The sequence below is a fragment of the Salmonella sp. SAL04196 genome (assembly GCF_046550835.1).
GTDB lineage: Bacteria > Pseudomonadota > Gammaproteobacteria > Enterobacterales > Enterobacteriaceae > Salmonella > Salmonella enterica.
Genome location: NZ_JBGDXE010000003.1, coordinates 1 through 227,822 on the forward strand (window position 1 = coordinate 1; position 227,822 = coordinate 227,822).

Genomic DNA, 227,822 nt, shown 5'->3' on the forward strand with positions numbered 1-227,822 from the left:
GCGGGAATAGCTCAGTTGGTAGAGCACGACCTTGCCAAGGTCGGGGTCGCGAGTTCGAGTCTCGTTTCCCGCTCCAATTCTTATCTACAGTGAAATTATCCACAACGAATATCGCGTTGGGGCACGTTTTGTTCCGCTTTCGTCAGATCCTTGTAAACAGACTTATCCACAGGACGGCCCATTACTCCTGGAATGCAAAAAATCATACCTGACGCGTAGAATTTCTATAATTTACTGAAAAGTATAGAAAAAATAAGATTTCAAAACGTTAGCGTTATTGTCTGTTCCTTTTTTCCCTCTTGAATCGCAATGTGTTTTTATTTTTATACACAGCCTGTGAATAATTCAGGCATCGCGCACCAGCCCTTTTTCAATCACCCTGACCAGACGCTGTTTTTTCGGTAGCTGCACTTCAATGATGCAGGCGTTGCGCTTTTCAATTTGTTGCGCAATCGCCCATTCGATATGCTCATCAAGAAGTGGATGCTCACCCTTGCGGCTTTCCAGCGCCGTAATGACGGCATTACTCCACGGCGCATTCCCCAGCGCGACGGCAACATTGCGCAGCCAGCGTAAATGGCCAATGCGCCGAATCGCAGAACCTTCAGTGACTTTCAGAAACTGCGCTTCGCTCCAGCTAAACAACTCAAGCAAATCTGGGTTATGCAGCGCCTTGCGTGGGCTAAAATCTGCTTCGTCGGTCAACTGAGAGTAACGATTCCACGGACAGATAAGCTGGCAGTCATCGCAGCCGTAAATACGGTTGCCTATCAGTGGGCGAAATGCTTCCGGAATAGCGCCTTCCAGCTCAATGGTGAGATAAGAAATACAGCGCCGCGCGTCCACCGTATACGGTTCGACAATCGCCCCGGTCGGGCAAATGGTCATACAGGCGACGCATTTGCCGCAACCTTCCTCGACCGGCTGGTCGACCGGCAGCGGTAAATCAATCAACAATTCCCCCAGGAAAAAGAATGAGCCTGCCTCCCGATTAAGGATAAGTGAGTGCTTACCCGTCCAGCCAAGTCCGGCTTTTTCCGCTAATGGGCGTTCAAGAATAGGCGCAGAGTCGACAAACGGTCTAAAATTCAGCGAACCGCAGTACTGTTGGATCTGCTCGCCCAGTTTTTTAAGGCGGCTGCGTAACAGCTTGTGATAATCACGCCCCAGCGCATATCGGCTAACGTAGCCCAGCGTGGGATCCTTCAACGTACTGGCAAACGCGGCGTTGGCGGGCAGATAGTTCATGCGCACGCTGATGACACGTAGCGTACCGGGTAAGAGTTCATGAGGCCGGGCGCGCATCATACCGTGGCGCGCCATCCATGCCATCTCGCCGTGGTATTGTTTGTCCAGCCACGCCTGCAGCGCAGGTTCGGATGCGCGCAGATCGGTATCAGTAATACCGACCTGCTGAAAGCCCAGCTCCAGCCCCCACTGCTTAATATTTTGCGCTAACTGATTGAGATCGAGGGGCTTTGACATGATGGACCATAACATGAAGAAAAACCCTGTAAGTATACCACACTCCATTTGGCCCGCCGATGACATCAAACGGCTGGAACGCGATGCGGCGGATGCCTTCGGACTCACACTCTATGAATTGATGCTGCGCGCTGGCGACGCGGCATTTCGGGTAGCCCGTGACAGTTATCCTGACACCCGACACTGGCTGGTGTTGTGTGGTCATGGCAACAACGGCGGCGATGGTTACGTCGTGGCGCGACTAGCGCAAGCGGCGGGCATTAGCGTAACGTTGCTGGCGCAGGAGAGCGACAAACCGTTGCCTGAAGAAGCGGCGCAGGCGCGCGATGCCTGGCTGAATGCCGGCGGCATTATCCATGCTGCCGATATTATCTGGCCGGAAGCGACGGATCTAATTATCGACGCGCTGCTTGGCACCGGTATAGCCCAGGCGCCGCGCGACCCGGTAGCCGGTCTGATTGAACAGGCGAACTCCCATCCTGCGCCGGTTGTCGCCGTCGATATCCCGTCAGGCCTGCTGGCGCAAACGGGCGCCACGCCTGGCGCGGTGATAAGCGCCGCGCATACGGTCACGTTTATCGCCCTGAAACCAGGCCTGCTGACCGGCAAAGCGCGTGACGTTACCGGCATATTGCATTATGACGCGTTGGGACTGGAAGGCTGGCTGGCGAGCCAGACGCCGCCGCTCCGGCGTTTTGACGCGACGCAGTTGGGGCAATGGTTAACGCCGCGTCGACCGACCTCGCATAAGGGCGATCATGGTCGTCTGGCGATTATCGGCGGCGACCAGGGAACAGCGGGCGCAATTCGGATGGCTGGCGAGGCGGCGCTGCGTACGGGGGCTGGGTTGGTCAGAGTACTGACTCGCGGTGAAAACATCGCGCCGTTGCTGACGGCCCGCCCGGAACTGATGGTACATGAACTCACGCCTCGGTCGCTGGAAGAGAGCCTGACCTGGGCTGACGTTGTAGTGATCGGCCCGGGGCTTGGGCAGCAGGAATGGGGCAAAAAAGCCTTACAGAAAGTAGAAAACGTCCGTAAACCTATGCTGTGGGATGCGGATGCGTTGAACCTACTGGCAATCAATCCTGATAAACGTCACAATCGCGTGATTACGCCGCATCCGGGAGAGGCGGCCCGCCTGTTAGGATGTTCTGTGGCAGAAATTGAAAGTGATCGCTTACTTTCAGCACAGCGTCTGGTAAAACGGTACGGAGGCGTGGTCGTGTTAAAAGGCGCAGGAACGATTATCGCCGCTGAACACCACCCTCTGGCTATCATTGACGCTGGTAATGCAGGGATGGCGAGCGGCGGGATGGGCGATGTCCTGTCCGGCATCATCGGCGCATTGCTCGGACAGAAGTTTACCCCGTATGATGCGGCATGTGTGGGATGTGTGGCTCACGGCGCGGCGGCGGACTTACTGGCAGCGCGTTATGGCGCTCGCGGCATGTTGGCGACCGATCTTTTTACTACGCTGCGGCGTATTGTTAACCCTGATGTGATTGACGTAAACCATGATGAATCGAGTAATTCCGCTACCTGACGAACAGGCGACGCTAGACCTGGGGCAACGGGTAGCCAACGCCTGCGATGGCGCGACCGTTATTTATCTGTATGGCGATTTAGGTGCCGGTAAAACGACGTTTAGCCGGGGATTTTTACAGGCGTTAGGCCATAACGGTAATGTAAAAAGCCCCACCTATACGCTGGTAGAGCCTTATGCGCTTGATAACATGATGGTATATCACTTCGACTTGTACCGTCTTGCGGACCCGGAGGAGCTGGAGTTTATGGGCATTCGCGATTATTTCGCCAACGACGCCATTTGTCTGGTGGAGTGGCCGCAACAAGGTAAAGGCGTTCTCCCCGACCCGGACGTCGAAATCCATATTGATTACCAGGCGCAGGGGCGTGAGGCTCGCGTAAGCGCGGTATCCTCATCGGGTCATTCGTTACTGGCGCGTTTAGCCGATTAGCTATAAAGGTGGCGGGATGATTTATCGCATCAAAAATGCCGTAATAGCAGCCTTAATCCTGCTGTGCGCGCACGCGGGCGCCGCCAGTCTCTCTGATATTCAGGTGTCCAACGGCGAGCAGCAGGCGCGCATTACGCTGAGTTTTATCGGCGAGCCGGAATATGCTTACTCACAGGACGGTAAACGTACCGTGGCGCTGGATATCAGGCAGACTGGCGTGATTCAGGGGCTGCCGCTTCAGTTTAGCGGTAACAATCTGGTAAAAACGATCCGTGCCGGAACGCCGAAAGATGCGCAATCTTTACGGTTGCTTGTCGATCTGACGGAAAATGGTAAAACCGAGGCTGTGAAGCGGCAAAACGGCGGCAACTATACGGTCATTTTCACCATTAATGCCGATGTTCCGCCGCCGCCACCACCGCCTGTCGTCGCGAAACGGGTTGAAAGCGCACCCCGCCCGACGGAGCCGGCCCGTAATCCGTTTAAATCTTCTGATGATCGCCTGACCGGCGTAACCAGCAGCAATACCGTTACGCGGCCTGCGGCGCGCGCGTCGGCAGGCGCTGGCGATAAAGTGGTGATTGCTATTGATGCCGGACATGGAGGCCAGGACCCCGGTGCGATAGGCCCGGGCGGTACGCGCGAGAAAAATGTCACCATCGCCATCGCGCGTAAGTTACGCACATTGCTGAATAACGATCCGATGTTTAAAGGCGTGCTGACGCGTGACGGCGACTATTTTATTTCGGTGATGGGGCGGTCTGACGTGGCGCGTAAGCAAAACGCCAACTTCCTTGTCTCTATTCATGCGGATGCCGCGCCAAATCGCGACGCCACCGGCGCCTCCGTCTGGGTATTGTCCAATCGTCGCGCGAATAGCGAAATGGCAAACTGGCTTGAGCAGCATGAGAAGCAATCCGAACTGTTAGGCGGCGCTGGCGATGTGCTGGCGAACAGTCAGTCAGACCCTTACCTGAGCCAGGCGGTACTGGATTTGCAATTCGGTCATTCGCAGCGGGTAGGGTATGATGTGGCGACGAACGTACTAAGCCAACTCGACGGCGTGGGGTCGCTGCATAAACGTCGCCCGGAACACGCTAGCCTGGGCGTGTTGCGTTCGCCGGATATCCCGTCCATTTTGGTGGAGACGGGCTTTATCAGTAATCACGGCGAAGAGCGATTGCTGGCGAGCGACCGCTATCAGCAGCAGATTGCTGACGCTATATACCGGGGGTTGCGTAAGTACTTTGCAGCGCATCCGATCCAGTCTGCGCCGCAGGGCGGCCCAGGCCAGACGGTCAGTACCAACCAGCCTGGCGCTATAACCGCCGCGAATTAAGGAGATTTCATGCCGATTCAGGTTCTGCCGCCGCAGCTTGCGAACCAAATCGCCGCTGGCGAAGTGGTGGAACGCCCTGCGTCGGTTGTTAAAGAGCTGGTAGAGAATAGTCTGGATGCAGGCGCCACCCGCGTTGATATCGACATCGAGCGTGGCGGCGCGAAGCTTATTCGTATTCGCGACAATGGCTGCGGCATTAAAAAAGAGGAGCTGGCGCTGGCGCTGGCCCGTCATGCCACCAGTAAGATCGCCTCGCTTGACGATCTGGAAGCGATTATCAGTCTGGGATTTCGCGGCGAAGCGCTGGCCAGTATCAGTTCGGTCTCGCGTTTGACGCTAACGTCGCGCACGGCGGAGCAGGCGGAAGCCTGGCAGGCGTATGCGGAAGGGCGCGACATGGACGTGACGGTAAAACCCGCCGCGCACCCGGTCGGCACCACCCTGGAAGTTCTGGATCTCTTTTATAATACGCCCGCCCGGCGCAAATTCATGCGTACCGAAAAAACGGAATTTAATCACATCGATGAGATCATCCGTCGTATTGCATTGGCCCGTTTTGACGTCACGCTTAACCTGTCGCACAACGGCAAATTGGTACGGCAGTATCGCGCTGTCGCAAAGGACGGGCAAAAAGAGCGCCGGTTAGGCGCCATCTGCGGGACGCCGTTTCTCGAACAGGCACTGGCGATCGAGTGGCAGCATGGCGATCTGACCCTGCGCGGCTGGGTCGCCGATCCGAATCACACCACCACGGCGTTAACGGAGATCCAGTACTGCTATGTGAATGGCCGCATGATGCGCGACCGCTTGATCAACCATGCCATTCGCCAGGCCTGTGAAGATAAACTGGGCGCGGACCAACAGCCTGCGTTTGTGTTGTATCTGGAGATTGACCCGCATCAGGTGGATGTCAATGTTCATCCCGCCAAGCACGAAGTGCGTTTTCATCAATCCCGGCTGGTGCACGACTTCATCTATCAAGGGGTGCTGAGCGTTCTGCAACAGCAGACGGAAACGACGCTGCCGCTGGAGGAGATTGCGCCAGCGCCGCGGCATGTCCCGGAAAACCGTATCGCCGCCGGGCGCAACCATTTTGCTGTACCCGCCGAGCCAACTGCGGCGCGCGAGCCCGCGACACCGCGTTATTCCGGCGGCGCATCGGGCGGTAACGGCGGGCGTCAGTCCGCAGGTGGTTGGCCGCACGCGCAGCCAGGTTATCAGAAGCAGCAGGGCGAGGTTTATCGCGCGCTTTTACAGACGCCGGCGACGAGCCCCGCGCCGGAGGCGGTTGCGCCTGCGCTTGACGGACATAGCCAGAGTTTTGGTCGCGTACTGACGATAGTCGGCGGTGACTGCGCGTTGCTGGAACACGCGGGGACTATCCAGCTCTTGTCGCTGCCGGTTGCGGAGCGTTGGCTGCGTCAGGCGCAGCTTACACCGGGTCAAAGTCCGGTTTGCGCGCAGCCGTTGCTGATTCCGCTGCGTTTAAAAGTGAGCGCCGATGAAAAAGCCGCGCTGCAAAAAGCCCAATCTTTGTTGGGAGAATTGGGTATTGAATTTCAGTCAGATGCGCAGCATGTGACCATTCGGGCGGTGCCTTTACCCTTACGACAACAAAATTTACAAATCTTGATTCCTGAACTGATAGGCTACCTGGCGCAACAGACCACATTTGCAACGGTCAATATTGCACAATGGATAGCGCGTAATGTGCAGAGCGAACATCCGCAGTGGTCAATGGCGCAGGCCATATCGCTGCTGGCGGATGTTGAGCGGCTATGTCCGCAGCTGGTAAAAGCGCCGCCGGGTGGCCTGTTACAACCTGTTGATTTACATTCGGCGATGAACGCCCTGAAGCATGAATGATGTAAGTAAGGCGAGCCTGCCTAAGGCGATATTTTTGATGGGGCCGACGGCCTCCGGCAAAACGGCGCTGGCGATAGAACTGCGTAAAGTTTTGCCAGTAGAGTTGATAAGCGTTGATTCCGCCCTCATTTATCGGGGAATGGATATTGGCACGGCTAAGCCGAATGCCGATGAGCTGAAAGCGGCGCCGCATCGACTGCTGGATATACGCGACCCGTCGCAGGCGTATTCGGCGGCGGATTTTCGCCGCGACGCGTTAGCGCAAATGGCGGAGATCACCGCTGCGGGGCGTATCCCGCTGTTAGTGGGCGGTACCATGCTGTATTTTAAGGCATTGCTGGAAGGGTTATCGCCGCTGCCTTCAGCAGATCCGGAAGTCAGATCCCGGATAGAGCAGCAAGCAGCGGAGCTTGGATGGGAGGCGTTGCATCAGCAACTTCAGGAGATAGATCCGGTTGCCGCCGCGCGAATTCATCCAAATGATCCGCAAAGACTTTCCCGGGCACTGGAAGTTTTTTTCATTTCGGGTAAAACTTTAACGGAGCTAACGCAAACGTCAGGAGACGCGCTACCGTACCAGGTGCATCAGTTCGCTATCGCCCCGGCGAGCCGTGAACTGCTCCATCAGCGCATTGAACTGCGTTTTCATCAGATGTTGGCTTCAGGTTTTGAAGCAGAAGTCCGGGCGCTTTTTGCCCGAGGAGATTTGCATACGGACTTGCCTTCCATCCGTTGTGTGGGATACCGCCAGATGTGGTCATACATTGAGGGCGAAATCTCATATGATGAAATGGTTTATAGAGGTGTTTGCGCCACGAGACAGTTGGCGAAGCGCCAGATGACCTGGTTGCGCGGTTGGGAAGGGGTGCGCTGGCTTGACAGTGAGAATCCCGATCGGGCGCGAAAAGAAGTATTACAGGTTGTTGGTGCTATCGCAGACTGAATGTGTACAATTGAGACGTATCGTGCGCAATTTTTCAGAATCGAAAGGTTCAAAGTACAAATAAGCATATAAGGAAAAGAGAATGGCTAAGGGGCAATCTTTACAAGATCCGTTCCTGAACGCATTGCGTCGGGAACGTGTTCCAGTTTCTATTTATTTGGTGAATGGTATTAAGCTGCAAGGTCAAATCGAGTCCTTTGATCAGTTCGTGATCCTGTTGAAAAACACGGTCAGCCAGATGGTTTATAAGCACGCGATTTCTACTGTTGTCCCGTCTCGCCCGGTTTCCCATCACAGCAACAATGCCGGTGGCGGCGCCAGCAATAACTACCATCACGGTAGCAACGCGCAGGGTTCTACTGCGCAACAGGACAGCGAAGAGACTGAATAAGTTCACGCGCTGTTTATCCATGTCGGGGGCGTCGGATAATCGCCCCCGCTGGTTATTAAGAGGGTTTACGCTTGTTTGACCGTTATGATGCCGGTGAGCAGGCGGTACTGGTACACATCTATTTTTCGCAAGACAAAGATATGGAAGACCTCCAGGAGTTTGAATCTCTGGTCTCTTCCGCCGGTGTCGAAGCAATGCAGGTGATTACCGGTAGCCGTAAAGCACCGCACCCGAAGTACTTTGTAGGTGAAGGTAAGGCAGTTGAAATTGCGGAAGCCGTGAAAGCGACTGGCGCAGCGGTCGTATTGTTTGATCATGCATTGAGTCCAGCCCAGGAGCGAAACCTGGAGCGTTTGTGCGAGTGCCGGGTTATCGATCGCACCGGTCTTATCTTAGATATTTTTGCCCAACGTGCGCGTACCCATGAAGGTAAGTTGCAGGTTGAGCTGGCGCAGCTACGCCATCTGGCTACGCGTCTGGTGCGTGGCTGGACCCACCTTGAACGTCAGAAAGGCGGGATTGGTTTGCGCGGTCCGGGTGAAACCCAGCTCGAAACCGACCGTCGTTTACTGCGTAATCGCATTGTGCAGATTCAGTCGCGCCTGGAGAAAGTTGAGAAGCAACGTGAGCAGGGGCGGCAGTCGCGCATCAAGGCCGACGTTCCGACGGTATCGCTGGTGGGCTATACCAACGCCGGAAAATCCACCCTTTTTAATCAGATCACTGAAGCGCGGGTCTATGCGGCAGATCAGCTATTTGCGACGCTGGACCCCACGTTACGTCGTATTGATGTAGCGGATGTCGGTGAAACCGTTCTGGCGGATACGGTAGGCTTTATCCGCCATTTACCGCACGATCTGGTGGCTGCCTTTAAAGCTACCCTGCAGGAGACGCGTCAGGCGACGCTGCTGCTGCATGTGGTCGATGCGGCGGATGTTCGTGTGCAGGAAAACATCGAGGCGGTAAACACCGTTCTTGAAGAGATTGACGCTCACGAAATCCCCACCTTAATGGTGATGAACAAAATCGATATGCTGGACGACTTTGAACCGCGTATCGACAGAGATGAAGAGAATAAACCCATCCGCGTTTGGCTTTCAGCGCAAAGCGGCGTGGGAATACCACAGCTTTTTCAGGCTTTGACGGAGCGTCTTTCCGGCGAGGTGGCGCAGCATACGCTGCGTTTGCCGCCGCAGGAAGGGCGTCTGAGAAGCCGGTTTTATCAGCTTCAGGCAATAGAAAAAGAGTGGATGGAGGAAGACGGTAGCGTCAGTCTGCAGGTACGAATGCCGATTGTCGACTGGCGTCGCCTCTGTAAACAAGAACCGGCGTTGATCGAATACGTGATCTAGACGCGAAGTCATTCAGGTCGTATTGAAGCGGTAGCTGAGAGAATTTCAGGAGCTCACAACGAAGTGACCTGGGGTAAAAAAGCCGCCACTCAGGACGCAGTCTGAAAGATGATGTCTGTAACGGCGGTTCGTCTGAAGCATGGAGTAATTTCGCCTTATCCTCTGAGGTCGAAAGACAACGGGGATCACCGCATAACAAATATGGAGCACAAACATGGCGTGGAATCAGCCCGGTAATAACGGACAGGACCGCGACCCGTGGGGAAGCAGCAAACCTGGCAGCAACTCTGGGGGAAATGGAAACAAAGGTGGCCGCGATCAGGGACCTCCCGATCTGGATGATATCTTCCGTAAGCTGAGTAAAAAACTCGGTGGTTTTGGGGGCGGTAAAGGCACCGGTTCCGGCGGCGGTAGCTCATCGCAAGGCCCGCGTCCGCAACTGGGAGGCCGTATTGTCGCCATCGCCGCGGCGGCAGTAGTCATTATCTGGGCGGCCAGCGGTTTTTATACCATTAAAGAAGCCGAGCGCGGCGTTGTGACGCGTTTTGGTAAATTCAGCCATCTGGTAGAGCCAGGTCTGAACTGGAAGCCGACATTTATTGACGACGTCACGCCGGTGAACGTCGAAGCGGTGCGCGAACTGGCGGCGTCAGGCGTGATGCTGACGTCTGATGAAAACGTCGTGCGCGTTGAAATGAACGTGCAATACCGCGTCACCGATCCGCAGAAATATCTGTTTAGCGTGACCAGCCCGGACGATAGCCTGCGTCAGGCCACCGACAGCGCGCTGCGTGGCGTCATTGGTAAATACACGATGGATCGCATCCTGACCGAAGGTCGTACCGTTATTCGTAGCGATACCCAACGCGAGCTGGAAGAGACTATCAAACCGTACAACATGGGGATTACCCTGCTGGACGTGAACTTCCAGGCTGCGCGTCCGCCGGAAGAGGTGAAAGCCGCCTTTGACGACGCGATTGCCGCACGTGAAAACGAGCAGCAGTACATTCGTGAAGCGGAAGCGTATACCAACGAAGTTCAGCCGCGCGCCAACGGTCAGGCGCAGCGTATTCTGGAAGAGGCACGCGCCTATAAAACCCAGACTATCCTGGAAGCGCAGGGTGAAGTCGCCCGGTTTGCGAAGATTTTGCCGGAATATAAAGCCGCGCCGCAGATTACACGCGAGCGTCTGTATATTGAAACGATGGAAAAAGTGCTGAGCCATACCCGTAAAGTACTGGTTAACGACAAGAGCGGTAATTTAATGGTGCTGCCGTTAGATCAGATGCTGAAAGGCGGGAATGCGCCGGCGGCAAAGAGCGACAATAGCGCCAGCAACCTGCTGCGCCTGCCGCCGTCCACAAAGTCTAACGCCAGCGGAGCAAGCAACACGTCGTCCTCAAATCAGGGCGATATTATGGACCAACGCCGCGCGAATGCGCAGCGTAACGACTACCAGCGTCAGGGGGAATAACGATGCGTAAGTCAGTTATTGCGATTATCATCATCGTGCTGGTAGTGCTCTACATGTCCGTCTTTGTGGTCAAAGAGGGCGAGCGCGGCATTACGCTGCGTTTTGGTAAAGTTCTGCGTGACGATGAGAACAAACCGCTGGTTTACGCGCCGGGTCTGCACTTTAAGATCCCGTTTATTGAATCAGTGAAAATGCTTGATGCGCGTATCCAGACGATGGATAACCAGGCCGATCGCTTTGTGACTAAAGAGAAGAAAGACCTGATTGTCGACTCCTACATCAAATGGCGTATCAGCGACTTTAGCCGTTACTATCTGGCGACCGGCGGCGGCGATATTTCGCAAGCCGAAGTGCTGTTAAAACGTAAATTCTCGGACCGTTTGCGTTCTGAGATTGGTCGCCTGGACGTAAAAGACATCGTGACCGATTCTCGTGGTCGCCTGACTCTGGAAGTGCGCGACGCGCTGAACTCCGGTTCAGCCGGTACCGATGATGAAGTGGCGACCCCGGCGGCGGATGACGCGATTGCCGAAGCAGCGGAACGCGTCACGGCGGAAACCAAAGGTAAAGTACCGGTCATCAACCCGAACAGTATGGCGGCGTTGGGTATCGAAGTGGTCGATGTGCGTATTAAGCAGATCAACCTGCCGACCGAGGTTTCTGAGGCGATTTACAACCGTATGCGCGCCGAGCGTGAAGCGGTCGCGCGTCGTCATCGTTCACAAGGTCAGGAAGAAGCGGAAAAACTGCGTGCGGCTGCTGACTATGAGGTGACGAAAACTCTGGCGGAAGCCGAGCGTCAGGGGCGTATCATGCGTGGTGAAGGTGATGCTGAAGCCGCGAAGCTGTTTGCCGATGCGTTCAGCCAGGACCCTGATTTCTACGCGTTCATTCGTAGTCTGCGCGCTTACGAGAAGAGCTTCGAAGGTAATCAGGACGTGATGGTGTTGAGCCCGGACAGCGATTTCTTCCGCTACATGAAGACACCGAGTTCGACGACACGCTAAAATAGCGTCAGCGGTTTTAGACCAGCAAAACCACCGCATCCAAAGGATGCCGGTGGTTTTCTTTTATAAGGGCGATAAATGAATTCAACAATCTGGTTGGCGCTTGCTCTGGTATTAGTCCTCGAAGGGCTGGGACCGATGCTGTATCCCGGCGCATGGAAAAAAATGGTTTCGGCACTGGCGCAACTGCCGGAAAATGTTTTACGTCGTTTTGGCGGCGGACTTGTGGTCGCGGGAGTTGTGGTCTACTACATGTTGAGGAAAACGATTGGCTGAGCAAAAAGTGGTCGGATTTGCCGCAGATTGAGTGCAAAAAGTGCTGTATATCTGAAAAAGCGATGGTAGAATCCATTTTTAAGCAAACGGTGATTTTGAAAAATGGGTAACAACGTCGTCGTACTGGGCACCCAATGGGGTGACGAAGGTAAAGGAAAGATCGTCGATCTTCTGACTGAACGGGCTAAATATGTTGTACGCTACCAGGGCGGTCACAACGCAGGCCATACTCTCGTAATCAACGGTGAAAAAACCGTTCTCCATCTTATTCCATCAGGTATTCTTCGCGAGAATGTAACCAGCATCATCGGTAACGGTGTTGTGCTGTCTCCGGCCGCGCTGATGAAAGAGATGAAAGAACTGGAAGACCGTGGCATCCCCGTTCGTGAGCGTCTGCTGCTGTCTGAAGCTTGTCCGCTGATCCTTGATTATCACGTTGCGCTGGATAACGCGCGTGAGAAAGCGCGTGGCGCGAAAGCGATCGGCACCACCGGTCGTGGAATCGGGCCTGCTTATGAAGATAAAGTGGCACGTCGCGGTCTGCGTGTTGGTGACCTTTTCGACAAAGAAACCTTCGCTGAAAAACTGAAAGAAGTGATGGAATATCACAACTTCCAGTTGGTTAACTACTACAAAGTTGAAGCGGTTGATTACCAGAAAGTTCTGGATGATACGATGGCTGTTGCCGACATCCTGACTTCTATGGTTGTTGACGTTTCGGACCTGCTCGACCAGGCGCGTCAGCGTGGCGATTTCGTCATGTTTGAAGGTGCGCAGGGTACCCTGCTGGATATCGACCACGGTACTTATCCGTATGTAACTTCTTCTAACACCACTGCAGGTGGCGTGGCGACCGGTTCCGGCCTGGGCCCGCGTTATGTTGATTACGTTCTGGGTATCCTCAAAGCTTACTCCACTCGTGTAGGTGCAGGTCCGTTCCCGACTGAGCTGTTTGATGAAACCGGCGAGTTCCTCTGCAAGCAGGGTAACGAATACGGCGCCACTACCGGCCGTCGTCGTCGTACCGGCTGGCTGGACACCGTTGCCGTTCGTCGTGCGGTACAGCTGAACTCCCTGTCTGGCTTCTGCCTGACCAAACTGGACGTGCTGGATGGCCTGAAAGAGGTGAAACTCTGCGTAGCTTACCGTATGCCGGATGGTCGCGAAGTGACTACCACTCCGCTGGCAGCTGACGACTGGAAAGGTGTAGAGCCGATTTACGAAACCATGCCGGGCTGGTCTGAATCCACCTTCGGCGTGAAAGATCGTAGCGGCCTGCCGCAGGCGGCGCTGAACTACATCAAACGTATCGAAGAACTGACCGGCGTGCCGATTGATATTATTTCTACCGGCCCCGATCGTACTGAGACGATGATTCTGCGCGATCCGTTCGACGCGTAATTGATGGATGATGCCCGGTAACGCTACGCTTACCGGGTCTATGATGAGTACGCATTTGTTAGCCGGATAAGATGCTTTGCATCACCCTTCGGTTCAAATGCGTCATTGTTCCCCGCTTTTTTCCTTCCTGAACCGAAATAAATTAGCAGCCTGACAGGTGGCTGGTTTATCATCAATACAGATAAGTTATATCCCGTTTTCCCTTTTCCTGAGGTTGATGTGCAGTTAACGAGTTTCACCGATTACGGCTTACGTGCGCTAATCTATATGGCGTCGTTACCAGATGGACGAATGACCAGCATTTCTGAGGTGACAGAAGTCTACGGCGTGTCCCGTAATCATATGGTCAAAATTATCAATCAGCTTAGCCGGGCGGGCTTTGTCACCGCCGTTCGGGGAAAAAATGGCGGTATCCGCCTGGGTAAACCGGCTAATACTATTTGTATTGGCGATGTGGTGCGTGAGCTGGAACCCTTATCACTGGTCAACTGTAGCAGCGAATTTTGCCACATCACCCCTGCCTGTCGTCTGAAACAGGCGCTTTCTAAGGCCGTGCAGAGTTTTCTCAAGGAGCTGGATAACTACACGCTTGCCGATTTGGTTGAAGAGAATCAACCGCTTTATAAATTATTACTGGTGGAGTGAAGTAAACTTCATTAGAGATGACAATGGAGGAACCTCAATGTCACAAGATCCTTTCCAGGAACGCGAAGCAGAAAAATACGCGAATCCTATCCCGAGCCGGGAATTTATCCTCGAACATTTAACGAAACGTGAAAAACCGGCCAGTCGCGAAGAACTGGCCGTAGAACTGAATATTGAAGGCGAAGAGCAGCTTGAAGCCTTGCGTCGCCGTCTGCGCGCGATGGAGCGCGACGGACAACTGGTCTTTACCCGCCGCCAGTGCTATGCGCTGCCGGAACGCCTCGACCTGCTGAAAGGCACTGTGATCGGTCATCGTGATGGTTACGGTTTCTTACGTGTCGAAGGCCGCAAAGACGATCTGTATCTTTCCAGCGAGCAGATGAAAACCTGTATTCATGGCGATCAGGTGCTGGCGCAGCCGCTGGGCGCCGATCGTAAAGGTCGCCGCGAAGCGCGTATCGTCCGTGTACTGGTACCGAAAACCAGTCAGATAGTCGGGCGTTATTTCACCGATGCGGGCGTCGGCTTTGTAGTGCCGGACGACAGCCGTCTCAGCTTCGACATTCTTATCCCGCCAGAAGACGTCATGGGCGCGCGGATGGGGTTCGTGGTCGTGGTTGAACTGACCCAACGTCCAACTCGCCGTACTAAAGCGGTAGGGAAAATCGTCGAAGTGCTGGGCGACAATATGGGCACCGGTATGGCGGTTGATATGGCGCTGCGTACCCATGAAATACCCTACATCTGGCCGCAGGCGGTAGAGCAGCAGGTCGCCGGGCTGAAAGAAGAGGTGCCGGAAGAGGCGAAAGCCGGTCGTGTCGATCTGCGCGATTTGCCGCTGGTCACGATTGATGGCGAAGATGCCCGTGACTTTGACGACGCGGTTTACTGTGAGAAAAAACGCGGCGGCGGCTGGCGTTTGTGGGTCGCTATTGCTGACGTGAGCTATTATGTACGGCCGCCAACGCCGTTGGATCGCGAGGCGCGCAATCGCGGCACGTCGGTTTACTTCCCGTCACAGGTTGTCCCAATGTTGCCGGAGGTGCTCTCCAACGGCCTGTGTTCGCTAAACCCGCAAGTTGACAGGCTGTGTATGGTCTGTGAAATGACCATCTCGGCGAAAGGTCGGCTGACCGGCTACAAATTCTATGAAGCGGTGATGAGCTCCCATGCGCGTCTGACCTATACCAAAGTCTGGCATATGCTGCAGGGCGATCAGGATCTGCGTGAACAATATGCGCCGCTGGTGAAGCATATTGAAGAGCTGCACAACCTCTACAAAGTGCTGGATAAAGCGCGTGAAGAGCGCGGGGGGATCTCGTTTGAGAGCGAAGAGGCGAAGTTTATCTTTAACGCCGATCGTCGCATTGAGCGTATCGAACAGACCCAGCGTAATGACGCGCATAAGCTTATCGAAGAGTGCATGATCATGGCGAATATCTCGGCGGCGCGCTTTGTCGAAAAAGCTAAAGAGCCGGCGTTATTCCGTATTCATGATAAGCCCACCACCGAAGCGATCACCTCATTCCGCTCCGTACTGGCGGAGCTGGGGTTGGAGCTGCCGGGCGGAAATAAACCGGAACCGCGCGATTATGCCGAACTGCTTGAATCGATTGCCGACCGGCCGGACGCCGAAATGCTGCAAACTATGCTGCTGCGTTCAATGAAGCAGGCGATTTACGATCCGGAAAACCGCGGGCACTTTGGCCTGGCGTTGCAGTCTTATGCACACTTTACCTCGCCGATTCGCCGCTATCCGGATCTTTCTTTGCACCGCGCCATTAAGTACCTGCTGGCGAAAGAGCAAGGGAACAAGGGCAACACCACAGAAACGGGCGGTTATCACTACTCGATGGAAGAGATGTTGCAGCTCGGCCAGCACTGTTCGATGGCGGAACGCCGCGCTGATGAAGCGACGCGTGATGTCTCCGATTGGCTGAAATGTGACTTTATGCTGGATCAGGTAGGCAACGTCTTTAAGGGCGTGATTGCCAGCGTCACCGGTTTCGGCTTCTTTGTCCGTCTTGATGAACTGTTTATCGATGGGCTGGTACACGTTTCCTCACTGGATAACGATTACTATCGCTTCGATCAGGTAGGGCAACGTCTGATTGGCGAGTCCGGCGGGCAGACATATCGCCTGGGCGACCGGGTCGAGGTACGTGTCGAAGCGGTGAATATGGACGAACGGAAAATTGACTTTAGCCTGATCTCCAGCGAGCGCGCACCGCGTAACGTCGGCAAAACGGCGCGTGAAAAAGCGAAAAAAGGTGAAAGTAAAAACGCCGGTAAACGTCGTCAGGTAGGTAAGAAAGTTAACTTCGAGCCTGATAGCGCCTTCCGCGGCGAGAAAAAAGCGAAGCCGAAAGCAGCGAAGAAAGACGCGAGAAAAGCAAAAAAGCCATCGGCTAAAACGCAGAAAATAGCCGCAGCGACCAAAGCGAAGCGTGCGGCGAAGAAAAAAGCGGCAGAGTGAGCAATACCCTCTTCAAACAGAAGAGGGTGAATTATCTGTAGGCCGGGCAAGCGTAGCGCCCCCGGCAAAACGTAAACAATGAGTACATTAATGAGCGAAATGATTTACGGCATCCACGCAGTGCAGGCCCTGCTGGAGCGCGCCCCTGAACGTTTTCAGGAAGTCTTTATTTTAAAAGGCCGTGAAGATAAACGTCTGTTGCCGCTGATCCACGCCCTTGAGTCCCAGGGCGTGGTTATCCAGCTGGCAAACCGCCAATATCTCGACGAGAAAAGCGACGGTGCCGTGCATCAGGGCATTATCGCTCGCGTGAAACCAGGCCGGCAGTATCAGGAAAACGATCTGCCGGATCTGATCGCATTACACGATCGCCCCTTTTTGTTGATCCTCGATGGCGTCACCGATCCGCATAATCTTGGCGCCTGTCTGCGCAGCGCCGATGCCGCAGGCGTACATGCGGTAATCGTGCCGAAAGACCGCTCCGCGCAACTTAACGCGACGGCGAAGAAAGTCGCCTGCGGCGCAGCGGAAAGCGTGCCGTTGATCCGCGTCACCAACCTGGCGCGCACGATGCGCATGTTGCAGGAAGAGAATATCTGGATTGTCGGAACGGCGGGCGAGGCTGACCATACGCTGTATCAGAGCAAAATGCCTGGCCGCATGGCGCTGGTCATGGGCGCAGAAGGTGAAGGTATGCGTCGTCTGACCCGTGAGCACTGCGATGAGCTGATCAGCATTCCTATGGCCGGTAGCGTGTCGTCGCTGAATGTCTCTGTGGCGACCGGGATTTGTCTGTTTGAAGCCGTTCGCCAGCGCACCTGACGCTAATAGTATTTTTTAAGAAAAAACCATCCATAATCGGATGGTTTTTTTTTATCTTTGGCTGGTAATATATAAAACAAAATCTACCCTGTAATTTCCTTTATTTATAAAAAAGAGATAGAGATAATAATATGGCATGGACTCCACGGACGCTGGCGGATGCATTAAACAACATCGCTGAATTAAATATTGATATAGAAAATAATGAATCTTCATTAATAATAAAAATGAATGATTATGGCGATTTACCACTGGCGGTTTTATTTACCTCGCAACAAATAGTTATCGAGACTTATATCTGTCCGGTAAATACGATTAGAGATACCGCGGAATTTAATCTTTTCTTGCTGAGAAATCAGAAGATTTTACCGCTGTCTTCGGTCGGTATTACCCAGGTAAAACAGGAGGAATATTATGTCGCTTTTGGCGCGTTGTCGTTAAATTCGTCGCTTGCCGACGTGACGCTGGAAATCACCACGCTTGTAGAAAATGCGTTGGATATCGCTGAAATAACACAAGTCTATTCACAGGAATAATACAGGCGGCTTACATGGGAATTTTAAAAAGTTTGTTCACGTTAGGTAAATCATTCGTTGCTCAGGCAGAAGAGGCCATTGATGAAGCACAGGGTGTACGTATGCTGGAGCAGCATATTCGCGACGCAAAAGCCGAGCTGGATAAAGCGGGTAAATCCAGAGTGGATTTATTGGCGCGGGTGAAACTAAGCCATGACAAGCTGAATGATTTACGTGAGCGTAAAGCCAGCCTTGAAACGCGGGCGTTGGCGGCAATGAGTAAGAATGTCGACGCCGCTTTACTCAACGAAGTGGCGGAAGAAATAGCCCGTCTGGAAAATGCCATTCTTGCCGAAGAACAGGTGCTGACTAATCTGGAAGCCTCTCGTGATGCGGTAGAGAAGGCCGTAACGGCGACAGGCCAGCGGATTGCGCAGTTTGAGCAGCAACTTGAAGTGGTTAAGGCGACAGAAGCCATGCAGCGCGCCCAGCAGGCGGTGACGACTTCGACCGTCGGAGCCGCGTCGAATGTGTCTACGGCGGCGGAGTCGCTTAAACGTTTACAAACGCGTCAGGCTGAACGCCAGGCCCGGCTGGATGCCGCCGCGCAGCTGGAAAAAGTCGCCGATGGACGCGACCTGGACGAAAAACTGGCGCAGGCCGGTATTGGCGCAACCAATAAAAGCAATGCTCAGGATGTGTTGGCGCGTTTACAGCGTCAACAAGGCGAATAATGCTCTTTACATGGATGGTCAAAACCTGCCAGCGTCATTTGTCCAGACTGACCTGGCCTGTTTATCGGGCAGTATCTGCTTTGTTATCGGTAGCGCGAAAGCGCGCTACCGTGCTGAGCTCGTCGCTTTCATACGAGACGGCACATGAATGCGCGATCTCAAATGGCATTATGCCTAACGACAATCGCATTCTGGCTGAAGAGGTCGCATGGCAAGAGATAGAGGTTCCCCTATGATGCAATTTTTTCAGCGTTTGCTCGGTAAAACAAGCGCGCCAGCGCCGATTCGCGGACCATTAGGATTACATCTTAACGCCGGTTTCACGCTGGATACGCTGGCATTCCGGCTACTGAAGTCGTCGTTGCTGGTAGAGCTACCGGGTGAAAAATACACTGTCGCGGCAGCGAGTCGCATAGATTTAGGCGGCGGCAGTCAGATTTTTCGCTACTACACTTCTGGCGATGAGTTTCTGCAAATTAACACCACTGGCGGCACGGATGTTGACGACATTGATGACATCAAACTCTTTGTATATGAGGAAAGTTTCGGTATTAACGAGGAACATCACTGGCGTTCAGCCATTGCGCCAGCGGCAATAGGGCCGATGACGCTCAACTGGCAAGAACGGCGCTGGCAGCGCTTTTTTAACCATGAAGAGCCGGGCAATATTGAACCTGTCTACATGCTGGAAAAGGTTGAAAATCAGCAGGCAGAGAAATGGGACGTTCACAATTTTACGATGGGCTTCCAGCGCCAGGTGACGGATGACGCCTGGGAGTATCTTCTATTGAACGGGGAAGAATCATTTAACGAACGCGGTGAGCCTGAATGGGTGTTTTCGCGCGCGCTCGGCGTGGACATCCCGCTCACCTCACTGACGGTTATTGGTTAAGCACATACAGGACAATTATGCATATACTGGACGCATTACTGGCTTTCTGCGCCTATTTTTTTATTGGCGCGGCAATGGTCATCGCATTTCTTTTTATTTACTCAAAGATAACGCCGCATAATGAATGGCAGTTGATAAAAAATAACAATACTGCGGCATCGCTGGCCTTTAGCGGTACGTTGCTGGGCTATGTCATCCCCTTATCCAGCGCGGCGATAAACTCGGTCAGCATCCCGGACTATTTTGCCTGGGGCGGCATTGCGCTGGTGATTCAACTGCTGATTTATGGCTGCGTAAGGTTATACATGCCTACGCTGAGCGAAAAAATTATTCATCACAACGTGGCGGCGGGGCTATTTATGGGAACCGCAGCGCTGGCTGGCGGTATTTTTAACGCTGCCTGTATGACATGGTAACGGAAGATCATGGCAAAAAAACGAAAATCCAGAAGAACATCCGGCGTAGGCCATTCGGCAATAAGACGGATAGCCGAACCGGTTAATCCCTTTGAGCGGCAACGAAATCGCTACACGCCAAAATGCCTGACGCTGGCGATTATGGGCGGAGCGGCCTTTTTTCTCCTGAAAGGGTGCGGTGATGGCGGCAATACTGACAACGACGGCGATGGGACGTTTTACGCCACGGTGAACGACTGTATTGACGATGGCAATAGTGCCAGCGTTTGCGCTGACGGCTGGAATAATGCGAAAACAGAATTTTACGCGAATGTGCCTAAGCAATTGACGCAGGAGCGCTGTCAGTCGCAGTTTGGCGATTGCTACTTTGATAGCACCGATCGGAGTTGGGTTCCGGTATTAAGCGGCTTTTTGCTCAGCCGCGCGATTCGTCAAAACCGTGACGAACAATACATCTATAGCAGCGGCGGTTCATCCTACGCCTCCCGTCCCGTCTGGCGCACCACGTCCGGCGATTATGCGTGGCGCAGCGGTACCGGGAAAAGCGATACCGCGACCAGCCCTGGTTATATCACACGGAAAGCGTCCACCGTCTCCCGCGGCGGCTATGGCCGTTCTTCCAGCGCCCGCGGGCACTGGGGAGGCTAACCATGCTACGACATAACGTATCGGTACGCCGGGATCTGGATAAGATCGCCTGCGATCACGGTTTTGACTTTCATGTTATCGATAACGAAATTTACTGGGATGAAAGCCGGGCCTACCGTTTTACATTACGGCAAATTGAAGAACAGATCGAAAAACCGACCGCAGAGCTTCATCAGATGTGTCTGGAGATTGTCGAGCGGGCCGTCCGGGATGAGCAGATCATGCAGCAGCTGGCGATCCCGCCATTGTACTGGGATGTCATCGCCGAAAGTTGGCGCAGCCGCGATCCTTCGCTTTACGGGCGGATGGATTTCGTCTGGTGCGGCAAAGATCCGGTTAAATTGCTGGAATACAACGCGGATACGCCGACATCGCTCTATGAATCCTCCTACTTTCAATGGCTATGGCTGGAGGATGCTCGTCGTAGCGGCGCCATTCCGCGTGATGCCGATCAATACAACGCGATACAGGAGCGGCTGATCGCCCGCTTCAGCGAGCTATACAGTCGGGAACCGCTCTACTTTTGCTGTTGTGAAGATACCGACGAAGATCGTACGACGGTGCTGTACCTTCAGGATTGCGCGCAGCAGGCGGGCCAGGAAACGCGATTTATCTATATTGAAGAACTGGGGCTTGGCGTAGGCGGCGTGCTGACCGATCTGGACGATAACGTGATTCGCCGCGCCTTTAAGCTCTACCCGCTGGAATGGATGATGCGCGACGACAACGGCCCGCTACTGCGAAAACGGCGTGAGCAATGGATTGAGCCATTGTGGAAAAGTATTCTGAGTAACAAAGGGCTGTTGCCGTTATTGTGGCGCTTTTTCCCAGGCCATCCGAATCTGCTGCCGGCCTGGTTTGAGGGCGAAAAATCGCTCGCAGCGCCAGGTGAAAGCAGCGTGCGGAAGCCGATTTATTCACGTGAAGGCGGCAACGTCACGATTTTCGACGAGCGGCAAAATGTTATCGATCATGCCGACGGCGACTACGCTGACGAGCCGATGATTTACCAGGCGTTTCAGCCTTTGCCGCGCTTTGGCGATAGCTATACGCTGATTGGCAGTTGGATCATTGACGATGAAGCCGCCGGGATGGGGATTCGCGAGGACAATACGCTAATTACCAAGGACACTTCCCGTTTCGTCCCACATTATATTGCCGGTTAATCATACTTTTGTGATCTTGCTCCGGCGTCAATGGCGCAGTCATGACCATACTTGACTTCAGCGCCATTGAAGGAGGGAGACACCATGTCCTGGCAAACACATACCGTCTTTAATCAACCTGCTCCGCTCAATAACAGTAACTTATTCCTGTCTGATGGCGCGCTGTGTGAAGCGGTTTCCCGGGAAGGCGCGGGATGGGATAGCGATCTTCTCGCCAGCATTGGCCAACAACTGGGAACGGCGGAATCACTGGAACTGGGTCGTCTGGCGAACGCGCATCCTCCTGAGTTGCTGCGTTACGATCCCCTGGGACAGCGTCTGGATGACGTTCGCTTTCATCCCGCCTGGCATCTGTTGATGCAGGGGCTTTGCGCCAATCGGGTACATAATCTGGCCTGGGAGGAGGAGGCAAGGGCGGGAAGCTTTGTCGCCCGGGCGGCGCGTTTTGTGTTACATGCTCAGGTAGAAGCGGGAACACTCTGTCCTGTCACGATGACCTTTGCCGCGACACCGTTGCTATTGCAGATGCTTCCCGCCACTTTCCATGACTGGCTGGTGCCGCTGCGCAGCGATCGCTACGATTCGCATTTGCTGCCGGGCGGGCAAAAACGGGGCCTGCTTATCGGCATGGGAATGACGGAAAAGCAGGGCGGATCGGACGTACTCAGTAATACGACCCACGCGGAGCGGCTGGCGGATGATTCATATCGGCTGGTGGGACATAAATGGTTTTTCTCTGTGCCGCAAAGTGATGCGCACCTCGTGCTGGCGCAGGCAAAAGGAGGACTATCCTGTTTCTTTGTGCCGCGTTTCCTGCCAGACGGGCAACGGAACTCTGTTCGTCTTGAACGCCTGAAAGATAAACTCGGTAATCGATCTAATGCCAGCGCCGAAGTCGAGTTTCAGGATGCCGTCGGCTGGCGGCTGGGAGAAGAGGGCGAAGGAATTCGGCATATCTTAAAGATGGGCGGTATGACGCGTCTTGACTGCGCGCTCGGGAGTCATGGCTTAATGCGGCGTGCGTTTTCAGTCGCGATTTACCATGCTCATCAGCGTCAGGCTTTTGGTAAGCCGCTGATCGAACAACCGTTGATGCGACAAACCTTAAGTCGTATGGCGCTATGCCTGGAGGGGCAGACGGCGCTTTTGTTTCGGCTGGCGCGCGCCTGGGAGCAACGTCGCGAGGCGAAAGAGGCATTATGGGCGCGATTATTCACGCCAGCGGCGAAATTCGCCATCTGTAAGCAGGGAATCCCTTTTGTGGCAGAGGCGATGGAGGTTCTCGGCGGGATGGGGTATTGCGAAGAGAGCGAACTCCCGCGCCTGTACCGTGAAATGCCGGTGAACAGTATCTGGGAAGGTTCCGGCAATATCATGTGTCTGGATGTACTTCGAGTGCTGACAAAACAACACGGCGTCGATGACGTATTGAGTGAAGCTTTTGCGGAAGTCAAAGGTCAGGATCGCCATTACGACCGCGCGGTACGTCAGCTACAGCAACGTTTACGCAAACCGGACGAAGCAATGGGCAGAGAGATTACGCAGCAGCTTTTCCTGCTGGGATGCGGAGCGGAAATGCTGCGTCATGCCTCGCCGCCGCTGGCGCAAGCGTGGTGTCAGATGATGCTAGATACACGCGGCGAAATGCCGCTGCCTGCCCAGGTGCAAAATGATTTACTGTTAAGGGCGACCGGGGGACTGCGGTAACGTTTGGCCTGTAGTACATGCCATCCGGCGCGAGCCACGCGGCATCAGGCATAGAGTATCGCCTGTACGCGCCAGTTATCCGACTGTTGTTCTTCATACATTTGAATAATTCTGTACCAGGACGCACCCTGTTCATCGGCTTTCAGGGCGATAATCCGCTCTACATCCTGTGGGTTTCCTGCAACATTACTGACCGAGATCAGGCCGATTTCATTCAGACCCGTTACGCAGTCAGCACTGGCGAATTCGGCAGACTGTGCCGTCGTACTCACCAGTCCGGCAGAAAGCAGCAGTGAGGATAAGGCAAGTTCTTGTTTCATCGTCAGCTCCTTATTACATACCCCGCATTTAACAGGACGCTCCATCACGGTAAACCTGTTTGTTTATTGTGCACAGGTAAACGCATAGGGACGCAAAGCAATGTAAAACTGACTAAAAATCAATCTACTGTTATTGACGATACAAAATGGCTTGTGAATACCACTGGCCGGTTACAACCGTTTCATCAACCATTAAGATAACGTAATAATCGGCTTTCGCAGCGACGGCTTTCGCTCTGATTTCATCTATAGCATCATCCGGGGAGCCCCGAACCAGCGCGCTTACGGTCCCCATCCGCTGTAGTCCTTGCGTTTGATCGCGACGGATTTCCTGCGGGTGATCGGCGACAGGCGGCGCAGGTTGCGGCGTACCCTGCAGCACGCTACACGCGCTTAATAACAGCGCTGCTATCAATGAAGCAAACCGACGCATAACTCTATCTCGTTTCCTGATAATCATAGTGTAATGCCTTATTGATTTCCCTTTAGGGGGAATGTTCCCGAAGTGTTACCTGTCACGCGATTTTCGAATGAAAACGTTGCGAAAGCGTAACCCAGTTCTCAAACATTATGAATTATTGCGCTATCCATAAACTTGCGTTAAGTATTTCTCCGTGGCATACCGGATAAAAAGGAGAGAATAATGATAGCGATTGAAACACGACAATTAGCCGGAGGCGTCGTACTACATGCCTTCCCGGAAGGGAAACGCGCCGTGCCGCTTCCCTGTGTGGTGTTCTATCATGGCTTCACCTCCTCCAGCCTGGTTTATAGTTATTTTGCCGTTGCCCTGGCACAGGCAGGATTCCGGGTAGTCATGCCGGATGCGCCGGAGCATGGCGCTCGCTTCGGCGGCGACTCACAGGGACGGATACGCCGATTCTGGCAGATTCTGCACCAAAACATGCAGGAATTTACGACGTTACGTGCGGCGATTCAGGCGGAAAATTGGCTACTTGACGGGCGGTTAGCGGTGGGCGGCGCATCCATGGGCGGTATGACGGCGCTGGGCATTATGACGCGTCACCGGGAGGTAAAATGCGGGGCCAGTTTAATGGGGTCGGGCTATTTTACCGGGCTCGCCCGGACGCTTTTCCCGCCGTTATCCCCGCAGAACCCGGCGCAGCAGGCGGAATTCGACAATATCATCGCGCCGCTACGTGAATGGGAAGTCACACACCAGTTAGAGCAACTGGCCGACAGGCCGCTTCTGTTGTGGCATGGTCAGGAGGATGACGTGGTGCCTGCTATCGAAACCTTCCGGCTCCAGCAGGCACTCGCCGGGGCGAAGCTGGATAAGCATGTGACCTGTTTATGGGCCGCAGGCGTGCGGCATCGCATTACGCCAGAAGCGTTGTCGGCGACGGTAGCGTTTTTCCGACAGTATCTTTAAACGCGGAGTATGCTTACACCCTGGGCTTCAAGCTGTTGCAAAACCTGCGGATTGGCATTTTTGCCGGTAATCAGCATAGCGATCTGATCGGCGCGGCTGAACAGCATTCCCGCGCGCTCGCCAATTTTACTGCTATCGACCAGCGCGACCAGTTTCCCGACGACGCTGAGCATTTTTTGTTCCGCCATGGCGGTTAGCATATCGGTTTTGTACAGGCCATCCGCGGTTAAGCCCTTTCCGCTGGTAAACATCCAGTGGCCCGCATAGAGACTGTTTTCGCTTCCCTGCGGGCTCAGGGTAATCGACTGGCTTTTATTATACTGACCCCCCATGATAATCACGCTTTCATGTTCTTGATCGATAAGATAATTCGCCAGCGGCAGATAGTTGGTAATGATCTGTACTGGCTTCCCGCACATTTCACGCCCCAGCAGGAAAGCGGTGGAGCCGCAGTTAATCACTACGCTTTCTCCCGGGTTCACCAGCTGCGACGCCGCTTTCGCGATGCGTACTTTTTCATCGTGGTTTTGCGCCTGGTGCAGATTCATCGGCGTCCAGCGGGGCCGCTGTTGGGTAATGGCCTCTGCGCCGTTGCGCACTTTTTTAAGTTTCCCGCTTTCGTCGAGCTTGTTGATGTCGCGGCGCGCTGTCGCCGGGGAGATCCCCAGACGCTCAATCACGTTTTCGACGGTAACAAAGCCCAACTGTGCCAGCATATCCAGCAGTATTTGATGTCTTTGTGCTTCAGTCATGAGCTATTCCGATACAAATTGATTTGAAAAGATGATATTTGAAATAGCCTGGAAATACTAAAGTAAATGGAAAAAATGCCGGGTAATCCCGGCATGATATCGACTCACAGGAAGGATTTGAACGGTAGATCGGGTTCAATGGTAAAGCAATCGTCAAACCCACGCGGATAGTGGTATTCGAAATTGTCTTTATCCAGCGGCCAGGTAAACTTGCCGCCAACCTGCCAGATAAACGGTTTAAAACCATACTTCAGGCGATCTTTCTTCATTTCCCATAGCACGCGGATCTCTTGCGGATCGGCCTGGAAGTTCGACCAGATATCGTGATGGAACGGGATCACCACTTTGGTATTCAGCGATTCCGCCATGCGTAAAATATCCGCGCTGGTCATTTTGTCCGTAATACCGCGCGGGTTTTCACCGTAAGAACCGAGCGCGACATCAATTTGATGTTCGTTGCCGTGTTTCGCGTAGTAGTTGGAATAGTGAGAATCGCCGCTGTGATAGAGATTGCCGCCCGGCGTTTTAAACAGATAGTTAACCGCGCGTACATCCATGCCGTCCGGCAGTACGCCAGCGGCTTTCTGATCGGCGGGCAGGGTGATTAATGCGGTACGGTCAAAGGCATCAAGCGCATGAATTTCAATATCTTTCACTTTCACGACATCGCCCGGTTTTACCACGATGCAGCGTTCTTTCGGCACGCCCCAGCCAACCCATAAATCCACGCAGGTCTGCGGGCCGATAAACGGAACATCATCGGCGCAATTCTGCATTACGGCAGCCGCGACATTGACATCAATGTGATCGTTATGGTCGTGGGTCGCCAGTACGGCGTCAATTTGACGGATAGCGAAAGGATCGAGAACAAACGGCGTAGTGCGCAGGTTAGGCTGTAATTTTTTGACGCCAGCCATACGCTGCATCTGATGGCCGGTTTTCATCAACGGATTACCGTGGCTCTGTTTACCGGTACCGCACCAGAAATCGACGCATACGTTAGTGCCGCCTTCAGATTTTAGCCAGATACCGGTACAGCCCAGCCACCACATAGCGAACGTACCCGGCGCGACCTGCTCTTGCTCAATCTCTTCGTTCAGCCAGCTTCCCCACTCCGGAAACGTGCTCAGAATCCATGATTCACGCGTGATGCTTTGTACTTTACTCATCGCATTTACCTTCATGTTTGTTCAAAATGGTTCAAAACGTGATTTGTTTTGATTAATCCTGACACTATTTTCTCAAGAAGGCAATGGGCTATTTTTTGACTTTTGGGTAGAGGAGAACGCAGTCAGAAGAAAATTTAATCTTTTCTGGCGTCATGGGGATGTATTCATCTTTATGATTTTACTTATTTTAATGAAGAAATGAGTTATTTATAAGTAAACCATGTATTAAGTGTGCTAATTATTTGCGCGCTACGTCACATTTAATCAAATTCAATCTTGTTGTGATTACTTTTGAAAATTACAGTGGAGGGACATTATTCTGAGCGCCTGCGACTCAGCAACCTTGTCTACCGGAGATCGTTATGGAGATCCTCTACAACATCTTTACCATTTTCTTTAATCAGGTAATGACCAATGCCCCGCTATTACTGGGTATTGTGACCTGCCTGGGCTATATCCTGCTGCGTAAAAGCGTCAGCGTGATCATCAAAGGGTCGATCAAAACCATCATTGGCTTCATGCTGCTACAGGCCGGGTCCGGCATTCTGACCAGCACCTTTAAACCGGTGGTGGCGAAAATGTCTGAGGTCTACGGCATCAACGGCGCGATTTCCGATACCTATGCTTCGATGATGGCAACGATCGAACGGATGGGTGATGCGTATAGTTGGGTAGGCTACGCGGTGTTGCTCGCGCTGGCGCTGAATATTTGTTACGTCTTGTTGCGACGCATTACCGGTATTCGCACCATCATGTTGACCGGGCACATCATGTTCCAGCAGGCGGGGCTGATTGCGGTCTCTTTCTATATCTTCGGCTATTCCATGTGGACCACCATTATCTGCACGGCGATACTGGTTTCCCTGTACTGGGGTATTACCTCCAACATGATGTATAAGCCGACTCAGGAAGTGACCGATGGCTGTGGTTTCTCTATTGGTCACCAGCAGCAGTTTGCTTCCTGGATTGCCTATAAAGTCGCGCCGTTCCTGGGCAAAAAAGAGGAAAGCGTTGAAGACCTCAAACTGCCGGGCTGGCTGAATATTTTCCACGACAACATCGTCTCCACGGCGATTGTAATGACCATCTTCTTTGGTGCCATTCTGCTCTCCTTCGGTATCGACACCGTGCAGGCGATGGCGGGCAAAGTGCACTGGACGGTCTACATCCTGCAAACCGGTTTCTCCTTTGCGGTGGCGATCTTCATCATCACTCAGGGCGTGCGCATGTTTGTGGCAGAACTCTCTGAGGCCTTTAACGGTATCTCCCAGCGTCTGATTCCGGGCGCAGTACTGGCGATTGACTGTGCGGCTATTTATAGCTTCGCGCCGAACGCGGTGGTCTGGGGCTTTATGTGGGGCACCATTGGTCAGCTGATTGCGGTTGGCATCCTGGTTGCCTGCGGCTCCTCGATCCTGATTATTCCTGGCTTTATCCCGATGTTCTTCTCTAACGCCACTATCGGCGTGTTCGCTAACCACTTCGGCGGCTGGCGTGCGGCGCTGAAAATTTGTCTGGTGATGGGGATGATTGAAATCTTTGGTTGCGTCTGGGCGGTGAAACTCACCGGTATGAGTGCCTGGATGGGTATGGCGGACTGGTCGATTCTGGCACCGCCGATGATGCAGGGCTTCTTCTCCCTCGGTATCGCCTTTATGGCCGTCATCATTGTAATTGCACTGGCTTATATGTTCTTCGCTGGCCGCGCACTGCGCGCAGAAGAAGATGCAGAAAAACAACTGGCAGAACAGTCTGCTTAATAAGGAGTTTTGATTATGACCGTACGTATTCTGGCTGTGTGTGGCAACGGACAAGGCAGTTCCATGATCATGAAAATGAAAGTGGACCAGTTTTTAACCCAATCAAACATTGACCACACGGTAAACAGCTGCGCGGTTGGCGAGTACAAAAGCGAGTTGAGCGGCGCGGATATCATCATCGCTTCTACCCATATTGCAGGCGAAATCAGCGTGACCGGCAACAAATATGTGGTTGGCGTGCGCAACATGCTCTCTCCAGCTGACTTCGGCCCGAAACTGCTGGAAGTGATCAAAGAACATTTCCCGCAAGATGTGAAGTAAGGATGCAACATGAAATTACGTGATTCACTGGCGGAGAATAATTCTATCCGCCTGCAGGCTGAAGCGAATACCTGGCAGGAAGCCGTCAAGATCGGCGTCGATTTACTGGTGGCTGCCGACGTGGTGGAGCCGCGCTATTACCAGGCCATTCTCGATGGCGTTGAGCAGTTTGGCCCCTATTTTGTGATTGCCCCCGGCCTGGCGATGCCGCATGGCCGCCCGGAAGAAGGGGTCAAGAAAACCGGTTTTTCTCTGGTGACCCTGAAAAAGCCGCTGGAGTTCAACCACGAAGATAACGATCCGGTGGATATTCTGATCACCATGGCGGCAGTAGACGCCAATACCCATCAGGAAGTAGGCATCATGCAGATCGTTAATCTGTTTGAAGACGAAGCCAATTTTGACCGTTTACGCGCCTGCCGTACCGCGCAGGAAGTCCTGGATCTCATTGACCGCACCAACGCGGCAGCTTAAGAAGGAATTGAACATGTCATTACCGATGTTGCAAGTCGCGCTGGACAACCAGACTATGGATAGCGCCTATGAAACCACTCGCCTGATTGCCGAAGAAGTCGATATCATTGAAGTGGGCACCATTCTGTGCGTGGGCGAAGGCGTGCGCGCCGTTCGCGACCTGAAAGCGCTCTATCCGCACAAAATCGTGCTGGCGGACGCCAAAATTGCCGATGCCGGTAAAATCCTCTCCCGTATGTGTTTCGAAGCCAACGCGGACTGGGTAACGGTCATTTGCTGCGCTGACATCAACACTGCGAAAGGTGCGCTGGATGTGGCAAAAGAGTTCAACGGCGACGTGCAGATCGAGCTGACCGGTTACTGGACCTGGGAACAGGCGCAGCAGTGGCGTGATGCGGGCATTCAGCAAGTGGTTTATCACCGCAGCCGTGACGCGCAGGCCGCAGGCGTGGCGTGGGGCGAGGCGGATATTACCGCGATTAAGCGGCTGTCCGATATGGGCTTTAAAGTGACCGTGACCGGCGGGCTGGCGCTGGAAGACCTGCCGCTGTTCAAAGGCATTCCGATCCATGTCTTTATCGCGGGGCGCAGCATTCGCGATGCCGAATCGCCGGTAGAAGCCGCACGGCAGTTCAAACGCTCCATTGCCCAACTGTGGGGCTAAGGAGCGGCTATGCTGTCGAAACAAATTCCGCTCGGCATCTATGAAAAAGCGCTCCCTGCTGGGGAGTGCTGGCTGGAGCGCCTGCGGCTAGCGAAAACGCTGGGTTTTGACTTCGTTGAAATGTCGGTGGACGAGACCGACGCCCGACTGGCGCGGCTCGACTGGAGTCGCGAGCAGCGCCTGGCGCTGGTGAGCGCGGTTGCTGAAACCGGCGTGCGCGTGCCGTCCATGTGTCTGAGCGCGCATCGTCGTTTTCCACTCGGTAGCGAAGATGACGCGGTACGGGCGCAGGGGCTGGAGATTATGCGTAAAGCGATTCAGTTTGCGCAGGACGTCGGGATTCGCGTCATTCAACTGGCGGGGTACGACGTTTACTATCAGCAGGCCAACGACGAAACGCGTTGCCGCTTCCGCGATGGGTTAAAAGAGAGCGTTGATATGGCCAGCCGCGCCCAGGTGACGCTGGCGATGGAGATCATGGACTACCCGCTGATGAATTCCATCAGTAAAGCGCTGGGCTATGCTCACTACCTCAATAACCCGTGGTTCCAGCTCTATCCGGATATCGGCAATCTGTCTGCCTGGGATAACGACGTACAGATGGAGCTACAGGCGGGAATCGGGCATATCGTCGCGGTACACGTCAAAGATACTAAACCCGGCGTGTTCAAAAATGTGCCGTTTGGCGAAGGCGTTGTCGATTTCGAACGCTGCTTCGAAACGCTCAAACAGAGTGGCTATTGCGGGCCCTATCTGATTGAGATGTGGAGCGAAACAGCAGAGAACCCGGCGGCAGAGGTAGCGAAAGCGCGTGACTGGGTGAAAGCGCGCATGGCCAGCGCCGGTCTGGTGGAGGCAGCCTAATGCAAAAACTCAAGCAGCAGGTATTTGACGCTAACATGGATTTGCCCCGTTATGGACTGGTGACGTTTACCTGGGGCAACGTCAGCGCTATCGATCGCGAACGCGGGCTGGTGGTAATTAAGCCAAGCGGTGTCGCCTATGAAACCATGCAGGCAGATGACATGGTGGTGGTGGATATGGATGGCAAAGTGGTGGGGGGAGGTTATCGTCCTTCTTCCGATACCGCTACCCATCTGGCGCTGTATCAACGCTATCCGTCGCTTGGCGGCGTCGTTCATACCCACTCCACCCACGCCACGGCATGGGCGCAGGCGGGGATGGCTATTCCAGCGCTCGGCACCACGCACGCGGACTATTTCTTTGGCGATATTCCTTGTACCAGAGCGTTAAGCGAAGAAGAAGTGCAGGGCGAGTACGAGCTGAACACCGGTAAGGTGATTATCGAAACGCTGGGCGAGGTGGAACCGCTGCATACGCCAGGCATTGTCGTGTATCAACACGGGCCGTTCGCCTGGGGGAAAGATGCGCACGATGCGGTACATAACGCGGTCGTCATGGAGGAAGTGGCGCGAATGGCGTGGATTGCGCGCGGTATTAACCCTGGCCTCAACCCCATCGACGATTATCTGATGAACAAGCACTTCATGCGTAAGCATGGCCCGAATGCGTATTACGGGCAGAAGTAAAACAACGCTCCGGGATCCTATCCCTCAGGGATGTAATTGGTCAGATTCCGGAGCTTCTTTCATAACACTCTATAGAATCATACTACTGTGTCTATCAACGGATTGTTTGTTAAAACTGACCCACAGCGGCGTCGGTATGGAGTAGCTGCGTTAATTGGTTTTGCAGCGGGTATTATTTCAGCATTTGTAAAATGGGGCGCGGAAGTTCCTTTACCGCCGCGAACGTTTTCCGGCGGGCGCGATGAGTTTAATCCACCGTATATTTTTTTGCGGGATTATTTAGGCATTGACCCAACACAAACGGTTTATACCTTTTCTGAGCATGTTATTAACCCTGTGATGGTAACTCACATTATCTTTTCGCTGGTGTTCGCAATAGGTTACTGCGTCGTCGCGGAAATTTTCCCGAAAGTTAAATTATGGCAGGGGATACTGGCGGGGCTGATTGTTACGGTTGTCGTGCATGGCATATTCTGCCCGGCGCTGAACTTAACGCCTCCGCTTACACAACTTCCTTTTGACGAGTACGCTTCTGAAATTCTGGGACATGTATTTTGGTTTTGGGTGATTGAATTAATGCGCCGCGATCTGCGAAACCGCATAACGCATGAGCCGGATGCCGAAGTGCCATTAACAACCCGATAAGCGAAAAAAATGCCCCCTGACCAGGGGGCAAAACTATGGCATTTTCCTGATACTAGCGATAAATCTCCGCGCTGGCATGCATGTTGCCGTTACTACCGGGCTCCCGTAACAAAATCGGGTGGTAGTACGTTGCGCCTCGCGCATCAGTTTCTTCTTTCAGCGCCTGGCGGGCCTCGCTTTCGGTCGCGAAATTATGGTTTATGTAAATCACGCCTAAGCTCTGTATATCGTCCATATTTCTGACCTGACGATTATCAATTTCAATGGCTGCCATTGTATTTACGCTGAGCAAAAATCCAGCCAGAAGGGGGAAAATACGGAAGAACATAGTGACCTCCTCGGCGGCGGTTGCTGACCTGGCCCTGCCTCCTTTTTTGTGAACCTCTGATGTTATTTTAATCGCTACCAGCAGGAGCGATAGCGACCATTTCTGATGCAGTTGTTCAAAAAATTACCGCATTTCCCGCTTCTGCCTGATAAATCGTCAACTCGCTAGCTGTTATGGTGGTTAACAGGTCGGTATCTCAGCCTTAATCTTTTACATTTCAGAACTGATCGGCAGGCACATAAATAATCGAACTATTGCCTTGAGTTTCGCCGGGCGTGTCAGTATTATAACGCGTCATTTTTCAGCCGACCTTTAACACGTTCCTTGCCTCCATGGGCCGCGGCTGACCCAGACAGGAGGCTGAATAATCCGTAAGGAGCAATTCGATGCGTCATTACGAAATCGTTTTTATGGTCCATCCTGACCAGAGCGAACAGGTTCCGGGCATGATCGAGCGTTACTCTGCCGCCATCACTGGCGCAGAAGGCAAGATCCACCGTCTGGAAGACTGGGGCCGCCGTCAGCTGGCTTACCCGATCAACAAACTGCACAAAGCGCACTATGTTCTGATGAACGTTGAAGCGCCGCAGGAAGTGATCGATGAGCTGGAAACTACCTTCCGCTTCAACGATGCCGTTATCCGCAGCATGGTTATGCGTACTAAGCACGCTGTTACCGAAGCTTCTCCGATGGTTAAAGCGAAAGACGAGCGCCGTGAGCGTCGCGATGATTTCGCTAACGAAACCGCAGATGATGCTGAAGCTGGGGATTCTGAAGAGTAATTTCTGATGACCAACCGTCTGGCGTTGTCCGGCACCGTGTGCAGGGCCCCCCTTCGAAAGGTCAGTCCATCAGGAATTCCGCATTGCCAGTTCGTGCTTGAGCATCGTTCTGTGCAAGAGGAAGCCGGCTTTCACCGGCAGGCGTGGTGCCAAATGCCCGTTATTGTTAGCGGACACGAAAACCAGGCCATTACTCACAGTATAACGGTCGGCAGCCGCATAACCGTTCAGGGGTTTATCTCTTGCCACAAGGCAAAGAACGGTCTGAGCAAAATGGTTCTGCATGCCGAGCAGATTGAATTGATAGATTCTGGAGACTAGCCATATGGCACGTTATTTCCGTCGTCGCAAGTTCTGCCGTTTCACCGCGGAAGGCGTTCAAGAGATCGACTATAAAGATATCGCTACGCTGAAAAACTACATCACCGAAAGCGGTAAGATTGTCCCAAGCCGTATCACCGGTACCCGTGCAAAATACCAGCGTCAGCTGGCTCGCGCTATCAAACGCGCTCGCTACCTGTCTCTGCTGCCGTACACTGATCGCCATCAGTAATCGGTCACGGTCCATTAATACGACTTTGAGAGGATAAGGTAATGCAAGTTATTCTGCTTGATAAAGTAGCAAACCTGGGTAGCCTGGGTGATCAGGTTAACGTTAAAGCGGGCTATGCTCGTAACTTCCTGGTACCACAGGGTAAAGCTGTTCCGGCTACCAAGAAAAACGTTGAATACTTCGAAGCACGTCGCGCTGAACTGGAAGCTAAACTGGCTGACGTTCTGGCTGCTGCAAATGCACGCGCAGAGAAAATCAACGCCCTGGAAACCGTTACTATCGCGTCTAAAGCAGGCGACGAAGGTAAACTGTTCGGTTCCATCGGTACTCGCGACATCGCTGACGCTGTGACTGCAGCTGGCGTTGACGTGGCTAAGAGCGAAGTTCGTCTGCCGAACGGCGTTCTGCGTACCACTGGCGAACACGAAGTGAACTTCCAGGTTCACAGCGAAGTATTCGCAAAAGTTATCATCAACGTGGTTGCTGAGTAATCAGGCATTCTCGTTTTTGCTAGCAACGAAACGTCGGCCCAGCGCCGACGTTTTGCTTTTTTAACCCCATCGCTTTTCGACTGGCTATCTCCCCCTCTTTTCGCGATAATCAAAAATAAAACATTATTTTAATTTCTTGGTGAAAGAATGGATACCCAACGCCAGGCCTCCCCGTTTGCCCGCAAAAACGTCGTTTATGTGTGTGCCGCATTTTGTTGCCTGCTATGGGGCAGCGCTTATCCAGCCATCAAAAGCGGTTATGACCTCTTTCAGATAGCCACCGACGATATCCCTTCTAAAATTGTTTTTGCTGGTTATCGTTTTTTGTTTGCGGGTGGGTTGCTGCTACTGTTCGCGTTGCTTCAGCGTAAACCGATTGGTCGGTTTCGTCCGCGCCAGTTTGCTCAGTTAACGTTACTGGGGCTGACTCAGACGTCGCTGCAATATCTCTTTTTCTATATCGGCCTTGCGTTTACCTCCGGCGTGAAAGGCTCAATCATGAACGCGACAGGCACATTCTTCAGCGTATTGCTGGCGCATTTTATTTATCAGAACGACCGATTGAGCTACAACAAAACGCTCGGCTGTATTCTGGGCTTTGCGGGCGTCATGGTGGTGAACGTCAGCAACGGCCTGGATTTCAGCTTTAATCTGCCGGGAGAAGGCTCCGTGGTGCTGGCGGCGTTTATTCTTTCTGCGGCCACGTTGTATGGCAAACGTCTCTCGCAGACGGTCGATCCGATGGTCATGACTGGCTATCAATTGGGGATTGGCGGTCTGGTACTGGTCATTGGCGGCTACGTTTTTGGCGGTACGCTGACGATACATGGCTTCTCGTCGGTGGCGATTTTAGTCTACCTGACGTTGCTCTCGTCGGTCGCTTTTGCGCTATGGAGCATTTTACTCAAATATAATCGCGTGGGGATGATTGCGCCGTTTAACTTTCTGATCCCGGTTTCCGGCGCTGCTCTTTCGGCTATTTTCCTCGGCGAGAATATTCTGGAGTGGAAATACATGATTGCGCTGGTGCTGGTGTGTTCGGGGATTTGGTGGGTGAATAAGGTGAAGCGGTAATGCTTCACCTGAACGAATAGGGTATAGGCGGGGTAAGGCGTAGCCGGCGTTACTGTGCGCGAATAAAACTGCCGTCAGGCTGACGCGTAAACAGCACCTGTTGGCCGTTATCGCCATCTATCGTTAAACCTGTCACCACCCCGCTGGCATTCTGGCGAATTTTAATCATTTGACCATTTTTGAGATTACTCAGCGGCTTGCCAGCGCCTTCTACCTGCGCCATTGCATAAACGTCTGTTGGGGGAAGTCCGTGGTCACGGAACAGTTGCGCCAGAGTTTTACCAGGCTCTACCCGGTACGAGCGCCACTGTTGACCGATGCCGCTATCCTGCTGGAAAGGCTGCGTTTGCGGCTGGTTTTGTTCTTCCGGCTGGCCTTCCTGGATAGGTTCCGGCGCAACGGGCGCCACCTGATCCGGATCGTTTTGCGGCGCGACCAGTTGCGCCTGAAGCTGGGCCTCCGTCGGCGGCTGTGATTGCGATTGCAGATCCAATTGCGCTTCCCGCGTGACGACAGGCGAGTCGCTGGTCTCGCTGGCGGGCAGCAGGAAACCGATCACCAGCACGATAGCGGCAATGATAATGCCACGACGATGCATAGGCGGCAGCGGCTCCATGATGCGAAAATTATCCGGCGCGTGCCAGATTTTCGCCAGGGTTGGTTTTAATTCAAAGCGCCCGGGCATGGTTTACCTCCTGCTCCGCATCTCGTTCCTTAATCATAGAGTATAGATGGCTAACGCTATGATACTGGTAGTGCTATCCGCTTTCGTGACATCAATACGGATAATCTATTGTTTCTTTTTCCCTGCGATTTGTCATCCTCCCTGAGACAAAGTTTTACCAGAAGAAGCGTGGCTGTTATGCTGCCCGCTACTTTTTTGATATCCGATGAAGGAAAAATAATGGCCACCCCGACTTTTGACACTATTGAAGCGCAAGCGAGCTATGGCATTGGTTTGCAGGTAGGGCAGCAGCTTAGCGAATCCGGTCTTGAAGGGCTATTGCCTGAAGCGCTGGTTGCAGGTATTGCTGATGCGCTGGAAGGTAAACACCCGGCGGTTCCTGTTGATGTGGTGCATCGCGCGCTGCGTGAAATTCATGAGCGTGCGGACACGGTGCGTCGTGAGCGTTTCAAAGCGATGGCGGCCGAAGGCGTGAAATACCTGGAAGAAAACCGCGAAAAAGACGGTGTGAACAGTACTGAATCTGGTTTACAGTTCCGCGTTCTGACGCAGGGCGAAGGCGCGATTCCGGCGCGTACCGACCGCGTACGCGTGCATTACACCGGTAAGCTTATTGATGGCACCGTATTTGACAGCTCCGTCGCGCGCGGCGAACCGGCTGAATTCCCGGTAAATGGCGTGATCGCCGGCTGGATTGAAGCGCTGACTCTGATGCCGGTAGGTTCCAAATGGGAACTGACTATCCCACAGGAGCTGGCCTATGGCGAGCGTGGGGCCGGGGCATCTATTCCGCCATTCAGCACCCTGGTGTTTGAGGTGGAACTGCTGGAAATTCTCTAAGCGCTCCGGGTTTGCCGGATGACGGCGTAAACGCCTTATCCGGCAACCCTGACTTCAGCAGATGCCAATATTTTATTTTGCAAATGGCGTCGTTACGTGTATTTTTGTGAGCTAATTCGCATTATCAAAGTGATATAACACTCATTTTAAACATAAAATTAACATTGTATTTGAATCTTAGTATTCATCCCGCCGATTCTTACCTAATATCGATGAGTCCTGATAACAGGATCGTCGTATCATAGACCAAAGGCCGTAGAGCCCGCACAACACAGACAGGTACAGGAAGAAAAACATGGTAGATCAGGTAAAAGTCGCAGCCGACGAACAGGCTCCGGCTGAACAGTCGCTACGGCGCAATCTTACAAACCGTCATATACAGCTTATCGCTATTGGCGGCGCTATTGGTACCGGTCTGTTTATGGGATCGGGTAAAACGATCAGTCTCGCCGGACCGTCGATCATTTTTGTGTATATGATCATCGGTTTTATGCTTTTTTTCGTGATGCGCGCCATGGGGGAATTGCTGCTCTCGAATCTGGAATATAAATCGTTTAGCGATTTTGCTTCCGACCTGCTTGGCCCCTGGGCGGGATATTTCACCGGCTGGACGTACTGGTTTTGCTGGGTAGTGACCGGTATGGCTGACGTGGTGGCGATTACCGCCTACGCGCAGTTCTGGTTTCCCGGCCTTTCCGATTGGGTCGCCTCGCTGGCGGTAGTGATCCTGCTGCTAAGCCTCAACCTCGCCACCGTTAAAATGTTTGGTGAAATGGAATTTTGGTTTGCTATGGTCAAAATCGTCGCCATCGTGGCGTTGATTGTGGTCGGGCTGGTCATGATTGCGATGCACTTTAAATCGCCGACAGGCGTTGAAGCGTCTTTTGCGCATCTGTGGAATGACGGCGGCTGGTTCCCGAAAGGTATTAGCGGGTTCTTTGCCGGTTTCCAGATTGCGGTGTTCGCCTTCGTGGGCATTGAGCTGGTCGGTACTACCGCCGCAGAAACTAAAGATCCGGAAAAATCGCTGCCGCGCGCGATTAACTCAATACCGATCCGTATCATCATGTTCTACGTCTTTGCGCTGATTGTCATTATGTCGGTGACGCCGTGGAGTTCCGTGGTGCCGGATAAGAGCCCGTTTGTTGAGCTGTTTGTACTGGTGGGTCTGCCTGCCGCCGCTAGCGTGATCAACTTTGTTGTGCTGACCTCGGCGGCGTCTTCCGCCAACAGCGGCGTCTTCTCGACCAGCCGTATGCTGTTTGGCCTGGCGCAAGAAGGCGTGGCGCCAAAAGCGTTCGCTAAGCTATCGAAACGCGCGGTACCGGCGAAAGGCCTGACCTTCTCCTGTATCTGCCTGCTGGGCGGCGTGGTTATGCTGATGGTCAACCCGAGCGTGATTGGCGCATTCACCATGATCACTACGGTTTCGGCTATCCTGTTTATGTTTGTCTGGACCATCATTCTGTGTTCATACCTGGTGTACCGCAAAAAGCGTCCCCACTTGCATGAAAAATCCATCTATAAGATGCCGCTCGGTAAGCTGATGTGCTGGGTCTGTATGGCGTTCTTTGCGTTCGTGCTGGTATTACTGACGCTGGAAGACGATACGCGCCAGGCGCTGATCGTGACGCCGCTGTGGTTTATCGCGTTGGGTCTGGGCTGGCTGTTGATAGGTAAGAAACGGATGGCGGGAATGCGTTAATTGTTTTGCCCGGTAGCGCTGGCGCTTACCGGGCTTACAGCGTAGCGTTGATTTGTAGGCCGGATAAGGCGCGGTTTACAGCCGCCATCCGGCAAAATGCCTGGCTGGCGATTATTCCCCGGCCAGCGCGCGTGGGAACAGCACGTTATTCTCCAGGCTGATGTGCTCCATCAGATCATCAATCATCTCATTAATGCCGTTATACATCGCTTTCCAGGTGGTGCAGGCTTCTGGCGGCGGCGTTACATTTTGGGTGACGTGTTTGATGACGTCTACCAGCTCTCCCGCCTCGTCATGCTCGCTTTCCATTACGCTTATCGGGCCCGTTGCCTGGCGACCCATACCCTGTTTGATCATGGGAAACAGGATCTGTTCTTCTTTCATCATATGGCTGGAAAGCTCTTCATGCAGCGCGGTGAGATATTTTGTCAGGCCGCGTGGGACGTTTGGCTTATCCGCGTGAACGCGTTCCACTTTGGTTGCCTGCAGGATAAGCTCCGGCAGTTGTTCGCGGTGTCGATCATGATAGCGCACAACGATATGGTCAATAATGTCCGCCAGCGGAACGGCGCGCCAGTCTTTTTCGATGGGCTGTTCAGCCAATTGCGCCAGTTGCGCTTCAATGATGTCAATATCGACGTCGTGACGCGCGGCGGCGCGCGCCAGCGTCTGTTTTCCGCCGCAGCAGTAATCCATATCGTACTGGCGAAACAGCGCCGATGCGCGGGGAATAGAGAGCGCCAGTTCGCCTAAAGGTTGATCGCGATAAGCCATAGCCGTTACCTCATTTGCAATAATATAAGTTGTACTTTAAATGCATCTTTAAGGCGAGGCTATAACTCTTTCGGGGGGCGTATAATTTAAGCCAGGATGAGATTAGCGTTCCGTGACCGGAACGACGGTCGCTTTTTCCGGTTTCGCTCTCACGGCAATGACCACGCCCGCCACCAGGAGCGCAATGCCGCTTAACGTCAGGAATGGCGGGATTTCCTGGCGCAGAATGAAGGTATAGAGCAGTCCCGCCAACGTTTCAAAAACAATCAGCGGCCCTAAAATCACGGTTGGCAATTTTTGGCTGGCGATATTCCAGCACAGCGCGCCCACCCAGGAACACAGCACCGCGATGGCGATCATCAGACCGATAAACAGCGCGGGATGCGGGCCAAAGGGCAGGATAAACAACGGTTTCTGGATACTCAGCCACAGACAGACCGCCGCATAGCCGATTAACGAGACCGGCAGCGTAACCAGCGCCTGCGCCGTTGCCCACATCATGGGATGTTTGTCGGGATTTTCCCGAAGCCAGCGGGCGTTGCGCAGCGCATACCATGCCCAGCACGCTACGGAAATCAGCGCCAGCACAATGCCTGAACCATAGCGCCAGCCGCTAACATCGGACAATCCCTGGCTAAGTTCAGCAATATTGACGCACAGCAGGCCAAAACCGATAAGCGCCAGCGCGGGCGCTAAACGCCGCCAGGATAATCTGCCGTCTCGTTGGCTATAGAGAACGTTAGCGAAAAGCGGAATGACGACCGGCAATGTCCCGATGATCATCGTCGACACCGGCGCGCCGGTTCGCTGAATGGCGCTGGCGAGGCAGGCGTAATAGATTACATTGCCCATCAGGGTCAGCGACAGGGCGGTGGACCAGTCTTTGCGCGTCAACTGGCGTAACCGCGTGCGGCCTAGCCAGGCAATCGGCAGGGCAATCAGCCCCAGCGCCAGATAGCGTCCCATTGACTGTAAGAGGGCCGGGTAATCCGGCACGATTAACGGGCCGACGAAAATCAATCCCCACATTAGCCCTGCCAGCAGGGCGTATAGCACGCCGCTAATCATCAGATTCTCCTCATAAACCGTTCCGTCATTATCAGAGAAGGTCTATGAGGATGCCACATAAATTAACTAAATTTTAACACTTACAGTACGGAGCGAAGGCTTTCTGTGAGCGTCGTCGTCGGGCGACCGATGAGTTTACGCAGCGTATGGCTGTCATCAAACAAGCCGCCTTTCGCCGCGCCAGCGTCAGAATTGGCTAACATATCCGCCAGTCCGTCAGGCAGGCCTGCGCCTTTCAGCGCGGCGGCAAAATCGACTTCACTCAGGTTCTGGTAGACGATTTTTTTTCCGCTCTGATGAGTAAGTTCATCCGCCAACTGGCTTAATGTCCAGGCGTCATCACCCGCCAGCTCGTAGACATTCCCGGCGTGACCCTCTTCACGGATGACGCACGCGGCGGCGGCGGCATAGTCAGCGCGCATTGCGGAGGCGATTTTCCCTTCTCCCGCTGCGCCAATAAAGACGCCATGCTTCAGCGCGGCAGGGACGCTCGCCAGGTAGTTTTCCGTATACCAGCCGTTACGTAATAGCGTGTGAGGAATACCTGACTCAGCCAGCATTTTTTCCGTTTCAATATGTTCATCGGCGAGCGCCAGCGGCGATTTATCCGCATGTAGCAGGCTGGTATAGGCGATGAATTTCACCTTCGCGGCAATGGCGGCCTGAATGACGTTGCGGTGCTGCGCGGTGCGTTGTCCCACTTCGCTGGATGAAATGAGCAGCAGTTTATCAACGCCCTGTAAGGCGGTGGTCAGCGCGGCTTCGTTAGCGTAATCCGCCTGGCGAACGGCAATCCCGCGCTGACTGAGCGGGGCGGCTTTTTTCGGGTTACGGACGATCGCGACGAGGTGACTGGCGGGCGTCGTTTTTAGCAGGTTTTCAATAACGTGTTGGCCCAGTTGGCCCGTTGCGCCAGTGATAGCAATCATGGTGAACTCCTCAGTGTTGGTCTTGTGTTTTATTACGCTACCACCTAAACTTACTTTTAGTAAGTACGTACAAAAAGGTAAGTATCAATGCGCGCTCATACTCTTTCCCGGCAGTTGCGTGAAGGCAATCTCTTTGCTGAACAGTGCCCGTCCCGTGAGGTGTTAAAACATGTCACCAGTCGCTGGGGCGTACTGATTCTGGTCGCGTTACGCGACGGTACACACCGTTTTAGCGACCTGCGCCGCAAGATGGGAGGCGTGAGTGAAAAGATGCTGGCGCAGTCGTTACAGGCGCTTGAACAGGACGGATTTCTCAACCGGGTGTCATATCCAGTTGTTCCGCCGCATGTAGAGTACAGCCTGACGCCGCTTGGCGAGCAGGTGAGCGATAAAGTCGCCGCACTGGCGGACTGGATAGAACTGAATTTGCCCCAGGTATTGGCGCAGCGGGAGCGTTTATCAGATGGCGGCTAGCGCTTTATTCGGCCTGCCAGTCAGGCCGAATAAACGCAGCGCCATACGGGACTCACGTTACTTGCTCAAATCCACCTGATAAATGGCAAAACCAATATCATCGACGGCAACCTTCTTCATCGGATACTGCCCTTTCGCTTTAATGAAGGCAGCGGCTTTATCGCCTGGCGATGTTTCAAAGCGGATATCCAGCGCCGTATCGCTGTGGATTGGCGCCAGACGCCAGTTATTATCCGCCGCCGGATGGATTTCGCCCGCGCGTTTTGACTCTGCGCCAATCCATGCCGCCAGCACGGCGCGATTTTCATCCGGAGACGCAAAGGCGATATGGCTGTCGCCCGTACCGGCAAACTTGCCGCCGTAAGCGCGATAGTTATTCGTGGCGACCAGGAACGTAGCGTTCGGGTCGACAGGCTTACCGTTAAAGGTCAGGTTTTTAATACGTTCCGCCTGCGGATTCACCATCTGGCATTCGCCATCATAGCGGGCGGGCTGTGACACATCGATTTGATAATTCACGCCGTCAATGACATCGAAATTATAGGTGCGAAAGCCATCCCAATTGATCAACGATTGCGGTTTGTTGCTATGAATATCAATCTGATTAAATTGTCCGGCAGAACATTCCAGCCACTCTTTTACTTCCTTACCGCTGGCTTTCACCACCACCAGCGTATTCGGATAGAGATAAAGATCGGCGGCGTTACGGAAGGTCAACTGGCCTTTTTCCACTTCGACAAAACTGGCAGGATCGTTCTTACGCCCGCCAACTTTAAACGGCGCGGCGGCGGACAGCACCGGCAGTTTCGCCAGATCCGGATCGCCCTGAATAAAGTGTTCCACATACGCTTTTTGCGCGTTATTCACCACCTGTACGGTAGGATCGTCCTGCACCAGAGCAAGATAACTGTACATGTTATCGGCGGATTTACCGATGGGTTTGCTGACAAACTCGCGGGTGGCATCGTGATCGGCTTTCAGAATACCGACCAGCTTACTGTCTTCCGCCGCCAGCGACTTTTTAGCGGCGGCGTCGTAAATAGGCCGCGCTTCCGCTTTCGCCTGCGTAACCTGCCATTTGCCGCTGTCGTTGTTGAGTACCAGATCGACCACTCCCAGATGGTCGCCCCACATGCCAGGCATTACCGCAGGAATGCCGTTAAGCGTACCTTTGGCGATATCCGCGCCTTTGATGTCGGCAAAATCTTTACCGGGGAAGACGGCGTGGGCGTGGCCAAACATAATCGCGTCGACGCCGGGAACTTCGCTGAGGTAATAAACCGAGTTTTCCGCCATGCTGTGGTATGGATCGGCAGAAAGGCCTGAGTGAGCAATGACTACCACGATATCAGCGCCTTTCTCGCGCATTTCGGGCACATATTTCCGGGCGGTTTCCGTAATGTCATTGACGGTAACTTTGCCGCTCAGATTCGCTTTATCCCAAATCATGATTTGCGGCGGAACAAAGCCGATATAGCCGATTTTAAGAGTTTGCGGGTTGCCGTCTTTATCAATAACGCTCGTCTCTTTAATCAGATAAGGCGTAAAGAGCGGCTTTTGGGTTTTAACGTCGATAATATTGGCGTTAACATAAGGGAATTTCGCGCCGGCCAGCGCGTTATGCAGATAGTCCAGACCATAATTAAACTCATGGTTGCCGAGGTTTCCAACCGCGTAATCCAGAGTGTTGAGCGCTTTATAGACCGGGTGAATATCACCGTCTTTGAGCCCTTTTGCCGCCATATAATCGCCCAGAGGGCTCCCCTGAATCAGGTCGCCGTTATCCACCAGCACGCTGTTTTTGACTTCATTTCGGGCGGCATGAATCAAACTTGCGGTACGTACCAATCCGAATTTTTCGGTTGCGGTATCCTTGTAATAATCGAAATCCATCATGTTGCTATGTAAATCAGTAGTTTCCATGATACGGAGATCGACGGTGGCCGCATTCACGCTGGCGGCGATCAGCGTAGCCAGAAGCGTTGCACTAAACTTAATCATCAGAGGCACCTTTTAAGAACGCAATAGAAAAGCCGGATAGTGAAAAATAGCGATGATAAACAGTGAAACCCGATATCGTTCCGACCGTCGCCAGAAGAAGGCGAAACCGCCCCATCCGGCCGATTTTTTGCGAGTGTTCACAGAAGGGTGAATCATGCCATGAAAGGTATTATCAAAACCGCAGACGGTATCACAGTTGGCGGAACCCTTAACGATCGGGTATAAGTAAAACAACGAGTTAACGCCCCCGTCATAAAGAGGTGGAGAATGTTAGAACAAGTATGCCAGCTTGCACGGAACGCGGGCGATGCCATTATGCAGGTTTATGATGGAGCCAAACCGATGGAGTACGCCCGCAAGCAGGACGATTCTCCAGTCACTGCGGCGGATATCGCCGCACATACCGTGATTCTCGAAGGGTTACGCACGCTCACGCCGGATATTCCGGTGCTTTCAGAAGAAGATCCGCCTGCCTGGGAAGTGCGCCAGCACTGGCAGCGCTACTGGCTGGTCGATCCGCTCGACGGCACCAAAGAGTTCATCAAGCGCAATGGCGAATTCACGGTCAATATCGCGCTGATTGAGCAGGGCAAACCGGTGTTGGGCGTGGTCTATGCGCCGGTGCTGAAAGTGATGTACTACGCGGCGGAAGGTAAGGCCTGGAAAGAGGAGTGCGGAGTGCGTAAGCAGATTCAGGTCCGGGATGCCCGCCCGCCGCTGGTGGTGATTAGCCGTTCGCATACGGATGATGAACTCACCGAATATCTCCAACAGCTTGGCGAACATCAGACAACTTCTATTGGTTCCTCGCTGAAATTCTGTCTTGTGGCGGAAGGCCAGGCGCAGCTTTACCCCAGATTTGGGCCGACCAGCGTCTGGGACACTGCCGCAGGTCATGCCATTGCCGTTGCAGCCGGGGCGCACGTTCACGACTGGCAGGGAAAAACGCTGGACTATACCCCTCGTGAATCGTTCCTTAACCCCGGCTTCCGGGTGACTATTTACTGAGGAGCTTATGCAGCAGGCCGACCACCTGCTGTACCTCTTGCTGGGTTAACGCGCCATCTTTCACCCATTGAACCCGACCGTCTTTGTCAAGCACAATGACGGCGGACCCCTCTTCTTTTAATTGCCAGGCGTTACGCGCCACGCCATTGCTGTCGACAATAAATTGCGACCACGGATAGAGCTTTTTATTACTTTCTATACTGCTACGCACGAACATACCGGAGCCTGGGATCGCATCATCGGTGTTCACAATTGTGGTCGTCTGGTATCTGTCATGCGGAAGCCCGGCGGATTTAATCGCTTCAATCAGCGTGGCGTTTTTTTCCTTCGCTGACGTTCGACCCGCAATGTGCAGCAGGACGCGCACTTTTCCCGCCAGCTGCGCGCTATTCCAGTTTTTATAACTAAACTCATCTTTATTCAACGTCAGTTCGCCACGATCGGCAATGCCTACCGGCGGCACCCGTTGGTTAACTTCAAGGTTATGCGCACAAGCCATTATGGGGAGTAGCAGACACGACATCGCCAGAATTTTACGTAGGGTCATGGTCATTCCTTCTTTATTTTTTTGCAGGTGATCCGACCACTTTGGGCCGATAGTTAATCATATGTGCGATTGATGCTTTTTCCCGCAAAGGGGATGCCAGTTTGCGGGCGGGCGCACACTTCCTGTGAAAAATGAAGGCATATACTGAGAAAAATGAGCTGATGTTTAGATAATTCTGAATAACTGTAATCAAAAGGTAAATATACTTATGCACACTGGAAACGACGTAGATATGGTCTATAGTCATATGGCATTAAAATTTGCGCCTTAAAACTGTTGGGCCGATTGTGGCACCGCAAGGGCGTAATACTCTGCAGGAGACAACAATGAAAATTTTCCAACGCTACAACCCGCTACAGGTGGCGAAGTACGTGAAGATCCTGTTCCGTGGACGGTTATATATCAAGGATGTTGGCGCTTTTGAGTTCGATAAGGGTAAGATTCTTATCCCAAAAGTGAGAGACAAGCAGCACTTGTCTGTGATGTCTGAAGTTAACCGTCAGGTTATGCGTCTGCAAACTGAGATGGCGTAACCAAAAGTGCTATGCAGTAGGTTAAAAAAGTAAAAAAAACGGCTCCTGAATCAGGAGCCGTTGATGTTTCTGGCAAACGGATTTCAGGCCGCGCTGTCTTCTTTACCTTGCGCATCGGGCAGTTTCGGTGCCGGTACGTTGCTTTTATTGTCGAGACGCGTCACCAGCAACTGATCGATACGGTAGTTGTCGATATCCACCACTTCAAATTTGTAGCCGGAAAACTTCACCGAATCAGTACGTTTTGGGATCTTGCGCAGCATAAACATCATAAAGCCGCCAATGGTTTCATAGTTGCCGGATTGCGGAAACTCATCGATATCCAGCACGCGCATGACGTCGTCAATCGGCGTGCCGCCGTCAACCAGCCAGGAATTTTCATCGCGCGCCACAATTTGCTCTTCCAGTCCCTGGCCGACCAGGTCACCCATTAGCGTGGTCATCACATCGTTCAGCGTAATGATACCGACGACCAGCGCGTATTCATTCATAATGACCGCGAAATCTTCGCCCGCCGTTTTGAAACTTTCCAGCGCCTCAGAAAGGGTCAGCGTATCCGGCACAATCAAGGTATTGCGAATTTGCACGCCGCCATTCAGCGCCATACTTTGGTTCGCCAGCACGCGGTTCAGCAGATCTTTGGAGTCTACATAGCCGATGATGTGGTCGATATCTTCATTACACACCAAAAATTTTGAGTGCGGATGTTCGGCGACCTTTTTCTTCAGGCTTTGCTCGTCTTCGTGCAGATCAAACCAGATGATACTTTCGCGCGGCGTCATGGAAGACGGTACGGTACGGGATTCAAGTTCAAACACATTTTCAATCAGTTCGTGCTCTTGCTTGCGCAAGACGCCCGCCAGCGCGCCGGCTTCCACCACTGCGTAAATATCATCAGAAGTAATGTCGTCTTTCCGCACCATTGGAATTTTGAACAGGCGGAAGATGTTGTTTGCCATGCCGTTAAACAGCCACACCAGCGGGCGAAAAACGAACAGGCAGAAGCGCATCGGGTTGATGATACGCAAAGCCACAGCTTCTGGCGCAATCATACCGATGCGTTTCGGGGTTAAATCCGCGAACAGGATAAACAGCCCCGTCACCAGCGAGAAAGAGAGAATAAAGCTCAGCTGCTCGGAGAGTTCTGGCGACATATAGTGCGAGAAAAGGGCGGAAAAGGCGGGCGAAAATGCCGCATCGCCGACGATACCGCCAAGAATAGCGACGGCGTTCAGGCCAATTTGCACAACGGTGAAAAACATGCCGGGATTTTCCTGCATTTTCAATACGCGTTGTGCGTTGATACTGCCTTCATCAGCTAATAACTTAAGTTTAATCTTACGTGATGCGGCAAGCGAGATCTCGGAGATGGAGAAGAACGCACTTACAGCGATCAGGCAGAATATAATGAATATACTGTTTAACATATCTTATCCGGCGAAACGCCAGATCCTCGGAAGGGAAGTTTATAAATCCGTGTGGTAACGTTTAATGAAAACCGGCTCGTAGCAGTGAGCCGATAAGTTCAGGGCTAGTATAGCGTAAGCTACTGTAAAGTCGCCAGAGGGTTCATTTTCAACTCCGACAAGTTCTCCCTACGCCAGCGTCGTCACGCGTCAGGCGGCAGGCAAACGCCGATCCCGCCAATCCCACAGTAACCGTATGGATTTTTGTGCAGATACTGTTGGTGTTCATCTTCGGCGTAGTAAAACGGCGTCGCATGGGCGATTTCCGTGGTAATAGGGCGATGGTTTCCGGCGGCGGCCATTGCCGACTGAAAGCGCTCGCGACTGGCGTGAGCAGCGGCACTCTGTTCCGGCGTTAAGGGATAAATCGCAGAACGGTATTGCGTACCGTGATCGTTACCCTGTTGCATCCCCTGCGTTGGATCGTGATTTTCCCAGAAAATCTGTAAAAGCTGCTCATAACGGATAACGGCAGGATCGTACACTATCCGTACCGCTTCGGCATGACCGGTCTGCCCGGAGCAGACTTCCCGGTAGGTTGGATTAGGCGTGTAACCGCCCGCATACCCTGCCGCGGTGCTATATACGCCGGGTAATTGCCAGAATAAACGTTCTACGCCCCAGAAACAGCCCATAGCGAAGTAGGCGATCTCCATCCCGGCAGGGACATTGGTCATAGAGTGTTCATTTACCGCATGCAGAGTGGCGATCGGCATCGGGGTGTTGCGTCCTGGTAACGCATCTGCTTGAGTAACCAGATGTTTTTTATCAAATAAACTCATGAGCTATTCTCCCGAAAGCGTTAATTGGCGTTAAGGTTGTAACGAGACGCATCTTTGCACACAATAACAACATTAATGTATCTGGATTTAACCATAAGAAATATTTGGGCAGTCGTCTGCTTTTCAATCGCAATTGTTGATTTTATGTTAAGCCGCGGAGCGGTAGTGTGATTTTTTCCAGGGGTGGGAATAGGGGATATTCAGGAGAAAATGTGCCACATATCCGTCAGTTATGTTGGGTTAGCTTACTGTGCCTGAGCAGTTCTGCGGTAGCCGCAAATGTTCGTCTGAAAGTCGAAGGGCTATCCGGAGAGCTGGAAAAAAACGTTCGCGCACAGCTCTCTACGATTCAGAGCGATGAGGTGACGCCGGATCGGCGCTTTCGCGCCCGAGTTGATGATGCGATTCGCGAAGGGCTTAAAGCGTTAGGCTATTACGAACCCACTATCAAATTCGACCTGCTTCCACCGCCTGCGAAAGGACGGCAGGTATTAATCGCCAGGGTTACGCCCGGCCAGCCGGTGTTGATTGGCGGTACAGAAGTCATTTTACGCGGCGGCGCGCGCACGGACAAAGATTATCTGGCCTTACTGAAAACGCGTCCGGCAATCGGCACGGTGCTGAACCAGGGAGACTATGACAATTTTAAGAAGTCGTTAACCAGCGTGTCGCTACGTAAAGGCTATTTCGACAGCGAATTCGTTAAAAGTCAGTTGGGAATTGCTCTGGGCCGTCATCAGGCGTTTTGGGATATTGATTATGATAGCGGTGAGCGCTATCGCTTCGGACCTGTCACCTTCGAAGGTTCGCAGATTCGTGATGAATATTTACAAAATCTGTTGCCGTTTAAAGAGGGCGATGAGTACGAGTCGAAAGATTTGGCGGAACTAAACCGCCGACTTTCCGCTACCGGATGGTTTAATTCTGTCGTGGTGGCGCCGGAATTTGAGAAATCGCGTAAAACAAAAATTCTGCCGTTAAAAGGCGTGGTATCGCCGCGAACCGAAAACACGATTGAAACTGGGGTGGGGTACTCCACCGACGTCGGGCCGCGCGTGAAAGCGTCGTGGAAAAAACCGTGGATGAACTCCTACGGTCATAGCTTGACCACCAGCACCAGTATTTCTGCGCCGGAACAGGTGCTGGATTTTAGTTATAAAATGCCGCTGCTGAAAAACCCGCTGGAGCAATACTATCTGGTACAGGGCGGTTTTAAACGTACCGATTTGAATGATACGGAGCAGGACTCGACCACGCTTGCCGTGTCGCGTTACTGGGACCTTTCCAGCGGTTGGCAGCGGGCGATTAACCTGCGCTGGAGTTTCGACCACTTTACCCAGGGGAACGTCACCAATACCACCATGCTGTTCTACCCGGGCGTGATGATCAGCCGAACCCGCTCGCGAGGGGGGCTGATGCCAACCTGGGGCGATTCGCAGCGCTACTCGGTAGACTATTCGAATACGGCCTGGGGCTCCGACGTGGATTTCTCCGTACTGCAGGCGCAAAACGTCTGGATTCGGACTTTGTACGATCGCCACCGTTTTGTGATGCGCGCCAATTTGGGCTGGATAGAAACCGGTGATTTCGACAAAGTTCCGCCGGATTTACGTTTCTTCGCCGGGGGCGACCGCAGTATTCGCGGCTATAAATACAAATCTATTTCGCCTAAAGATAGCGACGGCAATCTTAAAGGCGCCTCAAAACTGGCAACCGGATCGCTGGAGTACCAGTATAACGTCACCGGCAAATGGTGGGGGGCAGTGTTTGTCGATAGCGGCGAGGCGGTGAGTGATATTCGCCGTAGCGATTTCAAAACCGGGACCGGGGTCGGCGTGCGCTGGGCGTCGCCGGTTGGGCCTGTCAAACTCGATTTTGCCGTACCGGTCGGCGACAAAGACGAACACGGTTTACAGTTTTATATCGGTCTGGGGCCTGAATTATGAGTTTACGGAAGAAAATAAGCCTCGGCGTGTTGATTTTCATTGTGGTGTTACTGGCGAGCGTTGCGTTTCTGGTCGGGACGACGACGGGGCTGCATCTGGTATTCAGTGCGGCGAACCGCTGGGTGCCGGGGCTGGAGATTGGGCAGGTCACCGGCGGCTGGCGGGACTTATCATTAAAAAATATCCGCTATGAGCAGCCGGGCGTTGCGGTGAATGCGGGCGAAATTCATCTGGCCGTCGGGCTTGATTGCCTGTGGCGCAGTAGCCTGTGCGTCAATGATCTGGCGTTAAAAAACATTAATGTCGCTATCGACAGCAAAAAAATGCCGCCTTCCGAACCGGCGCAAGAAGAGGAAGAAAGCGGACCGCTGAACCTCTCCACCCCCTGGCCCATCACGCTGTCGCGCGTGGCGTTGAATAACATCAATATCAAGATTGATGACACTACCGTTTCAGTGTTGGATTTTACCTCCGGGCTGGCATGGCAGGAGAAGAACCTGACCCTGAAACCGACGCGGCTTCAGGGACTGCTGATTGCGCTGCCGAAGGTCGCTGACGTGGCGCAGGAAGAGGTGGTTGAACCCAAAATCGAGAAACCTCAACCGGATGAAAAGCCGCTTGGCGAAACGCTAAAAGATCTGTTTGCAAAACCGGTAATGCCGGAGATGACTGATGTTCACCTGCCGCTCAATCTGAATATCGAGTCATTTCGCGGCGAGCAGCTACGTATCACCGGCGATACCGATCTGACGGTGCGCACGATGCTGCTTAAAGTCAGCAGTATCGACGGTAATATGAAGCTGGATACTCTGGATATCGACGCCAACCAGGGCACGGTGAAAGCCTCCGGTACGGCGCAGCTCGCCAATAACTGGCCGGTCGATATTACGCTCAACAGTACGCTGAATATCGATCCGCTAAAGGGTGAAAAGATAAAACTCAAGGTCGGCGGCGCGTTACGCGAACAACTGGAGGTCGGGGTGAACCTTTCCGGGCCGATGGATGTCGCGCTTCGCGCCCAGACGCGGCTGGCGGAGGCCGGTTTACCGCTCAATCTTGAAGTCGTCAGCCAACGCATTGCCTGGCCATTGACGGGTGATACCCAGTTTCAGGCTGACGATCTGAAGCTCAAACTGAGCGGTAAGATGACCGACTATACGTTGTCGATGCGAACCGCCGTGAAAGGACAAGATATTCCGCCGGCGACCATCACGCTGGATGCCAAAGGGAATGAGCGGCAGATTAATCTCGATAAACTCACCGTCGCCGCTCTGGAGGGAAAAACCGAACTGAAAGCGCTGGTGGACTGGCAGCAGGCGATTAGCTGGCGCGGCGAACTGACGCTGAATGGCATCAATACCGCTAAAGAGATCCCGGACTGGCCCGCGAAGCTTAACGGCGTCATGAAAACCAAAGGCAGCCTCTACGGCGGCACCTGGCAGATGGATGTCCCGGAGCTCAAGCTGACCGGCAATGTGAAGCAGAACAGCGTTAACGTCAACGGGACGCTAAAGGGCAACAGCTACATGCAGTGGACGATCCCGGGGCTGCACCTTGCGCTGGGCCCAAACAGCGCCGATATAAAAGGCGAGCTTGGCGTTAAGGAGCTGAATCTTGACGCCGCCATCGATGCGCCAGGGCTGGATAATGCGCTGCCAGGGCTGGGCGGCATGGCAAAAGGAATCGTTAAAGTCCGCGGTACGGTAGAAGCGCCGCAGCTGTTGGCGGATATCACCGCCCGCGGCTTGCGCTGGCAGGAGCTGTCTGTCGCCCAGGCGCGCATTGAGGGCGATATTAAATCCACCGATCAGATAGCGGGCCATCTCAACGTTCGCGTAGAGCGGATTTCGCAGCCCGACGTTAACATCAATCTGGTGACGCTTGACGCCAAAGGCAGCGAGAAGCAGCATCAGCTACAGCTCCGTGTTCAGGGAGAACCGGTATCCGGTCAACTCTCCCTGACAGGCAGTTTTGATCGCGAGGCGGCGCGCTGGAAAGGGACGTTAAGCGACACCCGTTTCCAGACGCCAGTGGGGCCATGGTCGTTGACCCGCGCGATTGCGCTGGACTACCGTAATAAAGAACAGAAAATCAGTATCGGGCCGCATTGTTGGCTGAACCCGAACGCCGAGCTGTGCGTACCGCAAACCATTGATGCGGGCGCCGCAGGACGGGCGGTGGTCAATCTCAACCGCTTTGATCTGGCGATGCTGAAGCCATTTATGCCTGATACCACTCAGGCCAGCGGGGTCTTTAGCGGGAAAGCGGACGTGTCGTGGGATACCACCCAGGAGGGATTGCCGCAGGGGAAGGTCACGCTTTCCGGTCGTAACGTGAAGGTCACGCAGACCGTCAATGACGCGCCGTTACCGGTCGCGTTTGAGACGCTGAACCTCAGCGCCGAACTGCATAATAATCGCGCCGAGCTGGGATGGCTGATTCGCCTGACGAACAATGGTCAATTCGATGGCCAGGTGCAGGTAACCGATCCTCAGGGGCGGCGCAATCTCGGCGGTAACGTCAACATGCGCAATCTCAATCTGGCGATGGTCAACCCTGTCTTTTCGCGCGGCGAAAAAGCGGCGGGAATGTTAAACGCCAGGCTACGTCTGGGCGGCGATGTGCAAAGCCCGCAGTTGTTTGGTCAGTTGCAGCTTAGCGCGCTGGATATTGACGGTAATTTTATGCCGTTTGAGATGCAGCCGAGCCAGCTCACCATGAACTTTAGCGGTACGCGTTCGACGCTCGCCGGTATCGTGCGAACACAACAAGGGCAAATTAACCTGAACGGTAACGCCGACTGGAGCCAGATTGACAACTGGCGCGCGCGGGTGACGGCGAAAGGCAGCCGGGTGCGGATTACCGTTCCGCCGATGGTGCGCCTGGATGTCTCGCCGGATGTGGTCTTTGACGCGACGCCTTCGCTGTTCACGTTGGATGGGCGTGTGGACGTTCCGTGGGCGCGAATTGTGGTGCACGACCTGCCGGAGAGCGCGGTTGGCGTCTCCAGCGATGTGGTTATGCTCAATAATGACCTGCAACCAGAAACGCCGCAGACAGCGTCTATTCCCATCAACAGTAATCTGACGGTCCACGTCGGCAACAACGTGCGCATCGACGCCTTCGGGCTTAAAGCGCGTTTGACCGGCGATTTGAAAGTCGCGCAGGATAAGCAGGGACTGGGGCTGAATGGTCAAATCAATATTCCTGACGGCCGATTCCGCGCCTACGGCCAGGACCTGCTTGTCCGTAAAGGCGAGCTGCTGTTCTCCGGCCCGCCGGATCAGCCGCTGCTCAATATCGAAGCGATCCGTAACCCTGACGCCACCGAAGACGATGTCATTGCGGGCGTGCGTGTCACAGGCACTGCTGATGAACCCAAAGCGGAAATCTTCTCCGATCCGGCGATGCCGCAGGCTGAAGCGCTTTCTTATCTGCTGCGTGGGCAGGGGTTGGACAGCAATCAGAGTGATAGCGCAGCAATGACCTCCATGCTTATTGGCCTGGGGGTTGCGCAAAGTGGTCAGGTTGTGGGTAAAATCGGAGAGACATTCGGCGTAAGTAATCTGGCGCTGGACACGCAAGGGGTGGGCGATTCGTCTCAGGTTGTGGTCAGCGGCTATGTACTGCCGGGTCTACAGGTGAAGTATGGTGTAGGGATATTTGACTCTCTGGCGACGCTCACGTTACGTTATCGCCTGATGCCTAAGCTATATCTGGAAGCAGTGTCTGGCGTAGATCAGGCACTTGATTTGCTCTATCAGTTTGAGTTTTAGCAATGCGAATATTTGTCTATGGCAGTTTACGACAGAAACAAGGCAACAGTCACTGGATGACCAATGCCCAATTGCTTGGCGATTACCGTATCGATAACTACCAGTTGTATAGTCTGGGCCACTATCCAGGCGCAGTTCCGGGAAACGGAGCGGTATACGGTGAAGTTTATCGAATTGATAACGCCACGCTGGCCGAACTTGATGCTTTGCGCACCAGGGGCGGTGAATACGCACGCCAGTTAATCCAGACGCCTTACGGCAGCGCATGGATGTATGTATATCAACGTCCTGTTGATGGGTTAACTCTGATTGAAAGCGGTGACTGGTTAGACAGAAACCAGCCCTGAACTGAACACGCCACCCTCGGGTGGCGTTGTTTTTTTACATTCTGGCTGATGGCGCTAGCGCCGGGCATGGTGAGCTCTTATTCTGCCGTAGATCAATAATGACGCGCCGCCCAGGATAACAATGCATCCGAGAACCATAAATCCCTGCATGTAGCTGCCGGTTGTCCGGTAAAAATAGCCGACCATTAGGCCTGCCAACGTACCGCCGCCGCCAGCGCCGATGCCATTAATAATACCGGAGGCTGGGCCAATCGCATGGGGTTTAACGTTCGACTGGATAATCGACCAGATATTGGGGGTAAAGCTGGCGGCATAATAACCCATCGCCAGGGTAATGAGCGTGATTTTAAAGCCCGGCGCATCGACAAATGGCAAGAGAAATAACATTACGCCGGGGATTAGTAGGCCCAGTGAAGCAATAAGTACACGCTTTTGTGTCTTATCACTGATCCATGAGATAGGGATTGCCAGTATAACCGCAGTCAGATAAGGCAGAGAACTGACCAATGCTTTACTGAATCCGGTATAGCCGAGAGAATTGACAACCATGGGGATCCATAACGTAATTCCCCAGAACAACATCCCTTGAGTGATGTAGGTAAAAATAAGGAGTAGGAAGGGGGTTCCGCCCAGCGATTCCAGGGTAAGTTTAGTTTTCTCTGTTGGCGTCGGCGCACGATAATAAGGCGCTTCTTCCTGTTTTTTCAGCATTGTTATATAAAGTGGAACTACAACAACAATGCCGATCACACCAGTGATAATAAAAACATTTCGCCAACCGAAGGCAGCATCCAGCGGGGACAAAATCATAAACCCCAGGCCTAATGCCAGGAACTGTCCATAATACTGGATAATGCTGTTCGCCTGCGTCCGTTCTTTGTCTGAAAACCAGTCGCTGGCGAAGCGGGACTGCTGCGGCCAATAAATGCCTTCGGTAATGCCAAGCACCAGCCGGCAAATCAAAATAACGTACACTGACGAGGTAAATCCGACAAAAACGGTCGCAATCGACCAGATTAGCACCATCAGAATGACTATTTTTTTCGGATCGTATCGCTGGGTAAATACGCCGCCAAAAATATTTGAAAAGGCATAGCCAATAAGAAATATGGTTAATACAATGCTGGCCGTTGCGCCATCAATATTCAGGTCGTGTGTAATCGTAGGTAACGTAACGGAAAGATTAGAACGGTCAAGATAAGCAACAAAAAGGCCGAACATTAATGTCGCGCCGATCCGTAGCCATTTTTGCATTGAGGTCATTTTTCAACTCCGTTTGGCCGCGCGCCAAAATCAATTTGACGAAATAATATCTCACCGGATTTTATGGTCATTTGTGGTACCAGCACATGCGTCCCCGTGAGCGTTTCACCATGAATATCGGCAAATTCAACATGCCTGTTTTTTAATTTAAAGATGGCGATATCGGCAAATGCCCCAGGGGCCAGCGTACCAATTTCTGCTGCCATGCCCAATAAAACTGCTGGGGTATGGGTACAGGCGTTAATGACATCGGTAAGCGCGACGCCGAGTGCTAAATATTTCGATAAAATCCATGGTAAGGCGTAAACAGGCCAGGCGAGTTTAGTGATGGTTGAGAGATCGCTACTGATGATATCCGGAAGAAAGCCATTGGCGATGGCCCGGCGTGCCGTGTTCATTGAAAAATGGCTGCGACCATTGGCGGCATCAAATATAACGCCTCTTTCCCTTGCCTGACGGACTTCGGCTAAGACAGCGCCTTCATCAGTAAGAATGGTGCTACCTTTGCCGTGAAACGCATGAGCGATAATATCGCCGTGGCGTAGCAAGGAGACAAGTTCTTTCATGGGAACGACGGGATGAGTCGAGTGTATTGCCACGGGGCACCTTAAATCGTTAGCAATACGAAGGGATTCAGTCAGCGGTTTTAAGCCATATTCAGCAATGTCCTCAGTCTGAACCTTGAGTTTTAATCCCTGAAGAACATTGCGATACTGGCGAAACAGCGCGTGGATCTTATTTTCATCAATATTGTCAGGATCATAATTTTCTTGTGACCAGGTTTGGCCCGGCGGCGACACGGTCAGAAACGCTTTGATTCGAACTTTACTGGCGCAAATCACCGTTCGGTAGAAGGCATCAAAGTTTGCCGTACCGGCAGAACCTGCATCCACGACGGTGGTGACGCCATTCGGCGGCATGTACATATCAGGCCTGACGCCGCCTTCCGTCGCGTCATAAAAAACATGCGCGTGATAATCGATAAGACCGGGAGTGACGATCATGCCGTCGGCATGAATAATCCGGGTCTCCGAAGTTACAGGATATTTATCGGCATCAACGATAATATCGTTAATGATGCGTAAATTGTTAATCTCATTAATATTACGAGCGGGATCGATGATATGTCCACCGGTAATTAATATATCATTTTTCATCATAACCTCTTAAAATAGTAAATAATTATGGCAGCCCTTAAAAATATATTAAAAAGTGTGTTTTGAGCGGATGTTATGTTGGATTAAAAATACAATTATTGGTAGGGAGAGCTTAGGATACCTTATTAAAAAGGTAATCGGGCTTATGCACTAAATAAGAATTTAGCGCTTGCTAATATTTAGGGCGTAAGTCCAGGGGAGTCTGGGGGCATTCACAAAATAATTATTATCTTAAGCTTTTTAGAGAAACCGTGAGCGTATTCAACCCTTTTTAATAAAAAATAAGGTAAAGTCTTATTCATTCCGTGAATGTTAAACTAATAATGATAAAAATTGTGTTCTATTCATTAGCCAATAAAAAGGCCCTCATTACTATGAGAGCCTTTATCTTGACGATTATGTAAAAGCGAACTTATTTCTTCGCTGCGCGCTCGAAGGAGGCAACGATTTCCGCTTTAGCCGCTTCGGCGTTGTCCCAACCGTCAACTTTCACCCATTTGCCTTTTTCGAGATCTTTATAATGCTCGAAGAAATGAGTGATCTGCGCTTTCAGCAGTTCCGGCAGATCGTTCACATCTTTAATGTGATCGTACTCTTTGCTCAGTTTGGTGTGCGGTACGGCAACCAGTTTCGCATCTTCACCGGATTCGTCGGTCATTTTCAGTACGCCAACCGGACGGCAACGGATGACGGCGCCTGGCTGCAGCGGGTACGGCGTCGGGACCAGAACGTCTACCGGGTCGCCGTCCAGAGACAGGGTATGGTTGATGTAACCGTAGTTGCACGGATAGAACATCGCGGTGGACATGAAGCGGTCAACGAACAGCGCGCCGCTCTCTTTGTCAACTTCGTATTTGATCGGATCTGCGTTAGCCGGGATCTCGATAACGACGTAGATATCTTCCGGCAGTTCTTTACCCGCCGGGACGTTGAGTAAGCTCATGTCTGTTTCCTTTGAATTTATGACAAACAAGTGGCGAGTATTATAGCCAACTCACGCCGAAAGTCTTCGCTTGTTTTCGTTTCCGCCTCATCTGGCGCGTCGTTGCGGAGCATGAATGACAAAGGTTAAGAACCGAAAAAATCACGGGCCTGATAAGGCAACGCCGCCATCGGACATGTTATTGCCCAATGGCGGCTTCATGCGTTATTCCGCATGGTGGTAAAGATTACGCGTCCGGGTATTCGCGGATAAAGCGTTCCACATCGTCAACCATATGGCGGTTGCCGACGAAGAAAGAGCGGCGCTGGTGAAGGCTTTCCGGAATGATATCCAGAATACGTTCTTTACCATCGCTTGCTTTGCCGCCGGCCTGTTCCGCGAGGAACGCCATCGGGTTGCATTCATACAGCAGACGCAGTTTTCCCTGCGGATGGCTGGCGGTGCTGGGGTAGAGATAGATGCCGCCTTTCAGCAGGTTGCGGTGGAAATCGGCCACCAGAGAGCCAATGTAACGTGAGGTATAAGGGCGACTTGTTGAACTATCCTCTTCCTGGCAGAATTTGATGTACTTCTTCACGCCATTCGGGAATTTAATGTAGTTGCCTTCGTTAATGGAGTAGGTTTTACCCTTTTCCGGGAAACGCATACGTTCCTGGCACAGACAGAACACGCCCAACGACGGATCGTAGGTGAAAGCATGTACGCCGCAGCCGGTGGTGTAAACCAGCATGGTGGACGAGCCATACACGACATATCCCGCTGCGACCTGTTTGTTGCCGGGTTGCAGGAAATCTTCTTCGGTGACCGGCGTGCCGACGGGCGTCACGCGGCGATAAATCGAGAAAATCGTACCGACAGAGACGTTAACGTCGATGTTAGAAGAGCCATCCAGAGGGTCCATCAGCACCACATATTTCGCGTGTTCGCAGCCTTCAAAGACGACGATTTCGTCCTCTTCTTCCGATGCGATGCCCGCTACAATATCGCGCGCTTTTAGTGCAGCTTTCAGTTTCTCGTTCGCGAACAGATCGAGTTTCTGCTGAACCTCGCCCTGTACGTTCTCAGCACCGCTGGCACCCAGGATATCGACCAGACCGGCCTTGTTGATATCGCGGTGGATGATCTTGGCGCCCAATTTTATTGCCGACAGCAAAGCAGTGAGCTCACCGGTAGCCTGAGAGAACTCGTGCTGCTTTTCGACAATAAATTCACCTAACGTTTTCATAACACTTTCCCTGCAATTGATTGGAGTAAAGCGACCGTAACAATCTTAACAAACATTTCAGATGATGCGCTCAGGTGAATCGCGCCAGCAAAGTACAGATTTACCTGAAATGCGTTTCTCACTTGCCAGACATGTGCGTAAAATGGCTCGCAGATAAAAAAAGGATAGTGACGTATGCGCATTCATATTTTGGGAATTTGTGGCACTTTCATGGGGGGGCTGGCGATGCTGGCTCGCTCGCTTGGTCATGAAGTAACGGGTTCGGACGCCAATGTGTATCCGCCGATGAGTACCTTACTTGAGAAGCAAGGCATTGATCTGATCCAGGGTTATGACGCCAGCCAGCTCGATCCGCAGCCGGATCTGGTGATTATCGGCAATGCGATGACGCGCGGGAATCCGTGCGTGGAAGCGGTGCTGGAAAAAAACATTCCCTTTATGTCTGGTCCACAGTGGCTGCATGACTTTGTGTTGCGCGACCGCTGGGTACTGGCGGTCGCCGGTACCCACGGCAAAACCACGACCGCAGGCATGGTGACCTGGATACTGGAAGCGTGCGGGTACAAACCGGGCTTCGTGATCGGCGGCGTACCGGGCAACTTTGAGGTTTCCGCGCGCCTGGGCGAGAGCCCGTTCTTTGTTATCGAAGCGGATGAGTACGACTGCGCGTTCTTTGATAAACGTTCTAAATTTGTGCATTACTGCCCGCGGACGTTGATCCTCAACAACCTTGAGTTTGATCATGCCGACATCTTCGACGATCTGAAAGCGATCCAGAAGCAGTTCCACCATCTGGTGCGCATCGTGCCGGGGCAGGGGCGCATCATCTGGCCGGAAAACGACATCAACCTGAAACAGACCATGGCTCTGGGCTGCTGGAGCGAGCAGGAGCTGGTGGGCGAGCAGGGACACTGGCAGGCGAAGAAGCTGACTACGGATGCTTCCGAGTGGGAAGTGTGGCTGGACGGCGAAAAAGTCGGCGATGTGAAATGGGGCCTGGTCGGCGAACATAACATGCACAACGGTCTGATGGCGATTGCCGCCGCGCGCCACGTGGGCGTCGCGCCCGCTGAAGCGGCCAGCGCGCTGGGGTCATTTATTAACGCCCGCCGCCGTCTGGAACTGCGCGGCGAAGCGAACGGCGTGACGGTGTATGACGATTTTGCTCACCACCCGACGGCAATTCTGGCCACGCTGGCGGCGCTGCGCGGTAAAGTGGGCGGCACCGCGCGCATTATCGCAGTGCTGGAGCCGCGTTCTAACACGATGAAGATGGGGTTATGCAAGGATGACCTGGCACCGTCGTTAGGGCGTGCGGATGAAGTGTTCCTGCTGCAGCCGCCGCATATTCCGTGGCAAGTGGCGGAAGTCGCTGAAGCCTGCGTACAGCCTGCTCACTGGAGTGGCGATGTCGATACGCTGGCGGAAATGGTGGTGAAAACCGCACAGCCTGGCGATCACATCCTGGTGATGAGCAACGGCGGTTTCGGCGGCATCCATCAGAAATTGCTGGATGGGCTGGCGAAAAAAGCACTGGTTGTGGAGTAAAAAATGCCCGGTGGCGCTGCGCTTACCGGGCCTACAATAGGTACATTCCTGTAGGCCGGATAAGGCGCCAGCGCCGCCATCCGGCAGACGCTACCAACGTGTAAAATTACCCTTCGTTTTCCGCCAGCTCGCGCAGATACTGGAAGATCTGACGCGCTGATTTCGGCGGTTTGTTGCCTTCTTTCTCTTTCTTCGCATTGCGGATCAATGAACGAAGCTGTTGACGATCGGCGTGCGGCCACAGGGTCAGTACTTCGGCTACCGCGTCATCGCCTTCGACGATCAGACGATCGCGCAGATGCTCAAGCTTGTGAAACAGCACCACCTGCTGATTATGGCGGTTCTTCAGCTTGTCCAGCGCCTGGCGAATAGGTTCAACGTCGCGTTGGCGCAGCATTTTTCCGATAAGCTGCAACTGGCGGCGGCGTCCTTCCATTTTGATACGCTGGGCCAGTTCAATGGCGTCGCGCAGATCGGCGTCCAGCGGGATCTTATCCAGCGCGTTTTTCCCCAGATCCACCAGTTCCGCGCCCAGGCGTTTTAATTCCTCGGCATCGCGTTTAATTTCACTTTTACTGACCCAGATAATTTCATCGTCTTCGTCTTCGATGTCATCACCGGGAACGTCGTCGAGCCAGTCTTCGGGCTGCTTTGTCATGTCAGGCTCCTTAAAAAAAGAGGCTAATGTTACCAGTTAAGATGCGCACTGAAAAACGGTTCTCTGTTAGACTTCAGAGAAACTCTCTCTACATTATGGCATTTGCAATGAAAGTAATCTCACAAGTTGAAGCGCAGCGTAAGATTCTGGAAGAAGCAGTTTCGACAGCGCTGGAGTTAGCCTCAGGCAAATCGGATGGGGCGGAAGTCGCCGTCAGCAAGACCACCGGCATTAGCGTCAGCACCCGTTATGGTGAAGTAGAGAATGTCGAATTTAATAGCGACGGCGCGCTGGGCATTACGGTGTATCACCAGAACCGCAAAGGCAGCGCCTCTTCGACGGATTTAAGCCCGCAGGCGATTGCCCGTACCGTGCAGGCCGCGCTGGATATCGCGCGTTACACGTCGCCGGACCCGTGCGCAGGCGTGGCGGACAAAGAACTGCTGGCGTTTGACGCGCCGGATCTGGACTTGTTCCACCCGGCAGAGGTTACGCCAGACGAAGCCATTGAACTGGCCGCGCGTGCGGAGCAGGCTTCTCTAAAGGCGGATAAACGCATCACCAATACCGAAGGCGGTAGCTTTAACAGCCATTACGGCATTAAAGTGTTCGGCAACAGCCACGGCATGTTGCAGGGCTATTGCTCCACGCGCCATTCGCTCTCAAGCTGCGTCATCGCCGAAGAGAACGGCGATATGGAGCGTGATTACGCTTACACCATCGGTCGGGCAATGGCGGATCTGCAAGCGCCGGAATGGGTCGGGACCGAGTGCGCGCGCCGCACCTTATCCCGCCTGTCGCCGCGCAAGCTCTCCACCATGAAAGCGCCGGTCATTTTCGCCAATGAAGTGGCGACAGGGCTATTTGGTCATCTGGTCGGGGCGATTGCCGGCGGCGCGGTATACCGTAAATCCACTTTTCTGCTCGACTCGCTGGGCAAACAAATTCTGCCGGAATGGTTAACCATCGAAGAACACCCGCATCTGCTAAAAGGGCTGGCGTCTTCACCGTTCGACAGCGAAGGCGTGCGTACAGAGCGCCGGGACATTGTGAAGGATGGCGTACTGACGCAATGGTTGCTGACCAACTATTCCGCCCGCAAACTGGGGCTGAAAAGTACCGGTCATGCCGGCGGCATTCATAACTGGCGTATCGCCGGGCAGGGGCTGAACTTTGAGCAGTTGCTAAAAGAGATGGGCACCGGCCTGGTGGTGACGGAACTGATGGGCCAGGGCGTCAGCGGTATTACCGGCGACTACTCCCGCGGCGCTGCGGGATTCTGGGTTGAAAATGGTGAAATCCAGTACCCGGTAAGTGAAATTACCATTGCCGGTAATTTAAAAGAGATGTGGCGTAATATTGTCACTGTGGGTGATGATATTGAAACGCGCAGTAATATACAGTGTGGTTCGGTATTGTTACCGGAGATGAAAATCGCCGGACAATAATACCCGTCATACTTCAGGCTGCAGGCGCGTTGGCTGCCTGCAACTTGAATTATTCAGGGTATTACACTTATCGTTAATAATAAAAAAGGAAGTGAGCAATGCGTAAAAGCCTGTTAGCTATTCTTGCTGTGTCATCGCTGGTATTCGGTTCGGCTGTTTTTGCTGCCGATCTTGAAGATAATATGGATATTCTCAATGATAACCTGAAAGTTGTTGAGAAAACGGATAGTGCCCCTGAACTGAAAGCGGCATTAACCAAAATGCGCGCGGCCGCGCTGGATGCTCAAAAAGCTACGCCGCCAAAGCTGGAAGATAAAGCGCCGGATAGCCCGGAAATGAAGGATTTTCGTCATGGTTTTGACATTCTGGTCGGCCAAATTGATGGCGCGCTGAAGCTGGCGAACGAAGGTAACGTTAAAGAAGCGAAAGCGGCGGCGGAAGCGCTAAAAACCACCCGCAATACGTATCATAAGAAGTATCGTTAATTTTTGTGGGATGGCGGCTTCGCTTTATCTGCAGGTCGCCATCCGGAAAAATGTAATACCCATCACACTTTCTCACTTTATACGACAACGTCATTGTTTCGCCATTTCCTCTTTATGCCGCGATAGATCTCACACTTTCCCGGCGATAATTCATTAATGCCGCCTTTTCTGTGGCGCAGATCACCTATCCCACTCGCGTTTCCACTTCGAGGTGGAAAATAACTCGCTACAAACTTTTAACCCTTGCCGCTAGTTTTATCTCATTGCCATTAACGGGGTGAGACGCGTGGATAACGGAGCAGTAAAACACGATGCCGGTGAGCGAATTAACGAACTGGCTGAACAGGTGTTAACGCAGGTGGATGGCCTGCTGGGGAGGCATCACATTGTCCCCAATGCGGTACAGACGCAAATGCTGACCTCGCACGTTCGCGCGATGGCGCACCGGTCAATTACCGGCGAGCCTTTACCGGAAGTCGATGCCAGCTTGTTTGATGAAATCTCAGCCGAATCAATGGCGCTCGCCCGCGAAATCGTGGCGGCGTTTGGCAACCTTCCTGACGAAGAAGCCTGGCTATTATCGGTACATTTTGAAGTCGCGAAAGACAACCTCTAAGGAGCAAAAAATGGAACAGATTACCGTCGTGATTGGCGATCGCCTGGGTAAAGGCCAGAAAGTGGCGGCAGGCGTGGAAAAAGCGGGCGGTCGCGCGGTTGTCGTACCGGGCGTCGCGGCAGACATGAAGCTGGGCGATGTGATGAAAGTGGAAAACGCCACCTTCGGCATTTCATTTTGCGGCAGCGGCGGCGCGGGCGCTATCACCGCGCAAAACAAGCATGGCTACAAAGCCAAATATGGAATGCGGTCAGTGGATGAAGGCGTCACCGCTATTAATGAAGGCTGCAACGTGTTGGGTTTCGGCTTTATGGATAAAGAAGAGCTCGGCGAGCGCCTGGTGCAGGCGTGGCAAAAGAAATACGGCGCCTGATGATGAAAGAGCAATTCACCACCACGGTGAGAGTAAAAGGCAAGGGCGACGCCAAAGCACGCGCCTTTGCCGATGCGCTGAACCATGTTCAGTCGGCGGTGATGAGAGAGTCGCCGTATATCTTACTGCGTATTGAGCCACAGGATGTGCGGATTGTTCAGGCGCATGAGTCGGTGCGTAAAGAGGCCTTTCTGTTTTTCTTTTTGCGCCGGGAACGACGCACTTACAGCGTGGAGCTGGATGTGACCGTCAACGTGACCGCCATCAATCTCGACAGGGTGGATTTCGTCGCGAAACGCTGATTTTTATTAAAAAGGCATAGTTATGTTCCTGATAATACTAATTAAATCGCTCATTATCGGCGCGCTGGTCGGCGTAGGGGTGGGCGCTGGGGCTGCACGCATGTTTCACGCGCCAACCACACAGGGGATGGGCGCGTTCCGTACGTTGGGCGAACTCAACTCTTGTGAAGGCGACCCGGCATCTCACTTCTCCTTTGGACTGGGTTTCTTCTTTAACGCTTGGGCGTCGTCTGTGGCGGCCGGATCGTTCACCCAGGATGTCGATCACCGCATCATCCCTAACTGGGGCGCGGCGGCGCTCATGATCAAAAACCGTAACGTTGGCGAGACGCTGCACGACCCGAAAAAAATGGCGATTGCCTGCGCCGTCATCGGCATGATCGTCGTGACGTTCCTTAACCTGACCGCCTCATCCGTGCCAGAAGCGCTACAGGTGACAGCGGTTAAGGTGCTGGTACCGGCGGCAAACCTGCTGGTCAACATCGTCATGCCTGTGATCTTCTGGTTAGCGGCGATCGACGCCGGTAAAAAATCGGGCTTCTGGGCCACCGTTTTCGGCGGCGCGGCGCAGCTCATCATGGGGAACGCCGTACCGGGGCTAGTACTGGGTATTTTGATCGGTAAAGGCGTAGAAGAGAGCGGCTGGAACCATGTCACCAAAGTGATGATGGTCGCCATCGTTTTGCTGTTTGTGTTGAGCGGCTTCTTCCGCGGCTTCGACATGAAAATGATCGAGTCTTTCAACATGACGGTACCGAACTGGCTTGAACTGATCCACAACTCGCTCAGCGGCAAATAACGGAGGCCACAATGGAAGAGAATAAAGGTTTTTGGTATGCCGACTGGTCGTTCCCGATCTTTGTTGGCCTGCTCTCCTCCGGCGTTTTCGCCGGGACGCATATGTACTATCTGTACGGTATCGGCGCATTTAACGAAGTCGCTTTTGTGGCGATGTTGAAAGCGGGGATGGATACCGGCGTCTACGGCGCGGTCGCCGCTTTCGGCGCCAGCTTTTTATTTGCCCGCATTATCGAAGGTTCGCTGGTCGGGATTCTGGATATCGGCGGGGCAATTCAGACTGGCGTGGGCTTAGGGGTTCCGGCGTTACTGCTGGGGGCTGGCTTTGTCTTCCCGGTGGCGAACTTTATCGCTTCGCTGATAACCGGTCTGGTGATTGGCCTGGCGATTGGCTACATCATTATTCTGGCGCGTAAGTTCACCATTAATCAGAGCGACTCCACGTACGGGGCGGACGTCATGATGGGGGCTGGTAACACTTCAGGCCGTTTTCTGGGGCCGTTGATTATCCTCAGCGCCATGACGGCATCGATTCCTATTGGTCTGGGCTCTCTGGTGGGCGCGCTGCTGTTTTATATCTGGCAGAAGCCGATTACCGGCGGCGCGATTTTAGGCGCGATGATCCTCGGTTCCATCTTCCCGATTGCGATTAGCTAACTGTTGATTTGTAGGCCGGATAAGGCGGTTGCGCCGCCATCCGGCAAAGGAGAGAACGATGTTTGATTTACTCCTGCGCCATGCGTGTCTGGTCGATGACACGCTGACTAATATTGCCCTGCAAGATGGCAAAATCGCGGCGTTGGGTGACGTTGATGGCCCGGCGGTGAAAACCATTGACCTGCGCGGCGAGTGTTACGTTAGTGCGGGTTGGATTGATTCTCATGTTCACTGCTACCCAAAATCGCCGATTTATTTCGATGAGCCGGATAGTATCGGCATCGCGACGGGGGTGACGACGGTGATTGATGCCGGCAGCACTGGCGCAGATGATATTGACGATTTTTACACCCTGACCCGTCAGGCGACCACCGACGTTTATGCGCTATTGAATATTTCCCGCGTCGGGCTGATAGCTCAGAATGAACTGGCTAACATGGCCAATATTGACGCCGATGCGGTCCGGCAGGCGGTAAAACGCCACCCGGATTTTATCGTCGGCCTCAAGGCGCGGATGAGCAGCAGCGTGGTAGGCGTTAACGGCATCACACCGCTGGAACGCGCTAAAGCCATGCAGCAAGAAAACGGCAACCTGCCGCTGATGGTGCATATTGGCAATAACCCGCCGGATCTGGACGAAATAGCGGAGCGTCTGACGGCGGGCGATATCATTACCCACTGTTACAACGGTAAGCCGAACCGTATTCTGACGCCGGAAGGCGAGCTGCGCGCCTCGGTGACACGAGCGCTGGCGCGCGGCGTGCGTCTGGACGTCGGGCATGGTACCGCCAGCCTGAGCTTTGCGGTGGCGAAACGCGCCATTAGCCTGGGGATTTTACCGCATACCATCAGTTCCGATATCTACTGCCGTAACCGCATCAATGGCCCGGTGCATTCGCTGGCTAATGTGATGTCGAAATTCCTCGCCATCGGCATGTCGCTGCCGCAGGTCATTGCGTGCGTGACGGCCAATGCCGCCGATAGCCTGAATCTGAAAACCAAAGGGCGTCTTCAGCCAGGTCTGGATGCCGACCTGACCCTCTTTACGCTTAAACGCCAGCCCGCCGTGTTGGTAGACGCGGAAAACGACAGCTTACAGGCTGAAGAATTGCTGACGCCGCTTGCCGCGATACGCGCAGGCAAGGGCTATATGACCGAACAAGGGAGCGCGGAACATGCCTTCGATTTTTGAGAAGTATCAATTAAAACAGGTGATTAATGCCTCCGGACGTATGACGGCGCTCGGCGTCTCCACGCCGCGCCCGGAAGTGATAGACGCGGCGATGGCCGGAATGAATCAGTATTTCGAGATGAAAGATCTGGTGAATAAAACTGGCGAGTACATTGCGAAATTGCTGGAGGTGGAAGGGGCGACGGTAGTCTCCTGCGCCAGTGCGGGCCTTGCCCAGTCGGTTGCCGCGGTACTGGTTCAGGACAGCGACTGGCTGCTGGAAAACCTGCACGTTACACCGATTGAAAATAACGAAATCGTCCTGCCAAAGGGCCACAACGTCAACTTTGGCGCGCCGGTGGGAACGATGGTGGCGCTGGGCGGCGGCAAACTGGTGGAAGCCGGTTACGCCAACGAATGTTCCGCCGCGCAGTTGGCGGCGGCCATTACGCCGCGCACGGCGGCTATTCTCTATATCAAATCTCACCACTGCGTACAGAAAAGTATGCTTAGTGTGGAGCAGGCTGCGGTAGTGGCACGCACGCATAATCTCCCGCTGATTGTGGACGCGGCGGCGGAAGAAGATTTGCAGTGCTACTACCGCGTGGGCGCAGATCTCGTTATCTATAGCGGCGCGAAAGCGATTGAAGGGCCGACCAGTGGGCTGGTGATTGGTAAAACGCAGTATGTTGAGTGGGTAAAACGTCAGTCAGCGGGCATTGGCCGGGCGATGAAGGTCGGCAAAGAAGGAATTATTGGCCTGACCTGCGCCATTGAATTGTACCTGCGGGCGCAAAAAGAGAGCGGCGCGGAGATGGTAGAAAAAATGGCGCCCTTTATCGACACGTTGAACACGTTTAACGGCGTCAGCGCCCGTGTGGTGTGGGACAGCGCCGGACGCGACATCGCGCGCACGGAAATTAAGTTTGATGAAGCCGTTACCGGCATCGCCACAGGCGAACTGGTCGACGCGCTGAAGCAAGGGGAATACGCGATTTACTTTCGCGGATACAAAGCCAACGAAGGAATTATTGAAGCGGATGTCCGCAGCGTCGATCGCGCGCAGTTAGCGATTGTGGCGCGTCGTATTGGCGAGGTGATTAATCAGGAGAAAAAAGCATGAAACTGACCCCTAACTTTTACCGCGATCGCGTTTGCCTGAACGTACTGGCCGGTTCGAAAGATAACGCCCGGGAAATCTACGCGGCGGCGGAAGGTCATGTGCTGGTTGGCGTGCTCTCCAAAAACTATCCGGATGTGGCAAGCGCAGTCGCGGATATGCGTGAATATGCGGCGCTTATCGATAATGCGCTCTCCGTCGGACTGGGGGCAGGCGATCCTAACCAGTCGGCGATGGTGAGCGAAATCTCGCGTCAGGTACAGCCGCAGCATGTCAACCAGGTGTTTACCGGCGTCGGGACCAGCCGGGCGCTGCTGGGGCAAAATGAGACGGTGGTTAACGGTCTTGTCTCGCCGACCGGCACGCCGGGGCTGGTGAAAATTTCCACCGGCCCGCTAAGCAGCCGCGCGCCGGACGGCATCGTACCCATAGAAACGGCGATTGCGCTACTCAAAGACATGGGCGGCAGCTCCGTTAAATACTTTCCGATGGGAGGACTCACCTGTCGCGACGAGTATAAAGCGGTGGCTGAGGCCTGCGCCCGCCATGATTTCTGGCTGGAACCGACGGGCGGCATCGATCTGGAAAACTTCGCCGAGATTCTGCACATCGCCCTTGATGCAGGTGTAAGCAAAATCATTCCTCACATTTATAGTTCGATTATTGATAAGGTGAGCGGCAACACTCGTGCGGACGATGTGCGTCAGTTACTCGCTATCGTCCGGTCGCGTGTCGGCTAATCATGAGGAGAGAGACGTGCGATTCCCCAACCAACGTTTAGCGCAGCTATTTGCGATGCTGCAAAACGAGACGCTGCCGCAGGACGAGCTGGCGCAGCGGTTGTCGGTCTCCACGCGTACTGTTCGGGCGGATATCGCCGCGCTGAACATGTTGCTGACGCCGCATGGCGCGCAATTTACTCTCAGCCGCGGCAATGGGTATCAGCTCAAAATTGATGATCCGGCACGTTATCAATCCCTGCAAACGCAGCAATCTCCCACGCTGGCGCGCGGTCCGCGCACCAGCCAGGAGCGGATACACTATTTGCTGGCGCGTTTTTTAACCTCCGCTTTCTCGCTGAAGCTGGAGGATTTAGCAGATGAATGGTTTGTCAGCCGTGCGACGTTGCAGAACGATATGGCGGACGTGCGCGAGCATTTGCTGCGTTATCATCTGACGCTGGAAACGCGTCCGCGTCATGGCATGAAACTGTTTGGTGGAGAGATGGCGATTCGCGCCTGTCTGACCGACCTTTTATGGACGCTGGCGCAGCAGGAGCCCTCCCATCCGTTAATTGTTAGTACCACGCTGAACACCGAGGTGTCTCAACGGCTGCAGTCTCTTTTGCCGGATATTTTCTCTCATTGTCAAATCCGCCTGACCGATGAGGGCGAGCTGTTTCTGCGTTTATACTGCGCGGTGGCGGTACGGCGTATTCGCGAGGGGTATCCGTTATCGGAATGCGTGGCGGAGGAGGTCGATGAAAAGGTGCGCCATGCGGCGCATGAAATTGCGGAGCAACTACAACAGCTGGCCGACAAGCCGCTGTCGGAGCCGGAAGTAAGCTGGCTGAAGGTGCATATTGCCGCCCGCCAGGTACAGGAGATTGCCCCCAGCGCCATTAATGCCGATGATGAAGAGGCGCTGGTGCGCTATATCCTCAATTTTATTAATACCCAGTACAACTATAACCTATTGAATGATAAACAGCTTCACGCGGACTTGCTGACCCACATCAAAACGATGATCACCCGCGTGCGCTACCAGATCATGATCCCCAACCCACTACTGGAAAATATTAAGCAGCACTATCCGATGGCGTGGGATATGACATTGGCGGCGATATCGAGTTGGGGAAAATACACGCCGTATACCATTAGCGAAAACGAAATCGGTTTTCTGGTGCTGCATATTGGCGTTGGGCTGGAACGTAGTTACAACATTGGCTACCAGCGGCAGCCGCAGGTACTGCTGGTGTGTGATGCTGGTAATGCGATGGTGCGGATGATTGAAGCGGTACTGGCGCGGAAATACCCGCAGATTGAGATAGCCCGCACTTTGACGCTACGCGACTATGAGGCGCGGGACAGTATTGTGGAGGATTTTGTGATTTCCACGGCGCGGATCGGTGAAAAAGATAAACCGGTCATCATGATCGCGCCCTTTCCTACCGACTATCAATTGGAGCAGATCGGTAAGCTGGTGCTGGTGGACAGAACCCGTCCGTGGATGCTGGATAAATATTTCGATGCCTCGCATTTTCGCATTGTGGAAGGGGAAATAGATCAACAGACGCTGTTTAAAACGCTGTGCGATCAGTTGCATGAGGAAGGCTTTGTTGATGCGGCGTTTCTCGATTCGGTTATTGAACGTGAAGCTATCGTCAGTACGTTATTAGGCGACGGGATTGCCTTGCCACACGCGCTGGGGCTGCTGGCGAAGAAAACGGTGGTTTATACGGTGCTCGCGCCACAGGGGATTGCCTGGGGTGATGAAACGGCGCACGTTATTTTTTTACTCGCCATCAGCAAAAGTGAATATGAAGAGGCGATGGCCATCTACGATATTTTCGTCACTTTCCTGCGCGAACGCGCCATGACGCGCCTCTGCGCATGTCAGAATTTTACGCAATTTAAAACGGTCGCGATGGAGTGCGTGAGTCGTTTTTGAGAGGCGTTATCCAGAATTCGATGTAATGCGAATGTAATGCTAAACTGCATTACACATTCGATTTTACTGGAGGCATAATGGCCACGCTGAACGTCCGTCTGGATGACAAACTCAAAAATGAGGCTTATGCCGTGCTGGAAAAACTGAACATTACTCCAACGGAAGCCGTGCGATTACTGTTCCAGTACGTCGCGGAAACGGGGCGCATGCCAGTGAAAACCGTCACTCTTAGCGACAGTGAAGATGCACTGATTCAGACAGTTCGGGAGAGGCTGTCTAGTCCGCAAAAGGGAATCAAGGTTAGTCTGGATGACTTATGAACTGGAATTCGACCCGAGGGCCTTAAAAGAGTGGCATAAGCTGGGCGATACGGTGAAGGCTCAGCTTAAGAAAAAGTTGGCTGATGTGCTATTGAACCCCAGAATCGACTCTGCCTGTTTAAACGATCTTCCTGACTGCTATAAAATTAAGCTTAAATCGTCCGGTTATCGCTTGGTGTACCAGGTTCGGGATGACGTTGTGATTGTGTTTGTTGTCGCGGTCGGTAAGCGAGAACATTCAGCCGTCTATCACGATGCAAACAAACGGCTTTAGCGATCAACGCAAATGATGCACTACCTGGTTGCTGCTACCGCGCCAGATAAGCGCCGGGTCTTTCAGATCCTGCACAAATTTGCCATCGACCAGCACGTTGATGAGATCGACTACCTGCATCTGTGCGGCGTTGAGTTCATCGAGCTTGTAGCCGGTCCACACCCAGATATCTTTCCCCGGGCACTCCGCGTGGATGCGTTGTACCAGTGCCAGGATATCCGGTACGTTTTGCGGATGCAGCGGATCGCCGCCCGACAGCGAGATCCCCTGACGGTGAATGCGCGTGTCGTTCAGATCGGCAATGATCTTATCTTCCATCTGTTTGGTAAACGGCTGGCCGGAATTGAGCCGCCAGGTGCTTTTGTTGTAGCAGCCAGGGCATTCATGCACGCACCCTGACACAAACAGGGTGCAGCGGGTGCCGGGGCCGTTAACGATGTCTACGGGGTAGTATTGGTGAAAGTTCATGTTTCCTCGTTGCATTTGGCGCTGTAGCGGCGTTGGCCGCTCTCACTTACCCAGGTCACTTACTTATGTAAGCTCCCTGGGATTCGTTCGTTTGCCGCCTTGCTACAACACCAACTGCTTAGAGGAAACTCATGAAATTGGAACTATAGCCAGCGGTTGTAGGCCGGATAAGGTGTTTACACCGCCATCCGGCATTTACGCATTGCAAACGGAGGATTAACCTATCTGCCCGTTGCCTAAATGCTTCACGCGGCGCTTCACTTCTTCTTGCTTGCCGGCGTTAAACGGACGTGCGTCCGGGCTGCCTAAATAACCGCACACGCGGCGGGTGACCGAGACGCGCGCGGCATCGTGGTTGCCGCATTTCGGGCAGGTGAAACCTTTACTGGTACATTCGAACTCGCCGGTAAAGCCGCACTCGTAGCATTCATCGATCGGCGTGTTGGTGCCGTAATACGGTACATGCTGATAGCTGTAATCCCAGACATCTTCCAGCGCTTTCAGGTTGTGCTGAATGTTCGGGTATTCGCCGTAGCAAATGAAACCCCCGTTCGCCAGCGGCGGATACGGTGCTTCGAAATCGATTTTGTCGTACGGGTTGACCTTCTTCTCCACGTCGAGGTGGAAGCTGTTGGTGTAGTAACCTTTATCGGTTACGCCCGGCACCACGCCGAACTCGGCGGTATCCAGACGGCAGAAGCGGTCACAGAGGTTTTCACTTGGCGTGCTGTACAGGCTAAAGCCGTAGCCGGTCTCGTCTTTCCACTGATCCACGGCCTGGCGCAGACGCTCCACAATCGCGATGCCTTTAGCGCGAAGTTGCTCGCTGTCGTACAGGTGTTCGCCGCCAAACAGCGCGTTAATGGTTTCATGGATACCAATGTAGCCCAGAGAGATGGACGCACGACCATTTTTAAAGATTTCAGACACGTCGTCGTCCGCTTTCAGCCGCACGCCGCAGGCGCCTTCCATATACAGGATAGGCGCGACGCGGGCTTTCACGCCTTCAAGGCGGGCGATACGGGTCATCAGCGCCTTCCGCGCCAGCGCCAGACGTTCATCCAGCAGTTTCCAGAATGCGGTTTCGTCGCCTTTTGCTTCCAGCGCGATGCGCGGCAGGTTAAGGCTAATCACGCCCAGGTTGTTACGCCCGTCGTGGATCTGCTCGCCGTTTTCGTTCTCCCACACGCCGAGGAAGCTGCGGCAGCCCATTGGCGTTTTGAACGAACCGGTGACTTTGACCACCTGATCGTAGTTGAGGATGTCCGGATACATGCGCTTGCTCGCGCACTCCAGCGCCAGTTGTTTAATGTCGTAGTTCGGATCGCCAAACTTGTGGTTCAAACCGTCGCGGATAGCGAAGACCAGTTTCGGGAACACGGCGGTTTTGCGATTTTTACCCAGACCGGCGATACGGTTACGCAAAATAGACGCCTGGATCAGACGCGACTCCCAACTAGTGCCGAGGCCAAAACCAAAGGTCACGAAAGGCGTCTGGCCGTTAGCGGTGTGCAGCGTGTTAACTTCGTACTCCAGCGACTGGAAGGCGTCGTAGCACTCTTTTTCGGTGCGAGAACGCGCATATCCTTCGGCATCCGGGATCTGCCACTCATCGGCGGTTTTGCGGTGCTTGTTATAGCTTTCGGTGACAAACGGCGCCAGCACTTCGTCGATACGGTTAATGGTGGTGCCGCCATAAATATGGCTGGCGACCTGCGCGATAATCTGCGCGGTAACGGCAGTGGCGGTAGAGATAGATTTTGGCGGTTCGATCTCGGCGTTACCCATCTTAAAGCCCTGGGTCAACATGCCTTTCAGGTCGATCAGCATACAGTTGAACATCGGGAAGAACGGCGAATAGTCGAGATCGTGATAGTGGATATCGCCGCGCTCATGCGCTTGTACTACATCACGCGGCAACAGGTGCTGGCGGGCATAGTGTTTGGCGACAATCCCGGCCAGCAAATCGCGCTGGGTGGGAATGACTTTACTGTCTTTGTTGGCGTTTTCATTGAGCAACGCGGAGTTAGTTTGCTCTACCAGGCCGCGAATTTCCTGGTTCAGACGACCACGCTTTTCACGCTGAATGTCGCGATCGTGACGGTATTCGATGTAGGCGCGGGCAAGCTGTTTGTACGGGCCGGACATCAGTTGGTTTTCAACCGCAGTCTGGATCTCGTTAATATCCACCTGACTGCGCGCGTTCATTTGGCTGCTAACGACTTCTGCGACGGTGGCACAGTAATCTGCGTCATCGACTCCCGCTGCTTTAGCTGCACGTAGAATGGCTTCCTTAATGCGCTCTGATTTGAATGGCACTTTACAGCCATCTCGTTTCATCACATGCGGTGTCATGATCACTCCATATTTGTAAGAACAGGTTATCCACAGAGGCTGGGGAAGCCATAACAGGTTTATTCATCTCTTTTCCAATGACTTCCCGCAATCCTGACCCAGGTTATCCACAATTCACCTTGTGTCGAGTGAACGGATGTTGTAGCAATTGTAGTCAATTAATACAACATATTGGGTCGGCGTGCATTTTAAAGTCTATATGTAGTGATTTGCATCAAGGATGTTTGCAATTTTATTGACGTAGAACAAGGTAAAAATCAGAGCGTACAGATGACGGGCGCTGTAGCGTTTGTAAAAGATAGCAAGAAAAATCTGATTAATTATTCAACAAAAACAGACAGTAACCAGGAGCAACGCCACAGCCCGTGTCAATAGGTCTGTGGCGTTTATCCGTATAAGGACGTCGCGCTAGCGTTGTAACCACCAGATGGCTTCAAATGGGCGGAGCGTCATCGCCGCTGGCTGGCTGGCGACCTCGCCATAATTGTGCAGTAGCGCCTGCCACTGTCCTTTGATATGCGGCGGATGCCACTCCTGACACTGGTCGCTCAGATTGGCGACGACCAGCAGGGTTTGCCCCTGCCACTGGCGGCGATAACACCATACTGATGGGCTATCCGGGAGGAGATCCTGATAATCGCCCCAGATCAGTACAGGCTGGGTTTTACGTAGCGCAATCAGCTTTTGATAGGTGTAAAACACCGAGTTTTCATCGCGTAATGCCGCCGCGACGTTAACCTCCGTATAGTTATCGCACAGGCTTATCCACGGCTCGCCCTGGGTGAAACCGGCGTTTTTACCGTGGTCCCACTGCATCGGCGTGCGGCTGTTGTCGCGGGATTTACTGGCCAGGATAGCCAGTAGTTCGTCGGGGTCGCGTCCGGCGGCGCGTAGCGCGGCAAACATGTTATGGCTTTCCACGTCGCGATAATCGGTGATGCGGGTAAAGTGTGGGTTGGTCATGCCAATTTCTTCGCCCTGATAGATATAAGGCGTCCCTTGCATACCGTGCAGCGCCATCGCCAGCATTTTCGCGGCTGGAACCCGGTATTCACCCTCGTCGCCAAAGCGGGAAACGATGCGCGGCTGATCGTGATTACACCAGAATAACGCGTTCCAGGCGACGTTATGCATCCCCTGTTGCCAGTGGCGGAACAACGCTTTCAGCGCCACATAATCAGGTTTTGCCAGCGTCCACTTTTCGCCATTCGGGTAATCCACCTTCAGATGATGAAAATTGAAGGTCATCGAGAGTTCGTCGCCGCTAAGCGCGGCATATTGCTGGCAGTTTTCCAGCGTGGTAGAGGACATTTCGCCTACCGTCATCAGATTACGCGGTGTAAAAACGTCACGGTTCATTTCGCGTAAAAACGTATGCGCGCGCGGCCCGTCGGTATAAAAGCGGCGTCCGTCGCCCGTCGGATCGTCAGGAAAATCCTGATCTTTGGCGATCAGATTCACCACGTCCAGACGCAGGCCATCCACGCCGCGATCGGCCCAGAATTCGCAGACCTTTTTCAGCTCGGCGCGCACGGCGGGGTTTTCCCAGTTCAGGTCGGCCTGTTCAGGCGCGAAAAGGTGTAAATAATATTGTTCGCTCTGGCTATGCCAGCGCCAGGCGCTGCCGCCAAATTTGGATTGCCAGTTATTCGGGCAGACATCCGGCGTGCCATCGCGCCAGATATAAAACTGACGGTATGGGCTCTCTTTGTTCAGCGCTTCGCGAAACCAGGCGTGCTGGGTAGAAGTATGGTTAAACACCATATCCAGGATGATGCGAATACCGCGTGCTTTCGCCTGCGCGACCAGCTCGTCAAAATCATCCAGCGTGCCGTAGGTCGGGTCGATGGCCGTATAATTTGCGACGTCATAACCGTTATCCACCTGCGGCGAGATATAAAACGGCGTGAGCCAGATGGCATCCACGCCGAGTCGCTGTAGATAGTCAAGGTGCTGCGTGACGCCGCGTAAATCGCCGGTGCCGCTGCCGGTCGTGTCCTGAAAACTTTTCGGGTAGATCTGATAGATAACGCCGTTTTGCCACCAGTGGGGAATAGTCATTGTTGTTTCCTGCAAGTGCGTTGGGACGCAACTGCGCCCCGAAGAAGTATTAGACAATTTGTAATGTGCCCTGACGATGCTTACGCTGATAGATAAAGGTGGTCAGAATCACCGGGATAACGATCGCGATAACCATCGCCATGCCGTACACCTGCCAGTAGCGCGGCGGTATAGACAGGATGCCCGGCAGGCCGCCCACGCCGATACCGTTGGCGATGACGCCGTTCAGACCGCAGAGCAGTCCCGCCAGACCAGATCCGATCATCGCGCACAGCATCGGAAAACGATACTTTAGATTGATACCGTACATCGCCGGTTCGGTTACCCCAAGGTAAGCGGAAATGGCGGCAGGAACGGAGATCTCGCGTTCATTGTGTTTACGGCTGGAGATGATGATGCCCACCACGGCGGAGGCCTGCGCGATATTCGACAGCGCAATCAGCGGCCAGACTGGCGTACCGCCCATGCTCTGGATCATCTGCATATCGATAGCGAGCGTTGTCTGGTGGACGCCGGTAATGACCAGCGGGGCATACAGGAAGCCGAACAGCGCCGCGCCTATCGGGGCGAAACTGCCGGTCATCAGATAACGTACCGCAAAGGCCACACCGTCGCCGATCATACGACCAAAGGGGCCGATAAAGGTGTGGGCGAGAAAGACGGCCAGTATCAACGAACACACCGGGACGACGACCAGGTAGAGATAATCCGGCACGATGCGTTTCAACCGCGTTTCAATAAACCCAAGCGCCAGCCCTGCCAGTAGCGCCGGGATAACCTGCGCCTGGTAGCCCACTTTCTCAATGCTAAATAAGCCGAAGTTCCAGACGTCCGGCGTTTGCTGGCCCAGCAGATACGCATTCATCAACTGCGGCGACACCAGCGTCACGCCGAGCACGATACCAAGAATCGGCGTGCCGCCCATTTTTTTCACCGCCGACCAGCAGATCCCCACCGGCAGATAGAAAAAGATCGCTTCGCCGATCAACCATAAAAAATCATAAAGCGTTTTTAGCGCCGAATGCATCTGCGCCAGCGTTTGGCCGTTGCTCATCGGCACATCGCCGATCACGTTACGAAAGCCTAAGATCAAACCGCCGCTGATCAACGCCGGTAGTAGCGGAAAGAAGATCTCCGCGAAGTGGGAAATTAACTGCTCATGCCATTTCATGTTCTGGCGAGCGGCTTTTTTGGCCTGCTCTTTATCGGCATACGCTTTGCCGGTGGTCTCCAGCAGCGCGTTATAGTAATCGCCAACGTCGGTGCCGATCACCACCTGAAACTGCCCGGCGTTGGTGAAACAGCCTTTAACCATCGGTAATTGTTCGATCTCTTTTGGCCTGGCGTTCGCGGGCTGGTGGAGCACAAAGCGCAGGCGAGTAATGCAGTGGCTCACCGTGGCGATGTTGTCACGCCCGCCGACCAGGTCAATCAGCCGGTCGATATCGGCTTGTTTTACTTTGCTCATCGTAAAGCCTCATGGCAGAGGAGGTATGTTATGGGTTGGCGCAAGAGTATCTCTTCAACGTTGGTTTAAAAATGGGAACGTTCCCGAAACGCAGCGACGATCACAAATTACTCGTGGTATTCCGTTTAATCAGTCACTCAGGCGAGGGTAGAAGGAATGACGATCCGGCGCGGATCGCAGCGGCCATTGATCTGTTCGATCAGCTGCGAAGCCGCCTGTCGTCCGGCTTCAGCATAGCCAGGATCGACAGTGACGATCTCCGGGTGCAGGAATTTTATCAGCGGCGTGTTCCCGACGCTTGCCAGTTGCAGCGTCTCAATACGTTGCTCCTGTAAATACTTACTGGCGCCCAACGCCAGCGTATCGGTGGCGCAGACTAACGCGGTGGTATCCGGCATGATGACGCTTGCCGTATGCTCATAGCCCTGCTTCATGGCAAGACCGGGCAGGGCGGCGACGGGATGAAGTTTATGTTTTTTGCAAAACGCCAGGTATGCGTCATGCCGACGTTTGCCGGTGGTAATATCGCTATGGGGAACGCCCAGAAAGCTAATGTTGCGGTGTCCCTGCTCATACAGCCGCTGCATAAGGATATGAATCGCGCCTTCGTCGTCGTAACAGACGGAGGCAAAACCTTGCGCATCTCTTGCCAGCAGCACCAGCGAGGCTTTCCAGGGGGCGATCAACTCTTCTGTGATGCCGGTAAAGCCAAACAGCACCACGCCATCAATGTTACGTCGTCTGAGCATGCCCAGATGTTCCATTACCAGCGTCGGCGAGAACTGACTTTCCATCATAATAGGGTCGTAGCCCTGTTCATAAAACGCAGGCAGCATGGTCTGAACCGCGAGATTTTCAGACAACGAATCAAGGCGAGTGACGATAATAGCGACCACTTTATCGCTTTGTCCCCGCATCGCACGGGCGGAGCGGGACGGAAAGAAACCGTGTTGATTCATCACCGCTTCGACACGCTCGCGGGTACGTTCGCTTACGCCGCTTTCATTGTTAAGCACGCGGGAAACGGTTGATTTCCCTACGCCGCTCAGGCGGGCGATGTCTTTGATAGTGAGCCGGTTTTGCATCCTGTTTTCCCGTGGCGTGACGCTGATGGTGATTGGTGATAAAAAGAGTAACTTTACTCAAGCGAAGGGCAATGGGCAAAGTCTGGTTTATCGTTGGTTTAATTACGTAACGGTATGATACCGCCATAATTGCCACAAAACTTATGGATTTATGCGTATAATCCACGGCGCAAATCGTTTACTTACCGGAGGCGACATGGACCCTGAACCCACCCCTCTCCCGCGATGGAGAATTTTCCTTTTCCGGTAAGCCTGCCTCTGCTGTCTTACCGGTGTGTAAGACAGTGACACAATAACGTCCCTGTTTTTATTTAAACATTGCTCATCGGGCAAGGCTTTGCCGTGCCTGAAGAATTTTCTGCGCCTGACTTCGGCGCGGAGGGATTACCTATGCTAAAAACCATTACCCGCCAGCTTTTTGCCCGGCTTAATCGTCATTTGCCTTATCGTCTGGTTCACCGCGATCCGCTGCCCGGGGCGCAGACCGCGGTAAATGCGACTATCCCGCCTTCGCTGAGCGAACGCTGTCTGAAAGTCGCGGCAATGGAGCAGGAGACTCTCTGGCGCGTTTTTGATACGCACCCGGAGGGATTAAACGCCGCCGAGGTAACGCGCGCGCGTGAAAAGCATGGCGAAAACCGCCTTCCGGCACAGAAACCCTCGCCGTGGTGGGTGCATCTGTGGGTATGTTATCGCAATCCTTTCAACATCTTACTCACGATTCTTGGCGGCATTTCTTATGCCACGGAGGATCTGTTTGCCGCAGGCGTTATCGCCCTGATGGTCGGTATCTCAACGCTGCTGAATTTTGTGCAGGAAGCGCGCTCGACGAAAGCAGCGGACGCGCTAAAAGCGATGGTGAGTAATACCGCTACCGTACTGCGGGTTATTAATGAAAATGGCGAAAACGCCTGGCTGGAATTACCCATCGATCAACTGGTGCCCGGCGATATTATTAAGCTGGCGGCGGGGGATATGATCCCGGCGGATTTACGGATTATCCAGGCGCGCGATCTGTTTGTCGCCCAGGCGTCGCTGACCGGCGAATCTCTGCCGGTCGAGAAAGTCGCCGCGACGCGTGAGCCCCGGCAAAATAACCCGCTTGAGTGCGACACGCTGTGCTTTATGGGGACGAACGTCGTGAGCGGAACGGCGCAGGCCGTGGTGATGGCGACCGGCGCCGACACCTGGTTTGGTCAATTGGCGGGGCGCGTGTCGGAACAAGATAACGAGCAGAACGCTTTCCAGAAAGGAATTAGCCGCGTCAGCATGTTGCTGATCCGCTTTATGCTGGTCATGGCGCCGGTAGTACTGATTATTAATGGTTACACGAAAGGTGACTGGTGGGAAGCGGCGTTATTTGCGCTTTCGGTCGCGGTAGGGCTCACCCCGGAAATGTTGCCGATGATCGTCACCTCCACCCTCGCGCGCGGGGCGGTGAAGCTCTCGAAACAGAAAGTTATCGTGAAGCACCTTGATGCGATTCAGAACTTCGGCGCGATGGATATTCTGTGCACCGATAAAACCGGCACTCTGACGCAGGATAAAATTGTGCTGGAGAATCATACGGATATTTCTGGTAAGCCCAGCGAGCATGTACTGCATTGCGCCTGGCTGAACAGCCATTATCAGACCGGTCTAAAAAACTTACTGGATACGGCGGTCCTGGAGGGAGTAGACGAAACCGCCGCGCGTCAGCTCTCCGGACGCTGGCAGAAAATCGATGAGATTCCGTTTGATTTTGAGCGTCGCCGGATGTCGGTGGTGGTGGCCGAAGATTCGAGCGTGCATCAACTGGTCTGCAAAGGCGCGTTACAGGAGATCCTGAATGTGTGTACTCAGGTGCGCCACAACGGCGATATTGTGCCGCTGGACGACAATATGCTGCGCCGGGTGAAACGCGTTACCGACACGCTGAACCGTCAGGGGCTACGCGTGGTCGCCGTCGCGACCAAATACCTGCCTGCACGTGGGGGCGATTACCAGCGTATCGATGAATCTGACCTGATCCTGGAAGGGTATATTGCTTTTCTCGATCCGCCGAAAGAGACCACCGCGCCGGCGCTGAAAGCGCTGAAGGCAAGCGGAATTACGGTGAAAATTCTCACCGGCGACAGCGAGCTGGTAGCGGCGAAAGTTTGCCATGAAGTTGGGCTGGATGCGGGCGATGTCGTTATTGGCAGTGATATTGAAGGGTTAAGCGACGACGCGCTGGCGGCGCTGGCCGCCCGTACGACGTTGTTTGCGCGTCTGACGCCGATGCATAAAGAGCGCATCGTCACTTTGCTCAAACGCGAGGGACATGTGGTCGGTTTTATGGGCGACGGGATTAACGATGCCCCGGCGTTGCGGGCGGCGGATATTGGTATCTCGGTAGATGGCGCGGTGGACATCGCCCGTGAAGCCGCCGATATTATCCTGCTGGAAAAGAGCCTGATGGTGCTGGAAGAAGGCGTCATTGAAGGTCGTCGTACTTTTTCTAATATGTTGAAATATATCAAGATGACGGCCAGCTCAAATTTCGGTAACGTGTTTAGCGTGTTGGTGGCGAGCGCCTTTTTGCCGTTCCTGCCAATGCTGCCGCTGCACTTGCTGATTCAAAACCTGCTGTACGATGTATCCCAGGTGGCGATTCCGTTTGATAATGTCGATGAAGAACAAATTCAAAAGCCGCAGCGCTGGAATCCGGCGGATTTGGGGCGCTTTATGGTCTTTTTCGGTCCGATCAGCTCGATTTTCGACATTTTGACCTTTTGTCTGATGTGGTGGGTATTTCATGCGAATACGCCAGAAACGCAAACTTTGTTCCAGTCCGGCTGGTTTGTGGTGGGATTACTGTCGCAAACGCTGATTGTGCATATGATCCGTACCCGCCGTCTGCCGTTTATTCAAAGTCGCGCTGCATGGCCGCTGATGGCGATGACGTTGTTGGTGATGGTGGTGGGAGTTTCGTTGCCGTTTTCGCCGCTGGCGTCTTACCTGCAATTACAGGCGCTGCCGTTAAGCTATTTCCCGTGGCTGATTGCCATTCTGGCGGGCTATATGACGTTAACCCAGTTGGTGAAAGGGTTTTACAGCCGACGTTATGGCTGGCAGTAAGCGTCGAAGTATTGTGCATTATCGGCCTGGATGGCATACCAGGCCGAATAAGCGATAGCGCCATCCGGCCACTATCTATAAACGAGCGTTAGCGACGAACAGCGATCGCTTCAATCTCAATTTTCACGTCTTTCGGCAGACGGGCAACTTCCACGCAGGAACGCGCCGGGAAGGTGGCGTTGTGCTCGGTGAAGAAGGCTTCGTAGGTGGCGTTGACGGTCGCGAAATCGTTCAGGTCTTTCACGAATACGGTCGTTTTCACAATGTCGCCTACTTTCAGGCCAGCGGCTTCCACGATAGCTTTAACGTTTTCCAGCGACTGACGTGCCTGAGCGGATACGTCTTCCGCTACGGCACCGGTTTTCGGATCGACCGGGATCTGACCGGAAGTGATTACCATGCTACCCAGGTCAACGCCCTGTACGTATGGGCCGATTGCTGCTGGTGCATTTTCCGTCGCAATAGTTTTGCTCATGATTTCTCCTGAATTACAGCGGTAATAGAATGTCCCCGCTCATTATAGGGAGCCGGGATCTCATAACCAACCCCCATTAGTTGGCCAGCACCACATTATGCGAAAACTCTTTTTCACAGTATTTGCATTTGAGGGCGATATCATTGGCGCGTTTTTTCACTGCAAAGCTGGAGGATACCGGTTCCGCGTGGCTGATGCAGTTGCTGTTCGGGCAAACCAGCACATTATTAATACGCTCCGGCAGGCTGGGACGTGATTTCCCGACTACGTCGTAGTTGTCGATGCGGTTAACGGTGGCCTGCGGCGCGTACAGAGCAAGTTGGTTAACCTGCTCATCGGTGAGGAAGGTGTTTTCTATTTTAATTAAGTCCTTACGCCCCATCTCGCCAGACGGGAGATTCAGACCGATAGTGATTCGCTGATCGGTCTCGGTCAATTTAAACAGACTCAGCAGTTTAAAGCCTACCTGCGCAGGGATATGGTCAATCACGGTGCCGCATTTAATGGCTTCAACCTGCAGTTTGTTATCGTGTGTCATCGTTTTTCTCCCTTACAGACTCAGTTCGCTATTCAGTACCAACGCCAGTAACGCCTGGCGAGCGAAAATACCGTTGCCCGCCTGTTGGAAGTACCAGGCGTGTGGCGTTTTATCCACATCCGTGGTGATTTCATCAATCCGCGGCAGCGGGTGCAGCACTTTCATATTTTCACGCGCGCCGTTCAGGTCGCTGGCGCGCAGAACAAACTGCGCCTTCACATTGGCGTACTCCGACGGGTCGAGACGCTCTTTCTGTACGCGAGTCATATAGAGGATGTCGACGTCGGCCATGACCTCTTCAATAGACCCATGCAGGCTCCAGGCCATTCCTTTTTCATCCAGCATATCCAGAATGTACTGCGGCATCGCCAGCGCGTCCGGCGCGATAAAATAAAAACGGTTGCCGCTAAATTTCGCCAGCGCCTGGGTTAGCGAATGCACGGTGCGGCCATATTTCAGATCGCCGACCATCGCGATATGCAGGTTATCCAGACGGCCCTGTGTTTCCTGGATGGTGAACAGATCCAACAGGGTCTGCGTCGGATGCTGGTTCGAACCGTCGCCCGCATTGAGCACCGGCACCTGACCGGAAAACTCCGTCGCCAGACGTGCCGCGCCTTCTTGCGGATGGCGCATCACAATCGCGTCCACGTAAGTGCTAATCACTGAGATCGTGTCGGCTAACGTTTCTCCTTTTTTCCCCAGCGACGTGTTGGCGCTGTCGGAGAAGCCCACTACGCTGGCGCCCAGGCGATGCATTGAAGTTTCAAACGACAGGCGGGTACGCGTGGAGGCTTCGAAAAAGCAGCTGGCGATCACTTTATGTTTCAATAGCTCCGGCTGCGGGTTGGCTTTTAATTTCGCCGCCGTCGCCAGTACCAGATTAAGATCGTCGCGGCTGAGGTCGTTTATGGAAATGATATGTTTTTGATATAGCGGGTTAGCCATGTTTATCTCCTGACGCCTGGGCAAAAAAAAGCCCCTCAATTGAGGGGCTTGGTATTGGTTTTCAACGGAAAGAAAAACGGCAGGCCTGCGTCCTTTTTCAGACGCGGTAAGACAGAATGTCGTACACACTGAACCATGCTTCCTCCCGGCAAATTGTCCGCGATTATACTCAGCTCTGTTTGGGGATCAAGCAATTAATGCATGATTTACTCATCGCAAACGGTTCTTATGAATTTAAATTCATTTTAAGCAAATAATTAATTTGTTTGTGTACCAGCGCCGTGCGCTGAACGACCCGTGGTGCGACCCAGACAATACTGCTACCGGCAACGACGCCGAGAATTTCCGGCAATGCGTGGTAATCCAGAATTCTCGCGACGGCGCGACCATAACCTGCCGCCGTATGGATAAGGATAAATTCGCTATTATGTTCAACGCTGACGACCATTTCGGCTATTGAACGTCCGGCATCCGGCGAAGGACGCCGCTGGGGATTTACGGAATAAATCTTTTGTCCCTTCGTATTTCTGATTTTTATTGCGCCCAGCAGCTTGAGCAGGCGCGAAACCGTAGACTGACTAATACCTTCAAATCCCTCATTTTGTAAATCGCGGCGAATCTCCTCCTGGGACAGGTAACTTTTTTCACTAATCAGGCGCTGACAAACCGCCAGTTGCTGTTGTTCTTTGGCGGAGTAATCATCGTATTCCTTCATAAATGCACCTTATCTTTATTATTGATATCAACGGACTGGCGAAATTCATCACATTTGTCACATTGATTGCGGATCAATCGGGCGGTTTTGCAGGAAAATGAGAAGCCGATCAAAAAAGGTGACGGCGTGCCTGATGGCGCTGTGCTTATCAGTCCTGTCGGATAAGGCGCGTCGCCATCTGGCTCGTTACATCATCGCTCCGATGCTCAGTACCGCCATATTCAGCAATGTCAGGATCAGCAACAGCGGCGCGACCCATTTCAGATAGCGGACATAGGGAACCCGCGCGATTGCCAGACCGCCCATGACCACGGCGGAGGTGGGAGTAACCAGATTCACAATCCCGGAGGCCGACTGGTAGGCGGTTACGACCAAATCCCGTTGTACGTGGGCAAAATCCGCTAACGGCGCCATAATGGGCATCGTCAATACGGCAAGACCGGAAGAGGAGGGCACCAGGAAGGAGAGCAATACTTCCAGCCAGTAGGTTACGTTTATGAAAATGGTGGTAGAGAGGCCGGAAACCAGACTTTCCGCGCTGTGCAAAATGGTATGGGTAATCATACCGTTATCCATGACCACCACAATGCCGCGCGCGATACCAATAATTAGCGCCACGCCGAGCAAATCCCGCGCGCCGTCGATAAAGGTACTGGTGAACGCTTCCTCACCCATCCGCGTTATCACGCCAACGATAATCGCCGCCGCCAGAAAAACGCCGGAGATTTCCGCCATCCACCAGCCGAGAACCGCCACGCCGTAAATCATCACCGCGAAAGAGGCGGCGAAGATCAGCAGCACCCATTTCCGGGTAGCCGTAAACTCCAGCAGTGTATTGGCGCGATTGCCGAGGAAATGGGCGCGATTTTCCTCCATTTTATCCGCCACGACAGAAAGCTCAGGATGGGCGCGGACTTTGCGCGCATAGCGCATTACCCAAAACACGCACAGTACGTAGCCGACAATTAACAGCAGTACGCGCATCAGCATTCCCTGAGTAAAAGGGATGCCGGCGGCGTTGGCGGCAATGACCGTGGCGAAAGGGTTAATGGTCGAACCGAGCGTGCCTATCCCGGCGCCGAGCAGTACGGTTGCCGCCGCCACTAACGGATCGAAGCGGGCCGCCATCATAACTGGCACCAGCAGCGTGTAGAAGGGCAACGACTCCTCCGCCATGCCATAGATAGTGCCGCCTGCGGCGAACAGCGCCATCAGAATGGGGATCATCCACTCATCTTTGCCGTTGAGTTTGACTGTTACCCGTTCAATACCGGCATCAATCGCCCCCGTTTTATTCACCACCCCCAGAAAGCCGCCGATAATCAAGACAAACAGCGCGACGTCAATGGCGCCGGCGGTGTAGGTTTCGTGGTTATAGAGGCCGTCAATCGGCGCCAGTAAAACAGCGGTAATCCCTTGCGGATGCGCGTCCACGGGGGCATACGTTCCCGCCACCGGCACCTCTTTTCCCAGCGTGGCGTTCATCGCCATTTGGTATTTTCCCGCCGGCACAATCCAGGTCATCACCGCGACCAGGGCAATAAGAATAAACAGGATGGTATAAGCGGTGGGAAATTTAAATTTACCCATGATGTTCTCTCCTGATATCACGGATATGCGCCGCGAGGGCGCATATCCTGTGGGATTAGTCGCCGAGCGTCGCCACCATGACCGCTTTGATGGTGTGCATCCGGTTTTCCGCTTCATCGAAGACTATCGAGCCTGCGGACTCGAACACCTCTTCCGTGACCTCCAGTCCTTTCAGGCCGTAAGCCATTTCGATTTCGCGTCCCACTTTGGTGTGCTCGTTATGGAAGGCGGGCAGGCAGTGCATAAACTTCACATCAGGATTACCGGTAGCGTTTACTACCTGCTGGTTGACCTGATATGGCGTCATCAGACTGACGCGTTCCGCCCAGGCTTCTTTGGGCTCTCCCATCGAGACCCAGACGTCGGTATAGAGGAAATCCACGCCGTGAACGCCGTCTTCAACGCTCTCCGTTAAGGTGATACGAGCGCCGGTAACGCTGGCAATTTCCCGGCACTGCGCGACCAGCGCGGCATCAGGCCAGAAGGACTTTGGCGCTATCAGGCGGATATCCATGCCCATCTTCGCCGCGCCCACCATCAGCGAGTTGCCCATGTTGTTGCGCGCGTCGCCCAGGTAGGCGAAGCTCAGTTCCGGCAGCGTTTTACCCGGCGCGTGTTCCAGCATGGTCATCAGATCGGCCAGGATCTGGGTGGGGTGAAATTCATCGGTCAGGCCGTTCCAGACGGGAACGCCCGCGTATTCCCCCAGCTCTTCCACAATGTGTTGACCAAAACCGCGATATTCGATGCCGTCATACATCCGCCCCAGGACGCGAGCAGTATCTTTCATGGACTCTTTATGGCCGATCTGCGAGCCGCTTGGGCCGAGATAAGTCACCTGCGCGCCCTGGTCGAAAGCGGCGACTTCAAACGCGCATCGGGTGCGGGTAGAGGTTTTTTCAAAAATCAGCGCGATGTTTTTGCCGATCAGCGTTTGCTTTTCGCATCCGGCTTTTTTTGCGGCTTTCAGCTCAATAGCCAGATCGATGAGGTGTTGGATTTCCGCCGGGGTGTAGTCAAGCAGCTTCAAAAAGTTACGATTTTTCAGTGAAATAACCATTACAATATCCTTGTTAAAATGAATTGCCTGATGGCGCTGCGCTTATCCGGCCCACGGTTATGCGCGCTCTGTAGGCCGAATAAGGCGGAAGCCGCCATCCGGTAAAAAGCCTTATGCGTCAACGTCGGCGGTTTCACACCGAATCAAAGTGCCTTTCTCGCCCGCGAGAATGGCTTGCCCATCCGCCAGCGAGCCGATTCCGGCAATGCCGCGGCAATGGCTGACAAACTCAGCGCAGGCGGTCACTTTCGGGCCCATCGAACCGGCGTCGAACTGCATTTCACGAAGCAGCTCCGGCGTAACTTGCGCCAGCGGGCGTTGGGTGGGCTTACCCCAGTCGAGATACACCGCGTCGGCATCGGTCAGAATGAGCAGCGCGTCGGCGTGAATTTGGCTGGCAAGCAGGGCGGCGGACAGATCTTTGTCGATCACCGCCTCGATACCGTGGTAGCCATCGGCTTTTTCCACGACCGGCACACCGCCGCCGCCGTTACAGATAACCAGGTGATCGCGGCTAATCAGCGCGCGGATGGCATCGTTTTCCACAATGCGTTTCGGCTGCGGGGAGGGCACAACGCGGCGGAAGGCGTTACCGTCGGCTTTGAATACCCAGCCCTTTTCTGCCTGTAACGCACGGGCCTGCGCTTCGTCGTAAATCGGTCCGATATATTTGGTTGGATTGAGGAATGCCGGGTCGTTGGCATCGACTTCGACCTGGGTGAGCAGGACGCTGATTTCACGCTCCGGCAGATGATTCTTCAGCGCCTGTTGCAGCATGTAGCCAATCATGCCCTGGCTTTCCGCACCGAGAATATCGAGCGGGTAGGGCGTAACGTTAGCGTAGGCGCTATTTTGTAGCGCCAGCAGTCCTACCTGTGGGCCGTTGCCGTGCACTAACACCACGCGCCATTGCCGGGTAAGCTGGGCGATGGTTCTGGCCGCCAGTTCGATATTTTTACGCTGAATATCAGCCTCCAGCGGTTCGCCGCGTTTGAGCAGCGCATTGCCGCCCAGCGCGACGACCAGTGTGCGTTTGTTTTCCATAACGTCTCCTTTAAATACCATCGCGTTCCAGTGGACAGCTCATGCAGCGTGCGCCCCCGCGCCCGCGACCCAGTTCATCGCCGGGAATGGGAAGGACGGTAATGCCGGCTTTGTCGTATTTTTCGTTGGTCCAGATGTTGCGCTCATAGCCCACCACCACGCCGGGACGCAGGGTGAGCACGTTATTGGCGTCATTCCACTGTTCGCGCTCAGCTTCAAATGCGTCGCCGCCAGTGGTGATTAAGCGCACCTGATCGATGCCAAGCGCTTTTTCAAGAGCATGAACCAGCGTGCTCTCCTGGGTTCGTTTCAGACCGCCGCGTCCGTCTGGCGTCAGCGTCCAGCACTGAACGTCCGGGCGAACGACTTCCGGATAGACGGAGAAGGTGTCGATATCAATGTGGGTCATGACGGTGTCAAGGTGCATACAGGAGCGATGTTTTGGCAGTTCAACGGCAATGACGCGTTCCGCCTGACGATGTTTAAACAATGCCTGCGCCAGGAACTCGACACCCTGCGGCGTAGTACGTTCAGACATACCGATCAACACCGCGCCGCGGCCAATCACCAGCACATCGCCGCCCTCTAAAGTGGCGTGGTCGTAATTAATGTCCTCGTCGCCGAAATATTTAATGAAATCACCGCCTGCGAATTGAGGATGCCAGCGATAAATAGCACGTAAATTATTCGTTTCACGTTGGCGTGCAGGTTTTGCCATGGGGTTAATTGAGACGCCGTTATATATCCAGCAGGACGTGTCACGGGTAAATAGGTGATTCGGTAATGGCTTCATAATAAAGTCATTAATATCGTGAGTATCGACCACCATATTTTTTATGGAGGCGGGGATTTCACCGTAAGTTAAACCGCCGCTTAAATGGCGAGCCAGTTCACGGTGCGGCATATCCGCCAGCCAGGCGCGAATATCTGCGGCAAAGGTGGGCCCAAGGCGATAATCGGAAATTTGCGTGTCCAGTAGCCAGGCTTTAGCGTCAGCCACATCCAGCGTTTGGGTGAGCAGGTCGGTTAACAGCAACACTTCTATCCCTTGCTGGCGCAGCGTGTTGGCAAAAATGTCATGCTCTTCGCCAGCGCGCTCTACGGATAATACATCGTCAAAAAGTAATTCCTGACAATTTGAAGGGGTAAGTCTTTTTAGGCTGAGATTGGGACGATGCAACATTACGCTGCGTAATTGACCAATTTCAGAACCGACAAAATGCTTTTCCATCATTATACCTTTTACATAATTTCAAGAATAAAGAAGGAGTGGCTGCAAATATTTAGCGTGCTTGCAGTCGCGGCGTTTCAGTTAAATTCGGGAGCAATGATTGAATTTTATTTGGGTTGTTAATGTGATGAGATTCACATCAATCAAGGAGTGCTATTTTTCTTATTTAATATATGAGCCGGGTCAGAGAAATTCAAAAAACAATAAGGCATTAAATGAATTACTACGCAGCTATATGGTTTGTTATTTTTTTATTGTTAATTATTTGTTTGTTGTATTGAATTATATTTAAATCTTAACTAATTGAAAATAAAGTGATTATTTTTAAGTGTTGCATAACTATGCGTGAAGGGGATTTTATTATCGGAGATATTTAAATAATTTAAAAATAACTATGGATAGAGAAGTCATTTATGCGGGGAGAGCGAATTGTGATCGCTAAAACGTTTTTATGTTAACGCCTTTAATATCAAAGGGTTGTTAGTGATGGCGATTTGGCGCCGCTGGGGTTTATGCATAGGTACTGCATAAAGTTGGGCGAACTATTAACAATATATAAACACCGCTGGCGATAAACATGCGCTGGCGCAAAATCGATGAGAGTAAGGGTAGTATGGCAGCCATTTTTCTCGTATAAAGAGAAAAATAAAACGCTGTTTTAACTAAGGGGATGCGATGATTATTGGCAATATTGAACATCTGGAGGCCTGGCTGCCGACGGCGTTACGGCAGGCGATTGAGCACGTCAATGCGCATGTCACGGCAACGACCGCGCCAGGTAAGTATGACATTGACGGCGACAGGCTGTTTTATATGATTTCTGAAAATATGACGGAGCCGGGCGAATCGCGCAGCGCAGAGTATCACGCCCGTTATCTTGATATTCAGATTGTGCTACAAGGTCAGGAAGGGATGGCATTCAGTACCCGGCCTGCAGGAACGCCGCACACGGACTGGCTGACGGATAAAGACATTGCATTTTTACCGACGAGCGTCGACGAGAAAACCGTCGTCCTGAACGAAGGCGACTTTGTGGTGTTTTATCCCGGCGAAGTGCATAAGCCCCTGTGCGCGGTGGGAGAACCGGCGCGGGTACGTAAAGCGGTTGTGAAAATGCTGATGGCGTAATATTTTGTTCGGATGGCGGCGCCTGCACGTTGCGATTTTGTAGGCCAACCGCCATCCGGCATCATAACGACATTATTTAGACAGCGTCGCTACCATTACTGCTTTGATGGTATGCATTCGGTTTTCCGCTTCATCAAAGACAATGCTGGCCGCAGACTCAAAAACCTCGTCGGTCACTTCCATCCCGCCATGTAAACCGTACTCTTCGGCCATTTTTTTGCCAAGCGTGGTTTCGTCATCATGGAACGCAGGCAGACAATGCAGGAACTTAACCTGCGGATTGCCGGTTAACGCCATCATCTGGCTGTTGACCTGATAATCACGCAGCAGGGCAATACGCTCCGCCCATTTCTCTTTGGGTTCGCCCATAGAGACCCAAACATCGGTATAGATAAAATCCGCGCCTTTTACGCCCGAGGCGATATCTTCGGTCAGGGTGATGGCGCCACCGTTCTTTTTCGCCATGGCGCTGCACTCCGCCACTAACGCGGCTTGCGGCCAGCAGGCTTTTGGCGCGACCAGACGGAGATCCAATCCTGTTAACGCGGCGGCTTCCAGCATGGAGTTACCCATGTTATTACGCGCGTCTCCGGCATAGACCAACGTCATCTCGTTAAAGGCTTTACCCGGCAGATGTTCCTGCATGGTGAGCAGATCCGCCAGTAATTGCGTTGGGTGATACTCATCGGTTAAACCGTTCCATACCGGCACACCGGAATATTCAGCCAGCGTTTCGACGATCTCCTGGCCATATCCTCGATACTGAATACCGTCAAACATCCGGCCCAGGACGCGGGCAGTATCTTTGATGGACTCTTTATGGCCGATCTGGCTCCCGCTGGAACCCAGGTACGTCACGCGCGCCCCCTGATCGTATGCGGCAACTTCGAAAGAGCATCGTGTCCGGGTCGAGTCTTTTTCGAAGATGAGCGCAATATTTTTACCCACCAGCTTTTGTTCTTCTTTACCGTTTTTCTTATCGGCTTTCAGTTTGGCGGCAAGCTGCAACAGAGCAGTGAGTTCACTGGCGGTGAAATCAAGTAACTTTAAAAAAGGTTTTTGGTAAAACGTAGACATACTTCCCTCACATGGCTTAGGCCTCTCATTGAATTAAAATTCACTTTATATGGATGATTATTCATTTGCAACCCTGTTTGATAAAACTTTTCTCGATAAGGTGGAGGCAACGTCGGCGGTATGTGACAATAAGAGTATCGGCAGGACATCTATGAGGAACGAGCTATGGCAAACCCGGAATTACTGGAAGAGCAGCGTGAAGAAACGCGGTTAATTATTGAAGAGTTACTTGAGGACGGCAGCGATCCGGATGCGCTGTACACTATCGAGCATCACCTTTCCGCTGACGATTTCGAAACGTTGGAAAAAGCCGCGGTAGAAGCCTTTAAACTCGGCTATGAAGTGACGGAGCCGGAAGAGCTGGAAGTGGAAGAGGGCGATACGGTTATTTGTTGCGACATCCTCAGCGAGTGCGCGTTGAACGCCGAACTCATCGACGCTCAGGTTGAGCAACTGATGAACCTGGCGGAAAAATATGATGTTGAATACGACGGCTGGGGAACCTATTTTGAAGACCCTAATGGCGAAGAGGGTGACGACGACGATTATGTCGATGAAGATGACGACGGCGTGCGTCACTAAAGCTGTATAGTATGACGGTACGGCAGCGTCTGCTGTCGTATTTTTTTAACAGGTTACGTATGAATTACCCGCAAATACTCTCTCCGGTGCTTAATTTCCTGCATTGCCCGACGCCGCAGGCGTGGATTGTCCAGGCCCGCGATCCGCAAAATCTTCCTCTTCTGCTTACCGATCACTTGATCTGCGAACTGAAGGCTGCGCAAACCGCGTTGCTGTTGGTGCGTAAATATGTCGCCGATAAATCGGGCGCCGACGCGCTGCTCGCCTGGCTGCAACCTTACGAGGCGTTCGCGTTTCGTCAGGGGCCGGAGCCGGATTTCGTTGCCCTGCATAGACAGATTAGCAAAAGCGCCATGCCGCAAACTGATGACCCCTGGGGTCGTCAGCTGATCGACCGTATGGTGTTATTGATTAAAGAGGAGTTGCACCATTTTTGGCAGGTACGCGAGGTCATGCAGGCCAGAAACATTCCTTATGTGAAAATCACCGCCAGCCGCTACGCGAAAGGAATGTTGAAAGCGGTACGCACGCACGAACCGCTCACCTTAATTGATAAGCTGATTTGTGGGGCGTATATCGAAGCCCGCTCCTGCGAACGTTTTGCCGCTCTGGCGCCCTGGCTGGATGAGGATTTACAGACGTTTTATCTCTCGCTTCTGCGCTCCGAAGCGCGGCATTATCAGGATTACCTGGCGCTGGCGCAGCAGATTTCCGCCGAGGACATTTCTGCGCGCGTGCGCTATTTTGGCGAGGTGGAAGCTGACCTTATCTTGTCGCCAGACCGCGAGTTTCGTTTTCATAGCGGCGTGCCAGCCGCCGGATAAAGGGTAAAATTAAAGATTAGCGTTTTTATCTTTTACGCTGTCGCTGTCTGCAAAATTTGTGGTGGTCATCCGCCCGGCATCAAGCTGCTGGCGAGCAGGAAAGGTCATTTTCATGATATTCTGTTCTGAGTAAAGCCTGCCAGCGGCAGGCAAAAAGAACTCACTCAGTGTTATATTCCCGAAAGGTGACCGTGAACAATGCCATTATTGCATCAATCACTACGGGTTTTTGTGTTGAAATAGTTACTGTTTCACGCCTTTTGACGCTTCAGAGCAGGTCTTGCCAACAAAGGTTTGTTTAATTTTGTTGATGGAGGTTGTTTTATTACCTCCTGCATCGACATCCGATTTCATGGTCATCACAAATTCTGTATCGCTTATTTTCGTCGTTTCTACAATAGAGTGCGATTTGGCATCAGGATTATTACACACAGTCTCATTGATCAGTTTGGTATCCGTACTTTCTACAAATGTTGTCGTGCAACCGCCTGCACTGGTAGAAAAACCCTTCACCATTTTTTTAGAATCTTCAGACATTTTAGGGGTATAACACATAAGCGTCGCTATGCCCGAATTTTTTTCATCCATTAATACTTCTTTTGTATCTGGATTGATGGTGCGCATTTCTATATTTTCCATTTTCCATTCGCCGGGCTGTATATCTAAAGCATATACATTAGAGATACTAATAAACATAGCGGGGAAAACAATTGCTGATAATAGGTGTTTCATTTATAACTTCCTTGAATAATAAGTGATTCCCGGATAACAGGATGTTTCCGGGATTACTTATATCAGCAAAAATAATACCTGGCGAGGATAAATAAACGCCTGGTTTTCAGAGATCCTTTAACATCCTCACTTCGCAATCGACATGTCCGGTGCAGCCGAGCGGTTCGCTAATATGTTCAAATCCTAAACGTTCGTATAGCGCAATCGCCTCGCGTAAAAAAGCCGTTGTTTCCAGATAGCAGCGTTTAAAACCCTGTTCACGGGCATGATCCAGCGCCATCAGCGCCAGCTTTTTCGCCAGCCCCTGGCCACGAATCACCGGTAAAAAATACATTTTTTGCAGTTCACAAATGTCTGGTTCGCTACAGGATAACGGCGCCACGCCGCCGCCGCCCACCACACAACCGTTTTGCTCTACCACCCAGTAGGCCGCGCCCGGTTGGCTATAAACCTGATACAGTTCATCCAGATTGGGGTCGGCAACGGTATAACCTTTATCGGCGGTAAGTCCGTATTCCGCTGAAACCTGACGGATGACACGGGCAATAGCGGCATTGTCGGCGGTAGTGATTCGGCGCACCGTGAGCGTTGGCGAGGCGACATTATTCATAATATGGCTCAATTTTTAAAATTTATTTATAGATTACTTTAATACCACCGTCTTGAGTCACGCGCAAGGAGATCCTGAATCAGACAAAATAAAAGGCGGAAAAATTAAACAAAAATAGTATCGTAGTCAAATCAGTAACAATTTACTGGTTTTTATTATTAATTCTAATAGATTGTAATTCAGGGATATGATTCATGAATAACGTTATCAGTAGTAAAGATAACCATAATCACACGTTGGTGTTTACAGGCAAGGGCGGAAAGTATTTTGTTATTTGCCTTGTGAATTTCTTGTTGACGTGTATCACGTTGGGAATCTATGCGCCGTGGGCGATGGTGAAATGTCGACGTTATATTTATACTAATATGACGCTAAACAATCAGCCTTTTGCTTACAAAGCCACGGGCGGCGCATTATTTATTAGTGTGTTGTTAGTTTTTATTATTTATATTGTTAGCCTCTCTCTTATTGAACACGGTCATCCCGGTCTCGGTTTTACGCTATTCGGCTTATTAATTGCGATTATTCCTTTTATGGCGGTGAAAGGATTACAGTATCAGGCGATGATGACTTCGCTTAATGGCGTACATTTTGGATTCCAGTATTCCATGCGGCGCGCCTGGTGGTACATGTTCGCTCTCCCGGTACTCCTGATGGTGGCGCTTTATATTGTTCTTTATATTATCTCACTGGTAACCATCGCCGTCGGCGGTTTAGTGTTCAATATCGTTTTTCTCGGTTTGCTGGCTATTATTGGGATAGGGGTCATTAACGGTATTACCTACAGCAAATGGATGACCTTGTTTGGCAATGGCGCAAACTTTGGCATTCATCGTTTCTCGATTCAGGTTAATGTTAAAACGTGCATCAGAGGGTGCGTGTTGGCAATGTTGACCCTTTTCCCTTTTGCTGTCGTGATTGGTTATCTAATCGCGCCGGTGTTCACCGACATGATTCTTTTGAGTATGATGGGGAATGCGCAGGCAGGAGGGGCGCTTATTCTGCAATATTATGGCCAGATAATGGCATGTTATTTCCTCTATTTTCTCGCGATTATTGTGGTAACCAGTTACTTATATGTGGCGTTACGCAACCTGTTTTTAAACAATTTGTCACTGGCGAACGATTCGATTCGTTTTCATTCCTCTGTCACTGCACACGGTATGCTGTGGCGGTTACTGGTGGTGTTTGTGATTTCCGGCGTGACCTTAGGGCTGGCTTATCCGTGGTTGAAAATTTGGCTGGTGAGCTGGCTGGCGCAGAATACACAGGTCCAGGGCGATCTGGATTCGCTTGAGTTAACCAATGATGAGAAGCCGCTGGAAAACAGCCTGCTAATGTGGATTTCTCGTGGCATTATGCCTTACTTCCCGTTTATCTGATGTAAAAAGGCCGACGTTTACGTCGGCCCATAATTCATGTTGTCGGATGGCGGCGTGAATGCCTTATCCGGCCTACCGATCGCGCCATGTCAATAAGCGAACGTGTAGGCCTGGTAAGCGAAGCGCCATCAGGCTTTCAGATTACAGCGCGCTAATAACCGCCTGCTGCTCAATCAGTTTCGCTTTGGCTTCTGCGTAACCGTCCAGCTTCTCACGCTCTTTGGCAATCACCGCTTCCGGCGCACGGGCGACGAAACCTTCGTTGGACAGTTTGCCTTCGATACGGGCAATCTCGCCTTCGATTTTCGCCACTTCTTTCGCCAGACGCGCCAGCTCATCGTCTTTGTTGATGAGGCCTGCCATCGGGATCAGCAGTTCGGCGCCGTCGATGATTTTGGTCACGGAAACCGGGCCTTTGTCATCGGCTGGCAGCACGGTGATGCTTTCCAGACGCGCCAGGGTTTGCAGGAAGCTACGGTTGTCGTTAACACGACGAACGGCTTCTTCACTACAGCCGCGCAGCAGCAGTTCCAGCGGTTTGCCCGGGGCGATGTTCATTTCCGCACGAATGTTACGTACCGCGACGATCGCCTGCTTCAGCCACTCGGTATCGGCCAACGCGGCTTCATCCACCTGTGCGGCGTTATATTCCGGGAACGGCTGCAGCATGATGGTGTCGGCGGTAATACCGCAAATGACCTTCACGCGCTGCCAGATGGTTTCGGTGATGAACGGAATGATCGGGTGCGCCAGACGCAGCAAACCTTCCAGCACGGTGACCAGCGTATGGCGGGTGCCGCGCAGCTCAGACTCGGAACCCCCGGTCATCACCGGCTTGGTCAGCTCCAGATACCAGTCGCAGAACTGGTTCCAGGTGAACTCGTACAGGATGCCTGCGGCGATATCGAAGCGGAAGCTGTCCAGAGCGTCGCGGTAGGCTTTAACGGTCTGGTTGAATTCCGCCAGGATCCAGCGGTCCGCCAGCGACAGCGTCATTTCGCCGCCGTTGAAGCCGCAATCCTGCTCTTCGGTGTTCATCAGCACAAAGCGGCTGGCGTTCCACAGCTTGTTACAGAAGTTACGGTAACCTTCCAGACGCTTCATATCCCAGTTGATATCGCGGCCGGTCGAGGCCAGCGCCGCCAGGGTAAAGCGCAGGGCGTCGGTGCCGTGCGGCTCGATGCCGTTCGGGAACTGCTTCTCGGTACGCTTGCGAATTTTCTCCGCCATCTGCGGCTGCATCATATTGCCGGTGCGTTTTTCCAGCAGTTCCGGCAGGGAGATGCCGTCCACCATATCCAGCGGGTCGATAACGTTACCCTTGGATTTGGACATCTTCTGGCCTTCGTCGTCGCGAATCAGACCGGTCATATAGACGGTATGGAACGGCACCTGCGGCTTGCCGTTTTCATCTTTGATGAAGTGCATGGTCATCATGATCATGCGGGCAATCCAGAAGAAGATGATATCGAAGCCGGACACCATCACGCTGGTGGGGTGGAACTGACGCAGGGCGTCGGTGTTTTCCGGCCAGCCGAGGGTGGAGAAAGTCCACAGCGCGGAGGAGAACCAGGTATCGAGAACGTCTTCGTCCTGACGCAGCGCAACGTCGGCACCAAGGTTGTTTTCCTGACGCACTTCGTCTTCTGTACGGCCAACGTAGACGTTGCCGTCGTTGTCATACCATGCCGGGATACGGTGACCCCACCACAACTGACGAGAGATACACCAGTCCTGGATATCACGCATCCAGGAGAAGTACATGTTTTCGTACTGCTTCGGCACGAACTGAATGTCGCCGTTTTCAACCGCTTCCACCGCCGGTTTCGCCAGCACGTCGGCACGGACGTACCACTGGTCGGTTAGCATCGGTTCGATAACCACGCCGCCACGGTCGCCGTAAGGGACGGTCAGGTCGTGCGGTTTAATTTCTTCCAGCAAGCCGAGCGCGTCAACGGCAGCAACGATGGCCTTACGGGCAGCAAAGCGTTCCAGCTTCTGGAACTCAGCCGGAATCTCGCTGGAATAAACGTCAGACTCTTCACCTTTGGTATCGAACACTTCCGCGCTTTCGCGAATGTCGCCGTCAAAGGTCAGGATGTTGATCATCGGCAGGGCGTGACGTTTCCCGACTTCATAGTCGTTAAAGTCGTGCGCCGGGGTGATTTTTACGCAGCCGGTGCCTTTTTCCATATCGGCGTGTTCGTCGCCCACAATCGGAATACGGCGGTTAACCAGCGGCAGAATAACGAATTTGCCAATCAGATCTTTATAACGCGGATCTTCCGGGTTCACGGCCACGCCGGTATCGCCCAGTACGGTTTCCGGACGGGTGGTGGCGACGACCAGGTAATCTTTACCGTCTGCGGTTTTCGCGCCGTCGGCAAGCGGATAGCGGATGTGCCACATCGAGCCTTTGGACTCGCGGTTTTCCACTTCCAGGTCAGAGATGGCGGTGCGCAGCTTCGGGTCCCAGTTCACCAGGCGTTTGCCACGGTAAATCAGGTCTTCTTTGTACAGGCGGACAAAGACTTCTTTCACGGCATTGGAAAGACCTTCGTCCATGGTGAAGCGCTCGCGCTCCCAGTCAACGGAGTTGCCGAGACGGCGCATCTGACGGGTAATGGTGCCGCCGGATTCCGCTTTCCACTGCCAGATTTTGTCGATAAACGCATCGCGGCCGTAGTCGTGACGGGTTTTACCTTCTTCAGCGGCAATCTTGCGCTCAACCACCATCTGGGTCGCGATCCCGGCGTGGTCGGTGCCGACCTGCCACAGGGTGTTTTTACCCTGCATACGCTGGTAACGGATCATGGTATCCATGATGGTTTGCTGGAAAGCATGTCCCATATGCAAACTGCCGGTGACGTTCGGCGGCGGGATCATGATGCAGAAGGACTCTTTGCTTTCGTCGCCGTTAGGCTTGAAATAGCCCTGCTTTTCCCAGTGCTCGTAAAGCGGCTGTTCGATATCTTGGGGGTTATATGTCTTTTCCATTATTTCCAGGTTGCCGTATTCAGGTTAAAACCAGCCACGCGGTAGGCTTTGTAGCGTTCGCGCGCCAGTTGTTTCAAAGTTTCTTCGTAAGGGACGAAGTCTACCACTTCTGTGAAAGCGGTGGCAAAATCTGCAAAGCTTGTACGCAGGCTGATTAAAATATCGCGCGGGCTGCTGTTGCGTTTTTGCGGCCAGGCAATTTCAACCGGCGCGCCGCCGCGTGGGCCTTCGCCTGCCAGATTGTGCGGGACAAAACTTTCCGCCGGTCTCGCCCACAGCGCTTCATCCAGCCGAATGGCCTGCTTCTCATCTTCGCAGGCGATCAGCACGCGCTTGCCGGCGCGCCAACGTTCTGCGGCAATTTCACACACCAGTTGTTCAACGGCGCTTAAACCATTGACGGTAGTGTCATTATCCAGAAGATAGAACGTCGCATTTTTCATATATGGGGCTTCTTGTGGTGGATTTAAATGCGTTGCCATGATGCCTCCCGTAGGCCGGATAAGCGCAGCGCCATCCGGCAAAACGCCTGATGGCGCTGCGCTTATACGCCTTATCAGGCCTACGGGGTAATCTCAAACTTACTCTTCGCCGTTAAAGCCCGCGCGATTGAGCAGGAACTGCGACAACAGCGCTACCGGACGCCCCGTCGCGCCTTTCGCTTTGCCGGAGCGCCAGGCGGTGCCGGCGATATCCAGGTGCGCCCAGTTATACTTACGGGTAAAGCGCGACAGGAAGCAGCCCGCGGTGATGGCGCCGCCAGGACGACCACCAATGTTTGCCATATCCGCAAAGTTGGACTCCAGTTGTTCCTGGAACTCATCGCCCAGCGGCAGACGCCACGCGCGGTCGCCAGCCTGCTCGGACGCGCCGATCAGTTCATGCGCCAGCGGGTTATGGTTCGACATCAGACCGGTAATGTGATGGCCCAGCGCAATCACGCAGGCCCCGGTTAGCGTCGCCACGTCGATAACCGCTTCCGGTTCGAAGCGCTCAACGTAGGTCAGCACGTCGCACAAAACCAGACGGCCTTCGGCGTCGGTGTTCAGGACTTCAACGGTTTGACCAGACATGGTGGTCAGCACGTCGCCCGGACGATACGCGCGTCCGCCCGGCATGTTTTCACAGCCCGCCAGCACGCCGATAACGTTAATCGGTAGCTGAAGCTCGGCAACCATACGCATCACGCCGTAAACCGCCGCTGCGCCGCACATGTCGTACTTCATCTCGTCCATCCCTTCAGATGGCTTGATGGAGATGCCGCCGGAGTCGAAGGTCAGGCCTTTACCCACCAGCACGATCGGGCGCGCGTCTTCGGATGGATTGCCCTTGTACTCAATCACCGACATCAGCGATTCATTCTGCGAACCGTGGCCGACCGCCAGATAAGCGTTCATACCCAGTTCGCGCATTTGCTGTTCGCCGATGACGCGGGTGATGACATTTTTGCTGTAGCTGTCGGCCAACTGGCGCGCCTGTGACGCCAGGTAGGCGGCGTTACAGATATTGGGCGGCATGTTGCCGAGATCTTTCGCAGCCTTAATCCCGGCGGCAATGGCCAGACCGTGCTGAATGGCGCGTTCGCCGCTGGTGAGCTCACGGCGGGTCGGCACATTAAAGACCATCTTACGTAGCGGGCGGCGCGGCTCGCTCTTGTTGGTCTTGAGTTGATCAAAGCTATAAAGCGTCTCTTTGGCCGTTTCGACGGCCTGACGCACTTTCCAGTAGTTGTTGCGGCCTTTGACGTGCAGTTCGGTCAGGAAACAGACGGCTTCCATTGAGCCGGTATCATTCAGAGTATTTATCGTTTTCTGAATAACCTGCTTATACTGACGTTCATCAAGCTCGCGCTCTTTGCCGCAACCAATGAGGAGGATTCGCTCGGAAAGAACGTTAGGAACATGGTGCAGCAACAGAGTCTGCCCCGGTTTTCCTTCCAGTTCGCCGCGACGCAGCAATGCGCTGATGTATCCGTCGCTAATTTTGTCGAGCTGTTCTGCAATCGGAGAAAGGCGACGCGGTTCAAAGACGCCCACGACAATGCAGGCACTCCGCTGTTTCTCCGGGCTACCGCTTTTTACACTGAACTCCATGCACTATGCTCCTGAATCTTAAAGACAACAGTGGTGGCTACAGCTATACTCGTCGTCTTTCAAGTTGCAGATGCGTTGGCTGCGCCTGCTCACCCCTGTCGCTTACCTGATGTAAGCTCCGGGGCTCCACAGTCTTGCCGCCTGCCTGCAACTCGAAATCCATTAGAGTATAGAAATTGAAAGCTTTCGTAACTCATATCCGCTGTTGCGGTGACTTCGTGTTAATCTTAACGTTATTACGGCATTGGCACGTCAGAACAAGTTCTGAGAGGTGAATCCGCTGAGTATAATGATCTTAGCGATGATTTCGACGACTCAAGAGAATAAATGACGTTTAAGCCATGAAACAAGCTAAATTCCAGCAAAAAAATGGGTTTTTACGGGCGTATTTAAAGTGATAATCATAAGATATCTGGTGCGGGAGACGCTCAAAAGCCAGCTGGCGATACTCTTCATCTTACTTTTGATCTTCTTTTGTCAAAAGTTAGTGAGGATTCTCGGCGCGGCGGTTGACGGCGATATTCCCGCAAATCTGGTGCTCTCGCTTCTGGGGCTGGGCGTACCGGAAATGGCGCAGCTCATCCTGCCTTTAAGCCTGTTCCTGGGGCTGCTGATGACGCTGGGCAAACTGTATACCGAAAGTGAAATTACGGTCATGCACGCCTGTGGGTTGAGCAAAGCCGTGCTGGTAAAGGCCGCCATGGTACTGGCGTTATTTACCGGTATCCTTGCGGCGGTTAACGTGATGTGGGCCGGTCCCTGGTCGTCAAAACACCAGGATGAAGTGCTGGCGGAGGCGAAAGCGAACCCCGGTATGGCGGCGCTGGCGCAGGGGCAATTCCAGCAGGCGACCAACGGCAGCTCGGTGCTGTTTATCGAAAGCGTTGATGGCAGCGACTTCCACGATGTTTTCCTGGCGCAGATTCGCCCTAAGGGCAATGCTCGTCCTTCTGTGGTAGTGGCTGATTCCGGACACCTTACTCAGTTGCGCGATGGTTCCCAGGTTGTCACCTTAAACAAAGGGACACGTTTTGAAGGAACGGCGTTGCTACGCGATTTTCGCATCACCGACTTCCAGAACTATCAGGCGATTATTGGCCATCAGGCCGTGGCGCTGGACCCGAACGATACCGACCAGATGGACATGCGCACGCTGTGGAATACCGACAACGATCGCGCTCGCGCCGAGCTGCACTGGCGTATCACGTTAGTCTTTACCGTATTTATGATGGCGCTGATGGTCGTGCCGCTCAGCGTGGTGAATCCACGTCAGGGGCGCGTCTTGTCTATGTTGCCCGCCATGCTGCTTTATCTGCTGTTCTTCCTGATCCAGACCTCCATTAAATCGAATGGCGGTAAAGGCAAACTGGACCCGGTTATCTGGATGTGGGCGGTCAACCTGATCTATCTGGCGTTGGCGATTGGTTTAAACCTGTGGGATACGGTGCCGGTCCGCCGCCTGCGTGCCCGTTTTCTGCGTAAAGGAGCGGTATAATGCAGCCATTTGGTGTACTTGACCGCTATATCGGTAAAACCATTTTTACCACCATCATGATGACGTTGTTCATGCTGGTGTCGCTCTCCGGGATCATCAAGTTTGTCGATCAGCTGAAAAAAGCGGGGCAGGGTAACTACGACGCGCTGGGCGCGGGTATGTACACCCTGCTCAGCGTACCTAAGGATATCCAGATCTTCTTTCCTATGGCGGCGCTGCTTGGCGCGCTGCTGGGACTGGGGATGCTGGCGCAGCGTAGCGAACTGGTGGTGATGCAGGCATCGGGTTTCACCCGTATGCAGGTGGCGCTGTCGGTGATGAAAACGGCTATCCCCCTGGTGCTGTTAACCATGGCGATCGGCGAATGGGTCGCCCCGCAGGGCGAGCAGATGGCGCGTAACTATCGTGCGCAGGCGATGTATGGCGGTTCGCTGCTTTCCACCCAGCAAGGTCTGTGGGCGAAAGACGGGAATAACTTTGTCTATATTGAACGGGTGAAGGGCGACGAGGAGCTGGCCGGCATTAGTATTTACGCTTTCAACGATCAGCGTCGTTTGCAGTCGGTGCGTTACGCCGCTTCGGCAAAATTCGACCCGGAGCATAAGGTCTGGCGTTTGTCGCAGGTGGATGAGTCCGATCTGCAAAACCCGAAACAGATCACCGGTTCGCAGACGGTGAGCGGTACCTGGAAAACGAATCTGACGCCGGATAAGTTAGGTGTGGTGGCGCTGGACCCGGATGCGCTTTCCATCAGCGGTCTGCATAACTACGTTAAATATCTGAAGTCGAGCGGACAGGACGCCGGACGTTATCAGCTCAATATGTGGAGTAAAATCTTCCAGCCGCTCTCCGTGGCGGTGATGATGCTGATGGCGCTGTCGTTTATCTTTGGCCCACTGCGTAGTGTGCCGATGGGCGTGCGCGTGGTGACGGGGATTAGCTTCGGCTTCGTCTTTTACGTTCTCGACCAGATTTTTGGCCCGCTGACGCTGGTATACGGCATTCCGCCGATTGTCGGCGCGCTGCTGCCGAGCGCGTCTTTCTTCCTGATTAGCCTGTGGCTAATGCTGCGTAAGTCGTAATCACAGGCTGCCATCCGGCAATGCAGTAAAGCGCAGTGCCTGATGGCGCTGCGCTTATCAGGCCTACTATGACCCGTAGGCCTGATAAGTCCTTTCCGCCGCCATCCGGCAGACCGCCTGGTATTCCTCGAATGATGTAGTGCGTAACCTGACGCGTGGCGCTTTTGGCTACGCGTTAAGCTCAGGCAAGCTGCGGGAAAAAGTAGATCAAAAAATTTATAACGTGCTGCCGTGATAAATCTGATAACCCAAATCAATCGTATTATGGTTGAGATCGTTATTTTTAATTTTGTTGAGCAACATCTGCGCGGCTCTGCGCCCGATCTCAAAACGAGGGGTAATTACGCTGGCGAGGCTCGGTATCATTTGCCTGCCCATCTCCAGACCGTGGAAGCCGGCGATGGAGATCTGCTCCGGTACGGCCAGTTGACGCTCGCGGCACCACAGTAGAGCGCCCATTGCGATATCGTCGTTAGTACAAAAGACGCCATCCACGTCCGGGTGCGCAGCAAGCGCATCACGCATTAGCTGTATCCCCAGATGGATAGAGGAGATAGCGCGGGGATTGATGCGCAACGGCGCCAGCCCCCGGCGCGTCATCGCATCGCAGTAGCCATGATAACGCTGCTCATCACGGATATCGTCTTTTGAACCCAGATAGAGGATTTTACGCCGCTGGCGTTTATCCAGCATGGTGCTGACCATATCAAAGGCGGCCTGACGGTTATCAAACCCCACCTCCATATCTAAGCGATCGCCCTGGATATCCATGAGTTCTACAATCGGAAGGGTAGCTGAGCGCAGGAATTTGACGGTTCTGAGGGTATGATATTTTTCTGAAAGAATAATGCCGTCGATATTGTAAGACAGTAAATTGATAACGGACTCTTCTTCCGAATCGCGATTGTAATTGTAATTCGCAATGAGAGTTTGGTAGTTATGACCCGACGTTACGGATTCAATCCCGGCAAGAATGTCGGCAAACAACTGGTTCTGAAAAGAGGGGATCAGCACGCCCAGAGTGTAACTTTGCGCGTTTAACAGCATAGCTGGCGCGCGATTTGGTATTTAGTTAATTTCTTCCATGATCTGCGCAATACGCTCGCCGGTTTCCCTGGCGACTTTTTTCGGCGAGCGGATGTAACGGCTCACCGTCATTTTTGTCACGCCAGCAAGCGTAGCGATATCCTGCAAAGAAATTCTGTGATTCCTCATGTTTTCTCCAGTACCGGGGGCGGGAACGTCGCCCCCATGGTTAATTGGGCTGCGGATGATGAATTAATGCAGAACCGCATTCAGCGCCAGTACGCCCAGCAACCCCATGACAGAAATCAATGTTTCCATAACGGTCCAGGTGCGTAGGGTTTCCCCGACGCTAAGATTAAAATACCCTTTAAACAGCCAAAAACCGGGATCGTTAACATGTGATGCAATAACGCTTCCCGCGCCTGTCGCCAGTACCATTAACGCCGGATCGGCGTGGGTTACGTTAATAATCGGCAATACGACGCCCGCTGTGGTTATCGCGGCCACGGTCGCGGAACCTAACGCAATACGCAGCACGGCGGCTACCGTCCAGCACATTAATAACGGAGATAGCGAGGTGCCGGTCATTAATTGCGAGATATATTGGCCCACGCCGCTATCCACCAGCACTTGCTTAAACGCGCCGCCGCCCGCGATGATAAAAACAATCATCGCAATAGCGCCAATGGACTCGCCGACGATATCCATCACCTGCTCAACCGTACGTCCATTGCGTCGCCCCAGGGTAAAAATGGCGATGATAATGGCAATAAACAACGCCACTGCTGGATTACCGATAAATTCGAAGAAAACCCGCACGGCATTCGTTTTTGGCAGCGTGATTTCACATACCGCTGCGATGGCCATCAGAATGACCGGGATCACGGCGGCAAAAATACTGTTCCAGAATGACGGCATCTCCTCTTCACTGAATAGGTGAGGATTAAATAATCCTTCAGGCGGCGCTTTCTCAAAGCGCGCCAGCAATTTTGAAAACAGAGGGCCGGCAACAATCACGGTCGGTATGGTAATGATTAACCCATACAGCAGGGTCGTACCGAGATTTGCCTCAAAAATTGTCGCAATAGCGGTAGGGCCGGGATGCGGCGGCAGGAAGCAGTGCGTAACGGATAAGGCGGCGACCATTGGAACCCCGACATACAGCAAGGGCAGTCCCGATGAGGCCACAATCGTAAAAACGAGCGGCAACAGCAGTACGAATCCGACTTCAAAAAACATTGCCAGGCCGACGATAAGCCCGGTGATCACCAGCGCCCATTGCACGCGTTTTTTACCGAACGTATTAATGAGCGTCGTCGCAATGCGCTGCGCGGCGCCGGTATCGGAAATTAATCTTCCCAGCATCGCGCCAAAACCGAGGATCATGGCGAGTCCGCCCAGAGTACCGCCAATTCCGTTTTGTATGGAGTGCAGGACGTCTTGCGCGCCCATCCCTTCGGCAAAACCCACCACGGCGGCAACCAGAACAAGGGCGATAAAGCCGTTAACTTTAAAGCCAATCATTAAGACCAACAGCAGCGCAACGCCTGCCGCAATAATTATTAATGGCATATTCGTCTCTCTTATTAGCGCCAAAATAGCAGCGCTTACGCGCTGCATCGTATTTCCCTGGTCAGACGGCAACCAGCATACCGCCATCGACAAACAGCAGATGTCCGTTAACAAAGTCGGAGGCTTTTGACGAGAGAAACACCGCTGCGCCAATAAGCTCCTGGGGATCGCCCCAGCGTGCGGCAGGCGTACGTTTGCATAGCCAGGAGGTGAAGGCTTCATCTTCAACCAGCGCTTTGGTCATCTCCGTTTTGAAGTATCCCGGCGCAATACCGTTGACCTGGATATTATGACGCGCCAGCTCCACGCACATGCCGCGAGTCAGCATCTTCACGGCACCCTTCGACGCGGCGTATGGCGTAATCGTGTCGCGGCCCAGCTCGCTTTGCATCGAACAGATGTTGATCACTTTTCCTGCCTGCCGCGCCACCATACGGCGCGTAACGGCCTGAGAGACGAGAAAAACCGCGGTCTGATTTACGGCGATGACGTCATTCCACTCCTGCTCGGGAAACTCAGTAAACGGATGACGGCGCTGGATACCGGCGTTATTTATCAGGACGTCAATGACGCCGATATCTTTTTCGATATGTTCAACCGCAGCTTCAATATCCTGTTTATGGGTGACATTAAAGGGAGCGGCAATAGCCTTTATCCCTTCCTGCTGAAGTTTCGTCACGGCTGTTTCGGCGCGCTCCGGGGTAATATCGTTAACAATAATGCGCGCGCCATAGCGACCAAGACCGGTTGCCAGCAAATAACCAATTCCCTGAGCGGCTCCGGTGATAAGGATATTTTTACCTGCCAGAGAAAAAAGATCGTTCATGATAGTGTCCCTTATTTTACTTTCTCAGAAAACGAGCTGAACTTTTGCCGCCTGTGTTTTGTCTCCGGCAAAGATCAGCGCCGCTTCCAGGTCGGTAAATGGATATTCCGCGCTCAGTAACGGCAGCGGATTGATAACGCGGTTGGCAAGCCAGGAAACCGCAGTATTAAATTCGGTAGTAAAACGGAAAGAGCCTTTCAGGGAGATCTCTTTGCTTATTACCATCATCATCGGGAAGTTGGGAACTGCGCCGCCCATGCCAACCTGCACCATCACGCCTTTTGCCCGTGTGACTTCCAGACACGTTGAGATAGAGGAAGGATGCCCGGAGACTTCAAAACTGATATCGAAATACCCTTTTTCTGCTTTCCAGTCATCGAGAGAATCATGCTGTGGGTTCACCAGCGTATCCGCGCCCATCTGCCGGGCCAGCGAGAGAGAACGGGTACTGATATCGGCACATACCACTTCCGCCGCGCCCAGCGTTTTTACCGCGCTAACAATCAGGCAGCCGATAGGGCCAACGCCGGAGATAAAGACGCGTTTGCCTTGCAGATCGCCCGCCTCATGAGCCGCATGAATGGCAACCGCCAGCGGTTCGGCAAAGGCCATGGCTTTTTCGTCTGCCTGTTCCGGCCAGGGAATGCACTGAACGGTATCGACAGCTTTAAATCGGGTAAAACCGCCATCGACATGCGGAAAATACATGGCGCTGCCAAAGAAACGCATTTCAGTACAGTGGTTTTCTTCATGCTGCAGACAGTATTTGCAATGACCGCAAGGCTTCGATGGATTAATCGCTACCGGTTGTCCTTCACGTAATAAATCTGAGTCGCTATGAACGATTTTGCCAATCACTTCATGACCTAAAATCATTGGCGCTTTTACTGTAAAATTGCCGACTTTGCCTTCCTGATAATAATGTAAGTCAGACCCACAAATGCCGCCTCGGGTAATTTGTACGAGTGTTCCTTTATTATTCCATTCAATATTTTGTTCCGTAACGGCAACAGCACGCTTACCCGCAACAACGCAGGATTGAGTTTTTACTTCCATAAATTCCTCACTGGTCAGGTAGTTACCCTGAACGCATTTAAGCGGTTTTATTTGTCATTATTTGTGACTTACGTCACGCTGGAAAATTGTTACACTACAATGTTACGCATAACGTGATGTGCCTTAGAGTTCTTCTCTATGGAAGTTAAAAAACGTGAAATTGTCGAACGTAGAGGCGTAATATTGTGGAGTGGAATATGACTCAGAGGTATTTAAATGGCCGGGGAAAGCTATATTTTAATGGGTGTTTCAGGTAGTGGTAAGTCTTTAATAGGTAGCAAAATTGCAACATTATTTTCTGCGAAGTTTATTGACGGCGATGATCTCCATCCGGCGAAAAACATTGATAAAATGTCTCAGGGAATACCGTTAACTGATGAAGACCGCTTACCCTGGCTGGAACGATTAAATGACGCTTCATACAGTCTTTATAAAAAAAATGAGACGGGATTTATTGTCTGCTCGTCATTAAAAAAACAGTACCGCGATATTTTACGTAAGAGCAGCCCTAACGTACATTTCCTGTGGCTGGATGGCGATTACGCCACCATTCTGCAGCGAATGCAGCGTCGTGCCGGGCATTTTATGCCGCCAGACCTGCTGCAAAGTCAGTTTGACGCGCTGGAGCGACCCTGTGCTGATGAACATGATATTGCGCGTATCGATGTTAATCATGACATCGAGCACGTGACGGAGCAGTGCCGACTGGCTGTACAGGCTTTTCGTCAGGCACTCAGCGCTTCCTGATCATGGTCAAAGCGCTGAGTCAGGCGGTCAGAAGTCAGCTTTTAGCACTACACGATAGCGGGCTTTGCCGTCGCGAACGTGCTGGATAGCCTCGTTGATTTGTGACATTGCGAACAGTTCCGTGGTGGGCGCGACTTTGCTGCGTCCGGCGAATTTCATCAGTTTGCGAAGTTCATATGGCGTTCCGGTTGCCGAGCCTGAGATACTGCGATCGCCGGCTATCAATGTAAACGCCGGTACGGGCAGCGGCTTCAATACCGCCCCAACGGTATGGAAGTTGCCGCCATAGGTCAGCGCTTCGAAGTAGGGTTGCCAGTCGAGATCGACGTTGACCGTGTTAATAATGAGATCGAACTGGCCCGCCAGTGCTTTTAACGCTTCCGGATCGCGGCTGTTCACCACGTTATTGGCCCCCATCGCCAGCACTTCCTGCTCTTTCGATGGATTTGAGCTGAACGCGGTGACTTCGCAGCCCATTGCATGTAACAGCTTTATGGCGATATGCCCAAGCCCGCCAATACCGATGACGCCAACGCGGCTGGTAGCAGTAATATGGTGCATCAGTAGCGGTTTAAAGACCGTAATGCCGCCACATAACAGCGGGCCTGCGGACGCCATATCTATATTCTCCGGAAGAGGAATTACCCACTGCCAGCCCGCGCGAAGCTTCTCGGCAAAACCGCCACGATTGAGGATAGTGGGCACTGCGCCTTCCTGGCAGTTAATTTGATTGCCGCTGATACAGGCATCGCAGTGTCCGCAGCTGCGCGCCGTCCAGCCGATTCCAACGCGCTGGCCGACTTTTAGCCCCTTATCCTGTGCCGCGCTGCCGAGTGCGGCCACCCGACCAATGACCTCATGTCCGGCAACCAGAGGGTATTGAGAGAACCCCCATTCATTGTCGATCATTGACAGATCGGAATGGCAGATCCCGCAGTAGTCGACCCGTACCTCGACATCTTCCGGTTGGAGTTCTCCCGCGTCATATTCATAGAGTTCGAGTTCGCCGCCCGCCTCTTTGGCGGCATAGCTTTTTATTATCGTCATTGTGTTTCCCTTAATGTGGTGTTGAACTGAAAAGTGTAGAGCATGGAGGCAAGGGACGCCCGGCGTTAATCTGCTGGAGAAGGCGGGAAGTAGCCTAATTATTCTATTTAATACTCAACGCTGCTGAAATTTTCAGCACTTAGCGATACAGGTGTATGCTCGTGCTTGCATGGCGGCGTATGACAGGTATAATCCACAACGTTTTCCGCATACCTCTTCAGTGCCGAAGTGGCGAAATCGGTAGACGCAGTTGATTCAAAATCAACCGTAGAAATACGTGCCGGTTCGAGTCCGGCCTTCGGCACCAAAAGCATGTAAATGGACCTCAACTGAGGTCTTTTTTATGCCTGAAATCCAGTATTTACCTACCTTTCCCGCTATAGTAACAACTCTCTCAAGGTCAACCGACTTCAACGTACATCTACCAACACATGTTGGTACAGATGATGGTATTTCCGGTTCGATAATCCTTGTACCAACAGGGAGGGGATAAGCATGGCGTTAACAGATATCAAGGTCAGAACAGCCAAGCCAACGGATAAGCAATACAAACTGACCGATGGCAGCGGTATGCACCTGCTTGTTCATCCTAATGGTTCTAAGTACTGGCATTTGCAGTACCGTTATGACGGCAAGCAAAAGATGTTGGCACTTGGGGTTTACCCTGAAATCACACTGGCGGATGCCAGAGCACGTCGTGACGAAGCGCGTAAGCTGCTAGCGAATGGCGTCTCTCCGGGAGACAAAAAGAAAAATGATAAGGTTGAACAGAGTAAAGCACGGACCTTCAAAGAGGTGGCGATCGAGTGGCATGGTACCAATCAAAAGTGGTCTGAAGATCACGCCCATCGAGTGCTAAAAAGTCTGGAAGATAATCTCTTTGCAGCGCTTGGTGAGCTTAATATCGCTGAATTAAGAACTCGCGATTTATTAGCGCCAATTAAAGCCATATAGACACATGGACGTCTTTAGGTGGCAGCCCGTTTTCAACAGCGCACTACGGACATCATGCGTTATGCAGTGCAAAGTGAGTTAATTAATTATAACCCGGCTCAGGAGATAGCTGGAGCTGTTGCTTCTGGCAATCGACAGCATCGCCCGGCTCTGGAGCTAAAGCGTATTCCAGAACTGCTTCAGAAAATAGATGGCTATACCGGAAGACCATTAACCCGTTGGGCAACCGAACTTACCCTGCTTATCTTTATTCGTTCCAGTGAACTGCGTTTTGCTCGTTGGTCGGAGATTGATTTTGAAACGTCGATGTGGACGATTCCACCAGAGAGAGAACCCATCCCTGATGTTAAGCATTCTCATCGTGGCTCAAAGATGCATACACCGCATTTGGTGCCGCTTTCTAAGCAAGCACTGGCGATCCTGAAACAGATAAAGCAGTTCTGTGGCAAGCATGAACTGATTTTTATTGGCGATCACGATCCGCGTAAGCCGATGAGTGAAAACACGGTGAACAGTGCACTACGGGTGACGGGGTATGACACCAAGGTTGAGGTTTGTGGTCACGGCTTCCGCACGATGGCTTGTAGCTCATTGATTGAGTCAGGGTTATGGTCAAAGGATGAGGTAGAACGACAGATGAGCCATATGGAACGTAACTCAGTGCGGGCAGCGTATATCCATAAGGCGGAGTTTATCGACGAACGTAAACTGATGCTGCAATGGTGGGCTGATTTCCTGGATGCGAATCGGGAGAAAGGGATCACGCCATTTGACTATGCGAAGATCAACCAGGGGCATGGTGAGTGAGACGAGTGCTTTTATTTCTTGATTGATGTTTAAATTAAAATGACCAACCAGCCCGATTAGGGCTGGTTGGTCGCTGTATTTTTTACCGTTGTTATCGGGTTTTCATCTGCCAGGTACAGAGCTGACAAATAAAAAAGATATCTGCAATAAAGCCTTGAATGTACATATAGTTGCGAGCATCATCGCAAATATGTGCTCATGGATTCTTCAATGTAATGGCCTCTGACAAAACCCTAAAGCAAGCGATATCAAATATCACTATCTGGCGCAAAGGCGAACAGCGTGCGCCACATAAGCCATTATTGCTGTTGCACGTCCTCTCACACTATCGGCAGGGTCATGATCGCCTGTTTAACTATGGTTCTGAAATCTACGAGCCCTTGCTGGATCTTCTGGAACGTTATGGACCGCAGCGCCGTGACCAGCGCCCGGACATGCCGTTCTGGCGTCTGAAGGGCGATGGCTTCTGGGAACTACAAAACGCGGAACTGTGCTCAACCAAGGGTAGCCGCCAGCCGCCCCGACGTGAACTCATCGAATATAATGTCGCGGGTGGATTTGATGCCGATAATTTTGCGTTGGTGGCAAAAAATCACAGGTTAATTGATACGCTGGCGCAGCAGCTCCTGGAGGCGCATTTCCCGGTCAGTATTCAGGAAGACATCGCTGACGAGATGGGTTTTGATATTCGCACCTCTCTCCGTCAACGCGATCCGAAGTTCCGTCAGATGGTGCTACGTGCTTACAATTATCAGTGCGCGATCTGCGGCTTCAACATGCGCCACGACAATGCGCCAATTGCTCTGGAAGCTGCCCATATCAGATGGAAGCAGAACCATGGCCCTTGTGAAGTACCTAATGGCCTGGCATTGTGTGCGATTCATCATAAAGCGTTCGATCGCGGCTCGATTGGTCTAGATGAAAATATGCGTGTGGTGGTTTCAGGTGCGGTTAATGGCGGTGGGGTGGTGCAGCGGCTGTTCTGGGATTTTGCGGGAAAGGCGATTGCGTTGCCACCGGTTAAAGAAAATTATCCGGGCGAGCAGTTTGTGGAATGGCATAGGAAAGAGGTGTTCAGAGGAGAGTGTTGATCTGGGGTAGGGTAGCTATTTTGCGAGTGGCATACAAACCATTCAGCCGTGATGACTAAATGGTTTGTTAGCGATAATCACGATGCTTCACATTCTGCAAGTTCGGAGTTACTGGCATAAGGGACTTTTCCAGAAGGTACAACCTTTGCCGCTGCGATCAAATGCACATCCTGATCGTCAAAGAAAATGTGCGGTTTAAACGCCTTCAGAACTTTTGTTTTTTCTACCCCGCCGAGAAAAAAGCCTCATCAACATACACCCCCCAACTTCTCAGCGTTTTAATGACGCGCATTTCCGAAGGGCTATTTCTGGCTGTCACCAGCGCAATACGGACGGGAGAATACTCGACTCGTGTTGGCAATCGCTCCTGAAGCTTGGCTATTTTTTTAGCAGAATGGCAGAAGCAGGGTTATTCCTTCCTGGCCTCTACCAAGCCCTAATTCTGCTACAGCATACTATCAGTATGGTACGCACTAAAAAGATAATTAGTGTAGTACAGATCGCCAAATCTTACCAGATTCAAACTGGTGGCTACCGGTGGTAGATTTATCTGAGTTTCACCGAACATACCCACTTTTTAAAATCCATCAGAAAAAGCTTTTTGGTTGAGTGTGTTAAATAGAGGGATAACCTCTTTCAATCCCATCATAGCATTTGAACGTATTTTTTGAATGCCATTTAACTTCCTCATGAACTCAATTTGAAGGTCATCTGGCGGGCAGATAATAGGGAAATCTTCAATGTGTTCTTTGTTAAGCTGTCTTTTATCTATTCCACCAACACAAACCTCACGAATATGTTCACGATATTCATTTGAAGTCAAAATGTATACAATAAATTCATGTAACACCCCTGCCTTTAATCTTATCAAATAAACATGTCCATTGACGTTTGCACTGTCGTCATCACCCAAAAACAAAGCTGCACGACCAAGGCTGCTGTTTTCTGTATTGAACCGCCCCGTTTTAGTCATCAATATATCTTTATGTTTTAGACTACTTTTCTTTAGACTGTTATGGGTTTTTTCATCAATGTACGCGACATCATCTAGCCTGATATCATTTTTCCAAACATTTTGGCTTCTAAAAAAGGTAATACCTTTATCAACATAAACCTTGCTCCCACCTTTAGGTGTAGAACCACTAGCTATTTTTACAGAGAGTTCCTTTAAAGGTTTTACCTTCCACCCTTTTGGATTAGACACAGGATCGCCAAACATCTCCAGAAACGTAGCACGCAAAAAATCATCAGCCAGTTTGATGGCTTGCTCGCGTTTTTGACGTACACCATCAGCTTTATCGAGAATAGCCGCGATACGTTTCTGTTCTTCCAAAGGAGGTAACGGGATTTCAAAATCTTCTACAACTCTTTTAGACACTTCTTTGAAAGTTGCACCATTACCTAATAATTCTAATTGTGGCACAAATTTCTTAATACAATGATATAAATATTTACTGTGAACATTTTGCCCAGGAATTAAACTTTTAAAACCTTGGTTTGTACAAAGTTCAATACCAGCAATAGCTACATTTCCTATTGGTGCTCGCGATGTGAGTAGAACTGTTCCTACTGGCAACATATATGTTGCAGCAGATTTATACCCTGCTTTAGATATATATTCTGGTGCCTCGTAAATATAAGGTTCACTAAGATTTGATACATCTTTTGGCGTTATCCAAGGAATATCACCATCCCAGTAGTATGCGACATTACGTTTAGGTGTTGCACCACCCACAACTTCGCAGCAATCCTTAAGCTTCACCATCGGCCAACTCACAGCATCCCCTCCAGCTCATCCAAATCCGCCAGAATCTCTTTTTCCAGATCTTTTAATCGTTTTAGTATCACCTTCGGATCTTCATATTCCTCCGCCTGATACACTACTTCTTTATAACGATTAATAGAGAGATCGTATTTCTGCGCGGCAATATCCTCTTTCGGCACCACAAACGCCGCCTGCGTGCGATCTTTAAAATCAACACCAGTATTAATCCCTTCCGGGTACTGCTGTTTCAGTAACGAGGCTAATTTCTCGCCCATAAAGTTATCAACCGGTAGCCCGCGCAAAGTACGGTAACGCTTCCAGCTTGCCAGCAAATGCGGCAGGTCGTTGTCTTTTATCGGGTTGCGCTTGTCATCCAGGCTGTAGCCATCATTTTGTAGATCGTAAAACCAGACCCCATCCGTCTGGCCGCCTTTGGTAAAGATCAGGATCGCCGTTGCCACGCCAGCGTAAGGCTTAAATATGCCGGAAGGCAGATTGATCACAGCTTCCAGTTGGTTATCTTCCACCAGCGTTTTACGCAGCGACTGGTGCGCCTTACTGGAGCCAAACAGCACGCCCTGCGGCACGATAGTGGCGCTGCGCCCGCCCACTTTCAGCATTTGCAGGATCCGCGCCAGGAACAGCAGTTCGGTTTTCTTGGTTTTCACCATCGCCGACAGCGTGGAGTCGATATCTTCCTCATCCAATGAACCGGTAAATGGCGGGTTCGCCAGGATAAGGTTGAAGGCGTTTTTACTGGCCTGCGGGAAGTTGGCGCTGAAACTCTGGCTCATGGTGTCCTGATAGTGAATATCCGGCGCTTCCACACCGTGCATAATCAGGTTCATGGCGGCAATACGCAGCATGGTGGTGTCAAAGTCGTAACCGTGGAACATGTTGTTATCCACATGGTTACGCCAAGGCATCAGCAGGTCGCCGGTAAAGATTTTTTGCTCCTCCAACTCGCCGCGTTCGTTGGTGCCAATCTCGGTATGAATCGACTCCAGTGAACTGTACTTCTCCAGCAGATATTCATAGCTGGTCGCCAGAAAGCCACCGGTGCCGCAGGCCGGATCGCAAATCGTCTCGCCGCGTGCGGGGTTCGGTTCCATCATTTCAACCATCGTGCGGATAATGTGGCGTGGCGTGCGGAACTGACCGTTGATCCCAGCAGTGGTCAGCTTGCTTAACAGATATTCGTAGAGATCGCCTTTGGTGTCACCGCGATCCAGCGGCAGGTTTTTGATCACCTCAACCGCTTTGGTCAGCAATGACGGCTTAACAATCTCCAAGCGAGCATCTTTCATAAAGTTGCCCAGCAGCGTCACTTTCGACGCATCGGCCTGGCCGAGCTGACGGAAATGCTGGAATACGCCGTCGCGCACCACTTCCATCATTTCGTCCGAGCCAAGGTTGCTATAGTGGCTGAAGCGGAACTCCTGCTGTTCTTGCGCAAAACGCGGTTTAAAATCAATACCCGCGATTTGCTTACGCTTCTCGTCGCGTTGTTCCTGGGTATCCAGCATCCGGGAGTACATCAGGTAGGTGATCTGTTCGATTACGGTCAGCGGGTTAGTGATGCCGCCTACCCAGAAATCTTCCCACAGGCCGTCAATTTTACTTTTTAAGTCACCGGTGATCATTGTTAACGTCTATACCCTGTTATAAATACAAAAGCCCCGCTGCCGGGGCTTGTCATGTGCGTATTATACCGTTGCTGCGTCGGTCACAACACCCAGCTCTTCAACTATCTTTTGCAACCGGACGATCTGCTCTAGATCCGGGAACACACCGGTAACGCCTTCGTTGTGGATATGCGTAAACGGTTGTTCAAAGAGCTGCCGCATTTCAATGGTGCCGTAATCGCGGATGTGGTTTTTCAGCAGTGACAGAAAGCGTAGTTGCTGGCTGGTCAGGCTGTTGTCAGCGGCGAACTGCGCAAAGCGCACTTCCACCGCGTCGCTGTCCATCCCGATGATGGTACGCAACAGTTTATCCAGGCTGGCGGTCGCCTGCGGGTAGAATTCTTTCAGTGCCCGGATATCAACGTTAGGATTCTGGATCAGCACCAGCTTCGCCAGTTCATCCAGCTCGTTTCGCGTGACTGGCTCGCCGTTGCGGATTTTTTTCAGCACCGGATTTTGCTGGAACAACGGCTCCAGTGCTCCCTGAACCTGCTGGCGATAAAGTTTGAAATCAATCGAGCGGATATTGGTTTTACGGGTTTCCGTCTGGATCAGGTTCGCATCTTCGGTAATATCCACCTGTATCGAACCCAATTTCGGCGTCGCGTCTTTTTCCATCAGGTGCATGATGCCGCGCAGATGAATGCGGATATCTTCCAGTTCTTCCAAGGTGGCCTGCTTCCACCAGCCCAAATCGCGAAGCTGATTAATCCGTTGTCCCTGCTGTTGTACCTGAGTCAGATGCGGCGGCAGACGTTCCACTTTCTCGATGATGACCGGCCAGAGCACATCCAGCTCTTCCGGGTTGGTATAACGGGCAGTTTGCGCCGCCAGAATATCCATATCAAAGCGCATGGCATCACTTTGCCCGCGAACGTCCAGCCACTGCATCAACGGGGCCAGAACAGATAACAGATCCTGCTGCGTTTTCGGAGAAAGCTGGCGCAGCACTTTTTCATCGCTGTACTGCGCTTTTTGCTGCCACTTTTCCTGCACGGCAATCGACTTTTCATCCAGCGCGTTGATCTGCTCGCGGAGCTGGTGAGCGACTAAATCCACCGCCTGTTTGTCGAACTTACGCTGCGCAGCGGCTCCCAGCATAACCCACGCTTCGAAGCGTTTTTGCGCCAGCGATTTTGTCGCTGTGACCTCGGCCTCTTCGGTATGCAGCTCGTGATACTCAAAATTACCCCAGTGATCGAAGATGCGGAATTTCTGTTTATCCAGCGGTTTGCCGTTTTCATCGTTGCCGTACAGTCCTGAGCAAAGACGCGTACCACGGCCAATCATCTGCCAGAACTTCACTTTCGATTTGACCGGCTTGGCAAAGACCAGATTCACGATTTCCGGGACATCAATACCGGTATCGAGCATATCAACAGAGATAGCGATGGTCAGCTCTTTGTTGGTGCTTTCATCCAGCCCTTTAAAATCATCAATCAGTTGCTCGGCACGGGGATCGTAGTTGTCGATGACCTGGCAGAAGCGTCCGGCAAACTGCGGGTACATGTCGTCGAACAATTCATTCAACAACAGCGCGTGTTTGTGGTTACGGGCGAAAATGATGGTCTTACCGGGAAGCTGGCCGTCCCGATCTTTCAGGCTATTTTCCATCAGGTTACGCAGGATATAGCGGTTGGTGTCTTTGTTGTAGATCGCCTCATCCAGCGCCTTGCCATCAAATTCCAGGGTATTGGGATCGATACCCTGCTCTTCCAGCTCGCGGATTTGTGCGTCGCTTAATTTCTCCCGTTTGATGCCTTCGCGCAGGAATTCCGTGGTGTGCGTGACGACCTCATAAGGCACCAGATTGTTATCGGCGATAGCATCTTCCAGGCTGTAGTTGGCGGTAGGGATACGTCCTTCACAACCAAACAGGCCGAAAGTGGTTTTACTCACCATGTCGATCGGCGTGGCTGTCAGGCCAATCTGGAGGGCATCAAAATACTTAAACAGATCGCCGTAAACGTTATAGATCGAACGATGGGATTCATCGGCGATGATCAAATCAAAATAACCGACATCAAAATGGTCCATGATTTTCATCATGCCGGGATAGGTGGCGATGTAGATCCTGGCATTCTGCCTGTCTGCTTTCTTCGATTTCCCGACCACATACAGCGGTTCATTGGTGAACTGATTGAACGCATTTGCAGCCTGTTTACGTAGCTCTTTGCGGTCACAAAGAAACAGGACACGTTTTACCCAGCGGGCATCAATCATTAGTTTGCTTAGCGCAATTGCCACGCGGGTTTTGCCTGTACCTGTCGCCTGAACAATTAACGATTGTCGGTACTTGTTGGTAAACCGTTCGCTGACGCGGGCGATGGTTTCAAGCTGATACAAACGTCCGGCAACGGCCTTACCTTCGTTATCCTTAACGTGCGGCACACTGTTCAGCGGCAGACGAGTTTCACGCTGCTGAATAAGGTATTGCAGGCTTTCCTTGCTGTAGAAGCCAAATACCCGACGCGGAGGATAACCATGAGTTTTATGGTCGTCCCACAGCCAGATATCATAACCGTTGGTGTAGAAGATGACCGGGCGCTGACCATATTCTTTTTCCAGCCAGTCGGCATACAGTCGGGCCTGAATTCGCCCCTGCTCGGCATTGACGCTGGTTTTTTTTGCTTCCACCACCGCCAGCGGTTTATGCGCCTCATCCCACAAGACATAATCCGCATAACCGTCACCGGTTGCGGTAGGCTGCTCTTTAACAGGATGTTCCTGCGTAACCTGATCGGTATTTTTAAGTTCTTCGCCTACACTCCAGTCAGCAGCAAGCAGGCGGGAGTCAATCAGGCGGCGGCGGGTTTCCGCTTCATCAATAGAGAGGATGTCGGCAACATGCTGGTTGCGTGCTCTGGCTTCATCCAGGCGCTGGGTGAGCAGTTCGGCCTTTTCCTGCTCCTGCTGTAGCGCGCGTTGAAGCGCCAGTTCACGATCACGGCTTTCGATTTGCGCCTGTATTGCTTCTTCCAGGTGTTTTTTATCGGAACTCGCAGAAGATGGCGTCAGAGGAGGAAGGGTAAATTTAGGGCAATCGTCAACGTTACCGTTGGCATAGCGGACGTATAGCCAGATGCCTAACAGGTATGCTTCCTTGAGTAGCCAGTAGGTATCCTTGGCTTTGATTCGCCCACCATGCGCGGCACGGTTGCCGTGGATACGCAACGCATCCATTTTCATGGTGATGGCTTCCGGCATCATGCTGGTAAACACATCTGCGTTCATCAAATCGTACAGATTCGCCTTAATACCTTCCGGCAATCGCTCCTGGCGATACAACCAGCGCACCATCAACTCAGTGTAGTTACGCAGCTTAACCAGACAGCTTTCCGGGTCAGAGTGAACATAGCGTTCCGCCATACACGCGAGTTCTGCCAGTTCCGGCCACTGGCTGCGCAACATTTCAAAATTGAGAGACTGCTCCATCAATCATCGCCTTATGTCGTGGATACAACAGGATTTCTGGAAAGAATATCACACTAATTCGGCTGACGAAGTGAGCCGGATGGCATAGGTGGCGATGAATAAGCTGACGTAACAGCTTTAAGCAAAGTCGGTCAATGTGCAATCTGGCGAGCCAACGGTCGCAGTATGGGCATGGGCGATATCGTTTATAGTCAGATGGTACAATTGGGAATGCTTACAATGAAAGCTTAACCATTGGCGATAACGGTCAGACCCTCGGTTTTCGCCCATCGATGGGAGTCTTTAGTGCTGGCTACTCAAGGAATACCTTGCTCACTGACGAAGGTATGGCTGAGCATCTCTGGGATATGTTTTTTGAGCCAATAAAACAGCGGGCCCGTTAGTGTAAGTGGGCGTTACTCGCTTGGTGCGACGCCCTTTCATTAGTTATTCAAAGCGACGTAGTCTTCTATCTGCGGCTGCAACTCCCAGAGTGTCTGTAGCTTTTCGTCAATCCATCGCATTAAAGCCTCAGCTTGCAGTCGGTGCAGTTCGTTCCATTCATCGTGATTAATACTTGTTGCCAGTTCTGACCAACATAGCAGCGTCAGGCATTCCTTCACTCCCGGCGAATTGAACTGTTGAAACAAAGACACAAGTTTATTGCTGAGGCGGCGCATCCCCAACCGCTCGCATTCACTGATCAGTACCCCTGGCAGCAGTAAATACATCATATCTTTGTTGATGACCTGAACTGTCGTTATCGGTGCGGTTGTCGGAATAGTGAGAACGCGCTGGAGCCGTTCGGGGATCACCAGTTCGGCAAGATCGCCTCCGGGGAGTTTGCAAGGCACCATCGCCAGCTTATGCCAGCGGTTAATACCTTGCTGGCACTGACCATGGAGAACAGCCGGGCGAGTATAATCATCCAGACAGGCCTGGTAGTGGTTGAGCAGTACGTTGTTCATTATTTTTTCCTTGTTAGTTAGCAGGCAAGCAGCGGCCATCGCAGAGTGCCGGATAGCCGGTGTGCCAGGGTCAGATTGAAATCAGATAGTGCAGAGAATTATTTGCGGGATGATTCAGATGCTCACGGGAGGAATGGCGTTGATGAGCCGCTGGATTCAGTAGTGCATAAACACAACGTACTCATCCATCAGATCCGTCAGCACCGTATTCTCCTCCTGCCGGTGTATCAGCCAAGTGGTAATTTGTACATCGTCCGCCAGCGCCAGCATATCCAGCCAGTCGTCTACCGGAGCCCCCATCATCAAATCGTACCAGCACAGCCAGATAAGCTTCTGGCGAAGCTCACGCGACCTGACCCGCGTCAGAAGATGGCGCAGTTTGCTGGCAAGGTGGTTTTGCTTCAGCCTGACGCATTCACTCAATAAAACCCCCTCCAGCCCGGCATGGGTGAATAACAGCTCCGTGTTGATGTCGAGGCTGATTAGAAAATCACGCTGAATGCTCAGTGGGTCTGGCTGCGTTTTGCCATAAATCATCCGGTACAGGCTTTGCGGCACCACCGCAGTGACGGCTCCAGCCTCCGGGAAATACAGCGCTGAGAGTGTAAGACCGTGGCTGGACTGGACGTTCGGGTGGCACATGCCATTTTTGATAGCGATACTGGTCAGATCGCTCAACCAACGCTGATAGGTGTTGAGCAGTACATCATGACGGGCCGTGGTTTCTTTCATCGATAGATACCTTGTAAAGCAGATAGCCGCAGCAGGTAGTTTGTCCGGCGAGGTTCAGGGAACAATGGTGCAGGAAATGGAAAACGCTACTGACGTGATTCATCAATGCGCTTCTGGAACCAGGTTTCCACCTCACTGCGTAACCAGCGGGAACTGCGACCCAGCTTTATAGGTTTTGGAAACTCGCCATCTTTAATCAGCTTGTAAAACCATTTGTCCGTTAGTTTTGAATATTTAGTAATAAATTTCATATCGACTAATTCATCGTTTACTTCGGAAGGTAATGTTGTCATGGTTAAATTCCCGGTTGAGAATGATAATCCGGAAAGGCGTTTTCATCGTTGCCTTGCTCCGTCCATAACAACCGGTGCTTACGTAAAAAAATAATAATGCTGTTATCAGCGCTGGCTGCATCCAAAAGAACGATTATCACGGCTATAGATTTTCGAGCGTTCTTTAGCAAAATAGCTCAGGCGAAACGTTAGGCTATTGTAGATGTTAACAAAGTCAGTTGAATGAGCATGCAGGTAATACAATGGATTATCAGGAAAGTGGACCAGTGTTCGATATTCAGGGAATGCAGAAAGAGATAACGCACTCAACCAGGCATCCGCAATAAGCGTCCCCTGATTGTCAGATTCATTTCGATAGTGTCCCAGCGTATTGAAGGTGTCGTGATTGAATAATAAAACGATATGATAGTGTGGCTTTTTACCTGACTCATATTCCCTGACCCAGGCATAGCGTAACTCACTATAATGAACTCGAATATTCTGTTTGGCTTTACGTTTTTGATAGGCGGTTATCTTTTCTCTCAGTGATTCAATAAATCTGGACATAATATTTCCATTGTGGTCTGGGATGCTACTGATACTGTCGCCAATATCCCGATACTCAGGTAATCTGAGTATGGCTATTACAGCCAGAGTTCTTGAATGTTGGTTGATAGCGTTATTCAACACCATCCACATTCTTTCCAGATAACGTTTGTTGAAAGGAGCATGTCTGTTATCAAGGTTATAACGTTGGTTCATTTCAATATCCTCACGGGTATGTTGGTAGTACATACCAGAGAGGTGTATTTGTATTTTTTTTAGCATAACCCTGTCATAGTAATCGAATCTCTTCAGGTATCCATGATGAGGTGATCATCCGTCGGTTATAACGGAGTAGATATATCAGATAGGGACAGAAGACATATATTACTAAACAGACAATATTCATAAGCCAGAAAATCTTTCCCGCTCTGGCTTTGCCCGCCATTTTATCGTCAATTTTTACTCCGAAGTTATGTTTCCTGATTCAGGAGAAAATCATTCATTTTTTTCCTTTCCAAAGATAACCTGATGTTCCTTGTTTTGTGAAATGACAAGTGATAAGGAGACTGTTGAGCCCCATGTCGCAATGTAAAAAACAAGAAAAAGACACAAAATAATCTACGTATTTTTCTACGTAAAATGCGACGTAAATCTCTACGTAGAATCAATTAAAAATGTACTATCTGAATAGATAAAATTGATTGTTTTTGGAGATGGTATGAATAAGTCCGGAGATGGAAAAAAGCCAAACATCAGATTAGATAACGCGCTATTCAATGTGATTAAATATAATAAAGGCGAATCTGTGTTTAGTGATGTTACAGGCAACCAAATATTTGGGTGTGAGTGGGAAGATATAAAAAATAAAATAAGCGTTTATTTTCATGGGGGGAATGAGTTTAAAGATGCGTTTTCCAGTGTAATGAAATGAAAATGCGATGGTGAAAACATTGAAAAATATGTAACTGGGCTTAGGGAAATAGCATTAAAATATCTGATAAATGAAAATTTATTGTCCTGGTGTAAAGGGCAGAGAGAAATGATGTTGGTATTACATACGGTAATGCAGAGATACAAACTAATGTATTCTACACCAACAATTTCATCGTTTTGTTTTTCTACTGATGTATTTGACAGTGAAAAAGGTTGCGTAGACAAAACGGCCTTTCTACTTGCGCTGGATGAAATGAGTTTTTATATAGATCGTGAATGTGTTCAAAGCGAAATTATGGAGGCGAAAAGATCGTGGGAATTAATCCAAGATATGGCCGAAAACCCTCTCCCATTCCCGGAGAAGACTTACTCTGCAAAATATAAAGATGATTATTTTTGGGCTATTAAGTACATAGATAAAGTTTACGGAGAAGATACCGTCCTTCATATCGATAAAATTAATAATGCCTGCATATCGGATCAGTTGAGGGTATATCACAAGTACGATATTTGTTTCTCAACAAGAAAGATGAATGAGTCAGAACTAAAGCTTTTTGTTGTGCGAATGAAAAAGACCAGAAGTCAGAATAAATATCGTGAATCCGTGAAGGATAAAAAAGTGCTAAATACATATATTAGCTCCGGAGCCAAAGCGAGGCTTACGGCTATGGCTAAATATCATGGAATGAATATCAATGAGGAACTGGAACAACTCATTAATCATGCCTATACAAAATATCGGTAGCCTTACAGCTATTTTCAGACAGATATTATCCCCATGACAACACTCAACAACCCGCCACGAATCACTTCCCAGCGGGTTTTCTTTTAGCTGTCCAAGGAGATAAAAATGATTTGTCCACATTGTGGTTCAGTCAATACGCAGAAGCGAAATATTGGCCGAAAAGTCGGTGGCGGGATTGGTGCTATCGCAGGCGGCGTTGCTGGTGCGGAGGGGGCCACTCGGCGCAGCGGCAGGCTCCATTATTCCCGGCATTGGAACGATCGCCGGAGGCGTGATCGGTTTTCTGGTCGGGATGGGAAGTAGCGCTGCGCTGGGCGCAATGACTGGCGGGAACCTGGATGGTGAGGTGCTTGATGAGTATCTCTGCCATGACTGTCTGCTGACATTCAATGATTAAATATTTTCTGGCTCTGGCCCCATGCATCATTCCGCGTTGTACGGTTTAACCTCGCTTTTCCTGCTGTAGCCCTGTCGCTTCCCGCGACAGGGCCGGGCTTTATTTTCATGCTTTCACTCTGGTTCATCACGGATTGCCGGAGTGCTGCCCCATCGCTCTCCGGCGTCATGTGGACATACCCTGTCCGCCTGGCTCGCCAGAAAATGATGTAAAAACCATCAGTTTTGTCCACCAGCACCCGTAGTGACAGGGATCGGGCCACCGGGAAAAATATTTTTCGCCGTGTCCATACCCTGTCCGCGCCCCTCTTTATCATAACCACATATTTTTCATGGCATTAAAACGGAGCCTTCTATGCCTCAGACTGAACGCCGTCATGAACGGCTTGCCGACAGGCTGACGCAAATCATTCGCCGTCTGTTTGCCGGGGAGAATCTCAATATGCGCCACCTTGCAGAAGAGTTTGGTGTTTCCGTTCGTACCCTGCGCCGGGATCTCCGCGAACGCCTGACCGGATTGGATCTGGAATATAACGACGGTCATTGCCGCCTGGTGACTGCCGACAGTGCAGGTCAACGCGAAAGAAGCGGACTAACACTTGCCCGGCAAAGCGATATGGAAGCGCTGTTTCCGGGGCTGGATCTTCGTCTGGCAGGTGCGCTGCTGGATGAAACTGAACATAGCCCCTGCTGCATCTGGCCCCCGGTGGCACTGACTGCGGGTTCATTTACCGGGATTTTCAGCCATCTCGTCACCGCGATTAACCGACGCAACCGTATCTCCCTGCTGGCGAAAGGGCAGCGCTGCGAGTGCCTCGCGCCTTACCGTCTTATCTGTCTGGAACGTAACTGGTATCTGACGGGCGAGTTATGGAATGACATTGCCGTGTTCCCACTGGCCGAGATCCAGAATGTGGCGGTGCTGGCGGACACCTATACACGTAATGAAACCATCAGCCGTCTTACCCGTCATCCCAACTTTATTAATGCCTTACCGCATTACCGGTTTATCCGGGATCTGCTCGCCACCTTTAAATCCGGCCCGTTCCCGAACGGTGCCGACGAATAAATGCTGATGATTCAGCACAACACCACCGGATGGAGTTCACTGCCGGTTTATCTGAACGAAAAGGAGTACATCATGAAAATCCAGAAAATTACGCTTCGCCTCTGTCATGCCGGGCGTCGCTGCCCGGACTGCGGTTCATCGGACGATATCATTCCGTGGGGAGACGGCTGGATGTGCCGCGACTGCGGCTGTGAGTGGGGAAAAAATAACGGTTACTGATTCAGGGAGCGATGTCATGGGATTCTGGGATACAGCGGGTCGGCTTGCGCTCAGCGCGGCAAAAGAGGGGCTGAACACCGTCAGGGATATGAAAGAAACGCACGATCAACTGGAAGGGAAAAGCAGCTCGCAACTGGAGCAGATCGCCGATAGCCGAAAGGTGGGAGAGATGGAAAGGCGGCTTGCCCGCAAGATCCTGCGCGATCGCGGTGAGAGATAACTGTCTGCATTGTCCGGGGCCTTTTACGGCCCCGTTTTTATTGAAGGAAATAAACAAAGTGAAGATGAAAAACAGAATCACACAAGGGTTATTGGTCGCATCGCTGATGACGGCAAGCGCCGGGGCATGGGCTGCGGGTGCGGGTGCGGCAAAAACCGCCGTAGATGCACTGAACTGCACGGACGACAGTTGCCCATATCCAACCGACCTTTATAAATCCGATCCGGTTTATGCCCACGATATTGAAAGCAATTTAAGCGCGGCGGGAATGGCAAATCTGATTGGCCCTTCTGGCAAGCTGGCCGGGCCGGAAGATCCGTTGTCACCCGTACAGATTGGGGGCAAGACCTGGCTGAAGAGTATGGTGTGCGAGGCGGGTAATTGTGGTTATCACTATTTCAACTTTCTGTATCAACCTGATAGTCATCGGTTACTGGGGTACTATTTCGATGGTAAAGGGGTCTGGGTGGGTAAGCCTGATAACGAAGAGGCCAGTATCCTGACGGACGGTGAGATAAAAACCGGCCCCGGTGAAACAGGTACTGCGCCGGTTGCCACTGCACCCGCTTCCGCGCCTGCATCACCGGATGCGCCGCCAGCCAACACCATCTGGACGTTCAGCAATAAAGGCACGACGCTCTGGCAGGCCTGTGGCGGACAGAACAGCGCCTGTGCGATTGTGGGAAATTCAAAATGGTACGTTGCGGTGCTGAACCGTCGTTCGGCTACCGGCTGCGCTTTTGGTGACTTTTATGTCGCTGACCGGAGTTCAGCGTCGTGGCACCGGTACGACACCGGCACCTGTAGCGCCGATGCCTACATCCAGGAGGGCAGTATCAGCCACGGTCAGTATTCATCGGTCGATATTCTTATCAACGGGTCGCTGGTGAAGCAGTTCCCTATTGGTTACTGGTCAGCACAGAAATCGTTCTCCGGTGGCAACCGACCTTCCTGGTCGAAAGCGAAACAAAAAAATCAGCACTAACCCCTTCTGTTATCACGCTTCCCCGGCCCCTGTCGCTACTAGCACAGGGGCTTTTTTATCTTTATACCTTCAGGAGTATTTATCATGACCCGATTATCCACGCTTTACGGTGCGGCAACCTCCATCCGCCGCGATCGCCCACTTACCCTCGACGAACTGATGCGCGTCGCGCCGGGCAAATCACGCAAAAGGAGGTGCAGGAAATCGTGCTGCTTAACAGTCACGATGGCACCAGCAGCTACCGCATGATGCCGGGAATGTACCTTCAGGTATGCAGCAATGGTCTGGTGTGCAGTCAGTCTTTTGGCGACATCCGCGTTCCGCATAAAGGCGATATCGTCGGGCAGGTGATTGAGGGGGCATATGAAGTGCTCGGCGTGTTCGACCACATTGAACAGGGCAAAGAGGCGATGCAGGCTGTCACGCTTTCATCGGAGAACCAGAACGCTTACGCCCGCGCCGCGCTGGCGTACCGCTATGGAGAAGAGCATCCCCCCGTCACCGAAGCGCAGGTGCTGAGCGCCCGCCGCTGGGAGGATAAGAAAGATGATCTGTGGACCACTTTTCAGCGGGTGCAAGAGAACCTGATGAAAGGTGGGCTGAATGGCCTATCGGCACAGGGTAAACGCAGTCACACCCGCGCCATTAAAGGTATCGACGGCGATATCAAACTTAATCGCGCCCTGTGGGTGCTGGCTGAACAAATGCAGCAGGCGCTGAGCTGAAGAGGAGGACAAATGAATACTGCAATACCACTGATACCGGCATCCGCGCCCGATGCGCCACCTGCCTTAACGCCGTATGCACAGCGCACTATCAGAAGGGCCGTGAATCTGCTGGATAAATACCTGCGCCAGCCCGGCGTGGCCTTTACTTCCGCAGCCTCCGTTCGCGACTGGCTGCGTCTGCAACTCTCGCCTCTGGAGCGGGAGGTATTTATGGTGCTGTTTCTGAATAATCAACACCAGTTACTGGCGCATGAGACGCTGTTCACCGGCGGTATCCGCCATACGGAAGTTCATCCACGGGAAGTCCTGCGCGCCGCCATGCACCATAATGCTGCGGCAGTGGTGCTGGCTCATAATCACCCGTCCGGGGATGCCGAACCCAGTCAGGCCGATCGGCTGATCACCACACGGCTGGTAAACACACTGGAACTGGTCGATATCCGCGTTCTTGACCATTTCGTTGTCGGCCACCGGGATGTCCTGTCCTTTGCCGCACGGGGCTGGCTGTGAAAATCATCAGAAAATGCCAGACGATGGCGCTTTGTTCATCCCCATTCTGAAGGAAAACCACAATGACCCGGAATCAACCCTCCGTGCCTGTCCAGGGCCTGCGGAGCGATATCGTGCCCTCGTTTGGTGCGCGGTTAGTGCAGGAAGGGTGTCGCCTGCACTTTCTGGCCGATCGCGCCAGTCTCTGTGGTGATTTCACTGCGGAACAACTACACACGCTGGATATCACCTTTCCGCAGTTTGTGAAGCAACTGGAATCGGCGCTAAAAAACGGGGCGCTCGATCCGCGCCAGCCGCACCGCCACAGCATCACCCTCAATGGCCTGACCTGCGAAGCCGACACCGACGGTAGCCACGGCTACGTTTACCTCACTATCTACCCGACCGAATAAACGAGGATATTCCAATGCAAAACGTTTTATCACTGCCTTTACCGGCAGCGGCCCCGTCACGCCTGTCGCCCGTCGAAGTCTGGCAAAAACTGCTGTCGTACCTGCTGCAACGCCACTACGGCCTTGAACTTAACGACACACCATTCTGCGACGATATTGTTATTCAGGAACATATCAACGCAGGCGTTACGCTTGCTGATGCCGTGAACTTTCTGGTGGAAAAGTACGAACTGGTTCGTATCGATCGCCGAGGATTTAGCGGGCAGGAACCATCACCTTATCTCCGGGCTATAGACATTTTGCGGGCGCGACAGGCAACGGGCCTGTTGCGATGTCGCCGTAATCTCTCGGCACACTTAATCTTGCGAACAGCCTTCCCGTATTCCATTCCCGATCTTTCTTCCCTGCTAACTCCCGGCATAATGCGCCTGCCATCCCCGGCGGGCGTGTTTGCTTTTATACGGACGAAAATTATGCAAACAAAAGCTGAATTATTAACTGACCATAACGAGCTGATTTGCTCGACAAATATAGAGCGGATCGTCACAGGCCGTAATGCTGCACTGAAGCAGATTGAAGCCGTGATCCACCAGCTTGAGGAGATTTCCTGCCTGACATCCAGTATTGGCGGCAACACGGCGGAGCACTGGGCGATGCGGCAAGGGCGGGCTTTTGACTGCTGGTTGATGCAGTCGATGGATAAATCCTTGCCGGTAATCGCCCGCAATATCGATCGCAGCATCTGGCGTGACCTGATGCTGAAATCGGGGATGTTGTCGTTGATGGATGCTGAGGCTCGCAACCAGTGGGCAAAGGATCTGGATGAAGGCGATCTTCCGGCCATCAGTAAAGCCAATATCCTGAGTACCTTTGAGCAGTTACACCACAATAAGCAGGAGGTTTTTGAACGCGGCATTATCAATGTGTTCAAAGGACTAAGCTGGGACTATAAAACCAATAATCCCTGCTACTTCGGTAAGAGGATTATCGTTAATAGCTTGGTGAAGTACGACAAATGGGGTTTCAGCCTGAACTGGGGCTGGCGGCGTGACCAGCTCGCCGATCTGGAGCGGATGCTGTACCTGCTTGACGGGAAGACTATTCCCGATAACCGGCATGATGTCTCCATCCGGTTTATGGACTTCGTGCGTGACAATCCGCATCAGCAAGTTTTCGAAGACGAACTTTTCACTATTCGTTACTTTCAGAAGGGGAGCGGGCACATTACGTTCAAACGGTTGGATCTGGTAGAGAAGATGAATGATATCGTGGCAAAGCACTTTCCGGGGATGTTGCCTGCGAAATAAGATGTGATGTTTTTATAGGCACCTCTATGCTAATCTTAATAGGAGTTATTAAGTATTATTAAACGAGGTAATCCCTATGGCTTCTTCCGCTAAACAGACCATCAGCGCCCAGATTCCAGTTGAGTTGGCTGCTGCTGTTGAAAATCTGGCAATTGAGTTAGATCGTTCTAAGAGCTGGATTATTAAGGAAGCATTGACCAGTATGCTGGCCGAAAGAGAACGGCGTCATCAGAGTATCCAGGCCGGTTTTGCCGATGTGGATGCTGGTCGTGTGGTGAGTCATTCGGATATGGTAGATTTTGCCAACCGTTTAAAGGAAACCTGACAGGCAAAGATGTTGCTATCCGAGATAGTCGCCTCTCATTGCCATTTGCTTAAATATTCCCCATACTAGATGCATGTGTTTATTACACGTGTAATTTTAGGAGGCTCTATGCCGGGTATGAGTGTACGACATAAAAAAACAGTCAGTGTCACGCTGGAACCTGCATTGCTTCAGCAAGCCCGTGATGCAGGTATTAATCTGTCAGCGGTGCTTACCGCCGCGCTGAAAGAGGAAATCAGTGCCACAGGCGTTGAACGCTGGAAAGCAGAAAATAGAGCGGGTTTGCAGGAGCTCAATCGTATTACTGATGAGCACGGCCTTTTATCGGACGATTACAGGACGTTTTAATCATGCAATACATGGTTTATCGCAATAAAGGAAACAGCAAGGCTTATCCTTATTTACTTGATGTGCAAAGCGATATTATTGATGAACTGCATACTCGCATGGTTATCCCATTGTTTCCTGTGAGCAGATTGATAAATAACCCAGTTAAGCGCCTCACGCCCACTCTGAATGTGGAAGGTAATGACTATCTGGTGATGACTCACGAAATGGCGAGTATCAGGCTTTCGCAGATTGGTGATGAGGTGATGGACGTTCGTTCCCACAGGCAAACCATCAAAAATGCTCTCGATTTTATCTTTGACGGGTTCTGAATGGCTTGCAGGTCAAATGGAGAGTTGTTCACCGTTCTGGTAATACTCCTCAACCGCTACATCAAGTGTCACCCGCCAGGCATCCCGGCTTAAGGTCTCGACGCGGGGGATGGGGCGTTTATCGCCGTCATGCACCAGACTGCTGTAGCCGTGGCCGGGAAGCTCATACACGCCGCGTGTGCGTTCGCGCAGTTCACCGCCATTGCGTCGTACCTGAAAATCGTGCTCCAGCCGGGTGTAACAGGCGGGCGTCAGGTAGGCGCGCAGCGAGCGGAGGTTGCGGGAATAGTCCTCCTCGCCGTTGTCCGGCCAGCGGTTTAGCTGCTGGAAAATATAAAAGGTGAAGGCGTAGACGCTGGCGGGAGGCACTTCCCACCACGGGCGGGTGCTGCCGCTGCGCAGGTCCGGCGGGAACCAGAGGGTGAGCTTTTGCGGTGCGCGGTACCAGCCGTATCCGACGCCCGCCAGACAGAGGCACAGCAGAATAATCACCGCCCGCGGCGTCAGGATATGGTTATCTCGCTCGGCCAGCGCATGGCGAAAGCGGCTCATCGCGGACTCCTGCGCACTACCCATAAGGTGCTGTGCTGAACCAGTTGCGCATCGCGAATATGATGGTGCTCCAGCCAGGCAAGGATCGCCTGCGGCAGCCAGCTATCGGGCTTACCGCGTTTGGCGCGCGCCAGAACTCGCCCGCCACCCTGAATGAACAACGCCGCACCTGCCAGCGCTGAACCGGGGGATCAACGGCCAGTAGTGGGTTATCAGGGCCAGCACAATGCCGAACGCGCAGCCGACGCCAAGACCGAGAGCCAGCACCAGAAACAGTTCGCTGGTGGTCAGACCGCGCCAGACCACCGGCTCGCGGTTGAGGCGGTCGGGGAGAAAGGGGATGGTCGTCATATTACAGGACGTCCGAAGCCTGGTTGAGCAGCCAGATGATGACCACCAGAAGAATACTGCCGACGCCCGCCATCGAGCCCAAATCTTTCCACTGCTTGCGCCCGCTCTGGATCTCGGAGTAGGTGGCAATGCAGTTGTTCGCCACCACCAGAAAACCGACGGCGCAGATGGCCAGCGCCAGCAGCACCACGATGTCAAAACCGTAGTTTTGCAGCGTCTCCATAATGCCCTGACCTTGGCCGCGTGATGGATCCTCCATCGTTGGCAGGTCGGCGAAGGCGTTGAATGCAGCGAATAACAGTAACAACAGCCAGCGCATGAAAACTCCTTAGCTCAGTACCAGCCAGAAACTGACCAGCACCAGTAACAGTGAACGGGCCGCCACCGCGCCAAAACTCTGCCAGCTCAGGCGCTGGCGGTAGACTCCCTGCCAGGCGACCATTAGTGTCCAGGCACACCACAGCAGCATGACGCTGGTAAACAGGCCGAGTATGAGCAGGCTGACGGTCTCCGGTTTGCTCAGGCTGGCGGCCTGAAAGGCGGCGAGTTGCGAGTCAGTCATCGGGGTTCTCTCGCTGGTAGCTGGCGCTGAGTGGCTGGACGGAGCGTGGCTGCGCTCTTGCCGGGGCAAGGTAGCGGCGAATGCCCTGCTGAATGGTTGAGATATCCTGCTGCGCCTGTAAGTAGTCGAAGAAGTGGCGTGACTGTGGATCGGTGCTGGCGTTGCTCCGGGCTAGTTCCAGCGAGGTTTTTACGCCTTCGAGTTGTTTCAGCGCGAGAGCGAGTTGGGTGGATTCAGGGGTAGCAAAGGCCTGAGATCCTATGAGCAAAGTCAGTAACAGAAATGATGAGCGGCTGAACATGACTACTCTCCCCAGAAGTTTGTTCAGGGCAGGGTAGAAGAGAGGTTGACTATGGGTCAGCGAAGAACTGGTTACGTTTAGTAAAAAATTTAGCAGTGACTTGGTATATAACGTCATTGCTGAGAATGGGAAATATGTACCATGATGTTCGTTAATAGGGCAAAGCGTTCAGGCCTTGGAATAGTGGGCTCCCCTATGAGCGAGGGCACAAAACTTTTCTCATCTATTAAAAAATATCGCTAATAACATTATTTATTAATAATGGACGAATTATTGCTCATGAATAAGTAGGGCATTAATTAGAACTGGTAATGTAAATGCCCTTACTTTTTTTTGTGAGCAACCCTTTCTGAAAGCAGGTGCTAAAAGCGCTGGAAACGATTGATTTCCATTGAGACAATGAAAGCGACAGCTGAATATCATTGTATTTATTAAATAACTCAGTAGCCAATTCAACAGTGATAATTTCCGTACCTTTGGGATGGTAGATTATTCTTGATTGTACGAATGCCAGCGCCGCACGATATAAAATTCTCCCATGAGGTAATTCAAGGCTATCTTTAGCTACCCCTCTCTTTTTTTCAGCATATCGTCGAGCCCCAAAGGCAGCTAAGGAAATTGGAAGTTGGTTAATCGGAATTGAATTGTTTTTCATTAAAATAGTTGTGTCATATTTTATTATGCCCTCAATCGTATCTGGATTGAGTTTTTCGTAAAATGTATTGGTATCTCCGTGGCAGAATATGCATTCAGATTTGAGACCAATTGTATATGGAACAAATGTATCACAGTTATCGCAGTGTTCTAATTTTAGAGGCGTTGTTTCACTAGAGTCACCTGGAAAATTGCCATTCAGGTTGTAAGAGTAAAAAACAAACTGAGATTTTTTATCCCAGTAAAAAATTGGAGACTTAAAGTTAGAAGCAAGATAATCAAGCCATAATGATTCGTATCCATTTAAATCATTCAATTCAACAAGCCATACTCCCCATGCTTTGTGCCAGCTCAAATTAATACTTTCTATATCGAATTGTTTGAAACCAAGATGGGTACGCATGATATTACACACTAGGGAAGTGAGATGATATTCGTTAAGCTTGTCCCTATTTTCTTCTATGGCCAGTACTTGCTCTTGAAATTTACCCGCAGACTTACCACCCATTGCTCTTGGATTATAAATTGCAATAACTAATGTTGTGGCACGAGAATATGCACAAAAAAGCTCAGCATCCACCATGCTGTCGGCATCCAGAATTATAATAATTGGGGATTCCAGCCCGCGATAGCGAGATACTGATTCTGTTCTAATGTCATATTCTATAAGAATTGTTTCAAATAATAGAGGTAAATTATATTTATATAAAGCGACAATATCTTTTTTCATTACTCCTTCATGCATGAGCTTTTCTAGTAGTTCTGTTAAAGACCAATCAGTGCTGAAAACAACTTCCTTTAACGTTTCTGGTTCTTTCTCTCTCATAGAATATAACTGATAAGAAGTTGGCCTAACTGATAACAACCTTTCAGTTATCATTTTGGGAGTTCGAAGAGCTATAGTTAGTAAAAACGGAGATTCAATTTTCAGTAAATCACAAAGTTGAAGTAAATCAATACCAGACTCAAATGGAAAGAGCTGTGTTTCATCACAAAAGGCGATAATTTTTTTCCCTGCAAACCACTCAACAAGATATCTACACCATTCAGGACGTAGAGCTTGGCACTCATCTATAATAAGCACATCATAATTATCAATCATACCTCTCGCGATAGCCATTCTTATATCATCTAAACATCCTGTTTTAAACCAATCATCATTCAGTTGTTCAGTGGTGATGCCTAGTTGGTGACGTGCAATTACGCATAAACGATGCCATGTTGAAACAGTACATTTAGCTTGATCAGAATCCAACTGCCTTGTTAGGTACTCAGCCAGTAAACTGTTAAAAGTTAATACAAGAACGCGCATTCCACGACTTACCATTTCTCGGGCAATCGCAATACCAATCAAAGTCTTTCCCGTACCCGGCCATCCGGTGACAAGCATTCGTGTGCGGTCGCATGCTGTAATTACCACTTCACTCTGCTCATTTGTTAAAGGTAGCCAAATTTTATTATCAAAAAATACTCTAGTCCCCCATTTTGGGGTTCCATCATACTGTGGGCAAAGCATACTTATTAATTTCTGTGTTTTTGCATCAGACATTACTGGTACATTAAGAGAATCTTTCCAGTAATTCATGATATCAATAACTCTCTGTCCCAACGACGGAATTTGCCCCTTATCAATTGCTATCGACTTATTTGGCGTCACACTAATATCAACTAATGCTGCACTGAAAATTTGATTAGTAAAGTCACTATCGGGAAAGACCAAACCATACCCAATTCGTAATCGTAGTTCTTTATTTCCCCCTAGCCACCTTGCCAGTCCATGGACATTATGGCGCGTCTGTTGAATTGGAGAAGTTATATTGCCGGTTGATAAATGTACAAATGTAACTCCATCTACCCTATATTTGCCACTTTTGACTTCTAGAGCAAGTACTCCCAATTCCTTGTGGATTATTAAAAAGTCAATTTCACCAGTAGGTGCGAAATGAGGATCTATTTCTTTTATTGCTGAGCACAGCCAAGGCAAGCTATGTATCACGGTAAAATCATTAGAAAGCTGACTCTCAATTAACTTATAAAGCACCACCTCTCCATAACTTTCAGTTGCCTGAGGTCCAAATGAAGGGATCATCTTTGCCACTTAGCTGGTTTCCTTCTCATTTACTGTCTTGGTGGCCTTATATCATTTTATACATAAAAAATCTGTAGTGCACTTAACAGTACCGGGGAAAGATCAGATTTCTACTTTTGCTCGAAATCTACGTATGCTGTTTTATGAAAAAGAAGTGGTCACTGGCCTAATCATAAGTTTAGAGTTGACTCGCACATGAGCAATGTTTGCATCTGGCACTAGGCCGTTGTTCAGATCATGATGGCTTTATGAGGAGGCTTGTTGATGGATAGAACATCACTAAGGCAACTGAAAGACGATGCCATGCAGTGATACTTGCTGATCGAAACGGGAGGCGTAAAATTGAGTGGTTTATAACCAGCGTTTAAAACTCCCTGCCGTCATCCATACCGTTATCCCAAGCCCTAAGGAGGCGGGCAGTAAAACCAGCATCGCGGGGATAAACAGCGGCTGCGCCAGATAAAATACCCACAGCGTTGCGGCGACTGAATTGCCAGACCTGATGATATGGCGATGGAGAAAAATGGATTCAAGCCCGGAGCCAAACCGTCTCAGATCCCGCCGCACCAGACCTTCCGTTAGCCCTGTTAATGCACACAGGCAGAGCAGGGGGAGCATAGTGGTAAGCCATGTCAGGCGCTGCATAAAACTCACCAGCATATAAGCCAGGGCGGTTAACGGTTTCTGCAGGAACCTGTTAGCCAAAAGCGCGTGTGTTGTCCCGTTCTCCAGCAACCTCACCATTTCATTCCTCAGCGGATGCGGTTGTAATGTGCTAAACAGTTCCGCCTGTTCCCACCTCATCACCTGAAAAACATGCCTGCTGCCTTCCTGAGGCCACCAGAAATATAGCCCTGCCAGTTCCAGTACCACCCTCAACACCAGCGCGCCGATAACCAGCCCGATAAACCTTCCGGCCAGCGACAGCAGCCAGCCGACCGGTCCTTGTGGCGGACGTGAAGGAGGTGGCCGCTGCTCGCTCATTCCGCCCGCCCCTGCTGGCGTGCCTGCATCCATGCTGCCAGTTGTGCCACAGACTCCGGTAGAGGGCAGTGCTTATCCGCTACGGGCAGCGGCAGACGAATTTTCCACAGCTGGCCGCCTTCAAGCAGGGCAAAGGTCTGGCCTTTGGGAAGCTGGATCAGCGCGGCGGTATCGATTAGCGGCACATTACTGGTGATCACCTGCTCGCGGGTGTTGCTGGTAAAGCTGTTGATGCCGCCAGGCGTGTCGGTGACGCCGGAGCTGACCTGGCGGCTGCGCACTTCGACCTGTGGCAGTTGCTTTGTCAGCAGTTCAGCGGTGGCGGTTTCGCGCACCCGCAGCATAATCAGGTTGTTGAAGTTACCCACCACTTGGCCTGTCTTCGGTGCGCTGCCGATGCGGGCCTGAATATCACTCAGCGTCTGGGTGTAGGCGGTGACCTGGATGCCCGCGCCGCCGCCTTTGTTGACCAGCGGAATAAACTCCTCTCCCATCAGTTCGTTAAACTCATCGCAGTGCAGGTTGATAGGCAGCGGTTTTTCGCTATTGCCGGGCAGCCCATCATTCAGGCCAAACTTGTAGAGATGCTCGGTGACGCTCACCAGATCGGCAAACATCGAGTTGCCGACGGCGGCAGCGACTACCACATCGGAGAGTGCGTCCAGCCCGACATAGACCACTGCTTTCTGGCGGATCGCCTGCTGCCAGTCGAGGATCGGGCGTGCATCATCAAGATCGTGGTAGTCCGGGGCGAGCAGGGCGGCGAGCGTGCCAGTGGTCAGCTTTTCCAGCAGCGGCAGCAGTGAGGCGACAATCTTGTCGAAGTAGGTTTTGTCATAGCGCACCGCCGAGAGCAGGCCGTCGAGGATCGGATCGTAAAATTTCTCTGCATTGAGGTACTGCTCCAGCGCCACCACGTGAGGATCGCGGCCCAGCATAGGGCGTGGCGTGTTTTTGTCGTTAACGCGCTCCGCCAGTTGCGCCACCACTTCCCACGCCCGCGCGTTGTGCCGCGGCAGCACGATGCGGGCATAGTCGATAAACAGGGCGTCGATATTGACGACATGGCGGGAAATCAGCTGGTAGTCCGGGCGCTACCAGGGCGCGGGCGATGATGTTGACAAAACGCCAGGCGAACTCGCGAAAGGCCGCCGAGTTGCCTGCGCCGGAAAGCTGTCCGGTGAGGCGCGACGCCACTTCCGAAATGCGGCCAAAGCGGCCGATGGCGTTGTAGCGGGCGGAGATCTCCGGGTACGCCAGATGGAACAGGATAAAGCGATCGCCGCGTCCGGCGTGCTGCGTTTCTGTCCACAGACGCTTCAGCAGATCCGCGTCGCCTTTTGGATCAAAAACGATCACCACCTCACCACGGCGGATATCCTGGGTGGCAAGCAGTTCCGCCAGCCGGGTTTTACCGACGCGGGTGGTGCCGAGCACCAGCGTGTGGCCGGGGCGCTCGCTGAGCGGCAGGGTGACGTCGTACTCTTTCAGTTCTACCCCGTGCAACCACGGATTGCCGCCGACGGGCGGCAGCGGGCGCAGCGGGTTCAGCCAGCGATCGGCGCTGAGCAGGCGGGCAAGGCCGGGCAGAGTGTGTTCGCTGCGTTTTTCGATGTGTCTTGCCAGGCGGTAACACCATCCCGGGAGCAGCCAGCGTGCGGCTTCCGGTTGCAGGCAGTCGTACAGTCTCTGGGTGTGGATGGGCTGCCAGCGAAGCCTTTACCGAGAAACAGCCGCTGGCGGCTGACCGGGATTTTCCTGCTGGTCAGCGCATAGCGCGGCAGGCGCAGCAGGTTGCGGTGATAGCGCACGATTTTCCAGCCCTGCCAGCCGCGTCGCATGGCCAGCAGCATCAGGGCGCAGGCCATCAGGCGTGCCTGCCACGGCGTCAGCATCAGCAGTGGGGCTTGCGTCAGGCAGATTAATGCGCCACAACTGGCGGTGACGGTGCTGTAAAACTCCACGGGCGGTCGCAGCAGCGCCTCCAGCGCGTAGCGGCTCATGGCGGTGTGGCCTGTGGCAGATGGCGACTGACCAGCTTACGGTAGCGTGCAGCGGGCGCGCCGCCTGCGGGACGGTGATATCGGGCGGCGGCATTAAGCCAGCTTCCGGGGCGTTCATCGTAGCGTTGACGCAGCAGTTGCGCGATAAGCGACAAGTTTTGCAGGGGATGCAGGGCGTCGCAGGGAGAAGCAAAATACGCCCGGTGCCAGCCGATATTGATCTGCCCGAGCCCCACGTCAATGCGCTTCGGGCTGGTACGGCGGATGGCGGCCAGCAGCGCCTCACAGGCCTGCTCCCGGCTGGCGTAGCGGTAGCCGGTACCTTTGATATTGAGCGTCCACGGCCACGGGCGATGTTTGCCGCTCAGGTTCGCCCCGCTTTCGGTTTGTGTGACGGCCCACAGTAGTTCCGGCGGCACGCGGAAATGTTCTGCGGCGCGCAGGTACGCTTCCGGCAGAGGCTGTGCCAGCGCGAGGCAGGGCAGCCGCAGGATCAGGGCAGGACCTCGCGCCATTGCTCCCCCTTACGTTCCAGCGCCACCGGGATTTTGCTCTGGCCCAACAGCAGCCAGCGGCCCGCGTCGTGGTTAAGCGTGATGCTGTGTTCACTCACCAGTTTTGCGTCAATGCCATGCGCCATCGCCCAGCGGCGCACCCGGTTATCATCGCCTTCGCTTCCGACGAGCCAGATATCCAGTGGGCGCTGCTGTGCCAGCAGAGTACGCAGCAGGCTGTCGCAGGGAGGGCAGTCCTCCTGGACGAACAGCGAAACGCGGGAAGTGCTGGCGGAGGTGGTTTTCAGCGGCGTCAGGCCAGGATACAGACGCTGCCAGGCTGCGTCATACGCGCGCTGGAAGGCGAGTTCTTTCTCCAGCCGCCGGTATTCCTGCCTGACCAGCAGTTCGGCGAAGCGCTGGCGTTCATGATCGCTTTCAGCCTCCACGCCCAGGGTGGTCAGCGGATCGAGCCCCGGCGACCAGACGCCGCGCGCCTGTTGTTTCAGCGTGAGATAGCGCTGCCACTCCTCTGGCGTGACGCCCCAGACGGTGGCCTGCTGCTGAGTGGTCAGCGGTCTGAGAGTAGAGCCCGCGTTCTGGCTGGTCTGCACCTCAAGCGGTTGCGCCCACGCGCTGGCGGTGAACAGTAACAGGAGAATCAGGCGTTTCATCGCTTACTCCGGCATCTTCAGCGTCAGCTGGCGTTTGCCGTGACGGAATATGGCCCGGCGCTCATCAATCCGCTCCAGTCGCCAGTCGTGCCACTGTCTTCCCTGCGCAGCCATACCACCTGATGGAGGTAAACAGCATCCGGCGGCACTATCACCGCCAGGCGGATATCACCGCGCTGTAGGGTCCCGGCGAGAAAAAACGGGGCCGTTAATGGCCCCAAAGGGCGGAGAAACACGGGATGACGGTAAGCCACCGTCGGGGGGAGGGAATTGTCACTGGCAAAACAAATTTCGCGACGGTTTTCGTCGGTGGTCATCCGCCATGCCGGGCCCGCCAGGAGTTGCAGGGCGGCCTTCAGGCGCAGCGGACCGGTGTTGTACTGGCTCAGCGGTAACGGGAGGCCATAAAGCTGCGCCCGGCGCGCATCGGCGAGACACAAGGACCAGCCGCTGTCGCGCAGCAGGTACTGCAGCGCTTCCCCGACCGTCGGATGAAAACCAGGCGGAACGGACAGGGTGGTAAGCTGCTCCAGAAGTGGCTGTTGCGGTGACGTGTTGACCAGCAGATAGCGGTCGTAGCGAACGACTTCTGGCGTTGCAGGGGAGGCGGCGGCCACGCCGTTGAAAATAAACAGGAGCAGAGCTGTCAGCAGTCGTTTCATCGCATCCTCCACAGTGCTTTTACAGGAGCGTGCAGGATGGGAGGGGAAGGGACTACCGACAATTGTTTTATGTTTTTTTAAATTAGGTGATTGTTGTTAAAATAGTAAAGTAAATAAGCGAATAATAATAGCTTTAAGATTTGGCTACCTTTCATTTTTTTGTAGAATCATATTGTGTAACTTCCTTATTAAAAATAAATGATTTAGTTTTGAGTTTAATTATATCTTAGTGGGGCAATGTTATTTATATAATTGGTTGGTTTTTTAATTACCTACTGTTGCGGATTTTTTATTTTATGCTCTATAAGGTTTGATATATTCGAGGTAAATCACTTTTTAGCGTGGAGGATTGCTTTAAAATAACCTATAAATATTAGAAGGGTAAAGGTCATGAGTAAGGTTTACGATGTTAATAGAATCATTAATATAGCCAAGGATACCAATGAGTTTTGTTGTTTTTTTTGTGAATATATAAAAAGAAAAGATGTCAATGTTAATATGGCTCTGGATGTTTTAAGAATATCTTCTATTTATTTAAATAGATACTCATTTCAGATCGAGGAAGAATATAATAATACGTTTAAATTATGCGTTAATGGATTGATGAATGTGTTTCCTGAATATATTGATTTAATAACTGAATTTGAACGCCAATGTAAAATAATGCATGATGTCAATAACGCTTTCTTTAAGTCTGCGAAATGTAATAATATTTGGCGTAAAGATATTAAGAGAACACACTCATTAACACTTAATCTTATCCTGTTTTGTGAAATGTTTTTATCTTCACTATCATCACTAATAACGGTAAAAGATATAAACAAAGTAAAGAAAAATTTCCCCTTGTTTATTATCTCTGAAAATATAGATATTAATGCTGAACCTGATATTGAGTATTTCAGAACGTTGAATAGAGCATTTGATGAGGTGGCGACTTATTCTGGGAGAATATTCTCTCATTTACGTACTAATGAACCCTTAAAATTAAATTGTCGTATAGATAAAGAAACTCTGCTTTCAATGAGAAAATATCTTGATGAATGGAATGTTTTTGACTCATTAAGTAGGGTAAGTGACTTTTTTAGATTGAGTAATGCGGAATTTACTAAAAAAGATAATGATACATATTCTCTTGATGTCGATGGTTCTTGTTTATATCAGGACTATGAAATTGCCCGAAATAGATTGATGATGAGAGAATCTAATTTATATAGTGAGATGCACACTTCAAGCAAAAAAGGTCTTAAATTAAGGCAATGGGCTAAGAACCGTATGCCTTCTTATTTAAATCCTGAAGGTATTTATAGCTCACATCATTTAAGTGAGTTAGAAAATATGTCACCTGACGATCTACATGAAGAATATGGTAATGTATCACTATATAATTGGGTACATGCTTATCAATGTTTAGTTGAGTTATCCAAAGAAGAGTTGAGGAAAAGATTTTCCTCCAAAAAACCTATACCATTACAGGTAGACAGATGGCTGATAATAAAGAGTCGTGAAAATTGGTTATCTTTTTTTAAACGGAAAGGTATGGCGGAGGATGTGGCGAAAAAAGTTATTGGTTATTTTACTTTTAATTCAAAGTCACATGATCTTAATGATTGTCCATTCATTCCCTGTGTAGATGGATTATGCTTAATGCCAGCATTAATAGCACATAGTTCTGCTACACGTTCTTTAATGTCGTTATTTGGATCAAAAAAAATCTCTCAGGCAGGTAAGGGGCGATTCCATGAACAGCAATTTTTAAGACAGGTTCGTGCAGCTGGGATTAAAGCATCTCCCATTGAAACACATGCTAATTTTCAGTGTGATTGCGTAATGCTTATTGATGATCATTTGATTTTTACAGAGCTTAAATCAAATGGGCAGCCGATTTATTATGGCAAGTATTATCAACAATTGTGTAATATTATTGGAGATAGTTCATTAATTTATGATGGTAATAATAAATTATTGCGGTCTTATATTGAACAAATCGACAGAATTTCAACACACTATCTTAACCATCTTGATATCATTATTAATGAGTTCAATCTCCCGGTAGATTGGCAACCGAAAGGTGTTCATAAAATTATTGTCACAACAACTATGCTTGGAGGGAAATATCATTCCGATAATGTGTTTGTTGTCGATAAATATTCGTTATCTAGTTTTCTTCAACGTGTGCCAGGGGTGATTTTCCAAAATAATGAAGAAGGAGATAGAATAAAAAATATTATTGATGGTTATGAGCATTGCACAGGGGAGATAACAATTGAAAAATTTCTTAACTATCTTTATTGTTTGCCTAGTGTAAGCGCAGTGCGTAAAAACATTAAAAAATTAACCTATAGTGTTCGGTTTGATGAAACACTCATTTATCATCCTTATTATGATTCTTGGGCTTTTGGTCCATATATTCGTAAAGAAGATGAGCGGATTAACTAGTTTATATAGTTACAAATTAAGCATTATTTGTAACTGAAAAAATGGCGCCCGGTTACGGGCGCAAAATCAGTTCAGTAAGGAAATCTTTCCCCCATCAGCTTCAGCATAGCGGCGATGGGGATGTAAATAGACCCATTTTAGTTCCAGGCATTTTTTGAGATCCCGGCCAGAGAGACTTTTTTTTAACAGCTTTATAAATTAAACAAATCTGCCATAGAGACAGATTTGTTTAATTTATAATTAGAGGTTTGCAACGTTATGATATACTTTTTGCACATCATCATCATCTTCAAGGGCATCAACAAGTCCTTCAAAGATTTCTAAATCTTCTGGTGAAAGTTCAACTTCTGATTGAGCAATCATTTCTAATTCTGTTGTTGAAAATTCAGTAATTCCAGCTGCTTTTAGCGCTGCGATTCCTTTATGCAGGTCTGTAGCTTCAGTATAAATAACGATGTTTCCTTCTTCTTCGGTTACATCACGAACATCAACTTCAGCATCAAGCAAAATTTCGAAAATATGGTCAGGGTCTGTTCCTTTAAATACAATCACTCCAGTATTGTCAAACATATAGCTGACAGCACCTGCCGCTCCGATATTCCCGCCTTTTTTATTGAAAATTGTGCGGATATTAGCAATCGTACGGTTAACATTAGACGTCAACGTTTCAGCGATAACCATTGAACCATTGGGTCCAAAGCCTTCATAACGCCCTTGTACGAACGTTTCATCTCCGCCACCTTTGGCTTTATCAATAGCTTTATCAATAACATGTTTTGGAACCTGTGCTTGTTTCGCACGTTCAATAACGAATTTTAAAGCTGAGTTTGATTCCGGGTCTGGTTCACCTTGTTTAGCCGCAGCATAGATTTCTACACCAAATTTTGCATATACTTTGGACGTTGCACCGTCTTTAGCCGTTTTTTTAGCAACAATATTTGCCCATTTACGTCCCACTGGAAACATCTCCTCAAAGAATTATTTACATTAATGGCAGGTTAATAACCTGCATGTTTTTCTGCCGCATTATATCATAATATATAAATTCTCGTCTATGAGAAATAAAAACATCCGGCTTTTACGGGGGATTACTTTGATTTTAACAATAGCTAATATGGTGGATAAGTCATTTTATAATTTTCTTCTGGTTCTTTTTTTATTCTTAATAATTGAATTGCAGCAATAACGTCTTATTGATGGTGGTTTCGCTCATCAGGTGAGGTGGAACGCTTGCACGTCTTACGACATATTGTGGCAGAAACTTAATGGCGAAATTAAGAGCCTATCCCATTAGGGCTATTTTACTTGCCATTTTGGACCTGGGCAGTGCTCAAAATCCTCACGTACTACGTGTACGCTCCGGTTTTTGCGCGCTGTCCGTGTCCAAACTGGCTGCGCCAATAACGCCTGGTGGGATAGTCTCTAAGACGATATATTCCCGCCTTGAGCCGCGTTAATTTGTTGAATACTTTTAAATGGAGGTATACCTCTTGTAGGCTATACCTCCTGCTTCACGTTATCGCGCGATTAACGCAAATACGCCCCAGCCAAAGTATTCTCGCGTCCAGGTGACGTGACGTTTGGGGGCTACCGTCAGTTCTGTTCGAACCTCTTGCGCAAACTCATCGTCAGGGTTTTCCTCCAGCCAGCGGCGCATGGTCATCCACTTCGCGGCTTCATATCTGTCCCAGCCTTGCGGGTCCGCCAGCACCATTTCCACTACGTCATAGCCGAGTTGGTCGAAAAAGGCGACCAGCTCGGGCAGGGGACGAAAATCGGCGACGGATGAGACGCCACAGGCGTGGGCGATCTCTTCCGTTGAGGGGATCTGACGCCAGTACGGTTCACCGATGAGAATGATCCCGCCAGGTTTGAGGCTTTTGGCCAGAAGATCTATTGTCCCCGCGACACCGCCCGCAATCCAGGTAGCGCCTACGCAGGCCGCCACGTCATATTTTTCCTCGTCGATATAACCGGCCGCGTCGTTATGAATAAAATGTACGTATTCACTGACGCCGAGCTCTTCTGCACGTTGTTTTGCCTGTGTGGTGAAGAGCGGGCTTATATCAATGCCAGTACCTGTAACACCGTAATCGCGAGCCCAGGTGCAGAGCATCTCACCCGAACCGCTACCGAGATCGAGAATCCGCGTGCCTGGTTTCATGCGTAACGCATGGCCCAGCGTGGCGTACTTTTCCGCTGTAAACGGATTATGGATACGGTGTTCGCTTTCGCTAATGGTAAAAATACGTGGGATATCCATTGGGTTATTCCTTTTACTGAGGGCAATACCCTCAGAAGTGGTTGCTTTTTCAGCCAGCAGCGCAAACAGCTTACCTGCAAAAGTCTCGCCGACCGGCCAGGTGTGGCTGTCCGGGCGCTGCAACACAGTGAAGCCAGCATCACCAAGCAGGCTGATATATTCATCATCGCGCCAGGCCTTCATTTGACTGCCGAAACGGGTGGTACAGCCGTTTTCCGCTATCGCCCAGAACTGCGTTGAGCTGGTTTGGGCCTCTTCATCCCAGGCATTTTCCGTTAACAGCAGATGGGGCACGGCAAGAAACAGGCCGTGCGGACAACGCTGCCAGCCTGGCTGCTCCATGCCCTGGCGTTTAACTTCATCGAAGGTATGCACTTCAACAAGCAGTTTGCCGTCCGGTTTCAACCACTGCGCGCAATGACTGATGAGGCTTTGCGCATCCGCAGCGCTGAAGACATTCAGTTCCCCAAACGTCATCATAATGAAATCAAAAGGTTCCGTGGGGTGGTATGTACGAATATCCTGCTGAATGTAGTCAATATTCAGGTTTGCGGCTTGCGCCTGCTGGCGAGCCCATGTGATGGATGCCGGAGAGAAATCTACGCCTGTGCAGTGAAACCCACGCTCCGCTAACAGGCGGGTATAAAAACCGGGTCCACAGCCGAGATCCAGAATGCGGGCGCCAGCGGGTAACTGACGGGTAATCCATGTTACCTGTTGCTCAATCACGGTTAGCCGGCGGCTGGCCCAGTCGTGGTCCTGCGACAGATGATTTTCCAGCATGCGTTGGCTGAAGGCTGGCTCGTCCCAGGGGATTTTGCCTTCATCGGGTAATAGCCGAATGCGATGCGTTGCAAAAATAACGGCGCTGATATCCATCATCATCTCCTTAGCGATTGTCAGGCTGGGCGCGAACGTTGTTCAGCCCGGTTGTATTAATGCGGTAGGGCTGACCATTAACGGATTTGATCAGCTTTTTGGTTTTGAGTTTTTTGAATACAGCGAGCGTGCAATCGGCAAGCAACAGCCCTTCGCGGCTATAGCATTCAACGGCGGTGACGCGGCCTGACGCATCGCGGATGTGCGTAATGCGTCCGCCTTTGGCGAGAACGTGTAAGGTACGTTGTTCCTGACGGGATAAATTCATACTGAAGAACCTGTTTAATCATCATAGGCAAAACGTGCAAACACACTGCGGTGTCCGCATTCGATTTCGGCGCATTGATAATCAGTCCGGCCTGAAAAGGTCGGGGAACTGATTATCGGATGATGACATTCTCCAGCATCAAAGCCTCGGGTTGAGTTGAAAGGTATTTACGTCGTGAATGATAACACCTGTTTTCTGTAAGTGAATAACCGGGAGTGAAAAGTGTGATCTCAAAGGGAGGATCATGCGTTTAGTAAGTCAGTTGAATAGATACCGCCGCTACCATAATGAATATTGATTAAACTCATATACCCGATAATGGCCGCTTTGATAGTCTCGACGTATCTTTTTAGCCATTGACAGGGTTGTTGCGTTGGAAATCTTTTTTTAACCCACTGAAAAATATCACTTAAATATTTTTCATGCATAAACATTTATGGTCCGCTGAGTTCGGATCCGGTTTTGTATGGGTTAAAAAAGGTACGTTATGAAAGTCATATGGACTGTCACTCCTGTGGGGTATCAGCGCATAGCGAAACGTTGCCCTTCATGCAGCGTAAAACGGGATTTCACGCCTTCTGGGGCATTTCGGGTTAATTCGCAAAAGAAGGTACTCGATGTCTGGAGTATCTATAAATGCACACACTGCGATTACACCTGGAATATCTCCCTGTTCTCGCGCCTGCCAGTCAGCAAAATTAACCGCGATCTTTATTGCCGACTGATGGCGAATGATGCTGCCACGGTGCAATATTTTGCTTATGACAACGCGATCCTGAAGCGAAACAATGCTGAATTATCGGGGCAGCCTGATTTTCACATTCAGGAACGGTGGCTGGTCAGTATCGCCTCCCACAAGCAGGTCAGTGTTAGCGTCAGGATTTCCCGTTCTTTTCAGGTCAGCCTGCTGTCGATTTTGAAGAGGCAACTCCTGTTAAGCACAGCCGAAATCAAGAGACGGATTGAAACAGGGCAAATAAGTGGCGTCACGATGAAAATGCTTAAATCGCGAAAACTGAAAAATGCGAAATATGACTTGCAGCTCTCTGTTGAAACACTGTATGACCGGCGAAGAATTGTTCTGACCCGTCGATAAAAACAATAAGCTCACCTTACGTTTAAGTGTGCTGGTATGGCAGTGACGTAACGGAATGAAAGCAGGGCTAAGGGACAGGTGAGCTTTAGTTGAATAACCCTTGTCTGTGGCATTCAGTGAAGACTGAATGCCATGGATAATCCAGATTTTCGCACCAGTGATGATCAGCAGAATGACAAAGGGCGATGGGTTATAATTAACTGTAGAGTAAATAAATATTCACGCAACACCATTAAAAAATAAGAAAAAATGTCTCACTGTTGAGCTGATATTAATACCTGAATCACTGAATTAGAGTAATGTGAAGCTATCCATAGCGTAATCTGTTCTGTTGCGGTTAAAGGGGGAGGAATGCACACCTTTAGACCATACTCACTAAGGCATAGCGATCTGTTATATGAAGATATTCCGTTAGAAATACGCGAGCAAATAATATTATTGATTATCAATACGCTAGGAAATTGCTCCTCTTTTTATGATATGACATTATACTGCTATCATAATAGTCATTCTGATGAAGTTTATCGAAGAATATGTAAAACGTTGCGCAAAGAGTATGGCTTATTCACCTTATATGCGCATTCAACGTCATATCTGGATGAAATGAGTAATCTGTTATTAAAAACAGATGATAAAAGAAAGCATATTGATACCATTGAACTTGCTTTTAACTATATAGATACCTACCTTCGGACCTATGAAGTTACGCTTGGGTTAGAACCGGATAAGGCGATTAGTGAATTAAATAATCTATTTCATGAGCATGGTTTAAAATATCGATATGAAAATGGTAGAATTGTAAGGTTGCGCAGAATAAAACGGCTTAAAAACATATGTTATTATTTGTACTCCCCTGGAGAGTATGGCTTTGTCGAATATGATCTTATGGAAGCGTATAATCGCCTGATGCTTAATGATTTTGCCTGTGTCGTAAAGGAATGTCATGCAGCCTTCAGAAGCGTTCTTCTCAGAATTCATGAGAGAAAAGGTATCGTGTATCATGAACAAGATAGTTTAAATACACTAATGGCTAATCTTATGGCGCGAGGCGTTATATCTGCTGAATATACACATAAATTTCATTTTTTAAGTAACGTGCTGGAGTCAGAAATATTTCTGCCGATGGCGCCAGAAAAATCGCATCATCACTACGCAATGATGCTCCGTATCTCTGAAGAGTTGGCCTGTAGTATCTATTATCTTACTGAGCGGAGTATATTTTTTCTTACCCAGCGGGCTGAAGAAGATGGTGTCTCGCCATAATAATGATCGCGCTGTCGCTCAGTCAGACTGCATCATCTTCATTTAAATTTGTTCAGACGTCGGAATTTTTTGTTCTGCCGTCTGCTTTTTTTAGTGATGAGCTGTTCAGTGCAATAATAAGGGGTACAGTACGATGACTGATTTTTAAACTGCATATCATCTGTGTCGCATTTACTCATGGGTATTGGGTCAGGGAGAGAGAAGAATGAGTACTATTTTAAAGCCTTTTTTATTGGCGGTAACCCTGATGTTAATCTTAATAAGGCCTGGCTTTGCAATAGAGGATGGAGCGATAACCATGGTTAAAACCTACAGCGCTTATGACTATTTGCAGACCCGAGCGCGGTTGATGCACGCTGTCGCCGATCACGGTCTGGTGTTATTTGGGGAATTTGATCATGCCAGAGCGGCACAGAATGTTAACCTGAAAATGCCGCCGACAACGGTTCTGGTCTTTGGCAATCCTAAAGGCGGAACGCCTCTCATGCTGGCGCATCCCGAACTGGCGCTGGATTTACCATTTCGGGTGCTCATTAGCCAGCAAGCCGATGGGCGAACGTTAGTCAGTTATCATCCCGCTGAAACGCTGCAACGTTATGGTCTTGATGCCGCAGACATACAGGCTTTGAAAAAACTGGAACAGCTCGTTGAAAAAAGTCTCCACTAAAGCTGAAAAGCGGGCGATGTGTTTGCACAGGTGATGTCGCGAATAAATGCGCTCACATCGTCCATTACCTGATGCGATAAGGCGGCATCGAAGGTGGCGCTATCAGCATCACAGAACCCGTGCCGCGCATCGTACATTTTACACTGCACCCGGGGTCGCTTTTCCAGCGCCTGTCGCATGGCGAGGGGATCAAACGCCGGCTCATAACGCGCGATAATAACCAGTGCCGGACAGAGAGGCGCAAGATGAAGGTACTGGCGTATACGGGAACCGTAATAGCAAATGACGCCATCGCATAACCCACTGGCTGCACTTAGCCATGCGAGCGTTGCGCCGACGCTATATCCTACAACGATTAACGTCTCATACTGCGTTCTGAGATCGTGGAGTAACGTGGTAATGACGGCGGGATCAAAGCCGACATTTGCTGAAAAGTGACGGTAAGCCTCCTCCTGCTGTTCATAGCGAAAGGGGGTATGGTGAGGAAACAGCGCGGGAATATAGATGTCGAATCCGCGCGTCATCCATTCATGGCCTGCGCGTTGGATATGAGCGTTAATACCATAAATTTCATGCAGAATAATCGCTGCCCGGCGATGGCGGCTCGACAGACTGGAGGCGTTGCTTTCCCCGGATACGCCTGGGGCGAAAAACACGGTGTCTTTTATCATAACGCGTTCTTGATACAAAGAGAGCGGCTGTATTTTCGCCGATCACGCTATGTCAGAGGCGTTGTTCCTGTCAATGTACAGACACATTTTATGGCCTGATTTTTGGTTGATAAATTTTATATTGGTAAACCAATATGCTGTTCATATTCAGGCATCAGGGCTAAAGGTGGAACATCAGTCGTGTATTGTCTATTGCCTTTCCTTTCATCTGGCCTCATTAGCGAAACGGGGCGCATTATTATTTTGTTGGTTGACCAGTTTCGCGTTTTTGGTGTGCTACGCGTGCTATCCCTCTTTACAAATGCTATAGTCTGATACCGGGAAATCGCATCGGACGGGCACGACCAATATGAAATCAAACACTTCTCAGCAAAGACCTTACCAGGAAGTGGGCGCAATGATACGGGATCTGATTGTTCAGACGCCGTACCGCCCCGGGGAGCGCTTGCCGCCGGAAAGAGAGATCGCTGAGAGGCTCAATGTGACGCGTACCGTCGTGCGTGAAGCGCTGATCATGCTGGAAATTAAAGGTCTGGTTGAAGTCCGCCGCGGCGCCGGGATCTACGTGCTCGACAGCGCGGATAATAACGAGATGGAAGGCGCTGACGTCAATCACTGTAATGACGCCGGGCCGTTTGAACTGTTACAGGCGCGTCAGTTGCTGGAAAGCAATATCGCTGAATTTGCCGCTCTGCAGGCCACCCGCGAAGACATCATTAAAATGCGCCAGGCGTTACAACTGGAAGAGCGAGAGCTCGCCTCCAGCGCGCCGGGCGGCTCAGAAAGCGGCGATATGCAGTTTCATCTGGCCATTGCCGAAGCGACCCATAACAGTATGTTGGTAGAGCTCTTCCGCCAGTCCTGGCAATGGCGTGAAAATAATCCGATGTGGCTCCAGCTTCATAGCCATCTGGGCGATACGCTTTACCGTAAGGAGTGGCTGGTTGATCATAAACAGATCCTCGCGGCGTTAATTAAGAAAGACGCCCGCGCAGCGAAGCTGGCGATGTGGCAGCACCTGGAAAACGTGAAGCAGCGTCTGCTGGAGTTTTCCAATGTTGATGACATCTACTTTGATGGCTATCTGTTTGAGTCATGGCCGCTGGACAACGTTGATGCCTGATTATACCTGGAATAGCGTGGGCAGACCCAGTCCACGTTTTACTTCCTGTAGCGTCTTTTGAGTGACCTCATGCGCCCGCTCGCTACCTTTTTTCAGCAATTCCATTAGCATTCCCTTATCCGCAATAAAGGTTGCCCGCCGTTCGCGTATTGGCGCGATCAGTTCTTGCAGGCAGGTCTCCAGCTCATTTTTACAGACACGATCGCCTAATCCGCCTTGTTGATAATGTACTTTCATCGCCGCGACTTTGGCTTTATCCGGATGGAACGCATCCAGCCACGTAAAGACGACGTTACCTTCTATTTTTCCCGGATCGCTAATTTTTAAATGATTGGGATCGGTGTACATCGCGCTGACCGCACGGTGGATGGTCTCTTCGCTGGCGGAAAGAAGCAGGGTATTGCCGAGCGATTTCGACATCTTGGCGCTGCCGTCAATGCCGGGCAGACGGCCCGTATCGCTCAGGAGCGCCTGACAGGGTCGCAATACCGGCGAGGAGAAAAGACTATTCATCTTATGAACGATCTCATTCGTTTGCTCAATCATGGGCAATTGGTCGTCGCCAACCGGTACCATTTCGGCCTTAAAGGCGGTGATATCTGCCGCCTGGCTAATGGGATATGCCATGAACCCGACCGGCAGGGAACGGGTAAAGCCTTTTTGGGCAATCTCATTTTTTACCGTAGGATTACGCTCGACTCGGGCGACGGTAACAATATTCATATACAGCACCGTTAATTCAGCGAGGGCGGGTAACGCGGATTGCAGGCAGATCGTCGTCAGCGCGGGATCGATGCCGACGGCCAGATAGTCAGCTAACACTTGCGGAATATTATCGCGGATTTTTTGCGGATTACTGCCGTTATCGGTGAGTCCCTGCAGGTCGGCAATCAGGACATACTGTTGGTGATCCTGCTGTAGCGCGACGCGCTGGCGCAGTGAACCGACATAATGGCCGAGGTGCAACGAGCCGGTGGGGCGATCGCCAGTCAGAATGATAGGAAGGGTGTTCATTAAGGACTCCTTTATGCTTACTGTAAAGCCGAAAGACGTCCCGAAACACAGTAGCCGCCTTTCGGCGGCTACTTAAAGAGGGATAGTGATCCGTGCCGCCTTCAGGAAGGCAGCCACCAGCGGAGATGACGTTGCGTAGCGTTGGATCGTTTCGTGTTCATGTGATCTAACGTATCACGACTAAACGTAAGGGTAAAGCGGCTGGCGTGTCGTCCGGGCATAAAGTCATATCGCCTGAACAGAGAACATGTTACTGACTTTGAAACGCGATTTTATAATTTGCTGTCCAAAAATACGTGGCGCTGAAAGGCGCATTTTTGATGCAAATCATTTATTACTGTGATAACACTGCGCGCGATAAAAACATTAAATATATTCACATAGTAAATATGTTCTATTGGAATGGTTGTTTTCTATATGACAAAAGTCTAAAAAACCCATTGATGTGAAAAGGAATAAGAATTGTCTATATTCCGATTCTGTGTAATTAAGTAATTTCTCGGATAAAAATAAGAAATGATATTGATATTTCTTTTTTGATATGGTTCTTATAGCGGCTATGGTTATTCAGGAAACGATGCTTGAATGCCAGGCGTAATAGATTTCAGGTCAGTAGCGCTATTGTAAAATGGATTGTTGATGGCAGAAGGTATTTAGCAAGAATCCAGTTATAGCAGATTGTCGGTATTTAATCTGGTATACAGAGACACCAACGAAATGGCTGGAAAATGGAACGTTCTTTCATTGTTGGCGTTCCGTCCTTGTCAGCCTGCTTTGCCGCATGATAATCACGGAGGGGGGATGGACGCCATCTATTTAAAACTGGACGGTATTGAAGGCGAAAGCCGGATCAAAGGTTTTGAAAACCAAATAAAACTTATTGCTTACAACCACAACCCGACGAAACGGGAGTCCGGCGAAGCGAGAGGGACATATATTGGAGGATTGACGCTGACAAAGCCTGTCGATCTTGCTACGCCTGGCCTCTATGAGCACTATTGTAACGGGAAAACGGTGAAAGAAGGCGTGCTGACATTATGCCGTCGTGATAAGGGCGCAATGCTGCCATTTATTATTTATACGCTCACCAATGTGCGGATTTCACGCATGAGCAATCATGGCGACGCCGAAGGCAGCGCCACGGAGACCGTGGATTTGGTTTATAGCCATATTCGCTGGGATATTCCCGCATTAGCGTCGAAAAGCAAAACACGGCGGCCCCTTCACCGACAGGCGCTGTGGCGATGAGGATAAAACAAGCGTGCGGACTCGCAGTGGGCGATGCTGTATAGCGAAATGGCATTTAGTGGCTTGCGAAGGTCGAAGAGCGCTTATGTAACCAATCGATTGCCTGAAAAGGCGATAACGCGTGGCCCTTACACCCGTTATGATTTTTACGCATAGCCGCTAATAAAACGGCATTTTTTATATACACATCAAGTTGATAGTGTGTTTCTGACCTTGACGTAAATAAGCGGGAAAAGCGATGAAACACACCATTGGGATACTGGGGGGGATGGGACCTGCGGCAACGGCGGATATGTTGGAAAAATTTGTTGAATTACGACATGCCAGTTGTGATCAACAACATATCCCGCTCATTGTCAGCTCTATCCCTGATATTCCCGATCGTACAGCATGTCTGTTATCCGGCGGGCCTTCACCATTCCGTTATCTGGAGCGTTATCTGCATATGCTGGAAGACGCCGGGGCGGAGTGTATCGTTATCCCATGCAACACTGCGCATTATTGGTTTGATGATTTACAGAACGTCGCGAAAGCGCGAATGATCAGCATTCTGGACGCTACCCTGGGGGATATTCCGCCATCGGCGCGGCACGTTGGTCTGCTGGCGACCAATGCGACGCTGGCGACCGGGTTATATCAAAAGAAAGCTCTGGCGCGGGGGCTGACGTTAATTCAGCCAGAAGACGCGGGGCAGGCGTTGGTAATGCAGGCTATTTATACGCTTAAACGTGGCGATAAAACTGCGGCGCAAGCGCTGCTGCTGCCGCAAATCGATAGCCTTATTGCCCGTGGCGCGCAGGCAATTATTATGGGGTGTACCGAAATTCCGCTTATTGTGGCCGGACATGAACGCGCGATAGCGTGCCCGATGATTGATTCCACAGCGTCGCTGGTGCGCGCGGCGATTCGTTGGTATGAGTCCTGGCCGGACACCCGCGCCTCTTTGACCGGGGAACAACGCCTTACCGCCTGATGTGTTTACAGTGCGGCCTGAAGCCCACGCAGGTCGCGCCAAAATGTTTCGGCTACCTGACTCATGCGGGTATTCATGCGATAAGCATAAGCCTGGATCGGGATAACCAGTTCGTCGACATCAAGCACGATCAGGCGCCCGTCAGTAATCTCCTGACGGATAGCATACTCGGGCAACCAGGCGATTCCGCAGCCGTCCATCGCAACCTGTTTTAACAATTCACTCATCGAAGAGACGAAAAATGTACTGAAACTCAGTTCAGCATGGCGAGTCAGGGTACGATTTATCAGCCGGCCCATATAGGAGTTCTGACTGTAATTAAGCAGGGGAAAGTGCGGCTGCTCAAGCGTATAGCGCGGCTCGCCCCGGCCATTGTTGGCGCAAACCGGAAACAGTCTCGACTCAAACAGGCGGATGTTATCAAACGGCGCTTGTTGCAGGTTTTCATCGTGATAAGAAAAGATAAAATCGCTTTGCCCCTCACGTAACATATCCACCGCCTGGTCGACATCTATCGCCTCAACGGCGTAGGTAAACTGCGTCGGCATCTGCTTAACGATGGTCGGCAACAGGCCGAGGGAGAGCGAGTGGGCGGCGGCAATCTTGATTTTACGCAGCGTATAATCGCTGCCGCCGCGCAGTTCGGTCAGATTGCTTTCCAGCTGCTGTAACAGGTGGCGAACCTGGGAGTGAAAGATTTTACCCTGTTCGGAAAGCTGTAGCGGCGAGACCTGTCGGTTAAACAGTTCAACGCCCACGGCATGTTCCAGGGCGCGAATCCGCCGGCTAAAAGCGGGTTGCGATACGTTGCGGATAATGGCGGCCTGAGAGAAATTGCGGCACTTTTCCAGCGTCAGAAAATCATACAGCCATTTTGTCTCAATATTGTGCAAACCTGCTCCAGTTACATCCATTTACCGTTATCCTGTCAGCCGCCCGAAAGGGCATTCTACGTCCATTCGGGCGGCTGACAACCGCTTATCCCGTCCTCTTTCAGAATGCCGTGATGGGGCAGCCTGAAACTAGCGGGAATTACGCCGGTTCAAAGGTACCTTTTACGCAGGCTTTCCCCTCATTGACCATGCGTTTGCCGCGCGCATACACCTGCTCAATGCGTAAATCTGCGCTAAAGACGAGCAGATCCGCATCGTTACCGGGACGGATTTCGCCTTTGCCGTCCAGACTGAGGAAGGCGGCTACGCTGGTCGTCAGCGGACGCAGAGCATCGGTCAGGCTGAATCCGTAGTGGTTAACCAGCGTCTGCAACGTCTCCAGCAAACTTTCGAAGCCCGCGACGCCGATGCCCGTCAGATTTCCGGCAGCGTCAAATAGCGGCTGGCTGCCGTTGCCGTCTGAACTGAGCGTCACCCGGGAAAGCGGGACGCCGGCTTTTATCGCTCTGGCAATGCCCTCCGCCGGCGCGACGGGATCCGGGATACTGGTGGTAATGTCGATCACGCCGCCTTTAAGCGCAAACGCCAGTGCCTGCTCGAAAAGAGATTCGCTACGGTTGACGTGGGTAGGCAGCAGTTTACCGATCGGCACGTCGCTGTTTTCCAGGATGTCATACAGCGGCTGTAACCCTTTTTTGCTGCTGCCCATATGAAAAACGCTGACACCGGGTTTGCCGCCCAGCAGGCCGCCAACGCGTGATTCGGCGGCCATGCTGGCGAGTTGATTCCCGCCGGGCGCGGCGGAACGGTGGTCGGAGACTGCGCATTTCACGCCAATGACGCGATCGATCAGCGCGACGTCTTTTTCTACCGAGCCAGTAATGGTCGGCGACGGAACGTGATAAGCGCCCGTGAGCATCCAGGCGGTGATCCCCTCCTCATTTAGCGCTCGCGTTTTGGCTAACAGCGACGCGGGATGACGGCTGACGGAGTCGGTGCCAAGCAGGCCGACGACCGTTGTTATCCCGGCTTCCGTCAGGCGGCTCAGGGAGACTTCCGGCGTCCGCGTCGTCGGCCCCGCTTCGCCGCCGCCGCCGATCAGATGAACGTGTTGGTCGATAAAGCCCGGGCACAGCATACGACCGCTAAGATTAATCACCGCACAGTCCGGTACGATATCGCCGGGGATGTCAGCGCCGACGGCAATAATTTTGCCATTCGCGAGCAGAACATCACAGATGCCCCGGTCTTCTGGCGCAAACAGGTGCGCGCCCTGTAACAAGGTAAACTCCGCGGCGGATAAATCAGGCATGATAACTCCTTATTAAACAATAAGCTGCATGACCCAGATCGACAGCAGCGCATTGATGGCGCAGACTGCGATAATATGCGGGTAATATTTGGCGTTGACTTCGGCAGTACCGAGACAGCGGCCGACATTCTGTACCGGGTTTCCCATCAGGTAAATGGCTGGCAGTAGTACGGTAACATCGTGGCCGCTTAGCGCGCCGGCGGTAGCCAGACTGGCCGCCACGCCAACGGCGCCGCCCATACTCATCAGCGAAGCCAGAAGTACCGTAGCCGCTTCGCCGGGAAGCCCCCACAACGCCATCACGGGCTGGCAGATATGGCCTACCCAGTCGAGCAGACCGGTAATTTTCAGCGCCTGAATAATGACAAATGCCATGACGACATTGGGTAACAGGTTGGTCGTGACGATGGTAAAACCGCGGCGTGCGCCATCGATAAACATATCCATGACATTCTTACGTACCTGAGTCGTCATGATTGGGCTCCTTGCGCAGGGTGACGGCGTTCTTCGATGTTAATCCAGATGCGCAAAAGGTTTGCGCCGATAAATTTGAATAGCAGAATGACCACCAGCGGAATGATGACTGACGTTCCCAGAAAGGCGAATACCGCAACGCCGGAGGAGAAATAGTTGGTGATAATAGCGCTGCCGCTGGTCTGCCAGGCGGCAAAAATCACTTTATCGCGTTCGGTGATTTCGCCTTCCTGCGCCAGCTCTTTGGTCATACCCGCCGCGGCGTCGGTATTTTGCAGGTTGGCGATCAGCGCCAGTGAGCAAATGCCGGGAATGCCAAGCAATGGTTTCAGGATGGGCGTCATCAGTTGCTGTGCCGCCCGCAGACCACCCAGTCCATCCGTAATCGCGATGATACCCAGAGAAAGGATAACCGACGGTGCCAGCTCCAGCGCAAAAAGGAAGCCATCTTTCGCGCCCGTTCCGCCCGCGCCGCGAAAGGTCTGCGTACCGGTCACATGACCGAATGACCCGTTGAGTACGGTAAAATCAAAAACGCGCCACCAGCCTTCGCTTCCGGAAAATACGCCGGAAAAGAAAATAATGGTGAGAAAAAACGCCAGGTATCCCTTTATCCCGACCTTTTCTGTATCAAGCGGCATGGCCGCCCCGTCCACTTGTTGCGCCATAGCGATCCCCGAATTTTTTTGATGATGTGTTGGTTGTAGCCACAGGCCAAAAAGCCCGAAACAGAAAGACCTTATCAGCCATAAGGGTAAGGACAAAATGCAAGTATGTATCGTGCTATGCGTTTCTTGCATAGCAGCGCGAAAAATCACCATCTTCGCTACTGCCGGAGGCGCGGGGAACCGTGGACGGTATAACGCGAGGTAAAAAAGCAAAGAAACAGGTGTTGACGAAGACCGGAGCCGGGAGCAGGAAAAAGAGGAAATAAATTTGACGTTAGTCAATTTCACGCCACTTAATTATCGTTGTTAAAAAATAGGGTTTTTTAACCTAAATTTTACTTTTTACTGTAATTTTTCACGCCTTAAGAGGAATTGTCACGGTCAGGTCAGTAGCCGCTGATGGGTCAGTTTGCGCCCTAAGAATCCTACGGGCAGGTAATAAAAAACGAATCATCTAATTAATTTCATGATGTGATTTATTTATAATTGTGATGATTTGAAAGGGCGCGATAATCATCATAATGGGATATATAGCCAAAATAATTCGAGTTGCTTAAAGGCGGCAAGGGAGTGAGTCCCCAGGAGCATAGATAACGATGTGACTGGGGTGAGCAACGGCCCGTCAGGGCGAGGCCTATGGATGGGCCGGGTAATCCGTAGCCAATACATAAGCCACTTGAAGTATGAAGGGTATATAAAATAATAGGCAGATTGATAACACCAAAAACCATAAAATAAACATGGTTTTTAGTGTCATTTTTAACTTGAAATAACGTGTTGAGGATGTGCTATTAAAAACAGATCCGCATTGCGCCGCGAATAGCGTTAAAGATACAACCCGGTGCGGAGAGCGCGAGTTTACTCTACCGCTTATTCACGTATCACAAACCGTTTTTGTTTTATCTGCTGCGCGGCGCTGATCAGCGCGGCAAAAAAGAGCGCCGCGGCGCCGCAAAGCGTGGCGTTGATAATTGCCGACGCGCCATTGCCTGACAGACTGGCGGCGAGCGGACCGAGAATTTGCCCAATACCATACGTTAGCGTCACCAGGCCTAGCAAATTAATATTACCCGGCGCGCTGAGCTGTCGGGCAAGCGGCATCACCAGCGAGGTTGTGCCCATAAACGTGGCGCCAAAACCAATACTGCTCAGTATTAACAGCAACAACGAGTCGCTGGCGAGAGACAGCAGCACGCAGGCGCTCTGGATCAACAGGTTCGCGGTCAGGCATGGCAGGACGCCCCAATGTTTTGCCGCCCACAGCCAGCCGAAGCAGCCGGGAATGATCGCCAGGCCGACCAACGACCAAAGGTGCGCCGTGAGTAGCGGAGAGCCCGCGCTTTTCGCCATCAGCGGCAAATAGGTGGCGACAATGATGTAGCCGAATCCGGCGAAACCGTACAACAGCGCCAGTTGCCACCAGGGCATAGGCTGATTTTCGATTCTTGCTAAGGGCGCAGGCGGCAGCGCATGAGCGCGGGGGGGAATCAACATTGCTACGATTAATAGCAATATACCGGCGAGCGCTCCGGCCCCCAGCCATAGCGAATGGGCCGAAAGCGCATAATGTAAACCGCCAATGACATATTCGTTGCCCAGTGCAATCCCGGCCCCGACGCCGGAAAAGAGCGCGGCGATCACAAACGGATGGCGGGTATGATGCAACACAATCATTGATCCAAAAATCATCATTCCCGCGCTCGCGACACCTGCCAGGAAGCGCACCAACATGACGATTGCGGGTTGGGTAAATATCGCCATAGACAGAATAAGAATACCGGTGGCGACCGCCGAAGCCAGCAGCATGGGGCGTAGACGAGAGGGGAGATGAAAGAGGCCAAAGGAAAACAGTAAGCTTCCCGCCAGGTATCCTGCATAATTGGCGCTGGCAATCCAGGAGAGCTGATTAAACGTTAGCTGCTTTTCCGCCAGCATTACCGGCAGCATGGGCGTATACAGAAAGCGGCCAACTCCCATCCCCAGCGTCAATACCATCATACCGAAAAGCGCCGTAAAAATGGGATGGCGAGGTGAAGCGCTCTGAGCATGAACCATGGTTTTTCTCTTTGCTAAAGTAAGGCAGGAATGCCGGATTGTTGTTGTAAATGATAATAAAAAGTAAAATTAATGTTTCAAATTTGCAAGAAAAGAAAGTGAAGCGCAGGCGAATAACGGATTGAGAAGAGGGGCATCGGTGGGAAATGACATTAAATTAATGCCTCCCACGTGCGGGGTTTGGCAGTTAATCTGAACGAGAATTGCGCCTTCCCCTTCTTAGATACTGAGCAGTGCCGGTATTTGCGACAGTAAATATAACACCAGACCAATAGCGCCGCCGACCAGCGTGCCGTTCACGCGGATAAACTGCAAATCTTTACCGATATTAAGCTCAATCTGCTGCGACATATCGCGCGCATCCCAGCCTTTTACGGTATCGCTGATGTGGCGCGTCAGGAAGGCGGCGAATTCCGGCGCGACCCGGTGCGCGGCCTGTTCCAGATGACCGTTAAGCGAGGCGCGTAATGCGTCGTCGGCGATCAGCGTCTCGCCAAACCATTGTCCGGCATGAGCGATGCGCTGCTTTACCTTCGAGTCTTCGGCGTTGATATCTGTTTTTAACCACTGACGTAGATCCGCCCAGATCTCGCCGAGATAACGGTTAAACGCCTCATCTTCCTTCAGGTAACTTTTAATGTTTTCTGCCCGGGCAGCCATTTCCGGATCATGTTTAAGTTTATCGATCAGCTTATACGTCGCGCGATCGAAGGCATGACGAATCTGATGCGCGCGGTCGTGACTGATATCATCCAGCAGAGAATTTACCGCGTCGGAGACCAGTTCAGCGCTGTGTTCTCCCAGCCATTCGGTCGGCAGAATCTTCGCTTTTAACGGATGCTCGGTCTCCAGCCAGCGTATGATCTGTCTGGCGATAAATGTTCGGGAACTGTCACGCTGTAACAGGGCGATAAGCTGGGCGATCAGCGTATCGAGTAACACTTGGTGACGATCGTTTTTGGTCATGCTTTCCAGCATCAGGGCGCTGGTGCCGGAAAGATCCACTTTATCAATCGCTTTATGTACCGCTCGCTTGAGCAGCCGCTGAATACGGGCGTCATCGGTCAGTTCCAGAAAGCCGCTCATAATTTGCAGCAGATGCTGCCCGACCCGGCTGGCGTTGTCCGGCTGGCTGAACCAGTTTCCGATAAGCAGCGCGGGTTCATGGCGGCGGATTAGCGCGATCAGCGACTGCGTATCAAGGAACTTCTCCTGCACAAATTGCCCAAGATTTTCGCCGATTCGGTCTTTATTACGGGGAATAATCGCCGTATGTCGTGAAATAAACGGAATGGGAATGCGGCGAAATAGTGCCACCACGGCAAACCAGTCCGCCAGCGCGCCAACCATCGCCGCTTCGGCAATAGCTTTTACGCCCAGCACCCAGAAACTGGGCGGCAGGAAAAGCGTGGTTACAAACGTCGCGGCGGCTATCAGCAACAGTGAGAGCGCCAGGCGTTTGGCGCGTTTGAGTTCGGCGATTTTATTCATAGGGTTAAGGATAGAGCCAGACGGCAGGAACGTGCAAAAAACATCAGGTTATCCTGTGCCGGATAAGCCTCTATCCGGCAGAGTAGTTACTTCTCAGCGGCCAGTTCTGCCGCCTCATGCTGGCGCACGCGCTGTAATAATGTCGCCAGGGTGAAGACCACAATCACCCCGGCCACCGCTGCCAGCAGGTGAAACGGCAGTCTCCCGCCGTGAAACCATAGCCAGCGGCCAACTTCGACCGACACCGCCATCACCGTCAGAATCACCATGTTCAGCGAGGCCGAAACCGTCCCTTTTGGCAAGTTGTTGGAGAAAAGCGTGAAGCGAAACAGCGTCGGGAAAATCATTCCAATGCCGAACGCGTACAGGCTGGTGCCCAGCACAGACCAAAGCCAGACGTGCGGCAGAAGAAGATTACCGAGGAGTAATGTTGCCAGCCCGCTTAACTGAATTGGTACGGCGCGCCAGATAAAACGCGGTCGGGTCGGATCTTTCACCAGGCGCACAACGATCATATTGGCCACGATCACCGCGCCGAATACGGGCACCTGCGCCCAGGCGAATTGCGAAGTACTCATCCCGCCGGCATCGATCAGGATCACCGGCGACACCGCCACCCAGCTCATCATCGGGATATAGCTCAACGACAGCGTCGCCGCCCCGGTGAGAAAAATCGGGTTGCGAAACACATTACGAAAATCGCGCAGTACGCTCACCGCACTGAACGGCACCGCGCCGCGTTGCACCGTTTCTGGCATCGCCAGCAGCAGGCCGCACAACGCCAACAGTCCCATCACCGCAATAATACCGAACAGCACCTTCCAGTGAACGAAGTGCATCAGCGCGGCGCCGGAGAGCGGGCCGATAACCGGAGCGACCAGCACAATGGAGGTAATAATCGCCATCAGCTTAATGGCTTTGGTTTGACCGAAAGCCTCCTGTACCGTGACGTAGCCGACCGTTGCGATAAAGCAAATGCTGGTGCCCTGCACAAAACGGGCAACCAGAAACTGCGTCATTGAGGTCGTCAACAGCGTTGCCGCGCAGGCGAGAGTAAAAATTAATGCCCCTGCGATCAGCACTGGCCGGCGGCCAATCCTGTCGGATAGCGGCCCCAGAAGCCATTGCAACGCCATTCCGCCCGCCAGATAGAGACTGACCGAGGCCGGCGCAAGACTGACGTCAGCATTAAAATCGCGCACGACGTTAATGATGCCAGGCTGAATCAGATCCGTCGTCAGATAGGCGGCAAAATCGTACAAAATCAGCGCCATCGGGAAAAATAACGTTGTGGCGCGTTGGGAGAAAAACTGAATAATCCGTTGCATAAAAAATGCGCTCCATGTCGGAGAACCCCATGATGGGACAGCGAAACTCAATACCGTCATCGTGACGTCAGGCAGGCGATGGAAACAGCGGCTGCGGATGTACTGAATTTCATGTAATCAAAAACGCTGCCGGTGAAAACACAGACAGGAAGAGACGCGTTCTGAATCTCGTCAGAACGTGTGGCGATTACAGATAACAATCAGCACATCACACCTCGGGAAATTTACGTTGCACGGAAAATATACACATTAAGTGTAATTAAATTTTGATGTTAATCAAAAGAGTTTGTCTGGTTAATAAAGATAAAGGCAGGGCGCGCAGGCTGGTATTTTGCGTGTTCAGTTCCGAAAATGCATGTGCATTACAGATAACAGGATTTATCTTCCGTCGCGCCTCGCAATGCTGAAAAGGTACGGATGAGAAAGGAATTTTCAGGAGGTAGAGTCGCAGCATCCTGGTTTGGGGTGACGGAGCGCCATGAAAAAATCGACGACCTCAACACCGCATGATGCGGTGTTTAAAACCTTTTTGCGCCACCCGGAAACCGCCCGCGATTTTATGGAGATTCATCTGCCGGTGTCGTTACGCCAGCTTTGCGACCTGCGGACGCTAAAGCTGGAGCCCGGCAGTTTTATTGAAAAAAATCTGCGAGCCTATTATTCCGATGTGCTTTGGTCGCTGAAAACGCGCGAGGGCGACGGTTATATCTACGTCGTGATTGAACATCAGAGCACGCCGGATGCGCATATGGCGTTCCGGCTGATGCGGTATGCGATGGCGGCGATGCAGCAGCATCTGGATGCGGGGCATAAGCATCTTCCGCTGGTGGTGCCGATGTTGTTTTATCACGGTGTTGATAGCCCGTATCCTTTTTCGCTGTGCTGGCTGGATGAGTTTGCGAACCCGGAAGTGGCAAGAAGACTCTATGCCGCTGCCTTTCCGCTGGTCGATATAACGGTGGTATCGGATGATGACATTATGCAGCACCGCCGCATTGCGCTGCTGGAGCTCATCCAAAAACATATCCGCCAGCGCGACCTGCTGGGACTGGTTGAACGGATTGCTTCGCTGTTAGTTACTGGTTGCGCTAATGACAGGCAGCTTAAAGCGCTGTTTAATTATCTTATGATTCAGCACGGACATACGCCTCGTTTCACCACGTTTATTCGTGATGTGGTAGGGCATGTCCCGCACACTAAGGAGAGACTGATGACGCTGATAGAGAGGATCCGCGCAGCGGATCGCAGAAAAGGGGAACGGCAAGGAAGACAGGTCGGTCTGGAGGAAGGATTAGAAAAAGGGCTGGAAAAAGGTCAGCACGTTGCCGCATTGCGTATCGCCAGACAGATGCTGGCGGACGGACTTGACCGCGAGACTGTCCAGCGGTTCACCGGCCTTACGGCTGAAGAGCTTCAGGATGTTAGCCACTAACGCGGTTCCAGTCTGAATGTTGCAGGCCCGGTGATCGCCGGGCAACGCTCTCTATAATTATCGCTGATAACCGCACGAATATACCGAACTTTACCGATAGCGCCAGCCATCTCTACTACCCTTATTGTTCTGAGCGGCATTTACGGCTGCCTTAATGACGATAACAAGGAGACATGTGATATGGCTTACCAGACAGTGAATCCTGCCAATAATCAGCTCATTAAAGAGTATCCCCCGGACACGGACGCGGATATTGAAGCCGCGCTGCAAAAAGCTGACGCGCTCTATCACTCCGACTGGTCCAAAGGAGAGATTGACCAACGTCTGCCGGTACTGCATAAACTGGCTGACTTGATCGACAGCCGTGTTGAAGAACTGGCAAAAATCGCCAGCCAGGAGATGGGTAAGCTCATCGAGCAGAGCCGTGGCGAAGTCAAACTGTGCGCGCAGATCGCTCGCTATTATGCGGATAACGCGAAGCAGTTTCTTGCCCCGGTGCCTTATAAAACCGAGTTTGGCGACGCGTGGGTAGAACATCATCCGATTGGCGTCATCATGGCCGTTGAGCCGTGGAACTTCCCGTACTATCAGTTGATGCGTGTGCTGGCGCCGAACCTGGCCGCAGGTAACCCGGTGCTGGCGAAACATGCCAGCATCGTACCACACTGCGCCGAGACATTTGCCCATCTGGTGCGTGAAGCCGGCGCGCCGGACGGCGCATGGACCAACCTGTTTATTTCCTCCGATCAGGTGGCGAACATCATCGCCGACCCGCGCGTGCAGGGCGCGGCGCTGACCGGATCTGAAAAAGCGGGGAGCGCCGTGGCGGCACAGGCGGCGAAGCACATTAAAAAATCGACGCTGGAACTGGGCGGGAACGATGTGTTCGTCGTGCTGGACGATGCCGATCTTGAGAAAGCGGTGAAAATTGGCGTGCAGGCACGACTCACTAATGCAGGGCAGGTATGTACGGCGGCGAAACGCTTTATCCTACATGAGAAAATCGCCGATCAATTCCTCAGCCAGTTCACCGAGGCGTTCAGGAAGGTGAAGGTGGGGGATCAGATGGACGCTTCTACCGAACTGGGGCCGCTGTCGTCGAAAGATGCGCTGGAAACATTGACCAGACAGGTCGAGGACGCGGTGAAAAATGGCGCGACGCTGCACGTTGGCGGCAAGCCGCTGGAAAGCAAAGGCAACTTCTTTGAGCCGACGATTCTGACCAATATTACGCGTGACAACCCGGCGTACTTTGAAGAGTTCTTCGGCCCGGTGGCGCAGATGTATGTGGTGAAAGACGATGACGAGGCGGTAAAACTCGCCAACGATTCCCACTACGGCCTGGGCGGCGCGGTGTTTAGTCAGGATATTGAGCGCGCTAAACGCATGGCCTCCCGGATTGAAACCGGGATGGTTTATATCAACTGGCTGACCGACACCGCAGCGGAGCTGCCGTTCGGCGGCGTTAAGCGTTCGGGCTTCGGACGCGAGCTATCGGATCTGGGGATTAAGGAGTTTGTGAACCAGAAGCTGGTAGTGGTACGCCGCTAATCCCTGTTGCCCCTCTGAAAACGGGAGGGGCCTGGCTTTTTTGCAGCGAAGGACGCGGATCTTAAATCAGAACGAAATAAGCGAACAAAACACCCTCAATCGCCCTCCTTATTTATCCACGTTGCACTAACCGTGCTTTTTATCCCGGTATTGTTTGTACAGACATTCATGATGCCCGCATTTTCTGTTCTATGCGGAGGCCGATATGGAATTTTACGAGAACCGCCCCAGACAACCATTTATTGGCTTTGTGCAGCTCAGACGGGCGCTAAAAAGATGGTGGCTGCGTAAGCGGGCCTGTCAGGCGCTGCGGCGAATGAGTGACGAACAGTTAAGGGATATTGGGTTGGAAAAGAAGGATGTGGAATAACAGATAAGAGTCAGTAAAACTGGAAAGGCTGGATAATCTTATCTTAACCTCTCCAGTAGGCGGGTATCCTGGAACGCTAATTTTCCTGCCAGGCTTTCTCGATCAGCAGTTTGGCTTTATCCAGATCGTGTTCGTCACGCACAATCAATTCGACGTCGCCGGTTCCCCAGTGGCCAATATGCGTGACGTCCCGGCTAAATCCTTCTTCAAGCTGGATATGCTGTGGATTGATTTTCAGCCACAGGCGTAGGTGTGGGTCGGTCACGGGATAAACGGCCACGCACAGAAAGTTACGAATGAGGTGGAAGGCGTCATAGAGCTTAAGCTCTTTAAACTGAACCTCATCACTGAGTGAGAGCACATAGCTTTTTAGCTGTTCATATAATGAAAGCAGCGCGGGAGAGGCCGAAGAGAGCTGTTCGCGCTGCGTGCGGGTATGGCGTTTACCGCTGCTGACGGAACCGTTCGCGATGATGTGCTGAGGGCTATTTTCGACCACGGCGTTAACCAGTTCCAGCATTAACAGGTCGTCGGCAAAAAGCTTGTAGCGAATCAGGTTGATATTGCGGTTGATTTGCTGAACGGCATGTTCGTCGTATTTATTAAAATCGGCGGCAATACAGATTAACCGTGTGCCGGACCAGTCAATGGCTTTGGCCGCGGTTTTACTTATTTTTTCCATCACCAGCAACTGAAATTCCGCTTTATGATCGAGTAGCCAGTCGAGATAAAAGAGCCCCTGGTTAATGACGTTTTCATTGCTGTGGCGCTTATATTCAATAATCACCGGGCAGTTATTTTCATCGAGGCCGAGGGAATCAATTCGCCCACGATGGGTTTTACCCGTGTGGTATTCGGTCTCGAGAAAGCGGACGCCAAGGAACGTTTCCATATGGGATTCGATCAGCATTTGCAGATCTTTTTCAATGGCTGCGGCTTTGCCCGGCAGTTCTTGTACTTTCCCGCCACCGAGGCGGAAAAGCTGGATATCGCTCATGGATCCCTCCTGAATTTTCTGCGCACTATCATACGTTATGTGAAAAGAGATAAAAGCGGAAATCGGGCTTTTGGAGGTGAGATATGTTATAAGCCCGACAGCAGGTGGTTACCGGGCAGCGGGCCGTAGGTCGGATAAGCGTTAGCGCCATCCGACGCTGTTACAGCAATTTGCGCATCTTGCAAAAGAAAAGTCCAGCTGAAAATCAATGAAAATAAGCCGCTGGATGAGAGGTGATATTATATTTGGTGATGAGAATAAAGCGGCTATTTAGTCGCTTTATTGGTTTCTGGGGGCAGGTTAATTTATGGCGGCGTCGGCATTATAAGAAGGAAAGGGTTCGAATGATGCAGACCATGTTCATCTGCCCGGGCAACGTTGACCACCGTATAAAGCTGCCCCCCATCTATTTAACTTGTAATGAACTGCCACACAATCCAGCAGCCAAAGGCGATCAGAATGCCGCCGGCGGCGCGTTCGATTTTCCAGACAAGATTACCCAAGCGACGTTGAATTTGCGGCAGGGCGATAAGCGTTATCAGCAGCAGATCCCAGAGTAACACTACGCTGGTCATCCAGATTCCACATATGGCCTGCTGTGTAACGGTCACGTTTGGGCCCAGCAGGGCGGTCATTAGCGCCAGATAAAACAGAGCATTTTTCGGATTCAACAGCGATGAACCTAGCCCCAGTAATAGTTGTTTTGCCAGTGACGGACATGCCGATGCGGCGTACCGCCACTCCAGCGGCCCGGCGCGGCTTTTCAACAGTTGACGGCCCACCCATAGCAGGTAGGCGGCACCCAATAGCTCGATGATGGTAAAGAGCAGCGGCGTCTGACGTAGTAGCCCTGACCCAATCACCACCAGCAGAATATAGAGCCCATTTCCCGCCGCAATGCCGAGGCACAGCCCGACGCTACCGCGCAGCCGATAGCGTACGGCGTAACCGACCAGCAAAAAGAAGTCCGGACCCGGGCTGAGCAGCGCCATAAAATGCGCCAGCGCCAGTGCGGGAAACGCCGGAGGAAATAACGTTGTAACCTGTTCCATAGTAACCTCAGTGATGATACTGAGGTCAGCCTATACCTGCGGATGCGCTATTTATTGTCGGATATTGATCTGTTCTGCGCGTACTGACGCGGCGTTGCCGCCGTGTAGCTGACGAAGGTTTTGTGGAAATGACTTTGATCGGCGAAACCGGTCTGATAGGCAACATCGGCAATATCGTCCCCGGCGCGCAATCGGTGCCGGGCATATTCAATGCGGGCCATATTGGTAAAGCTGACAGGAGTCAGGCCTGTATCCTGCTTAAAAGTGCGAATCAGAGTCTCCTTACGGAGCGCAAACTCCTGCGCCAGTGTGTCCAGCGTCGGCGGTTCCTGAAGGTTGCTGACTAAGCGGGCAACCAACTGGCGGCTGATGGCGCATGGCGGTTCGGCGTCGGCGCTTTGTAGCGGCAGGGCGCGCAACAGGTGGATAATAAGCGCCGGAAGTCCGGCGGTTTGCTGCTGAGTAATAGACGTCACAATTTGCTGATAAAGCTGGAAAAGCTGCGGGTTCTGCAACTGTGGCTGCGTGGTATGCAGGCGGCTATTCGCCGGCAAATGGGGGAGCTGCGTCAGGCACCAGTCCGCATCGAGATACAGCATATGATAGCTGCGTGGTCGCTCGTGGAGCGGGTTACAACTGTGTGGAGATTGCGGGGGGATCAGGATCAGCTCGCCGGGGCGTAACAGATACTCTTGCCCGTTACTGATGCAGCGGGTTTCTCCGGCGATGATTGCGCCCAGCGACAGTTGTGGGTGGCTGTGGCGCTTATAGGCCTGACGGCTTTCACTGGTGGTACGTAGTTCCAGCCACGGCAGTTGTGGCAGACGCCAGAAGCGTTGGTGAATATCTCGGATAAGGGGCATACAATCTCCTGTGCGGCCCGGCTTTTCTGCGCCCGTTTACTTCCTTAACCCCGCAAATGCCGCTCTGATCTCGTCTTCCGGCAACTGGATCCCGATAAATACCAGCGTGCTGTGCGGCGTTTCGTCGCCCCACGGTCTGTCCCAGTCGGCGCTGTAGAGACGCTGCACGCCCTGGAACAGCAGGCGGTTGGGTTCGCCGTCGATCCACAGCATCCCTTTGTAACGCAGCAGTTTATCCGCTGATTCCAGCAGCAGGTTTTCCATCACCCGCGAAACCTCGCTGATATCCACCGGGTAATCCAGTTCCACCACAATTGACGACACATCGTTCTGTTTATCGGCAATAAAGTGGAAACGCGGTTGGCTTGCCAGCACGTTCTCTTCCAGCATAAAGCCGCTGGTATTAAACAACTGACTCAGGTCAATATCGCCATGTACCACGGTGTAAACCGGGGCGCGGGCGTTGATACGCGCCAGCCGCTCGCGCAGTTTCTCGCTGTCGCCTGCCACGTCGGTTTTGGTCAGCAGGATACGGTCGGCGTAGCCTATCTGCGACTGGGCGATGGTGAACTGGTTCATCTGCTCGTTAGCGTGCACCGCGTCGACCAGCGCAATCACGCCGTCTAACAGGTAGCGTTCGCATAATACGTCATGGGAGAAAAAGGTCTGAATAATCGGGCCGGGGTCAGCCATGCCGGTGCATTCAATTACCAGGCGGTCGAAAGCAATATCGCCGCGGTCGCGGCTGTCGAGCAGGTCTAATAGCGCATCTTCCAACTCGTTGGAGCGGGTACAGCAGATGCAGCCGTTAGTCAGGGTTTTGATCTGTGTGGCGCGATCGCCAATCAGTTGATCGTCAACGGAGACTTCGCCAAATTCGTTTTCGATAACGGCGATTTTAAAACCATGTTGTTCGTTGAGGATATGGCGTAGTAGGGTGGTTTTGCCGGCACCAAGAAAACCGGTAAGTAGGGTAACTGCAATCGGGGTCATAGTCTCTCCATTAACAACAGCGCATACCGCCTTTGCCATCGCCGCCGTAACGTGCTTGCTGACGTTCGCGGAAGAACTCTTCATAGGTCATGTACGGCTTGTCGGGATGGTTGGTTTTCATGTGCTCGACATAGTTGTCGTAGTCCGGAATACCAATCAACATTTTTGCCGCCTGGCCGAGATATTTTTTTGCCTGACCTAAAGTATCAAACATTCTGCCGTCCTGTTAATGAATAAAGCCGGATGGCGGCTTGCGCCTTATCCGGCCTACACTAGCCGGGATCGCTGTGCGCTACCCGGCATCAGTTTTAGTGGTGTGAAGAGATCTTCACGCCGCCTTCCGGCACGGGCACATACGGGGTTTCTTTGTCGGTACGTTTATCGCTGTTGCGTACCTTCACCCAGGTGGTGAAACCGTAGAAGATAATACTGTACACCACCACCAGGAACAGAATACTCAAACCAGCGTTAGTGTAGTTGTTCACCACGATATGGTTCATGTTGGCAATCTGCTGCTCGGTCAGGTTGGTGCCGTTGGCAATCTTCTCTTTATACAGGTTTGCCATGTAGAAGAAACCTTCCATCTGTGGGTTGGCGCTGAACAGTTTCAGGCCCAGTGCCCAGGTGGTGCAGATCAGCAGCCATACCGCCGGGATTACCGTCACCCAGATGTATTTGGTGCGCTGCATTTTGATCAGTACCACGGTGCTCAACACCAGCGCCACGGCGGCCAGCATCTGGTTAGAGATACCGAACAGCGGCCACAGGCTCTTCACGCCGCCCAGCGGGTCGACCACGCCCTGATACAGCAGATAGCCCCACAAACCGACGCAGCCTGCGGTACCGATGATACCCGCGACCAGAGAATCGGTTTTTTTCAGGAACGGGACGAAGTTACCCAGCAAATCCTGCAACATAAAGCGGCCGGAACGGGTACCCGCATCCAGTGCGGTCAGGATAAACAGCGCTTCGAACAGAATACCGAAGTGATACCAGAAGCCCATATCCGCCATCGGCAGGACTTTGTGGAACACATGCGCGATACCTACTGCCAGCGTTGGCGCGCCGCCTGCGCGGTTCAATACTGACGGTTCACCGATATCTTTCGCCGTTTGCAGGATTTGTTCCGGGGAAATCACAAAGCCCCAGGAGCTGACGGTCGCCGCTGCATGTGCGGTAACGTCTTTCAACTGCGACATAATCAGCGGCGCGTTCTCGCCGCCCATCTCGTGCAGGTTTGGCATGGTAATGCCCAGACCTGCCGGCGGGGTGTTCATCGCGAAGTAGAGACCCGGTTCAATGATCGAGGCCGCCACCAGCGCCATCACCGCAACAAAGGACTCCATCAGCATCGCGCCGTAGCCGATAAAACGCGCATCGGTCTCACAGGCCAGCAGTTTCGGCGTGGTGCCGGAAGAGATGAGCGCGTGGAAGCCAGAGACGGCGCCACAGGCGATGGTGATGAACAGGAACGGGAACAGGGCGCCTTTCCACAGCGGGCCGGTACCGTCGACATACTGCGTCAATGCCGGCATTTTCAGTTCCGGGTTGAGGATCACAATCCCCAGCGCCAGACCGACGATCACGCCGATTTTCAGGAAGGTAGCGAGATAGTCGCGCGGGGCGAGGATCAGCCATACCGGCAGCAGCGCGGAAACAAAGGCGTAGCCGATCAGCGCGAAGGTAATGGTGGTGTCTTTAAAGGTCAGCGCCGGGCCCCAGTACGGGTCGTGGGCAATCACGCCGCCGAAGTAAATAGACGCCACCAGCAGCACGATACCAATAACGGAGACTTCGCCTACGCGTCCCGGACGCAGGAAGCGCATGTAGATGCCCATAAACAGCGCAATCGGTACCGTTGAGCAGACGGTGAAGACGCCCCACGGGCTTTCGGCCAGCGCTTTCACCACGATTAATGCCAGCACCGCGAGGATGATGATCATGATTAAGAAGCAGCCGAACAGCGCGATGGTGCCTGGAACGGTACCCATCTCTTCTTTGATCATCTCGCCAAGAGAGGCGCCGTTACGGCGGGAAGAGATGAACAGCACCATAAAGTCCTGCACTGCGCCCGCGAGCACCACGCCCGCCAGCAACCACAGCGTCCCCGGCAGATAGCCCATCTGCGCGGCCAATACCGGCCCGACCAGCGGACCTGCGCCGGCGATGGCGGCGAAGTGGTGACCAAACAGCACGTAGCGGTTAGTCGGCACGTAGTTCAGGCCGTCGTTATTGATAACCGCCGGCGTCGCGCGCGTCGGGTCGAGTTTCATGACCTTCTGGGCGATATACAGGCTGTAGTAGCGGTAAGCCACCAGATAGACGGAAACGGAAGCGACCACGATCCACAGGGCGCTCACGTGTTCACCCCGACGTAGGGCAACGACCGAGAGGCAGAAAGCACCGATGATTCCGAGAATCACCCAGGGTATGTGCTTGAATATCTTTTTCGTATCCATAGTAAAACCTGGTTGTAAGTTTAATTATCAGCCGAAGCTGGGTGGACATTGAGTTCGTGTTTGAGGAGGTAGATTGACTGCTATGCTGAGAGGATCTTGCCAGATCATCGCGCGCGTAAAGTTAGGTAAATCAGTGAGTGGTTGTATGGCGGTTTAAGCGGTCGGACGTACCGGTAAGCGGTTTCGCGGAGGAGGGCGTGGGCTATTTTATGTGATTGAGATCACGATATAAAATGGGACGATCCTTGTTGCGCGGGGCGTCATAACGACTTAACTGAGCTAATCGTGATATTAATGGCGCGCATCCCATAAAGTTTTCCCTTTCCAGGCCGAAAATTCTGTATCTGTCTAGCGGAAAGAGAAAACATGTTAAAGCGAATTAAAATTGTTACCAGCTTACTGCTGGTATTGGCGCTATTTGGCCTTTTACAACTGACATCCGGCGGGCTGTTCTTCAACTCGCTGAAGAATGACAAAGAAAACTTCACCGTATTGCAAACCATTCGTCAGCAGCAGTCTGCCCTGAATTCAACCTGGGTGGAGCTGTTGCAAACGCGTAATACCCTGAATCGCGCGGGTATCCGCTGGATGATGGACCAGAGCAATATTGGCAGCGGCGCAACTGTCGCTGAACTGATGCAGGGGGCGACCAATGCGCTGAAGCTCACCGAAAAAAACTGGGCGCAGTATGAGTCGTTACCGCGCGATCCACGTCAGAGCGAGGCGGCTTTCCTTGAGATCAAACGAACCTATGATATCTACCACGGCGCGTTGGCGGAGCTTATTCAGCTTCTTGGCGCGGGTAAGATTAACGAGTTTTTTGATCAACCGACTCAAAGCTATCAGGACGCTTTTGAGAAGCAGTACATGGCCTATATGCAGCAAAACGATCGTCTGTACGATATTGCTGTTGAGGATAACAACAGTTCCTACAACCAGGCGATGTGGGTACTGGTCAGTGTGCTGATTGCCGTTCTGGTGGTCATTATCGCCGTCTGGTTCGGCATCAAACTGTCGCTTATCGCCCCGATGAATCGTCTGATTGAAAGCATTCGCCATATCGCCAGCGGCGATCTGGTGAAACGTATTGATGTGGAAGGCTCTAACGAAATGGGGCAACTGGCGGACAACTTACGTCATATGCAGAGCGAACTGGTGCGTACCGTGGGCGATGTGCGCAATGGCGCCAACGCCATTTACAGTGGCGCCAGCGAGATTGCGATGGGCAACAACGATCTCTCTTCCCGTACTGAGCAGCAGGCAGCGTCTCTGGAAGAGACCGCAGCCAGTATGGAACAACTGACCGCGACCGTGAAACAGAACGCCGAAAACGCCCGTCAGGCCAGTCACCTGGCATTGAGCGCCTCTGAAACAGCGCAAAAAGGCGGCAAAGTGGTGGATAACGTCGTACAAACAATGCGCGATATCGCCTCCAGTTCGCAGAAAATCGCCGATATTATCAGCGTAATCGACGGTATTGCTTTCCAGACCAATATCCTGGCGCTGAATGCGGCGGTAGAAGCGGCGCGCGCAGGCGAGCAGGGACGCGGGTTCGCGGTGGTGGCCGGTGAAGTCCGTAATCTGGCCCAGCGTAGCGCGCAGGCGGCACGGGAGATCAAGAGTCTGATTGAGGATTCCGTGAGCCGTGTTGATGTAGGTTCGACGCTGGTCGAAAGCGCCGGTGAAACCATGGATGAGATCGTCAATGCAGTGACCCGCGTAACCGATATCATGGGCGAGATTGCCTCGGCGTCTGACGAGCAAAGCCGTGGTATCGACCAGGTGGGCCTGGCGGTAGCGGAGATGGATCGCGTAACGCAGCAGAACGCCTCGCTGGTGGAAGAATCCGCCGCCGCGGCTGCGGCGCTGGAAGAGCAAGCCAGCCGTCTGACCCAGGCCGTCGCGGTGTTCCGTATTCAACAGCAACAGCAGCGTGCGCGTGAAGTGGCAGCGGTAAAAACCCCGGCAGCCGTGTCGTCACCAAAGGCCGCTGTGGCCGATGGCAGCGATAATTGGGAAACGTTTTAAGGGCGTATGGTGAACAGTCGGCCTACAGATGACCGTAGGCCGAATGAGATGCTCACACTTTTGCCTGATGGCGCTTCGCTTATCAGGCCTACGCGCCAGTTTATTGATAAAGATGATGTGTAGGCCGGGTAAGGCGCAGCCGCCACCCGGCATATACGACATTCTCTTTTAACCCTCAACATTCACCACTTTGATCTCCACCATGCCAATCCCCAATTTGCGCGGCGAATGGCCCAAAATATTACCTTCGTTGGTGGAGACGGGAGTGGGCGGCGCAATGACTAAGGTATTCGCGTCCGTCGGGTTGTTGAAATGCAGTGTGATAGTGGACACATCGTGACCCAGCACCAGCGTCTGTTCTTCGTTGCCTACGCGTACCGGAATCGGCCGATTCGCGTTGTCGCCGAAGGCTTTGGCGGTGATCACCAGATCAAACTTTTTCGGCAGCGGCGCTTTATATTCGATTTTAACCTCATCGCCCAACTGCGCATTTGACCAGCGCCCCCAGGACTCCGGCCGGGAAATGCCGCTAAACTGCTTCACCTCCTCCGGCGCGCCCGCCACGTTAAAGATAAAGCTATCGGCTTTATAACGAATATCGTTATCGACAATCTTTAAAGTATCGACGTTGCCTTTGTAGCGTTCCATATCGATCATCGTGTCTTTAAACGTCGTCTTACCCTGCCACTGCGCTTTATCGACATGCTGTACGGTTTGCTGCCCGCCAAGCTGCCCCTGCGAGACGCACCAGTCGGTGGAGAGCGCCAGCGCCGGCGCCCATAGCTGCGCCATTTTGTAGCAGCGATCGATCCAAACGAAATTATCGCGCGGGGCGAAGTCGGCCAACTGGAACCGTAGCGGAGCGGAGTATTCACTTTCCGGTAACGGTTCAACACGCTTATCCGATACACGCAGTAGTAACGGCAGGCGGAAGTGGCTGCCGGAAAACGCGATCATGTTTTTGTCCCGATCGATAGTGAACGCTTTTATCTCTTTTGGAAAATTCCACAGGCGAATAATATCCGGCTTTATCGCCAGCACTTTCTCTTTTACATTCAGGAACACTTCCGACAGCGACTGCCCGGAAAGGCTGCTACGTCCCAGACCGATAAAATTATCGCCGCCGAGAATATCCAGCACCGTTGCGCCGTTGTCCATTGTGTTGCGTTTGACCGCCAGCGTCTCCTGCTGCGGTTTATCGCCGCGCAGAATGAAAAACAGATTGTTGCGATCTTGCTTATTCAGGTACTTCCAGGCCGTATTATTCATCGCCAGATGGTCGGAAGAGACGACGATAACGGTATCTTTAAACCACGGTGACGCTTTGATTTTGTTGATAAACTCGGCGATGTTTTCCTGGCTGCAACTTACGGCGCTAAAGGACTGGTTGGGTTTGCCGTCGTAATCGTAGCGTTTACGGTTGCAGGTGCGTGAGATAAACCCGTCCGGGTGGTGAGTATCTACGGTCAGCGTAAACAGCGAAAACCGCTGGCCTGAGCGGGAAAGCGCTTCAAATTTCTTCCATGCCTCATCAAGCACCGTATCGTCGTAGAAGCCCCAGTCGTTACGATAAGACGGGTCTGCCACCACCGTTTTCAGCTCTTCAGCGCCGTACAGATGATCAAATCCGTGTGATTTCAGGAACACGTCTTTCCCGGCAAAACGCAGGTTAGCGCCCTGCACGAAATAGTTCTGGTAGCCGGAGTTTTTCAGAATATCGCCGAGGCAGATATTCTGCGGGAAGAAGCTGGAAACCGACGCTGAGGCATTGCCCTCAAACGGCGCAAAGAGCGGAATACCACACTGGGAGGCCACCATCCCGGCGATGGTGTAATCCGTTCCCGGCAGTTGCATGGTATGGCTGAAATCCAGCCCCTCATTTTTCAGCGCGCCCAACTCTGGCGTGAGATTGGGGAACGCGTCATTATCAAAATAGGTCCGTTCCAGGCTCTCGCCGTAGATATAGACCAGATTGAGCTTCGGATGAGGAATGGTTTTTGCTGGTTCTTTATAATAAACGGCAAAATCCGGATCGCCATCGCGCATTTGTGATTTTACCAGTTCGGTAATCTGGCGAAACGCCGGGCTGGCGTCGACCGAACCCAACGCCAGCAGTAACGCCAGCAGGCTGTAACCGACATGATGCGGATGGTGACGGCGGCGGCGTAGTACCCATCCCAGCGCGCCGAATACCGCCACTAACGCCAGGGCAATGCCGATTCCCGGCAGAATATATTTGCCGACTCCCGCTCCCGTCAGACTATTCGTGAGCGTATAAAGCACTGCGTCGTTGATCCCGTCGCCGGTAAAATAGTCGCTGGCATACAGGGTAATATTCAGAATGACAAAAAGTCCCAGCACCGTGAGAGTGGCGGCAAACCACCAGGTGTTACGGCCCGCCTTCCAGGCATATATCAGCACAGAGGCGAGAAACAGAGCGACAGAGAGCAACTCGGACAACTGACGATCCTCAATAAACCAGGCTTATCGCTGGCAGGAAAAAATTTCTAACAATGTAATAGCGATGTCACATTGCTGCAATTCTAATGACTTTACACGGCGCTATTATTTAGAATGAGTTTAGAAAGTTGTTTTTTTGATCGGCATCACTTCCTGACATAGCGGTTAATAACAGGAAAAGACGAAAGGAAAAGTCGGGTTAATGCCGTGCTGGCGGGTAAAGGGCCAAAACACGGCTTTTATCAGGACGTCCCGGCGTGGCGCACGGTCAGAAAAACGCAGTCAGGAAAGGAAATTCAGCCCTTGCTGCAACACCAGATCGCAAGCTTTGGTTTTCACCTTTTCCGCCAGCGGCGTACTGCCGATATTATTGAGGTTCAACTGCTGGCCGTCCTTTGTCTTGAGCAACCCTTGCAGGCCGTTCAGGTAGTTAGTGTCCTGCTCCTGCTGTGTAGTATCCAACCCCAACTTGTTCAGAATCTGATTTTTAACGTTTTCCACATTGGTGGCGGACGCCAGTTTCTGTTTGGCGCAGTACTGCAAAATACCGGCGGCATTATTCATATTATCGGCGCTGAGCGACTGGGCGCCGTTGCTGAGCAGACCGGTTAGCGCCGAAAGCGACATCCCGCCCTGCTGTGAGTTCGCGCCCTGAGCGCTTAACTGACTGGCGGCGCTGGAAAGCGAATCCTGCCAGGAGGCGGCGATACCGCTGGTGGAAATCAGTACGCTGGCGATCGCCGCGCAGCACAGAACATATTTCGCTGTATTCATGGTAATCACCTGTGTTATGCCAGCCAGACGTCGTATCGCCCTGGCGCACGTTGCAATTTAATACTCTTTACCCGTCACCCGGCTGCGGTAACTGTCCCAGGTAAAATTAACCCATAAACTGTTGCCGAGGCGCATACGGTCCATGACGCGTTCGCCAAGCATTTTCGTCATCTCTTCCATATTGCTGTTCGTCAACATGCCGGTGGGACGTTTTGACGAGGAACGACGATCGACAATTTGATTGATGATCACTTTTTCATAGCGGGATTCGGTCTGCACGCCGATCTCGTCGATCACCAGCAGATCAACGTTACTCAGATCGTTAAGCAACTGCTCTTCGCTGGTTTCCCGATTGCTGAACGTGTCTTTCATCGCTGACATAATATCCGCTACGGTGATAATCAGTACCGACTTTCCGCGCAGCAGCAGCTCATTACAAATAGCCGCGGCGAGATGATTTTTACCGGTTCCCGGCTTGCCGGAAAAGACAAAGCTGGCGATATTGCCGTCAAATTCATCAACGTATTGTCGGGCTTTACTTAACGCGTTCATTTGTCCGTCGCACTCAACCCGATAGTTATCAAACGAGCAGTTTTGATGCAGCGGTCGAATGCCGGAACGGTTAAAGGTGCGCTGCATTTTCATCGCCCGATTTTCCCGCGCCAGCGCCGCCGCCCGGATCTCGCCTTGCTCTTTCTGCCACGCCAGCAGTTCTTCGCCCGTTTTAAACGCCGGTGTAATATGCGCAGGCATCATTTTTTGTAGACGCTGCATCAGGTCGCCAACATTTTTCATCGTTACCCCCTAAAACCTGGTGGAATATGATTGTCAGGTTCGCTGACGCTATTGATGTCGCGCTGCGGCATTCCGCCATTGCTGGAACGGCTGATTTGCACGCTGCGCGCCAGCTTTTGCTGCCACTGGATATGGTGAAAAACCTTACCTTCCGCCTGCCAGTAGGCGATAAACGCCGCCAGCTCTTCTGCGGTGACCGGCTCCCGAAGCGCCACGCCCCAAAGGGCAGCCTGACGCTGAAAATCCGCATCCGGTTGCCAGGCTGAATACATGGCGAATTTTCCGCAGGGAATCGCAACGGGGGCGGCTTCGGGTTCTTCGTAAAATTGCGCGTCTAACGCCACATCGCTTCCCGGACGTGATAACTTTTCTTCAAGCGCCAGCAGTTCAGCCATGCGTGCAGGCGTCACGGCATAAAAGGCAGGCGCATTATTAGCGAATACCGCCACTGCGCCGCCCGTTGACTTCGCCAGCACAGCATGATGATCGTGTAAAAGGACGTCAATACCGATGACGTCCGACGTTAAAATTCTGGAAGACATAATGTTTCTCAATATGGAACAACAACCGAGAAGGGCGACTGTTTTTATAGTACCACACAGACCTGTAAGAACAGCAGGAGGCGTTCCACCGATCACACGCGGGGGCGTTTGCGGTACAGCCATAATCCCGGTACAGAGAGGCCAATTGAGAGCGCGCCAACAATGGAAGAGGCTTTCAGAAAATTGGTTAGCAGCGTAATCATCATTGGTTCGCTATAGCCCAGATGGCTAATTTTTACTGCGGAAATCATCGCGGTATAGGCGGAAATCCCCGGAAACATCGGGATCACGGCCGCGACGGTAAACACTTTAGGGTGAGCGAGATACCAGCGTGACCACTGAATACCAATACTGCCGACCAGCAGCGAAGCCATAAACGTCGACCATTCGATATTAAAGCCAGCGCTCATCATCAGCATACGCGAGCCATGACCCAGCGCCCCCAGTAGCGCGCACCACGGAAGTGCCCGGTGGGGAACATTAAAGACCATCGCAAACCCGACGGCGGGGATCGCAGACAAGATCATGTCCTGCATTAGCGCCAGTAAAAAGTCGATTATACCCATCCTCGTAGCCCCCATACTGTCATTGACATCACTACGCCCACACAGGTGGCCAGTGTCAACAGGCTGGCGATAGCCCAGCGCGCCAGCCCGGTATTAATATGTCCTTTAAACATATCTGCGACGGAATTAATCAGCGGAAAGCCCGGCACCAGTAGCAGTACGCTTGCCGCCATGGCGATAGTGGGCGTCTGGCTAAAGGCCGGAAGGGTGAGCATCAGCCCGGAAATCGTGGTAGCGACAAAGGCGGTAATGCAAAAATTGATCTGCGGATGTAAATGCCGCTGCGCCAGCATCTGGCGAATATACATGGCTATCATACTGGCGAAAAAGGTGATAACCGCGCCATCCCAGCCGCCATTATTCAACTTACAAAAGCAGGAGCAGGAAAGACCGACCATAAACGCCACCAGCCAGCGCGGATAACGCAGCGGGCGGAGCTGGCTAAAGCGTTTTTCCACGCCTTTGTAATCCAGCAGACGATGTTCCGCGAGGATAACGATATGCTGAACCTCTGTGACGACGTGCATATTAATGCCGCGATCCTGGTTTTTACGTGTCGATGTCAGACATTGTCCGTCTTTAATGGTCGTCAGGACAATGGCGTTAGAGGAGATCGCGCTTTCGACGCTATCCATACCGAGCGCCAAACCGAGGCGGGTGGAAAGCTCATCAACCAGTGCGCTTTCCGCCCCGTGCTGCAATAAAAACAGCCCGCATTGAATACATAACCGTGTTACTGCTCGTTGAATTGATTGCTCTTCTTGCATGACTCGTCCTGTCCGAAAAGACATTCTATGCGCCGCCACTATGACAGAGGCTTTCTTTTTAACACGAAGCGCAGGCATGGTGGCGTTGGTTAAGATCAATTTCTTGTTGATAAAAACGTCAACCGCCAGGCGCAACGCATAAGTTTCCTGAGACGTGCGCTTCGTCACAGGCAGGATATCCTTATGGGCGACGGTTCTCGTATGTCCGTTTCCAGAATAGAGACATTATGCCAGCCTGGCCGTTCATTTTTGAATCAATTACGTGGTGAATTTTATCAACGATATGCATTAATCGTTTTACAACAATGGCGTGAGCAGCAGGTGTAAAAATAGGCGTGACTTAGTGTAATTTGCAGATATTACATGGATTTTATGGGTGACAGTCAGTATTGTTGGGCTTTTATTTCAGGATTCAGCAATATGAATGAAGGACGAACTCATATTTTAAATTTATTAATATGATGAGTTTCGTTAGAATTACTAATGTGCAAATTTAGTTAATTTAATTGTCTTGCTTCTGGTTTTATGAGTAACTATGCGATAGTGATTTCATGTTTTTGTGCTATGTGGATTGTAGCGCAATCAATGTTATATTTTTAAAAATAAAACAAGGATAATTAATCCACTCGGCTTATATTTCTTTGCGCTCATTGTTAATAGTATTTTTATTAATGGGACAATGAAAAGGGGCGGCGTGGGTGCGGAGGAATTATGCTGCCAGGATGCTGCAAAAATGGACTTATTATCAGTAAAACCCCCCTTATACAGGAAGGCCTTAAAGGGGCTATAACAGGTAATTTCCCCGATTATAAACTGGCGTATTGCCGTACGATAGAAGAGCTAACGCTGCTACAACTACGTCGAAGTAATTTAGTTATTGCTGATTTAGCAGTTAACAATGCCTCTCCCCGTGCTATCTGCGAATATTTTTATAGCTTACTCTCGCAATATCGCGACATACATTGGGTATTTCTGGTTCCTAAATCCAGCTATCCACATGCGGTTGATCTCCTGATGGGCCCCGTCAGCACCTTGCTTTCAGACGAAGAGCCAATCGAGAATCTTATTAGCGTTATCCATGCGGGAAACGCTCGTTCAGAAAGAATAAGCAAAACGTTATTATCGCCTCAGGTACCGTCTGAAATTCAGCAGTCCCACGACAGGCCGATTGTCCTTACGCTGTCTGAACGAAAAGTATTACGCCTTTTAGGAAAAGGGTGGGGCATTAACCAAATTGCGGCATTACTTAAAAAAAGTAATAAAACAATTAGCGCCCAAAAAAATAGCGCCATGCGACGCTTATCAATACACAGTAATGCAGAGATGTATGCATGGATAAACAGTTCTCAGGGAGCCAGAGAATTGAACCTACCTTCGGTATATGGAGAAACCATGGAATGGAAAACAGAATCAGCAAGAGAAATGTTGCGCTCGTAGAAAAATGCGTGATGAGCACCATTGGTATTAAAGGGCTATTTGATGCAATGCCGGATTGCCGACATACGCTTCATATTTTTTCAAAACCATCCGCGTTTTATAAGGCTGCGCTAAAGACGCCGTTTTCTGCCGTTATTTTTTCTCTTTCTGCGTTAAGAACTGAACGCCGGACAGGATTATCCAGCCTGACGGAACTGGCGATAAATTATCCCCATATGCGGCGTCTGGTGATTGCAGATGATGATGCTGAAGCCCGCTTAATCAGCGCGCTATCCCCGCTGCCGCTGGATGGGGTCATCAGCAAAGCGTCGCCGTTGGATGTTTTACAGGATGCCTTATTTACATCGCTTAATAGCGCCCGGCGGACAACGGAGCGTACAGATAATCTTTGGGAACTTCACCAGAATTGTATGCTTAGTCCAACCGAGCGGGAGATTCTGCGTTTTATGTCGAACGGCTACTCAATGCCGCAAATTGCCGTCCAGTTAGAACGTAACATTAAGACTATCCGGGCGCATAAGTTTAATGTGATGTCCAAGCTGGGCGTGAGTTCTGATGCCGGGTTACTCGATGCGGCGGATATTCTGTTATATCTGCGCGCCGGAGATGCTACCGCGCTCCAGCATCGGGTATAGCCCGCGCCGGATGCGCCGTGCTTGTTCGGGGAATCCGGGGGTCAGGCACGTTATTGGCACACGTCTACCCAGGTCGCCGATGTCAGTTCAGCCATTCTTTCCGGCGCGATGCGTACTGCGCTGTGCGTGGCGCCTGCGGCAGGCAATACTTCGTTATACCCCTTCAGAGAGATGTCGCAATAAACGGGCAGCGGGTGCTCCAGCCCAAAGGGACATACGCCGCCGACAGGATGTCCGGTTGCATTGACCACTTCATCGCTGCTCAACATACGGGCTTTTGCGCCGAAAGTGCTTTTAAGCTTCTTATTATCCAGGCGGGCATCGCCTTTAGCGACCACCAGGATAATAGTGTCTTTTACTTTAAGCGAGAGCGTTTTAGCTATCTGCCCTGGCTCTACGTTGTGCGCTTTGGCTGCCAGTTCGACAGTCGCTGTACTTTGATTTAATTCGATAATTTCAATATCGGGAGCATGATCGGCCAGAAATTGCCGTACAGATTGCAGACTCATTCTTCTCTCCTGAGACCTTACCAATAGCCACGGTAGACCCAAAAATGGCAAAACGTAATTTGGCATACGGAGAGCGCCGCTGTAAATATAATAATGTGACAGCCAGCAGCAGTAAGCCGTGACGATAACTGAAGGTAGCGTAAAGCGGTTTACTTTAGCGTGCAGTCGCCGCACTGCTGTACATCAGGTAAGCGGTAACGTTGACAGCAGGTTCTGCGTACCAGAAGACCGTCGCGCATTACGACGGTCCGCCACAGCGGGTTATCCTGACCGTCGGATAGCTGCTTTTCAAAAAAACAGCGCTGGCGTAGCGTTGCCAGCAGGGCTTCGCCAAGCAGCGGTTTCATCTCAGTCAGATACCAGTTGATTAAATAACCGGTATTGCTCCAGATAAGTTTCGCGTTGATGTCGCCAGTCGCCTCCAGCGCCTGAATGACCGGCTGTAGTGCGGAGACTACCAGCGTTTCCATTCGTTCTTCCGGAGAACGCCCCGTTGTCAGGTTATCCTGATGCACATCAAGCCAGAAACACGCGGCGCGCCCGGTTTCATGAAATTCAACGTGAATATGTTCTGCGGAGACATTGATAGCGCGCGCTTGCGTCAGTAATGCCAGCATCAGCGGCGGCGCCATCAGCCCGATATACCATTGCGCCCACAGGGAGATTAACGGCTTATTTTCACGTGGCAGGCCTGGCGTGTGTCGATAGATGTGATCGGAATAGGCGGCCAGCAATGAACGAAACGTCGCGGGGCGCGTCCACTGGGCAAGAGTCATCGCCGTTGGCGGCGGCGTTTCATCCAGCCGAATAAAGTCCAACAGGTGCTCACGGGTAGAGGCGATCGTCTCGCGTACTGCGTCCGCCAGCGAGGCGTCTTCCGGCTGGGGAGCGGCTCGCCAGATAATATCGTCAGCAATCGGTGCGGAACGGTAGGCCATAGCGCAGTTTAATGATGTTAATCTAAATGATAATGATTGACAATCCTAGCTATAGCGATAAACGATGGCAAGCGGTTTATGGTTAACGCTGTTGGCGTAGCACGATTACGCCAGCAGGATTCATAGGGCGCGCATGTCGTCGCTGACCAGAATGTGGTTACGTCCAAGATGCTTGGCTTCGTAGAGCGCTTTATCCGCTTTTTCGATAGCGTCTCCGATATTGCGATCCGTCAGGGGCGCAATGCCGATACTGACAGTGACATTGGTGGCGACGCTTTCGTTAAACATATGCGGGATTTTAAGATCGTATACTTCCTGTCGGATACGTTCTGCGGTAGCGCGGGCTTGCTGTGGTTCTGCGGTGGTTAGCAACACCAGAAATTCTTCCCCGCCAAAACGGCAGACGACATCGCGCGATCGCACGGCGTCCCGAATTGCCGCTGAGACGCGAATTAACGCCTGATCGCCCATCATATGACCGTAGTGATCGTTGTACGCTTTGAAATGATCGATATCCAATAGCAGGACGTAGTGTTCATGGCTGCCCGGCGCCTGTAACGTATCCAGCCGATTTTGCAGGCCACGGCGGTTATATAAGCCGGTTAATGGATCAAGCATACTCAGGCCATTGAGGGTTTCCCGCTCGGCCAGCAGCTTAAACATGAGCTGTTGGGCAAAATTATCGTAGCGTTTCTGGATAACATGTTGAATAGCGATTCCCACCATTGGCAGGACCAGCAAATAGAGAATTCGCAAACCTTGTTCATTACCGTTCAGCCACAGGCAGACTACGACTGGCGGTAGCGAATAGAGCGTAAACGCGACGATATTCGCGGCAAAGGCTATCGAGCCGATAAACAGAACGCTAAGCAGGGAAATCAGTAAAAAAGAGAAATCATAATGGCCTAACGCCGGATACTTTAGCGCAATATGCGCCGCCCATATTCCCCCAAAGAGTAGGGAGATAAAGGGGAGATTAATTCTTTTTTGCCCATATTTCCCATGCCATATCAACAGTAATACGCTCAGGACCACTATCCCGATCATTGGCGTGCAAAATACATTGATCTGATAAAGGGGGAAAACGAGAGTAAATAGCGCCGACACGGCGTTGAGAAACAAGAAAAGACGTAAAGAAAACTGATACTTCTTAATACGAAGCGACCGCCAGGATGGTGTTGTCATGGGTAATTGTCGTTATTTATCGGTGATATACACGGAATCGGGCGCCAACATGAAAATAACGTATGAGAAAAGGTCGCCTAAAGCGAGGTGTTGTTGTTTTTACGTTAACAGTCGGACAATTTATCACCTTACTGAATACGTGTCATCAACCGTTAAGTAAAATTCATCTCTTTAGCTTCCTCCCTGGCTGACAAATGAGAAAATATATCATATGATATTGGTTATCATTATCAATTCCAGAGGTGAAACCATGTTGCAGCGAACGTTAGGCAGCGGATGGGGCGTATTATTGCCTGGAGTGATTATCGTTGGACTGGCGTTTATCGGCCTGTCAGCTTATGCGCTGAAGCTGTTGATTGTATCAGGATTGCTACTGTCTGCGCTGATGTTGTATCACAAACAATTACGGCATTTTGTACTGCTGCCATCGTGTATAGCGCTTATTGGCGGCATGATGTTGGCAATGATGAACTGGAATCAGGGATGAAAATGAAGAGACAAAGGAAAGATAAGATAATTGGTGCGAGGGGGGGGACTTGAACCCCCACGTCCGTAAGGACACTAACACCTGAAGCTAGCGCGTCTACCAATTCCGCCACCTTCGCACAGTTATCTTACTTTTTGATATCGCCTCGTTGGTGCGAGGGGGGGGACTTGAACCCCCACGTCCGTAAGAACACTAACACCTGAAGCTAGCGCGTCTACCAATTCCGCCACCTTCGCCCAGTGCGAGCAATATCAACGTGGTTTTGGTGCGAGGGGGGGGACTTGAACCCCCACGTCCGTAAGGACACTAACACCTGAAGCTAGCGCGTCTACCAATTCCGCCACCTTCGCATACCATCGATTCTTGAAAAGAATCACTACCACGGAGGCGCATTCTAGTGGTTTTCAGCTATTCGTCAATAGTTAATTGCATGGGATAGATTGATTGCTGCAAAAATGGGCGCGAGACGTAGGTTGGATAAGACGCCTGGCGTCGCCATCCGGCACATGCAACCAGATGGCGCTGCGCTTATCAGGCCAACTATTTCTTCGCCTGACGGGTCATCACGGTACGATAAACCTTAAAGCGCCCGGTTTGCGCGATGACTTCATGGAAGCCAAAAGTCTCATCCAGAATTTTAGGATAGGGCAGAAAGGCGTTCGCCACGATGCGTAACTCTCCGCCGCTGTTCAGATGGCGCACTGCGCCGCGAATGAGCGTTTGCGCCGCATCGAGGCTGGTTTGCATTCCGTCGTGGAACGGCGGGTTGGAGATGATCATGTCAAAACGTCCTTTGACTTCCGAAAAGACGTTGCTGGCGAATACCTCGCCTTCAAGGCCATTAGCGGCAAGCGTGGCGCGGCTGGCTTCCACCGCCGGAGCGCTGACGTCACACAGCGTCAGGCGCACTTTCGGCGAATGGCTGGCCAGCGCGGCGGAAAGCACGCCAGCGCCGCAGCCGACATCCAGCACTTTACCTTTGGTGTGCGGCGTCAGCGTAGACAGCAGCAGTTGGCTACCGACATCCAGTCCGTCGCGGCTGAATACGCCCGGCAACGTTTTGATAGTCAGCCCGTCGATGTTGTACTCGGCCCACCAGGATTCAAGACTAAACTGCGGCTGCTTTTCCAGACGACCATGGTAAAGGCCGCAACGTCGCGCGCTATCTACTTTGTTCAGCGGCGCATAGTCCGCCAGCATCGGTTCGGCGCTACGCACGCCGCTGCGGTTTTCCCCCACGACGAAAACATCGCTGCCCACCGGCATCAGCGACAAAATATTCATCAACTGGAACTGCGCTTCGGGTTTATTTTTCGGCCAGTAGTAGATCAGCGTATCGCAGTCAGCGACATCGCTGGCTTGCGCGACCAGGCTAAAACGGACGTTATCGCCCATCTGGCGGCTTAACGCCTGCCAGTGGTGAAACTGTTGCGTATACGCGCGGCTGGCGGCGCATTCAAAGCGCGCGGGCAGGTCATCCTGCAAATCTCCGGCAAAAAGAATACGGCTTTGTTCGAAATCATCACTGTGGCGCAGCAAGACTTCACTTGCCGGGGTAAAAGCAGACATGGAATGCTCCTTAATTCAGACTGGCGGCGATTATAGTAGTTTGATGGCGGAGATTCGACAGATTTGCTATATTTGCGCCCCTGATTACAGGAGCGTTTCGCTATGACATCCCGACGAGACTGGCAGTTACAGCAACTGGGTATTACGCAGTGGGCGCTGCGACGTCCTGGCGCGCTACAGGGCGAGATTGCGATTTCCCTTCCCGCGCACGTTCGTCTGATCGTGGTTGCAGAGGAATTACCCGCGCTGAACGAGCCGCTAATGCGCGATATTTTACGCGCGTTGACCGTGAGTCCCGATCAGGTTTTATCCCTGGCGCCTGAGCGCGTCGCCATGCTGCCGCAGGGCAGCCGTTGTAATAGCTGGCGGTTAGGAACTGACGCGCCGCTCCAACTCGAAGGCGCTCAGGTCACGACGCCGGCGTTTAATGAACTCCGGGCAAACCCGGCGGCACGCGCCGCACTATGGCAACAAATCTGCGAACATGAACACGATTTCTATCCTCAGCACGACCGATCTCCCCGCAGCCTGGCAGATTGAGCAACGCGCTCATGCGTTTCCGTGGAGCGAAAAAACGTTTTTCGGCAACCAGGGCGAACGGTATCTCAACCTTAAGCTGACCGCTGATGACAGAATGGCCGCGTTTGCCATTACACAGGTGGTGCTGGACGAAGCGACGCTGTTCAATATTGCCGTCGATCCGGATTTTCAGCGTCGGGGGCTGGGGCGTATGCTGCTTGAGCATCTGATTGATGAGCTGGAAAAGCGCGGTGTTGTAACGCTATGGCTGGAGGTACGCGCCTCTAACGCTGCCGCCATCGCGCTGTATGAAAGTCTGGGGTTTAACGAGGCGACGATTCGCCGCAATTACTATCCCACGGCACAAGGGCATGAGGACGCCATCATCATGGCGTTACCGATAAGCATGTAATAACAGAGGCAAGGTGTAATGATGAAGTGGGACTGGATTTTCTTTGATGCCGATGAAACGCTGTTTACGTTTGATTCTTTCACCGGCTTACAGCGGATGTTCCTTGACTATAGCGTCACCTTTACCGCTGAGGATTTCCAGGATTACCAGGCCGTGAATAAGCCGCTATGGGTGGATTATCAGAACGGCGCGATTACCTCATTACAATTGCAGCACGCGCGTTTTCAAAGTTGGGCTGAACGGCTAAACGTTGCGCCGGGGCTGCTGAATGACGCTTTTATTAGTGCGATGGCGGAGATCTGTTCTCCTTTGCCGGGCGCCGTTTCGCTACTTAATGCGATTCGCGGGCAGGCTAAAATCGGTATTATTACTAACGGTTTTACCGCGCTACAACAAACTCGTCTGGAGCGCACCGGGCTGCGCGAGTATTTCGATCTGCTGGTGATTTCCGAGCAGGTTGGCGTCGCGAAGCCCGATCCGAAAATCTTTAACTACGCCCTGGAGCAGGCGGGGAATCCTGACCGCTCGCGCGTATTAATGGTTGGCGATACCGCGGAATCCGATATTCTTGGCGGCATTAACGCCGGGCTGTCGACCTGCTGGCTTAACGCGCATCATCGCGAGCAGCCCGCGGGTATTCATCCAACCTGGACTGTGGCGTCATTAAGCGAACTGGAGCAGCTCCTGTGTAAACACTGATTGCCTCCCCCAGGTTGATGGGTAAAATAGCCGCATTTTTCGTATTCAACATGCGTGGTCAAACGCCGCGCTTACTCAAGAAGATTTGACTATGACGTTGTCTCCTTATTTGCAAGAGGTGGCCAAACGCCGCACTTTTGCCATTATTTCTCACCCGGACGCCGGTAAAACCACCATTACCGAAAAAGTGTTGCTGTTCGGACAGGCGATTCAGACTGCCGGTACGGTAAAAGGCCGTGGCTCCAGCCAACATGCAAAATCTGACTGGATGGAGATGGAAAAACAGCGTGGTATCTCTATCACCACCTCGGTGATGCAGTTCCCGTATCACGACTGTCTGGTGAACCTGCTGGACACCCCGGGGCACGAAGACTTCTCCGAAGATACCTACCGTACCCTGACGGCGGTGGACTGCTGTCTGATGGTGATCGACGCCGCAAAAGGCGTTGAGGACAGGACTCGTAAGCTGATGGAAGTTACCCGTCTGCGTGATACGCCAATCCTGACCTTTATGAACAAACTCGACCGTGATATCCGCGACCCGATGGAGCTGCTGGATGAAGTCGAGAACGAGCTGAAAATCGGCTGCGCGCCGATCACCTGGCCGATTGGCTGCGGCAAGCTGTTTAAGGGCGTTTATCACCTTTATAAAGATGAAACTTATCTGTATCAGACCGGTAAGGGCCACACCATTCAGGAAGTGCGCATCGTTAAAGGGCTGAATAACCCGGATCTGGACGCCGCCGTGGGTGAAGACCTGGCGCAGCAGCTGCGCGACGAGCTGGAACTGGTGCAGGGCGCGTCTAACGAGTTTGATGAAGAGCTGTTCCTGGCAGGGGAAATTACCCCGGTATTTTTCGGTACCGCGCTGGGTAACTTTGGCGTTGACCATATGCTGGATGGTTTAGTGGCGTGGGCGCCCGCGCCGATGCCGCGTCAAACCGATACCCGCACAGTGGAAGCCTCGGAAGAGAAATTCACCGGTTTTGTCTTTAAAATTCAGGCCAATATGGACCCGAAACACCGCGACCGCGTGGCGTTTATGCGCGTGGTTTCCGGTAAGTATGAGAAGGGCATGAAGCTACGCCAGGTCCGTACCGGCAAAGATGTGGTGATTTCCGACGCGTTAACTTTTATGGCGGGCGACCGTTCGCACGTTGAAGAAGCGTACCCGGGCGATATTTTGGGTCTGCATAACCACGGCACCATTCAGATCGGCGATACCTTCACTCAGGGCGAGATGATGAAGTTTACCGGTATCCCGAACTTTGCGCCGGAACTGTTCCGTCGTATTCGCCTGAAAGATCCGCTCAAGCAGAAGCAGCTACTGAAAGGGCTGGTGCAGCTTTCTGAAGAGGGGGCGGTTCAGGTATTCCGTCCCATCTCCAACAACGATCTGATTGTCGGCGCCGTGGGTGTTTTGCAGTTTGACGTTGTTGTCGCGCGCCTGAAAAGCGAATACAACGTTGAGGCGATTTATGAATCCGTCAACGTGGCGACGGCGCGCTGGGTGGAAAGCGCCGATGCGAAGAAATTCGAAGAGTTTAAGCGTAAGAATGAAACGCAGCTGGCGCTGGATGGCGGCGACAACCTCACCTATATCGCCCCCACGATGGTTAACCTGAACCTGACCCAGGAACGTTACCCTGACGTTCAGTTCCGTAAAACGCGCGAACACTGATCCCTTTCCGGGCGCGGCATCCGCCGCGCCTTCGTACTTTCCCTGCCTTTTTAACCGCTTACGGAATGTTCTTAAATCCCGCGTTTTTTCTCCGATCTGCCTGTTTTTTATACGCACCGACAAGCGATTTTAAAATTGTGATCTATATTTAACAAAGTGATGACATAAATGTCGGCTTTAATGCCTGTTCAATGCGTGAATATGAGAGCTTAAAGCTGAGATTTGTTTCAGTCACGATATTAATAACTGAAACGGAAGGGTGGCAGGCGACGCGTCGTTACAAATTCACGAATGTGATGCCAGTCATTGACTTCAGAAACCGGTGAGTTTCACCGCATTCAGCAATGCAACCTCGTGTTGCCTGAGCTCAAATTACGAGCAAACTATACAGGACAAAATCGATGACTATGACAAGACTGAAGATTTCTAAAACTCTGCTGGCCGTAATGTTGACCTCTGCCGTTGCGACAGGTTCTGCCTTTGCAGAAAACGCAACAACGGACAAGGCGCAAAGCGGAACCGAAACCGCAGGGCAAAAAGTCGATAGCTCTATGAATAAAGTCGGTAACTTCATGGATGACAGCGCCATCACTGCGAAAGTAAAAGCTGCGCTGGTAGACCATGACAATATTAAAAGCACCGATATTTCTGTCGAAACCAATCAGAAAGTCGTCACCCTGAGCGGCTTTGTAGAAAGTCAGGCGCAGGCTGAAGCCGCCGTGAAAGTGGCGAAAGGCGTAGAAGGCGTGACCTCCGTTAGCGACAAACTTCACGTTCGCGACAATAAAGAAGGTTCCGTGAAAGGTTATGCCGGTGATACGGCCACGACCAGTGAAGTCAAAGCCAAGTTGCTGGCGGACGATCTCGTCCCTTCCCGTAAAGTAAAAGTGGAAACGACCGATGGCGTCGTACAGCTCTCCGGTACCGTTGAAACTCAGGAACAAAGCGACCGCGCTGAAAGCATCGCGAAAGCCGTTGATGGCGTAAAAAGTGTTAAAAACGATCTGAAAGTTCAGTAATTCGTCGTAATTCGTCCTCCCGACGTTTGTCGGGAGGCGTAATGTGCACCACACTAAAAATATCGCGAATGAGTAGCCTGAGCGCTCATATTTAGCGGTCGACATTAACTATGGTAAAGGAGAGGCTTATGTTTCGTTGGGGCATTATATTTCTGGTTATCGCGTTAATTGCCGCCGCATTGGGTTTTGGTGGACTGGCTGGTACGGCTGCCGGCGCGGCGAAAATCGTCTTCGTCGTCGGGATCGTGCTCTTCCTGGTCAGCCTGTTCATGGGCCGTAAACGACCCTAGCAGGCAGCTGTAAAGATATATTGCTATCAAGCCAGTCCAGCGGACTGGCTTTTACGGTTTTAGCCGTTAACGTTTTGCGTTACCTTGTCAGCCTGGAAAAAAATGAAAAACAGGAAGGCAGAGGTGGGCCAGCGAATACCGGTTACGCTCGGCAATATTGCGCCGTTATCATTAACACCGTTCCGGCCAGGCCGTATGGCGCTGGTCTGCGAGGGTGGCGGGCAGCGGGGCATCTTTACCGCAGGCGTGCTGGATGAGTTTATGCGCGCGCAGTTTAATCCTTTCCATCTCTACTTCGGCACATCAGCCGGTGCGCAAAATCTCTCGGCGTATCTCTGCAACCAGCCCGGCTACGGGCGTAAAGTCATTATGCGCTATACCACCAGGCGCGAATTTTTTGATCCGCTGCGATTTGTACGCGGAGGAAACCTTATTGACCTCGACTGGCTGGTGGAATCCACCGCCGCCCGAATGCCGCTGCAGATGGATACCGCAGCGCGCCTGTTCGACAGCGGAAAATCCTTTTATATGTGCGCCTGCCGGGGGGATGATTACACGCCGGGCTATTTTTCGCCGACAAAACAAAACTGGCTTGATATCATTCGCGCCTCCAGCGCCATACCGGGTTTCTACCGTACCGGCGTTACGTTAGAGGGCATCAACTATCTGGACGGTGGCATTAGCGACGCCATTCCGGTTCAGGAGGCGGCAAAGCGGGGGGCGAAAACCATTGTGGTGATCCGCACCGTACCCTCGCAAATGTATTACACGCCGCAGTGGTTTAAGCGTATGGAGCGCTGGCTGGGGGAGAGCAGTCTACAGCCGTTGGTCAACCTGGTGCAGCATCATGAAACGTCCTACAGCGCGATCCAACAATTTATTGAAAAGCCGCCGGGTAAGCTGCGGATCATTGAAATTTATCCGCCGAAACCGCTGCACAGCATGGCGCTGGGCAGCCGTATCCTGGCGCTGCGTGAGGATTACAAAACCGGGCAATTATGCGGGCGTTATTTCCTTGCCACCGTTGGTAAATTGCTCGCCGCAACGCCGCCTCTCTTGCGCCATACGTCGCGGATTGCCGTGCCGGAAACGGTGGTCGTGCCTCCGGCGCCGGTGGCCAATGATACGCATGTGGCGGAGGTCATTAGCGCGCCGCAGGCAAACGACACCACATTTACCGACGAGGATCTGGCGTGAGCTGGCGCTTTATTGATACACACTGCCATTTTGATTTCCCGCCCTTTACGGGCGATGAGCGCGCCAGTATTCAGCGTGCCTGTGAGGCGGGAGTTGAAAAAATCATCGTGCCGGCGACCGAGGCGGCGCACTTTCCCCGCGTGCTGGCGCTGGCGGCGCGTTTCCCGTCGCTTTATGCTGCGCTGGGATTGCACCCCATTGTGATTGAGCGTCATGCCGATGACGATCCTGATAAGCTGCAACAAGCGCTGGCGCAACAACAGAACGTCGTGGCGGTAGGCGAGATCGGTCTCGATCTTTATCGCGACGATCCGCAGTTCACCAGGCAAGAGCGATTTTTAGACGCGCAGCTGCAACTGGCAAAACGCTACGATCTGCCGGTGATCCTGCACTCGCGGCGTACGCATGACAAACTGGCGATGCACTTAAAGCGCCAGGATCTGCCGCGAACCGGTGTGGTGCATGGTTTTGCCGGCAGTCTGCAACAGGCCGAACGCTTTGTGCGACTGGGCTATAAAATCGGCGTCGGCGGCACCATCACCTACCCGCGCGCCAGTAAAACCCGTGATGTTATGGCGCGGTTGCCGCTGGACGCGCTGTTGCTGGAGACCGATGCGCCGGATATGCCGCTAAAGGGGTTTCAGGGGCAGCCGAATCGCCCGGAGCAGGCGGCGCGAGTATTTGATGCGCTCTGCGAATTACGTCCGGAGCCCGCAGAGGTGATAGCCGATACGCTGTATCGCAATACCATTACCTTGTTTCGGCTCTGAGGGCATCGCAGCCGCTGTCCGGTAGGTGACGCTTACAAATATAGCGCCGGCAAAATCAGTTTCGCCACCCCACGCGCGCGCAATCCGTCAGCCAGCTGTTCCACCTCTTGCGGCGTCGCGCCTGGCCAGGCTTTCGCTTCGCCATAGACGCCATGCGCATGAAAGGCATTCAAACGCACCGGAACCTCGCCCAGCGAAGTAATAAACGCCGCCAGTGAATCGATATGCGCCGCATAGTCCACCTGACCCGGGATAACCAGCAACCGCAGCTCCGCCAGTTTTCCCCGCGCAGCAAGAAAGCGGATACTGCGCTTAATATGCGTGTTATCACGTCCGGTCAGACGGTGATGACACTCGCTCTTCCAGGCTTTCAGATCGAGCATTACGCCGTCGCAAACCGGCAGTAGTTTTTGCCAGCCGGTCTCGCTTAACTGACCATTACTGTCCACCAGGCAGGTCAGCCGTTGTAACTGCGGATCGGCTTTGATCGCCGTAAATAGCGCCACAATAAACGGTAATTGCGTGGTCGCCTCTCCGCCGCTGACGGTAATACCTTCAATAAACAGCGATGCTTTACGAATATGACGCAGCACATCGTCAACGCTCATGGTCTGCGCCATTGGCGTTGCCCGCTGTGGGCACATTTTCAGGCAGGTATCGCACTGCTCGCAGACGTCCGACCGCCATACCACTTTCCCGCCATCAACGCTGAGGGCGTGATGCGGACACTGCGATACGCATTCCCCGCAGTCGTTACAGCGACCCATCGTCCACGGGTTATGGCAATTCTTGCAGCGCAAATTGCAGCCCTGTAAGAATAATGCCAGGCGGCTGCTTGGCCCATCGACGCAGGAAAACGCAATGATCTTACTGACTAAAGCGCATCTGTTGTTCATGGCTGACTACGCGTGGCTGTCGTTCCAGGATGCGGGTATTACGTGCGGCTTCTTCTCCCAGCCAGGTGGTATTCGTGCGCGAGCCTTCGGCGCGAAATTTCGCCAGATCCGACAGGCGCACCATATAACCGGTGACGCGCACCAGATCGTTGCCGCTGACATTGGCGGTAAATTCCCGCATCCCGGCTTTGAACGCGCCAAGACAAAGCTGGACCAACGCCTGCGGATTACGCTTGATGGTTTCGTCCAGCGTCAGAATGTCGCTGATCCCGGCATGATAAAAGGCATGGTGCGGTGCGACGGTTTGCAAATGGGTGATAGGGTCCGGTTCATCGCCATACGGCAGACGCGCGCCCGGCGTAGTGCCGATATCGGAACTTATGCCAGACTGGGCATGGAGCAGCGCCCGTTGCTTCCAGCCATACTTCACTGGCGTATTTTCGACGAAATCCGCCAGTTGGGCGCTGATACGGTAGCCCAGCTCGTTCGCCGTTTCATTCTTGCCGTAACGGGCGTTCAGGCCCGCGTTTTCGCACAGCAGATTCACGGCTTCCGCCAGCCCGTACATACCGAACATCGGCGCAAAACGTTCGGGATCGATCAAACCTTCCTGTACAAGAAAGCTATTCTCAAAGAAATGTGACTTTTCATAGAGGAATTCACATCGTGAATTAATGATGGCGATCTGCTGTCGGCAGTAGTGAGGTAGCGTACGTGAAAAGAAGTCATCGACAGACGTACTGCGTTCTGCCACGGCTTTTAGGTTGAGACGTACCAGCGTACTGCCGCCGCCGCCAAGCGGTAGCGAGTTATAACAACTGACGATGCCATAATGGCCTTTTGTGAAAATTTTATCATTTACAGGGCCGTTGGAAATGTGTGGCTTACTGCATTCGCAAATGTTTTTGGCGACTTCCAGCAGCAGATCGTCCGGCGTAATTTCCGCATCGTAGATAAACGTCAGGTTAGGCGCCACCTGCTTTAGCTCGGCATCAGCGCGCAAAATCGCTCGTGTGACAGGCGTATCGGCAGGGCCAATATTGGCATGCATAAAGGCGTCTGGCAGCGTTCTGTCGAGATAACGCCAGAAACGTTTTATTCGAATATCGATCGCATCTTGTGTTAGAATTCTAACATACGGTTGCAGCAACGCATCAAGCTGGCCGAGATAAACCGGCATGGACGTCACGGAAGGTACGTGATGATACAGAATGGTGAGTAGGGATAACGCATCATCCAGATCTTTCGCGCCTTCCAGTTCCAGCCACTGTGAACCGTTAGCCAGAAATCGGGCGTAATCGGGCAACACGTAGCGCGGTTTGAAGGGGGCGTGCCCCTCAAACATATCGCAAATGACGCCTTCATCCAACGCCTGGCGGGCATCTTCCGGCAGGGTGGGATAAGGCAGGGCGTTTTCAGCTTCCAGCGCCAGAAAATGGCGTTTTTGTTCAGGCGTGAGCACCGGGCTGGTCACAATTTGCTGGCAACGCTGCTGGAGCGCAGTTTCGCATGAGGCAGGCATCTTCGTTTCCTCTTTATGCCGGGACGATGCGCTATTGTAGAAAATGGCGGCAAACCGACTTTGATCCTGATGCGCTTATCGCTCGAAGAACAGACGGTGACGGCGGGATAATTTGATTCAGATCTCATTACAGTAATGCAAATTTGTACGTAGTTTTCATTAACTGTGATGTATATCGAAGTGTAATCGCGAGTGAATGTTAGAATATTAACAGACTCGCAAGGTGAAATTTTATACGGCAATGCCGTTGGAGAATGTCATGACTGATTTAAAAGCAAGCAGCCTGCGTGCGCTCAAACTGATGGATCTGACCACTCTGAACGATGACGACACCAATGAAAAAGTGATCGCGTTGTGTCATCAGGCAAAAACCCCGGTCGGGAATACGGCGGCGATTTGTATTTACCCGCGTTTTATCCCGATTGCGCGTAAGACTCTGAAAGAACAAGGTACGCCGGACATCCGCATTGCAACGGTGACTAACTTCCCGCATGGCAATGATGACATCGATATTGCGCTGGCGGAAACCCGTGCGGCGATCGCCTACGGCGCTGACGAAGTGGACGTGGTATTCCCGTACCGTGCGTTGATCGCCGGTAACGAGCAGGTGGGTTTTGACCTGGTAAAAGCCTGTAAAGACGCTTGTGCCGCAGCGAACGTATTGCTGAAAGTGATTATCGAAACCGGCGAGCTGAAAGAAGAGGCGCTGATTCGTAAAGCCTCTGAAATCTCCATTAAAGCCGGTGCGGATTTCATCAAAACCTCTACCGGTAAAGTGCCGGTAAACGCTACGCCGGAAAGCGCGCGCATCATGATGGAAGTGATCCGCGACATGGGCGTTTCCAAAACCGTTGGCTTCAAACCGGCGGGCGGCGTACGTACGGCGGAAGACGCGCAGAAATTCCTCGCGATTGCAGACGAACTGTTTGGCGCTGACTGGGCAGATTCTCGTCACTACCGCTTTGGCGCATCCAGCCTGCTGGCAAGCCTGCTGAAAGCGCTGGGTCACGGCGACGGTAAGAGCGCCAGCAGCTACTAAGCTCTGATTTGCCGGATGGCGCTGCGCTTATCCGGCCTACAAATCCAGGCCTGTAGGCCGGATAAGGCGTTAACCGCCATCCGGCGATGTAAGCCTTCTACTCTTTTCCCTCAGGAGGGTACCGTGTTTCTCGCACAAGAAATTATTCGTAAAAAGCGTGATGGTCATGCGTTGAGTGACGAAGAAATTCGTTTCTTTATCAATGGTATTCGTGACAATACTATCTCTGAAGGGCAGATTGCCGCCCTGGCGATGACCATCTTCTTCCACGATATGACCATGCCGGAGCGTGTTTCGCTGACCATGGCGATGCGGGATTCCGGTTCTGTCCTTGACTGGAAAAGCCTGAATCTCAATGGCCCGATTGTCGATAAGCATTCGACCGGCGGCGTAGGGGACGTGACGTCTCTGATGCTGGGGCCAATGGTAGCGGCCTGCGGCGGTTATGTACCGATGATCTCCGGTCGCGGCCTCGGACATACCGGCGGTACGCTCGATAAACTGGAAGCGATCCCGGGCTTCGACATCTTCCCGGACGACAACCGTTTCCGCGAAATTATTCAAGACGTGGGTGTGGCGATTATTGGGCAAACCAGCTCGCTTGCACCGGCGGACAAACGTTTTTACGCCACCCGCGATATTACCGCGACGGTGGACTCTATTCCGCTGATCACTGGTTCCATCCTCGCCAAGAAACTGGCCGAAGGGCTGGATGCGCTGGTAATGGACGTCAAAGTCGGCAGCGGCGCGTTTATGCCAACCTATGAACTTTCTGAAGCCCTTGCTGAAGCGATTGTCGGCGTGGCAAACGGCGCGGGAGTTCGCACTACGGCGTTGTTAACCGATATGAATCAGGTGCTGGCTTCAAGCGCCGGTAACGCGGTGGAAGTGCGTGAAGCCGTGCAGTTCCTGACCGGTGAATACCGCAATCCGCGCTTGTTTGACGTCACTATGGCGCTATGTGTGGAGATGCTGATCTCCGGCCAGCTGGCGAAAGACGACGCCGAAGCGCGTGCCAAACTGCAGGCGGTGCTGGATAACGGTAAAGCGGCAGAAGTCTTTGGTCGTATGGTGGCCGCGCAGAAAGGGCCGAGCGATTTCGTTGAGAACTACGATAAATACCTGCCGACCGCCATGTTGAGCAAAGCGGTATATGCTGATACCGAAGGGTTTATCAGCGCAATGGATACGCGTGCGCTGGGGATGGCGGTCGTCTCGATGGGCGGTGGGCGTCGTCAGGCGTCTGATACCATTGATTACAGCGTTGGCTTTACCGACATGGCCCGTCTGGGCGACAGCATCGACGGGCAGCGCCCGCTGGCGGTGATTCATGCCAAAGACGAAACCAGTTGGCAGGAAGCGGCGAAGGCCGTCAAAGCGGCAATTATCCTTGACGATAAAGCGCCAGCAAGCACACCTTCGGTCTATCGTCGAATTACTGAATAGTTGTATACTGATCTGATCAATTATTTTTGAAGCACTAAGTACGGAGAAGATATGAAACGTGCATTTATTATGGTGCTGGACTCATTCGGCATCGGCGCTACTGAAGACGCGGATCGTTTTGGCGACGTAGGTTCCGACACTCTGGGCCACATCGCAGAAGCTTGCGCCAAAGGCGAAGCTGACAATGGCCGTAAGGGCCCGTTGAATCTGCCTAACCTGACTCGTCTGGGGCTGGTGAAAGCGCATGAAGGCTCTACCGGTAAAATTGCCGCTGGCATGGACGGCAACGCGGACGTTATTGGCGCATACGCATGGGCGCACGAACTGTCCTCCGGCAAAGATACGCCGTCCGGCCACTGGGAAATCGCCGGCGTACCGGTGCTATTCGACTGGGGCTATTTCAGCGATCACGAAAACAGCTTCCCGCAGGAACTGCTGGATAAGCTGGTAAAACGCGCCAACCTGCCGGGCTATCTCGGTAACTGCCACTCTTCCGGCACCGTTATTCTGGACCAGCTCGGCGAAGAGCACATGAAAACCGGCAAGCCGATTTTCTACACCTCCGCTGACTCCGTGTTCCAGATTGCCTGCCACGAAGAGACCTTTGGCCTGGATAAACTCTACGAGCTGTGCGAAATCGCCCGTGAAGAGCTGACCGAAGGCGGCTACAACATTGGCCGCGTGATCGCGCGTCCGTTTATCGGCGACAAGGCCGGTAACTTCCAGCGTACCGGTAACCGTCACGACCTGGCCGTTGAACCGCCAGCGCCGACCGTGCTGCAGAAACTGGTCGATGAAAAACAGGGCCACGTGGTGTCCGTCGGTAAGATTGCCGACATCTACGCCAACTGCGGCATCACTAAGAAAGTGAAAGCGACCGGTCTGGACGCGCTGTTCGACGCGACCCTCAAAGAGATGAAAGAAGCGGGCGATAAGACCATCGTCTTCACTAACTTCGTCGACTTCGACTCTTCCTGGGGCCACCGTCGCGACATCGCGGGCTACGCCGCAGGTCTGGAGCTGTTTGACCGCCGTCTGCCGGAGCTGATGGAGCTGGTGGGTGAAGATGACATTCTGATCCTGACCGCTGACCACGGCTGTGACCCGAGCTGGACCGGTACTGACCATACCCGTGAGCACATTCCGGTGCTGATCTACGGTCCAAAAGTCAAACCGGGCTCTTTAGGTCACCGTGAAACCTTCGCGGATATCGGCCAGACGCTGGCGACCTACTTTGGTACATCGCCAATGGATTACGGTAAAAACATGCTGTGATACCCGTTGTCTTTCGCGCTGTAGATGCGTTGACTTCATTCGCTCACCCCGGTCACATAGTTTATCTATGCTCCCGGGGATTCACGAATTCGTCGCCTTCCTACAACGCGAAATCCTTAGGGTATTTCACTGTTTTTACAGACGTTTTGTAGGCCTGATAAGGCGTAGCCGCCATCAGGCAATAACAACAAATTTAAAGGGAACTGAAGATAGCAACTCCACATATTAATGCAGAAATGGGTGATTTCGCTGACGTCGTATTGATGCCGGGCGACCCGCTGCGCGCGAAGCACATTGCTGAGACTTTCCTCGAAGATGTTCGCGAAGTGAACAACGTTCGCGGCATGTTAGGTTTCACCGGGACTTACAAAGGCCGTAAGATCTCCGTGATGGGTCACGGTATGGGTATCCCGTCCTGCTCCATCTACACCAAAGAGCTGATCACCGATTTCGGCGTGAAGAAAATCATTCGCGTCGGCTCCTGCGGCGCTGTGCGCATGGACGTCAAACTGCGCGACGTGGTGATCGGTATGGGTGCCTGCACCGACTCCAAAGTGAACCGTATCCGTTTTAAAGATCATGACTTCGCGGCTATCGCTGACTTCGACATGGTACGTAACGCAGTTGATGCGGCAAAAGCGCTGGGCGTTGACGCGCGCGTGGGCAACCTGTTCTCTGCAGACCTGTTCTACTCTCCGGACGGCGAAATGTTCGACGTGATGGAAAAATACGGCGTACTGGGCGTAGAGATGGAAGCGGCGGGCATCTACGGCGTTGCGGCTGAGTTTGGCGCGAAAGCGCTGACTATCTGCACCGTGTCCGACCACATCCGTACCCACGAGCAGACCACTGCCGCTGAACGTCAGACGACCTTCAACGACATGATCAAAATCGCACTGGAATCCGTACTGCTGGGCGATAAAGAGTAAGATTGTGCTGTGCCCGGTGGCGCTTCGCTTACCGGGCCTACAACGGCCTGCGGTTGTTACCGGATCGACTTGTAGGCTGGATAAGGCGTAGCCGCCATCCGGCAATCTGCTGTTTATACTGCGGGCCTCATTCCCGAATTACCCTCTCCGCATTGCCTTTTGCTATTAACCCGTTACGTTTGGATTTTGTTTAAGGAATGAACAAAATGTCGAACTATCGTCGTTATTACATTAACGGTGGCACCTGGTTTTTCACGGTTAATCTGAAAAACCGGAAAAGTGATTTACTTGTCCGCCAGATTGCGGAATTACGCTCTGCTATTCGCCGAGTGAAAAATACGAAGCCTTTTCAAATTGATGCTTTTGTCGTGTTGCCTGAGCATCTGCATTGCATCTGGACGCTTCCTGAGAACGATTGTGACTTTTCATCTCGCTGGCGGGAGCTTAAAAAGTTATTTACCAAATCGATAATGCGCCATGACGTGTGGCAGCCACGATTCTGGGAGCACGCGATTCGCGACGAAAAGGATTTTCGCCGACATGCCGATTACCTCTACTTCAACCCCGTGAAGCACGGTTGGGTAAGGCGGGTGCAGGACTGGCCGTTTTCGACCTTTCATCGTGATGTTCGCAATGGCGTTTACCCGGTTTATTGGGCGGGGGAGGTGAGGGATCTTGACGCTGGTGAGTGGCGGTAATGCCGGATGGCGCGTTGCTTATCCGGCCTACAGAAAGCACTCATTTGTAGGCCGGATAAGGCGTAGCTGCCATCCGGCAATTCTTTAACGCACGGCCCCTGCGACCCAACTCGCCAGTTCCCGCAACTCACTCTCCTGTTCCGGAAACGTCGCTATCAGCGCTTCGCACGTTTCCTGTAGTTTATCCGCGCGGTACAAACACCCTTGCAGTCGCCCCGCCAGCGCTTCCAGCGGTGCCGGGTTCAGGCTATCGGTAAACACCTGCGCACGGGTGATATGACCTTTCTCGACGTCAAAATGCAGCTCGACGCCGCCCCAGGTGAAGCGTTCGTCCAGCAGATGGCTGAACGCCGGTGCCTGGCCGAAATTCCACTCCCAACTGCTCTGGCGCGCAAAGGTTTCGGCAAAATTCGGCAGATCCGGCGTTTTATCCGGTGAAATCACTTCCGCGTCGACGCGTTCGCCGTAATGGGCGAAAAAGGCTTCCGTGACCGCCTGGCAGACCTGTTCATGGGTGATACCCGGTAATAGCTCGGTAAGATTAGCCACGCGGGAGCGAACGGAGGTAATCCCTTTCGCCGCAAGTTTCTTTTTATCGGGATTCAGATAGTTTGCCAGACGGCTGAGGTCTGCATTCAGCAGCAGCGTACCGTGATGGAAACCGCGATCTTTGGTTTCGCGATAGGCTGAACCGGAGACTTTGCGATCGCCGTCTGGCGTTTTTACGACCAGATCGTTGCGTCCCGAAGCATCGGCCATGACCCCCAGCGAATTCAGCGCCGCGAGCACAATATGGGTGGAGATGGTTTTATCGTATTCCGGTTTACCGGCCATAAAGGTAAAGCAGGTATTACCGAGGTCATGGAATACCGCGCCGCCGCCGCTGCTACGGCGGGCCAGACGGACGTTATCTTCTTCCATACGCCGCGTATTACACTCTTTCCACGGGTTTTGCGCGCGTCCAATCACCACCGTATCCGCGTTGCGCCACAGGAACAGCACGCGCTGGGTGGCGGGCATCTGGCGGAAAATGCACTCCTCGACCGCCAGGTTAAACCAGGGATCATAAGAGTCAGAAATAAGCAGGCGTAATGTTGTCATGGTGGTTTTCCTTACCTTTATTAAGCCGTCATTTTACTCTTTTTCCTCACGCTCTTCCTCTTCCGGAACAGGCTTGCTGGCCGTTAACAGGAAGGGCGACTGCTGCCAGCGGGTGCGTTTACCTTGTAGCAAGGTGCGCGTCAGCACCACGCCTATCGCCAGCGAGAGTAGCAGCATCAGGCGTAGAATGTTGGTGGTGTTATCGACCTGCTTTGCTTCGGTGGCCAGCGTGTGGGTATCCAGCGTCAGACGCAGGTAGCCCAAGGGGCCGTTTTTGCCCTGGATAGGCTCGACAATTTGTTGGTTAAAATAGCTGCCCGCTTTTTTGCCATCCAGCGCCAGCCTGTCGCGCACATTGACGCTTTCGCCAGCGCGAGTAATAAGATCGCCCTGTTCATCATAGACGCCGGCATCCAGAATACGGCTCTCTTGCGTGAGCTGACGCAGCACGGCATTGATGCGATTTTCATCCGGTGTTTCGCTGCGCATCAGCGGGGCGATGTTGAGCGTCACCTGGCGCGCCAGCGTGCGGGCCAGCTCTTCCAGCTGCGGATTGCGCTGTCGCTGGTGGTTTTGACTAAACCAGGACGCGCCCTGCATAAGCGCGACGAGCAGTGTGAGACAGAACAATACAATGACTGCACGATGCAGCCGAAATTTCAGTTTTGCGCGAGCCATATTCCACCTGCTGAAAATTTGAGGCTTAATGTTGCCAGAAGCGATGGTTACAAGGTAGCCTCATGCGTTATTTTCCGCGGGGCGGTTACCGGCCTGAACGATTTACAGGAGCTTTAATGCCTAACATTACCTGGTGCGATCTGCCTGAAGATGTCTCTTTATGGCCTGGTTTGCCTCTTTCTTTAAGCGGCGACGAGGTGATGCCTCTGGATTACCATGCAGGCCGCAGCGGTTGGCTGCTGTATGGGCGCGGGCTGGATAAGCAGCGTTTAACTCAATATCAGACCAAACTGGGCGCCGCAATGGTGATTGTCGCCGCCTGGTGCGTGGAGGATTATCAGGTCATTCGTCTGGCGGGGTCGCTGACGCCGCGTGCGACGCGGCTGGCGCATGAGGCGCAGCTGGATGTCGCGCCGCTGGGTAAAATTCCGCATCTGCGCACGCCGGGGCTGCTGGTGATGGATATGGATTCCACGGCGATCCAAATTGAGTGTATCGATGAAATCGCGAAGCTGGCCGGTACCGGTGAGAAGGTGGCTGAAGTGACGGAGCGCGCGATGCGCGGCGAGCTTGATTTTACCGCCAGCCTGCGTAGCCGCGTGGCGACGCTGAAAGGCGCGGATGCCGATATTTTGCGCCAGGTGCGCGGGAATCTGCCGCTAATGCCAGGATTAACGCAGTTGGTGCTAAAACTGGAAGCGCTTGGCTGGAAAATCGCTATCGCCTCCGGCGGCTTCACTTTCTTCGCCGACTATCTGCGTGACCAGCTACGTCTGACGGCGGCGGTCGCCAATGAGCTGGAGATCATGGACGGTAAATTTACCGGTCACGTTATCGGCGATATTGTGGATGCTGAGTATAAAGCCAATACCTTGCTTCGTCTGGCGCAAGAGCATGATATCCCGCTGGCGCAGACGGTGGCGATTGGCGACGGCGCTAACGATCTGCCAATGATCAAAGCGGCAGGGTTAGGTATTGCCTTCCATGCCAAGCCAAAAGTAAACGAAAAGACGGAGATTACGATCCGCCACGCTGACCTGATGGGCGTGTTTTGCATTCTCTCCGGCAGCATGAACCAGAAATGATTAACCTGCCCAATGGCAAGGCTACCGTAGGCCGGATAAGCGTCAGCGCCATCCGGCAACAGCGTTAACGAAAGAGGTAAAACGTGGCAAAAGCTCCAAAACGCGCCTTTGTTTGTAATGAATGTGGTGCCGATTACCCGCGCTGGCAGGGGCAATGCAGCGCCTGCCATGCCTGGAACACCATTACCGAGGTGCGCCTTGCCGCATCGCCGACGGTGGCGCGTAACGAACGTCTGAGCGGATACGCCGGCAGTGCGGGCGTATCAAAAGTGCAGAAACTGTCTGACATCAGTCTTGAGGAACTGCCGCGCTTTTCTACCGGTTTTAAAGAGTTTGACCGCGTGCTGGGCGGCGGGGTGGTACCCGGCAGCGCCATTTTGATTGGCGGTAACCCCGGCGCGGGCAAATCAACGTTGCTGCTGCAAACGCTGTGCAAGCTTGCCGAGCAGATGAAAACGCTGTACGTCACCGGCGAAGAGTCGCTACAGCAGGTGGCGATGCGCGCGCATCGGCTTGGCCTGCCGACGGCGAATCTGAATATGCTGTCGGAAACCAGCATCGAACAAATTTGCCTGATTGCCGAAGAAGAACAGCCGAAACTGATGGTGATCGACTCCATACAGGTGATGCATATGGCGGACATCCAGTCGTCGCCGGGCAGTGTCGCTCAGGTCCGCGAAACGGCAGCCTACCTGACGCGCTTCGCCAAAACGCGCGGCGTGGCGATCGTGATGGTCGGCCACGTCACCAAAGACGGGTCGCTGGCGGGGCCGAAAGTGCTGGAACACTGTATCGATTGCTCAGTATTGCTCGACGGCGACGCCGATTCTCGTTTCCGCACGCTGCGCAGCCACAAAAACCGCTTTGGCGCAGTCAATGAGCTGGGCGTCTTCGCCATGACCGAACAGGGGTTGCGCGAAGTGAGCAATCCGTCCGCCATCTTTTTAAGCCGTGGCGATGAGGTCACTTCCGGCAGTTCAGTGATGGTCGTCTGGGAAGGTACGCGACCGTTGCTGGTGGAGATTCAGGCGCTGGTCGATCACTCGATGATGGCGAACCCCAGGCGCGTGGCGGTCGGTCTGGAACAAAACCGTCTGGCAATCCTGCTGGCGGTGCTGCACCGACACGGCGGTCTGCAAATGTCGGATCAGGACGTCTTCGTCAACGTGGTCGGCGGCGTGAAAGTCACCGAAACCAGCGCGGATCTGGCTTTACTGCTGGCGATGGTCTCCAGCCTGCGTGACAGGCCGTTGCCGCAGGATCTGGTGGTGTTTGGCGAAGTGGGGCTGGCAGGCGAGATTCGTCCGGTGCCGAGCGGGCAGGAGCGTATTTCCGAGGCGGCGAAACACGGTTTTCGTCGGGCGATTGTGCCTGCCGCCAACGTACCGAAAAAGCCGCCGGAAGGAATGCAGGTGTTCGGTGTTAAAAAGCTCGCAGATGCGTTAAGCGTGTTTGACGACTTATAATTCGCTGTATGCAGCGATGTTGTATAATTTGCCGGATGGCGATGCAATGCGTCTTATCCGGCCTACGGATTGATACGGATTGATGTTGTAGGCCTGATAAGCGAAGCGCCATCAGGCAGTGTTATGCGATTTTTCCAGCAGGAGGCTCTTGTGTCATCGTTCGACTATCTCAAAACCGCGATTAAGCAGCAAGGTTGCACTCTGCAACAGGTGGCTGACGCCAGCGGTATGACCAAGGGGTATCTGAGTCAGTTACTTAACGCCAAAATCAAAAGCCCCAGCGCGCAAAAACTGGAGGCGCTACACCGTTTTCTCGGGCTGGAGTTTCCCCGCCGACAGAAAAACATTGGCGTGGTGTTCGGTAAATTTTATCCATTGCATACCGGACACATCTACTTGATCCAGCGGGCCTGTAGCCAGGTGGATGAGCTGCACATCATTATGGGATATGACGATACGCGCGACCGCGGGCTGTTTGAGGATAGCGCCATGTCGCAGCAGCCCACCGTGTCGGATCGCCTGCGCTGGTTATTGCAAACCTTCAAATACCAAAAAAATATTCGCATCCACGCCTTTAATGAAGAGGGGATGGAGCCTTATCCGCATGGCTGGGACGTCTGGAGCAACGGCATTAAAGCGTTTATGGCAGAGAAGGGAATACAGCCGAGCTGGATCTACACTTCCGAAGAGGCTGATGCGCCGCAGTATCTTGAGCATTTAGGGATTGAGACGGTGCTGGTCGATCCTGAACGCACGTTTATGAATATCAGCGGGGCGCAAATCCGCGAAAATCCGTTTCGTTACTGGGAATATATTCCTACCGAAGTGAAGCCGTTTTTCGTGCGTACCGTCGCTATACTGGGCGGGGAATCAAGCGGCAAGTCTACGCTGGTCAATAAGCTCGCCAATATTTTTAATACCACCAGCGCCTGGGAATATGGCCGCGACTATGTCTTTTCGCATCTGGGCGGCGATGAGATGGCGTTACAGTATTCCGATTACGATAAAATCGCGCTGGGTCATGCACAATATATTGATTTTGCAGTGAAATATGCGAATAAAGTGGCGTTTATCGATACCGATTTCGTCACCACCCAGGCATTTTGCAAAAAATACGAAGGGCGCGAGCATCCCTTTGTCCAGGCGCTGATCGACGAGTATCGCTTCGACCTGGTGATTTTGCTGGAGAATAATACGCCGTGGGTAGCTGACGGACTGCGAAGTCTGGGCAGTTCAGTGGATCGCAAAGCGTTCCAGAACCTGCTGGTCGAGATGCTGAAAGAGAACAACATTGAGTTCGTTCACGTTAAAGAGGCTGATTACGATGGCCGCTTTTTGCGCTGTGTGGAACTGGTGAAAGAGATGATGGGCGAGCAGGGATAAGAACCAATGCCTGATGCGACGCTTACCGCGTCTTATCAGGCCTACAGTTTCACAACGTACTGGAATCGCTGGGTTTGTAGGCCGGGTAAGCGCAAGCGCCACCCGGCATTCAGACATTTATTTGGCAATACGCTTGTACTTGATACGCTTCGGCTCCAGCGCCTCGGCGCCCAGCGTGCGTTTCTTGTACTCTTCGTATTCGGTAAAGTTACCTTCGAAGAATTCCACCTTACCTTCATCCTGATAATCCAGAATGTGGGTGGCGATACGGTCAAGGAACCAACGGTCGTGCGAGATAACCATCGCGCAGCCAGGGAACTCCAGCAGGGCGTTTTCCAGCGCGCGCAGGGTTTCGATATCCAGGTCGTTCGTCGGTTCGTCGAGCAGCAGGACGTTGCCGCCCACCTGCAGCAGCTTCGCCAGGTGCAAACGACCGCGCTCACCGCCGGACAGTTCGCCAACGCGTTTGCCCTGATCGACGCCTTTGAAGTTGAAGCGGCCTACATAGGCGCGGCTTGGCATTTCAGTGTTGCCGATCTTCATGATATCCAGCCCGCCGGACACTTCTTCCCAGACGGTTTTGCTGTTGTCCATCGCGTCGCGGAACTGATCGACCGAGGCCAGCTTGACGGTTTCACCCAGCGTAATGGTGCCGCTATCAGGCTGCTCCTGACCGGACATCATGCGGAACAGGGTCGATTTACCCGCGCCGTTTGGCCCGATGATCCCGACGATAGCGCCTTTCGGCACCGAGAAGCTCAGGTCATCGATCAGTACGCGGTCGCCGTAGGATTTACGCAGGTTGCTGACTTCAATGACTTTGTCGCCCAGACGCGGTCCTGGTGGAATAAACAGTTCGTTGGTTTCGTTACGTTTCTGATACTCAACGCTGTTCAGTTCTTCAAAGCGAGCCAGACGCGCCTTACCTTTCGACTGACGGCCTTTCGCGCCCTGACGCACCCACTCCAGCTCTTTCTCAATGGATTTACGGCGAGCTGCTTCCTGAGACGCTTCCTGCGCCAGACGCTGATCTTTCTGCTCCAGCCAGGAGGAGTAGTTGCCTTCCCACGGAATACCTTCGCCGCGGTCAAGTTCCAGAATCCAACCGGCGACGTTATCGAGGAAGTAACGGTCGTGGGTAATCGCCACGACCGTGCCTTCGAAGTCGTGCAGGAAACGTTCCAGCCATGCAACAGATTCGGCATCCAGGTGGTTGGTGGGTTCGTCGAGCAGCAGCATATCCGGCTTTTCCAGCAACAGACGGCACAGCGCCACGCGACGGCGCTCGCCGCCGGACAGTTTTTCGACTTTGGCATCCCAGTCCGGCAGACGCAGGGCGTCAGCTGCGCGCTCAAGCTGCACGTTCAGGTTATGACCGTCGTGCGCCTGGATAATCTCTTCAAGCCGGCCTTGCTCTGCGGCCAGCTTGTCGAAGTCGGCATCCGGATCGGCGTACAGCGCGTACACTTCATCCAGACGTTTGAGGGCGTTAACCACTTCCGAAACGGCCTCTTCAATCGACTCGCGTACCGTGTGTTCCGGGTTTAGCTGAGGTTCCTGCGGCAGGTAGCCAATCTTAATGCCGGGCTGCGGGCGCGCTTCGCCCTCGATATCTTTATCGAGACCCGCCATGATGCGCAGCAGGGTAGACTTACCGGCGCCGTTAAGGCCCAGCACGCCGATTTTGGCGCCAGGGAAGAAGCTCAGCGAGATGTTTTTCAGAATATGACGTTTCGGCGGAACCACTTTGCCGACACGATGCATGGTATAAACGAATTGAGCCACGTTGGACTTCGCCTCTATGTTTATCGTGATGGTGAATAGATGTCAAAGGCGAAGTGTAGCCTTTTTCCCTGCCTAAGCCCAGCCAGCAGATCGCACTCGCAATAAAAGTAAAAAAGTGTCCGTAACGTGGCGCAAATGGCTATGACTGGTTAGCATAAATTCATTACGCGGCATGATGCTGCATTGGATAACAATTGAGGAAGTGCTTGTGGATAGAGCCAAACCATTTGTCTGGCGTCTCGTCGCCGCCAGCGTATGCCTGCTGACCTTTTGTCACCTCGCGCGGGCCGACTCACTGGAAGAGCAGCGTAACCGCTATGCGCAGATTAAGCAGGCCTGGGACAACCGCCAGATGGATGTGGTAGAGCAGATGATGCCGGGTTTGAAAGATTATCCGCTCTACCCGTATCTGGAATACCGTAAGATCACCGACGATTTGATGAACCAACCGGCGATTGCCGTCACGCAGTTTGTGCGCGCCAATCCAACGCTTCCGCCTGCGCGTACGCTGCAATCGCGCTTCGTCAATGAGCTGGCGCGTCGTGAAGACTGGCGCGGCTTGCTGGCGTTTAGCCCGGAGAAACCCGGCACCACGGAAGCGCAATGTAACTATTACTACGCGAAATGGAGTACCGGGCAAACGGAAGCGGCCTGGCAGGGCGCGAAAGACCTTTGGCTGACCGGCAAAAGCCAGCCGAATGCCTGCGATAAACTGTTCAGCGTCTGGCGGGCCTCCGGCAAGCAAGACCCGCTGGCGTACCTGGAACGTATTCGGCTGGCGATGAAAGCCGGGAATACGGGGCTGGTTACGGTGCTGGCCGGACAGATGCCGGCGGAATATCAAACGATCGCCTCAGCGATCATTACCCTGGCTAATGACCCTAATAACGTATTGACCTTCGCACGCACCACCGGCGCCACCGATTTTACCCGCCAGATGGCGGAAGTCGCGTTTGCCAGCGTCGCCCGCCAGGACGCGGAAAATGCGCGTCTGATGATCCCCTCGCTGGTACAGGCGCAGAAACTTAATGAGGAACAAACGCAGGCGCTGCGCGATATCGTTGCCTGGCGACTGATGGGCAACGATGTGACCGATGCGCAGGCGAAATGGCGCGATGACGCGATTATGCGCTCGCAATCGACGTCGCTTATCGAGCGGCGCGTGCGTATGGCGCTGGGGATGGGCGATCGTCGCGGTCTCAATACCTGGCTTGCCCGACTGCCGATGGAGGCGAAAGAGAAAGACGAGTGGCGTTACTGGCAGGCGGATTTATTGCTGGAGCGCGGTCGTGACGCCGAAGCGAAAGAGATCCTTCATGCTTTAATGCAGAAGCGCGGTTTTTATCCGATGGTCGCGGCGCAGCGTTTAGGCGAAGAGTACACGCTTAAAATCGATAAAGCGCCCGCCAACGTAAACAGCGCGTTGACGCAGGGGCCGGAGATGGCGCGTGTACGGGAGCTGATGTACTGGAACCTGGATAACACGGCGCGCAGCGAATGGGCGAATCTGGTAAAAAGCCGTAGTAAATCTGAACAGGCGCAGCTGGCGCGCTATGCGTTTAACCAGCACTGGTGGGATCTGAGCGTACAGGCGACGATCGCCGGAAAACTGTGGGATCATCTGGAGGAGCGTTTTCCGCTGGCGTATAACGATCTTTTTACCCGCTATACCCGCGGAAAAGATATCTCACAAAGCTATGCCATGGCGATTGCCCGCCAGGAGAGCGCCTGGAACCCGAAAGTAAAATCGCCGGTAGGGGCCAGCGGCTTAATGCAGATTATGCCGGGAACGGCCACCCATACGGTGAAAATGTTTTCGATTCCGGACTACCGCGGCCCCGGCCAACTGCTGGAGCCGGAGACCAACATCAACATTGGCACCAGCTATTTGCAGTATGTCTATCAGCAGTTTGGTAATAACCGTATTTTCGCCTCGGCGGCGTATAACGCTGGGCCGGGGCGCGTGCGCACCTGGCTTGGCAATAGCGCCGGGCGTATCGATGCCGTAGCGTTTGTCGAAAGCATTCCCTTTTCGGAAACGCGCGGCTACGTGAAAAACGTTCTGGCCTATGACGCTTACTATCGCCACTTTATGGGGCAGAAAGAGGCCTTAATGAGCGACTCTGAGTGGCAGCGGCGGTATTAATGCAGACGGGTTATGTTATCATTTGTACTCGTGTAACAGTACAAACGGCGGTATAACATGACCCAGCATTCCCCTTATTCATCGGCTATCGCCGAACAACGTAATCAGGAGTGGCTTCGTTTTGTGGAGTTACTCCGTCAGGCATATGCAGAGGATCTGCATCTGCCTTTATTACAACTGATGCTTACGCCGGACGAGCGTGAAGCGCTGGGAACGCGCGTGCGCATTATTGAGGAGTTGCTGCGTGGCGAAATGAGCCAGCGCGAGTTGAAAACCGAGCTGGGGGCGGGCATCGCCACCATCACGCGCGGGTCAAACAGCCTGAAATCCGCGCCGGTTGAACTGCGTCATTGGCTTGAGAATGTACTGCTGAAAAACGCCTGATTTGCTCGTAGGCCGGATAAGGCGAAGCGGCCATCCGGCGACATCGCCGCGAAATGCCTGATGGCGCTGTGCTTATCAGGCCTACAACATAGCGCAAATAATTATCGATACACCGCGTTATGAAACGGGCTTAACGCCAGGATCACCGCCTGGTAGTAAACGCTGGAGCGCGTTAATTTTCCGGCGGTAAATACGCCAATGGCGCCCTCTTTGCGACCAATCTCGTCAATACCTGTGTACTGCGACATCACCGGGCCAAGCGCTTCCCCCTGGTGGACTCTGTCGAGAATGACGGCGGGCAGCGGCAGCGTGGCCGATCGCGCTTCACCGCGCTGAACGCCGTTATCAATCACCACCCAACTGAAGGTGGCGTCATCGTCAATTCCGGCTTCAATGGCTACCCAGAAATCAGCTTGTGGATGCAGGCGTCGCGCATTATCCACGCGATTTCGTGCGCCAGCACGCGTTTCCTCGCTTCCGAAGGGCTGCTCCGGTACGCCGCTCTCGACGGCGACGGGCGTAATATGGCACGATCCTTCGCCGAAAATCTCTTCAAATGCCTGTAGAATTGCCTGAATTTTGGCAGGATTGGTGGTCGCAGAGATAACCTGGTGCATAATTAAGCTCAGTTTTAAAAATTTATCGCAGTATAACGGAAAAAAAACATGTTACAGGTATACCTTGTTCGCCACGGTGAAACGCAGTGGAACGCCGAGCGACGTATTCAGGGCCAATCGGACAGTCCCCTGACAGCAAAAGGCGAGCAGCAGGCCATGCAGGTAGGAGAACGCGCCCGCAGCCTCGGCATCACCCATATCATCAGCAGCGATTTAGGCCGCACAAAACGCACGGCGGAGATTATCGCCCAGGCGTGCGGGTGTGATATCACCTTTGACTCCCGCCTGCGCGAGCTGGATATGGGCGTGCTGGAAAAGCGCCAGATCGATTCGCTGACGGAAGAAGAAGAGGGCTGGCGTCGTCAGTTAGTCAACGGCACGCAGGATGGCCGCATTCCCGGCGGGGAATCGATGCAGGAGTTGAGCGATCGCGTTCATGCCGCGCTGGCGTCCTGTCTGGAGCTACCGCAGGGCAGCCGACCTTTATTGGTCAGTCACGGTATCGCGTTGGGCTGTCTGGTCAGTACTATACTGGGACTACCCGCCTGGGCGGAACGCCGGTTACGTTTGCGCAACTGCTCTATTTCCCGCATCGATTACCAGGAAAGTCAGTGGCTGGCGTCTGGGTGGGTGGTAGAAACCGCAGGGGACGTTTCGCATCTGGACGCCCCTGCATTGGATGAGCTACAGCGTTAACGGCGAATCGGGATCAGAAATTCGCAGCGCAGGTTGATAGGGCGATCGCCGGTTTTGGTATCTTCTGACGGGTAGTATCGCTCTATATCCTGCCCTTTACGACGGGTCAGATTCAGCATTGGCATACAGGTGCCGTAAACGGTCAGGATAAAATCCTGCACGCCGGTTCCTAACCCTTCATAGGTGAACATGACGTATTCACCACCCTGCAACAGCACAGGATGCGCCGACTGAACATAGCCATCGGCCTGCTCTTGCGGCAGTGCGGTGGTATAGAATACTTCCTGCTCATCGTCTTTCTCCATGCTGGGGCGCGTTTCATTAAGCCCATAAAGCACTGGCGGAATAGTTGGCGAATGACCGAGGAAATCATGCCAGAATTGCACGCGCATTTCGTGGCGGAAGTCGGAAATCTGTTCTAGTGAGCAGGAATAGCTCTGCGTGACGCCAAGGAGCGGCGTATCTTCCAGCGTAACGAACTGATGTTCCGGCACGGTAAACTCGCCCAGCCGTAATGGCGGGCGAATGCCAAAGGCGCTCCATTCCGAGGAGCGACGATACAGCGCTGGCGTCTGGGAAAACTGTTTCTTAAAGGCGCGCGTGAAGGTTTGCTGAGAATCGAAGCGGTACTGAAGAGCAATATCCAGAATTGGACGCGCGGTCAAACGCAGCGCCACTGCTGATTTCGATAAACGACGGGCGCGGATGTAAGCGCCAATGGCGTGGCCCGTCACGTCCTTAAACATTCTCTGCAGGTGCCACTTGGAATAGCCTGCTTTTGCCGCCACATTGTCAAGTGACAGCGGCTGATCCAGATGACCTTCCAGCCAGATTAACAGGTCGCGAATTATGCCAGCCTGATCCATAAAATATCCCCATCCTTTCAACAACGAGCACCCGATATAAGGTAAGAGGATAATAGCATTTTTTGTTCTTTTAGCATTCAGTGTTTTTTTTGAGCTTAAATGCTTTTTTTAGGCAACGTGACAGGTAATTATTCTAATCCTGTGATCTATAACCATTTTATTTTAGAATGTCTAATAATTACGCAACGTAACTTTTATGAATGGTAACAATATGAAATACAAGAGCTTAGTACTTTTCTCAATTTTGTTGCTGCTGGGGCAGAGCGCCCGCGCGGAACAAATTGGTTCAGTCGATACGGTATTTAAAATGTTCGGTCCTGACCATAAAATCGTGGTGGAAGCTTTTGACGATCCTGATGTCAAAAACGTGACGTGCTATGTTAGCCGGGCGAAAACGGGCGGCATAAAAGGCGGATTGGGGCTGGCGGAAGATACGTCTGACGCCGCTATCTCTTGCCAGCAGGTCGGGCCTATTGAACTGAGCGACAAAATTAAGAACGGCAAGGCGCAGGGAGAGGTGGTTTTCAAAAAACGCACCTCATTGATATTTAAGTCATTGCAGGTCGTGCGTTTCTATGATGAGAAACGCAACACGCTGGCGTATCTGGCCTACTCCGACAAAGTAGTCGACGGGTCGCCGAAGAACGCCATCAGCGCGGTGCCGGTCATGCCGTGGCGACAATAACAGGGAAAGAGTATGCAGCAACCGCAGGTCTGGTTAGTCGAGGATGAACAGGGAATCGCCGATACGCTCATCTACACCCTGCAACTGGAAGGGTTTACCGTTGAGCTATTCGCTCGCGGGCTGCCCGCGCTGGAAAAAGCGCGTCAGCAACGGCCGGATGCGGTGATTCTCGATGTGGGACTGCCGGATATCAGCGGCTTTGAGCTGTGTCGGCAGTTGCTGGAACGCCATCCTGCGCTGCCGATTCTTTTCCTGACTGCCCGTAGCGATGAAGTGGATCGATTGCTTGGTCTGGAGATCGGCGCAGATGATTATGTCGCCAAGCCGTTCTCGCCGCGCGAAGTGAGCGCCCGCGTGCGCACGCTGCTGCGCCGGGTGAAAAAGTTTGCTGCGCCGTCGCCGGTGGTGCGTACCGGACATTTTGAACTCAATGAACCGGCGGCGCAGATCGCCTGGTTTGGTACGCCGCTCTCGCTGACGCGTTATGAGTTTCTGCTTCTTAAAACCCTGCTGCTGTCGCCGGAGCGCGTGTACTCGCGTCAGCAATTGATGGATATTGTCTGGTCTGATGCCCAGGAGACCTACGATCGGACGGTCGATACACACATCAAAACCCTGCGCGCTAAACTACGCGCGATCAACCCGGATCTCTCGCCAATTAACACGCATCGTGGAATGGGATACAGCCTGAGGAGCGTCTGATGCGCATCGGAATGCGTTTGCTACTGGGCTACTTTCTTATTGTCGCCGTCGCCGCCGTGTTTGTGCTGTCTATCTTCGTTCAGGAGATAAAGCCGGGCGTCCGCCGCGCGACGGAAGGGACGCTGATTGACACCGCGACGCTGCTGGCGGCGCTGGCCCGCGACGATCTCCTTTCCGGCAACCCGACTGACGGCCAGTTGGCGAAAGCATTCGCCCAACTGCAACATCGCCCGTTTCGCGCCAATATCAGCGGGATCGTCAAAGTGCGTAATGAATACCATGTCTACATGACGGATGCGCAGGGGAAGGTATTGTTTGATTCGGAAAACAAAGCGGTGGGGCAGGATTATTCTCGCTGGAATGACGTCTGGCTTACGCTGCGCGGACAGTATGGCGCCCGCAGCACGGCAAAAGATGCTGCCGATCCCAATAGCACGGTGATGTACGTAGCCGCGCCGATAATCAGCGATGGGCGGATTATCGGCGTCCTGTCTGTAGGTAAACCGAATGCGGCAATGGCGCCGGTGATTAAGCGCAGCGAACGGCGCATTCTGTGGGCCAGCGCCGTTTTACTGGGGATTGCGCTGGCGATTGGCGCGGGGATGGTCTGGTGGATTAACCGCTCCATCGCCCGGTTGACGCGCTATGCGGATTCCGTCACCGAAAACCGCCCGCTTGCGTTACCTGCATTAGGCAGCAGCGAGCTGCGTAAACTGGCGCAGGCGCTGGAGAGTATGCGCATTAAGCTGGAAGGCAAGAATGACATTGAGCAGTACGTGTATGCGTTGACTCATGAGCTGAAAAGTCCACTGGCGGCGATACGCGGCGCGGCGGAGATTCTGCGTGAAGGACCGCCCGCGGAAGTGGTTACCCGCTTTACAGAGAATATACTGGCGCAAAATATGCGAATGCAGGCGCTGGTAGAGACCCTGCTGCGCCAGGCGCGGCTGGAAAACCGACAGGATATCCCTCTCGCGCCGGTTGCTGTTGATGAGCTATTTACGCAGCTTAGCGAGGCGCGCAGTATTCAGTTGGCGGCAAAAAAGATCACGCTTACTCTACGGCCTTCCTCGCTGGTTGTCGTCGCCGACGCGGAGCTTCTGGCGCAGGCGCTGGGCAATGTATTGGACAATGCCATCGACTTTACGCCTGAAAATGGCGTTATCACATTAAGCGCTCAGCCGATGGGGGAGAAAGCGATCCTGCAGGTGACGGATTCCGGCTGTGGTATTCCTGATTTTGCGCTGCCGCGCATTTTCGACCGATTCTATTCGTTGCCCCGTGAAAACGGGCGTAAAAGCAGCGGGCTTGGGCTGGCGTTTGTCAGCGAGGCGGCGCGACTCCTCAACGGTGAGGTGACGTTGTGCAATCGTCCCGAAGGCGGCGTGCTGGCCTCGTTGACACTTCACCGTCACTTCACATAACTTCAAATTCTCCCCACATCGCGTTCTTACACTGCTGGCATTGCAAAGGAGAACGCTATGTTGAAATCCCCCCTGTTGTGGAAAATGATTACGTTAGGCGGCGCCATGATCCTGCTGTTAATTCCCCTGATGATGGTACGGCACACCATCGTGGAACGTGCTGATTATCGAAGCCATGTAGAAGCCGCTATTCGTCAGAGTACCAGCGGCCCGCAAAAGGTTGTCGGCCCGCTGGTGGCGGTTCCGGTGACAGAGCTCTATACCGTGCTGGAAGAGGAGAAAGAGGTCCAGTATAAGCGCAGCTATCTCTATTTTTGGCTGCCAGAGTCGCTATTGGTTGAAGGCAATCAAAACGTTGAAGCGCGAAAAATAGGTATTTATCAGGGGCAGGTGTGGCATACCGATATGGCGATAAAGGCAGAGTTTGATGTGGCCCGTCTGCATGAGCTGAACAGACCGAACATTACCCTTGGAAAGCCCTTTATCGTCGTAGGCGTCGGCGATGCGCGCGGTATCAGCGCAGTAAAAGCGCCGCAGGTGAATGGTGAAACGCTCACTGTAGAACCGGGGACCGGCTTACCGGAAAGTAGAGAGGGCATTCATATCCCGCTGCCGGACAGTCAGTGGGCGACGCGCAACCTGACGTTGGCGATGTCGCTAAATTTAAGCGGAACCGGCAGCTTTTCACTGGTTCCCGTCGGGCGTAGCAGTGAAATGACCCTGACCAGCAACTGGCCGCACCCAAATTTTGTGGGGGATTTTCTTCCCGGTAAACGCGAAATCAGCGGTTCAGGATTTCAGGCCCAGTGGCAAACCAGCCGGTTTGCCACGAATCTCGGCGAACGGTTTGCTGATGTGCAAAAGGTGGATTGGGACAACTTACCGGCGTTTAGCGTCGCTGTATCGACGCCAGCCGATCAGTATCAACTGACGGACAGAGCGACGAAATATGCCATTTTGTTGATTGCGCTAACGTTTATGGCTTTCTTTGTCTTCGAAACCCTGACGGGACAGCGGTTACACCCGATGCAGTATCTGCTGGTGGGGTTATCGCTGGTGATGTTCTACCTGCTGTTGCTGGCACTGTCGGAACATATCGGTTTCACGCCAGCCTGGATCGCCGCAAGCCTGGTGGGCGCGTTGATGAATAGCGTTTATTTGCAGGCGGTGCTGAAAGGATGGCGCAATAGCGTGCTGTTTACGTTAGCGTTATTGGCGCTGGATGGCGTGATGTGGGGATTGCTGCGTTCGGAAGATAGCTCGTTGCTTCTGGGTACCGGCGTTCTGCTACTGGCGCTTGGCGGCGTGATGTTCCTGACGCGCCATCTGGACTGGTATTCGCTCTCTTGTCAGCAACGTAAGTCATTACCGCCAGTAAAAGATGACGAATTACGTTTGTGGAAATAAATCTAACGGGCGCGCGCGTTAACGTTTTCCCGCGCAGCGCCAGAAACTGTGATGCCGTTAGTTATAGGTCAGGTTTAATGTTGCCGTGGCATTCGCTTGCCCGGCCGTTACCGTGGCGGCGGTTTTATAGTAGCGCGCGCTAATTTTCAGGGTGGTCGACATATTCATGGTTCCGCCGCTAACCGTCTGGCTGCCATCGGCATTGGTGGTAATAGCGTGAGTAAAGAGATCAATTTTTTGATTGATTGGCAAACTGTCGGTAAAGAAACCAGCGTCCGGCGCCTGAATACCCAACTGTACGCCAACGCCGGTTGCGCTGGTTGGCGCGCTTGCATTGCTCAACTGGATGACTGAATTATCAGGGTTATTTCCGCTGGCAGGTTGGGCGCTTAACGATGCGGAAATAGCGGTGCCTTGTTCGCAGGTCAATAAGATATCCTGCTCGCCTGTGCCCGCGGTTTGACTATTAGTGAAACTGCCTAAATTGACGCTGCCTAAATCCACGGTGATGGCAGGTGTTTCTACCCGACATCCCATTGCTTTCATAATCAATTGCGTATTCCCCAAATACAGATGGGTCAGGATATCGCCGCCGGAGTCTTCCGTTGCGCTATCGCGAAAAGATACGCGCGCCAGTGGACTTTGGAATGTCGCGGTACCGGAGGTGATCGGACCGCCTAAGGCGACCAGTTCAACATTGTAGGCGGGAGCCATCGCATGGTGTGTTTTATTGCCATCGCCATTATGGTAGGTATTATCGATTGGCATGACATTATCGTAAGGGCCAGCATTCGTTTGGGTTTTAATCGCAATGCCCACGCCGGAAATCCCGGTGCTAAATACCGGCGTGTTGTTCCCGTCATTCGCATTGATTGTCGCTGATGCATTTGACTGCGCGCTACCGGGTTCATATAAAAAACCGACCTTATAATCGCGACTACAGCCATCCATTGTGACTTCGGAGGTGGAAACCCAGCCCGATTGCCACAACACCTCGCCTGCGGTATAGGCGTGGCTATCCACCACAAGCTGCGACGGCGGGGTGATAGTGATCGCGCCTTCATTTCCGGAACGTTTACAGGAAGCGTAACCATAACTGGAGTACGCGAACAGCAGAATAAGCGCCAGATATAACCTTCTCATGAAAAATTCCTGCTTTTATACCAGGTGAAAATAGAAAGATGTTATTGCCATGCGATAGTGATCGTCACAACGGACGTGAAATCCCCTGCCGTGACTTTTCCGTGCGGGGTATACATCCTTGCGGCGACAGGCAAATTGGCTTCATGGGTATTACTGTTGATATCCACCGTGTAAGTGACGTTGTTGGCCAGATTGACCAGACTTTTACCGTCCAGGTTAAAAAGCTGTAATCCTAAATCCTGCGCCGGATTGGCCGCGCTGTTTGCATAAATCGCAGAAGCATAATTTGGATCGGGATAAGGTACGCCATTAAATGAAATCGCGGCTTTTGTGGTCGTTGCCGGGCAATTCGTCATTTTTATGGTGAAAGGAATGGTGGCGGTATTGCCGCCGGCCACAGCGATATCCGCCCGGGCATATTGTCCAAGAGAGAGCGTGTCGGGGACCGTCACGGTACACGGATCGGCATAAATTAATCCCGTAACGTTAATGTCTACGGCATCTGCGGTATTGTATGCCGCGCTGATCGAGGGCGACCATAATGCCAGACCCGTGAACGTTAACAGGGCGGCTAATGCAGCAAATCTGTTCATATTCATCTTTTATCCCACCAGAATCACTGGCATTGCTCGTGTAAGATTTCTACGCCAGAAGCGGAGGGGGAGCTCGGTATACGATAAGAGACCTGACACCGGTCTGCTGCTGTTGGTCCCCACTTCACTAATAACCGCCCTTGTTTTTCCAGTCCGGTTAACCAGGCCTGCCCCGCATCACCAACAAAACTGCTGTGATTGTCTGGTTTTGTTAAAGACGAGACGGTCGCGCCAAAAGGAACAGGCAGATTGTTTATGCGGGTTAATACCATCAATGCCTTGTAACCAATATTGGTTTTATATTCAGCCCTGACCACCGCGCCACGGGTAGGCACCAGCGTTTTACTGGTATCAATGAGCTCAATATTTTTTCTAATGCCAGTCGTATCTAAAGACACTTCATTACGATGGTAAGGCGAAGCATAAGGTACGACGGCATAGCCCCGAAAATCGGTGTCCACGCCCGTTTCGTTATTCACGGGGACACCCGCTGCGCCAGGGGCTTTAACCAATATGATGGTGTCGTCCATTGGCTGGGATAGTGTCAGGCCATTTCGATGTAGTAGTACGCCGCCCTGAACGCCATAATTCAGGCGACGCATATGATTATCGTAGCTATACCCGCCGTTAATATCCGCATACGTCCCGTTATAGGTTGCGCTCACATTACCGCTGGTGGCTTTCTCTTGAGAGGAATAACCTTCCTGAACGCTCCATGAGAGATTTTTCTGTGCCAGCGCTGTTCCGTTTAAACCGACAGTGTGCGTGGTATCGCCGTCTTTCGCGGAGTTCATATTGTAGGTGGCATACGTTGACGGCATAAAGGCATCTAACGGAATACTAATATTGATTGAAATTTGCTGGTCATTACTGTCTTCCGTATCGTCGTCTTCATCCTGAGAATTATCGGTGTTCAGCGTATAAGAATAGTTAATGCCATAGCTTACGTTATGCCATGTGTTGTTATAGCCAATACCTAATGATGTGGTATGAGTGTCATTCCAGTAATCTTCATTATATAAAGTGAGTGAAATGGAACCGTAGATAATGTCTTGCGATAACGACAGGTCGGTGCGATTACGTACATGATCATAGTGACTATTATCGCTATAGGTATCCAGCACATCCTCAAGAGCGTAGTAATCTTTGGTCGAATAACGGTAGCCAGCGACAGTGAAATTGGTGCCTGTTGACTGAATATCTTTGCTGTAACGAATACGCCAGGACTGTCCGGTAAGCGTATCGCTAACCACATCGCCTGCTTTAATTTTTGACCATGAATTGGTGACGTCTAAAGACAATGCGCCCAGATCGCCAAGGTTTAAGCCTGTCCCGATGAGCGCCGCATGATAAATATCATTGCTCAGCGTACTCTCTATTCCGCCATAGGCGGTTATGCCGCCTGCTAATCCGTATAAGGCCGTCAGTTCTGCGAAATTCTGTTGCGCGGAATGCGTATCTGATGAACGCGTGCGGCCTACCGTCAGGTCGTATTTCAGGTGGCCTTCACGCTGTAATACCGGAACGCTGGCGTAGGGCACAATGAAATGCTGTTCAGAACCATCGGATTCTTTGATGGTGACGTACAGGTCGCCCGAACCGCCGGTTGGATAAAGATCATTAATGGCGAATGGACCCGCCGGAACGTTAGTTTTGTAGATGGTATAACCGTTTTGTTCAACGGTTACCTGCGCGCTGCTTTTGGCCACCCCGCGAATGACCGGGGCGAACCCTTTCATACTGTCCGGCAACATATCGTCATCAGAAGAGATCTGTACGCCCTTAAATGAAATACTGTCAAAGACGTCCGCTGGCGTGTTATTTTCCCCAGCGATCAGCTGTCCTTTTAAAAATTCGATATCGCGAGAAACATAGGTGTAGGCAGAATCCCAGCTATTTTGCCCATCGCTATCATGATTCCAGGTTGAGTAGTTACGAAAACGCCATGCGCCAATGTTAATACCTGGGCGCAGGTTAGCGTATTCGCTATTTTCCGTCCGGTTTTCATCAATATCGTGATCCTGCGATCCGGTAAAACTGTAATTCAGCAAAAAAGCATTAATGCCTTCATCCCATTCGCTGGTAGGGACGAATTCTCGCGGGTCGGCGATCAACGCGATTTGAGGGATCGCTAAATCCAGCCGGTTACCGATGACATTAAACTTTGCTACAGCGCCAGCCAGCAGACTAAGATCGGTACACCCGTTTGGGTCATTTTGAAGCTCGGGGAAGTTTTCTGTTTTTACGCCCCACTGCTTGAGTTGTTCAACGCTAAGACACGGCTGTAGGGAGAGCTTATTATCTGCTGATTTTTTATTTTTAAAGGCAATATTTTTTGTTTCAACATTGGTGTTATTAATATAAATATCAACGTTATAGGTGCCTTCTGCCTGCCCCCCCTTTTCGAAAACCGATAGATCGACATTCTCCACGCCCGGTTCATCATTTTCCAACGATAATGGATTAAAATGATCATGCGCTAACGCTGGTTTTATGGAACAGCATATAAAGAGAAACGATAACGCTAATTGAGAACGGGGCTCTACTCTGGAGAATTGCACAGTAAAAGTCCTGAAAGGGTAAAAGTAAAGTGAAGTCGTTAATGGCTAGAATGAACCGGAATGCGGCTCTAAACTCATCCCATAATCGCTGATTAATCGCCACGTTACCGTGCCATGAGGGGCGGCAGTAGAACTCAATTTAAATGACGCTGATGATTTTGGCGGAACGAAGGTCGCTGATTTCACTTCATGGCTGTTAAGCGTCACACTGGCAAAGTTCATATAATAGGGCGTGGGGTTATTTACGGTAATAACATCACCTGCCGTCTGCCATTTTAATTGTTGGCTCTGGCTATCAGGCGTCGATTTTGTTAATGCTGGCGGCCGATATATAAGCTTTATTTGGGTATTAATGGAGATTTCCACGCGGTTCGCGGAGGCATTATCATCAATAGAAGGAATACCCTTAATATTGAGCCAGTACATAGATTCCCGATCTGCAGGTAGGGGGGCGCCAGAGCGAATAACCCGAATGCTGTTCTTTTGCCCGGCATCAAGGCGAAAAAGAGGCGGGGTGATAATAAACGCCTGCTTATTTGTGACCTGGGGATCGGCAACCGATAACCATGACTGAACAAGATTCGCTTTGCTGTCTTTATTCTCTACATTGATTGACGAATCATCATTATTGCCGTCGAAAACCAGTCGGGTTCCGCCAACAACAATGCTGGCATGGGCAACATGGCTTGTCAGTAATACGACCAACACGGATTTCTTTATGTGTTTCATTTTTTACTCTGTAAAGATGTTTTACGCTATGGACTGGCATCCTGCCTGTCCACATCAGGATGAGAATGCCTTACTGATACGAAACGGTATACGTAACCTGAGTGCTAACATCTCCACCGGTTACGGTTGCGGAACCATCGTTTGCCATGGCGGCGTAATAGGTAAAGTCTGCTGTCGAGCCGTCGGTTGGCAGGTTTACTGCGGCATCATCCGTGTTATCTGTCACATCGCTATGTGAGGCGTTCTGAATAGAAATACCGACACCCGCGGCGCCCGTTTCCGATCCTTCGTCCGCGTTTTTGAAGTACGTTGGGTTGGAATCATCTGTTGCGCCGTGGAAGCGGAACATGGCCTGGGTTGGTACGCCAGTCCCTGCTTCCGGGCAGCTAACCAGGCTTACGGTAAACGGCACGTAATCGGTTGTGGCACCTTTTTCCGCGATGCGTTCTTTGCTGTAATTACCTAAATCAATGGTGGTATCCGTGGAGCCATTAACCTGAACCGTACACGCCTGATCGTAAATTTTGCCATTGAACGTAATCGTGTTCTGGGCAAATACCGGTGTGGATGCTACGGCAGTTAACATTGCCAGGATCATAATTTTCTTATTAAACATATTAATTGTTGCCTGATTCTATTCGCTGAAAAATAAAGATAGCTATATAAAATAAAATATTATATTTTACTCTGTATGCGCTTCTTTCTGTTCTGTAGATAAGCAGGCGGCTATTCTACGTATATCAACTATGAACTCAATAAAAATTCTGATGCAATATTGAACGGCAGTCCAGTTTCGGACCCGGTAACAAAGTTTAATAAAATACCACTAAAGAAGTACGCTTGATGACTGGATTTATAGAGCAAGATCTCTTTTTTGATAATAGTTATTATTTCCTGGAGGATTTATTTAACTCTATATTGCTTTATTTTTAAGAATATACGACGCTTGTCCGTTTAAAATGAAACCGGCAGGTTTCGAAGCTCTAACAGTCTTCCATGCAGTATTTTTATATAGTCCCCCGCTTTTAGTTCTGAAAGTACCTGCATGATACGGCTGCGTGAAAGCCCGGTTCTCTGCTGTATGAAGTTCTGTGCGTTGATCTCAAATCGTGAGCTTTCAGGATACGACCACAGTTCAAGTAACAGCGCTTTTATCTGGCTATAGGCGTCCTGCCCGATAAGGTTTCTGTCACGGTTAGTCATGAAAGCAATGCGGTACATCAGGATGTTCGAAATGTCACGCCAGAGATGCTTTTCATCGGCTATTTCCACAAAATCTTTTACTGGGACAGGATAATATTCACAGGTGGTTTCGGCGATAAAAAAGACGTCTGAATTCTCTTCTAACTGGTATAAGTCAGCATAGGCATCTACAAGGCCTAAAATCATTGGTGAGACACCGCAGCCCATTACAATGCTGTCGATACGCCGACATACTTTAATAGCGCCTTTAGTGATTAACAGGATGTGGGATTGATTATCAATCCTGATATCCAGTGTTTTACCGGCCGTAATAGTGACAGGGGAGATGTTTTGAATAACGTGCCGATGAATATTTAAAATGGCTTGCAGGTTTTTTTCTTTCCCTGTGGGACGATACACATTCCCGCCGTTTAACTGCTTCATATCTTCCCCATTATTATGGCTGATAAAGTGGTTGACTATTAAAAGGTAAAGATAAATTTAATATTCACTTAAAATTATAATTAAGTAAATTAAAATAGCCAACAAGAATATTTAAGTCAATGTATTCACCTTATCAATGCATGAGCGACAACGCTGTTTGTAAGGTTAACCATAGTAAATGTGATGATTTTATTTGCAATCATTTTATGACAGCTATCATAGGTACCGTGCTTAACGAGCGCGTAGAGCATACAGGATAGCGAAGCGATGAACATCGCTGTTGGAGGATACGAATGAGAGAAAAGTACAAAATGCAGGCGGGCGGCGTTTTACTGAGCGAAATCGCCGCCTGCCGGAACTCCTCCCGGCGGGAGCCATAAGCGGTTAGCGGTACTGGACGATCAGGCTTTGAATCTCCGGATGATCTTTTAACGACACGTGCCGTACCGTGGCGATTCCATTCATCAACGAAATAGCGTTTCCAGACGGTGTGGCGACTGTCTGCAAATGGGGGATATTATTCCGCAAACATGATACCTCGATATTGCGATCGTGAGGCGCAAGATTACAACCATATTCGACAATCTGACCTTTGAAATGAATAACGCCTGCGGAGACCGGCGCGGTAGCAGCCAGCGCGACTGATGAAGCTGACATCGCTGCACAAAACAGGTAGCAGCATAATGGTGATTTTTTCATCCTTTGAAACCTCACGTCCTGTGAGCATCCCCTTATTTTTTGGGGACTAACAAATCCCGTGTATTACTCTTTAATGTAAATACACAAACTACCTTAACTTTCGCAAGCTGAGATAAACAGCGCTATACGACAATTTTTATGTAAAAGAGTACGTCATAACGGCAGGTCAGGAGGGAAAGCGAGGCCGCTTAGCGGAAGGGGAGCATAAGAAACAGCCAGTAAGAATAACTTACCGGCTGTTTTTACGGTTCGGCGCCTGGGCCGAATTAATCCTGCAGGTCGCCGCAGAAGCGATAACCTTCGCCGTGAATGGTGGCGATGATTTCCGGCGTATCCGGCGTGGATTCGAAATGCTTACGAATACGACGAATGGTAACGTCAACAGTACGGTCATGCGGCTTCAGCTCACGCCCGGTCATTTTCTTCAACAGCTCTGCGCGCGACTGAATTTTGCCAGGGTTTTCGCAGAAGTGAAGCATCGCGCGGAACTCGCTGCGCGGTAGTTTATACTGCTCGCCGTCCGGGCCGATCAGTGAACGACTGTTGATATCCAGTTCCCAACCGTTGAACTTGTAGCTTTCAACGCTACGACGCTCTTCGCTGACGGTACCCAGGTTCATGGTACGGGACAGCAGGTTGCGGGCACGGATGGTCAATTCGCGTGGGTTAAACGGTTTGGTGATGTAATCATCCGCGCCGATTTCGAGGCCGAGAATTTTGTCGACTTCGTTATCGCGGCCCGTCAGGAACATCAGCGCAACGTTAGCCTGTTCACGCAGTTCACGCGCTAACAGGAGACCGTTTTTCCCTGGCAGATTGATATCCATGATCACCAGGTTGATGTCATATTCAGAGAGGATCTGATGCATTTCCGCGCCATCTGTCGCTTCGAATACATCATAGCCTTCCGCTTCGAAAATACTTTTCAACGTGTTGCGTGTTACCAACTCGTCTTCAACGATAAGAATGTGCGGGGTCTGCATGTTTGCTACCTAAATTGCCAACTAAATCGAAACAGGAAGTACAAAAGTCCCTGACCTGCCTGATGCATGTCGCAAATTAACATGATCGGCGTAACATGACTAAAGTACGTAATTGCGTTCTTGATGCACTTTCCATCAACGTCAACAACATCATTAGCTTGGTCGTGGGTACTTTCCCTCTGGACCCGACAGTGTCAAAAACGGCTGTCATCCTAACCATTTTAACAGCAACATAACAGGCTAAGACGTACCGGACACCTAATAAAACTACGCTTCGTTGACATATATCAAGTTCAATTGTAGCACGTTAACAGTTTGATGAAATCATCGTAGCTAAATGCTAGCTTTCATCACAAATTTGCAATATTCCAACTAGTTACGTAAGCCAACTAATAAATGCGATGAATCCAAAGAGCAGGATCTATTTTAAATTAAATTATCCTAAATAAACAGCAGGATAACGATGTTCTGTTAACATAAACAGCAATAGTACAGATACGCAATAGTGTAGCGTCTTTTACGAAATCAAAAATGCTTTTTCAGTGATATCCGTTAAAATTTTGTAAATTTGCGAAGCGTAATATGCTTACAAACGCCAGCTAATTTCCTGTAAATTAGTCAAAAAGAGTAATGAAATGCGTGTAACAATCGTTCTTGTCGCTCCCGCCAGAGCGGAAAATATCGGCGCAGCCGCCCGGGCTATGAAGACCATGGGATTTACTGACCTGCGTATTGTCGACAGCCAGGCGCACCTGGAGCCCGCCACCCGTTGGGTCGCACATGGATCTGGAGATATTATTGATAATATTGAGGTTTTCCACACCCTTGCCGACGCGCTCCACGATGTGGATTTTACCGTCGCGACGACAGCCCGCAGCCGGGCAAAATTTCATTACTACGCTTCGCCCGCTGAACTGGTTCCCTTATTACAGGAAAAATCACGCTGGATGCGTCATGCCGCGCTGGTTTTTGGCCGTGAGGATTCCGGTTTGACCAATGACGAGCTGGCGCTGGCGGATGTATTGACCGGCGTGCCGATGGCGGCGGATTACCCTTCGCTCAATCTGGGACAGGCAGTCATGGTGTATTGCTATCAATTAGCAGGTTTAATGCAACAGACCACAGAATCCGTTGATATTGCTGATGAATCGCAGTTACAGGCGTTACGCGCGCGCCTTTTACGCCTGCTAACGACTCTGGAGGCGGCCGATGACCACAAATTAACCGACTGGCTACAACAGCGAATTGGCCTGCTGGGACAGCGAGATACGGTAATGTTGCACCGTTTGGTCCATGATATTGAAAAAAAACTAACAAAATAACGTGCTGTAATTTTTAAAATAATAAGAGATTACGTCTGGTTGCAAGAGATCATAACAGGGGGAATTGGTTGAAACTAAATATATCGCCAGCAGCACATGAACAAGTTTCGGAATGTGATCAATTTAAAAATTTATTGACTTAGGCGGGCAGATACTTTAACCAATATAGGAATACAAGACAGACAAATAAAAATGACAGAGTACACAACATCCATGAACCGCATCAGCACCACCACCATTACCACCATCACCATTACCACAGGTAACGGTGCGGGCTGACGCGTACAGGAAACACAGAAAAAAGCCCGCACCTGAACAGTGCGGGCTTTTTTTTCGACCAGAGATCACGAGGTAACAACCATGCGAGTGTTGAAGTTCGGCGGTACATCAGTGGCAAATGCAGAACGTTTTCTGCGTGTTGCCGATATTCTGGAAAGCAATGCCAGGCAAGGGCAGGTAGCGACCGTACTTTCCGCCCCCGCGAAAATTACCAACCATCTGGTGGCAATGATTGAAAAAACTATCGGCGGCCAGGATGCTTTGCCGAATATCAGCGATGCCGAACGTATTTTTTCCGATCTGCTCGCAGGACTTGCCAGCGCACAGCCGGGATTCCCGCTTGCACGGTTGAAAATGGT

Annotated in this window: 227 protein-coding genes, 5 tRNA genes, 8 pseudogenes and 1 other annotated feature (1 of these 241 running past the window's edge); of the genes and pseudogenes, 128 read left to right on the top strand and 112 right to left on the bottom strand. The window is 52.2% G+C overall.

Translation table 11 applies throughout. The annotated features are described in order from the left end of the window. Positions 1–76, top strand: a tRNA-Gly gene (locus tag ACLJPE_RS12710). Between the two features lie 269 nt (positions 77–345). On the opposite strand, the gene queG is transcribed toward ACLJPE_RS12710, so the two are convergent. Further along, positions 346–1,485 (bottom strand): tRNA epoxyqueuosine(34) reductase QueG, encoded by a 1,140-nt coding sequence (gene queG, locus ACLJPE_RS12715; protein WP_001670426.1) that lies wholly within the window; start codon positions 1,483–1,485, stop codon positions 346–348. On the opposite strand from queG, the gene nnr reads away from it, so the two are divergent. The 22 genes and pseudogenes from nnr (at position 1,484) to ACLJPE_RS12825 (ending at position 23,534) form a co-directional block, all read left to right on the top strand. After that, positions 1,484–3,031, top strand: coding sequence for a bifunctional ADP-dependent NAD(P)H-hydrate dehydratase/NAD(P)H-hydrate epimerase (gene nnr, locus ACLJPE_RS12720; protein WP_039513732.1), 1,548 nt, complete (start codon positions 1,484–1,486; stop codon positions 3,029–3,031). The two genes, queG and nnr, sit on opposite strands and share 2 nt — an antisense overlap. Next, positions 3,003–3,464 (top strand): tRNA (adenosine(37)-N6)-threonylcarbamoyltransferase complex ATPase subunit type 1 TsaE, encoded by a 462-nt coding sequence (tsaE, locus tag ACLJPE_RS12725; protein ID WP_000981984.1) that lies wholly within the window; start codon positions 3,003–3,005, stop codon positions 3,462–3,464. Before nnr ends, tsaE begins: the two co-directional genes overlap by 29 nt. 16 nt (positions 3,465–3,480) lie before the next feature. Continuing rightward, a complete protein-coding gene (amiB, locus tag ACLJPE_RS12730; protein ID WP_031602247.1) occupies positions 3,481–4,803 on the top strand; it encodes an N-acetylmuramoyl-L-alanine amidase AmiB in 1,323 nt (440 codons plus the stop codon). 9 nt (positions 4,804–4,812) lie between these two features. After that, positions 4,813–6,669 carry a DNA mismatch repair endonuclease MutL gene (gene mutL / locus ACLJPE_RS12735; RefSeq protein ID WP_039513728.1) on the top strand — a complete coding sequence of 619 codons (1,857 nt, stop codon included), beginning with the start codon at positions 4,813–4,815 and terminating at the stop codon, positions 6,667–6,669. Further along, positions 6,662–7,612 (top strand): tRNA (adenosine(37)-N6)-dimethylallyltransferase MiaA, encoded by a 951-nt coding sequence (gene miaA, locus ACLJPE_RS12740; RefSeq protein WP_001000734.1) that lies wholly within the window; start codon positions 6,662–6,664, stop codon positions 7,610–7,612. Before mutL ends, miaA begins: the two co-directional genes overlap by 8 nt. Before the next feature lie 82 nt (positions 7,613–7,694). After that, entirely contained in the window at positions 7,695–8,003 is a 309-nt protein-coding gene (gene hfq, locus ACLJPE_RS12745) for an RNA chaperone Hfq (RefSeq protein WP_001051875.1), read from the top strand. 71 nt (positions 8,004–8,074) lie between these two features. Then, positions 8,075–9,355 carry a ribosome rescue GTPase HflX gene (gene hflX / locus ACLJPE_RS12750; RefSeq protein ID WP_000460338.1) on the top strand — a complete coding sequence of 427 codons (1,281 nt, stop codon included), beginning with the start codon at positions 8,075–8,077 and terminating at the stop codon, positions 9,353–9,355. A gap of 214 nt (positions 9,356–9,569) precedes the next feature. Beyond that, the gene (gene hflK, locus ACLJPE_RS12755; protein ID WP_000312505.1) at positions 9,570–10,829 is read left to right on the top strand and encodes an FtsH protease activity modulator HflK; all 1,260 of its coding nucleotides are present in this window, start codon (positions 9,570–9,572) and stop codon (positions 10,827–10,829) included. 2 nt (positions 10,830–10,831) lie between these two features. Further along, positions 10,832–11,836 (top strand): protease modulator HflC, encoded by a 1,005-nt coding sequence (hflC, locus tag ACLJPE_RS12760; protein WP_001232417.1) that lies wholly within the window; start codon positions 10,832–10,834, stop codon positions 11,834–11,836. A 78-nt stretch (positions 11,837–11,914) separates the two neighbouring features. Continuing rightward, a complete protein-coding gene (locus ACLJPE_RS12765) occupies positions 11,915–12,112 on the top strand; it encodes a DUF2065 domain-containing protein (protein ID WP_001089290.1) in 198 nt (65 codons plus the stop codon). A 102-nt stretch (positions 12,113–12,214) separates the two neighbouring features. After that, entirely contained in the window at positions 12,215–13,513 is a 1,299-nt protein-coding gene (purA, locus tag ACLJPE_RS12770; protein ID WP_000527965.1) for an adenylosuccinate synthase, read from the top strand. Between the two features lie 219 nt (positions 13,514–13,732). Beyond that, positions 13,733–14,158 carry a nitric oxide-sensing transcriptional repressor NsrR gene (nsrR, locus tag ACLJPE_RS12775; protein WP_001177632.1) on the top strand — a complete coding sequence of 142 codons (426 nt, stop codon included), beginning with the start codon at positions 13,733–13,735 and terminating at the stop codon, positions 14,156–14,158. 37 nt (positions 14,159–14,195) lie between these two features. After that, positions 14,196–16,634, top strand: a complete 2,439-nt coding sequence (gene rnr, locus ACLJPE_RS12780) for a ribonuclease R (protein WP_000076351.1) — start codon at positions 14,196–14,198, stop codon at positions 16,632–16,634. A gap of 90 nt (positions 16,635–16,724) precedes the next feature. Next, entirely contained in the window at positions 16,725–17,456 is a 732-nt protein-coding gene (gene rlmB, locus ACLJPE_RS12785) for a 23S rRNA (guanosine(2251)-2'-O)-methyltransferase RlmB (protein ID WP_001293274.1), read from the top strand. Positions 17,457–17,587: 131 nt separating this feature from the next. After that, on the top strand, positions 17,588–17,992 hold the full coding sequence (locus ACLJPE_RS12790; protein WP_001527172.1) for a YjfI family protein: 405 nt from the start codon (positions 17,588–17,590) through the stop codon (positions 17,990–17,992). 14 nt (positions 17,993–18,006) lie between these two features. Then, complete coding sequence (locus ACLJPE_RS12795; protein WP_000511981.1) at positions 18,007–18,705, top strand: PspA/IM30 family protein; 699 nt, start codon at positions 18,007–18,009, stop codon at positions 18,703–18,705. Further along, a pseudogene (locus ACLJPE_RS12800) lies at positions 18,705–18,792 on the top strand (hypothetical protein); the annotation flags it as partial. The gene ACLJPE_RS12795 and the pseudogene ACLJPE_RS12800, both read left to right, overlap by 1 nt. A gap of 121 nt (positions 18,793–18,913) precedes the next feature. Next, on the top strand, positions 18,914–19,597 hold the full coding sequence (locus ACLJPE_RS12805; RefSeq protein ID WP_072102265.1) for a YjfK family protein: 684 nt from the start codon (positions 18,914–18,916) through the stop codon (positions 19,595–19,597). A 17-nt stretch (positions 19,598–19,614) separates the two neighbouring features. Next, on the top strand, positions 19,615–20,013 hold the full coding sequence (locus tag ACLJPE_RS12810) for a DUF350 domain-containing protein (protein ID WP_000547736.1): 399 nt from the start codon (positions 19,615–19,617) through the stop codon (positions 20,011–20,013). 9 nt (positions 20,014–20,022) lie between these two features. Then, on the top strand, positions 20,023–20,661 hold the full coding sequence (locus tag ACLJPE_RS12815; protein ID WP_031601793.1) for a DUF1190 domain-containing protein: 639 nt from the start codon (positions 20,023–20,025) through the stop codon (positions 20,659–20,661). Between the two features lie 2 nt (positions 20,662–20,663). Further along, positions 20,664–21,827, top strand: a complete 1,164-nt coding sequence (locus tag ACLJPE_RS12820) for a glutathionylspermidine synthase family protein (RefSeq protein WP_039513722.1) — start codon at positions 20,664–20,666, stop codon at positions 21,825–21,827. An 84-nt stretch (positions 21,828–21,911) separates the two neighbouring features. Beyond that, positions 21,912–23,534 (top strand): isovaleryl-CoA dehydrogenase, encoded by a 1,623-nt coding sequence (locus ACLJPE_RS12825; RefSeq protein ID WP_023207459.1) that lies wholly within the window; start codon positions 21,912–21,914, stop codon positions 23,532–23,534. A 44-nt stretch (positions 23,535–23,578) separates the two neighbouring features. On the opposite strand, the gene yjfN is transcribed toward ACLJPE_RS12825, so the two are convergent. Together yjfN and bsmA are read right to left on the bottom strand one after the other, a co-directional pair. Then, the gene (gene yjfN, locus ACLJPE_RS12830) at positions 23,579–23,854 is read right to left on the bottom strand and encodes a DUF1471 family protease activator YjfN (protein WP_001518964.1); all 276 of its coding nucleotides are present in this window, start codon (positions 23,852–23,854) and stop codon (positions 23,579–23,581) included. 130 nt (positions 23,855–23,984) lie between these two features. Then, complete coding sequence (gene bsmA, locus ACLJPE_RS12835; protein ID WP_000586836.1) at positions 23,985–24,314, bottom strand: biofilm peroxide resistance protein BsmA; 330 nt, start codon at positions 24,312–24,314, stop codon at positions 23,985–23,987. Positions 24,315–24,497: 183 nt separating this feature from the next. Between bsmA and yjfP the strand changes: the two genes are divergently transcribed. Then, positions 24,498–25,247, top strand: coding sequence for an esterase (yjfP, locus tag ACLJPE_RS12840; RefSeq protein ID WP_031601791.1), 750 nt, complete (start codon positions 24,498–24,500; stop codon positions 25,245–25,247). Here yjfP and ulaR read toward each other — a convergent pair. Then, positions 25,244–25,999, bottom strand: a complete 756-nt coding sequence (gene ulaR, locus ACLJPE_RS12845) for an HTH-type transcriptional regulator UlaR (protein WP_000133620.1) — start codon at positions 25,997–25,999, stop codon at positions 25,244–25,246. The two genes, yjfP and ulaR, sit on opposite strands and share 4 nt — an antisense overlap. Before the next feature lie 104 nt (positions 26,000–26,103). Next, complete coding sequence (gene ulaG, locus ACLJPE_RS12850) at positions 26,104–27,168, bottom strand: L-ascorbate 6-phosphate lactonase (protein ID WP_000049161.1); 1,065 nt, start codon at positions 27,166–27,168, stop codon at positions 26,104–26,106. A gap of 362 nt (positions 27,169–27,530) precedes the next feature. On the opposite strand from ulaG, the gene ulaA reads away from it, so the two are divergent. From ulaA to ACLJPE_RS12885, 7 genes are all read left to right on the top strand, one after another. Next, on the top strand, positions 27,531–28,928 hold the full coding sequence (gene ulaA / locus ACLJPE_RS12855; protein ID WP_410966012.1) for a PTS ascorbate transporter subunit IIC: 1,398 nt from the start codon (positions 27,531–27,533) through the stop codon (positions 28,926–28,928). A 15-nt stretch (positions 28,929–28,943) separates the two neighbouring features. Next, positions 28,944–29,249, top strand: coding sequence for a PTS ascorbate transporter subunit IIB (gene ulaB, locus ACLJPE_RS12860; protein ID WP_000218358.1), 306 nt, complete (start codon positions 28,944–28,946; stop codon positions 29,247–29,249). Positions 29,250–29,258: 9 nt separating this feature from the next. Then, positions 29,259–29,723, top strand: coding sequence for a PTS ascorbate transporter subunit IIA (gene ulaC / locus ACLJPE_RS12865; RefSeq protein WP_000776531.1), 465 nt, complete (start codon positions 29,259–29,261; stop codon positions 29,721–29,723). Positions 29,724–29,736: 13 nt separating this feature from the next. Further along, positions 29,737–30,387 (top strand): 3-keto-L-gulonate-6-phosphate decarboxylase UlaD, encoded by a 651-nt coding sequence (gene ulaD / locus ACLJPE_RS12870; protein ID WP_000056761.1) that lies wholly within the window; start codon positions 29,737–29,739, stop codon positions 30,385–30,387. 9 nt (positions 30,388–30,396) lie between these two features. Next, positions 30,397–31,251: an L-ribulose-5-phosphate 3-epimerase UlaE gene (gene ulaE / locus ACLJPE_RS12875; RefSeq protein ID WP_000949530.1), complete on the top strand. Its 855-nt coding sequence runs from the start codon at positions 30,397–30,399 to the stop codon at positions 31,249–31,251. Then, complete coding sequence (locus ACLJPE_RS12880; protein WP_001170774.1) at positions 31,251–31,937, top strand: L-ribulose-5-phosphate 4-epimerase; 687 nt, start codon at positions 31,251–31,253, stop codon at positions 31,935–31,937. Before ulaE ends, ACLJPE_RS12880 begins: the two co-directional genes overlap by 1 nt. Positions 31,938–32,024: 87 nt before the next feature. After that, on the top strand, positions 32,025–32,582 hold the full coding sequence (locus tag ACLJPE_RS12885; protein WP_000026294.1) for a YagU family protein: 558 nt from the start codon (positions 32,025–32,027) through the stop codon (positions 32,580–32,582). Between the two features lie 52 nt (positions 32,583–32,634). Here the strand turns inward: ACLJPE_RS12885 and yjfY are convergent, their stop codons facing one another. Further along, positions 32,635–32,910: a DUF1471 family protein YjfY gene (gene yjfY / locus ACLJPE_RS12890; protein WP_023215145.1), complete on the bottom strand. Its 276-nt coding sequence runs from the start codon at positions 32,908–32,910 to the stop codon at positions 32,635–32,637. Between the two features lie 386 nt (positions 32,911–33,296). Here yjfY and rpsF point away from each other — a divergent pair, with 386 nt between their 5' ends. The 5 genes from rpsF to ACLJPE_RS12915 all read left to right on the top strand — a co-directional run bounded on the left by rpsF (position 33,297) and on the right by ACLJPE_RS12915 (position 35,810). Then, positions 33,297–33,692 carry a 30S ribosomal protein S6 gene (gene rpsF, locus ACLJPE_RS12895; protein ID WP_001216673.1) on the top strand — a complete coding sequence of 132 codons (396 nt, stop codon included), beginning with the start codon at positions 33,297–33,299 and terminating at the stop codon, positions 33,690–33,692. A gap of 6 nt (positions 33,693–33,698) precedes the next feature. Further along, on the top strand, positions 33,699–34,013 hold the full coding sequence (gene priB / locus ACLJPE_RS12900) for a primosomal replication protein N (protein WP_001519453.1): 315 nt from the start codon (positions 33,699–33,701) through the stop codon (positions 34,011–34,013). Positions 34,014–34,017: 4 nt separating this feature from the next. Further along, positions 34,018–34,245 (top strand): 30S ribosomal protein S18, encoded by a 228-nt coding sequence (rpsR, locus tag ACLJPE_RS12905; protein ID WP_000135199.1) that lies wholly within the window; start codon positions 34,018–34,020, stop codon positions 34,243–34,245. A gap of 41 nt (positions 34,246–34,286) precedes the next feature. Further along, a complete protein-coding gene (gene rplI / locus ACLJPE_RS12910) occupies positions 34,287–34,736 on the top strand; it encodes a 50S ribosomal protein L9 (protein ID WP_001196065.1) in 450 nt (149 codons plus the stop codon). A gap of 147 nt (positions 34,737–34,883) precedes the next feature. Further along, complete coding sequence (locus ACLJPE_RS12915; RefSeq protein WP_000381075.1) at positions 34,884–35,810, top strand: DMT family transporter; 927 nt, start codon at positions 34,884–34,886, stop codon at positions 35,808–35,810. Positions 35,811–35,859: 49 nt separating this feature from the next. On the opposite strand, the gene ACLJPE_RS12920 is transcribed toward ACLJPE_RS12915, so the two are convergent. Then, the gene (locus ACLJPE_RS12920) at positions 35,860–36,495 is read right to left on the bottom strand and encodes an OapA family protein (protein ID WP_001119446.1); all 636 of its coding nucleotides are present in this window, start codon (positions 36,493–36,495) and stop codon (positions 35,860–35,862) included. A 219-nt stretch (positions 36,496–36,714) separates the two neighbouring features. On the opposite strand from ACLJPE_RS12920, the gene fklB reads away from it, so the two are divergent. Then, positions 36,715–37,335, top strand: coding sequence for an FKBP-type peptidyl-prolyl cis-trans isomerase (fklB, locus tag ACLJPE_RS12925; RefSeq protein WP_000235164.1), 621 nt, complete (start codon positions 36,715–36,717; stop codon positions 37,333–37,335). Positions 37,336–37,630: 295 nt separating this feature from the next. Next, complete coding sequence (gene cycA, locus ACLJPE_RS12930) at positions 37,631–39,040, top strand: D-serine/D-alanine/glycine transporter (RefSeq protein WP_000228322.1); 1,410 nt, start codon at positions 37,631–37,633, stop codon at positions 39,038–39,040. Positions 39,041–39,151: 111 nt separating this feature from the next. On the opposite strand, the gene ytfE is transcribed toward cycA, so the two are convergent. From ytfE to ACLJPE_RS12945, 3 genes are all read right to left on the bottom strand, one after another. Then, positions 39,152–39,814, bottom strand: a complete 663-nt coding sequence (gene ytfE / locus ACLJPE_RS12935; protein WP_000331471.1) for an iron-sulfur cluster repair protein YtfE — start codon at positions 39,812–39,814, stop codon at positions 39,152–39,154. A 102-nt stretch (positions 39,815–39,916) separates the two neighbouring features. Beyond that, positions 39,917–40,882 (bottom strand): DMT family transporter, encoded by a 966-nt coding sequence (locus ACLJPE_RS12940; RefSeq protein WP_000623288.1) that lies wholly within the window; start codon positions 40,880–40,882, stop codon positions 39,917–39,919. An 80-nt stretch (positions 40,883–40,962) separates the two neighbouring features. Further along, positions 40,963–41,811, bottom strand: coding sequence for an SDR family oxidoreductase (locus ACLJPE_RS12945; RefSeq protein WP_000560614.1), 849 nt, complete (start codon positions 41,809–41,811; stop codon positions 40,963–40,965). An 87-nt stretch (positions 41,812–41,898) separates the two neighbouring features. Between ACLJPE_RS12945 and ACLJPE_RS12950 the strand changes: the two genes are divergently transcribed. Beyond that, the gene (locus ACLJPE_RS12950) at positions 41,899–42,285 is read left to right on the top strand and encodes a winged helix-turn-helix transcriptional regulator (protein ID WP_001201297.1); all 387 of its coding nucleotides are present in this window, start codon (positions 41,899–41,901) and stop codon (positions 42,283–42,285) included. A 57-nt stretch (positions 42,286–42,342) separates the two neighbouring features. On the opposite strand, the gene ACLJPE_RS12955 is transcribed toward ACLJPE_RS12950, so the two are convergent. Continuing rightward, positions 42,343–44,286 (bottom strand): bifunctional 2',3'-cyclic-nucleotide 2'-phosphodiesterase/3'-nucleotidase, encoded by a 1,944-nt coding sequence (locus tag ACLJPE_RS12955; RefSeq protein ID WP_000589377.1) that lies wholly within the window; start codon positions 44,284–44,286, stop codon positions 42,343–42,345. A 267-nt stretch (positions 44,287–44,553) separates the two neighbouring features. Between ACLJPE_RS12955 and cysQ the strand changes: the two genes are divergently transcribed. Further along, positions 44,554–45,294 (top strand): 3'(2'),5'-bisphosphate nucleotidase CysQ, encoded by a 741-nt coding sequence (gene cysQ, locus ACLJPE_RS12960; RefSeq protein WP_000893398.1) that lies wholly within the window; start codon positions 44,554–44,556, stop codon positions 45,292–45,294. On the opposite strand, the gene ACLJPE_RS12965 is transcribed toward cysQ, so the two are convergent. Continuing rightward, on the bottom strand, positions 45,284–45,841 hold the full coding sequence (locus tag ACLJPE_RS12965; protein WP_000175303.1) for a YtfJ family protein: 558 nt from the start codon (positions 45,839–45,841) through the stop codon (positions 45,284–45,286). The genes cysQ and ACLJPE_RS12965 overlap by 11 nt on opposite strands. A 326-nt stretch (positions 45,842–46,167) precedes the next feature. Here ACLJPE_RS12965 and ACLJPE_RS12970 point away from each other — a divergent pair, with 326 nt between their 5' ends. Beyond that, positions 46,168–46,374 carry a DUF1107 domain-containing protein gene (locus tag ACLJPE_RS12970; protein ID WP_000689229.1) on the top strand — a complete coding sequence of 69 codons (207 nt, stop codon included), beginning with the start codon at positions 46,168–46,170 and terminating at the stop codon, positions 46,372–46,374. A gap of 83 nt (positions 46,375–46,457) precedes the next feature. On the opposite strand, the gene ACLJPE_RS12975 is transcribed toward ACLJPE_RS12970, so the two are convergent. After that, positions 46,458–47,801, bottom strand: a complete 1,344-nt coding sequence (locus tag ACLJPE_RS12975; protein ID WP_000934970.1) for a hemolysin family protein — start codon at positions 47,799–47,801, stop codon at positions 46,458–46,460. 182 nt (positions 47,802–47,983) lie between these two features. Further along, positions 47,984–48,622, bottom strand: coding sequence for a peptide-methionine (S)-S-oxide reductase MsrA (msrA, locus tag ACLJPE_RS12980; RefSeq protein ID WP_000051464.1), 639 nt, complete (start codon positions 48,620–48,622; stop codon positions 47,984–47,986). 212 nt (positions 48,623–48,834) lie between these two features. Here msrA and tamA point away from each other — a divergent pair, with 212 nt between their 5' ends. From tamA to ACLJPE_RS12995, 3 genes are read left to right on the top strand one after another with little or no spacing between them, the layout of a single operon-like run. Beyond that, positions 48,835–50,568, top strand: coding sequence for an autotransporter assembly complex protein TamA (gene tamA / locus ACLJPE_RS12985; protein ID WP_001120237.1), 1,734 nt, complete (start codon positions 48,835–48,837; stop codon positions 50,566–50,568). Then, on the top strand, positions 50,565–54,344 hold the full coding sequence (gene tamB, locus ACLJPE_RS12990; RefSeq protein WP_031601790.1) for an autotransporter assembly complex protein TamB: 3,780 nt from the start codon (positions 50,565–50,567) through the stop codon (positions 54,342–54,344). Before tamA ends, tamB begins: the two co-directional genes overlap by 4 nt. A gap of 2 nt (positions 54,345–54,346) precedes the next feature. Beyond that, complete coding sequence (locus ACLJPE_RS12995) at positions 54,347–54,691, top strand: gamma-glutamylcyclotransferase (RefSeq protein ID WP_001219167.1); 345 nt, start codon at positions 54,347–54,349, stop codon at positions 54,689–54,691. Positions 54,692–54,745: 54 nt separating this feature from the next. Here ACLJPE_RS12995 and ACLJPE_RS13000 read toward each other — a convergent pair whose 3' ends face one another. The 4 genes from ACLJPE_RS13000 to fbp all read right to left on the bottom strand — a co-directional run bounded on the left by ACLJPE_RS13000 (position 54,746) and on the right by fbp (position 59,279). Next, on the bottom strand, positions 54,746–55,954 hold the full coding sequence (locus ACLJPE_RS13000; protein ID WP_000203137.1) for an MFS transporter: 1,209 nt from the start codon (positions 55,952–55,954) through the stop codon (positions 54,746–54,748). Next, on the bottom strand, positions 55,951–57,114 hold the full coding sequence (locus ACLJPE_RS13005) for a metallo-dependent hydrolase (RefSeq protein ID WP_000977205.1): 1,164 nt from the start codon (positions 57,112–57,114) through the stop codon (positions 55,951–55,953). The genes ACLJPE_RS13000 and ACLJPE_RS13005 overlap by 4 nt, the downstream gene beginning before the upstream one ends. 409 nt (positions 57,115–57,523) lie before the next feature. Next, positions 57,524–58,054, bottom strand: coding sequence for an inorganic diphosphatase (gene ppa, locus ACLJPE_RS13010; protein ID WP_000055079.1), 531 nt, complete (start codon positions 58,052–58,054; stop codon positions 57,524–57,526). A 226-nt stretch (positions 58,055–58,280) separates the two neighbouring features. Next, positions 58,281–59,279, bottom strand: a complete 999-nt coding sequence (fbp, locus tag ACLJPE_RS13015) for a class 1 fructose-bisphosphatase (protein WP_000853764.1) — start codon at positions 59,277–59,279, stop codon at positions 58,281–58,283. A gap of 174 nt (positions 59,280–59,453) precedes the next feature. Between fbp and mpl the strand changes: the two genes are divergently transcribed. Next, entirely contained in the window at positions 59,454–60,827 is a 1,374-nt protein-coding gene (gene mpl, locus ACLJPE_RS13020) for a UDP-N-acetylmuramate:L-alanyl-gamma-D-glutamyl-meso-diaminopimelate ligase (protein WP_039513717.1), read from the top strand. 106 nt (positions 60,828–60,933) lie between these two features. Here the strand turns inward: mpl and yjgA are convergent, their stop codons facing one another. Next, entirely contained in the window at positions 60,934–61,485 is a 552-nt protein-coding gene (gene yjgA, locus ACLJPE_RS13025; protein WP_000166287.1) for a ribosome biogenesis factor YjgA, read from the bottom strand. 95 nt (positions 61,486–61,580) lie between these two features. Between yjgA and pmbA the strand changes: the two genes are divergently transcribed. From pmbA to ACLJPE_RS13090, 13 genes are all read left to right on the top strand, one after another. After that, positions 61,581–62,933, top strand: coding sequence for a metalloprotease PmbA (gene pmbA, locus ACLJPE_RS13030; protein WP_000852997.1), 1,353 nt, complete (start codon positions 61,581–61,583; stop codon positions 62,931–62,933). Positions 62,934–63,031: 98 nt separating this feature from the next. Next, complete coding sequence (gene cybC / locus ACLJPE_RS13035) at positions 63,032–63,418, top strand: cytochrome b562 (RefSeq protein ID WP_001232231.1); 387 nt, start codon at positions 63,032–63,034, stop codon at positions 63,416–63,418. 277 nt (positions 63,419–63,695) lie between these two features. Beyond that, positions 63,696–64,034 carry a glycine dehydrogenase gene (locus ACLJPE_RS13040; protein ID WP_001255103.1) on the top strand — a complete coding sequence of 113 codons (339 nt, stop codon included), beginning with the start codon at positions 63,696–63,698 and terminating at the stop codon, positions 64,032–64,034. A 10-nt stretch (positions 64,035–64,044) separates the two neighbouring features. Next, the gene (locus ACLJPE_RS13045) at positions 64,045–64,407 is read left to right on the top strand and encodes an SFCGS family glycine-rich protein (RefSeq protein ID WP_031602181.1); all 363 of its coding nucleotides are present in this window, start codon (positions 64,045–64,047) and stop codon (positions 64,405–64,407) included. Then, a complete protein-coding gene (locus ACLJPE_RS13050; RefSeq protein WP_000975187.1) occupies positions 64,407–64,709 on the top strand; it encodes a DUF4312 family protein in 303 nt (100 codons plus the stop codon). The genes ACLJPE_RS13045 and ACLJPE_RS13050 overlap by 1 nt, the downstream gene beginning before the upstream one ends. Positions 64,710–64,731: 22 nt before the next feature. After that, entirely contained in the window at positions 64,732–65,508 is a 777-nt protein-coding gene (locus ACLJPE_RS13055; protein ID WP_000478578.1) for a DUF4311 domain-containing protein, read from the top strand. A gap of 11 nt (positions 65,509–65,519) precedes the next feature. Next, a complete protein-coding gene (locus ACLJPE_RS13060; protein WP_000392127.1) occupies positions 65,520–66,164 on the top strand; it encodes a DUF4310 family protein in 645 nt (214 codons plus the stop codon). A gap of 58 nt (positions 66,165–66,222) precedes the next feature. Continuing rightward, positions 66,223–67,356: an amidohydrolase/deacetylase family metallohydrolase gene (locus tag ACLJPE_RS13065; protein WP_000459925.1), complete on the top strand. Its 1,134-nt coding sequence runs from the start codon at positions 66,223–66,225 to the stop codon at positions 67,354–67,356. Further along, positions 67,340–68,458 (top strand): DgaE family pyridoxal phosphate-dependent ammonia lyase, encoded by a 1,119-nt coding sequence (locus ACLJPE_RS13070; RefSeq protein ID WP_001139174.1) that lies wholly within the window; start codon positions 67,340–67,342, stop codon positions 68,456–68,458. The genes ACLJPE_RS13065 and ACLJPE_RS13070 overlap by 17 nt, the downstream gene beginning before the upstream one ends. Next, positions 68,455–69,195: a 2-dehydro-3-deoxy-phosphogluconate aldolase gene (gene dagF / locus ACLJPE_RS13075; RefSeq protein ID WP_000779263.1), complete on the top strand. Its 741-nt coding sequence runs from the start codon at positions 68,455–68,457 to the stop codon at positions 69,193–69,195. Before ACLJPE_RS13070 ends, dagF begins: the two co-directional genes overlap by 4 nt. 16 nt (positions 69,196–69,211) lie before the next feature. Continuing rightward, the gene (locus ACLJPE_RS13080; protein WP_001609931.1) at positions 69,212–71,125 is read left to right on the top strand and encodes a BglG family transcription antiterminator; all 1,914 of its coding nucleotides are present in this window, start codon (positions 69,212–69,214) and stop codon (positions 71,123–71,125) included. A gap of 77 nt (positions 71,126–71,202) precedes the next feature. Next, positions 71,203–71,445, top strand: coding sequence for a type II toxin-antitoxin system RelB/DinJ family antitoxin (locus ACLJPE_RS13085; RefSeq protein WP_000212724.1), 243 nt, complete (start codon positions 71,203–71,205; stop codon positions 71,443–71,445). Next, positions 71,435–71,719 carry a type II toxin-antitoxin system RelE family toxin gene (locus ACLJPE_RS13090; protein WP_001609934.1) on the top strand — a complete coding sequence of 95 codons (285 nt, stop codon included), beginning with the start codon at positions 71,435–71,437 and terminating at the stop codon, positions 71,717–71,719. Before ACLJPE_RS13085 ends, ACLJPE_RS13090 begins: the two co-directional genes overlap by 11 nt. 3 nt (positions 71,720–71,722) lie before the next feature. On the opposite strand, the gene nrdG is transcribed toward ACLJPE_RS13090, so the two are convergent. The 5 genes from nrdG to treR form a co-directional block, all read right to left on the bottom strand. Continuing rightward, positions 71,723–72,187, bottom strand: a complete 465-nt coding sequence (gene nrdG / locus ACLJPE_RS13095) for an anaerobic ribonucleoside-triphosphate reductase-activating protein (protein ID WP_017465840.1) — start codon at positions 72,185–72,187, stop codon at positions 71,723–71,725. A gap of 216 nt (positions 72,188–72,403) precedes the next feature. Beyond that, positions 72,404–74,542, bottom strand: a complete 2,139-nt coding sequence (gene nrdD, locus ACLJPE_RS13100; RefSeq protein WP_000187818.1) for an anaerobic ribonucleoside-triphosphate reductase — start codon at positions 74,540–74,542, stop codon at positions 72,404–72,406. A 408-nt stretch (positions 74,543–74,950) separates the two neighbouring features. Then, on the bottom strand, positions 74,951–76,603 hold the full coding sequence (treC, locus tag ACLJPE_RS13105; protein ID WP_023212814.1) for an alpha,alpha-phosphotrehalase: 1,653 nt from the start codon (positions 76,601–76,603) through the stop codon (positions 74,951–74,953). Between the two features lie 49 nt (positions 76,604–76,652). Then, on the bottom strand, positions 76,653–78,071 hold the full coding sequence (gene treB, locus ACLJPE_RS13110; RefSeq protein WP_039513712.1) for a PTS trehalose transporter subunit IIBC: 1,419 nt from the start codon (positions 78,069–78,071) through the stop codon (positions 76,653–76,655). Between the two features lie 137 nt (positions 78,072–78,208). Beyond that, on the bottom strand, positions 78,209–79,156 hold the full coding sequence (treR, locus tag ACLJPE_RS13115) for a trehalose operon repressor TreR (RefSeq protein WP_001181294.1): 948 nt from the start codon (positions 79,154–79,156) through the stop codon (positions 78,209–78,211). 196 nt (positions 79,157–79,352) lie between these two features. Here treR and mgtL point away from each other — a divergent pair, with 196 nt between their 5' ends. Together mgtL and mgtA are read left to right on the top strand one after the other, a co-directional pair. Continuing rightward, positions 79,353–79,406 carry a mgtA regulatory leader peptide MgtL gene (gene mgtL, locus ACLJPE_RS13120; protein ID WP_099374030.1) on the top strand — a complete coding sequence of 18 codons (54 nt, stop codon included), beginning with the start codon at positions 79,353–79,355 and terminating at the stop codon, positions 79,404–79,406. Positions 79,407–79,546: 140 nt separating this feature from the next. Beyond that, a complete protein-coding gene (gene mgtA, locus ACLJPE_RS13125) occupies positions 79,547–82,255 on the top strand; it encodes a magnesium-translocating P-type ATPase (RefSeq protein ID WP_015406162.1) in 2,709 nt (902 codons plus the stop codon). Between the two features lie 88 nt (positions 82,256–82,343). On the opposite strand, the gene ridA is transcribed toward mgtA, so the two are convergent. The 4 genes from ridA to pyrL all read right to left on the bottom strand — a co-directional run bounded on the left by ridA (position 82,344) and on the right by pyrL (position 84,353). Further along, on the bottom strand, positions 82,344–82,730 hold the full coding sequence (gene ridA / locus ACLJPE_RS13130) for a 2-iminobutanoate/2-iminopropanoate deaminase (RefSeq protein WP_000047544.1): 387 nt from the start codon (positions 82,728–82,730) through the stop codon (positions 82,344–82,346). Between the two features lie 76 nt (positions 82,731–82,806). After that, positions 82,807–83,268 (bottom strand): aspartate carbamoyltransferase regulatory subunit, encoded by a 462-nt coding sequence (gene pyrI / locus ACLJPE_RS13135; protein WP_000148566.1) that lies wholly within the window; start codon positions 83,266–83,268, stop codon positions 82,807–82,809. 12 nt (positions 83,269–83,280) lie between these two features. Beyond that, the gene (gene pyrB / locus ACLJPE_RS13140; protein ID WP_000013055.1) at positions 83,281–84,216 is read right to left on the bottom strand and encodes an aspartate carbamoyltransferase; all 936 of its coding nucleotides are present in this window, start codon (positions 84,214–84,216) and stop codon (positions 83,281–83,283) included. 35 nt (positions 84,217–84,251) lie between these two features. Next, a complete protein-coding gene (gene pyrL / locus ACLJPE_RS13145) occupies positions 84,252–84,353 on the bottom strand; it encodes a pyr operon leader peptide (protein ID WP_000249504.1) in 102 nt (33 codons plus the stop codon). On the opposite strand from pyrL, the gene ACLJPE_RS13150 reads away from it, so the two are divergent. Next, the gene (locus ACLJPE_RS13150) at positions 84,333–84,473 is read left to right on the top strand and encodes a hypothetical protein (RefSeq protein ID WP_077905461.1); all 141 of its coding nucleotides are present in this window, start codon (positions 84,333–84,335) and stop codon (positions 84,471–84,473) included. The two genes, pyrL and ACLJPE_RS13150, sit on opposite strands and share 21 nt — an antisense overlap. Here ACLJPE_RS13150 and ACLJPE_RS13155 read toward each other — a convergent pair. From ACLJPE_RS13155 to arcA (ACLJPE_RS13175), 5 genes are all read right to left on the bottom strand, one after another. After that, a complete protein-coding gene (locus ACLJPE_RS13155) occupies positions 84,443–84,931 on the bottom strand; it encodes an arginine repressor (protein ID WP_000666051.1) in 489 nt (162 codons plus the stop codon). The two genes, ACLJPE_RS13150 and ACLJPE_RS13155, sit on opposite strands and share 31 nt — an antisense overlap. Before the next feature lie 186 nt (positions 84,932–85,117). Continuing rightward, positions 85,118–86,521: a YfcC family protein gene (locus ACLJPE_RS13160; protein ID WP_000514438.1), complete on the bottom strand. Its 1,404-nt coding sequence runs from the start codon at positions 86,519–86,521 to the stop codon at positions 85,118–85,120. A gap of 55 nt (positions 86,522–86,576) precedes the next feature. Further along, entirely contained in the window at positions 86,577–87,581 is a 1,005-nt protein-coding gene (gene argF, locus ACLJPE_RS13165; protein ID WP_000237031.1) for an ornithine carbamoyltransferase, read from the bottom strand. 111 nt (positions 87,582–87,692) lie between these two features. Beyond that, on the bottom strand, positions 87,693–88,625 hold the full coding sequence (arcC, locus tag ACLJPE_RS13170; protein ID WP_000428751.1) for a carbamate kinase: 933 nt from the start codon (positions 88,623–88,625) through the stop codon (positions 87,693–87,695). Between the two features lie 10 nt (positions 88,626–88,635). Further along, positions 88,636–89,856, bottom strand: a complete 1,221-nt coding sequence (gene arcA / locus ACLJPE_RS13175) for an arginine deiminase (protein ID WP_000410844.1) — start codon at positions 89,854–89,856, stop codon at positions 88,636–88,638. A gap of 675 nt (positions 89,857–90,531) precedes the next feature. On the opposite strand from arcA (ACLJPE_RS13175), the gene ACLJPE_RS13180 reads away from it, so the two are divergent. Then, complete coding sequence (locus ACLJPE_RS13180; protein ID WP_000583457.1) at positions 90,532–90,984, top strand: YhcH/YjgK/YiaL family protein; 453 nt, start codon at positions 90,532–90,534, stop codon at positions 90,982–90,984. Between the two features lie 72 nt (positions 90,985–91,056). On the opposite strand, the gene argF (ACLJPE_RS13185) is transcribed toward ACLJPE_RS13180, so the two are convergent. Further along, entirely contained in the window at positions 91,057–92,061 is a 1,005-nt protein-coding gene (gene argF, locus ACLJPE_RS13185; RefSeq protein WP_000103041.1) for an ornithine carbamoyltransferase, read from the bottom strand. Beyond that, positions 92,031–92,210: a putative translational regulatory protein ArgL gene (gene argL / locus ACLJPE_RS13190; RefSeq protein ID WP_371045364.1), complete on the bottom strand. Its 180-nt coding sequence runs from the start codon at positions 92,208–92,210 to the stop codon at positions 92,031–92,033. Before argL ends, argF (ACLJPE_RS13185) begins: the two co-directional genes overlap by 31 nt. A 16-nt stretch (positions 92,211–92,226) precedes the next feature. Between argL and rraB the strand changes: the two genes are divergently transcribed. Together rraB and miaE are read left to right on the top strand one after the other, a co-directional pair. Then, on the top strand, positions 92,227–92,643 hold the full coding sequence (gene rraB, locus ACLJPE_RS13195) for a ribonuclease E inhibitor RraB (protein WP_000002940.1): 417 nt from the start codon (positions 92,227–92,229) through the stop codon (positions 92,641–92,643). An 11-nt stretch (positions 92,644–92,654) separates the two neighbouring features. Further along, positions 92,655–93,467 carry a tRNA isopentenyl-2-thiomethyl-A-37 hydroxylase MiaE gene (gene miaE, locus ACLJPE_RS13200; RefSeq protein ID WP_000218452.1) on the top strand — a complete coding sequence of 271 codons (813 nt, stop codon included), beginning with the start codon at positions 92,655–92,657 and terminating at the stop codon, positions 93,465–93,467. 243 nt (positions 93,468–93,710) lie between these two features. On the opposite strand, the gene ACLJPE_RS13205 is transcribed toward miaE, so the two are convergent. Continuing rightward, complete coding sequence (locus ACLJPE_RS13205) at positions 93,711–94,199, bottom strand: DUF3617 domain-containing protein (protein ID WP_410966013.1); 489 nt, start codon at positions 94,197–94,199, stop codon at positions 93,711–93,713. A gap of 106 nt (positions 94,200–94,305) precedes the next feature. Continuing rightward, positions 94,306–94,809 carry a GNAT family N-acetyltransferase gene (locus tag ACLJPE_RS13210; protein WP_001519079.1) on the bottom strand — a complete coding sequence of 168 codons (504 nt, stop codon included), beginning with the start codon at positions 94,807–94,809 and terminating at the stop codon, positions 94,306–94,308. A 194-nt stretch (positions 94,810–95,003) separates the two neighbouring features. On the opposite strand from ACLJPE_RS13210, the gene ACLJPE_RS13215 reads away from it, so the two are divergent. Further along, on the top strand, positions 95,004–96,191 hold the full coding sequence (locus ACLJPE_RS13215) for a YjgN family protein (RefSeq protein ID WP_039513707.1): 1,188 nt from the start codon (positions 95,004–95,006) through the stop codon (positions 96,189–96,191). Positions 96,192–96,332: 141 nt separating this feature from the next. Here ACLJPE_RS13215 and ACLJPE_RS13220 read toward each other — a convergent pair whose 3' ends face one another. The 3 genes from ACLJPE_RS13220 to pepA all read right to left on the bottom strand — a co-directional run bounded on the left by ACLJPE_RS13220 (position 96,333) and on the right by pepA (position 101,281). Then, the gene (locus tag ACLJPE_RS13220) at positions 96,333–99,188 is read right to left on the bottom strand and encodes a valine--tRNA ligase (protein WP_000416331.1); all 2,856 of its coding nucleotides are present in this window, start codon (positions 99,186–99,188) and stop codon (positions 96,333–96,335) included. Beyond that, complete coding sequence (gene holC, locus ACLJPE_RS13225; protein ID WP_001523689.1) at positions 99,188–99,631, bottom strand: DNA polymerase III subunit chi; 444 nt, start codon at positions 99,629–99,631, stop codon at positions 99,188–99,190. Before holC ends, ACLJPE_RS13220 begins: the two co-directional genes overlap by 1 nt. Positions 99,632–99,769: 138 nt before the next feature. Continuing rightward, positions 99,770–101,281 carry a leucyl aminopeptidase gene (pepA, locus tag ACLJPE_RS13230; RefSeq protein WP_000397158.1) on the bottom strand — a complete coding sequence of 504 codons (1,512 nt, stop codon included), beginning with the start codon at positions 101,279–101,281 and terminating at the stop codon, positions 99,770–99,772. A 280-nt stretch (positions 101,282–101,561) separates the two neighbouring features. Here pepA and ACLJPE_RS13235 point away from each other — a divergent pair, with 280 nt between their 5' ends. From ACLJPE_RS13235 to lptG, 3 genes are all read left to right on the top strand, one after another. After that, positions 101,562–101,612 carry a hypothetical protein gene (locus tag ACLJPE_RS13235; RefSeq protein WP_212724070.1) on the top strand — a complete coding sequence of 17 codons (51 nt, stop codon included), beginning with the start codon at positions 101,562–101,564 and terminating at the stop codon, positions 101,610–101,612. 63 nt (positions 101,613–101,675) lie between these two features. Next, positions 101,676–102,776, top strand: a complete 1,101-nt coding sequence (gene lptF, locus ACLJPE_RS13240; protein WP_000584132.1) for an LPS export ABC transporter permease LptF — start codon at positions 101,676–101,678, stop codon at positions 102,774–102,776. Then, positions 102,776–103,858 (top strand): LPS export ABC transporter permease LptG, encoded by a 1,083-nt coding sequence (lptG, locus tag ACLJPE_RS13245; protein WP_001182242.1) that lies wholly within the window; start codon positions 102,776–102,778, stop codon positions 103,856–103,858. The genes lptF and lptG overlap by 1 nt, the downstream gene beginning before the upstream one ends. A 216-nt stretch (positions 103,859–104,074) precedes the next feature. On the opposite strand, the pseudogene ACLJPE_RS13250 reads toward lptG, so the two are convergent. The 4 genes and pseudogenes from ACLJPE_RS13250 to idnD form a co-directional block, all read right to left on the bottom strand. Next, positions 104,075–105,073 (bottom strand): annotated as a pseudogene (locus tag ACLJPE_RS13250) (LacI family DNA-binding transcriptional regulator). Between the two features lie 63 nt (positions 105,074–105,136). Beyond that, a complete protein-coding gene (idnT, locus tag ACLJPE_RS13255; RefSeq protein ID WP_001128356.1) occupies positions 105,137–106,456 on the bottom strand; it encodes a gnt-II system L-idonate transporter in 1,320 nt (439 codons plus the stop codon). 61 nt (positions 106,457–106,517) lie between these two features. Next, a complete protein-coding gene (gene idnO, locus ACLJPE_RS13260; protein ID WP_000998688.1) occupies positions 106,518–107,282 on the bottom strand; it encodes a gluconate 5-dehydrogenase in 765 nt (254 codons plus the stop codon). 24 nt (positions 107,283–107,306) lie between these two features. Beyond that, on the bottom strand, positions 107,307–108,338 hold the full coding sequence (gene idnD, locus ACLJPE_RS13265) for an L-idonate 5-dehydrogenase (protein WP_039513704.1): 1,032 nt from the start codon (positions 108,336–108,338) through the stop codon (positions 107,307–107,309). A gap of 216 nt (positions 108,339–108,554) precedes the next feature. Here idnD and idnK point away from each other — a divergent pair, with 216 nt between their 5' ends. Beyond that, positions 108,555–109,085: a gluconokinase gene (gene idnK, locus ACLJPE_RS13270; protein ID WP_000896756.1), complete on the top strand. Its 531-nt coding sequence runs from the start codon at positions 108,555–108,557 to the stop codon at positions 109,083–109,085. A 27-nt stretch (positions 109,086–109,112) separates the two neighbouring features. On the opposite strand, the gene ACLJPE_RS13275 is transcribed toward idnK, so the two are convergent. After that, positions 109,113–110,132: an NAD(P)-dependent alcohol dehydrogenase gene (locus ACLJPE_RS13275; RefSeq protein WP_000152563.1), complete on the bottom strand. Its 1,020-nt coding sequence runs from the start codon at positions 110,130–110,132 to the stop codon at positions 109,113–109,115. A gap of 222 nt (positions 110,133–110,354) precedes the next feature. On the opposite strand from ACLJPE_RS13275, the gene ACLJPE_RS13280 reads away from it, so the two are divergent. The 3 genes and pseudogenes from ACLJPE_RS13280 to ACLJPE_RS13290 all read left to right on the top strand — a co-directional run bounded on the left by ACLJPE_RS13280 (position 110,355) and on the right by ACLJPE_RS13290 (position 112,984). Then, positions 110,355–110,439: transfer RNA gene (locus tag ACLJPE_RS13280), tRNA-Leu, on the top strand. A 188-nt stretch (positions 110,440–110,627) separates the two neighbouring features. Further along, positions 110,628–111,893 (top strand): annotated as a pseudogene (locus ACLJPE_RS13285) (tyrosine-type recombinase/integrase). A 215-nt stretch (positions 111,894–112,108) separates the two neighbouring features. Next, entirely contained in the window at positions 112,109–112,984 is an 876-nt protein-coding gene (locus tag ACLJPE_RS13290; protein ID WP_023137284.1) for a phosphorothioated DNA-binding restriction endonuclease, read from the top strand. Between the two features lie 77 nt (positions 112,985–113,061). On the opposite strand, the pseudogene ACLJPE_RS13295 reads toward ACLJPE_RS13290, so the two are convergent. The 8 genes and pseudogenes from ACLJPE_RS13295 to ACLJPE_RS13330 all read right to left on the bottom strand — a co-directional run bounded on the left by ACLJPE_RS13295 (position 113,062) and on the right by ACLJPE_RS13330 (position 122,582). Beyond that, positions 113,062–113,366 (bottom strand): annotated as a pseudogene (locus tag ACLJPE_RS13295) (5'-nucleotidase). A gap of 195 nt (positions 113,367–113,561) precedes the next feature. Next, positions 113,562–114,761, bottom strand: a complete 1,200-nt coding sequence (locus tag ACLJPE_RS13300) for a restriction endonuclease subunit S (RefSeq protein ID WP_114050527.1) — start codon at positions 114,759–114,761, stop codon at positions 113,562–113,564. Next, positions 114,758–116,392, bottom strand: a complete 1,635-nt coding sequence (locus ACLJPE_RS13305) for a class I SAM-dependent DNA methyltransferase (protein WP_023233283.1) — start codon at positions 116,390–116,392, stop codon at positions 114,758–114,760. The genes ACLJPE_RS13300 and ACLJPE_RS13305 overlap by 4 nt, the downstream gene beginning before the upstream one ends. A 63-nt stretch (positions 116,393–116,455) precedes the next feature. Beyond that, positions 116,456–119,869 carry a DEAD/DEAH box helicase family protein gene (locus ACLJPE_RS13310; RefSeq protein WP_023233284.1) on the bottom strand — a complete coding sequence of 1,138 codons (3,414 nt, stop codon included), beginning with the start codon at positions 119,867–119,869 and terminating at the stop codon, positions 116,456–116,458. Between the two features lie 422 nt (positions 119,870–120,291). Further along, positions 120,292–120,816: a hypothetical protein gene (locus tag ACLJPE_RS13315; protein WP_023233285.1), complete on the bottom strand. Its 525-nt coding sequence runs from the start codon at positions 120,814–120,816 to the stop codon at positions 120,292–120,294. Between the two features lie 156 nt (positions 120,817–120,972). Next, complete coding sequence (locus ACLJPE_RS13320) at positions 120,973–121,548, bottom strand: hypothetical protein (RefSeq protein WP_023233286.1); 576 nt, start codon at positions 121,546–121,548, stop codon at positions 120,973–120,975. 86 nt (positions 121,549–121,634) lie between these two features. Next, positions 121,635–121,841 (bottom strand): helix-turn-helix transcriptional regulator, encoded by a 207-nt coding sequence (locus tag ACLJPE_RS13325; RefSeq protein ID WP_001620335.1) that lies wholly within the window; start codon positions 121,839–121,841, stop codon positions 121,635–121,637. 105 nt (positions 121,842–121,946) lie between these two features. Further along, entirely contained in the window at positions 121,947–122,582 is a 636-nt protein-coding gene (locus ACLJPE_RS13330) for an inovirus Gp2 family protein (protein ID WP_024148582.1), read from the bottom strand. Between the two features lie 502 nt (positions 122,583–123,084). Here ACLJPE_RS13330 and ACLJPE_RS13335 point away from each other — a divergent pair. The 15 genes and pseudogenes from ACLJPE_RS13335 (at position 123,085) to ACLJPE_RS13405 (ending at position 130,854) form a co-directional block, all read left to right on the top strand. After that, entirely contained in the window at positions 123,085–123,297 is a 213-nt protein-coding gene (locus ACLJPE_RS13335) for a hypothetical protein (RefSeq protein WP_023233288.1), read from the top strand. A 108-nt stretch (positions 123,298–123,405) separates the two neighbouring features. Then, positions 123,406–124,044, top strand: coding sequence for a hypothetical protein (locus ACLJPE_RS13340; protein WP_023233289.1), 639 nt, complete (start codon positions 123,406–123,408; stop codon positions 124,042–124,044). A gap of 151 nt (positions 124,045–124,195) precedes the next feature. Continuing rightward, positions 124,196–124,441: a hypothetical protein gene (locus ACLJPE_RS13345; protein ID WP_001719480.1), complete on the top strand. Its 246-nt coding sequence runs from the start codon at positions 124,196–124,198 to the stop codon at positions 124,439–124,441. Between the two features lie 354 nt (positions 124,442–124,795). Continuing rightward, entirely contained in the window at positions 124,796–125,509 is a 714-nt protein-coding gene (locus ACLJPE_RS13350; protein ID WP_001620327.1) for a helix-turn-helix transcriptional regulator, read from the top strand. Then, a complete protein-coding gene (locus tag ACLJPE_RS13355) occupies positions 125,510–125,728 on the top strand; it encodes a hypothetical protein (RefSeq protein WP_000928654.1) in 219 nt (72 codons plus the stop codon). A 16-nt stretch (positions 125,729–125,744) separates the two neighbouring features. After that, positions 125,745–125,948, top strand: coding sequence for a hypothetical protein (locus tag ACLJPE_RS13360; RefSeq protein WP_000508162.1), 204 nt, complete (start codon positions 125,745–125,747; stop codon positions 125,946–125,948). A gap of 64 nt (positions 125,949–126,012) precedes the next feature. Further along, positions 126,013–126,933, top strand: coding sequence for a hypothetical protein (locus tag ACLJPE_RS13365; RefSeq protein WP_023212792.1), 921 nt, complete (start codon positions 126,013–126,015; stop codon positions 126,931–126,933). Positions 126,934–127,097: 164 nt separating this feature from the next. Further along, positions 127,098–127,658: pseudogene (locus ACLJPE_RS13370) on the top strand (DUF932 domain-containing protein); the annotation flags it as partial. A 12-nt stretch (positions 127,659–127,670) separates the two neighbouring features. Continuing rightward, positions 127,671–128,171, top strand: a complete 501-nt coding sequence (gene radC / locus ACLJPE_RS13375; protein WP_023212790.1) for a RadC family protein — start codon at positions 127,671–127,673, stop codon at positions 128,169–128,171. Between the two features lie 62 nt (positions 128,172–128,233). Then, on the top strand, positions 128,234–128,563 hold the full coding sequence (locus ACLJPE_RS13380; protein WP_023212789.1) for a type IV toxin-antitoxin system YeeU family antitoxin: 330 nt from the start codon (positions 128,234–128,236) through the stop codon (positions 128,561–128,563). A 14-nt stretch (positions 128,564–128,577) separates the two neighbouring features. Then, positions 128,578–128,892, top strand: a pseudogene (locus ACLJPE_RS13385) (TA system toxin CbtA family protein); the annotation flags it as partial. Positions 128,893–129,036: 144 nt separating this feature from the next. Then, positions 129,037–129,870: a DUF4942 domain-containing protein gene (locus ACLJPE_RS13390; RefSeq protein WP_023212788.1), complete on the top strand. Its 834-nt coding sequence runs from the start codon at positions 129,037–129,039 to the stop codon at positions 129,868–129,870. 76 nt (positions 129,871–129,946) lie between these two features. Beyond that, positions 129,947–130,195 (top strand): CopG family ribbon-helix-helix protein, encoded by a 249-nt coding sequence (locus ACLJPE_RS13395; RefSeq protein ID WP_023212787.1) that lies wholly within the window; start codon positions 129,947–129,949, stop codon positions 130,193–130,195. 108 nt (positions 130,196–130,303) lie between these two features. After that, a complete protein-coding gene (locus tag ACLJPE_RS13400) occupies positions 130,304–130,543 on the top strand; it encodes a type II toxin-antitoxin system CcdA family antitoxin (protein WP_001118105.1) in 240 nt (79 codons plus the stop codon). A 2-nt stretch (positions 130,544–130,545) separates the two neighbouring features. Beyond that, positions 130,546–130,854 carry a CcdB family protein gene (locus ACLJPE_RS13405; RefSeq protein ID WP_023212786.1) on the top strand — a complete coding sequence of 103 codons (309 nt, stop codon included), beginning with the start codon at positions 130,546–130,548 and terminating at the stop codon, positions 130,852–130,854. 12 nt (positions 130,855–130,866) lie between these two features. On the opposite strand, the gene ACLJPE_RS13410 is transcribed toward ACLJPE_RS13405, so the two are convergent. The 11 genes and pseudogenes from ACLJPE_RS13410 to ACLJPE_RS13460 form a co-directional block, all read right to left on the bottom strand. Next, complete coding sequence (locus ACLJPE_RS13410; protein WP_254910998.1) at positions 130,867–131,430, bottom strand: PFL_4703 family integrating conjugative element protein; 564 nt, start codon at positions 131,428–131,430, stop codon at positions 130,867–130,869. Next, a pseudogene (locus tag ACLJPE_RS13415) lies at positions 131,403–131,757 on the bottom strand (TIGR03750 family conjugal transfer protein). Before ACLJPE_RS13415 ends, ACLJPE_RS13410 begins: the two are co-directional and overlap by 28 nt. Position 131,758: 1 nt before the next feature. Next, positions 131,759–132,076, bottom strand: a complete 318-nt coding sequence (locus tag ACLJPE_RS13420) for a TIGR03745 family integrating conjugative element membrane protein (protein WP_023212783.1) — start codon at positions 132,074–132,076, stop codon at positions 131,759–131,761. 9 nt (positions 132,077–132,085) lie between these two features. Further along, positions 132,086–132,319: a TIGR03758 family integrating conjugative element protein gene (locus ACLJPE_RS13425; RefSeq protein WP_023212782.1), complete on the bottom strand. Its 234-nt coding sequence runs from the start codon at positions 132,317–132,319 to the stop codon at positions 132,086–132,088. Continuing rightward, entirely contained in the window at positions 132,312–132,620 is a 309-nt protein-coding gene (locus ACLJPE_RS13430) for an RAQPRD family integrative conjugative element protein (protein WP_023212781.1), read from the bottom strand. Before ACLJPE_RS13430 ends, ACLJPE_RS13425 begins: the two co-directional genes overlap by 8 nt. Positions 132,621–132,915: 295 nt before the next feature. Then, the gene (locus ACLJPE_RS13435) at positions 132,916–135,363 is read right to left on the bottom strand and encodes a nuclease-related domain-containing DEAD/DEAH box helicase (protein ID WP_052942568.1); all 2,448 of its coding nucleotides are present in this window, start codon (positions 135,361–135,363) and stop codon (positions 132,916–132,918) included. A gap of 351 nt (positions 135,364–135,714) precedes the next feature. Beyond that, positions 135,715–136,347, bottom strand: a complete 633-nt coding sequence (locus ACLJPE_RS13440) for a DUF4400 domain-containing protein (protein WP_039513690.1) — start codon at positions 136,345–136,347, stop codon at positions 135,715–135,717. After that, positions 136,344–138,350 (bottom strand): annotated as a pseudogene (gene traD / locus ACLJPE_RS13445) (type IV conjugative transfer system coupling protein TraD). The gene ACLJPE_RS13440 and the pseudogene traD overlap by 4 nt, the downstream one beginning before the upstream one ends. Beyond that, positions 138,347–138,865, bottom strand: a complete 519-nt coding sequence (locus tag ACLJPE_RS13450; protein ID WP_023212775.1) for a transglycosylase SLT domain-containing protein — start codon at positions 138,863–138,865, stop codon at positions 138,347–138,349. Before ACLJPE_RS13450 ends, traD begins: the two are co-directional and overlap by 4 nt. Then, positions 138,844–139,518, bottom strand: coding sequence for a TIGR03759 family integrating conjugative element protein (locus tag ACLJPE_RS13455; protein WP_023212774.1), 675 nt, complete (start codon positions 139,516–139,518; stop codon positions 138,844–138,846). Before ACLJPE_RS13455 ends, ACLJPE_RS13450 begins: the two co-directional genes overlap by 22 nt. 23 nt (positions 139,519–139,541) lie before the next feature. Further along, positions 139,542–140,180, bottom strand: coding sequence for a putative type IV pilus protein (locus tag ACLJPE_RS13460; RefSeq protein ID WP_023233292.1), 639 nt, complete (start codon positions 140,178–140,180; stop codon positions 139,542–139,544). Positions 140,181–140,570: 390 nt separating this feature from the next. Between ACLJPE_RS13460 and ACLJPE_RS13465 the strand changes: the two genes are divergently transcribed. Next, on the top strand, positions 140,571–142,616 hold the full coding sequence (locus ACLJPE_RS13465; protein ID WP_023233293.1) for a hypothetical protein: 2,046 nt from the start codon (positions 140,571–140,573) through the stop codon (positions 142,614–142,616). A gap of 240 nt (positions 142,617–142,856) precedes the next feature. On the opposite strand, the gene ACLJPE_RS13470 is transcribed toward ACLJPE_RS13465, so the two are convergent. The 3 genes from ACLJPE_RS13470 to ACLJPE_RS13480 all read right to left on the bottom strand — a co-directional run bounded on the left by ACLJPE_RS13470 (position 142,857) and on the right by ACLJPE_RS13480 (position 146,026). Continuing rightward, a complete protein-coding gene (locus ACLJPE_RS13470; protein WP_000532939.1) occupies positions 142,857–143,573 on the bottom strand; it encodes a YebC/PmpR family DNA-binding transcriptional regulator in 717 nt (238 codons plus the stop codon). Positions 143,574–144,132: 559 nt separating this feature from the next. Then, a complete protein-coding gene (locus tag ACLJPE_RS13475) occupies positions 144,133–145,764 on the bottom strand; it encodes a class I SAM-dependent methyltransferase (protein ID WP_077910054.1) in 1,632 nt (543 codons plus the stop codon). Between the two features lie 4 nt (positions 145,765–145,768). Next, positions 145,769–146,026: a YjhX family toxin gene (locus ACLJPE_RS13480; protein ID WP_001054380.1), complete on the bottom strand. Its 258-nt coding sequence runs from the start codon at positions 146,024–146,026 to the stop codon at positions 145,769–145,771. 487 nt (positions 146,027–146,513) lie between these two features. On the opposite strand from ACLJPE_RS13480, the gene ACLJPE_RS13485 reads away from it, so the two are divergent. The 3 genes from ACLJPE_RS13485 (at position 146,514) to ACLJPE_RS13495 (ending at position 149,052) form a co-directional block, all read left to right on the top strand. Continuing rightward, entirely contained in the window at positions 146,514–147,122 is a 609-nt protein-coding gene (locus tag ACLJPE_RS13485; protein ID WP_000864859.1) for a DUF1062 domain-containing protein, read from the top strand. Positions 147,123–147,473: 351 nt separating this feature from the next. Further along, positions 147,474–148,385, top strand: a complete 912-nt coding sequence (locus ACLJPE_RS13490) for an STM4504/CBY_0614 family protein (protein WP_023233295.1) — start codon at positions 147,474–147,476, stop codon at positions 148,383–148,385. A 205-nt stretch (positions 148,386–148,590) separates the two neighbouring features. Beyond that, entirely contained in the window at positions 148,591–149,052 is a 462-nt protein-coding gene (locus ACLJPE_RS13495) for a DUF302 domain-containing protein (RefSeq protein ID WP_023214698.1), read from the top strand. Here ACLJPE_RS13495 and ACLJPE_RS13500 read toward each other — a convergent pair. Next, on the bottom strand, positions 149,049–149,723 hold the full coding sequence (locus tag ACLJPE_RS13500) for a dienelactone hydrolase family protein (RefSeq protein WP_023214699.1): 675 nt from the start codon (positions 149,721–149,723) through the stop codon (positions 149,049–149,051). The genes ACLJPE_RS13495 and ACLJPE_RS13500 overlap by 4 nt on opposite strands. A 349-nt stretch (positions 149,724–150,072) precedes the next feature. On the opposite strand from ACLJPE_RS13500, the gene uxuR reads away from it, so the two are divergent. Beyond that, a complete protein-coding gene (gene uxuR, locus ACLJPE_RS13505; RefSeq protein WP_000841654.1) occupies positions 150,073–150,846 on the top strand; it encodes a Uxu operon transcriptional regulator in 774 nt (257 codons plus the stop codon). On the opposite strand, the gene trpS is transcribed toward uxuR, so the two are convergent. Continuing rightward, positions 150,847–151,860: a tryptophan--tRNA ligase gene (gene trpS, locus ACLJPE_RS13510; RefSeq protein ID WP_001094612.1), complete on the bottom strand. Its 1,014-nt coding sequence runs from the start codon at positions 151,858–151,860 to the stop codon at positions 150,847–150,849. A 717-nt stretch (positions 151,861–152,577) separates the two neighbouring features. Between trpS and ACLJPE_RS13515 the strand changes: the two genes are divergently transcribed. Both ACLJPE_RS13515 and ACLJPE_RS13520 read left to right on the top strand, forming a co-directional pair. Beyond that, positions 152,578–153,108 carry an Hcp family type VI secretion system effector gene (locus ACLJPE_RS13515; protein WP_000907671.1) on the top strand — a complete coding sequence of 177 codons (531 nt, stop codon included), beginning with the start codon at positions 152,578–152,580 and terminating at the stop codon, positions 153,106–153,108. A gap of 238 nt (positions 153,109–153,346) precedes the next feature. Then, positions 153,347–154,081 carry an aspartate/glutamate racemase family protein gene (locus tag ACLJPE_RS13520; RefSeq protein ID WP_000683243.1) on the top strand — a complete coding sequence of 245 codons (735 nt, stop codon included), beginning with the start codon at positions 153,347–153,349 and terminating at the stop codon, positions 154,079–154,081. A gap of 5 nt (positions 154,082–154,086) precedes the next feature. On the opposite strand, the gene hypT is transcribed toward ACLJPE_RS13520, so the two are convergent. From hypT to mdtM, 7 genes are all read right to left on the bottom strand, one after another. Then, on the bottom strand, positions 154,087–154,995 hold the full coding sequence (gene hypT / locus ACLJPE_RS13525) for a hypochlorite stress DNA-binding transcriptional regulator HypT (protein WP_000383512.1): 909 nt from the start codon (positions 154,993–154,995) through the stop codon (positions 154,087–154,089). 118 nt (positions 154,996–155,113) lie between these two features. Then, positions 155,114–156,286 (bottom strand): beta-aspartyl-peptidase, encoded by a 1,173-nt coding sequence (gene iadA / locus ACLJPE_RS13530; protein WP_039513679.1) that lies wholly within the window; start codon positions 156,284–156,286, stop codon positions 155,114–155,116. A 12-nt stretch (positions 156,287–156,298) separates the two neighbouring features. Further along, positions 156,299–156,760: a YjiG family protein gene (locus ACLJPE_RS13535; RefSeq protein WP_039513675.1), complete on the bottom strand. Its 462-nt coding sequence runs from the start codon at positions 156,758–156,760 to the stop codon at positions 156,299–156,301. After that, positions 156,757–157,428 carry a nucleoside recognition domain-containing protein gene (locus tag ACLJPE_RS13540; RefSeq protein ID WP_000068750.1) on the bottom strand — a complete coding sequence of 224 codons (672 nt, stop codon included), beginning with the start codon at positions 157,426–157,428 and terminating at the stop codon, positions 156,757–156,759. Before ACLJPE_RS13540 ends, ACLJPE_RS13535 begins: the two co-directional genes overlap by 4 nt. Before the next feature lie 870 nt (positions 157,429–158,298). After that, positions 158,299–159,483 (bottom strand): MFS transporter, encoded by a 1,185-nt coding sequence (locus tag ACLJPE_RS13545; RefSeq protein ID WP_015406153.1) that lies wholly within the window; start codon positions 159,481–159,483, stop codon positions 158,299–158,301. A gap of 219 nt (positions 159,484–159,702) precedes the next feature. Further along, positions 159,703–160,974 carry a DUF445 domain-containing protein gene (locus ACLJPE_RS13550; RefSeq protein ID WP_001033033.1) on the bottom strand — a complete coding sequence of 424 codons (1,272 nt, stop codon included), beginning with the start codon at positions 160,972–160,974 and terminating at the stop codon, positions 159,703–159,705. 86 nt (positions 160,975–161,060) lie between these two features. Next, complete coding sequence (mdtM, locus tag ACLJPE_RS13555) at positions 161,061–162,302, bottom strand: multidrug efflux MFS transporter MdtM (RefSeq protein WP_001188918.1); 1,242 nt, start codon at positions 162,300–162,302, stop codon at positions 161,061–161,063. 478 nt (positions 162,303–162,780) lie between these two features. Here mdtM and ACLJPE_RS13560 point away from each other — a divergent pair, with 478 nt between their 5' ends. Beyond that, positions 162,781–163,734, top strand: coding sequence for an Rpn family recombination-promoting nuclease/putative transposase (locus ACLJPE_RS13560; protein ID WP_000749994.1), 954 nt, complete (start codon positions 162,781–162,783; stop codon positions 163,732–163,734). Here ACLJPE_RS13560 and ACLJPE_RS13565 read toward each other — a convergent pair. Continuing rightward, the gene (locus ACLJPE_RS13565; RefSeq protein WP_153247006.1) at positions 163,731–163,874 is read right to left on the bottom strand and encodes a hypothetical protein; all 144 of its coding nucleotides are present in this window, start codon (positions 163,872–163,874) and stop codon (positions 163,731–163,733) included. The two genes, ACLJPE_RS13560 and ACLJPE_RS13565, sit on opposite strands and share 4 nt — an antisense overlap. A 40-nt stretch (positions 163,875–163,914) precedes the next feature. On the opposite strand from ACLJPE_RS13565, the gene ACLJPE_RS13570 reads away from it, so the two are divergent. Next, complete coding sequence (locus ACLJPE_RS13570) at positions 163,915–165,285, top strand: NAD-dependent succinate-semialdehyde dehydrogenase (RefSeq protein WP_023251659.1); 1,371 nt, start codon at positions 163,915–163,917, stop codon at positions 165,283–165,285. Between the two features lie 95 nt (positions 165,286–165,380). On the opposite strand, the gene ACLJPE_RS13575 is transcribed toward ACLJPE_RS13570, so the two are convergent. Continuing rightward, entirely contained in the window at positions 165,381–165,524 is a 144-nt protein-coding gene (locus ACLJPE_RS13575) for a hypothetical protein (protein ID WP_031601813.1), read from the bottom strand. On the opposite strand from ACLJPE_RS13575, the gene yjiS reads away from it, so the two are divergent. Further along, the gene (gene yjiS / locus ACLJPE_RS13580; protein WP_000397916.1) at positions 165,491–165,655 is read left to right on the top strand and encodes a DUF1127 domain-containing protein YjiS; all 165 of its coding nucleotides are present in this window, start codon (positions 165,491–165,493) and stop codon (positions 165,653–165,655) included. The two genes, ACLJPE_RS13575 and yjiS, sit on opposite strands and share 34 nt — an antisense overlap. Before the next feature lie 76 nt (positions 165,656–165,731). On the opposite strand, the gene ACLJPE_RS13585 is transcribed toward yjiS, so the two are convergent. From ACLJPE_RS13585 to btsT, 6 genes are all read right to left on the bottom strand, one after another. Then, entirely contained in the window at positions 165,732–166,652 is a 921-nt protein-coding gene (locus tag ACLJPE_RS13585) for a DUF5655 domain-containing protein (RefSeq protein WP_001280241.1), read from the bottom strand. Positions 166,653–167,062: 410 nt separating this feature from the next. Further along, positions 167,063–167,704 (bottom strand): LysE family translocator, encoded by a 642-nt coding sequence (locus ACLJPE_RS13590; protein WP_000438687.1) that lies wholly within the window; start codon positions 167,702–167,704, stop codon positions 167,063–167,065. A 47-nt stretch (positions 167,705–167,751) separates the two neighbouring features. Then, positions 167,752–168,567 carry an AraC family transcriptional regulator gene (locus ACLJPE_RS13595; protein ID WP_023214705.1) on the bottom strand — a complete coding sequence of 272 codons (816 nt, stop codon included), beginning with the start codon at positions 168,565–168,567 and terminating at the stop codon, positions 167,752–167,754. Between the two features lie 36 nt (positions 168,568–168,603). Further along, a complete protein-coding gene (yjiA, locus tag ACLJPE_RS13600) occupies positions 168,604–169,560 on the bottom strand; it encodes a GTPase (protein WP_000187838.1) in 957 nt (318 codons plus the stop codon). Positions 169,561–169,570: 10 nt separating this feature from the next. Beyond that, positions 169,571–169,774, bottom strand: coding sequence for a YbdD/YjiX family protein (locus ACLJPE_RS13605; protein ID WP_000460616.1), 204 nt, complete (start codon positions 169,772–169,774; stop codon positions 169,571–169,573). Positions 169,775–169,868: 94 nt separating this feature from the next. Further along, positions 169,869–172,019, bottom strand: a complete 2,151-nt coding sequence (btsT, locus tag ACLJPE_RS13610; RefSeq protein ID WP_023233299.1) for a pyruvate/proton symporter BtsT — start codon at positions 172,017–172,019, stop codon at positions 169,869–169,871. 366 nt (positions 172,020–172,385) lie between these two features. Between btsT and tsr the strand changes: the two genes are divergently transcribed. After that, on the top strand, positions 172,386–174,047 hold the full coding sequence (gene tsr, locus ACLJPE_RS13615; RefSeq protein WP_000919521.1) for a methyl-accepting chemotaxis protein: 1,662 nt from the start codon (positions 172,386–172,388) through the stop codon (positions 174,045–174,047). Positions 174,048–174,215: 168 nt separating this feature from the next. Here tsr and opgB read toward each other — a convergent pair whose 3' ends face one another. The 6 genes from opgB to ACLJPE_RS13645 form a co-directional block, all read right to left on the bottom strand. Further along, on the bottom strand, positions 174,216–176,507 hold the full coding sequence (opgB, locus tag ACLJPE_RS13620) for a phosphatidylglycerol--membrane-oligosaccharide glycerophosphotransferase (RefSeq protein WP_023233300.1): 2,292 nt from the start codon (positions 176,505–176,507) through the stop codon (positions 174,216–174,218). 282 nt (positions 176,508–176,789) lie between these two features. Next, positions 176,790–177,281: a DUF2501 domain-containing protein gene (locus ACLJPE_RS13625; RefSeq protein ID WP_001090327.1), complete on the bottom strand. Its 492-nt coding sequence runs from the start codon at positions 177,279–177,281 to the stop codon at positions 176,790–176,792. A gap of 57 nt (positions 177,282–177,338) precedes the next feature. Beyond that, the gene (dnaC, locus tag ACLJPE_RS13630) at positions 177,339–178,076 is read right to left on the bottom strand and encodes a DNA replication protein DnaC (protein ID WP_000799924.1); all 738 of its coding nucleotides are present in this window, start codon (positions 178,074–178,076) and stop codon (positions 177,339–177,341) included. A gap of 2 nt (positions 178,077–178,078) precedes the next feature. Continuing rightward, positions 178,079–178,618, bottom strand: coding sequence for a primosomal protein DnaT (gene dnaT / locus ACLJPE_RS13635; protein WP_000098579.1), 540 nt, complete (start codon positions 178,616–178,618; stop codon positions 178,079–178,081). Positions 178,619–178,710: 92 nt separating this feature from the next. Further along, positions 178,711–179,184 (bottom strand): threonine/serine exporter, encoded by a 474-nt coding sequence (locus tag ACLJPE_RS13640; RefSeq protein WP_000511329.1) that lies wholly within the window; start codon positions 179,182–179,184, stop codon positions 178,711–178,713. Continuing rightward, positions 179,175–179,951, bottom strand: a complete 777-nt coding sequence (locus tag ACLJPE_RS13645; protein WP_001674846.1) for a threonine/serine exporter ThrE family protein — start codon at positions 179,949–179,951, stop codon at positions 179,175–179,177. The genes ACLJPE_RS13640 and ACLJPE_RS13645 overlap by 10 nt, the downstream gene beginning before the upstream one ends. 711 nt (positions 179,952–180,662) lie before the next feature. On the opposite strand from ACLJPE_RS13645, the gene ACLJPE_RS13650 reads away from it, so the two are divergent. Together ACLJPE_RS13650 and bglJ are read left to right on the top strand one after the other, a co-directional pair. Then, positions 180,663–181,388 (top strand): response regulator transcription factor, encoded by a 726-nt coding sequence (locus ACLJPE_RS13650; protein ID WP_000936659.1) that lies wholly within the window; start codon positions 180,663–180,665, stop codon positions 181,386–181,388. Next, positions 181,349–182,023, top strand: coding sequence for a DNA-binding transcriptional activator BglJ (bglJ, locus tag ACLJPE_RS13655; RefSeq protein WP_000431546.1), 675 nt, complete (start codon positions 181,349–181,351; stop codon positions 182,021–182,023). Before ACLJPE_RS13650 ends, bglJ begins: the two co-directional genes overlap by 40 nt. Positions 182,024–182,073: 50 nt before the next feature. Here the strand turns inward: bglJ and ACLJPE_RS13660 are convergent, their stop codons facing one another. The 3 genes from ACLJPE_RS13660 to ACLJPE_RS13670 all read right to left on the bottom strand — a co-directional run bounded on the left by ACLJPE_RS13660 (position 182,074) and on the right by ACLJPE_RS13670 (position 184,655). After that, the gene (locus ACLJPE_RS13660; protein WP_000058269.1) at positions 182,074–182,532 is read right to left on the bottom strand and encodes a YbaK/EbsC family protein; all 459 of its coding nucleotides are present in this window, start codon (positions 182,530–182,532) and stop codon (positions 182,074–182,076) included. 149 nt (positions 182,533–182,681) lie between these two features. Then, on the bottom strand, positions 182,682–183,470 hold the full coding sequence (gene fhuF / locus ACLJPE_RS13665) for a siderophore-iron reductase FhuF (protein ID WP_001632064.1): 789 nt from the start codon (positions 183,468–183,470) through the stop codon (positions 182,682–182,684). A 120-nt stretch (positions 183,471–183,590) separates the two neighbouring features. Next, the gene (locus ACLJPE_RS13670) at positions 183,591–184,655 is read right to left on the bottom strand and encodes a GGDEF domain-containing protein (protein ID WP_039513665.1); all 1,065 of its coding nucleotides are present in this window, start codon (positions 184,653–184,655) and stop codon (positions 183,591–183,593) included. Positions 184,656–184,905: 250 nt separating this feature from the next. Here ACLJPE_RS13670 and ACLJPE_RS13675 point away from each other — a divergent pair, with 250 nt between their 5' ends. After that, the gene (locus ACLJPE_RS13675) at positions 184,906–185,142 is read left to right on the top strand and encodes a DUF1435 domain-containing protein (protein WP_000941878.1); all 237 of its coding nucleotides are present in this window, start codon (positions 184,906–184,908) and stop codon (positions 185,140–185,142) included. A 31-nt stretch (positions 185,143–185,173) separates the two neighbouring features. Here ACLJPE_RS13675 and ACLJPE_RS13680 read toward each other — a convergent pair. From ACLJPE_RS13680 to rsmC, 4 genes are all read right to left on the bottom strand, one after another. Further along, positions 185,174–185,260: transfer RNA gene (locus ACLJPE_RS13680), tRNA-Leu, on the bottom strand. Between the two features lie 31 nt (positions 185,261–185,291). Next, positions 185,292–185,378 (bottom strand) — tRNA-Leu (locus tag ACLJPE_RS13685). A 27-nt stretch (positions 185,379–185,405) separates the two neighbouring features. Then, positions 185,406–185,492: transfer RNA gene (locus ACLJPE_RS13690), tRNA-Leu, on the bottom strand. Positions 185,493–185,682: 190 nt separating this feature from the next. After that, a complete protein-coding gene (gene rsmC, locus ACLJPE_RS13695) occupies positions 185,683–186,711 on the bottom strand; it encodes a 16S rRNA (guanine(1207)-N(2))-methyltransferase RsmC (RefSeq protein WP_001272293.1) in 1,029 nt (342 codons plus the stop codon). A 102-nt stretch (positions 186,712–186,813) separates the two neighbouring features. Between rsmC and ACLJPE_RS13700 the strand changes: the two genes are divergently transcribed. The 8 genes from ACLJPE_RS13700 (at position 186,814) to ACLJPE_RS13735 (ending at position 193,298) form a co-directional block, all read left to right on the top strand. Then, on the top strand, positions 186,814–187,251 hold the full coding sequence (locus ACLJPE_RS13700; RefSeq protein WP_000204003.1) for a DNA polymerase III subunit psi: 438 nt from the start codon (positions 186,814–186,816) through the stop codon (positions 187,249–187,251). Further along, positions 187,196–187,642 carry a ribosomal protein S18-alanine N-acetyltransferase gene (gene rimI / locus ACLJPE_RS13705; protein WP_001092435.1) on the top strand — a complete coding sequence of 149 codons (447 nt, stop codon included), beginning with the start codon at positions 187,196–187,198 and terminating at the stop codon, positions 187,640–187,642. The genes ACLJPE_RS13700 and rimI overlap by 56 nt, the downstream gene beginning before the upstream one ends. A gap of 21 nt (positions 187,643–187,663) precedes the next feature. Then, positions 187,664–188,341 (top strand): pyrimidine 5'-nucleotidase, encoded by a 678-nt coding sequence (gene yjjG, locus ACLJPE_RS13710; RefSeq protein ID WP_000870686.1) that lies wholly within the window; start codon positions 187,664–187,666, stop codon positions 188,339–188,341. 91 nt (positions 188,342–188,432) lie between these two features. Further along, the gene (gene prfC, locus ACLJPE_RS13715; protein ID WP_000175965.1) at positions 188,433–190,022 is read left to right on the top strand and encodes a peptide chain release factor 3; all 1,590 of its coding nucleotides are present in this window, start codon (positions 188,433–188,435) and stop codon (positions 190,020–190,022) included. A 401-nt stretch (positions 190,023–190,423) separates the two neighbouring features. Next, the gene (gene osmY, locus ACLJPE_RS13720; protein ID WP_000178963.1) at positions 190,424–191,041 is read left to right on the top strand and encodes a molecular chaperone OsmY; all 618 of its coding nucleotides are present in this window, start codon (positions 190,424–190,426) and stop codon (positions 191,039–191,041) included. Positions 191,042–191,169: 128 nt separating this feature from the next. Further along, complete coding sequence (locus tag ACLJPE_RS13725; RefSeq protein WP_000490276.1) at positions 191,170–191,331, top strand: DUF1328 domain-containing protein; 162 nt, start codon at positions 191,170–191,172, stop codon at positions 191,329–191,331. A 123-nt stretch (positions 191,332–191,454) separates the two neighbouring features. Continuing rightward, the gene (locus ACLJPE_RS13730) at positions 191,455–192,528 is read left to right on the top strand and encodes a patatin family protein (RefSeq protein WP_039513662.1); all 1,074 of its coding nucleotides are present in this window, start codon (positions 191,455–191,457) and stop codon (positions 192,526–192,528) included. Further along, positions 192,525–193,298, top strand: coding sequence for a metal-dependent hydrolase (locus ACLJPE_RS13735; RefSeq protein WP_000119014.1), 774 nt, complete (start codon positions 192,525–192,527; stop codon positions 193,296–193,298). The genes ACLJPE_RS13730 and ACLJPE_RS13735 overlap by 4 nt, the downstream gene beginning before the upstream one ends. A gap of 32 nt (positions 193,299–193,330) precedes the next feature. Here the strand turns inward: ACLJPE_RS13735 and ACLJPE_RS13740 are convergent, their stop codons facing one another. Both ACLJPE_RS13740 and ACLJPE_RS13745 read right to left on the bottom strand, forming a co-directional pair. Further along, positions 193,331–194,194 (bottom strand): YjjW family glycine radical enzyme activase, encoded by an 864-nt coding sequence (locus ACLJPE_RS13740; protein ID WP_039513660.1) that lies wholly within the window; start codon positions 194,192–194,194, stop codon positions 193,331–193,333. Next, on the bottom strand, positions 194,166–195,716 hold the full coding sequence (locus ACLJPE_RS13745) for a YjjI family glycine radical enzyme (RefSeq protein ID WP_001111686.1): 1,551 nt from the start codon (positions 195,714–195,716) through the stop codon (positions 194,166–194,168). The genes ACLJPE_RS13740 and ACLJPE_RS13745 overlap by 29 nt, the downstream gene beginning before the upstream one ends. Before the next feature lie 259 nt (positions 195,717–195,975). Between ACLJPE_RS13745 and deoC the strand changes: the two genes are divergently transcribed. From deoC to ACLJPE_RS13770, 5 genes are all read left to right on the top strand, one after another. Then, positions 195,976–196,755, top strand: a complete 780-nt coding sequence (gene deoC / locus ACLJPE_RS13750) for a deoxyribose-phosphate aldolase (RefSeq protein WP_001519713.1) — start codon at positions 195,976–195,978, stop codon at positions 196,753–196,755. A gap of 123 nt (positions 196,756–196,878) precedes the next feature. Then, positions 196,879–198,201: a thymidine phosphorylase gene (deoA, locus tag ACLJPE_RS13755; RefSeq protein WP_000477795.1), complete on the top strand. Its 1,323-nt coding sequence runs from the start codon at positions 196,879–196,881 to the stop codon at positions 198,199–198,201. 51 nt (positions 198,202–198,252) lie between these two features. After that, the gene (gene deoB / locus ACLJPE_RS13760) at positions 198,253–199,476 is read left to right on the top strand and encodes a phosphopentomutase (protein ID WP_000816454.1); all 1,224 of its coding nucleotides are present in this window, start codon (positions 198,253–198,255) and stop codon (positions 199,474–199,476) included. Positions 199,477–199,685: 209 nt separating this feature from the next. Next, a complete protein-coding gene (gene deoD / locus ACLJPE_RS13765; RefSeq protein WP_000224864.1) occupies positions 199,686–200,405 on the top strand; it encodes a purine-nucleoside phosphorylase in 720 nt (239 codons plus the stop codon). A 206-nt stretch (positions 200,406–200,611) separates the two neighbouring features. Beyond that, positions 200,612–201,103 (top strand): REP-associated tyrosine transposase, encoded by a 492-nt coding sequence (locus tag ACLJPE_RS13770; protein ID WP_000073957.1) that lies wholly within the window; start codon positions 200,612–200,614, stop codon positions 201,101–201,103. A gap of 84 nt (positions 201,104–201,187) precedes the next feature. On the opposite strand, the gene lplA is transcribed toward ACLJPE_RS13770, so the two are convergent. Both lplA and ACLJPE_RS13780 read right to left on the bottom strand, forming a co-directional pair. Beyond that, positions 201,188–202,204, bottom strand: coding sequence for a lipoate--protein ligase LplA (gene lplA, locus ACLJPE_RS13775; protein WP_039513658.1), 1,017 nt, complete (start codon positions 202,202–202,204; stop codon positions 201,188–201,190). A gap of 33 nt (positions 202,205–202,237) precedes the next feature. Beyond that, positions 202,238–202,882, bottom strand: coding sequence for a YtjB family periplasmic protein (locus ACLJPE_RS13780; RefSeq protein ID WP_000090067.1), 645 nt, complete (start codon positions 202,880–202,882; stop codon positions 202,238–202,240). Positions 202,883–202,998: 116 nt separating this feature from the next. Here ACLJPE_RS13780 and serB point away from each other — a divergent pair, with 116 nt between their 5' ends. From serB to nadR, 3 genes are all read left to right on the top strand, one after another. Then, a complete protein-coding gene (serB, locus tag ACLJPE_RS13785; RefSeq protein ID WP_001132983.1) occupies positions 202,999–203,967 on the top strand; it encodes a phosphoserine phosphatase in 969 nt (322 codons plus the stop codon). A gap of 83 nt (positions 203,968–204,050) precedes the next feature. Further along, a complete protein-coding gene (gene radA / locus ACLJPE_RS13790) occupies positions 204,051–205,433 on the top strand; it encodes a DNA repair protein RadA (RefSeq protein WP_001029710.1) in 1,383 nt (460 codons plus the stop codon). A 150-nt stretch (positions 205,434–205,583) separates the two neighbouring features. Then, positions 205,584–206,816: a multifunctional transcriptional regulator/nicotinamide-nucleotide adenylyltransferase/ribosylnicotinamide kinase NadR gene (nadR, locus tag ACLJPE_RS13795; RefSeq protein ID WP_000093829.1), complete on the top strand. Its 1,233-nt coding sequence runs from the start codon at positions 205,584–205,586 to the stop codon at positions 206,814–206,816. Positions 206,817–206,933: 117 nt separating this feature from the next. Here the strand turns inward: nadR and ettA are convergent, their stop codons facing one another. Further along, positions 206,934–208,601 (bottom strand): energy-dependent translational throttle protein EttA, encoded by a 1,668-nt coding sequence (ettA, locus tag ACLJPE_RS13800; RefSeq protein WP_000046773.1) that lies wholly within the window; start codon positions 208,599–208,601, stop codon positions 206,934–206,936. Between the two features lie 175 nt (positions 208,602–208,776). Between ettA and sltY the strand changes: the two genes are divergently transcribed. Together sltY and trpR are read left to right on the top strand one after the other, a co-directional pair. Next, a complete protein-coding gene (sltY, locus tag ACLJPE_RS13805; RefSeq protein WP_155580949.1) occupies positions 208,777–210,747 on the top strand; it encodes a murein transglycosylase in 1,971 nt (656 codons plus the stop codon). Positions 210,748–210,804: 57 nt separating this feature from the next. Next, complete coding sequence (gene trpR, locus ACLJPE_RS13810) at positions 210,805–211,131, top strand: trp operon repressor (protein WP_000192003.1); 327 nt, start codon at positions 210,805–210,807, stop codon at positions 211,129–211,131. 101 nt (positions 211,132–211,232) lie between these two features. Here the strand turns inward: trpR and yjjX are convergent, their stop codons facing one another. Then, positions 211,233–211,748, bottom strand: coding sequence for an inosine/xanthosine triphosphatase (gene yjjX, locus ACLJPE_RS13815; protein ID WP_000554308.1), 516 nt, complete (start codon positions 211,746–211,748; stop codon positions 211,233–211,235). Between the two features lie 48 nt (positions 211,749–211,796). Here yjjX and gpmB point away from each other — a divergent pair, with 48 nt between their 5' ends. Further along, positions 211,797–212,444 carry a 2,3-diphosphoglycerate-dependent phosphoglycerate mutase GpmB gene (gene gpmB / locus ACLJPE_RS13820; RefSeq protein ID WP_000942363.1) on the top strand — a complete coding sequence of 216 codons (648 nt, stop codon included), beginning with the start codon at positions 211,797–211,799 and terminating at the stop codon, positions 212,442–212,444. Here gpmB and robA read toward each other — a convergent pair. Continuing rightward, positions 212,441–213,310, bottom strand: a complete 870-nt coding sequence (gene robA / locus ACLJPE_RS13825) for an MDR efflux pump AcrAB transcriptional activator RobA (RefSeq protein WP_000371685.1) — start codon at positions 213,308–213,310, stop codon at positions 212,441–212,443. The two genes, gpmB and robA, sit on opposite strands and share 4 nt — an antisense overlap. Positions 213,311–213,521: 211 nt before the next feature. On the opposite strand from robA, the gene creA reads away from it, so the two are divergent. Genes creA through creD form a run of 4 tightly spaced genes read left to right on the top strand, consistent with a single transcriptional unit; the run spans position 213,522 to position 217,528 of the window. Further along, the gene (creA, locus tag ACLJPE_RS13830) at positions 213,522–213,995 is read left to right on the top strand and encodes a protein CreA (RefSeq protein ID WP_000875811.1); all 474 of its coding nucleotides are present in this window, start codon (positions 213,522–213,524) and stop codon (positions 213,993–213,995) included. Positions 213,996–214,007: 12 nt separating this feature from the next. Beyond that, positions 214,008–214,697, top strand: coding sequence for a two-component system response regulator CreB (creB, locus tag ACLJPE_RS13835; protein WP_001187050.1), 690 nt, complete (start codon positions 214,008–214,010; stop codon positions 214,695–214,697). Next, entirely contained in the window at positions 214,697–216,121 is a 1,425-nt protein-coding gene (gene creC, locus ACLJPE_RS13840; RefSeq protein WP_023214091.1) for a two-component system sensor histidine kinase CreC, read from the top strand. Before creB ends, creC begins: the two co-directional genes overlap by 1 nt. Positions 216,122–216,178: 57 nt before the next feature. Continuing rightward, positions 216,179–217,528, top strand: coding sequence for a cell envelope integrity protein CreD (gene creD / locus ACLJPE_RS13845; RefSeq protein ID WP_000920387.1), 1,350 nt, complete (start codon positions 216,179–216,181; stop codon positions 217,526–217,528). A gap of 57 nt (positions 217,529–217,585) precedes the next feature. Here the strand turns inward: creD and sthE are convergent, their stop codons facing one another. The 8 genes from sthE to arcA (ACLJPE_RS13885) all read right to left on the bottom strand — a co-directional run bounded on the left by sthE (position 217,586) and on the right by arcA (ACLJPE_RS13885) (position 225,862). Further along, on the bottom strand, positions 217,586–218,671 hold the full coding sequence (gene sthE, locus ACLJPE_RS13850) for a fimbrial major subunit SthE (protein ID WP_001253782.1): 1,086 nt from the start codon (positions 218,669–218,671) through the stop codon (positions 217,586–217,588). A gap of 41 nt (positions 218,672–218,712) precedes the next feature. Further along, complete coding sequence (locus ACLJPE_RS13855; RefSeq protein ID WP_001056983.1) at positions 218,713–219,270, bottom strand: fimbrial protein; 558 nt, start codon at positions 219,268–219,270, stop codon at positions 218,713–218,715. Positions 219,271–219,287: 17 nt separating this feature from the next. Then, positions 219,288–221,825, bottom strand: coding sequence for a fimbrial outer membrane usher protein (locus tag ACLJPE_RS13860; protein ID WP_039514736.1), 2,538 nt, complete (start codon positions 221,823–221,825; stop codon positions 219,288–219,290). Positions 221,826–221,870: 45 nt separating this feature from the next. Continuing rightward, positions 221,871–222,554 (bottom strand): fimbrial biogenesis chaperone SthA, encoded by a 684-nt coding sequence (gene sthA, locus ACLJPE_RS13865; RefSeq protein WP_000680514.1) that lies wholly within the window; start codon positions 222,552–222,554, stop codon positions 221,871–221,873. 70 nt (positions 222,555–222,624) lie between these two features. After that, on the bottom strand, positions 222,625–223,170 hold the full coding sequence (locus ACLJPE_RS13870) for a fimbrial protein (protein ID WP_000482248.1): 546 nt from the start codon (positions 223,168–223,170) through the stop codon (positions 222,625–222,627). A gap of 338 nt (positions 223,171–223,508) precedes the next feature. Further along, positions 223,509–224,180 carry a winged helix-turn-helix transcriptional regulator gene (locus tag ACLJPE_RS13875; RefSeq protein ID WP_000811639.1) on the bottom strand — a complete coding sequence of 224 codons (672 nt, stop codon included), beginning with the start codon at positions 224,178–224,180 and terminating at the stop codon, positions 223,509–223,511. Positions 224,181–224,564: 384 nt separating this feature from the next. Continuing rightward, positions 224,565–224,879 (bottom strand): hypothetical protein, encoded by a 315-nt coding sequence (locus tag ACLJPE_RS13880; protein ID WP_000749519.1) that lies wholly within the window; start codon positions 224,877–224,879, stop codon positions 224,565–224,567. 266 nt (positions 224,880–225,145) lie between these two features. After that, a complete protein-coding gene (gene arcA / locus ACLJPE_RS13885; protein ID WP_001194359.1) occupies positions 225,146–225,862 on the bottom strand; it encodes a two-component system response regulator ArcA in 717 nt (238 codons plus the stop codon). A gap of 95 nt (positions 225,863–225,957) precedes the next feature. Here arcA (ACLJPE_RS13885) and yjjY point away from each other — a divergent pair, with 95 nt between their 5' ends. The 4 genes from yjjY to thrA form a co-directional block, all read left to right on the top strand. Beyond that, positions 225,958–226,098: a protein YjjY gene (gene yjjY / locus ACLJPE_RS13890; protein ID WP_001541509.1), complete on the top strand. Its 141-nt coding sequence runs from the start codon at positions 225,958–225,960 to the stop codon at positions 226,096–226,098. Between the two features lie 399 nt (positions 226,099–226,497). Next, positions 226,498–227,184 (top strand): tRNA/rRNA methyltransferase, encoded by a 687-nt coding sequence (locus tag ACLJPE_RS13895; RefSeq protein WP_001266769.1) that lies wholly within the window; start codon positions 226,498–226,500, stop codon positions 227,182–227,184. Between the two features lie 213 nt (positions 227,185–227,397). Beyond that, entirely contained in the window at positions 227,398–227,463 is a 66-nt protein-coding gene (gene thrL / locus ACLJPE_RS13900) for a thr operon leader peptide (protein WP_001575544.1), read from the top strand. Beyond that, positions 227,399–227,519, top strand: a sequence feature (Thr leader region). Its footprint overlaps the gene before it by 65 nt. A gap of 25 nt (positions 227,520–227,544) precedes the next feature. Then, positions 227,545–227,822, top strand: partial view of a bifunctional aspartate kinase/homoserine dehydrogenase I gene (thrA, locus tag ACLJPE_RS13905; protein ID WP_039514732.1) — the 5' end (the start) only. Its footprint extends 2,185 nt past the window's final position; the window shows 278 of its 2,463 coding nt (coding positions 1–278); its start codon is at positions 227,545–227,547; the stop codon falls past the right edge of the window.

Excerpts from the sequence above, each read along its gene's own strand:
- nnr (WP_039513732.1), top strand. The coding sequence starts at position 1,484 with ATGATGGACCATAACATGAAGAAAAACCCTGTAAGTATACCACACTCC.
- queG (WP_001670426.1), bottom strand. The coding sequence starts at position 1,485 with ATGTCAAAGCCCCTCGATCTCAATCAGTTAGCGCAAAATATTAAGCAG.
- tsaE (WP_000981984.1), top strand. The coding sequence starts at position 3,003 with ATGATGAATCGAGTAATTCCGCTACCTGACGAACAGGCGACGCTAGAC.
- amiB (WP_031602247.1), top strand. The coding sequence starts at position 3,481 with ATGATTTATCGCATCAAAAATGCCGTAATAGCAGCCTTAATCCTGCTG.
- mutL (WP_039513728.1), top strand. The coding sequence starts at position 4,813 with ATGCCGATTCAGGTTCTGCCGCCGCAGCTTGCGAACCAAATCGCCGCT.
- miaA (WP_001000734.1), top strand. The coding sequence starts at position 6,662 with ATGAATGATGTAAGTAAGGCGAGCCTGCCTAAGGCGATATTTTTGATG.
- hfq (WP_001051875.1), top strand. The coding sequence starts at position 7,695 with ATGGCTAAGGGGCAATCTTTACAAGATCCGTTCCTGAACGCATTGCGT.
- hflK (WP_000312505.1), top strand. The coding sequence starts at position 9,570 with ATGGCGTGGAATCAGCCCGGTAATAACGGACAGGACCGCGACCCGTGG.
- hflC (WP_001232417.1), top strand. The coding sequence starts at position 10,832 with ATGCGTAAGTCAGTTATTGCGATTATCATCATCGTGCTGGTAGTGCTC.
- ACLJPE_RS12765 (WP_001089290.1), top strand. The coding sequence starts at position 11,915 with ATGAATTCAACAATCTGGTTGGCGCTTGCTCTGGTATTAGTCCTCGAA.
- purA (WP_000527965.1), top strand. The coding sequence starts at position 12,215 with ATGGGTAACAACGTCGTCGTACTGGGCACCCAATGGGGTGACGAAGGT.
- rnr (WP_000076351.1), top strand. The coding sequence starts at position 14,196 with ATGTCACAAGATCCTTTCCAGGAACGCGAAGCAGAAAAATACGCGAAT.
- rlmB (WP_001293274.1), top strand. The coding sequence starts at position 16,725 with ATGAGCGAAATGATTTACGGCATCCACGCAGTGCAGGCCCTGCTGGAG.
- ACLJPE_RS12790 (WP_001527172.1), top strand. The coding sequence starts at position 17,588 with ATGGCATGGACTCCACGGACGCTGGCGGATGCATTAAACAACATCGCT.
- ACLJPE_RS12795 (WP_000511981.1), top strand. The coding sequence starts at position 18,007 with ATGGGAATTTTAAAAAGTTTGTTCACGTTAGGTAAATCATTCGTTGCT.
- ACLJPE_RS12805 (WP_072102265.1), top strand. The coding sequence starts at position 18,914 with ATGGCAAGAGATAGAGGTTCCCCTATGATGCAATTTTTTCAGCGTTTG.
- ACLJPE_RS12810 (WP_000547736.1), top strand. The coding sequence starts at position 19,615 with ATGCATATACTGGACGCATTACTGGCTTTCTGCGCCTATTTTTTTATT.
- ACLJPE_RS12815 (WP_031601793.1), top strand. The coding sequence starts at position 20,023 with ATGGCAAAAAAACGAAAATCCAGAAGAACATCCGGCGTAGGCCATTCG.
- ACLJPE_RS12820 (WP_039513722.1), top strand. The coding sequence starts at position 20,664 with ATGCTACGACATAACGTATCGGTACGCCGGGATCTGGATAAGATCGCC.
- ACLJPE_RS12825 (WP_023207459.1), top strand. The coding sequence starts at position 21,912 with ATGTCCTGGCAAACACATACCGTCTTTAATCAACCTGCTCCGCTCAAT.
- yjfN (WP_001518964.1), bottom strand. The coding sequence starts at position 23,854 with ATGAAACAAGAACTTGCCTTATCCTCACTGCTGCTTTCTGCCGGACTG.
- bsmA (WP_000586836.1), bottom strand. The coding sequence starts at position 24,314 with ATGATTATCAGGAAACGAGATAGAGTTATGCGTCGGTTTGCTTCATTG.
- yjfP (WP_031601791.1), top strand. The coding sequence starts at position 24,498 with ATGATAGCGATTGAAACACGACAATTAGCCGGAGGCGTCGTACTACAT.
- ulaR (WP_000133620.1), bottom strand. The coding sequence starts at position 25,999 with ATGACTGAAGCACAAAGACATCAAATACTGCTGGATATGCTGGCACAG.
- ulaG (WP_000049161.1), bottom strand. The coding sequence starts at position 27,168 with ATGAGTAAAGTACAAAGCATCACGCGTGAATCATGGATTCTGAGCACG.
- ulaA (WP_410966012.1), top strand. The coding sequence starts at position 27,531 with ATGGAGATCCTCTACAACATCTTTACCATTTTCTTTAATCAGGTAATG.
- ulaB (WP_000218358.1), top strand. The coding sequence starts at position 28,944 with ATGACCGTACGTATTCTGGCTGTGTGTGGCAACGGACAAGGCAGTTCC.
- ulaC (WP_000776531.1), top strand. The coding sequence starts at position 29,259 with ATGAAATTACGTGATTCACTGGCGGAGAATAATTCTATCCGCCTGCAG.
- ulaD (WP_000056761.1), top strand. The coding sequence starts at position 29,737 with ATGTCATTACCGATGTTGCAAGTCGCGCTGGACAACCAGACTATGGAT.
- ulaE (WP_000949530.1), top strand. The coding sequence starts at position 30,397 with ATGCTGTCGAAACAAATTCCGCTCGGCATCTATGAAAAAGCGCTCCCT.
- ACLJPE_RS12880 (WP_001170774.1), top strand. The coding sequence starts at position 31,251 with ATGCAAAAACTCAAGCAGCAGGTATTTGACGCTAACATGGATTTGCCC.
- yjfY (WP_023215145.1), bottom strand. The coding sequence starts at position 32,910 with ATGTTCTTCCGTATTTTCCCCCTTCTGGCTGGATTTTTGCTCAGCGTA.
- rpsF (WP_001216673.1), top strand. The coding sequence starts at position 33,297 with ATGCGTCATTACGAAATCGTTTTTATGGTCCATCCTGACCAGAGCGAA.
- priB (WP_001519453.1), top strand. The coding sequence starts at position 33,699 with ATGACCAACCGTCTGGCGTTGTCCGGCACCGTGTGCAGGGCCCCCCTT.
- rpsR (WP_000135199.1), top strand. The coding sequence starts at position 34,018 with ATGGCACGTTATTTCCGTCGTCGCAAGTTCTGCCGTTTCACCGCGGAA.
- rplI (WP_001196065.1), top strand. The coding sequence starts at position 34,287 with ATGCAAGTTATTCTGCTTGATAAAGTAGCAAACCTGGGTAGCCTGGGT.
- ACLJPE_RS12915 (WP_000381075.1), top strand. The coding sequence starts at position 34,884 with ATGGATACCCAACGCCAGGCCTCCCCGTTTGCCCGCAAAAACGTCGTT.
- ACLJPE_RS12920 (WP_001119446.1), bottom strand. The coding sequence starts at position 36,495 with ATGCCCGGGCGCTTTGAATTAAAACCAACCCTGGCGAAAATCTGGCAC.
- fklB (WP_000235164.1), top strand. The coding sequence starts at position 36,715 with ATGGCCACCCCGACTTTTGACACTATTGAAGCGCAAGCGAGCTATGGC.
- cycA (WP_000228322.1), top strand. The coding sequence starts at position 37,631 with ATGGTAGATCAGGTAAAAGTCGCAGCCGACGAACAGGCTCCGGCTGAA.
- ytfE (WP_000331471.1), bottom strand. The coding sequence starts at position 39,814 with ATGGCTTATCGCGATCAACCTTTAGGCGAACTGGCGCTCTCTATTCCC.
- ACLJPE_RS12940 (WP_000623288.1), bottom strand. The coding sequence starts at position 40,882 with ATGATTAGCGGCGTGCTATACGCCCTGCTGGCAGGGCTAATGTGGGGA.
- ACLJPE_RS12945 (WP_000560614.1), bottom strand. The coding sequence starts at position 41,811 with ATGATTGCTATCACTGGCGCAACGGGCCAACTGGGCCAACACGTTATT.
- ACLJPE_RS12950 (WP_001201297.1), top strand. The coding sequence starts at position 41,899 with ATGCGCGCTCATACTCTTTCCCGGCAGTTGCGTGAAGGCAATCTCTTT.
- ACLJPE_RS12955 (WP_000589377.1), bottom strand. The coding sequence starts at position 44,286 with ATGATTAAGTTTAGTGCAACGCTTCTGGCTACGCTGATCGCCGCCAGC.
- cysQ (WP_000893398.1), top strand. The coding sequence starts at position 44,554 with ATGTTAGAACAAGTATGCCAGCTTGCACGGAACGCGGGCGATGCCATT.
- ACLJPE_RS12965 (WP_000175303.1), bottom strand. The coding sequence starts at position 45,841 with ATGACCCTACGTAAAATTCTGGCGATGTCGTGTCTGCTACTCCCCATA.
- ACLJPE_RS12970 (WP_000689229.1), top strand. The coding sequence starts at position 46,168 with ATGAAAATTTTCCAACGCTACAACCCGCTACAGGTGGCGAAGTACGTG.
- ACLJPE_RS12975 (WP_000934970.1), bottom strand. The coding sequence starts at position 47,801 with ATGTTAAACAGTATATTCATTATATTCTGCCTGATCGCTGTAAGTGCG.
- msrA (WP_000051464.1), bottom strand. The coding sequence starts at position 48,622 with ATGAGTTTATTTGATAAAAAACATCTGGTTACTCAAGCAGATGCGTTA.
- tamB (WP_031601790.1), top strand. The coding sequence starts at position 50,565 with ATGAGTTTACGGAAGAAAATAAGCCTCGGCGTGTTGATTTTCATTGTG.
- ACLJPE_RS12995 (WP_001219167.1), top strand. The coding sequence starts at position 54,347 with ATGCGAATATTTGTCTATGGCAGTTTACGACAGAAACAAGGCAACAGT.
- ACLJPE_RS13000 (WP_000203137.1), bottom strand. The coding sequence starts at position 55,954 with ATGACCTCAATGCAAAAATGGCTACGGATCGGCGCGACATTAATGTTC.
- ACLJPE_RS13005 (WP_000977205.1), bottom strand. The coding sequence starts at position 57,114 with ATGATGAAAAATGATATATTAATTACCGGTGGACATATCATCGATCCC.
- ppa (WP_000055079.1), bottom strand. The coding sequence starts at position 58,054 with ATGAGCTTACTCAACGTCCCGGCGGGTAAAGAACTGCCGGAAGATATC.
- fbp (WP_000853764.1), bottom strand. The coding sequence starts at position 59,279 with ATGAAAACGTTAGGTGAATTTATTGTCGAAAAGCAGCACGAGTTCTCT.
- mpl (WP_039513717.1), top strand. The coding sequence starts at position 59,454 with ATGCGCATTCATATTTTGGGAATTTGTGGCACTTTCATGGGGGGGCTG.
- yjgA (WP_000166287.1), bottom strand. The coding sequence starts at position 61,485 with ATGACAAAGCAGCCCGAAGACTGGCTCGACGACGTTCCCGGTGATGAC.
- pmbA (WP_000852997.1), top strand. The coding sequence starts at position 61,581 with ATGGCATTTGCAATGAAAGTAATCTCACAAGTTGAAGCGCAGCGTAAG.
- cybC (WP_001232231.1), top strand. The coding sequence starts at position 63,032 with ATGCGTAAAAGCCTGTTAGCTATTCTTGCTGTGTCATCGCTGGTATTC.
- ACLJPE_RS13045 (WP_031602181.1), top strand. The coding sequence starts at position 64,045 with ATGGAACAGATTACCGTCGTGATTGGCGATCGCCTGGGTAAAGGCCAG.
- ACLJPE_RS13050 (WP_000975187.1), top strand. The coding sequence starts at position 64,407 with ATGATGAAAGAGCAATTCACCACCACGGTGAGAGTAAAAGGCAAGGGC.
- ACLJPE_RS13055 (WP_000478578.1), top strand. The coding sequence starts at position 64,732 with ATGTTCCTGATAATACTAATTAAATCGCTCATTATCGGCGCGCTGGTC.
- ACLJPE_RS13060 (WP_000392127.1), top strand. The coding sequence starts at position 65,520 with ATGGAAGAGAATAAAGGTTTTTGGTATGCCGACTGGTCGTTCCCGATC.
- ACLJPE_RS13065 (WP_000459925.1), top strand. The coding sequence starts at position 66,223 with ATGTTTGATTTACTCCTGCGCCATGCGTGTCTGGTCGATGACACGCTG.
- ACLJPE_RS13070 (WP_001139174.1), top strand. The coding sequence starts at position 67,340 with ATGCCTTCGATTTTTGAGAAGTATCAATTAAAACAGGTGATTAATGCC.
- dagF (WP_000779263.1), top strand. The coding sequence starts at position 68,455 with ATGAAACTGACCCCTAACTTTTACCGCGATCGCGTTTGCCTGAACGTA.
- ACLJPE_RS13085 (WP_000212724.1), top strand. The coding sequence starts at position 71,203 with ATGGCCACGCTGAACGTCCGTCTGGATGACAAACTCAAAAATGAGGCT.
- ACLJPE_RS13090 (WP_001609934.1), top strand. The coding sequence starts at position 71,435 with ATGACTTATGAACTGGAATTCGACCCGAGGGCCTTAAAAGAGTGGCAT.
- nrdG (WP_017465840.1), bottom strand. The coding sequence starts at position 72,187 with ATGAACTTTCACCAATACTACCCCGTAGACATCGTTAACGGCCCCGGC.
- nrdD (WP_000187818.1), bottom strand. The coding sequence starts at position 74,542 with ATGACACCGCATGTGATGAAACGAGATGGCTGTAAAGTGCCATTCAAA.
- treC (WP_023212814.1), bottom strand. The coding sequence starts at position 76,603 with ATGACTATTCCCCACTGGTGGCAAAACGGCGTTATCTATCAGATCTAC.
- treB (WP_039513712.1), bottom strand. The coding sequence starts at position 78,071 with ATGAGCAAAGTAAAACAAGCCGATATCGACCGGCTGATTGACCTGGTC.
- treR (WP_001181294.1), bottom strand. The coding sequence starts at position 79,156 with ATGCAAAACCGGCTCACTATCAAAGACATCGCCCGCCTGAGCGGCGTA.
- mgtA (WP_015406162.1), top strand. The coding sequence starts at position 79,547 with ATGCTAAAAACCATTACCCGCCAGCTTTTTGCCCGGCTTAATCGTCAT.
- ridA (WP_000047544.1), bottom strand. The coding sequence starts at position 82,730 with ATGAGCAAAACTATTGCGACGGAAAATGCACCAGCAGCAATCGGCCCA.
- pyrI (WP_000148566.1), bottom strand. The coding sequence starts at position 83,268 with ATGACACACGATAACAAACTGCAGGTTGAAGCCATTAAATGCGGCACC.
- pyrB (WP_000013055.1), bottom strand. The coding sequence starts at position 84,216 with ATGGCTAACCCGCTATATCAAAAACATATCATTTCCATAAACGACCTC.
- ACLJPE_RS13150 (WP_077905461.1), top strand. The coding sequence starts at position 84,333 with ATGTCGTACACACTGAACCATGCTTCCTCCCGGCAAATTGTCCGCGAT.
- pyrL (WP_000249504.1), bottom strand. The coding sequence starts at position 84,353 with ATGGTTCAGTGTGTACGACATTCTGTCTTACCGCGTCTGAAAAAGGAC.
- ACLJPE_RS13155 (WP_000666051.1), bottom strand. The coding sequence starts at position 84,931 with ATGAAGGAATACGATGATTACTCCGCCAAAGAACAACAGCAACTGGCG.
- ACLJPE_RS13160 (WP_000514438.1), bottom strand. The coding sequence starts at position 86,521 with ATGGGTAAATTTAAATTTCCCACCGCTTATACCATCCTGTTTATTCTT.
- argF (WP_000237031.1), bottom strand. The coding sequence starts at position 87,581 with ATGGTTATTTCACTGAAAAATCGTAACTTTTTGAAGCTGCTTGACTAC.
- arcC (WP_000428751.1), bottom strand. The coding sequence starts at position 88,625 with ATGGAAAACAAACGCACACTGGTCGTCGCGCTGGGCGGCAATGCGCTG.
- arcA (WP_000410844.1), bottom strand. The coding sequence starts at position 89,856 with ATGGAAAAGCATTTTGTCGGTTCTGAAATTGGTCAATTACGCAGCGTA.
- ACLJPE_RS13180 (WP_000583457.1), top strand. The coding sequence starts at position 90,532 with ATGATTATTGGCAATATTGAACATCTGGAGGCCTGGCTGCCGACGGCG.
- argF (WP_000103041.1), bottom strand. The coding sequence starts at position 92,061 with ATGTCTACGTTTTACCAAAAACCTTTTTTAAAGTTACTTGATTTCACC.
- argL (WP_371045364.1), bottom strand. The coding sequence starts at position 92,210 with ATGTCCTGCCGATACTCTTATTGTCACATACCGCCGACGTTGCCTCCA.
- rraB (WP_000002940.1), top strand. The coding sequence starts at position 92,227 with ATGGCAAACCCGGAATTACTGGAAGAGCAGCGTGAAGAAACGCGGTTA.
- miaE (WP_000218452.1), top strand. The coding sequence starts at position 92,655 with ATGACGGTACGGCAGCGTCTGCTGTCGTATTTTTTTAACAGGTTACGT.
- ACLJPE_RS13205 (WP_410966013.1), bottom strand. The coding sequence starts at position 94,199 with ATGAAACACCTATTATCAGCAATTGTTTTCCCCGCTATGTTTATTAGT.
- ACLJPE_RS13210 (WP_001519079.1), bottom strand. The coding sequence starts at position 94,809 with ATGAATAATGTCGCCTCGCCAACGCTCACGGTGCGCCGAATCACTACC.
- ACLJPE_RS13215 (WP_039513707.1), top strand. The coding sequence starts at position 95,004 with ATGAATAACGTTATCAGTAGTAAAGATAACCATAATCACACGTTGGTG.
- ACLJPE_RS13220 (WP_000416331.1), bottom strand. The coding sequence starts at position 99,188 with ATGGAAAAGACATATAACCCCCAAGATATCGAACAGCCGCTTTACGAG.
- holC (WP_001523689.1), bottom strand. The coding sequence starts at position 99,631 with ATGAAAAATGCGACGTTCTATCTTCTGGATAATGACACTACCGTCAAT.
- pepA (WP_000397158.1), bottom strand. The coding sequence starts at position 101,281 with ATGGAGTTCAGTGTAAAAAGCGGTAGCCCGGAGAAACAGCGGAGTGCC.
- lptG (WP_001182242.1), top strand. The coding sequence starts at position 102,776 with ATGCAGCCATTTGGTGTACTTGACCGCTATATCGGTAAAACCATTTTT.
- idnT (WP_001128356.1), bottom strand. The coding sequence starts at position 106,456 with ATGCCATTAATAATTATTGCGGCAGGCGTTGCGCTGCTGTTGGTCTTA.
- idnO (WP_000998688.1), bottom strand. The coding sequence starts at position 107,282 with ATGAACGATCTTTTTTCTCTGGCAGGTAAAAATATCCTTATCACCGGA.
- idnD (WP_039513704.1), bottom strand. The coding sequence starts at position 108,338 with ATGGAAGTAAAAACTCAATCCTGCGTTGTTGCGGGTAAGCGTGCTGTT.
- idnK (WP_000896756.1), top strand. The coding sequence starts at position 108,555 with ATGGCCGGGGAAAGCTATATTTTAATGGGTGTTTCAGGTAGTGGTAAG.
- ACLJPE_RS13275 (WP_000152563.1), bottom strand. The coding sequence starts at position 110,132 with ATGACGATAATAAAAAGCTATGCCGCCAAAGAGGCGGGCGGCGAACTC.
- ACLJPE_RS13290 (WP_023137284.1), top strand. The coding sequence starts at position 112,109 with ATGGCCTCTGACAAAACCCTAAAGCAAGCGATATCAAATATCACTATC.
- ACLJPE_RS13305 (WP_023233283.1), bottom strand. The coding sequence starts at position 116,392 with ATGATCACCGGTGACTTAAAAAGTAAAATTGACGGCCTGTGGGAAGAT.
- ACLJPE_RS13310 (WP_023233284.1), bottom strand. The coding sequence starts at position 119,869 with ATGGAGCAGTCTCTCAATTTTGAAATGTTGCGCAGCCAGTGGCCGGAA.
- ACLJPE_RS13315 (WP_023233285.1), bottom strand. The coding sequence starts at position 120,816 with ATGAACAACGTACTGCTCAACCACTACCAGGCCTGTCTGGATGATTAT.
- ACLJPE_RS13320 (WP_023233286.1), bottom strand. The coding sequence starts at position 121,548 with ATGAAAGAAACCACGGCCCGTCATGATGTACTGCTCAACACCTATCAG.
- ACLJPE_RS13325 (WP_001620335.1), bottom strand. The coding sequence starts at position 121,841 with ATGACAACATTACCTTCCGAAGTAAACGATGAATTAGTCGATATGAAA.
- ACLJPE_RS13330 (WP_024148582.1), bottom strand. The coding sequence starts at position 122,582 with ATGAACCAACGTTATAACCTTGATAACAGACATGCTCCTTTCAACAAA.
- ACLJPE_RS13335 (WP_023233288.1), top strand. The coding sequence starts at position 123,085 with ATGAATAAGTCCGGAGATGGAAAAAAGCCAAACATCAGATTAGATAAC.
- ACLJPE_RS13340 (WP_023233289.1), top strand. The coding sequence starts at position 123,406 with ATGATGTTGGTATTACATACGGTAATGCAGAGATACAAACTAATGTAT.
- ACLJPE_RS13350 (WP_001620327.1), top strand. The coding sequence starts at position 124,796 with ATGCCTCAGACTGAACGCCGTCATGAACGGCTTGCCGACAGGCTGACG.
- ACLJPE_RS13355 (WP_000928654.1), top strand. The coding sequence starts at position 125,510 with ATGCTGATGATTCAGCACAACACCACCGGATGGAGTTCACTGCCGGTT.
- ACLJPE_RS13360 (WP_000508162.1), top strand. The coding sequence starts at position 125,745 with ATGGGATTCTGGGATACAGCGGGTCGGCTTGCGCTCAGCGCGGCAAAA.
- ACLJPE_RS13365 (WP_023212792.1), top strand. The coding sequence starts at position 126,013 with ATGAAAAACAGAATCACACAAGGGTTATTGGTCGCATCGCTGATGACG.
- radC (WP_023212790.1), top strand. The coding sequence starts at position 127,671 with ATGAATACTGCAATACCACTGATACCGGCATCCGCGCCCGATGCGCCA.
- ACLJPE_RS13380 (WP_023212789.1), top strand. The coding sequence starts at position 128,234 with ATGACCCGGAATCAACCCTCCGTGCCTGTCCAGGGCCTGCGGAGCGAT.
- ACLJPE_RS13390 (WP_023212788.1), top strand. The coding sequence starts at position 129,037 with ATGCAAACAAAAGCTGAATTATTAACTGACCATAACGAGCTGATTTGC.
- ACLJPE_RS13395 (WP_023212787.1), top strand. The coding sequence starts at position 129,947 with ATGGCTTCTTCCGCTAAACAGACCATCAGCGCCCAGATTCCAGTTGAG.
- ACLJPE_RS13400 (WP_001118105.1), top strand. The coding sequence starts at position 130,304 with ATGCCGGGTATGAGTGTACGACATAAAAAAACAGTCAGTGTCACGCTG.
- ACLJPE_RS13405 (WP_023212786.1), top strand. The coding sequence starts at position 130,546 with ATGCAATACATGGTTTATCGCAATAAAGGAAACAGCAAGGCTTATCCT.
- ACLJPE_RS13410 (WP_254910998.1), bottom strand. The coding sequence starts at position 131,430 with ATGGGTAGTGCGCAGGAGTCCGCGATGAGCCGCTTTCGCCATGCGCTG.
- ACLJPE_RS13420 (WP_023212783.1), bottom strand. The coding sequence starts at position 132,076 with ATGCGCTGGCTGTTGTTACTGTTATTCGCTGCATTCAACGCCTTCGCC.
- ACLJPE_RS13425 (WP_023212782.1), bottom strand. The coding sequence starts at position 132,319 with ATGACTGACTCGCAACTCGCCGCCTTTCAGGCCGCCAGCCTGAGCAAA.
- ACLJPE_RS13430 (WP_023212781.1), bottom strand. The coding sequence starts at position 132,620 with ATGTTCAGCCGCTCATCATTTCTGTTACTGACTTTGCTCATAGGATCT.
- ACLJPE_RS13435 (WP_052942568.1), bottom strand. The coding sequence starts at position 135,363 with ATGATCCCTTCATTTGGACCTCAGGCAACTGAAAGTTATGGAGAGGTG.
- ACLJPE_RS13440 (WP_039513690.1), bottom strand. The coding sequence starts at position 136,347 with ATGAGCGAGCAGCGGCCACCTCCTTCACGTCCGCCACAAGGACCGGTC.
- ACLJPE_RS13450 (WP_023212775.1), bottom strand. The coding sequence starts at position 138,865 with ATGGCGCGAGGTCCTGCCCTGATCCTGCGGCTGCCCTGCCTCGCGCTG.
- ACLJPE_RS13455 (WP_023212774.1), bottom strand. The coding sequence starts at position 139,518 with ATGAAACGCCTGATTCTCCTGTTACTGTTCACCGCCAGCGCGTGGGCG.
- ACLJPE_RS13460 (WP_023233292.1), bottom strand. The coding sequence starts at position 140,180 with ATGAAACGACTGCTGACAGCTCTGCTCCTGTTTATTTTCAACGGCGTG.
- ACLJPE_RS13465 (WP_023233293.1), top strand. The coding sequence starts at position 140,571 with ATGAGTAAGGTTTACGATGTTAATAGAATCATTAATATAGCCAAGGAT.
- ACLJPE_RS13475 (WP_077910054.1), bottom strand. The coding sequence starts at position 145,764 with ATGATGATGGATATCAGCGCCGTTATTTTTGCAACGCATCGCATTCGG.
- ACLJPE_RS13480 (WP_001054380.1), bottom strand. The coding sequence starts at position 146,026 with ATGAATTTATCCCGTCAGGAACAACGTACCTTACACGTTCTCGCCAAA.
- ACLJPE_RS13485 (WP_000864859.1), top strand. The coding sequence starts at position 146,514 with ATGAAAGTCATATGGACTGTCACTCCTGTGGGGTATCAGCGCATAGCG.
- ACLJPE_RS13490 (WP_023233295.1), top strand. The coding sequence starts at position 147,474 with ATGCACACCTTTAGACCATACTCACTAAGGCATAGCGATCTGTTATAT.
- ACLJPE_RS13495 (WP_023214698.1), top strand. The coding sequence starts at position 148,591 with ATGAGTACTATTTTAAAGCCTTTTTTATTGGCGGTAACCCTGATGTTA.
- ACLJPE_RS13500 (WP_023214699.1), bottom strand. The coding sequence starts at position 149,723 with ATGATAAAAGACACCGTGTTTTTCGCCCCAGGCGTATCCGGGGAAAGC.
- uxuR (WP_000841654.1), top strand. The coding sequence starts at position 150,073 with ATGAAATCAAACACTTCTCAGCAAAGACCTTACCAGGAAGTGGGCGCA.
- trpS (WP_001094612.1), bottom strand. The coding sequence starts at position 151,860 with ATGAACACCCTTCCTATCATTCTGACTGGCGATCGCCCCACCGGCTCG.
- ACLJPE_RS13515 (WP_000907671.1), top strand. The coding sequence starts at position 152,578 with ATGGCTGGAAAATGGAACGTTCTTTCATTGTTGGCGTTCCGTCCTTGT.
- ACLJPE_RS13520 (WP_000683243.1), top strand. The coding sequence starts at position 153,347 with ATGAAACACACCATTGGGATACTGGGGGGGATGGGACCTGCGGCAACG.
- hypT (WP_000383512.1), bottom strand. The coding sequence starts at position 154,995 with ATGGATGTAACTGGAGCAGGTTTGCACAATATTGAGACAAAATGGCTG.
- iadA (WP_039513679.1), bottom strand. The coding sequence starts at position 156,286 with ATGCCTGATTTATCCGCCGCGGAGTTTACCTTGTTACAGGGCGCGCAC.
- ACLJPE_RS13535 (WP_039513675.1), bottom strand. The coding sequence starts at position 156,760 with ATGACGACTCAGGTACGTAAGAATGTCATGGATATGTTTATCGATGGC.
- ACLJPE_RS13540 (WP_000068750.1), bottom strand. The coding sequence starts at position 157,428 with ATGGCGCAACAAGTGGACGGGGCGGCCATGCCGCTTGATACAGAAAAG.
- ACLJPE_RS13545 (WP_015406153.1), bottom strand. The coding sequence starts at position 159,483 with ATGGTTCATGCTCAGAGCGCTTCACCTCGCCATCCCATTTTTACGGCG.
- ACLJPE_RS13550 (WP_001033033.1), bottom strand. The coding sequence starts at position 160,974 with ATGAATAAAATCGCCGAACTCAAACGCGCCAAACGCCTGGCGCTCTCA.
- mdtM (WP_001188918.1), bottom strand. The coding sequence starts at position 162,302 with ATGCAACGGATTATTCAGTTTTTCTCCCAACGCGCCACAACGTTATTT.
- ACLJPE_RS13560 (WP_000749994.1), top strand. The coding sequence starts at position 162,781 with ATGAAAAAATCGACGACCTCAACACCGCATGATGCGGTGTTTAAAACC.
- ACLJPE_RS13565 (WP_153247006.1), bottom strand. The coding sequence starts at position 163,874 with ATGCCGCTCAGAACAATAAGGGTAGTAGAGATGGCTGGCGCTATCGGT.
- ACLJPE_RS13570 (WP_023251659.1), top strand. The coding sequence starts at position 163,915 with ATGGCTTACCAGACAGTGAATCCTGCCAATAATCAGCTCATTAAAGAG.
- yjiS (WP_000397916.1), top strand. The coding sequence starts at position 165,491 with ATGGAATTTTACGAGAACCGCCCCAGACAACCATTTATTGGCTTTGTG.
- ACLJPE_RS13575 (WP_031601813.1), bottom strand. The coding sequence starts at position 165,524 with ATGGTTGTCTGGGGCGGTTCTCGTAAAATTCCATATCGGCCTCCGCAT.
- ACLJPE_RS13585 (WP_001280241.1), bottom strand. The coding sequence starts at position 166,652 with ATGAGCGATATCCAGCTTTTCCGCCTCGGTGGCGGGAAAGTACAAGAA.
- ACLJPE_RS13590 (WP_000438687.1), bottom strand. The coding sequence starts at position 167,704 with ATGGAACAGGTTACAACGTTATTTCCTCCGGCGTTTCCCGCACTGGCG.
- ACLJPE_RS13595 (WP_023214705.1), bottom strand. The coding sequence starts at position 168,567 with ATGCCCCTTATCCGAGATATTCACCAACGCTTCTGGCGTCTGCCACAA.
- yjiA (WP_000187838.1), bottom strand. The coding sequence starts at position 169,560 with ATGACCCCGATTGCAGTTACCCTACTTACCGGTTTTCTTGGTGCCGGC.
- ACLJPE_RS13605 (WP_000460616.1), bottom strand. The coding sequence starts at position 169,774 with ATGTTTGATACTTTAGGTCAGGCAAAAAAATATCTCGGCCAGGCGGCA.
- btsT (WP_023233299.1), bottom strand. The coding sequence starts at position 172,019 with ATGGATACGAAAAAGATATTCAAGCACATACCCTGGGTGATTCTCGGA.
- tsr (WP_000919521.1), top strand. The coding sequence starts at position 172,386 with ATGTTAAAGCGAATTAAAATTGTTACCAGCTTACTGCTGGTATTGGCG.
- ACLJPE_RS13625 (WP_001090327.1), bottom strand. The coding sequence starts at position 177,281 with ATGAATACAGCGAAATATGTTCTGTGCTGCGCGGCGATCGCCAGCGTA.
- dnaC (WP_000799924.1), bottom strand. The coding sequence starts at position 178,076 with ATGAAAAATGTTGGCGACCTGATGCAGCGTCTACAAAAAATGATGCCT.
- dnaT (WP_000098579.1), bottom strand. The coding sequence starts at position 178,618 with ATGTCTTCCAGAATTTTAACGTCGGACGTCATCGGTATTGACGTCCTT.
- ACLJPE_RS13640 (WP_000511329.1), bottom strand. The coding sequence starts at position 179,184 with ATGGGTATAATCGACTTTTTACTGGCGCTAATGCAGGACATGATCTTG.
- ACLJPE_RS13645 (WP_001674846.1), bottom strand. The coding sequence starts at position 179,951 with ATGCAAGAAGAGCAATCAATTCAACGAGCAGTAACACGGTTATGTATT.
- ACLJPE_RS13650 (WP_000936659.1), top strand. The coding sequence starts at position 180,663 with ATGCTGCCAGGATGCTGCAAAAATGGACTTATTATCAGTAAAACCCCC.
- bglJ (WP_000431546.1), top strand. The coding sequence starts at position 181,349 with ATGGAAAACAGAATCAGCAAGAGAAATGTTGCGCTCGTAGAAAAATGC.
- ACLJPE_RS13660 (WP_000058269.1), bottom strand. The coding sequence starts at position 182,532 with ATGAGTCTGCAATCTGTACGGCAATTTCTGGCCGATCATGCTCCCGAT.
- fhuF (WP_001632064.1), bottom strand. The coding sequence starts at position 183,470 with ATGGCCTACCGTTCCGCACCGATTGCTGACGATATTATCTGGCGAGCC.
- ACLJPE_RS13670 (WP_039513665.1), bottom strand. The coding sequence starts at position 184,655 with ATGACAACACCATCCTGGCGGTCGCTTCGTATTAAGAAGTATCAGTTT.
- ACLJPE_RS13675 (WP_000941878.1), top strand. The coding sequence starts at position 184,906 with ATGTTGCAGCGAACGTTAGGCAGCGGATGGGGCGTATTATTGCCTGGA.
- rsmC (WP_001272293.1), bottom strand. The coding sequence starts at position 186,711 with ATGTCTGCTTTTACCCCGGCAAGTGAAGTCTTGCTGCGCCACAGTGAT.
- ACLJPE_RS13700 (WP_000204003.1), top strand. The coding sequence starts at position 186,814 with ATGACATCCCGACGAGACTGGCAGTTACAGCAACTGGGTATTACGCAG.
- rimI (WP_001092435.1), top strand. The coding sequence starts at position 187,196 with ATGAACACGATTTCTATCCTCAGCACGACCGATCTCCCCGCAGCCTGG.
- yjjG (WP_000870686.1), top strand. The coding sequence starts at position 187,664 with ATGAAGTGGGACTGGATTTTCTTTGATGCCGATGAAACGCTGTTTACG.
- prfC (WP_000175965.1), top strand. The coding sequence starts at position 188,433 with ATGACGTTGTCTCCTTATTTGCAAGAGGTGGCCAAACGCCGCACTTTT.
- osmY (WP_000178963.1), top strand. The coding sequence starts at position 190,424 with ATGACTATGACAAGACTGAAGATTTCTAAAACTCTGCTGGCCGTAATG.
- ACLJPE_RS13725 (WP_000490276.1), top strand. The coding sequence starts at position 191,170 with ATGTTTCGTTGGGGCATTATATTTCTGGTTATCGCGTTAATTGCCGCC.
- ACLJPE_RS13740 (WP_039513660.1), bottom strand. The coding sequence starts at position 194,194 with ATGAACAACAGATGCGCTTTAGTCAGTAAGATCATTGCGTTTTCCTGC.
- ACLJPE_RS13745 (WP_001111686.1), bottom strand. The coding sequence starts at position 195,716 with ATGCCTGCCTCATGCGAAACTGCGCTCCAGCAGCGTTGCCAGCAAATT.
- deoC (WP_001519713.1), top strand. The coding sequence starts at position 195,976 with ATGACTGATTTAAAAGCAAGCAGCCTGCGTGCGCTCAAACTGATGGAT.
- deoB (WP_000816454.1), top strand. The coding sequence starts at position 198,253 with ATGAAACGTGCATTTATTATGGTGCTGGACTCATTCGGCATCGGCGCT.
- ACLJPE_RS13770 (WP_000073957.1), top strand. The coding sequence starts at position 200,612 with ATGTCGAACTATCGTCGTTATTACATTAACGGTGGCACCTGGTTTTTC.
- lplA (WP_039513658.1), bottom strand. The coding sequence starts at position 202,204 with ATGACAACATTACGCCTGCTTATTTCTGACTCTTATGATCCCTGGTTT.
- ACLJPE_RS13780 (WP_000090067.1), bottom strand. The coding sequence starts at position 202,882 with ATGGCTCGCGCAAAACTGAAATTTCGGCTGCATCGTGCAGTCATTGTA.
- serB (WP_001132983.1), top strand. The coding sequence starts at position 202,999 with ATGCCTAACATTACCTGGTGCGATCTGCCTGAAGATGTCTCTTTATGG.
- sltY (WP_155580949.1), top strand. The coding sequence starts at position 208,777 with ATGCTGCATTGGATAACAATTGAGGAAGTGCTTGTGGATAGAGCCAAA.
- trpR (WP_000192003.1), top strand. The coding sequence starts at position 210,805 with ATGACCCAGCATTCCCCTTATTCATCGGCTATCGCCGAACAACGTAAT.
- yjjX (WP_000554308.1), bottom strand. The coding sequence starts at position 211,748 with ATGCACCAGGTTATCTCTGCGACCACCAATCCTGCCAAAATTCAGGCA.
- gpmB (WP_000942363.1), top strand. The coding sequence starts at position 211,797 with ATGTTACAGGTATACCTTGTTCGCCACGGTGAAACGCAGTGGAACGCC.
- robA (WP_000371685.1), bottom strand. The coding sequence starts at position 213,310 with ATGGATCAGGCTGGCATAATTCGCGACCTGTTAATCTGGCTGGAAGGT.
- creA (WP_000875811.1), top strand. The coding sequence starts at position 213,522 with ATGAAATACAAGAGCTTAGTACTTTTCTCAATTTTGTTGCTGCTGGGG.
- creB (WP_001187050.1), top strand. The coding sequence starts at position 214,008 with ATGCAGCAACCGCAGGTCTGGTTAGTCGAGGATGAACAGGGAATCGCC.
- creC (WP_023214091.1), top strand. The coding sequence starts at position 214,697 with ATGCGCATCGGAATGCGTTTGCTACTGGGCTACTTTCTTATTGTCGCC.
- creD (WP_000920387.1), top strand. The coding sequence starts at position 216,179 with ATGTTGAAATCCCCCCTGTTGTGGAAAATGATTACGTTAGGCGGCGCC.
- sthE (WP_001253782.1), bottom strand. The coding sequence starts at position 218,671 with ATGAGAAGGTTATATCTGGCGCTTATTCTGCTGTTCGCGTACTCCAGT.
- ACLJPE_RS13855 (WP_001056983.1), bottom strand. The coding sequence starts at position 219,270 with ATGAATATGAACAGATTTGCTGCATTAGCCGCCCTGTTAACGTTCACG.
- sthA (WP_000680514.1), bottom strand. The coding sequence starts at position 222,554 with ATGAAACACATAAAGAAATCCGTGTTGGTCGTATTACTGACAAGCCAT.
- ACLJPE_RS13870 (WP_000482248.1), bottom strand. The coding sequence starts at position 223,170 with ATGTTTAATAAGAAAATTATGATCCTGGCAATGTTAACTGCCGTAGCA.
- ACLJPE_RS13875 (WP_000811639.1), bottom strand. The coding sequence starts at position 224,180 with ATGAAGCAGTTAAACGGCGGGAATGTGTATCGTCCCACAGGGAAAGAA.
- ACLJPE_RS13880 (WP_000749519.1), bottom strand. The coding sequence starts at position 224,879 with ATGAAAAAATCACCATTATGCTGCTACCTGTTTTGTGCAGCGATGTCA.
- arcA (WP_001194359.1), bottom strand. The coding sequence starts at position 225,862 with ATGCAGACCCCGCACATTCTTATCGTTGAAGACGAGTTGGTAACACGC.
- yjjY (WP_001541509.1), top strand. The coding sequence starts at position 225,958 with ATGACTAAAGTACGTAATTGCGTTCTTGATGCACTTTCCATCAACGTC.
- ACLJPE_RS13895 (WP_001266769.1), top strand. The coding sequence starts at position 226,498 with ATGCGTGTAACAATCGTTCTTGTCGCTCCCGCCAGAGCGGAAAATATC.